Origin of the sequence: Acidithiobacillus sp., assembly GCF_023229925.1 — a bacterium.
Lineage (GTDB): Bacteria > Pseudomonadota > Gammaproteobacteria > Acidithiobacillales > Acidithiobacillaceae > Acidithiobacillus.
In genome coordinates, this window is the sequence record NZ_JALNYM010000001.1 from 336,605 (window position 1) to 564,750 (window position 228,146).

General features: G+C 57.2%; 230 protein-coding genes, 3 tRNA genes and 2 other RNA genes (2 of these 235 running past the window's edge). 119 read left to right on the forward strand and 116 right to left on the reverse strand.

Annotated elements, in window-relative coordinates:
• The 35 genes from fabD to pstA all read left to right on the forward strand — a co-directional run.
• A protein-coding gene (fabD, locus tag M0P56_RS01760) for an ACP S-malonyltransferase (protein WP_291508332.1) crosses the window boundary here: on the forward strand, positions 1–4 show its final stretch. It extends 932 nt beyond the left edge of the window; only the last 4 of its 936 coding nucleotides appear in the window; its start codon lies beyond the left edge, outside the window; the stop codon is at positions 2–4.
• On the forward strand, positions 4–753 hold the full coding sequence (gene fabG / locus M0P56_RS01765; protein ID WP_291508333.1) for a 3-oxoacyl-ACP reductase FabG: 750 nt from the start codon (positions 4–6) through the stop codon (positions 751–753). Before fabD ends, fabG begins: the two co-directional genes overlap by 1 nt.
• 85 nt (positions 754–838) lie before the next feature.
• Complete coding sequence (gene acpP / locus M0P56_RS01770) at positions 839–1,087, forward strand: acyl carrier protein (RefSeq protein WP_291508334.1); 249 nt, start codon at positions 839–841, stop codon at positions 1,085–1,087.
• 35 nt (positions 1,088–1,122) lie between these two features.
• Positions 1,123–2,364 (forward strand): beta-ketoacyl-ACP synthase II, encoded by a 1,242-nt coding sequence (gene fabF, locus M0P56_RS01775; protein WP_291508335.1) that lies wholly within the window; start codon positions 1,123–1,125, stop codon positions 2,362–2,364.
• A gap of 8 nt (positions 2,365–2,372) precedes the next feature.
• Positions 2,373–3,227, forward strand: coding sequence for an aminodeoxychorismate lyase (gene pabC, locus M0P56_RS01780; protein WP_291508336.1), 855 nt, complete (start codon positions 2,373–2,375; stop codon positions 3,225–3,227).
• Positions 3,224–4,237 (forward strand): endolytic transglycosylase MltG, encoded by a 1,014-nt coding sequence (mltG, locus tag M0P56_RS01785; RefSeq protein ID WP_291508337.1) that lies wholly within the window; start codon positions 3,224–3,226, stop codon positions 4,235–4,237. Before pabC ends, mltG begins: the two co-directional genes overlap by 4 nt.
• Positions 4,234–4,884: a dTMP kinase gene (gene tmk / locus M0P56_RS01790; RefSeq protein ID WP_291508338.1), complete on the forward strand. Its 651-nt coding sequence runs from the start codon at positions 4,234–4,236 to the stop codon at positions 4,882–4,884. Before mltG ends, tmk begins: the two co-directional genes overlap by 4 nt.
• Entirely contained in the window at positions 4,881–5,885 is a 1,005-nt protein-coding gene (locus tag M0P56_RS01795; RefSeq protein WP_291508339.1) for a DNA polymerase III subunit delta' C-terminal domain-containing protein, read from the forward strand. Before tmk ends, M0P56_RS01795 begins: the two co-directional genes overlap by 4 nt.
• On the forward strand, positions 5,869–6,225 hold the full coding sequence (locus M0P56_RS01800) for a PilZ domain-containing protein (protein WP_291508340.1): 357 nt from the start codon (positions 5,869–5,871) through the stop codon (positions 6,223–6,225). Before M0P56_RS01795 ends, M0P56_RS01800 begins: the two co-directional genes overlap by 17 nt.
• A 75-nt stretch (positions 6,226–6,300) precedes the next feature.
• Positions 6,301–6,391, forward strand: a tRNA-Ser gene (locus M0P56_RS01805).
• A 47-nt stretch (positions 6,392–6,438) separates the two neighbouring features.
• Positions 6,439–6,535: signal recognition particle sRNA small type (ffs, locus tag M0P56_RS01810), an RNA gene on the forward strand.
• A gap of 26 nt (positions 6,536–6,561) precedes the next feature.
• The gene (dnaX, locus tag M0P56_RS01815) at positions 6,562–8,274 is read left to right on the forward strand and encodes a DNA polymerase III subunit gamma/tau (protein ID WP_291508341.1); all 1,713 of its coding nucleotides are present in this window, start codon (positions 6,562–6,564) and stop codon (positions 8,272–8,274) included.
• Positions 8,275–8,299: 25 nt separating this feature from the next.
• Entirely contained in the window at positions 8,300–8,623 is a 324-nt protein-coding gene (locus tag M0P56_RS01820; protein WP_291508342.1) for a YbaB/EbfC family nucleoid-associated protein, read from the forward strand.
• 6 nt (positions 8,624–8,629) lie between these two features.
• Positions 8,630–9,229 (forward strand): recombination mediator RecR, encoded by a 600-nt coding sequence (gene recR / locus M0P56_RS01825; RefSeq protein ID WP_291508343.1) that lies wholly within the window; start codon positions 8,630–8,632, stop codon positions 9,227–9,229.
• Between the two features lie 59 nt (positions 9,230–9,288).
• Complete coding sequence (locus M0P56_RS01830) at positions 9,289–10,506, forward strand: ammonium transporter (RefSeq protein ID WP_291508344.1); 1,218 nt, start codon at positions 9,289–9,291, stop codon at positions 10,504–10,506.
• 2 nt (positions 10,507–10,508) lie between these two features.
• Entirely contained in the window at positions 10,509–11,360 is an 852-nt protein-coding gene (locus M0P56_RS01835) for an NAD(P)H-hydrate dehydratase (protein WP_291508345.1), read from the forward strand.
• A complete protein-coding gene (bioA, locus tag M0P56_RS01840) occupies positions 11,347–12,696 on the forward strand; it encodes an adenosylmethionine--8-amino-7-oxononanoate transaminase (protein WP_291508346.1) in 1,350 nt (449 codons plus the stop codon). The genes M0P56_RS01835 and bioA overlap by 14 nt, the downstream gene beginning before the upstream one ends.
• The gene (locus M0P56_RS01845) at positions 12,696–13,151 is read left to right on the forward strand and encodes a CBS domain-containing protein (protein ID WP_291508347.1); all 456 of its coding nucleotides are present in this window, start codon (positions 12,696–12,698) and stop codon (positions 13,149–13,151) included. The genes bioA and M0P56_RS01845 overlap by 1 nt, the downstream gene beginning before the upstream one ends.
• Before the next feature lie 12 nt (positions 13,152–13,163).
• On the forward strand, positions 13,164–13,649 hold the full coding sequence (gene tsaE, locus M0P56_RS01850) for a tRNA (adenosine(37)-N6)-threonylcarbamoyltransferase complex ATPase subunit type 1 TsaE (RefSeq protein ID WP_291508348.1): 486 nt from the start codon (positions 13,164–13,166) through the stop codon (positions 13,647–13,649).
• Entirely contained in the window at positions 13,639–15,429 is a 1,791-nt protein-coding gene (mutL, locus tag M0P56_RS01855) for a DNA mismatch repair endonuclease MutL (RefSeq protein WP_291508349.1), read from the forward strand. The genes tsaE and mutL overlap by 11 nt, the downstream gene beginning before the upstream one ends.
• Positions 15,426–16,358, forward strand: a complete 933-nt coding sequence (miaA, locus tag M0P56_RS01860) for a tRNA (adenosine(37)-N6)-dimethylallyltransferase MiaA (protein ID WP_291508350.1) — start codon at positions 15,426–15,428, stop codon at positions 16,356–16,358. The genes mutL and miaA overlap by 4 nt, the downstream gene beginning before the upstream one ends.
• A gap of 87 nt (positions 16,359–16,445) precedes the next feature.
• Entirely contained in the window at positions 16,446–16,871 is a 426-nt protein-coding gene (ndk, locus tag M0P56_RS01865; protein ID WP_291509246.1) for a nucleoside-diphosphate kinase, read from the forward strand.
• Entirely contained in the window at positions 16,872–17,963 is a 1,092-nt protein-coding gene (gene rlmN, locus M0P56_RS01870; protein WP_291508351.1) for a 23S rRNA (adenine(2503)-C(2))-methyltransferase RlmN, read from the forward strand.
• Positions 17,960–18,805: a type IV pilus biogenesis/stability protein PilW gene (gene pilW, locus M0P56_RS01875; RefSeq protein ID WP_291508352.1), complete on the forward strand. Its 846-nt coding sequence runs from the start codon at positions 17,960–17,962 to the stop codon at positions 18,803–18,805. The genes rlmN and pilW overlap by 4 nt, the downstream gene beginning before the upstream one ends.
• A gap of 12 nt (positions 18,806–18,817) precedes the next feature.
• Complete coding sequence (locus tag M0P56_RS01880; RefSeq protein WP_291508353.1) at positions 18,818–19,789, forward strand: RodZ domain-containing protein; 972 nt, start codon at positions 18,818–18,820, stop codon at positions 19,787–19,789.
• Positions 19,779–20,879 (forward strand): flavodoxin-dependent (E)-4-hydroxy-3-methylbut-2-enyl-diphosphate synthase, encoded by a 1,101-nt coding sequence (gene ispG / locus M0P56_RS01885; protein ID WP_291508354.1) that lies wholly within the window; start codon positions 19,779–19,781, stop codon positions 20,877–20,879. The genes M0P56_RS01880 and ispG overlap by 11 nt, the downstream gene beginning before the upstream one ends.
• Positions 20,880–20,910: 31 nt before the next feature.
• A complete protein-coding gene (gene hisS, locus M0P56_RS01890; RefSeq protein ID WP_291508355.1) occupies positions 20,911–22,230 on the forward strand; it encodes a histidine--tRNA ligase in 1,320 nt (439 codons plus the stop codon).
• Complete coding sequence (locus M0P56_RS01895) at positions 22,227–22,838, forward strand: tetratricopeptide repeat protein (protein ID WP_291508356.1); 612 nt, start codon at positions 22,227–22,229, stop codon at positions 22,836–22,838. Before hisS ends, M0P56_RS01895 begins: the two co-directional genes overlap by 4 nt.
• A complete protein-coding gene (bamB, locus tag M0P56_RS01900) occupies positions 22,835–24,022 on the forward strand; it encodes an outer membrane protein assembly factor BamB (RefSeq protein ID WP_291508357.1) in 1,188 nt (395 codons plus the stop codon). Before M0P56_RS01895 ends, bamB begins: the two co-directional genes overlap by 4 nt.
• 10 nt (positions 24,023–24,032) lie before the next feature.
• Positions 24,033–25,379: a ribosome biogenesis GTPase Der gene (der, locus tag M0P56_RS01905; RefSeq protein WP_291508358.1), complete on the forward strand. Its 1,347-nt coding sequence runs from the start codon at positions 24,033–24,035 to the stop codon at positions 25,377–25,379.
• Entirely contained in the window at positions 25,380–25,796 is a 417-nt protein-coding gene (locus tag M0P56_RS01910; protein ID WP_291508359.1) for a hypothetical protein, read from the forward strand.
• 275 nt (positions 25,797–26,071) lie between these two features.
• Complete coding sequence (locus M0P56_RS01915; RefSeq protein WP_291508360.1) at positions 26,072–26,443, forward strand: DsrE family protein; 372 nt, start codon at positions 26,072–26,074, stop codon at positions 26,441–26,443.
• 265 nt (positions 26,444–26,708) lie between these two features.
• Positions 26,709–27,797 (forward strand): phosphate ABC transporter substrate-binding protein PstS, encoded by a 1,089-nt coding sequence (gene pstS, locus M0P56_RS01920; protein ID WP_291508361.1) that lies wholly within the window; start codon positions 26,709–26,711, stop codon positions 27,795–27,797.
• A gap of 123 nt (positions 27,798–27,920) precedes the next feature.
• On the forward strand, positions 27,921–28,877 hold the full coding sequence (gene pstC, locus M0P56_RS01925) for a phosphate ABC transporter permease subunit PstC (protein ID WP_291508362.1): 957 nt from the start codon (positions 27,921–27,923) through the stop codon (positions 28,875–28,877).
• Complete coding sequence (gene pstA / locus M0P56_RS01930) at positions 28,877–29,788, forward strand: phosphate ABC transporter permease PstA (RefSeq protein ID WP_291508363.1); 912 nt, start codon at positions 28,877–28,879, stop codon at positions 29,786–29,788. Before pstC ends, pstA begins: the two co-directional genes overlap by 1 nt.
• 131 nt (positions 29,789–29,919) lie before the next feature.
• On the opposite strand, the gene M0P56_RS01935 is transcribed toward pstA, so the two are convergent.
• The 4 genes from M0P56_RS01935 to queF all read right to left on the reverse strand — a co-directional run bounded on the left by M0P56_RS01935 (position 29,920) and on the right by queF (position 33,506).
• Complete coding sequence (locus M0P56_RS01935; protein ID WP_291508364.1) at positions 29,920–30,672, reverse strand: hemerythrin domain-containing protein; 753 nt, start codon at positions 30,670–30,672, stop codon at positions 29,920–29,922.
• An 85-nt stretch (positions 30,673–30,757) separates the two neighbouring features.
• Positions 30,758–30,842 (reverse strand) — tRNA-Leu (locus M0P56_RS01940).
• A gap of 250 nt (positions 30,843–31,092) precedes the next feature.
• The gene (locus M0P56_RS01945) at positions 31,093–32,958 is read right to left on the reverse strand and encodes a diguanylate cyclase (protein WP_291508365.1); all 1,866 of its coding nucleotides are present in this window, start codon (positions 32,956–32,958) and stop codon (positions 31,093–31,095) included.
• 122 nt (positions 32,959–33,080) lie between these two features.
• A complete protein-coding gene (gene queF, locus M0P56_RS01950) occupies positions 33,081–33,506 on the reverse strand; it encodes a preQ(1) synthase (protein WP_291508366.1) in 426 nt (141 codons plus the stop codon).
• Between the two features lie 61 nt (positions 33,507–33,567).
• Between queF and smc the strand changes: the two genes are divergently transcribed.
• The gene (smc, locus tag M0P56_RS01955) at positions 33,568–37,020 is read left to right on the forward strand and encodes a chromosome segregation protein SMC (RefSeq protein WP_291508367.1); all 3,453 of its coding nucleotides are present in this window, start codon (positions 33,568–33,570) and stop codon (positions 37,018–37,020) included.
• A gap of 106 nt (positions 37,021–37,126) precedes the next feature.
• Here the strand turns inward: smc and M0P56_RS01960 are convergent, their stop codons facing one another.
• Positions 37,127–37,696 (reverse strand): isoprenylcysteine carboxylmethyltransferase family protein, encoded by a 570-nt coding sequence (locus M0P56_RS01960; RefSeq protein WP_291508368.1) that lies wholly within the window; start codon positions 37,694–37,696, stop codon positions 37,127–37,129.
• A 227-nt stretch (positions 37,697–37,923) separates the two neighbouring features.
• On the opposite strand from M0P56_RS01960, the gene M0P56_RS01965 reads away from it, so the two are divergent.
• A complete protein-coding gene (locus M0P56_RS01965) occupies positions 37,924–38,805 on the forward strand; it encodes an alpha/beta hydrolase (RefSeq protein WP_291508369.1) in 882 nt (293 codons plus the stop codon).
• On the opposite strand, the gene M0P56_RS01970 is transcribed toward M0P56_RS01965, so the two are convergent.
• Entirely contained in the window at positions 38,802–39,179 is a 378-nt protein-coding gene (locus M0P56_RS01970; RefSeq protein ID WP_291508370.1) for a helix-turn-helix domain-containing protein, read from the reverse strand. The two genes, M0P56_RS01965 and M0P56_RS01970, sit on opposite strands and share 4 nt — an antisense overlap.
• 84 nt (positions 39,180–39,263) lie before the next feature.
• Here M0P56_RS01970 and wrbA point away from each other — a divergent pair, with 84 nt between their 5' ends.
• The gene (wrbA, locus tag M0P56_RS01975) at positions 39,264–39,866 is read left to right on the forward strand and encodes an NAD(P)H:quinone oxidoreductase (protein WP_291508371.1); all 603 of its coding nucleotides are present in this window, start codon (positions 39,264–39,266) and stop codon (positions 39,864–39,866) included.
• Positions 39,867–39,892: 26 nt separating this feature from the next.
• On the opposite strand, the gene M0P56_RS01980 is transcribed toward wrbA, so the two are convergent.
• Entirely contained in the window at positions 39,893–40,513 is a 621-nt protein-coding gene (locus M0P56_RS01980) for an HD-GYP domain-containing protein (protein WP_291508372.1), read from the reverse strand.
• 119 nt (positions 40,514–40,632) lie between these two features.
• Entirely contained in the window at positions 40,633–41,316 is a 684-nt protein-coding gene (locus M0P56_RS01985) for an HAD family phosphatase (protein ID WP_291508373.1), read from the reverse strand.
• Positions 41,317–41,433: 117 nt separating this feature from the next.
• Here M0P56_RS01985 and ligA point away from each other — a divergent pair, with 117 nt between their 5' ends.
• Both ligA and atpC read left to right on the forward strand, forming a co-directional pair.
• Positions 41,434–43,449 (forward strand): NAD-dependent DNA ligase LigA, encoded by a 2,016-nt coding sequence (ligA, locus tag M0P56_RS01990; protein WP_291508374.1) that lies wholly within the window; start codon positions 41,434–41,436, stop codon positions 43,447–43,449.
• 2 nt (positions 43,450–43,451) lie between these two features.
• Positions 43,452–43,967, forward strand: coding sequence for an ATP synthase F1 subunit epsilon (gene atpC / locus M0P56_RS01995; protein ID WP_291508375.1), 516 nt, complete (start codon positions 43,452–43,454; stop codon positions 43,965–43,967).
• A gap of 38 nt (positions 43,968–44,005) precedes the next feature.
• Here atpC and M0P56_RS02000 read toward each other — a convergent pair whose 3' ends face one another.
• Complete coding sequence (locus M0P56_RS02000; protein ID WP_291508376.1) at positions 44,006–44,500, reverse strand: Fur family transcriptional regulator; 495 nt, start codon at positions 44,498–44,500, stop codon at positions 44,006–44,008.
• Between the two features lie 117 nt (positions 44,501–44,617).
• Here M0P56_RS02000 and M0P56_RS02005 point away from each other — a divergent pair, with 117 nt between their 5' ends.
• From M0P56_RS02005 to M0P56_RS02020, 4 genes are all read left to right on the forward strand, one after another.
• Complete coding sequence (locus M0P56_RS02005; RefSeq protein ID WP_291508377.1) at positions 44,618–45,097, forward strand: peroxiredoxin; 480 nt, start codon at positions 44,618–44,620, stop codon at positions 45,095–45,097.
• Complete coding sequence (locus M0P56_RS02010) at positions 45,094–46,503, forward strand: PhoH family protein (RefSeq protein WP_291508378.1); 1,410 nt, start codon at positions 45,094–45,096, stop codon at positions 46,501–46,503. The genes M0P56_RS02005 and M0P56_RS02010 overlap by 4 nt, the downstream gene beginning before the upstream one ends.
• A gap of 65 nt (positions 46,504–46,568) precedes the next feature.
• Positions 46,569–48,455, forward strand: a complete 1,887-nt coding sequence (gene speA / locus M0P56_RS02015) for a biosynthetic arginine decarboxylase (RefSeq protein WP_291508379.1) — start codon at positions 46,569–46,571, stop codon at positions 48,453–48,455.
• A gap of 74 nt (positions 48,456–48,529) precedes the next feature.
• Positions 48,530–49,165, forward strand: a complete 636-nt coding sequence (locus M0P56_RS02020) for a DUF1887 family CARF protein (RefSeq protein WP_291508380.1) — start codon at positions 48,530–48,532, stop codon at positions 49,163–49,165.
• Between the two features lie 11 nt (positions 49,166–49,176).
• Here the strand turns inward: M0P56_RS02020 and M0P56_RS02025 are convergent, their stop codons facing one another.
• Positions 49,177–49,503, reverse strand: a complete 327-nt coding sequence (locus M0P56_RS02025; protein WP_291508381.1) for a DUF1874 domain-containing protein — start codon at positions 49,501–49,503, stop codon at positions 49,177–49,179.
• Between the two features lie 237 nt (positions 49,504–49,740).
• On the opposite strand from M0P56_RS02025, the gene M0P56_RS02030 reads away from it, so the two are divergent.
• Together M0P56_RS02030 and M0P56_RS02035 are read left to right on the forward strand one after the other, a co-directional pair.
• Positions 49,741–49,989, forward strand: coding sequence for a type II toxin-antitoxin system Phd/YefM family antitoxin (locus tag M0P56_RS02030; protein ID WP_291508382.1), 249 nt, complete (start codon positions 49,741–49,743; stop codon positions 49,987–49,989).
• Positions 49,986–50,435 carry a type II toxin-antitoxin system VapC family toxin gene (locus tag M0P56_RS02035; RefSeq protein ID WP_291508383.1) on the forward strand — a complete coding sequence of 150 codons (450 nt, stop codon included), beginning with the start codon at positions 49,986–49,988 and terminating at the stop codon, positions 50,433–50,435. Before M0P56_RS02030 ends, M0P56_RS02035 begins: the two co-directional genes overlap by 4 nt.
• Positions 50,436–50,626: 191 nt before the next feature.
• Here M0P56_RS02035 and M0P56_RS02040 read toward each other — a convergent pair whose 3' ends face one another.
• The 11 genes from M0P56_RS02040 to M0P56_RS02090 all read right to left on the reverse strand — a co-directional run bounded on the left by M0P56_RS02040 (position 50,627) and on the right by M0P56_RS02090 (position 58,153).
• Positions 50,627–51,055, reverse strand: coding sequence for a hypothetical protein (locus tag M0P56_RS02040; protein ID WP_291508384.1), 429 nt, complete (start codon positions 51,053–51,055; stop codon positions 50,627–50,629).
• 35 nt (positions 51,056–51,090) lie between these two features.
• Positions 51,091–51,774, reverse strand: a complete 684-nt coding sequence (locus tag M0P56_RS02045) for a fumarylacetoacetate hydrolase family protein (protein ID WP_291508385.1) — start codon at positions 51,772–51,774, stop codon at positions 51,091–51,093.
• Positions 51,771–52,046 (reverse strand): hypothetical protein, encoded by a 276-nt coding sequence (locus M0P56_RS02050; RefSeq protein WP_291508386.1) that lies wholly within the window; start codon positions 52,044–52,046, stop codon positions 51,771–51,773. The genes M0P56_RS02045 and M0P56_RS02050 overlap by 4 nt, the downstream gene beginning before the upstream one ends.
• On the reverse strand, positions 52,043–52,663 hold the full coding sequence (locus M0P56_RS02055; RefSeq protein ID WP_215853804.1) for a glutathione S-transferase: 621 nt from the start codon (positions 52,661–52,663) through the stop codon (positions 52,043–52,045). Before M0P56_RS02055 ends, M0P56_RS02050 begins: the two co-directional genes overlap by 4 nt.
• Positions 52,663–53,016, reverse strand: coding sequence for a hypothetical protein (locus M0P56_RS02060; RefSeq protein WP_291508387.1), 354 nt, complete (start codon positions 53,014–53,016; stop codon positions 52,663–52,665). The genes M0P56_RS02055 and M0P56_RS02060 overlap by 1 nt, the downstream gene beginning before the upstream one ends.
• Before the next feature lie 48 nt (positions 53,017–53,064).
• The gene (locus M0P56_RS02065; RefSeq protein WP_291508388.1) at positions 53,065–53,559 is read right to left on the reverse strand and encodes a hypothetical protein; all 495 of its coding nucleotides are present in this window, start codon (positions 53,557–53,559) and stop codon (positions 53,065–53,067) included.
• An 18-nt stretch (positions 53,560–53,577) separates the two neighbouring features.
• A complete protein-coding gene (locus M0P56_RS02070) occupies positions 53,578–53,865 on the reverse strand; it encodes a ferredoxin family protein (protein ID WP_291508389.1) in 288 nt (95 codons plus the stop codon).
• The gene (locus M0P56_RS02075; protein ID WP_291508390.1) at positions 53,862–55,160 is read right to left on the reverse strand and encodes an FAD-dependent monooxygenase; all 1,299 of its coding nucleotides are present in this window, start codon (positions 55,158–55,160) and stop codon (positions 53,862–53,864) included. Before M0P56_RS02075 ends, M0P56_RS02070 begins: the two co-directional genes overlap by 4 nt.
• 16 nt (positions 55,161–55,176) lie before the next feature.
• Positions 55,177–56,271, reverse strand: a complete 1,095-nt coding sequence (locus M0P56_RS02080) for an electron transfer flavoprotein subunit alpha/FixB family protein (RefSeq protein ID WP_291508391.1) — start codon at positions 56,269–56,271, stop codon at positions 55,177–55,179.
• A gap of 19 nt (positions 56,272–56,290) precedes the next feature.
• Positions 56,291–57,133, reverse strand: a complete 843-nt coding sequence (locus tag M0P56_RS02085) for an electron transfer flavoprotein subunit beta/FixA family protein (protein WP_291508392.1) — start codon at positions 57,131–57,133, stop codon at positions 56,291–56,293.
• A gap of 216 nt (positions 57,134–57,349) precedes the next feature.
• Positions 57,350–58,153 (reverse strand): IclR family transcriptional regulator, encoded by an 804-nt coding sequence (locus tag M0P56_RS02090; RefSeq protein ID WP_291508393.1) that lies wholly within the window; start codon positions 58,151–58,153, stop codon positions 57,350–57,352.
• 96 nt (positions 58,154–58,249) lie between these two features.
• On the opposite strand from M0P56_RS02090, the gene M0P56_RS02095 reads away from it, so the two are divergent.
• From M0P56_RS02095 to glcF, 5 genes are read left to right on the forward strand one after another with little or no spacing between them, the layout of a single operon-like run.
• Positions 58,250–60,469, forward strand: a complete 2,220-nt coding sequence (locus M0P56_RS02095) for a phosphoketolase (RefSeq protein WP_291508394.1) — start codon at positions 58,250–58,252, stop codon at positions 60,467–60,469.
• A gap of 12 nt (positions 60,470–60,481) precedes the next feature.
• Complete coding sequence (locus tag M0P56_RS02100; protein ID WP_291508395.1) at positions 60,482–61,804, forward strand: four-carbon acid sugar kinase family protein; 1,323 nt, start codon at positions 60,482–60,484, stop codon at positions 61,802–61,804.
• Between the two features lie 12 nt (positions 61,805–61,816).
• A complete protein-coding gene (locus M0P56_RS02105; RefSeq protein WP_291508396.1) occupies positions 61,817–63,283 on the forward strand; it encodes an FAD-linked oxidase C-terminal domain-containing protein in 1,467 nt (488 codons plus the stop codon).
• Positions 63,246–64,355 carry a glycolate oxidase subunit GlcE gene (glcE, locus tag M0P56_RS02110; protein ID WP_291508397.1) on the forward strand — a complete coding sequence of 370 codons (1,110 nt, stop codon included), beginning with the start codon at positions 63,246–63,248 and terminating at the stop codon, positions 64,353–64,355. The genes M0P56_RS02105 and glcE overlap by 38 nt, the downstream gene beginning before the upstream one ends.
• Before the next feature lie 9 nt (positions 64,356–64,364).
• On the forward strand, positions 64,365–65,621 hold the full coding sequence (glcF, locus tag M0P56_RS02115) for a glycolate oxidase subunit GlcF (protein ID WP_291508398.1): 1,257 nt from the start codon (positions 64,365–64,367) through the stop codon (positions 65,619–65,621).
• A 54-nt stretch (positions 65,622–65,675) separates the two neighbouring features.
• Here the strand turns inward: glcF and M0P56_RS02120 are convergent, their stop codons facing one another.
• Together M0P56_RS02120 and M0P56_RS02125 are read right to left on the reverse strand one after the other, a co-directional pair.
• The gene (locus M0P56_RS02120) at positions 65,676–67,004 is read right to left on the reverse strand and encodes an OprD family outer membrane porin (RefSeq protein WP_291508399.1); all 1,329 of its coding nucleotides are present in this window, start codon (positions 67,002–67,004) and stop codon (positions 65,676–65,678) included.
• Between the two features lie 153 nt (positions 67,005–67,157).
• Positions 67,158–68,081, reverse strand: coding sequence for an extracellular solute-binding protein (locus M0P56_RS02125; RefSeq protein WP_291508400.1), 924 nt, complete (start codon positions 68,079–68,081; stop codon positions 67,158–67,160).
• Positions 68,082–68,287: 206 nt separating this feature from the next.
• Here M0P56_RS02125 and M0P56_RS02130 point away from each other — a divergent pair, with 206 nt between their 5' ends.
• Positions 68,288–68,692 carry a hypothetical protein gene (locus M0P56_RS02130; protein ID WP_291508401.1) on the forward strand — a complete coding sequence of 135 codons (405 nt, stop codon included), beginning with the start codon at positions 68,288–68,290 and terminating at the stop codon, positions 68,690–68,692.
• 123 nt (positions 68,693–68,815) lie between these two features.
• On the opposite strand, the gene M0P56_RS02135 is transcribed toward M0P56_RS02130, so the two are convergent.
• The 27 genes from M0P56_RS02135 to nifH form a co-directional block, all read right to left on the reverse strand.
• The gene (locus tag M0P56_RS02135; RefSeq protein ID WP_126605237.1) at positions 68,816–69,049 is read right to left on the reverse strand and encodes a hypothetical protein; all 234 of its coding nucleotides are present in this window, start codon (positions 69,047–69,049) and stop codon (positions 68,816–68,818) included.
• Positions 69,050–69,109: 60 nt separating this feature from the next.
• Positions 69,110–69,340: a zinc ribbon domain-containing protein gene (locus M0P56_RS02140; protein ID WP_291508402.1), complete on the reverse strand. Its 231-nt coding sequence runs from the start codon at positions 69,338–69,340 to the stop codon at positions 69,110–69,112.
• A gap of 208 nt (positions 69,341–69,548) precedes the next feature.
• A complete protein-coding gene (locus tag M0P56_RS02145) occupies positions 69,549–70,781 on the reverse strand; it encodes an ATP-binding protein (RefSeq protein WP_291508403.1) in 1,233 nt (410 codons plus the stop codon).
• An 11-nt stretch (positions 70,782–70,792) separates the two neighbouring features.
• Positions 70,793–73,453, reverse strand: a complete 2,661-nt coding sequence (locus tag M0P56_RS02150; protein WP_291508404.1) for a TrlF family AAA-like ATPase — start codon at positions 73,451–73,453, stop codon at positions 70,793–70,795.
• A 49-nt stretch (positions 73,454–73,502) separates the two neighbouring features.
• Positions 73,503–76,283, reverse strand: coding sequence for a DEAD/DEAH box helicase family protein (locus M0P56_RS02155; RefSeq protein ID WP_291508405.1), 2,781 nt, complete (start codon positions 76,281–76,283; stop codon positions 73,503–73,505).
• A 10-nt stretch (positions 76,284–76,293) separates the two neighbouring features.
• Positions 76,294–78,285 carry a DNA methyltransferase gene (locus M0P56_RS02160; RefSeq protein WP_291508406.1) on the reverse strand — a complete coding sequence of 664 codons (1,992 nt, stop codon included), beginning with the start codon at positions 78,283–78,285 and terminating at the stop codon, positions 76,294–76,296.
• Positions 78,282–78,482 (reverse strand): helix-turn-helix domain-containing protein, encoded by a 201-nt coding sequence (locus M0P56_RS02165; protein WP_291508407.1) that lies wholly within the window; start codon positions 78,480–78,482, stop codon positions 78,282–78,284. Before M0P56_RS02165 ends, M0P56_RS02160 begins: the two co-directional genes overlap by 4 nt.
• A gap of 376 nt (positions 78,483–78,858) precedes the next feature.
• Positions 78,859–79,650: an ankyrin repeat domain-containing protein gene (locus tag M0P56_RS02170; RefSeq protein ID WP_291508408.1), complete on the reverse strand. Its 792-nt coding sequence runs from the start codon at positions 79,648–79,650 to the stop codon at positions 78,859–78,861.
• Positions 79,647–81,263: a nitroreductase family protein gene (locus tag M0P56_RS02175; RefSeq protein WP_291508409.1), complete on the reverse strand. Its 1,617-nt coding sequence runs from the start codon at positions 81,261–81,263 to the stop codon at positions 79,647–79,649. The genes M0P56_RS02170 and M0P56_RS02175 overlap by 4 nt, the downstream gene beginning before the upstream one ends.
• Before the next feature lie 64 nt (positions 81,264–81,327).
• The gene (nifW, locus tag M0P56_RS02180) at positions 81,328–81,660 is read right to left on the reverse strand and encodes a nitrogenase-stabilizing/protective protein NifW (protein ID WP_215853376.1); all 333 of its coding nucleotides are present in this window, start codon (positions 81,658–81,660) and stop codon (positions 81,328–81,330) included.
• Positions 81,661–81,664: 4 nt separating this feature from the next.
• A complete protein-coding gene (gene cysE / locus M0P56_RS02185; protein WP_291508410.1) occupies positions 81,665–82,474 on the reverse strand; it encodes a serine O-acetyltransferase in 810 nt (269 codons plus the stop codon).
• A 15-nt stretch (positions 82,475–82,489) separates the two neighbouring features.
• The gene (gene nifV / locus M0P56_RS02190) at positions 82,490–83,650 is read right to left on the reverse strand and encodes a homocitrate synthase (protein WP_291508411.1); all 1,161 of its coding nucleotides are present in this window, start codon (positions 83,648–83,650) and stop codon (positions 82,490–82,492) included.
• Entirely contained in the window at positions 83,643–84,851 is a 1,209-nt protein-coding gene (gene nifS / locus M0P56_RS02195; RefSeq protein ID WP_291508412.1) for a cysteine desulfurase NifS, read from the reverse strand. Before nifS ends, nifV begins: the two co-directional genes overlap by 8 nt.
• Positions 84,852–84,853: 2 nt before the next feature.
• Entirely contained in the window at positions 84,854–85,729 is an 876-nt protein-coding gene (nifU, locus tag M0P56_RS02200; RefSeq protein WP_291508413.1) for a Fe-S cluster assembly protein NifU, read from the reverse strand.
• Positions 85,730–85,733: 4 nt separating this feature from the next.
• Positions 85,734–86,102 carry an iron-sulfur cluster assembly accessory protein gene (locus M0P56_RS02205; protein ID WP_215876751.1) on the reverse strand — a complete coding sequence of 123 codons (369 nt, stop codon included), beginning with the start codon at positions 86,100–86,102 and terminating at the stop codon, positions 85,734–85,736.
• Between the two features lie 257 nt (positions 86,103–86,359).
• Entirely contained in the window at positions 86,360–86,953 is a 594-nt protein-coding gene (locus tag M0P56_RS02210) for a hypothetical protein (RefSeq protein WP_291508414.1), read from the reverse strand.
• Between the two features lie 66 nt (positions 86,954–87,019).
• Entirely contained in the window at positions 87,020–87,673 is a 654-nt protein-coding gene (locus M0P56_RS02215; protein ID WP_291508415.1) for a nitrogen fixation protein NifQ, read from the reverse strand.
• A 21-nt stretch (positions 87,674–87,694) separates the two neighbouring features.
• The gene (gene fdxB, locus M0P56_RS02220) at positions 87,695–88,003 is read right to left on the reverse strand and encodes a ferredoxin III, nif-specific (protein ID WP_291508416.1); all 309 of its coding nucleotides are present in this window, start codon (positions 88,001–88,003) and stop codon (positions 87,695–87,697) included.
• 4 nt (positions 88,004–88,007) lie between these two features.
• Positions 88,008–88,271, reverse strand: a complete 264-nt coding sequence (locus M0P56_RS02225; protein ID WP_291508417.1) for a CCE_0567 family metalloprotein — start codon at positions 88,269–88,271, stop codon at positions 88,008–88,010.
• A 57-nt stretch (positions 88,272–88,328) separates the two neighbouring features.
• Positions 88,329–88,796 carry a NifX-associated nitrogen fixation protein gene (locus tag M0P56_RS02230; RefSeq protein WP_291508418.1) on the reverse strand — a complete coding sequence of 156 codons (468 nt, stop codon included), beginning with the start codon at positions 88,794–88,796 and terminating at the stop codon, positions 88,329–88,331.
• Entirely contained in the window at positions 88,789–89,205 is a 417-nt protein-coding gene (gene nifX, locus M0P56_RS02235) for a nitrogen fixation protein NifX (protein ID WP_215850269.1), read from the reverse strand. The genes M0P56_RS02230 and nifX overlap by 8 nt, the downstream gene beginning before the upstream one ends.
• A gap of 34 nt (positions 89,206–89,239) precedes the next feature.
• Positions 89,240–90,619 carry a nitrogenase iron-molybdenum cofactor biosynthesis protein NifN gene (gene nifN, locus M0P56_RS02240; protein ID WP_291508419.1) on the reverse strand — a complete coding sequence of 460 codons (1,380 nt, stop codon included), beginning with the start codon at positions 90,617–90,619 and terminating at the stop codon, positions 89,240–89,242.
• Positions 90,616–92,007 carry a nitrogenase iron-molybdenum cofactor biosynthesis protein NifE gene (nifE, locus tag M0P56_RS02245; protein WP_291508420.1) on the reverse strand — a complete coding sequence of 464 codons (1,392 nt, stop codon included), beginning with the start codon at positions 92,005–92,007 and terminating at the stop codon, positions 90,616–90,618. The genes nifN and nifE overlap by 4 nt, the downstream gene beginning before the upstream one ends.
• Before the next feature lie 18 nt (positions 92,008–92,025).
• On the reverse strand, positions 92,026–92,322 hold the full coding sequence (locus M0P56_RS02250) for a 2Fe-2S iron-sulfur cluster-binding protein (RefSeq protein WP_291508421.1): 297 nt from the start codon (positions 92,320–92,322) through the stop codon (positions 92,026–92,028).
• 311 nt (positions 92,323–92,633) lie between these two features.
• Entirely contained in the window at positions 92,634–94,193 is a 1,560-nt protein-coding gene (gene nifK, locus M0P56_RS02255; RefSeq protein WP_291508422.1) for a nitrogenase molybdenum-iron protein subunit beta, read from the reverse strand.
• Between the two features lie 78 nt (positions 94,194–94,271).
• Positions 94,272–95,747, reverse strand: coding sequence for a nitrogenase molybdenum-iron protein alpha chain (nifD, locus tag M0P56_RS02260; RefSeq protein WP_291508423.1), 1,476 nt, complete (start codon positions 95,745–95,747; stop codon positions 94,272–94,274).
• A 63-nt stretch (positions 95,748–95,810) separates the two neighbouring features.
• Positions 95,811–96,701 carry a nitrogenase iron protein gene (nifH, locus tag M0P56_RS02265; protein WP_291508424.1) on the reverse strand — a complete coding sequence of 297 codons (891 nt, stop codon included), beginning with the start codon at positions 96,699–96,701 and terminating at the stop codon, positions 95,811–95,813.
• A 460-nt stretch (positions 96,702–97,161) separates the two neighbouring features.
• Here nifH and M0P56_RS02270 point away from each other — a divergent pair, with 460 nt between their 5' ends.
• The 19 genes from M0P56_RS02270 to M0P56_RS02360 all read left to right on the forward strand — a co-directional run bounded on the left by M0P56_RS02270 (position 97,162) and on the right by M0P56_RS02360 (position 110,306).
• Entirely contained in the window at positions 97,162–97,548 is a 387-nt protein-coding gene (locus M0P56_RS02270) for a response regulator (RefSeq protein ID WP_291508425.1), read from the forward strand.
• Positions 97,549–97,566: 18 nt separating this feature from the next.
• Entirely contained in the window at positions 97,567–98,394 is an 828-nt protein-coding gene (locus M0P56_RS02275; RefSeq protein WP_291508426.1) for an NAD(+)--dinitrogen-reductase ADP-D-ribosyltransferase, read from the forward strand.
• Positions 98,395–98,403: 9 nt separating this feature from the next.
• Positions 98,404–99,792, forward strand: a complete 1,389-nt coding sequence (gene draG, locus M0P56_RS02280; protein ID WP_291508427.1) for an ADP-ribosyl-[dinitrogen reductase] hydrolase — start codon at positions 98,404–98,406, stop codon at positions 99,790–99,792.
• Positions 99,793–99,817: 25 nt separating this feature from the next.
• On the forward strand, positions 99,818–101,455 hold the full coding sequence (gene nifA, locus M0P56_RS02285) for a nif-specific transcriptional activator NifA (protein WP_291508428.1): 1,638 nt from the start codon (positions 99,818–99,820) through the stop codon (positions 101,453–101,455).
• Between the two features lie 322 nt (positions 101,456–101,777).
• Entirely contained in the window at positions 101,778–103,346 is a 1,569-nt protein-coding gene (gene nifB / locus M0P56_RS02290) for a nitrogenase cofactor biosynthesis protein NifB (RefSeq protein ID WP_291508429.1), read from the forward strand.
• A gap of 50 nt (positions 103,347–103,396) precedes the next feature.
• On the forward strand, positions 103,397–103,615 hold the full coding sequence (locus M0P56_RS02295) for a 4Fe-4S binding protein (protein WP_065413764.1): 219 nt from the start codon (positions 103,397–103,399) through the stop codon (positions 103,613–103,615).
• Between the two features lie 9 nt (positions 103,616–103,624).
• Entirely contained in the window at positions 103,625–103,960 is a 336-nt protein-coding gene (locus M0P56_RS02300; protein WP_271780951.1) for an iron-sulfur cluster assembly accessory protein, read from the forward strand.
• 40 nt (positions 103,961–104,000) lie between these two features.
• The gene (locus tag M0P56_RS02305; protein WP_291508430.1) at positions 104,001–104,231 is read left to right on the forward strand and encodes a hypothetical protein; all 231 of its coding nucleotides are present in this window, start codon (positions 104,001–104,003) and stop codon (positions 104,229–104,231) included.
• A complete protein-coding gene (locus M0P56_RS02310; protein ID WP_291508431.1) occupies positions 104,228–104,740 on the forward strand; it encodes a hypothetical protein in 513 nt (170 codons plus the stop codon). Before M0P56_RS02305 ends, M0P56_RS02310 begins: the two co-directional genes overlap by 4 nt.
• Positions 104,733–105,524, forward strand: a complete 792-nt coding sequence (locus tag M0P56_RS02315) for a 4Fe4S-binding leucine-rich repeat protein (RefSeq protein ID WP_291508432.1) — start codon at positions 104,733–104,735, stop codon at positions 105,522–105,524. Before M0P56_RS02310 ends, M0P56_RS02315 begins: the two co-directional genes overlap by 8 nt.
• The gene (locus M0P56_RS02320; protein ID WP_014029049.1) at positions 105,512–105,814 is read left to right on the forward strand and encodes a nitrogen fixation protein NifZ; all 303 of its coding nucleotides are present in this window, start codon (positions 105,512–105,514) and stop codon (positions 105,812–105,814) included. Before M0P56_RS02315 ends, M0P56_RS02320 begins: the two co-directional genes overlap by 13 nt.
• Positions 105,811–106,065, forward strand: coding sequence for a nitrogen fixation protein NifZ (locus tag M0P56_RS02325; protein WP_291508433.1), 255 nt, complete (start codon positions 105,811–105,813; stop codon positions 106,063–106,065). The genes M0P56_RS02320 and M0P56_RS02325 overlap by 4 nt, the downstream gene beginning before the upstream one ends.
• A complete protein-coding gene (locus M0P56_RS02330) occupies positions 106,062–107,243 on the forward strand; it encodes an aminotransferase class V-fold PLP-dependent enzyme (protein ID WP_291508434.1) in 1,182 nt (393 codons plus the stop codon). Before M0P56_RS02325 ends, M0P56_RS02330 begins: the two co-directional genes overlap by 4 nt.
• 15 nt (positions 107,244–107,258) lie before the next feature.
• On the forward strand, positions 107,259–107,468 hold the full coding sequence (nifT, locus tag M0P56_RS02335; protein WP_291508435.1) for a putative nitrogen fixation protein NifT: 210 nt from the start codon (positions 107,259–107,261) through the stop codon (positions 107,466–107,468).
• 4 nt (positions 107,469–107,472) lie between these two features.
• Positions 107,473–107,745: a hypothetical protein gene (locus M0P56_RS02340; RefSeq protein WP_291508436.1), complete on the forward strand. Its 273-nt coding sequence runs from the start codon at positions 107,473–107,475 to the stop codon at positions 107,743–107,745.
• Entirely contained in the window at positions 107,742–108,884 is a 1,143-nt protein-coding gene (locus M0P56_RS02345) for a DegT/DnrJ/EryC1/StrS aminotransferase family protein (RefSeq protein WP_291508437.1), read from the forward strand. Before M0P56_RS02340 ends, M0P56_RS02345 begins: the two co-directional genes overlap by 4 nt.
• 41 nt (positions 108,885–108,925) lie before the next feature.
• Positions 108,926–109,231 carry a 2Fe-2S iron-sulfur cluster-binding protein gene (locus M0P56_RS02350; protein WP_291508438.1) on the forward strand — a complete coding sequence of 102 codons (306 nt, stop codon included), beginning with the start codon at positions 108,926–108,928 and terminating at the stop codon, positions 109,229–109,231.
• A 10-nt stretch (positions 109,232–109,241) separates the two neighbouring features.
• On the forward strand, positions 109,242–109,466 hold the full coding sequence (locus tag M0P56_RS02355) for a hypothetical protein (protein ID WP_291508439.1): 225 nt from the start codon (positions 109,242–109,244) through the stop codon (positions 109,464–109,466).
• Positions 109,467–109,478: 12 nt separating this feature from the next.
• Entirely contained in the window at positions 109,479–110,306 is an 828-nt protein-coding gene (locus tag M0P56_RS02360; protein ID WP_291508440.1) for an SIR2 family protein, read from the forward strand.
• Positions 110,307–110,510: 204 nt separating this feature from the next.
• Here M0P56_RS02360 and M0P56_RS02365 read toward each other — a convergent pair whose 3' ends face one another.
• Both M0P56_RS02365 and M0P56_RS02370 read right to left on the reverse strand, forming a co-directional pair.
• Positions 110,511–110,792 carry an aldehyde dehydrogenase family protein gene (locus tag M0P56_RS02365; RefSeq protein ID WP_366109968.1) on the reverse strand — a complete coding sequence of 94 codons (282 nt, stop codon included), beginning with the start codon at positions 110,790–110,792 and terminating at the stop codon, positions 110,511–110,513.
• Positions 110,737–111,633, reverse strand: a complete 897-nt coding sequence (locus tag M0P56_RS02370; protein WP_291508441.1) for an aldehyde dehydrogenase family protein — start codon at positions 111,631–111,633, stop codon at positions 110,737–110,739. The genes M0P56_RS02365 and M0P56_RS02370 overlap by 56 nt, the downstream gene beginning before the upstream one ends.
• A 191-nt stretch (positions 111,634–111,824) precedes the next feature.
• On the opposite strand from M0P56_RS02370, the gene M0P56_RS02375 reads away from it, so the two are divergent.
• Positions 111,825–112,214 carry a group II truncated hemoglobin gene (locus M0P56_RS02375; RefSeq protein ID WP_291508442.1) on the forward strand — a complete coding sequence of 130 codons (390 nt, stop codon included), beginning with the start codon at positions 111,825–111,827 and terminating at the stop codon, positions 112,212–112,214.
• 111 nt (positions 112,215–112,325) lie between these two features.
• Here M0P56_RS02375 and M0P56_RS02380 read toward each other — a convergent pair whose 3' ends face one another.
• Genes M0P56_RS02380 through M0P56_RS02400 form a run of 5 tightly spaced genes read right to left on the reverse strand, consistent with a single transcriptional unit; the run spans position 112,326 to position 119,399 of the window.
• Entirely contained in the window at positions 112,326–113,585 is a 1,260-nt protein-coding gene (locus M0P56_RS02380) for an NAD(P)/FAD-dependent oxidoreductase (protein WP_291508443.1), read from the reverse strand.
• On the reverse strand, positions 113,578–114,735 hold the full coding sequence (locus M0P56_RS02385; RefSeq protein ID WP_291508444.1) for an MFS transporter: 1,158 nt from the start codon (positions 114,733–114,735) through the stop codon (positions 113,578–113,580). The genes M0P56_RS02380 and M0P56_RS02385 overlap by 8 nt, the downstream gene beginning before the upstream one ends.
• On the reverse strand, positions 114,732–116,264 hold the full coding sequence (locus tag M0P56_RS02390; protein ID WP_291508445.1) for a GMC oxidoreductase: 1,533 nt from the start codon (positions 116,262–116,264) through the stop codon (positions 114,732–114,734). Before M0P56_RS02390 ends, M0P56_RS02385 begins: the two co-directional genes overlap by 4 nt.
• A complete protein-coding gene (locus tag M0P56_RS02395) occupies positions 116,254–117,039 on the reverse strand; it encodes a glucose 1-dehydrogenase (RefSeq protein WP_291508446.1) in 786 nt (261 codons plus the stop codon). The genes M0P56_RS02390 and M0P56_RS02395 overlap by 11 nt, the downstream gene beginning before the upstream one ends.
• Positions 117,036–119,399, reverse strand: a complete 2,364-nt coding sequence (locus M0P56_RS02400) for a glycoside hydrolase family 15 protein (protein WP_291508447.1) — start codon at positions 119,397–119,399, stop codon at positions 117,036–117,038. Before M0P56_RS02400 ends, M0P56_RS02395 begins: the two co-directional genes overlap by 4 nt.
• 110 nt (positions 119,400–119,509) lie before the next feature.
• Here M0P56_RS02400 and M0P56_RS02405 point away from each other — a divergent pair, with 110 nt between their 5' ends.
• From M0P56_RS02405 to M0P56_RS02420, 4 genes are read left to right on the forward strand one after another with little or no spacing between them, the layout of a single operon-like run.
• Positions 119,510–120,079, forward strand: coding sequence for a mechanosensitive ion channel family protein (locus M0P56_RS02405; protein ID WP_291508448.1), 570 nt, complete (start codon positions 119,510–119,512; stop codon positions 120,077–120,079).
• Complete coding sequence (locus tag M0P56_RS02410) at positions 120,076–120,978, forward strand: PfkB family carbohydrate kinase (protein ID WP_291508449.1); 903 nt, start codon at positions 120,076–120,078, stop codon at positions 120,976–120,978. Before M0P56_RS02405 ends, M0P56_RS02410 begins: the two co-directional genes overlap by 4 nt.
• A 1-nt stretch (position 120,979) precedes the next feature.
• Positions 120,980–123,124 carry an HAD-IIB family hydrolase gene (locus M0P56_RS02415; RefSeq protein ID WP_291508450.1) on the forward strand — a complete coding sequence of 715 codons (2,145 nt, stop codon included), beginning with the start codon at positions 120,980–120,982 and terminating at the stop codon, positions 123,122–123,124.
• Positions 123,117–125,498 carry a sucrose synthase gene (locus tag M0P56_RS02420; protein WP_291508451.1) on the forward strand — a complete coding sequence of 794 codons (2,382 nt, stop codon included), beginning with the start codon at positions 123,117–123,119 and terminating at the stop codon, positions 125,496–125,498. Before M0P56_RS02415 ends, M0P56_RS02420 begins: the two co-directional genes overlap by 8 nt.
• On the opposite strand, the gene M0P56_RS02425 is transcribed toward M0P56_RS02420, so the two are convergent.
• Both M0P56_RS02425 and M0P56_RS02430 read right to left on the reverse strand, forming a co-directional pair.
• Positions 125,493–125,999: an RES family NAD+ phosphorylase gene (locus M0P56_RS02425; protein WP_291508452.1), complete on the reverse strand. Its 507-nt coding sequence runs from the start codon at positions 125,997–125,999 to the stop codon at positions 125,493–125,495. The two genes, M0P56_RS02420 and M0P56_RS02425, sit on opposite strands and share 6 nt — an antisense overlap.
• A complete protein-coding gene (locus tag M0P56_RS02430) occupies positions 125,963–126,403 on the reverse strand; it encodes an antitoxin Xre/MbcA/ParS toxin-binding domain-containing protein (protein ID WP_291508453.1) in 441 nt (146 codons plus the stop codon). The genes M0P56_RS02425 and M0P56_RS02430 overlap by 37 nt, the downstream gene beginning before the upstream one ends.
• Positions 126,404–126,602: 199 nt before the next feature.
• Here M0P56_RS02430 and M0P56_RS02435 point away from each other — a divergent pair, with 199 nt between their 5' ends.
• On the forward strand, positions 126,603–128,072 hold the full coding sequence (locus M0P56_RS02435; RefSeq protein WP_291508454.1) for an AlkA N-terminal domain-containing protein: 1,470 nt from the start codon (positions 126,603–126,605) through the stop codon (positions 128,070–128,072).
• Here M0P56_RS02435 and M0P56_RS02440 read toward each other — a convergent pair.
• Positions 128,069–128,593 (reverse strand): methylated-DNA--[protein]-cysteine S-methyltransferase, encoded by a 525-nt coding sequence (locus tag M0P56_RS02440; protein ID WP_291508455.1) that lies wholly within the window; start codon positions 128,591–128,593, stop codon positions 128,069–128,071. The genes M0P56_RS02435 and M0P56_RS02440 overlap by 4 nt on opposite strands.
• 268 nt (positions 128,594–128,861) lie before the next feature.
• On the opposite strand from M0P56_RS02440, the gene M0P56_RS02445 reads away from it, so the two are divergent.
• Both M0P56_RS02445 and M0P56_RS02450 read left to right on the forward strand, forming a co-directional pair.
• Positions 128,862–129,095, forward strand: coding sequence for a hypothetical protein (locus tag M0P56_RS02445; RefSeq protein ID WP_035192793.1), 234 nt, complete (start codon positions 128,862–128,864; stop codon positions 129,093–129,095).
• Complete coding sequence (locus M0P56_RS02450; protein WP_291508456.1) at positions 129,095–129,523, forward strand: TA system VapC family ribonuclease toxin; 429 nt, start codon at positions 129,095–129,097, stop codon at positions 129,521–129,523. The genes M0P56_RS02445 and M0P56_RS02450 overlap by 1 nt, the downstream gene beginning before the upstream one ends.
• Positions 129,524–129,597: 74 nt before the next feature.
• On the opposite strand, the gene M0P56_RS02455 is transcribed toward M0P56_RS02450, so the two are convergent.
• The 4 genes from M0P56_RS02455 to M0P56_RS02470 form a co-directional block, all read right to left on the reverse strand.
• Complete coding sequence (locus tag M0P56_RS02455) at positions 129,598–130,242, reverse strand: YceI family protein (protein WP_291508457.1); 645 nt, start codon at positions 130,240–130,242, stop codon at positions 129,598–129,600.
• A gap of 113 nt (positions 130,243–130,355) precedes the next feature.
• On the reverse strand, positions 130,356–130,856 hold the full coding sequence (locus tag M0P56_RS02460; RefSeq protein ID WP_291508458.1) for a MarR family winged helix-turn-helix transcriptional regulator: 501 nt from the start codon (positions 130,854–130,856) through the stop codon (positions 130,356–130,358).
• Positions 130,857–131,039: 183 nt separating this feature from the next.
• On the reverse strand, positions 131,040–131,537 hold the full coding sequence (locus tag M0P56_RS02465; RefSeq protein WP_291508459.1) for a GNAT family N-acetyltransferase: 498 nt from the start codon (positions 131,535–131,537) through the stop codon (positions 131,040–131,042).
• Complete coding sequence (locus M0P56_RS02470; protein ID WP_291508460.1) at positions 131,534–132,013, reverse strand: carboxymuconolactone decarboxylase family protein; 480 nt, start codon at positions 132,011–132,013, stop codon at positions 131,534–131,536. The genes M0P56_RS02465 and M0P56_RS02470 overlap by 4 nt, the downstream gene beginning before the upstream one ends.
• Positions 132,014–132,080: 67 nt before the next feature.
• Here M0P56_RS02470 and M0P56_RS02475 point away from each other — a divergent pair, with 67 nt between their 5' ends.
• The 3 genes from M0P56_RS02475 to M0P56_RS02485 all read left to right on the forward strand — a co-directional run bounded on the left by M0P56_RS02475 (position 132,081) and on the right by M0P56_RS02485 (position 133,458).
• Positions 132,081–132,548 (forward strand): MarR family transcriptional regulator, encoded by a 468-nt coding sequence (locus M0P56_RS02475; RefSeq protein WP_291508461.1) that lies wholly within the window; start codon positions 132,081–132,083, stop codon positions 132,546–132,548.
• Positions 132,549–132,775: 227 nt separating this feature from the next.
• Positions 132,776–133,069 carry a type II toxin-antitoxin system HigB family toxin gene (locus M0P56_RS02480; RefSeq protein WP_366109970.1) on the forward strand — a complete coding sequence of 98 codons (294 nt, stop codon included), beginning with the start codon at positions 132,776–132,778 and terminating at the stop codon, positions 133,067–133,069.
• Positions 133,070–133,080: 11 nt separating this feature from the next.
• Positions 133,081–133,458, forward strand: a complete 378-nt coding sequence (locus M0P56_RS02485) for a transcriptional regulator (protein ID WP_291508463.1) — start codon at positions 133,081–133,083, stop codon at positions 133,456–133,458.
• Between the two features lie 107 nt (positions 133,459–133,565).
• Here the strand turns inward: M0P56_RS02485 and M0P56_RS02490 are convergent, their stop codons facing one another.
• Positions 133,566–134,051 carry an Lrp/AsnC family transcriptional regulator gene (locus M0P56_RS02490; RefSeq protein ID WP_291508464.1) on the reverse strand — a complete coding sequence of 162 codons (486 nt, stop codon included), beginning with the start codon at positions 134,049–134,051 and terminating at the stop codon, positions 133,566–133,568.
• 141 nt (positions 134,052–134,192) lie between these two features.
• Here M0P56_RS02490 and M0P56_RS02495 point away from each other — a divergent pair, with 141 nt between their 5' ends.
• Complete coding sequence (locus M0P56_RS02495; protein WP_291508465.1) at positions 134,193–135,872, forward strand: 2-isopropylmalate synthase; 1,680 nt, start codon at positions 134,193–134,195, stop codon at positions 135,870–135,872.
• On the opposite strand, the gene M0P56_RS02500 is transcribed toward M0P56_RS02495, so the two are convergent.
• The 6 genes from M0P56_RS02500 to xseA form a co-directional block, all read right to left on the reverse strand.
• Positions 135,758–136,702, reverse strand: a complete 945-nt coding sequence (locus M0P56_RS02500; protein WP_291508466.1) for a hypothetical protein — start codon at positions 136,700–136,702, stop codon at positions 135,758–135,760. The two genes, M0P56_RS02495 and M0P56_RS02500, sit on opposite strands and share 115 nt — an antisense overlap.
• A 5-nt stretch (positions 136,703–136,707) precedes the next feature.
• Positions 136,708–136,914 (reverse strand): hypothetical protein, encoded by a 207-nt coding sequence (locus M0P56_RS02505; RefSeq protein WP_291508467.1) that lies wholly within the window; start codon positions 136,912–136,914, stop codon positions 136,708–136,710.
• A gap of 71 nt (positions 136,915–136,985) precedes the next feature.
• Positions 136,986–139,445, reverse strand: coding sequence for an HAD-IC family P-type ATPase (locus M0P56_RS02510; protein ID WP_291508468.1), 2,460 nt, complete (start codon positions 139,443–139,445; stop codon positions 136,986–136,988).
• 55 nt (positions 139,446–139,500) lie between these two features.
• Positions 139,501–140,274, reverse strand: coding sequence for a UDP-2,3-diacylglucosamine diphosphatase (locus M0P56_RS02515; RefSeq protein ID WP_291508469.1), 774 nt, complete (start codon positions 140,272–140,274; stop codon positions 139,501–139,503).
• A 4-nt stretch (positions 140,275–140,278) separates the two neighbouring features.
• On the reverse strand, positions 140,279–140,791 hold the full coding sequence (locus tag M0P56_RS02520; protein WP_291508470.1) for a peptidylprolyl isomerase: 513 nt from the start codon (positions 140,789–140,791) through the stop codon (positions 140,279–140,281).
• Positions 140,792–140,914: 123 nt separating this feature from the next.
• A complete protein-coding gene (gene xseA, locus M0P56_RS02525; RefSeq protein WP_291508471.1) occupies positions 140,915–142,255 on the reverse strand; it encodes an exodeoxyribonuclease VII large subunit in 1,341 nt (446 codons plus the stop codon).
• A gap of 156 nt (positions 142,256–142,411) precedes the next feature.
• Here xseA and trxA point away from each other — a divergent pair, with 156 nt between their 5' ends.
• On the forward strand, positions 142,412–142,783 hold the full coding sequence (gene trxA, locus M0P56_RS02530) for a thioredoxin (protein ID WP_291508472.1): 372 nt from the start codon (positions 142,412–142,414) through the stop codon (positions 142,781–142,783).
• Positions 142,784–142,838: 55 nt separating this feature from the next.
• Here trxA and M0P56_RS02535 read toward each other — a convergent pair whose 3' ends face one another.
• Both M0P56_RS02535 and M0P56_RS02540 read right to left on the reverse strand, forming a co-directional pair.
• Positions 142,839–143,666, reverse strand: a complete 828-nt coding sequence (locus tag M0P56_RS02535) for an energy transducer TonB (protein WP_291508473.1) — start codon at positions 143,664–143,666, stop codon at positions 142,839–142,841.
• Positions 143,667–143,780: 114 nt separating this feature from the next.
• Positions 143,781–144,998: an MFS transporter gene (locus M0P56_RS02540; RefSeq protein WP_291508474.1), complete on the reverse strand. Its 1,218-nt coding sequence runs from the start codon at positions 144,996–144,998 to the stop codon at positions 143,781–143,783.
• A gap of 130 nt (positions 144,999–145,128) precedes the next feature.
• On the opposite strand from M0P56_RS02540, the gene xseB reads away from it, so the two are divergent.
• The 7 genes from xseB to clpB are packed head-to-tail and all read left to right on the forward strand — an operon-like array spanning position 145,129 to position 153,905.
• Complete coding sequence (xseB, locus tag M0P56_RS02545) at positions 145,129–145,377, forward strand: exodeoxyribonuclease VII small subunit (RefSeq protein ID WP_291508475.1); 249 nt, start codon at positions 145,129–145,131, stop codon at positions 145,375–145,377.
• Positions 145,374–146,294, forward strand: coding sequence for a farnesyl diphosphate synthase (locus M0P56_RS02550; RefSeq protein ID WP_291508476.1), 921 nt, complete (start codon positions 145,374–145,376; stop codon positions 146,292–146,294). The genes xseB and M0P56_RS02550 overlap by 4 nt, the downstream gene beginning before the upstream one ends.
• Positions 146,291–148,165: a 1-deoxy-D-xylulose-5-phosphate synthase gene (gene dxs, locus M0P56_RS02555; protein ID WP_291508477.1), complete on the forward strand. Its 1,875-nt coding sequence runs from the start codon at positions 146,291–146,293 to the stop codon at positions 148,163–148,165. Before M0P56_RS02550 ends, dxs begins: the two co-directional genes overlap by 4 nt.
• Positions 148,166–148,207: 42 nt before the next feature.
• Positions 148,208–149,002, forward strand: coding sequence for a GTP cyclohydrolase FolE2 (gene folE2, locus M0P56_RS02560; protein WP_291508478.1), 795 nt, complete (start codon positions 148,208–148,210; stop codon positions 149,000–149,002).
• A gap of 3 nt (positions 149,003–149,005) precedes the next feature.
• Positions 149,006–150,097 (forward strand): chorismate synthase, encoded by a 1,092-nt coding sequence (aroC, locus tag M0P56_RS02565; RefSeq protein WP_291508479.1) that lies wholly within the window; start codon positions 149,006–149,008, stop codon positions 150,095–150,097.
• A 3-nt stretch (positions 150,098–150,100) separates the two neighbouring features.
• Positions 150,101–151,264 (forward strand): MFS transporter, encoded by a 1,164-nt coding sequence (locus tag M0P56_RS02570; RefSeq protein ID WP_291508480.1) that lies wholly within the window; start codon positions 150,101–150,103, stop codon positions 151,262–151,264.
• Between the two features lie 40 nt (positions 151,265–151,304).
• Positions 151,305–153,905, forward strand: a complete 2,601-nt coding sequence (gene clpB / locus M0P56_RS02575; RefSeq protein WP_291508481.1) for an ATP-dependent chaperone ClpB — start codon at positions 151,305–151,307, stop codon at positions 153,903–153,905.
• Here the strand turns inward: clpB and M0P56_RS02580 are convergent.
• From M0P56_RS02580 to M0P56_RS02590, 3 genes are all read right to left on the reverse strand, one after another.
• Positions 153,877–155,094, reverse strand: a complete 1,218-nt coding sequence (locus M0P56_RS02580) for a glycosyltransferase (protein WP_291508482.1) — start codon at positions 155,092–155,094, stop codon at positions 153,877–153,879. The two genes, clpB and M0P56_RS02580, sit on opposite strands and share 29 nt — an antisense overlap.
• Before the next feature lie 116 nt (positions 155,095–155,210).
• Entirely contained in the window at positions 155,211–157,178 is a 1,968-nt protein-coding gene (acs, locus tag M0P56_RS02585; RefSeq protein WP_291508483.1) for an acetate--CoA ligase, read from the reverse strand.
• Between the two features lie 96 nt (positions 157,179–157,274).
• Entirely contained in the window at positions 157,275–159,260 is a 1,986-nt protein-coding gene (locus M0P56_RS02590; RefSeq protein ID WP_291508484.1) for a monovalent cation:proton antiporter family protein, read from the reverse strand.
• Between the two features lie 156 nt (positions 159,261–159,416).
• On the opposite strand from M0P56_RS02590, the gene rfaD reads away from it, so the two are divergent.
• From rfaD to M0P56_RS02605, 3 genes are read left to right on the forward strand one after another with little or no spacing between them, the layout of a single operon-like run.
• Positions 159,417–160,406, forward strand: a complete 990-nt coding sequence (rfaD, locus tag M0P56_RS02595; protein WP_291508485.1) for an ADP-glyceromanno-heptose 6-epimerase — start codon at positions 159,417–159,419, stop codon at positions 160,404–160,406.
• On the forward strand, positions 160,406–161,407 hold the full coding sequence (locus M0P56_RS02600) for an NAD-dependent epimerase (RefSeq protein ID WP_291508486.1): 1,002 nt from the start codon (positions 160,406–160,408) through the stop codon (positions 161,405–161,407). Before rfaD ends, M0P56_RS02600 begins: the two co-directional genes overlap by 1 nt.
• Before the next feature lie 36 nt (positions 161,408–161,443).
• Positions 161,444–161,842 (forward strand): hypothetical protein, encoded by a 399-nt coding sequence (locus M0P56_RS02605; RefSeq protein ID WP_291508487.1) that lies wholly within the window; start codon positions 161,444–161,446, stop codon positions 161,840–161,842.
• A 44-nt stretch (positions 161,843–161,886) separates the two neighbouring features.
• On the opposite strand, the gene M0P56_RS02610 is transcribed toward M0P56_RS02605, so the two are convergent.
• Positions 161,887–163,008 carry a fatty acid desaturase gene (locus M0P56_RS02610; protein WP_291508488.1) on the reverse strand — a complete coding sequence of 374 codons (1,122 nt, stop codon included), beginning with the start codon at positions 163,006–163,008 and terminating at the stop codon, positions 161,887–161,889.
• Between the two features lie 297 nt (positions 163,009–163,305).
• Here M0P56_RS02610 and M0P56_RS02615 point away from each other — a divergent pair, with 297 nt between their 5' ends.
• The 6 genes from M0P56_RS02615 (at position 163,306) to M0P56_RS02640 (ending at position 167,251) form a co-directional block, all read left to right on the forward strand.
• A complete protein-coding gene (locus M0P56_RS02615; RefSeq protein ID WP_291508489.1) occupies positions 163,306–163,575 on the forward strand; it encodes a hypothetical protein in 270 nt (89 codons plus the stop codon).
• Positions 163,576–163,895: 320 nt separating this feature from the next.
• On the forward strand, positions 163,896–165,101 hold the full coding sequence (locus tag M0P56_RS02620; RefSeq protein ID WP_291508490.1) for an MFS transporter: 1,206 nt from the start codon (positions 163,896–163,898) through the stop codon (positions 165,099–165,101).
• Between the two features lie 708 nt (positions 165,102–165,809).
• Entirely contained in the window at positions 165,810–165,944 is a 135-nt protein-coding gene (locus tag M0P56_RS02625) for a hypothetical protein (RefSeq protein WP_291508491.1), read from the forward strand.
• Positions 165,945–166,259: 315 nt separating this feature from the next.
• Positions 166,260–166,412, forward strand: coding sequence for a tyrosine-type recombinase/integrase (locus tag M0P56_RS02630; RefSeq protein ID WP_291508492.1), 153 nt, complete (start codon positions 166,260–166,262; stop codon positions 166,410–166,412).
• 87 nt (positions 166,413–166,499) lie between these two features.
• Complete coding sequence (locus M0P56_RS02635) at positions 166,500–166,862, forward strand: hypothetical protein (protein WP_291508493.1); 363 nt, start codon at positions 166,500–166,502, stop codon at positions 166,860–166,862.
• Between the two features lie 29 nt (positions 166,863–166,891).
• Positions 166,892–167,251, forward strand: a complete 360-nt coding sequence (locus tag M0P56_RS02640) for a YbjQ family protein (RefSeq protein ID WP_291508494.1) — start codon at positions 166,892–166,894, stop codon at positions 167,249–167,251.
• Between the two features lie 363 nt (positions 167,252–167,614).
• On the opposite strand, the gene M0P56_RS02645 is transcribed toward M0P56_RS02640, so the two are convergent.
• From M0P56_RS02645 to M0P56_RS02690, 10 genes are all read right to left on the reverse strand, one after another.
• Positions 167,615–168,259: an MAE_28990/MAE_18760 family HEPN-like nuclease gene (locus tag M0P56_RS02645; protein WP_291508495.1), complete on the reverse strand. Its 645-nt coding sequence runs from the start codon at positions 168,257–168,259 to the stop codon at positions 167,615–167,617.
• Positions 168,256–169,368 carry a DUF262 domain-containing protein gene (locus tag M0P56_RS02650; RefSeq protein WP_291508496.1) on the reverse strand — a complete coding sequence of 371 codons (1,113 nt, stop codon included), beginning with the start codon at positions 169,366–169,368 and terminating at the stop codon, positions 168,256–168,258. The genes M0P56_RS02645 and M0P56_RS02650 overlap by 4 nt, the downstream gene beginning before the upstream one ends.
• Before the next feature lie 145 nt (positions 169,369–169,513).
• On the reverse strand, positions 169,514–170,455 hold the full coding sequence (locus M0P56_RS02655) for an HNH endonuclease (protein WP_291508497.1): 942 nt from the start codon (positions 170,453–170,455) through the stop codon (positions 169,514–169,516).
• A gap of 561 nt (positions 170,456–171,016) precedes the next feature.
• The gene (locus tag M0P56_RS02660; RefSeq protein ID WP_291508498.1) at positions 171,017–174,085 is read right to left on the reverse strand and encodes a type I restriction endonuclease subunit R; all 3,069 of its coding nucleotides are present in this window, start codon (positions 174,083–174,085) and stop codon (positions 171,017–171,019) included.
• Between the two features lie 6 nt (positions 174,086–174,091).
• Positions 174,092–175,342 (reverse strand): SIR2 family protein, encoded by a 1,251-nt coding sequence (locus tag M0P56_RS02665; protein WP_291508499.1) that lies wholly within the window; start codon positions 175,340–175,342, stop codon positions 174,092–174,094.
• Complete coding sequence (locus M0P56_RS02670; protein WP_291508500.1) at positions 175,342–176,691, reverse strand: restriction endonuclease subunit S; 1,350 nt, start codon at positions 176,689–176,691, stop codon at positions 175,342–175,344. Before M0P56_RS02670 ends, M0P56_RS02665 begins: the two co-directional genes overlap by 1 nt.
• A 7-nt stretch (positions 176,692–176,698) precedes the next feature.
• Positions 176,699–176,920 carry a DUF4926 domain-containing protein gene (locus tag M0P56_RS02675; protein ID WP_291508501.1) on the reverse strand — a complete coding sequence of 74 codons (222 nt, stop codon included), beginning with the start codon at positions 176,918–176,920 and terminating at the stop codon, positions 176,699–176,701.
• Positions 176,921–176,955: 35 nt separating this feature from the next.
• On the reverse strand, positions 176,956–177,222 hold the full coding sequence (locus M0P56_RS02680) for a hypothetical protein (protein ID WP_291508502.1): 267 nt from the start codon (positions 177,220–177,222) through the stop codon (positions 176,956–176,958).
• A gap of 24 nt (positions 177,223–177,246) precedes the next feature.
• Complete coding sequence (locus M0P56_RS02685) at positions 177,247–178,821, reverse strand: class I SAM-dependent DNA methyltransferase (protein WP_291508503.1); 1,575 nt, start codon at positions 178,819–178,821, stop codon at positions 177,247–177,249.
• A gap of 51 nt (positions 178,822–178,872) precedes the next feature.
• Entirely contained in the window at positions 178,873–179,514 is a 642-nt protein-coding gene (locus M0P56_RS02690; RefSeq protein ID WP_291508504.1) for an SOS response-associated peptidase, read from the reverse strand.
• A 59-nt stretch (positions 179,515–179,573) separates the two neighbouring features.
• Between M0P56_RS02690 and M0P56_RS02695 the strand changes: the two genes are divergently transcribed.
• Positions 179,574–179,864 carry a hypothetical protein gene (locus M0P56_RS02695; protein ID WP_291508505.1) on the forward strand — a complete coding sequence of 97 codons (291 nt, stop codon included), beginning with the start codon at positions 179,574–179,576 and terminating at the stop codon, positions 179,862–179,864.
• Positions 179,865–179,942: 78 nt separating this feature from the next.
• Here M0P56_RS02695 and M0P56_RS02700 read toward each other — a convergent pair whose 3' ends face one another.
• The 6 genes from M0P56_RS02700 to M0P56_RS02725 form a co-directional block, all read right to left on the reverse strand.
• The gene (locus tag M0P56_RS02700; protein ID WP_291508506.1) at positions 179,943–180,779 is read right to left on the reverse strand and encodes a nuclease-related domain-containing protein; all 837 of its coding nucleotides are present in this window, start codon (positions 180,777–180,779) and stop codon (positions 179,943–179,945) included.
• Between the two features lie 106 nt (positions 180,780–180,885).
• Positions 180,886–181,020, reverse strand: coding sequence for a hypothetical protein (locus M0P56_RS02705; protein ID WP_291508507.1), 135 nt, complete (start codon positions 181,018–181,020; stop codon positions 180,886–180,888).
• 145 nt (positions 181,021–181,165) lie between these two features.
• Positions 181,166–181,624, reverse strand: coding sequence for a hypothetical protein (locus M0P56_RS02710; RefSeq protein WP_291508508.1), 459 nt, complete (start codon positions 181,622–181,624; stop codon positions 181,166–181,168).
• Positions 181,614–183,956: a hypothetical protein gene (locus tag M0P56_RS02715; protein WP_291508509.1), complete on the reverse strand. Its 2,343-nt coding sequence runs from the start codon at positions 183,954–183,956 to the stop codon at positions 181,614–181,616. Before M0P56_RS02715 ends, M0P56_RS02710 begins: the two co-directional genes overlap by 11 nt.
• Positions 183,928–185,454 (reverse strand): tyrosine-type recombinase/integrase, encoded by a 1,527-nt coding sequence (locus M0P56_RS02720; protein WP_291508510.1) that lies wholly within the window; start codon positions 185,452–185,454, stop codon positions 183,928–183,930. Before M0P56_RS02720 ends, M0P56_RS02715 begins: the two co-directional genes overlap by 29 nt.
• A complete protein-coding gene (locus tag M0P56_RS02725) occupies positions 185,451–186,680 on the reverse strand; it encodes a site-specific integrase (RefSeq protein WP_291508511.1) in 1,230 nt (409 codons plus the stop codon). Before M0P56_RS02725 ends, M0P56_RS02720 begins: the two co-directional genes overlap by 4 nt.
• Positions 186,681–186,905: 225 nt before the next feature.
• On the opposite strand from M0P56_RS02725, the gene M0P56_RS02730 reads away from it, so the two are divergent.
• The 7 genes from M0P56_RS02730 to M0P56_RS02760 all read left to right on the forward strand — a co-directional run bounded on the left by M0P56_RS02730 (position 186,906) and on the right by M0P56_RS02760 (position 194,047).
• Positions 186,906–187,169: a hypothetical protein gene (locus M0P56_RS02730; RefSeq protein WP_291508512.1), complete on the forward strand. Its 264-nt coding sequence runs from the start codon at positions 186,906–186,908 to the stop codon at positions 187,167–187,169.
• A gap of 182 nt (positions 187,170–187,351) precedes the next feature.
• Positions 187,352–189,109 carry an autotransporter assembly complex family protein gene (locus tag M0P56_RS02735; protein ID WP_291508513.1) on the forward strand — a complete coding sequence of 586 codons (1,758 nt, stop codon included), beginning with the start codon at positions 187,352–187,354 and terminating at the stop codon, positions 189,107–189,109.
• Positions 189,106–192,660, forward strand: a complete 3,555-nt coding sequence (locus M0P56_RS02740) for a translocation/assembly module TamB (protein WP_291508514.1) — start codon at positions 189,106–189,108, stop codon at positions 192,658–192,660. The genes M0P56_RS02735 and M0P56_RS02740 overlap by 4 nt, the downstream gene beginning before the upstream one ends.
• A gap of 117 nt (positions 192,661–192,777) precedes the next feature.
• Positions 192,778–193,203: a Fur family transcriptional regulator gene (locus tag M0P56_RS02745; RefSeq protein WP_291508515.1), complete on the forward strand. Its 426-nt coding sequence runs from the start codon at positions 192,778–192,780 to the stop codon at positions 193,201–193,203.
• A gap of 55 nt (positions 193,204–193,258) precedes the next feature.
• A tRNA-Lys gene (locus M0P56_RS02750) sits at positions 193,259–193,334 on the forward strand.
• Positions 193,335–193,419: 85 nt separating this feature from the next.
• Positions 193,420–193,602, forward strand: coding sequence for a hypothetical protein (locus M0P56_RS02755; RefSeq protein WP_291508516.1), 183 nt, complete (start codon positions 193,420–193,422; stop codon positions 193,600–193,602).
• 37 nt (positions 193,603–193,639) lie between these two features.
• Positions 193,640–194,047, forward strand: a complete 408-nt coding sequence (locus M0P56_RS02760; protein WP_291508517.1) for a tyrosine-type recombinase/integrase — start codon at positions 193,640–193,642, stop codon at positions 194,045–194,047.
• Positions 194,048–194,157: 110 nt separating this feature from the next.
• Here M0P56_RS02760 and M0P56_RS02765 read toward each other — a convergent pair whose 3' ends face one another.
• The 5 genes from M0P56_RS02765 to M0P56_RS02785 all read right to left on the reverse strand — a co-directional run bounded on the left by M0P56_RS02765 (position 194,158) and on the right by M0P56_RS02785 (position 200,162).
• Entirely contained in the window at positions 194,158–194,358 is a 201-nt protein-coding gene (locus M0P56_RS02765) for a hypothetical protein (protein ID WP_291508518.1), read from the reverse strand.
• A gap of 332 nt (positions 194,359–194,690) precedes the next feature.
• Positions 194,691–195,455 (reverse strand): PilZ domain-containing protein, encoded by a 765-nt coding sequence (locus M0P56_RS02770; protein ID WP_291508519.1) that lies wholly within the window; start codon positions 195,453–195,455, stop codon positions 194,691–194,693.
• Positions 195,442–196,734, reverse strand: coding sequence for an EAL domain-containing protein (locus tag M0P56_RS02775; RefSeq protein WP_291508520.1), 1,293 nt, complete (start codon positions 196,732–196,734; stop codon positions 195,442–195,444). The genes M0P56_RS02770 and M0P56_RS02775 overlap by 14 nt, the downstream gene beginning before the upstream one ends.
• Positions 196,735–196,965: 231 nt before the next feature.
• Positions 196,966–199,668 (reverse strand): diguanylate cyclase, encoded by a 2,703-nt coding sequence (locus M0P56_RS02780; RefSeq protein WP_291508521.1) that lies wholly within the window; start codon positions 199,666–199,668, stop codon positions 196,966–196,968.
• Between the two features lie 20 nt (positions 199,669–199,688).
• Positions 199,689–200,162: a hypothetical protein gene (locus tag M0P56_RS02785; RefSeq protein ID WP_291508522.1), complete on the reverse strand. Its 474-nt coding sequence runs from the start codon at positions 200,160–200,162 to the stop codon at positions 199,689–199,691.
• 356 nt (positions 200,163–200,518) lie between these two features.
• Between M0P56_RS02785 and M0P56_RS02790 the strand changes: the two genes are divergently transcribed.
• The 8 genes from M0P56_RS02790 to M0P56_RS02825 all read left to right on the forward strand — a co-directional run bounded on the left by M0P56_RS02790 (position 200,519) and on the right by M0P56_RS02825 (position 210,009).
• Complete coding sequence (locus M0P56_RS02790) at positions 200,519–200,770, forward strand: late competence development ComFB family protein (protein WP_291508523.1); 252 nt, start codon at positions 200,519–200,521, stop codon at positions 200,768–200,770.
• A gap of 242 nt (positions 200,771–201,012) precedes the next feature.
• Positions 201,013–202,167 (forward strand): Fic family protein, encoded by a 1,155-nt coding sequence (locus M0P56_RS02795; RefSeq protein ID WP_291508524.1) that lies wholly within the window; start codon positions 201,013–201,015, stop codon positions 202,165–202,167.
• A 568-nt stretch (positions 202,168–202,735) separates the two neighbouring features.
• Complete coding sequence (locus M0P56_RS02800; protein WP_291508525.1) at positions 202,736–203,584, forward strand: GyrI-like domain-containing protein; 849 nt, start codon at positions 202,736–202,738, stop codon at positions 203,582–203,584.
• Between the two features lie 30 nt (positions 203,585–203,614).
• Positions 203,615–203,734, forward strand: coding sequence for an FAD-binding protein (locus M0P56_RS02805; protein WP_291508526.1), 120 nt, complete (start codon positions 203,615–203,617; stop codon positions 203,732–203,734).
• A 23-nt stretch (positions 203,735–203,757) separates the two neighbouring features.
• A complete protein-coding gene (locus M0P56_RS02810; RefSeq protein ID WP_291508527.1) occupies positions 203,758–203,958 on the forward strand; it encodes a hypothetical protein in 201 nt (66 codons plus the stop codon).
• Between the two features lie 218 nt (positions 203,959–204,176).
• Positions 204,177–208,763 (forward strand): autotransporter-associated beta strand repeat-containing protein, encoded by a 4,587-nt coding sequence (locus M0P56_RS02815; RefSeq protein ID WP_291508528.1) that lies wholly within the window; start codon positions 204,177–204,179, stop codon positions 208,761–208,763.
• Positions 208,764–209,224: 461 nt separating this feature from the next.
• Positions 209,225–209,554: a type II toxin-antitoxin system PrlF family antitoxin gene (locus M0P56_RS02820; RefSeq protein ID WP_009569578.1), complete on the forward strand. Its 330-nt coding sequence runs from the start codon at positions 209,225–209,227 to the stop codon at positions 209,552–209,554.
• Positions 209,551–210,009 carry a type II toxin-antitoxin system YhaV family toxin gene (locus M0P56_RS02825; protein ID WP_291508529.1) on the forward strand — a complete coding sequence of 153 codons (459 nt, stop codon included), beginning with the start codon at positions 209,551–209,553 and terminating at the stop codon, positions 210,007–210,009. Before M0P56_RS02820 ends, M0P56_RS02825 begins: the two co-directional genes overlap by 4 nt.
• Positions 210,010–210,109: 100 nt before the next feature.
• Here M0P56_RS02825 and ssrA read toward each other — a convergent pair.
• The 16 genes from ssrA to rpoE all read right to left on the reverse strand — a co-directional run bounded on the left by ssrA (position 210,110) and on the right by rpoE (position 224,173).
• Positions 210,110–210,473: a transfer-messenger RNA gene (gene ssrA, locus M0P56_RS02830) on the reverse strand.
• A 108-nt stretch (positions 210,474–210,581) separates the two neighbouring features.
• Positions 210,582–211,424 carry an Hsp33 family molecular chaperone HslO gene (locus M0P56_RS02835; RefSeq protein ID WP_291508530.1) on the reverse strand — a complete coding sequence of 281 codons (843 nt, stop codon included), beginning with the start codon at positions 211,422–211,424 and terminating at the stop codon, positions 210,582–210,584.
• Entirely contained in the window at positions 211,417–212,199 is a 783-nt protein-coding gene (locus tag M0P56_RS02840; RefSeq protein WP_291508531.1) for an ATP-binding protein, read from the reverse strand. The genes M0P56_RS02835 and M0P56_RS02840 overlap by 8 nt, the downstream gene beginning before the upstream one ends.
• Positions 212,189–213,160 carry a D-glycero-beta-D-manno-heptose-7-phosphate kinase gene (gene rfaE1, locus M0P56_RS02845; RefSeq protein WP_291508532.1) on the reverse strand — a complete coding sequence of 324 codons (972 nt, stop codon included), beginning with the start codon at positions 213,158–213,160 and terminating at the stop codon, positions 212,189–212,191. Before rfaE1 ends, M0P56_RS02840 begins: the two co-directional genes overlap by 11 nt.
• Entirely contained in the window at positions 213,141–214,463 is a 1,323-nt protein-coding gene (locus M0P56_RS02850; RefSeq protein WP_291508533.1) for a UDP-glucose/GDP-mannose dehydrogenase family protein, read from the reverse strand. Before M0P56_RS02850 ends, rfaE1 begins: the two co-directional genes overlap by 20 nt.
• A 3-nt stretch (positions 214,464–214,466) precedes the next feature.
• The gene (acpS, locus tag M0P56_RS02855; RefSeq protein ID WP_291508534.1) at positions 214,467–214,859 is read right to left on the reverse strand and encodes a holo-ACP synthase; all 393 of its coding nucleotides are present in this window, start codon (positions 214,857–214,859) and stop codon (positions 214,467–214,469) included.
• Positions 214,856–215,581 carry a pyridoxine 5'-phosphate synthase gene (gene pdxJ / locus M0P56_RS02860; RefSeq protein WP_291508535.1) on the reverse strand — a complete coding sequence of 242 codons (726 nt, stop codon included), beginning with the start codon at positions 215,579–215,581 and terminating at the stop codon, positions 214,856–214,858. Before pdxJ ends, acpS begins: the two co-directional genes overlap by 4 nt.
• The gene (recO, locus tag M0P56_RS02865; protein ID WP_291508536.1) at positions 215,578–216,345 is read right to left on the reverse strand and encodes a DNA repair protein RecO; all 768 of its coding nucleotides are present in this window, start codon (positions 216,343–216,345) and stop codon (positions 215,578–215,580) included. Before recO ends, pdxJ begins: the two co-directional genes overlap by 4 nt.
• Positions 216,335–217,249: a GTPase Era gene (era, locus tag M0P56_RS02870; protein WP_291508537.1), complete on the reverse strand. Its 915-nt coding sequence runs from the start codon at positions 217,247–217,249 to the stop codon at positions 216,335–216,337. Before era ends, recO begins: the two co-directional genes overlap by 11 nt.
• Positions 217,242–217,922: a ribonuclease III gene (gene rnc, locus M0P56_RS02875; protein WP_291508538.1), complete on the reverse strand. Its 681-nt coding sequence runs from the start codon at positions 217,920–217,922 to the stop codon at positions 217,242–217,244. The genes era and rnc overlap by 8 nt, the downstream gene beginning before the upstream one ends.
• A 64-nt stretch (positions 217,923–217,986) precedes the next feature.
• The gene (locus tag M0P56_RS02880; protein ID WP_291508539.1) at positions 217,987–218,421 is read right to left on the reverse strand and encodes a DUF4845 domain-containing protein; all 435 of its coding nucleotides are present in this window, start codon (positions 218,419–218,421) and stop codon (positions 217,987–217,989) included.
• Between the two features lie 81 nt (positions 218,422–218,502).
• Positions 218,503–219,294 carry a signal peptidase I gene (lepB, locus tag M0P56_RS02885; RefSeq protein WP_291508540.1) on the reverse strand — a complete coding sequence of 264 codons (792 nt, stop codon included), beginning with the start codon at positions 219,292–219,294 and terminating at the stop codon, positions 218,503–218,505.
• Between the two features lie 66 nt (positions 219,295–219,360).
• Positions 219,361–221,163 (reverse strand): translation elongation factor 4, encoded by a 1,803-nt coding sequence (lepA, locus tag M0P56_RS02890; RefSeq protein ID WP_291508541.1) that lies wholly within the window; start codon positions 221,161–221,163, stop codon positions 219,361–219,363.
• Between the two features lie 105 nt (positions 221,164–221,268).
• The gene (locus M0P56_RS02895; protein WP_291508542.1) at positions 221,269–222,750 is read right to left on the reverse strand and encodes a DegQ family serine endoprotease; all 1,482 of its coding nucleotides are present in this window, start codon (positions 222,748–222,750) and stop codon (positions 221,269–221,271) included.
• Positions 222,751–222,884: 134 nt separating this feature from the next.
• The gene (locus tag M0P56_RS02900) at positions 222,885–223,550 is read right to left on the reverse strand and encodes a sigma-E factor negative regulatory protein (RefSeq protein WP_291508543.1); all 666 of its coding nucleotides are present in this window, start codon (positions 223,548–223,550) and stop codon (positions 222,885–222,887) included.
• Positions 223,547–224,173 (reverse strand): RNA polymerase sigma factor RpoE, encoded by a 627-nt coding sequence (rpoE, locus tag M0P56_RS02905; protein WP_291508544.1) that lies wholly within the window; start codon positions 224,171–224,173, stop codon positions 223,547–223,549. The genes M0P56_RS02900 and rpoE overlap by 4 nt, the downstream gene beginning before the upstream one ends.
• 121 nt (positions 224,174–224,294) lie before the next feature.
• Between rpoE and nadB the strand changes: the two genes are divergently transcribed.
• Entirely contained in the window at positions 224,295–225,884 is a 1,590-nt protein-coding gene (gene nadB / locus M0P56_RS02910) for an L-aspartate oxidase (RefSeq protein ID WP_291508545.1), read from the forward strand.
• Here the strand turns inward: nadB and M0P56_RS02915 are convergent.
• A complete protein-coding gene (locus tag M0P56_RS02915; RefSeq protein ID WP_291508546.1) occupies positions 225,829–226,359 on the reverse strand; it encodes a hypothetical protein in 531 nt (176 codons plus the stop codon). The genes nadB and M0P56_RS02915 overlap by 56 nt on opposite strands.
• On the opposite strand from M0P56_RS02915, the gene M0P56_RS02920 reads away from it, so the two are divergent.
• On the forward strand, positions 226,343–227,308 hold the full coding sequence (locus tag M0P56_RS02920) for a folate-binding protein (protein ID WP_291508547.1): 966 nt from the start codon (positions 226,343–226,345) through the stop codon (positions 227,306–227,308). The genes M0P56_RS02915 and M0P56_RS02920 overlap by 17 nt on opposite strands.
• A 3-nt stretch (positions 227,309–227,311) precedes the next feature.
• Positions 227,312–227,662, forward strand: a complete 351-nt coding sequence (locus M0P56_RS02925) for a hypothetical protein (RefSeq protein WP_291508548.1) — start codon at positions 227,312–227,314, stop codon at positions 227,660–227,662.
• Here the strand turns inward: M0P56_RS02925 and cydC are convergent.
• Positions 227,656–228,146 carry the 3' portion of a thiol reductant ABC exporter subunit CydC gene (gene cydC, locus M0P56_RS02930; protein ID WP_291508549.1) on the reverse strand. Its footprint extends 1,267 nt past the window's final position, so only the last 491 of its 1,758 coding nucleotides appear in the window; the start codon falls outside the window, past its right edge; the stop codon is at positions 227,656–227,658. The two genes, M0P56_RS02925 and cydC, sit on opposite strands and share 7 nt — an antisense overlap.

The following is a 228,146-nucleotide window of genomic DNA, read 5'->3' on the forward strand; positions in this document are numbered from 1 at the left end:
TTAATGGCGGGATTTTTTGAAGGCCAGTTGGCCCTGATCACCGGCGGCAGTCGCGGCATCGGGCAGGAGATCGCTCGCGTGCTGGGTAGGCAGGGCGCACGGATCGTCGCCACGGCAACCACGCCTGCTGGTGCAGAACGGATCAGTGCAGATCTGGCAGCGCATGGTATTCGCGGCGCGGGGGTGACACTGGATGTCACCGATGATGCGGCCATGTCCGCGGTGCTCGAGCAGATACAGGCATCCCACGGCGCGCCGACCATATTGGTAAACAGCGCGGGCATCACCCGCGACCAATTGCTGCTGAGGATGAAGGATGACGATTGGGATGCCGTCATGGCGACCAATTTGCGCGCGGTATATCGCTTGAGCAAGCTGTGCGTGCGCGATATGCTCAAAGCGCGTTTCGGCCGTATTATTAACATTACGTCTGTAGTGGGTGCCATGGGTAACGCCGGACAGACCAATTATGCGGCGGCCAAGGCGGGTGTGGCAGGTTTTACCCGCGCTATGGCCCGGGAAGTGGCGGCGCGGCAGGTGACGGTCAATTGTGTGGCTCCTGGCTTCATCAGTACGGACATGACCGAGGGACTGAATGACGCGCACCGTGATGCCCTAATGCAGCAGATTCCCGCGGGGAGGCTGGGTGTGGTGGCTGATGTGGCCGCCGCAGTTGCTTACTTGGCGAGTCCAGATGCGGGTTATGTAACCGGACAGATTCTGCATGTCAATGGTGGCATGTGGATGGGGTAACGCATTCGTGGCTTTACAGGACTGTACGCCCTGTGGTCCAATCTCGCCGGCAATAATTTTTTTACCAACAGAGGAGCTTCTCCTAATGGACAATGTGGCAGAACGTGTAAAGAAGGTCGTAGTGGAGCAGTTAGGTGTCAACGAAGATGAAGTGACCAATGAAGCCTCTTTTGTCGATGACCTGGGTGCTGACTCGCTGGATACTGTGGAACTGGTGATGGCGCTGGAAGAAGAATTTGATTGCGAAATCCCCGATGAAGAAGCGGAGAAAATTGCGACTGTGCAACAGGCCATTGACTACGTGTCTGCGCATATGTCAGCCAAGGATGCCTGAGCATTTCCTAACAGAGTCATGAGGAGAGCAGGCGTTTGAAAAGGCGTGTAGTGATTACAGGGCTGGGAATTGTGTCGCCCGTTGGTGTGGGTATACCGGCAGCGTGGGACTCTATCAGCCGCGGACGTAGCGGTATCGGTCGGGTAACCCGCATTGATCCAGCCTTATATAGCTCCCAGATTGCGGGAGAGGTACGTGGCTTTGATATTGGTCAGTACATCTCTGCCAAGGAAGCTCGTAAGATGGATTTATTCATCCATTACGGCCTTGTTGCAGCAATGGAAGCGATTGCGGATTCCGGATTGCAGATCAGTGCAGACATTGCGGATCGGGTGGGAGTATCCATTGGCAGCGGCATTGGCGGCTTGCCGGGTATTGAATCCGAACATCAGATTTTCACCGAGAGTGGCCCGCGCCGGATCTCACCCTTTTTTATTCCGCGTTGTATCGTCAATATGGTGTCCGGCCATGTTTCTATCATGTATGGTGCCAAGGGACCGAATATCGCCATGGCGACGGCCTGTTCTACCGGTACGCACTCCATCGGCGATGCGGCTCGACTTATCGAGTATGGTGACGCCGATGTCATGATTGCCGGTGGTGCCGAGGCGGCTATCAGTCCCTTGGGGCTGGGCGGGTTCTCTGCAGCGCGGGCGCTTTCTACCCGTAATGATGATCCCGAAAAGGCCAGTCGTCCTTGGGATAAAGATCGGGACGGTTTTGTGCTGGGTGAAGGTGCGGGCATCCTCGTTCTGGAGGAATATGAGTTTGCGCGGCGCCGCGGCGCACGTATCTATGCGGAGTTGTCCGGTTACGGCATGAGCTCCGATGCTTACCATATGACACAGCCTGCTCCTGCAGGGGAAGGCGCCGCCCGCTGTATGCAAGCCGCTTTGCGTAACGCGGCGGTGAGTCCGGAAATGGTGGGGTACATCAACGCGCATGGAACGTCGACCCCGCTTGGGGACCGTTCGGAAACCGACGCAGTGCATACGGTCTTCGGCGACCATGCACGGCGATTGGCCATGAGCTCGACCAAGTCCATGACGGGCCATCTTCTGGGCGCCGCAGGGGGAGTCGAAGCCATTTTTACGACGCTAGCGCTCTATCATGGCATTCTGCCACCCACCATCAATCTGGATCAGCCTGACGAGGGTTGTGACCTGGATTATGTGGCCCGTAAGGCGCGAAAAGCTGTTGTGGAAGTTGCGTTAAGCAATTCCTTCGGATTTGGCGGTACCAACAGTTCTCTGGTTTTCCGCCGTTTTAGCGACTGATTCGCTCCGTGGAAGTGATTGCCGCCACGGTGGATGGAAATCACTTCGTGGCAGGGGAATGCGGCGCTGCCTTAGACCGCGCATTGCATTACGGGGATGGGCTTTTTGAAACCATCGCGGTAATAAAGGGCATCCCCCTGTTCTGGGATGCCCATCTGGCGCGTCTCAGGCGTGGCGCGGCCATTCTGAATATCCCGATGCCTCCCCCAAGCCGCTGGTACGATGATTTGCAGCATCTAGTGAATGGTGTTCAGGCACGTCCACGCCTCTTCGTCAAGCTAGTCCTCAGTCGGGGCGAGGGTTGGGGGTATGGCAGTCCCGGTGCCGGTCCCGCGCGACGCTATCTGTGGTTATCCCAATGGCCGGAGCGTGATCCGCACTATTGGGAACCCGGTATTTCCGCCACGATCTGTCCGATCGCGTTGTTAACGGGTGCGCCTTATCTCGGGGTCAAATCGCTCAATCGCCTGAATCAGGTTGTGGCTCGTGATGCCCTGGCTCCGGAATATGCAGAAGGGGCCATGTTGGACCAATCAGGGGTGCTGCGCGAAGGGGTCATGTCTAATCTGTTTTGGGTAAAAGCCGGTATTGTCTATACCCCCGAGCTGGCAGACGGGGGCATCGCTGGCATTCAGCGGGGCGCCATTCTGGAGTGGCTGCGCACGCGTGGCGTGCCGACCGTGCTGGGTCGCTATCCGGCCGCGGCACTTCAGGAGGCCGATGAAATATTTTTCAGCAATAGTCTGATTGGCATCTGGCCTGTACGCCACTTCGCGGAACGCTCGTTACCCGGACATGATGGACCGATAGCATCCGCTTTGCTCGCATGGTGCATGAATATGGGATTGGGGCCGCAATCATGACCAGCAAACGCCGTGCCGCCCTATTCGTTCTGTTGATTGCGTTATTCCCTTTTGGATTTTACGGCATCAGCATGTATTGGCCGGAAACTTTGCCAGCGAAGGGGGTGACGGTCCCCATTCCTTTGGGCGCCAGTGACGCGCAAAGTATCGCTAGTCTGGCGCGTTCCGGTGTATTGCAGCATCCGCGACTATTTCATCTGGCTTGGGCTTTGGCCGGGCATCCGCCCATACAGGCCGGGCTGTATGAGTTTCAGGGACGTATTAACCAGGCGCAGGTACTCCATCGGTTAATTGCTGGACAATCCACACCACTTAATCTGCTGATTGTGCCCGGCTGGCGTTTGCAGCATATCTATCAGGAAATACACGATAAGGCCCCTTATCTTGGCCAGCAGAACCTGCCGCAGGGTGAGACAGCGGCACGTCGACTCACACAGCAGGGTGTCGGCGCGCAAGGAAGTGCGGAGGGCTGGCTTTTTCCCGACAGTTACCGTTACGTTCCGGGTACCAGCGCGCTGAGTGTGTTGCGACGTGCCTATGTGCGCATGCAGAGGGAATTACAGTCCTTGTGGGCCGGACGTGCTCCTGGATTGCCGCTGGCTGATCCCTACCAGGCCCTGATTCTCGCTTCTATCGTACAAAAGGAAGGGGCGCCGCCCGCAGAGCAGGCGCATATTGCCGCCGTGTTTCTCAATCGCTTGCGACAGGGGATGCCTTTGCAGTCCGATCCCACCGTGATTTACGCGTTGGGCGAGCGCTATACTGGGCTGCTGACGTCTCAGGAGATGCATGTGGAGAGCCCCTATAACACCTACTTGCACACCGGGTTGCCGCCTACTCCCATCGCGATGCCGGGACTGAGTAGTCTGATGGCCGTCCTGCATCCTGCGGACAGTGCCGATCTCTATTTTATCGCCCAAGGTGATACATACCATTATTCAAAGAATTACAAGCGGCACCTTGAGCAGATACAGCGTTATCTTCAGCATGCTGGAGGAGCGGGTTTATGAACGCGAGGGTGGCATCACGGAAGGATGGATTTTTTCTCACCTTAGAGGGGATCGAGGGTGCAGGAAAGAGTTCAGCGGTGCCGGTGCTGGCGGAATATTGTCGTCAGCAGGGGTACGCGGTGGAAGTCACCCGGGAACCGGGCGGAGGTCCTCTCGGTGAGGCTTTGCGTGCGATTTTTCTGGATGATCGCCTGTGTCTGGATGCGGACGAGGAATTGCTTCTACTTTATGCCGGTCGTCGTGATCATTGGCAGACCCGTATCGCCCCCGCGCTGGCCGCCGGGAAAGTGGTCATCAGTGACCGCTATGAAGATTCCACCTATGCCTATCAGAGCGGCGGGCGGGGCGTTCCCCCTGAACATATCGCGGAATTGGCGCGCTGGGCGGGGATGACGCGTCGTCCAGACCTGACGTTGTGGTTTGACGTGCCGCCGGAATTGGGTGCGGCACGCATTCGCGCACGTCGACCAGATCGTTTGGAGCAAGAAGATCAAGCCTTCTTTGGCCGGGCGAGGGCGGTTTTTGCGGAACGTTGCGCGGCCGAACCAGAAAGAATCTTGCGCGTGGATGCGACCCAAACGCTGCCGGTGGTGCATGAAACTCTGCGGGCACAGTTGGCGCTGCGCCTTGCGGCCCATTGTTCATGAGTGCGTATCGTCCGCCGCCCGCTGAATGGCAGCCGATACATAGTCTGCTGCAAGCCGGCTTGCCCCAGGCGATGCTTGCTGTCGGCGAATCGGGGACGCTGGTCGGACCGTACTGCGATGATTTGCAGCAAGTGGCCTTGTGTTTTGCGCCATCAGCGCAGGGGCTGTCCTGTGGAACCTGCCGTTCCTGTCGGTTACTGGCAGAAGGTAATCATCCGGATCTGCTCGTTATTACGGCAGAAATGGGAAAACGTATTGCCATTGAGTCGGTGCGCTATGCCAATGACTTTCTCGCCTTCACCCCCCAGGTCAGCGTGCGTCGCTGGCTGCGCATCGAGCCGGCCGAAGCGATGACCGTGGCAGCCGCTAACGCCCTGCTCAAAACCCTGGAAGAACCTGCGGCGCGCGCGCACATTCTTTTGCTCAGTGAACGTCCGTCGCAGCTTCTCGCCACCATCCGGTCGCGTTTGCAAAAGTTGCCTTTTCCGGCACTGCGGCTCGGGCAGTGCGTGGTCTGGCTGGAAGGACAGGGCATACCTCCTGCGGAGGCGCTCCTGTTAAGCCGACAGTTTGCCAATCGGCCGCTGCGTGCCTGGCAGCTCTGGGAGTGCGGCTGGGTGACGCTGCGCAAAACCTGGATCGACACGTTATTGAACCTCCCCCGGCAAGGCTCTATTGCGGCTTTGCGTTTGGCCGATAACTGGGCTAAAGACACAGACTTGCTTCTGCTGCGCGAGTTAATGTTGAGCTTGTCGGCGGATTTGCTTCGTCTCCGTAGTCACCACCTGGACAGCATCGTACATTTGGACTATTTGCAGTCGTTAGAGGTCATGGCGCAATCTGCTCAGGAGACATCCCTCTGGGAGACGCTGGAGAGTTGGATCCGGCTGCCTGAGTCGCTCGTGCAGAATCGCAATGTAGGCATGATGCTGGAAACGTTATTGTTAAGTTGGGTAGGCATTTGGTCCGGCGAGAGGAGGGCGCATGGAATTACAAGCTGAGACCGGAGGTGCGGCAAAGGCGCTGTCCGTAGTGCTGCGGGACGCTACGGCGGTGCAGCGCTACTACATGCCCAGCATCAAAGGCGGCGGTGTGCTGGTGGAGACACCGAATCTTCTGCCCATTGGCACAGAGGTGCTGCTCATGATCAGTCTTCCCGACAGCCAGCCACGTGCACCCATAATGGGGAAGGTGGTGTGGGTGACACCGCCGGATAACCGCGAGGGCCGACCGCCAGCCATTGGTGTTCAGTTCGTAAATGATCGCTCTGGTGTCCTGATTCGTATTCAAAACGCGCTGTCTGGTCTGCCCAGGAACGACGGCGAGGTGCTGAGTTTTTAAGGTACATTGTTTTGGCCCGCTCCGTGCTGAGTCATTGCTCTATCACCGGTGTCTGGGTTACACTCCGTCCCCTCAGGAGAGGTGACCGAGCGGCCGAAGGTGCAGCACTGGAAATGCTGTGTACTCCAAAAGGGTACCGTGGGTTCGAATCCCACCCTCTCCGCCAATCACCGTCCATCAGCGGACAGTCTCAGGTTTTTCTATGGCGACAAAGATCGGTCCCCTCGCAGTGGTAGCTGGTGAACCCCGTCAGGCCCGGAAGGGAGCAGCGGCAGCCGGTGATCCAGGTGCCGGGGTGTGGCTGGTTGGCGTCGCCACCCTATATTTCGAGTCCGCATGAGCGCCTACCTCGCGCTTGCCCGCCGCTGGCGGCCACAACACTTTGACGACTTTGTAGGACAAGAGGCTGTGGTCGCTGCCTTGCGCCACGCCCTCGATTCCGGTCGCATTCATCATGCTTTTCTGTTCACCGGGACGCGAGGTGTCGGTAAAACAACCTTGGCGCGGTTGCTGGCCAAGTGTCTGAACTGTGAACGTGGCGTTAGCAGCAATCCTTGCGGAGAGTGTAGTGCCTGTCGCGGTATCGCCGCCGGAAATTTTGTTGATCTGCTGGAAGTGGACGCGGCGAGCCGCACCCGGGTGGATGAAACCCGTGACCTGTTGGACAACGTGCAGTACGCGCCTACGGTGGGTCGATACAAGGTGTACCTTATCGACGAGGTACACATGTTGTCCACGCACAGCTTCAATGCGCTGCTGAAAACCCTTGAAGAACCGCCGGAGCATGTCAAGTTTCTGTTGGCGACCACGGATCCGCAGAAACTGCCGGTAACCGTGCTCTCTCGCTGTCTGCAGTTTAATTTGCGGAGGTTGGATATTCCGCAAATTCAGGGACGATTGCAGCAGATCATGGCGGCCGAACAGCTAGCTGCCGAGGATGCCGCGCTGCAGGTATTGTCCCGCGCTGCGGATGGGAGCCTGCGCGATGCCCTGAGTTTGTTGGATCAGGCTATTGTTCATGGTGGGGGCGAGGTTCTGCGTGACGGCGTGCTCGCGATGCTGGGACGCAGCAGTGACGATGCGGTGCTGGGTTTGGTCGAAGCATTGGTGGACCGGGATGCTGCGCAGGTATTTGCCATACTGGATGATCATCTGGCGCGGGGTATAGATGGCGCCGGCCTGCTTGATTTGGTCATAGAGGGCGTGCACCGCCTCAGTGTGGCACAATTCCTTCCGACTGATCCGGAGAGGGATGGTGCGGAGGTGATTGTGCGCCTGCGCGAGCGGATCAGCCCGCTTACCCTGCAGTCCTGGTATTTTTTGCTCCTCTCGGCACGACGTGACTTTGCGCTTTATCCAGACCATCGGATGGCACTGGAAATGGCTTTTCTGCGGGTGTTGAGTTTTTCCGGCCCAGCAGCGCCAGGCTTGCCGCCCGCGGCCCTGCCGAGCGAGGACAATCGGTATCTAGTCGAATCATCACCCCGGACGCGCGAGTGCGCTATGCCCGAGGTGACTTCGCCGGTATCGCACCGTTCAACGCCCCTGTTATCCACCCGTTCGCGGGACGAAGTCCGGGAACCGCCGTTGAAGATGACCACTGCCCTGCCGGAGCGGCCGGCCGGCGCCGCACTTTCGACGAACTGGCGCGACGTGGTGGAGGCGCTGGCAGTGTCGCCCATAATTGCTGAGTATCTGCGCTATGGACAAGCTTTGCGCTGCGATTCAGAGGTTGTGGAATTGGCCGTGGAGCCCAACTATTTGCCGTTCCTCGTCAAGGCCGAGGCCCGCAGGGCATTACATCAGGCGCTTACTGCGTATTTTGGCCGGGAGCCGCGTCTGAACATCGTACCCCTTACCCAAGAGGCCGGAGTGGGGAGCCTGGTGCAGGAAGAGAAAGCGCGCGCGGCATCCCGGCAGGCTGAGGCGGAGGCACGCGTCGCCGCGGATCCACACATGGGCGCATTCCTGGAGGTTTTGGATGCCCGTGTGGAATCCATTGAAATTATGGCGCCCGCCGCAAAGGGCGGTGCCGTCAACTCACAGTGAAAAGTAAACAGGGAGGTAATGAAAGATGAAGGGCGGACTGGGAAATATCATGAAGCAGGCGCAGCAGCTCCAGGAGCGGTTGCAAAAGACGCAGGAAGAGCTTGCGCAGGTAGAGGTGCAGGGCCATGCGGGCGGCAATCTGGTGGAAGTCACTATGACCTGCCGACATGACGTACGGCGGGTTCGCATTGATCCCTCTCTGCTTGCCGATGGCGACCAGGAAATGCTCGAGGATCTCCTGGCCGCAGCGATTAACGACGCCGTGCGCAATGCCGAGAAGGTCAGCGCGGAGCGGATGTCGGAAGTGACGGGTGGCATGAATATTCCGGGCATGAGCTTGCCTTTCTAGGCACTTATGGCGGACGTTCCGACTATGGATGCCTTGGCGGCATTGCTCCGCCGCCTGCCGGGTATTGGCCCGCGTTCAGCGCAACGGATCAGCTATGAGTTGCTGGTGCGCAAGCGCGATCTCATGCCGCAATTGGCCGTGGCCCTACAACAGGCCCATGCAATGGTCCGTTTTTGTAAGCGCTGCAATAATCTGAGCGAAGCGCCATTATGTGCGGTCTGTCGTTCCGAACACCGGGACCGTTCCATTTTGTGTGTCGTGGAATCGCCTGCTGATCTCCGCGCTATCGAAGATACGGGTGTGTTCGTTGGCGAGTTCTTTGTGTTGATGGGGCATTTGTCGCCCTTGGATGGCATCGGACCCGAAGCCCTGCATATTGATCGCTTCAGTGCGCGTTTGGGTGAAGCGGACTTGCGGGAAGTGATTTTTGCGACCAATCCCACCCTGGAAGGGGAAGCAACGGCCCAGTTTCTCGCGGGGTTGGTTCCTGACAGTATCACGATCAGTCGTATTGCACGCGGGGTACCAGTGGGTGGCGAGTTGGAATATGTTGACCGTAGCACCCTCGGGCGTGCTTTGCATGGTCGCCGTTTGCTTGATGACTAAGCACTTACCTATTATTTCGTATATATAAAAGCAATTATATTTGAGAGGAAGCAGCGATCATGACAGCCACAGGATCCACGCCTCCAGGCGGGAATGTGTTTTTTTTGCTGATGGGCGCCATTCTGGTATTTGCCATGCACGGCGGATTCGCCTTTCTGGAACTGGGTACGGTACGCCGTCGCAGCCAGGTGAATGCGCTGGTGAAGATTCTCAGTGATTTTGGTATATCCACCATCGTTTATTTTTTTGTGGGTTATCATATCGCCTATGGCATCAGCTTTTTTAGTGATGTGAAGACCCTGACTGCGGGTAATCACGGTTTTGAGATGGTGCGTTTTTTTTTCCTGCTCACCTTCGCTGCCGCAGTGCCCGCCATTATTTCCGGTGGGATCGCCGAGCGGGCGCGGTTTTATCCGCAACTGCTGGCAACAGCCTGTCTGGTGGGGCTGGTTTATCCCTTTTACGAAGGCATCGTCTGGAATGATCATTATGGCATTCAGGCTTGGTTTGCCAGCGCTTTTGGCGCGTCTTTTCATGATTTCGCGGGCTCGGTGGTGGTACATGCCATGGGTGGGTGGATGGCGCTGATGGCGGTCTGGCTCCTGGGCCCACGCAAGGGGCGTTACGGAAAAGATGGTGCCGTGCATGCCATGCCGCCGTCCAATATCCCCTTTCTGGCGTTGGGTTCCTGGATTTTGATCATCGGCTGGTTTGGATTTAATGTGATGAGTGCGCAACAACTTACGGCTGTGCAAGGTCTGGTGGCACTCAATTCGCTTATGGCGCTGGTGGGCGGTATGCTGGCGGCACTGGCGGTAGGGAAGGGTGATCCGGGCTTTGTACACAATGGCGCTCTCGCGGGTCTGGTCGCGATTTGCGCCGGTTCCGATGTGGTGCAACCCATTGGTGCCTTGGCCATCGGCGTTATTGCCGGCATTATTTTTGTCTACCTCTTCACCTTCGTGCAGCATCGCCTGCGTTTGGATGATGTGCTGGGCGTCTGGCCGCTCCATGGTGTTTGCGGTGTGTGGGGTGGATTGGCCGTCGGTGTTTTCGGACATCGGTTCCTCGGTGGCGCCGGCGGGGTCAGTTTCTGGTCCCAATTGTTGGGCACCTCGCTGGGCGTATTGGTCGCCCTGGCGGGCAGCGCCATCGTCTACGGCAGCATCAAGTACTTTATCGGGATTCGTCTGGATCCCGAGGCGGAGTATGCGGGAGCGGATTTGAGCTTGCACCATGTCAGCGCGTACCCTGAAGAGGATATTGAGAGGGCGTGACCATGAATGAAGCCTTTGTTGCCCTGAACTGGCGGACAGTCCCGGCATTGCCGACGCGTAGCCCGCGGGCGCACAAAGGGAGCTTCGGGCATGTTTTCGCGGTAGGTGGAGGACCGGGCATGGGCGGAGCATTGGCCCTGGCCTGTGCCGCTGCCTATCGGGTGGGTGCCGGGCTGGTGACGGCCATCGGGCATCCCTCGGCCATCCCTTATTTGGCGGCACAGCTGCCAGAAGCTACCTGGCGGGACTGGCCTGCGCGTTTCGATAATTTGTCGGATCAAAGTGTCCTGGCCGTTGGCCCTGGTTTAGGTCAGGGGCTGGCCGCCCATGATCTTTTGCTGGAGATCGGTACGCTGTCCTGTCCCCAGATCTGGGACGCCGATGCCCTGAATATCCTGGCGCGCTTTGGTCCGGAACTGCTGGTCGCCGATGCGGTTCGTTTGTTTACCCCACATCCCGGGGAGGCAGCGCGCCTGTTAGGGGGGACGGTCGCCGCCGTGCAAGCCGATCGTGCCGCGGCCATCTGCCGCTTGCAGGCGCGCTATGGCGGACATTGGGTGCTCAAGGGGCACCATAGTTTGTTACTGGGTAGTAGCGGTCACTGGTTTTGCCCACTGGGCAATCCCGGTATGGCGACGGGCGGCAGCGGGGATGTGCTCACCGGAATACTCGCGGGCCTGCTCGCTCAAGATTTGGACCCAGATAAGGCCTTGTCTCTCGGCGTGTGTCTTCACGCCCGCGCAGGCGACCTCGCTGCCGCGCAGATGGGCGAAGCCAGCCTGTTGGCCAGGGATATCCTGGCGGCAGTACCCCGCGCATTACAGGAGTTAACGCGAAATCATGACGGAAGCTGACGTGTTGCGGGAATGGGATCGCCGTTATTTCTGGCATCCCTTCACCCAGATGCAGTGTTATGGCGACGATGATCCGTGGATCATCGAGCGTGCAGAAGGCAATTACGTGTACGATACCGAAGGCCATCGTTGTCTGGACGCCATTGCCAGCCTATGGTGCAATATCCACGGCCATCGCCATCCCCGACTGGACGCCGCTCTCGTCGAGCAGATTGGTAAAGTCGCGCACAGCACGGCGCTTGGCGCGAGCCATCCTCCGGCTATTCGCCTCGCCAGGGCACTGGTAGAAATTACTCCGGCCTCCCTGCAACACTGTTTTTTTTCGGAGGATGGGTCGGAAGCAGTGGAGGTGGCCATCAAAATGGCGGCCCAGTACTGGTGTAATCTGGGTCGTCCCGAAAAACGCCTCTTCCTGACTCTGGACAATGCTTATCATGGTGACACCGTGGGCGCTGTTTCGGTGGGCGGCTTCCCCTTGTTTCATGAGGTATATGGCCGTCTCCTCTTCCCGACTTTGCGCTTACCGAGCCCCTATGCATTGCAATGGGAAGACTGCGCGGGAGATCCGGAGCGGGCAACGGCCGCATGGCTGGCGGCGCTGGAATCGACGCTCCAGGATCAGGGCGGCGAGATTGCGGCCTTGATCCTAGAGGGCGGGGTGCAAGGTGCCGCAGGCATATTGCCTTTCCCTCCCGGCATTCTGGCGGGTGCGCAACGTCTGTGCCGGGCCTACGAGGTCTTGCTGATCATTGATGAGGTTGCGACCGGCTTTGGCCGCAGCGGCAAGCTTTTTTCTTGTGAGTGGGAGTCTGTCCAACCAGATTTGCTGGCCTTGGGTAAGGGGCTGAGCGGTGGTTACCTGCCGGTAGCTGCGACCCTCGCCGCAGAACACATATATGCTGCCTTCCTTGCACCTTTCGGGGAAGCGCGGCAGTTTTACTATGGGCATACCTACACCGCCAATCCTCTGGCCTGTGCGGTAGCGCTGGAGAACCTGGCCCTCTTTGCGGAAGGCGGTGTGTTGGCGGCTTTGCCCGGTAAAATCGCCCAGTTGCGGGTCGGGTTACAGCGTTTTCATGGCCAGCCGTGGGCAGGAGAGGTCCGCCAGTTCGGTTTGATGGCCGCCATTTCCTTGCGCGACCCGAGGACGAATGCCGCCTATCCCTACGGAGATCGCGTCGAATACGCCGTGTGCCGGCGGGCACGGGAAATGGGTGTTTACAGCCGCCCTCTCGGCGATCTCCTCACCATAATCCCCCCGCTGTCGGTGACAGCAGCGGAAATAGACACTATCCTCAACGTATTATATGACGCTATGGCGGAAGGACGATCTTGATGAAAACGGCCGAAGATATCATGACCCGCGAGGTCGTTACGGTGCTGGCTGACGACCCAGTCGACACCGTGGGGGATGTGCTCCTGAGTTCCGGCCATCATAGCCTGCCGGTGATAAATGGTGACGGTCATCTGATCGGGATGATCGGTGAACGGGATCTGATTGACGCCCACCGCAAGGTGCATCTGCCGACCATGCTCACTATTCTTGATGGTCTGATTCCTCTGGGTGGTATGCATGAATACGAAGAAGAACTGCGCAAAGTCACGGCGGTGACGGCCAGTCAGTTAGCCAACCCACACCTCATTACCGCAGCCCCCGATGAAGATACGGACGCGGTCGCCGAGAAACTCCTGCGGAAAGACGTGCATGCGGTGCCGGTGATCGACAGCCAGGGCCAGCTCTTGGGTATCGTCAGCCGTTCGGACATTCTCCAGCATCTGCTGAAGCCCTGAACCGGGGATCTGATGCACTGGGATTTCGCAGATACTGAAGCCTGCCGGGACTGGGGCCGACAGTTTGCCCAGAGCATCCATGTCCCTTTGGTTATTTATCTCGAAGGTGACCTGGGGGTCGGTAAAACCACTTTGGCGCAGGCGATCTTAAAGGCTCTCGGCGTTACCGAGAACATTAAAAGCCCGACCTATACCTTGATGGAATCGTATCCGACCCGCATCGGACCCGCTCTACATCTTGATTTGTATCGTCTGCAAGAGCCGGAGGAGCTGGAATTTATCGGTATTCGCGATTACCTGACAGAACCGGCCTTGTGGCTCGTGGAGTGGCCCGAGCGGGGTGCGGGTTTCCTGCCTGCGGCCGATTTGTCACTCACCCTCCGTATTCTGGACAACGGCAGTCACCGTCTGGAGTGGCCGGGGTATCCGCCCCATGTTCAGGACTGGACCTCTTCCATGACGCCCGCATCCACTCGGAAAATCTGCCATGGCGAATGAGCAGGTGCCCCGCGTTCATCGTTTGGACCGCACCCTCGCCAACCAGATTGCCGCTGGCGAGGTGGTGGAACGCCCTGCCTCTATTCTGAAAGAACTTCTGGAAAACAGCCTGGATGCCGGAGCGACGCGGATTACCATCCATCTGGAGGGTGGTGGGATGGATTTGCTCAGCGTGGAAGATGACGGTGTTGGCATCCTGGCTGAGGATCTGCCCCTGGCCCTGGAGCGCCACGCGACCAGTAAAGTGGCTACTTGGGAGGATCTGCAGGCGATTCATACCATGGGCTTCCGTGGCGAAGCCCTGCCCGCCATTGCTTCGGTTGCGCGCCTGGAAATACTTTCGCGCGCGCGCAGCCAGAATCATGCCGCCCGTCTGCTGGTGATAGGCGGTGCCGCTAGCGCGACCGAGCCATCTGCCAGGGCACCGGGCACTACGGTCCGTGTGGCCGATTTGTTTTTTAACGTGCCAGCACGACGTAAGTTTTTGCGTAGCCCGGCGGCCGAGTTGTCGCGCAATCAAAAGGTGCTGCGCCAGATTGCTTTGGCCAACTTCCCGGTGGCGTTTCAGCTCACCCAGAATGGTCGTTCTCTTGTGCAATTTCCTGCGGCAACGGATGCCGAAAGTCGGGCGGCGCGCGTGGCCACTGTATTGGGGGAAGGTTTTTTGTCTAATGCGCTGTATATCGAACAGGAGGGTCAGGGCTTGTCTCTCAGCGGCTGGCTGGGCCTGCCCACCTACAACCGCGCCCGTGGTGACGAGCAGTATTTTTTCGTCAATGGGCGGCCAGTTCGTGATCCGGTGATTAACCATGCTCTGCGCGCTGCCTATCATGACGTGCTGTTTCAGGACCGCCACCCGCTTTATGTGCTCTATCTGACTTTGCCGCCAGAGCGGGTGGACGTCAACGTACATCCCGCCAAGGCGGAGGTGCGTTTTCGCGACAGCCGCGAGATACACGATTTTCTCTTTCATACTCTGCGGCGAGTCATTGCGGAGCAGGGTGGAGAGCATCCGCACGTCACCATACCGGTTCAGCCTTTGTCCAGGCCGTCGCCACCGGTCCAAAGTTCGGCGCCCGCCACCTATCCGACCCAGCGGCCGCTGAGCGCCGTATGGGATGGGGCAGGCGCTTACTGGGAACGTCTGGTGGCTAATGCCACGTCCCCTGTGCCCACAGCAGAGGTACAGGTTGCCGGGTTTGAGGAATTGGCGCCCAATTACCCCCTTGGCCAGGCTGTGGCACAGATTCACGCCCGTTTCATCCTCGCCCAAAATAGTGAGGGCTTGATCCTCGTCGACCAGCACGCTGCCCACGAGCGCATTCTCTATGAGAAGATGAAGAATGCGTCGCAACAACATGATAAACAGTCATTTATTATTCCGGAATATGTGCATCTAACGGCTGCGCAAATGGCGCGCTTCGACGAGCGACAGACCGATCTGCAAGCAGTGGGGCTGGAAATTAGCGTCGCCGGACCTGGCACACTAGCCATTCATGCGGCCCCCAAAGCTGTTGCGGCCACCACCTATGGGCAGATCGTGTCTGAGCTCCTCGCTGAAGAGCCTGTCTGGGCCGAAGGAGATGGCGACGCTGTCCTCGCCAACATGGCCTGCCGTGCCGCCATTAAAACGAGTCGCCGCCTCAACCTCGAAGAGATGAACAGTCTGTTGCGCCAACTGGAGACCACTCCGCGTTTCGGTCAATGCAATCACGGTCGGCCGACGGTGGTGCATTTCTCGCTGGCCGATCTCGACCGCCTTTTTCTGCGCGGGCGATGATTCCCGCCATTTTTCTGATGGGTCCGACCGCCAGCGGCAAAACCGAGTTGGCCCTGAGTCTTGCGGATGCGCTGCCCGTGGAGATTATCAGTGTTGATTCGTTACTGGTATATCGTCATTTCGATATCGGCAGTGCCAAACCCAGCCTCGCCCTGCGCCGGCAATATCCCCACGCGCTGGTCGATATCCGGGAGCCCGACGAGCCTTATTCGGCGGGCCTGTTTCACGAAGATGCCCTGCGCCGCATTACACTGGCTCGGGAGCGCGGTCGCATCCCGCTGCTGGTCGGTGGCACAGGCCTATATTTTCGCGCGCTGGAGCGCGGCATTGATGCGCTACCCCCCGCCGATCCCACCTTGCGCCAGAGTCTGATGGCGGCAGCAGAGACGGCGGGATGGCCCGCACTACACCAGCGCCTCGCGACCCTGGATCCGGAAACCGCTGCGGGTATCGCCCCCCATGACCGGCAACGCATTCAACGCGCCTTGGAAATCATCCTCGGTTCAGGGCAAGCGATCAGCGGGTCGCGCGGCTGGCGGGGTGCGTTCCCCGGCCCGCTCTGCAAAATCATCCTGCGTCCGCCAAGAAGCTGGCTGCATCAGCGTATCACACAGCGCTTTGACATCATGCTGAACGCAGGATTTCTGGACGAAATTGCCGACCTGCGCGCGCGTCACTACGCGCCGGAGTTACCCGCCATGCGCGCCGTGGGTTACCGCCAATATTTCGCCTGGCATGACGGCCTCTGCAGCGCCGCAGAAGCTTACCAGGCGGCACTGGCGGCGACCCGCCAACTGGCCAAGCGCCAGGATACATGGTTTAAGAGGGAATCGGCGCATTATTATCTCGATCCATCCAGCGACGACGCATCCTCTCTGCTGTTGCAGATGGTCACCCGATCCGGGCAGCAGGATTCTGCGCAGTCCTGACACTCAACTTCCGCGCGCCGGATTGCCAGCGAATACGCAGAATGCTAGCCTATGCCCACTCTGACTTTTGCCCCCATTGAGGATATTATGGCTGTTGAGCGCACTCTTTCCATCATCAAACCCGACGCCGTTCGAAAAAATGCCATCGGCGCCATTCTTGGTCGCTTCGAACAGGCAGGCCTGCGTGTCGCTGCCACGAAGATGATGCACCTCAGCCGTGATGAGGCAGGTGGTTTTTATGCGGTACATAAAGCACGACCGTTTTACGGTGAGTTGTGCGACTTCATGTGCAGTGGTCCGGTAGTGGTTTCGGTACTGGAAGGCGAGGGCGCCATTGCCAAAAACCGTGACTTGATGGGCGCCACCAACCCCAAAGATGCCGCTGCAGGGACGATTCGTGCTGATTTTGCTGACAGCATTGACGCCAATGCCGTGCATGGCTCAGACAGTGCTGAGACCGCAGCATGGGAAATCAGTTACTTTTTTGGTCAACGGGAGATTTTTTCGCGCTGAATGATGGGCGATTCTTCGGTAGTTGCTCCGGCCGAACGGCCACATCTGCTGGGACTGGATCGCCAGTCCCTCGCTGAATTGCTGCGTACCTGGGGAGAGTCCCCCTTTCGTGCCAACCAGATTTTGCAATGGCTGCATACCCGTCAGGTAACGGATTTCGCGGCCATGACCAACATCAGTAAAGCCCTCCGCGCGCGTCTCGCCGCAGAAACCCGCATCGACGCGCCGGAAATTATCGCTGACCAACTGGCGGCAGACCGCACGCGTAAATGGCTGCTCGCGCTGCCCGATGGCAATGCCATAGAAACGGTTTTTATTCCTGAAGATGATCGTGGCACGCTGTGTATTTCTTCTCAGGTGGGCTGTTCGCTGGCTTGCAGTTTCTGTGCCACCGGCGCGCAAGGGCTGAGCCGTAACCTGGAAACCCACGAAATCATTGCGCAGGTGCGCGTGGCGCGCCGCTTGTTGGGCCTGGATGCTATCACCAATATCGTCTTCATGGGTATGGGCGAACCGCTGCTCAATTTACGCCAGGTGTTACCGGCGCTGAATTTGTTGCGCGATGATTACGCTTACGGCCTTGGCGCGCGACGTATTACGGTCAGCACGGCAGGTGTGGTGCCCGGCATGGATCGGCTAGGTGCGGAAAGCCCAGTCAATCTGGCCATCAGTTTGCATGCCAGCCGCGACGATATCCGCGATGTTCTCGTGCCAGTAAACCGCCACTATCCGCTGGCGGAGTTGCTCGCTGCCTGTCGCCGCTATCCCTTGCCGCCCCGACGCCGCATCACCTTCGAATATGTGATGCTGGATGGTATCAATGATGCCGATACCCATGCCAGGGAACTCCTCCGCTTACTGCGAGATATCCCTGCCATGGTAAATTTAATCCCCTTTAATCCTTTTCCCGGTTCGGGTTATAAACGATCACCACAAGCGCGTATCGATGCTTTCCGCAACATTATCCTGCGGGGCGACGTGATGACGGTTACGCGCCGGCCCCGTGGCGATGACATCGCCGCCGCCTGCGGCCAATTGGCTGGACAGGTACACGACGGTCGGCGCAGTGTTCCCTTGGCGCTGCATTCATGAGAACGCTTTTGGGATTGGCTATTGGCGCCCTGCTGCTGAGTGGGTGCGGGCTCTTTGGCGAAAAAGGGGCGGAGCTGACACCTGACCAGCAAATGGCCGCGTATATTGCGCACGAGCACAAGGCCAATGTCTCCTCTTCAGGCTTCAAGCCGGCCGCCACTAACACCGATAAGGCCAAGGCGGGCATCTATACCGCTCTTGGTGCGGCTTATTTGCAGGATGGCCATCCCCGGCAGGCGATCCGCGAATTGCAGTTGGCGATCTCCGATAACGGCAATTATGCTGACGCATATAATGTCATGGGATTGGCGTATGCGCAGTTGCAGCAGAATGAATTAGCACGCGCTGCCTTCCGCAAGGCACTCTCTATAGATTCAAAAAATCCCGAGTACCTCAATAATTATGGTGCTTTTCTCGTCAAGTCCGGTAGTTATGCGGAAGCACTCGTCGACTTGAAACGGGCCACGGCTGATCCTTTGTATAGTACGCCGCAGTTTGCCTGGACCAACCTCGCACAGGCTTACGCAGGGCTCAATGACTTGTCGGCGGCACGCGATGCCCTGAACCGTGCACTTTATCTGGTACCCAACTATCCGCCCGCTTTGCAAATGCTCGCCGAGCTGGATTTTAAGGATGGTAAAGCAGATGCTGCTTTCGCGCACTTGCAGGTGGTCCTGGCACAAGAACCCGATAACGCCAATGCACTTTTGCTGGCGGGGCAAGTCGCCGCCCAACAGGGGCGAACAACGCAGGCCCAGTCTTTTTGGCAGCGTTGCGTGACGGCTTCGCCCTATTCCGCAGCGGGTAAGCGAGCGCAGCAATTATTGCTGCAAAACGGTTGAGGCGGCGAAGCCATGGAACCAACAATAGAAAGCGGGATTTATCAGGACTTACGGGTGGCGCGGGAGGGACATGGCTGGAGCCTTCGCCAAGTCGCCGAGCGATTGCATATCACTGAGGCACAGGTGAAAGGTTTGGAAGAAGGAGACTACACCGCGCTGCCCGGCGCGGCCTTCGCACGTGGTTTTCTGAAGAATTATGCGCGTCTGCTGGACCTGAATCCGGAACCTCTTCTGAAGACCTATGACGCCTCCAATGAGGGTTCAGGGCTACACCCATCGAAAAACGTGCTGCCCAGCAATGAAGGCCCGTTGCTGGATTATAGTCGACGCATGTTGTTTTTTTCCGTGTGGATTGTGATAGCCGTTATTGTGGCAGCCTGGTGGTTCTGGAGTCAGCAGCAGGCGCAGAGCTTGCCTAGCACGAAAGCATCGCCGGCGGTGGAGATGCAACCGACGGCTTCGGCGACGGTTGCGCCCAGCGCATCATCCGTCGCCTTGGTGCCGAATACCGTGGCTCGGAACCAGACGGTAGCGCTCAGCCAGTCCGCTGCGCCAGTCGCAGCAACCCAATCTGTAGCCCTAGCGACGAATCATGGGCTGGCGTTTCAGTTCAGCGCGGACTGTTGGGTGCAGGTCAAGGACTCCTCCGGGAAAACCTTGTTGGCTGTCCTGGGACGTCGTGGCGATATCTTGCGTGTTGATTCCGGCACTCCGCCATATCACGTCCTGGTAGGAAAAGCCAGCGCTGTTGTCATCAGTTATAACAATAAGCCGGTGCCATTGCCATCCAATGCGCTGGATGTGGCCAGATTGCAGATCGGTAGCGCACCAGCCTTCAGTGCTCCTGTCGGGGGCGCGCACGTTATAGCCGATACCCACAGTGCGGCGTCATCCCCCGCACAACCAGTAGCCAGTGCGGTTTCATCACCCGTTGCGGTATCCAGTACCGCAGCCGTTTCCAGCGAGGTTTTCCATGCACCATGAATCTCCCATTCGGCGTCGTAAGACCCGGCAAATTCACGTTGGCAAGGTAGCGATTGGCGGCGATGCACCGATCAGCGTGCAAAGCATGACCAATACGGAGACCCGCGACGTCGCAGCCACGGTTGCGCAAATCCGGCGCCTGGAGGCAGTAGGTGCCGATATCGTCCGGGTGTCGGTACCGAGCATGGATGCTGCTGAGGCCTTCAAAGCCATCCGCAGCCAGGTGGAAACCCCTCTGGTTGCCGACATCCATTTCGATCACCGCATAGCTTTGCAGGTGATGGCAGATGGCGTCGATGGCCTGCGCATCAACCCCGGAAATATCGGCTCTCTGGACAAAACCCGGCTGGTGGTGGAAATGGCCAGGGACAAGGGCATCCCTATCCGTATCGGTGTCAACGCCGGGTCGCTGGAAAAGGATATTCAGGAGAAGTACGGGGAGCCGACGCCGGAAGCACTGGTGGAGTCTGCCTTGCGCCATGTCAGCATTCTCGACGAGTTAAATTTTCACGACGTGAAGATCAGCGTTAAGGCCTCCGATGTTTTTCTCGCTGTAAACGCATACCGGCTACTCTCGGAAAAGGTGGACTACCCGCTGCACCTAGGGATTACCGAAGCAGGCGGTCTGCGCTCCGGCACCGTCAAATCCGCCATCGGGCTGGGCCTGCTCCTGCGGGACGGGATCGGCGATACCATCCGGATTTCCCTCGCGGCGGATCCTGTCGAGGAAATTCGTGTCGGCTTCGATATTCTGAAAAGTCTGCACTTGCGCCAGAAAGGCATTAATCTGATCGCCTGTCCGTCCTGTTCCCGTCAGGAGTTTGACGTAATCACCACCATCAACGCCCTGGAAGCGCGTCTGGAAGACATACTCGAACCCATGGATGTCTCGGTGATCGGCTGCGTAGTCAACGGCATTGGCGAGGCGAAAGAGGCCGATATCGGCCTGGCCGGTGGTGATAAACGCAGCATCCTCTACTATCGCGGCAAGCAGGTCGACCGGGTGGAGAACAACGACATCGTCGATGTGCTGGAAAAGCGCATTCGCGCGGAAATCGCCGAGCGGCAGGCAGCGCGACATGATGCCTGAGGCTTCCGTATGCTGAAAACGGCGAGTATGCATGGCGAGTAAAACGCTGCAGGCCGTGCGTGGTATGAATGATATTTTTCCGGAAGAGAGCGCGGGTTGGCAGGCACTGGAAAGGGACCTGCGGACGCTGCTGGCACTCTACGCCTACGGCGAAGTGCGTTTGCCACTCGTGGAATCGACGGAACTGTTTGCTCGCGCCATCGGCGATGTGACCGATATCGTCCAGAAAGAGATGTATACCTTTGCCGACCGCAATGGGGATAGTCTCACCCTGCGACCGGAGGGGACGGCGGGGTGCGTGCGTGCCGCAATTCAGGCCCAGAGCATGCGCGGCCAGACCCCGCGTTATTATTATATGGGGCCGATGTTTCGTCATGAGCGGCCGCAAAAGGGCCGCTATCGGCAGTTTTACCAACTGGGTGTGGAGGTTTTCGGGCTGTCGGCGGCGAGTACCGATGCGGAGGTTATCGCCCTGTCGGCGCGAATTTTGCGGACGGCTGGTGTTACTGCTTCGTTGCAGATCAATTCTCTGGGGAGTCCAGTAGCACGTGCCAATTACAGAGCCTTGCTCCTGGGCTATCTGCGCCCGAGACGTGCGGAACTTTGTGCCGACTGTCAGGAGCGTATGGAACGCAACCCGCTTCGCGTGCTGGACTGCAAAGTACCCACTTGTCAGAACGTCGCACACGCGGCCCCGCATCTGGCGGACCATTTGGACGAAGACTCTGCAGCCCATTTCGCCCTGTTGCAGTCGCTGCTGACAGCGCTCGATATCCCTTACCAACTCAATCATAGCCTAGTACGCGGCCTGGATTACTATAACCGCACGGTCTTCGAATGGGTGACCGATGTGCTTGGTGCGCAAGGCACGGTACTGGCCGGTGGTCGTTATGATGGCTTGGTCGCCCAGTTGGGTGGTGCCGACACACCGGCGATCGGATTTGCCGTAGGGCTCGAAAGATTACTCGCTTTACAGGTGCTGCAGGGGAGGGGGGTAGAGGCACCCCATCCTTTGCTATTTATTGGCGCCCTGGAGGATGCTGCGGTTGCCCGCGCGTGGCAAATTGCCGAGAAATTGCGCGACGAAGGCATCTCCGTCGTCACTGGCGGCCCCGCCAACTTCAAGAACATTCTGAAGCAGGCAGAACGTTCCCGCGCCAGATTCCAGGCCATTATCGGCGCGGAACAACTTACTGGTGCGGCGCTGATCCTTAAGGAACAGGGCGGGGAGGGCCACTGGCAGGGTAATCTTGACGCATTGCACACGGGTCTGCGCTGCCTTGGCGTTGATTTCCCGCAGTCTGCCCCCCATACTGTACGCAATTTTGCCACAGCCAGAACCCCATCGTGACCGGTCCACAACTCTCCGAAGTCCTTTATCGCCATCGAATCTCCCTCATCGCGGGCACCATTATTGTACTGCTTGCGGCAATGGGTTTTTTCGGCTACGAAAAATACCAACGCCATCAAATGCAACATGCTGCCGTACTTTATAATGAACTGGTGGATACCCTCGTCGCCGGGCAGACCAGTACGGCACGCGCCAGTGCGGATACCCTGGTACATCAATATGGGCGCACGCCCTACGCCACTTTCGCCCACTTTTTTTTGGCGCGTATGGACAGTGAAGGCGGCCATATCCCCGCGGCGGAAACGGAGCTGAATATCGTCATCCAAAGCGAAAGTGCCCCGAGGGGCCTGAAGAGTATGGCGAGGCTCAGTCTGGCCCGGCTCTATGTGGAACAGAAACAGGCACAAAAGGCACTGGGTTTACTGAAGGTGCCGGATGCGGCTTTCGCCACCCTGCAGGATGAAATCCAGGGGGACGCCTATGTGGCACTCCATCAGGACGGTCAAGCTATGCGGGCTTATCAGTCGGCTATAGCCGCGCTTCCAGCCGTTGATCCTTACCGCAACTACCTGCAGATGAAGATGGCTAATATCGGAGTGGCGCCATGACCTTGCGAATTTCCCTCTTCTCCTCCTGGCGTCTGATGGTGTTGGGTTTCCTGGCGATCCTGTTAAACGGCTGTGGCATCATGTCCTGGTTCCATTCCACCCCAGCCCCCAAGGCACCCCCACCCCTTGCCAAGGGGCAGGATAAAGTATCGTTTTCTACGGAATGGCAGTCCCGCCTCTATGGCATTTGGCAAGTCAATCCGTATCAGGGAACAGTGATTGCACATGGCAGAGGGCAAATTGTAGTTGCTGATGCCTCCGGTCACCTGGTCAGTATGACGGAAGGTGGCCACCAGATGTGGATGCGTAGTCTGGATGGCAAAACAGTGCGTGGTCCAACGCTGGCAGATGGTGTGGTTTACGCGGGGACCGATGCGGGCAGAGTCTATGCGTTTGCCGCCAAAGATGGACACAAGCTCTGGGCTGTACAGCTGAGTTCTGAAGTGCTCACACCGGTGGTCGCTGTGGATGGACATCTTTTGGTGCAGACGGTAGATGGTCATCTGTGGGCACTTGACCCTAAAGATGGCAAGGTGCAATGGACGTTCTCCGTGAATGTACCGTCCCTCATCCTGCGCGCAGTGGCTACGCCTACGGTGCATGCCGGGGTGGTGTATGCCGGTTTTGCCGATGGAACGGTGGTGGCGCTCAGTTTGTCGTCTGGTGCAGAGCTCTGGCGGGCGCAGGTCGCCTTGGCACATGGCAGCAATGAATTGGCGCGTATGGTAGATGTGGCTGCAAGCCCGGTGATCTCGAAGGATCAGGTCATTGCTGCCGCCTATCAGGGGAATCTGGCTGCTTATGCGTTGCAGGGGGGTACCCAGAACTGGAGCGTGCCGATGTCCGTCTACCAGACCCCTGTGCTGGACGATGGTCATCTTTTTGTCGCCGATGCGGACGGCCGGATATCCTCTGTAGACCCCAGCTCCGGCAATGTGCTTTGGCGCAATGACCACTTGAGTGGGCACTACATGACCGGTTTTGGTCGGTGTGGCAGTGACTTGCTGGCGACGGATAATGCGGGATATCTCTACGTCATTGATCCGCTGACGGGGCACCGGATCGGCCAGACGCGGCTGTCCGACAGCGGTATTCAGAGCACGCCCGCCTGTCTGGGAAATGGCCAGATTCTTGCCCTCAGCGATGCGGGCACCTTGTATCGAATTCTGCTGGCAAAGCGCTAAGGCTCCATTCATGACTGCGGTTATCGCCCTGGTGGGGCGCCCCAATGTGGGTAAATCCACTTTTTTCAATCGCCTGACGCGCACCCGCGAGGCCCTGGTGGCGGATTTCCCAGGGCTCACCCGGGATCGCCACTATGGTACTGCGCAATTTGAGGGGCACCAGTATCTGGTGGTGGATACTGGCGGTTTTGAGCCGGAAGAGCGGGATGGCTTGGTGGCGGCCATGGCCATACAGACTCGTCTCGCTATTACTGAGGCCGATGCCATTTGCTTTCTGGTAGATGCTAAAGAAGGTCTCTCGGCTCAGGATACAGAAATCGCCGAGGAGCTGCGCCGCAGTGGTAAATCCATTTATCTGGTCGTTAACAAGATGGACGCGAAAGGCGCTGTGAGCGAGTTTCCTGAGTTTTATCGACTTGGTCTGGGCATACCCTACACTATCTCTGCGGCCCATGGGCACGGCGTTGAACCGCTGTTAGAGGCGATTTTCTCTGACTTGCCTACACCAGAAGAAGAAGCCGCCGAGGCGGCGGGGAAGGGGCCGCGCATTGCCATGCTCGGTCGGCCCAACGTGGGCAAATCGACGCTGGTCAACGCAATGCTGGGTGAAAAGCGTGTCCTCGTTTTTGACGAGCCTGGCACCACCCGGGATAGCATCCGCATTCCTTATGAGCGCCAGGGCAAGCCCTACGTCATGATTGATACCGCGGGTATGCGGCGCCGCGCCAGAGTGGGCGAAGGGCTTGAAAAGCTCAGCGTGTTGAAGACCCTGAGTGCACTGCGTGAAGCGGATGTGGTCCTGCTGGTGCTTGATGCGCATCTGGGTATCGCCGAGCAGGACGCCCACCTGGTAGGTGTGGCGGTCGAGCTGGGGCGTCCCATTGTGGTGGTGGTCAACAAGTGGGACGGGATGGAGCCCGAACAGCGCAAGGCGGTAAAGCAAGAACTGGAAAGACGGCTGGACTTTATTAAGTATGCGCCGATCTACACCATTTCCGCCCTGCATGGCACGGGTGTGGGTGATCTCTATAAGAGTATTGATCAGCTATGGATTGATTCTCGCCGCCATTTCTCCACAGGCGAGCTGAATCGGGCGCTGGCCGAGGTGATCGAGACCCATCAACCACCCATGGTTGGCGGGCGCCGCATCAAACTGCGTTATTGTCATCAGGGGGGAGAAAACCCCATCACCTTGGTGTTTCACGGTAACCAACTGACGCGTCTGCCCGGTACTTACAAGCGTTATTTGGAGAGCGCCTTTCGGCGGGCGCTCCATTTGGAATCCGTACCCTTGCGTCTGGTCTTCCGTCAGGGAGAAAATCCCTATGATCCGCAGGCGAGAAAAGGGAAGCACTGAATGACAGAGCGCATCTCGGGCTGGTGGCGCTGGGCCATGGTGGCCGTGTGCATTTATATGGCGATATGGATAAGTAATCGTTATCTACTCGTTAACCCGCAGGTGATCTGGGTGTGGGCCGGCGAGTACGCACTCTGGGCCGCCATAACACTGGGCGCCATTGCCCGCTTTTTTCCGGCCTTGACGCCTTATGGTTGGCGGCCGGTGACCATCCTCCTGGGTGCGATGCTCTCAGGGCTGGAAATTTTTATTGGGGCAGGACCTGGCACGAAGGTGCGTGTGGACGAATGGATGACAGCACTCATCGGTATCGCCGGGGTCGCCATCCTTGCCCGTGTTTTGCCCGCCGCTATCACGCGTTTTTGGTTTGGTCAGGAGGTGATTCGTCAGGGACCGCTTCCCCGTCCGCCACGCTGAGGCGGACGAGACGGGTAACGGCGGATATGATATTGAACGTCAGTTGACTGTGCACGGTTATGCGAGTGCGGCAAAGATGGCCGATGGGCTAGTAGCCCTCTGGTGCGGAGCAGGGAAACGGCGGGATATAAAAAAGCAGTGTCATAAAGATCGCCTTGGCGTGTTGAGCACGAATTCGGCATCACGGGTGACCTGCGCTATAATGCACAGAGTTACGGGCAAAGGGTTCCCGCGCCCGCGCTGTTATCCGTTCACCGTTCGTCAGGAGGTATAAAATGTCTGAAGCAGCTGATCTCGTTATTATCCTTATTACTGGTCCGGAGAATCCCAAGCGTCTGCCTTCTGCCTTTTTTCTCGCTGCCACGGCTGCCGCAGCGGAGCAAAAAGTGGTGATGTATTTTACTGGCCCAGCCACGGAATTGCTGGCTAAGGGTAAGGCCGAGACCATATTTCCCATGGCCGGTGGCAAGAGCGTTGCTGATTTCATGAAACTGGCTGAGGACAACGGCGTGCAGATTATCGGTTGTCTGCAATCGCTGGAACTCAACGGCATGACCAAAGATGACCTGGCCAAACCCATTCCTATGATGAATCCGAGCGCTGCTTTACCGTCTCTGGCCGCCGCCGGACGGATTCTGACTTGGTAGCTGGAGTCGGTCGTTACGTTTAAACACCTTGGAGCCCGTTCTGTTGACGGGCTTTGCTTATATCCATCGCCTGCTGAGAGCCATATTATGATATCGGTATCCTGGTTGTCATAAAAATGTCATAAATGGTTCATTAAAGTGTCATATTGCCATGTTAGATTGCTCTTCGAGTTTCGCTGGCAATAGTATTTTTATGCTATCTGTATGCGAGATGTTCGATGGGTCAGCCGTAAATCAACGTATTTGCCATCTTTGGAGGCCTTATATGCTGTATCACTTGAAGAAAGAAGTGTCGCGTAGTGTCAAAGGCGCTGTAATTCTATCCGCGCTGGGCCTTTCCGCCCTGTGCGCCCTGCCCGCGTCGGCGGCTCCGACCATCTCGCTGCTGGAAACCGGCTCCACGCTGCTGTACCCGCTTTTCAATCTGTGGGTTCCTGTATACACCAAGATGAATCCGGGTGTTCAGATCACCACCCAGGGCACGGGCAGCGGTACCGGCATCGCTGAGGCAATCTCCGGTGTGGCCCAGATCGGCGCTTCTGACGCCTACATGAGCGATGCGCAGATCAAGCAGCATCCCAATATCCTGAACATCCCGCTGGCCATCTCCATTCAGATGATCAATTACAATGTTCCCGGCCTGAACAATGTGCATCTGAAGCTGTCCGGTCCGGTGCTCGCGGGCATCTATTCCGGCAAAATCACTAACTGGAACGACGCGGCCATTGCCAAGCTGAATCCCGGTGTGAAGCTCCCCAACCACAAGATTATTCCGGTGCATCGTACCGATGGTTCCGGCGACACCTTCATTTTTACCACCTATCTGTCTGATACGACCCCTGCATGGAGCAATAGCGTGGGTTACAGCACGACGGTGAGCTGGCCGGCGGTTCCCGGTGGCATCGGTGCGGAAGGCAACCCCGGTATGGTACAGGCCCTGAAGACGACACCTTACGGCATCGCCTATATCGGCATCAGTTGGAAGAAGCCGGTGGAAGAGGCCCATCTGGGGATGGCCATGCTGGAAAACCGCGCCGGCAAGTTTGTGCTGCCGACGGTGGCGAATGCCAAGGCCGCAGCGGGTGAAATGGTCAACAAGACCCCGGCCGACGAGCGGATCAGCCTGGTCTATGCGCCGGGTACTAATTCTTACCCTATCATCAACTACGAGTACGCAATCGTTAGCAAGACCCAGCCCAATGCTGAAGTTGCCGCTGGCATGCGCAAGTTCCTGAACTGGGCTATTGATCCGAAGGGTGGTAATGCGCCACACTTCATCACTGCGGTGAATTTTGTGCCGCTACCAGGTAGTGCTGCGGAGCTTTCCCGCAAACAGATCGCGGAAATCAAGTAAAGATTGTGCCGGAGCCGGGGTTCGTCCCCGGCTTTTCCATACCCAATGCAGGATCCCTCCGTATATTCTTATGATTATTGATGCTGACTATTCAGATGCTGTAGACGCTGGGAGATTCCTGAAATGAAAATTCCTGTGTTCAGGGCAGGATTGATCGCCACAGCCAGTTTTTTACCACTTTCATTAATTGCACTGATCGCTTTTTTGGCGGTTTATTCCTGGCCCGCCATTCAGTTTAATCAATTTCAATTCCTGTGGACCAACGACTGGAATTTGGGGAATCTTTACGGTAACCCGATGACAGTACACGGCGCACAGATTATGCCAGGGGCCAAGTACGGCATTTGGTTTTTGGTCGTCGGTACTGTGGTCAGTTCGGCACTGGCCATGTTGATGGCGATGCCCATTGCCATTGGCGCGGCATACTTCTTGAGTGAAGGAGTGCGTAAATCCTGGGCCGGTCCCTTATCTCTTTTCGTGGACTTGCTGGCGGCCATTCCCAGCGTCGTTTACGGATTGTGGGGATATGCGCTGCTGGTACCACTGTTTGGGCAGACGATTTTTCCCTTCATGGCTAAGACGTTTTCTTTTATCCCTTTCCTGAATGGTGATCCAGGCAGCGGTTATGGGCTGCTCACCTCGGCTTTTGTACTGGCGGTGATGATCATTCCTTTGATTTCTGCCACCCTGCGCGAGTCCATCCGGATGACCGTGCCCGAATTGAAGGAGGCTGGCCTGAGCCTGGGTTTAAATCGCCTGGAGGTATTCTGGCATATTACCTTGCCTAAACTGAAGACGGTATTGATCGGCGTGGGTATTCTCGCCTTGGGTCGGGCCTTGGGAGAAACTATGGCTGTTCTCATGGTCAGTGGTAATGCCCTGAATTATCTGCCTAATAACATTTACGCGCCGATCTCCACCATGGCCGCATTTATTGCCTCGCAACTGGACAGCGCGCTGCAGGATCCGACGAATATGGCCGTGGAGGCCCTTTCTGAAATCGCTCTCGTGCTGCTGCTCATTACAGTGGTGGTGAATTTTGCGGCGCGTTTACTGTTATGGATGGCGAGGGTGCGCTGATGGCGAGCAAGGCGATTGAGCGCAACATCGGCGTCAGAGCAAGCGCGAAAAGCTTCAAAGTGTCTTTATCACGACGCGTGATGACAGCATTTGCCTGGATGTTCGTCGTATTTTCATTTCTTTTTGTCGCGGCGATGTTCGTTTCCATTATCGGAGACGTGCTCATTCACGCATGGCCGGCGCTGACCCCAAAATTGTTAACGGATATTACCAACGGTATTGGTGGTGGTCTTAAAAACGCTATCGAGGGAACCATGGTCATGTCTGTCGGAGCGTTGCTCCTGGCGGCGCCGATCGGCATTGCCTCCGGCATATATTTGAGTGAGCATGGCCATGGCGGCGCCGGAAAAATGCTGCGCTTTCTTTCGGACGTGTTGGTTGGTATACCATCCATCGTACTGGGCTATGTCGGCTACATCACCATGGTTATTTATCTGGGTTGGCAGTTCTCTGTGGCGGCGGGCATCATCACCCTGACCGTCATGTTGCTACCCTACATTGCCCGCTCCACGGAGTTGGCGCTCACCAATATTCCTCTGGCGGTGCGCGAAGCCGGTTATGGGCTGGGCGCAGGGGAGGGGCGCGTCGTGCTGCGCATTCTGTTGCCTGGGGCCGCGCCGGCGATTTTGACGGGGCTTTTCTACGCAGTCGCTCTGTCCATGGGAGAAACCGCTCCTCTGTTATATACAGCGGGTTGGTCCAATTACATGTGGAATGGCCAGTTTACCAAAGAACCGATCGGTTATCTGACTTACGTCGTCTGGACCTTCATCAACGAACCCTTTGCGGAATCCCACATGCTTGCATTTGCGGCGGCTTTCCTGATTACCGCAGGCGTGTTGATCCTGATTTTGATCGGTCGCTGGTTACTAGTACGCGGACAACGCCGTATGGGTGCCTATCAGGGGTAACCCCGCCGCCGGCCCTGCCGGGCGGAGGCATCCATTCCGTCTGTGTTAGTCCGCAGGCCCGAGGCCTTTTCTTTCTTGGAGCCTGAGATGTCCAACCGTCCGGACAGTAGTATCAACGCCTATCTGGTTGCTTAGGAAAAAGTCTTGTCAACCTGCTGGTCCTCTGCGCCCGCCAGCAACTCTTTGGCGCGGGCCAGAAACTCGGCAGCGCGGCCCCGATCGCTGTTGTCGGTGGTTTGCCAAATGGGGAAGAGCGTGGTTTCTTCGCGGTTTTCGTGCTTGGCGAGTGAGCCGGAAAGTACCGCACAGAGGGCCGGCAAGATGCCATAGTCCTTCTCCAGCAGCGTTTCTTCCAACAATCGAGATTGGACGATGATGCTATCATGCTCAAAGAGCATGTCGGCAAGAGGGCCTTTTTCCGCGCCGCCACCCAAGGTCGGCCCGAGGACATTGTTCTCCAAGTGGACGTGGCGGCGGAGACCGATCCAGTAATCCTTAAAGATGGCTTCGGCATCCACGATCCGATTTTCGTTGGCTGCGGCTAACACGTCCGCAAACAAGCGATCCAGGCGGTAGTGGTCCCAAGTTAGCAGGTCCACCACGTCCTTGGCTTCTGCTTCGGCGCGGGGTTGTACATCTATCCGCCAGAGTTTGCCGTCGGTCTCAAAACGCCAGGAGATGGCATCGCGCAACTGAAAGGCCACCGCCCGCATCATAGCACTGGGGTCGGTGTCCGCCAACACCTGCACATGCTGACCGACCGCCAGCCGGGTCGTGGCGGCGTAGACCAGAGGTTGGGCCACCGCATAGGACATGCCACGCACGTCGATGACGTTCCGGGCAGGGCTTGTGGGTGCGGAAGATATAGCTTGCTGAGTTTGCATAATATGGAGTCCTTGCTTGAAGGCTGGCCCCGAATTAGGGAGAAGGCTAAAGGATCAAATAGGAATGCTACGTGAGTGGTCTTATTGGTGCCCAGGGCCGGACTCGAACCGGCACGGCATAAGCCGAGGGATTTTAAGTCCCTTGCGTCTACCGATTTCGCCACCTGGGCAAATAGTAAAATCATTGAAATACAAGATGTTTAAAACATTATTCCCCTGCGCGCAGACCGTGCTTGTAAGTGGGGCAGGCTTCCATTGTCCAAGAAGAGGAGAACTGCCCATACCAAGATTAACACAAGCTAACGTGCGCTCGCTACAATGCCCGCCCGGCGGACACGGTAAATTTGTTCTCGGGCTCCCTGCTCATCAGATCAGGGTACCTCAATCCAGCGTTCTAATCGGGCGATTGAGCAGATGGGTTCAGCGCGGGTTACGCTGTGTGGAGGCGATTATTATCTGACTTCTTCCCCGTCGTTTTGCAAGAAGGAGCGCCTGATCCGCAGCACGCAGCAGTGCGTCTGGATTGTCCATGTCCGGTTGCATTTGCGCTACCCCTGCGCTGAGCGTGATGAGCGGGAAATCGCCTTGCATCTGAGCGGCCTCCTGGCACAGTCGTTCAGCGTACAAGGAAGCTTTCAACTCATCACTTTGCGGGCAAAGAATGAGAAATTCTTCGCCGCCCACACGGGCGATCAGATCACCGCTCCGAGAATTTTTCAGGAGCAGGCCGCCTAATGCTCGTAATACACGATCACCCACATCATGACCGTGCTCATCATTGACCTGTTTGAAATAGTCAATGTCCAGCATAATACAGCTTAACGGATGTTGATGGCGTATGGCATGTCGCCAGTTTTCACTGAGAAACTCTTGGGCACCGCGTCGATTAGCAAGCCCAGTGAGCACGTCTTTGCTCGCAAGGGCTTGTAGGGAGTGATTTTGGTGCGTGAGATCTGTGCAGGAATTCTCTAGCCGTGCCATAAAAGTGACCATTTGTGCAGCAATAGCCAGCTTGGCAACAAGCATATTGCCAGAAGGTGGCTTGCTGATAATGTCATTGGCACCAGCTTCTATGGCCTCAGCGCTACAATCACCATGGTGTGTGTCGGCAAGAACCAACAGGTATATGCGGGGTCCAAATTCTCTTCGCCATCTCACGCAGAGTTCGGCGCCCGTTATTCCTGGCATATCCCAATCTAGAATAATAATGCACGGTGCCTTTTGATATAGCAAAACAATCGCATCATCGGCACTGTCAGCTCGGATGACGTTGTACCCTTCAGGTTTCAGTGTTTGCTGCAACAGATCCAGGTCTCCGGTCTGATTGGCCACCAGCAATATAGGACCGGGAACGGAAGGCTGGGGATTTAGTCGACCGGTGATCAGTGTTTCGCGTAAAGCTTCCAGCTTTTGGACTAAATCGGGAGAGACGGTTTGATCAAAAATATCAGCTATCTCCTCCCATTCGGCAATAATTTCACTGATCATTCTTTCGAATTGCGCGTCAGGAAACCACCAGCTTCTTGCGGCACTTTGAAGCAGCGTCATGGATTGGGCGGGAGCACCTGTGAGCACCCAACTGGCAATATTCCGGCCGTCCTCGACGATGGCCCGCAGAGTATGCAAACGGCCTGTGCGCTCTGCGCTACTCGTTGCATCCGCAATATTTCGCTGGGACTCCAATGCCAACACGATATTTTCCGGGACGCGCCAGTGGCGCAGCAGAGCGGCGCTGAGCTGGCGGTGGTCAAATCCAAAGTGTGCCTTTTCCTGATCCAACAACGCGGCAACGGGCAGATTCTGGGATGCCAGCGCCGCAGTCTCGGCCGGAGCGGAACAGGCCATGAATAGGCTGCCGATTTCGCAGAGCAGGCCGACCGTAAACACATCTGCGGCAGGCCATTCGTCAGTACGGGCAGCCAATGCGTGCATGGCGATAGCGCGCAGCAGACTGCCTGCCCAGAATCTGCGCAAATCAAAATTGGGCGGTGTAGAAAATGTTTTGCTGGCCAGTGTGAGCCCGAGTGCGAGCGGTACTACCATCTTAAGACCGATGCGCATGAGTGCTTCTTCAATGCCCATGATGCGCCGATATTTGCCATATATGGCTGAGTTGGCAATTTTAATGATTTTGGCCGTAAGAATAGGATCGACGCGTATCAGCTTTGCGGCATCGGCAATTCCGGCATTATCTTGCTGTAAAAGCTCTGTGAGCGCCAGAGTGCTCCGCGATGGTGAAGGATATCCACCTTTATCAAGCCGCTGTAGTAGTGCCTCAATCTGCATGGAATGATGCTTCCGCAAATCCGTAGAACCTATCATAACGAACTGTGGTACCAATAAACAAGGAAGTTTGTGGCGGTATCGGGACGGCAGGAATCAACGAGCTGGCGCCTGCCCGCGGCTTGTCAGTAGCCCGGCTGGTGTTGTGCCCAGCGCACGGTTGGCAACTGACTGAGGAGGTCCGGATTTTGCCAGTCCGGTTGGCGATGTTCGATGAGCACATCGGTGGTGATGCCGCCGCGCACATACCAGCGTCCCAGCAGGCGCAGATAGCGTGGGTTGATCAGGCTGATCAGATCGTCGGCGATGCGGTTGGTCATCGCCTCGTGAAAGGCGCCCGCGTCGCGAAAGCTCCAGAGGTACAGCTTGAGGGATTTCAGCTCGATGTTATGCTGACCCGGAATGAAATCCAGCATAAAGTGCGCGAAGTCGGGTTGCCCGGTCAGGGGGCAGAGGCAGGTGAATTCGGGCAGATCCATGTGTACCACATAGTCGCGCTCAGGGTGGGGATTAGGAAAACGCTCTAACGCGACGCTGGGTTGACTGGGCATCTGGAACTCCTCATCATCTGTGCTTCACCAATTTGGCATACTATAGCAAAAAACTCCCTTCATGCGCCTCTCGGCCATCGTCCTCCAGGGCTTTAAATCCTTTCGCGAAAACACGCGCATTCAGTTCGACGCCAATCCCGTGGTGATTGTCGGTCCCAATGGTTGCGGCAAATCCAACACGGTTGACGCTCTGCGCTGGGTGCTCGGTGAATCTTCGGCGCGCCAACTGCGCGGCGGCACCCTGAGCGATGTGATTTCCAATGGCGGCGGCAGTCGACCGGCCGCGTCGGTGGCGACGGTCGAGTTGCGCTTTGATAACAGCGATAGGGCGGCTCCCGGCGCCTTTGCCGACGTGGCTGAAATCAGCGTCAAACGCAGTCTGGACCGCAAGGGCGACGGCCATTACCGGATTAACGGTGCCCGCTGTCGGCGGCGCGATGTGGGCGACTTGTTTCTCGGCACCGGACTTGGCGGCAATGCCTACGCTATCGTTGAGCAGGGGACTATCGGGCGGGTTATTGAAGCGCGCCCGGACGATTTGCGCGCCATTCTGGAAGAGGCGGGTGGCATCAGTCGTTACAAGGAGCGGCGGCGGGAGACCACACAACGCATTGCCGAAACGCGGGAACATCTACAGCGTTTGCATGACATTCACGGTGAGCTGGACGGTCAGTGGCAACGCTTGCAGCGGCAGGCCCAGGCGGCGCAAAAGTTGCGCACCCTACGGGTGGAGGAGCGTCAATGGCAGTGGTGGGGTGTGGCCTTTCGCGTGGATGTTCTCGAAACGGAGCGCCAACAGACCCTAGCACGGCGCGCCGCGCTGCAAGCAACCTATCAGCACGAAGAGGAGCATCTTGTTGCCGCATCGCAGCTTTTGGATCAACTGCGTGCGGAGGAGCGCCGGGGCCAGGACGCCATCGCCGCCGCCCAAGGTGAGCTCTATGAGGCGCAGGCCCGGCAAAGCGATGTGGAACATCGGCTTCGGGAACAACAGGCGGCGATCCAACGCTGCCTGAGTGGATTGAATCAGCAGCGGGCACAGCAGCAAAAAATCCAGTCTGAACAAGCACGCCAGGCGGAGACTGAAAGCCAGCGGCAGCAGCGTTTGCAGACGTTAACCGTTCGCCAGCACGCATTGACCGGAGAGGATGAGCGCGCCCGGCGCGGACGGCAGGAAGCGGAGCGCGAGCTCGAACAGCAGGATCATGAACGTCAGCAACAGCAGCAGGCTTTGGCGGAACTGCGCCGCAAAAGGGACGTGACGACGGCGCAAATTTGTGAGCTGGAGCCGCGCCTGAAGGATGTTGAACGGCGTTTGCAACAGCAGTCCGCGGAAATGCCCTCGGAGCGCCCCGCTTTGGAAGCGCTGGAAGCACATTGCCAATCCGGGGAAATGTCGTTAAGAGAGGCCGCAACGGCGCTTCAGGGGCAACGCGATGCGTTGGAAACGGCCCAGGTCCAGGCCGCGGCTTTGCGTGCACCGCGCGACGGCGCGCAGGCTAGGATGCAGGAGTGCGGGGCCCGGCAAAAGGCGCTGGAGAGTCTGCTGCAAAGGCTGCAAAAACCGGCTGTGAAAAGTGACATGACAAGCACCCGACTGGTGGACCAGATACGGGTACTGCCCGGCTGGGAACGCGCGGTGGAGGTGGCGTTGCGTGGTCGCCTGCACGCCTCGGTGATGGAGGGCGGCAGTACGGTCACTCAGGGCAGCATATTGTGGAAGAGCGCGGCGTTACCACCTGATCTACCGCCGGATACGTTGGTACAGGCGTTGGAAAGGCCCGCGACCCTGAGCCGAGGACTGAGTGATTGGCTGTGGGGGCTGCGCATGGCTCCGGATCTGGCCTTTGCCCTCAGTCAGCGTGAGCAATTGCAGGCGGGAGAGGCCTGGATTACGCCACAGGGTATATTGGTGCATCGCTCGGGGATGGAATATCCAGAGCATGAAGATGGCGCCAGTCTGCTGCAATGTCGCCGCGAGCTGGTGGAAAATAGCGAACGTTTTCGTCAGGCACAGGCCGAGGCCGCTGCCACCCATGCGGCATTGACGGCTGCCGAACAACGGGCGCGGGCCATACAGGAGCTGGTGCGAACGGCCGATAGCCGCTGGCAAATCTTGAATCGGCAAAACGCCGAAGAGCGGGAATCCCTCGCCCGTCTGCGCAGCCGGGTGGAGGCGGAAGACCGACAACGGGCAGAACGCGTCGCTGAGTCCCAGCGACTCAACGACGAACGGACAGCGTTGGAGACCCGCCTGCAAGGACTGCATCAGGATTTTGCTAACGATGAAAGCGGCTGGCGAGATTTGGAGCAGGTGGTACAAAACGCGCAGCGGGCAAGCGATGGGCTACGGCGTCGGGTAGGAGAGTTGCGCGCAGCTTATGGTCGCTTGCGAGACGAACGCCAAGCACTTGAAGTCCAGCAACAGCGTTTGCGGGCTGAGTCAGAGGCCGCCATTGCCCGTGCCGTAGACCTGCAACAGCAAGGGAATCAGCTTGCCATGACGGCGGCTCAGGGAGACGAGGAACTCGCCTGCCTGCAAGCGGGGCTGCTGGCAATGGAAACGGCACTGGAGGTCGTAGTGCGTTTGCGGGCTGAGCGTAATGCCCAACTGTTGGCCTTGCAGAGCGCAGCGCAGACCGCAGGGCAGCAGATTCACCAACAGGAAAGCCAGCGCCACCATTTGGAGGAACAGTTGCGCGGCCTGCAAAAGTCCGGGGCCGCCGCCGATCAGCAACTCGCAGGTCTGCAGGCGCGACTGGAAGAATTGCAGCAACGCGCCGCGGTGCTTGCGCCGGATATGGGGGAAGACCCCGGACCCTGCCCAGACGTGATCCGTTGTGAAGAAAACATTGCCCGGATCGGCGCGGCCATCGTCCGTCTCGGCAATGTGAATCTCGCCGCCGAAGAAGAGTTGCAGGAGCTGGAAGATCGGCGCGGCAACCTGCTTACGCAGGTCGAAGACGTGGAAGCGGCCCTGCGCAGCCTGGAAGAGGCGATGACAGCCATGGATCAGGAGACGACCACGCGCTTTCGGGACACCCTCGACAAGGTCAACCAAGCCTTGCAGGAACTTTTCGCCATTCTCTTTGGTGGTGGGCAGGCGCAACTGAGCCCGGTGGGCGAAGACCTGCTGGATGCGGGACTGGTCCTGCGTGCGCAACCGCCGGGCAAACGCAACGCCAGTCTGCAGCAGCTCTCCGGTGGCGAGAAGGCGCTCACTGCCATTGCGTTGGTATTTGCCTTGTTCCGCCTGAATCCTGCGCCTTTCTGCGTGCTCGACGAGGTGGATGCACCGTTGGACGATGCCAATGTCGGACGTTTTTGCCATCTGGTGCAGGAAATGGCGGCACAGACCCAGTTTTTGATTGTGACCCATCGCAGTCTGACCATGCAGGTCGCCGAGCAACTGGTGGGCGTCACCATGACGGAGCCGGGCATCTCCCGCGTGGTGCGAGTAGAAGTGGCGGACACCTTGGCGCAGGCAGCGCTCCGTGAGGAAACGGCGCCTTAAAGCCTATTGGTTATTCCGGGTTACGCAACAAAACCATCTTCATTACTGCCTTGCCGCGGCGGATTTGAAATACCGATTTTGAGCCACTCAGAGCAGCGCAACCCCACTAAATGATACCTGGAATGAGCCGGTACGTGCAGTTGCGGTATTCTTGGTAGGCGATCCCGAACGCAGTCGTCAGAATGTGTTCCTCTTTGGCGATTCTCCAGAGGTAGGCCAAAAGGACGGGAAGGAGAATAATCGTTGCCGTCGCCCAGTAGCCTACGGATAATGCCAGGCCGGAAAAACACAGCAGCGCGCCCGTATAGGAAGGATGGCGTACCATGCGGTATGGTCCATGTCGGATCAACCGGTGTTCAGGCTGGATAGCCAGATCCACGGTGAAGTGTTTTTTCAGGGTTATGATCGCATAGAATCGCAACAGCAACCCCGCCATCAGCAACGCACAACCCACGCGCGGTAGATAGAGCGCAACATGTAGTTCATAGCGAACCTCAGATCCCACCATCCAAGCCCAGCCTCCGACGCTGGAAAGAATCACCACATTAAATATTTTTGAGGCCCCACCGTCCTGCTTGTTGGCATTCGGCGGTGACCTGAAAAAATATTCCAGACACAGTTCCAATGATATCCATAAGGACAACACCGTCACCAGTAAAAATGTCGAGTCCGTCATTCTTCACCCCTTGCTTCGTATTTTATCCTGGTTGGAGGCGCCCTGGATGGCTGTCTCGTAAGGTCAGGAGCGCTTGGTTCCTGGAACCGGCGTCTGATGATTATGTATGATATAACTCGTTACGAGTCGTTTTTTCAAGTATAACTTTAGCAATAATCGTCACTCGTGGTTCCCGTTGGTATTCGGTGGACGTCAGGCAGCCCATTTTTTCAGGCAATGAGTGAGAGATGACACAGTCGTTCACTTTGGCTTCCGGCCAGGTTCTATCCTATGAAGATAGCGGTAACCTGAACGGGAGGTTGCCGGTATTGTTCTTTCACGGTACGCCCGGATCCCGCTTGCAACTGAAATTGCTGCCTGCGGCCCTTCGCGATGGTCTGCACTGGATCACCTTTGACCGACCGGGTTACGGAGAATCGGGCCGGCAGCCGGGACTCACCATGACCGAAGTGGCGGCAATGGGCGAAGTCTTGGTAAACCGTCTGGGGTTTGACGCCTTTCAGGTGCTGGGTTTCTCCGGCGGTGGTCCCTACGCGCTGGCCTGCGCCTATGCCATGCCGGAGCGGGTGCGCGGCGTGCATCTGGCGGGCAGCCCGGGGCCGACCGATCTCCCCGAGATATGGTCCGCTCTGCATCATCAAGATCATGCCCTCTTTACCTTGGTGCACAGGGCGCCGTGGCTCCTCAGGGCTTTGTTGCGCCTCAGAATGGGTGGGGTGCGCCAGAAGCCGGAACATTTCGTGGCGCAGTTGGCGGCAAAGATGAACGCCGGTGACCAGTCGCTGTTGGCGGCACCCGACGTCCTGGCGAAGCTGTGCGACGACTTGCGGGAAGCGATGCGGCAAGGAACGGCAGGGATGGCCGATGACTTCGCGGTGCTCAACCGCCCCTGGCCTTTCCGTCTGGAGGATGTTCGAGTGCCGGTGCACATCTGGCAGGGTGCCCAGGATCAACTGACCAGTCCGCAGGTCGGTTTGGCGATGGCTGCACATCTGCCGACGGCAGAGCTTCATCTGCTGGAGACGGGATCACATACGCTTTTACTGACCCACGCTGCGGAGGTTCGGACGGCGATCGAGGACGTATCCATGTTCAAAAGTGGGTACTAATTAGTAACGGAGCGGGATTGTTCCTGGGGCCTGTCTTCCCTGTTCGTGTCCTCGGTATTCCAGCATCGCGCCAGCGTATCCAGCGCGTCCAGTACTTCCCGCAGTTCCAGTCCGCGCCGGGTCAGGCCATAGGTCACTTCTGGAGGAACGCTGGGATAATACTCCCGGAAGACGACCTGGGCCGCCTCCAGGGTGCGTAAGCGCTCCGTCAGCATGCGCGAAGAAATACCGCGCACTTCCCGTTTAAGCACCCCAAAACGCAGGGGGCCGCGCTGTCTCAGGGTCCACAGGATATGCGTGGTCCATGGCCCCATCAGCAAGCGGAGCAGGGCGTCCATGGGGCACATGGTTTCCTGTTTGGTTTGTCGAGTCATGGTTACTAATCCGTACCTACTTCACAAAATATACTAAATGGTCTTTACTGGGCAGGCAACATTCACTGACGCGAGGAGTTCATTATGAGCAAAATACTGGTTTTGTATCACAGCCTCTGGGGTCATATCGAAACCATGGCCCAGGCTATCGCCGAGGGAGTACAGGAGGTCTCTGGAGTGACGGCGGACATCAAGCGAGTGCCCGAAAGCATGCCGGCAGAAACCTTGGCCGCCATGCACGCCAAAACCGGGCAGGCGGCTCCAGAAGCGCACCCTGATGATCTGGCGGATTATGATGCCATCATTTTTGGCACGCCGACCCGCTTCGGCAACATGAGCGGCCAGATGCGCAATTTTCTCGACCGTACCGGTAATCTTTGGCAAGAAGGCAAACTGGTGGGCAAAGTCGGCAGCGTTTTTGCCAGCACGGCCACCCAACACGGTGGCCAGGAAACGACCATTACGTCTTTTCACAGCTTCCTTTTTCATCAGGGCATGATTGTGGTAGGCGTTCCCTATAGTTGCCAGGGGCTCATGAATATGGATGAGATCACCGGTGGCACACCTTATGGTGCCACCACCCTCGCTAAGGGCGATGGAAGCCGCCAGCCCAGTGCCAACGAACTGGCGATCGCCCGGTTCCAGGGGCGCCACGTTGCGGGTATCACCCACAAGCTATTCGGTTGAGGCATAATCATCCAGAGTCGGCACCCTCAGCATGGGTGTAGGGGCTCCTTGAGCGTTGGTGCTTGGCGACGTCGCAGAGGGCAGTTTTCGATCATTTTTGAAAAGGCTTCAAAAAGTTCTGGATCGCTGTATATTCCGGACTCGGCGTTCATGATTGTCATCGTTTCTTCGTGAGATTTACCCTGGTGGTATGCTCTAGTTTCAGTCATGGCCGCGTAGCAATCAGCGATTAGAATGATTCTGGCAAATAGGGGTATTTCATCGCCTTTCATTTCATCAGGATAGCCGGATCCATCGTAGTGTTCATGATGGTGTCGCACGGCTTCGACGATAGGCTGATTTGGTCCTGACAAAGGCAGAAATGATTGTGCTGCGATGATGCGCTCTCCACAGAGGGTATGGTCTTTCATGAGTTTCCATTCATGAGCGTCTAACTGACCCGATTTCATCAAGATGGAATCGGGAATACCAATCTTCCCCGCGTCATGCACGAATCCAGCCTCCCGCAGCGGCGACAAGTCACCGTTTTTTAGGTGAATGGCGCAACCCAAAGCCTCTGCCAGATAGCCAACGCGCAGGCAATGCTGAGCTGTATGCGCGTCCCTTTCCTCAATGGCGACATAGATCGCCTGATCTACGCAATTCATGGCGTCTCACGGAAACTAATAAGCTTTCTAAGCCTATAGTACACATTTCTTAATGGCGCAAATCAGAGGGGCGGTTTGTGATTGGATGCGCGAAGCTACGATGGAAAATGGGGGACGAATTATTCGACGCGCGCCGGGTGCAGCGAAAGAATGGGCCAGCCCCGCGCTTCGGCGATGGCGCGCAGGCGCGGATCCGGGTCAACGGCGACCGGATGGGTGACGGTGTCCAGTAAAGGCAGATCGTTGTGCGAGTCGCTGTAAAACGTGCTGTTCCGCAGCGTGTTCTCCCAGTCTAATTCCTGCGTCCGCAGCCAGTCACGCAAGCGTTGCACCTTGCCCGCCTGAAAGCAGGGAATGCCGACGCTACGGCCGGTAAAGTCACCCGATGCCGTCTCTTCAGGTTCCGTCGCGAGCAGATGGGCGATGCCCAGTTCTTCAGCAATGGGTGCCGTCACAAAGCGATTGGTCGCAGTAATGATGACCAGGGTATCACCTCGCTGGCGATGTTCCTCTACCAGGGCGCGCGCGCGCTCGGATATCATCGGCAGCACCCGCTCCTGCAGATATTCCCGGTGCCAGGCGTCAAGATGGGCACGAGGATGTGCCGCCAGGGGGGCCAACTGAAAATTCAGGAATGCCTGAATATCTAAGGTGCCAGCTTGATATTCGGCATAAAACCGATCATTGAGGTGGCTAAAATGTTCCGTATCGACAATGCCGCGGCTGCCGAGAAACTCCATCCACGCGTGGTCGGAGTCGCCGGAAAGCAAGGTGTTGTCCAGATCAAAAAGGGTGAGGGCCATAGGTTCTTCATCCAGTGAGAGGGGGCCATAGCGAATGCATGGCGGATTATACCAGAAAGTGCATTTGCGATATGCTGGCGCGGCAAATGTTTCCGGTTTTTACAGAAGGAGCGGGTGGTGGAGCGGAGCAAGCCTACTGACTTCGAGCGTATTCAGCAATTGCATGCCGAATTGGTGGCCGCCAATAAAGCCTATTATCAGCACGATGCACCGACCCTGAGTGATGCGGAATATGATGCCCACCTGCGCGAGCTCCGCGCTTTGGAGGACCGTAATCCGCAGTGGCAAAGCGCCGACTCGCCGACCCAGCGGATAGGGGCAGCCCCCTTGGAGGTGTTTGCGGAAGTACGCTATACCGTACCAATGACCTCTCTCGACAATGTGTTTGATCAGGGTGGTTTCGGCGATTGGCTGGCGCGTGTGCAGAAGGGGCTCGGTCGCGAGGATGTTCCGCTCAGCGCCGAACCCAAATTTGATGGCCTCTCGGTCAGTATTCGTTACCTCGATGGCAAACTGGTGCAGGCCGGGACCCGCGGAGATGGTCAAACCGGTGAGGAGGTTACTGCCAATGTCCGCACGATCCGCAACATTCCTCTGCAACTGGCGGGCAAGGGCTGGCCGGACCTGCTGGAGGTGCGCGGGGAGGTAGTGATTCCGGTGGCGGCTTTTCGGCGATTGAATGAAGAGCGGCTGCGCGGGGGAGAGAATCCCTTCGCCAATCCGCGCAATGCGGCAGCGGGCAGCCTGCGGCAACTGGATTCCAACGTGACGGCGAAGCGTCCTCTGGCATTTTTCCCCTGGGGATGGGGAGAAAGCAGCACGCCTCTGGGAGAGTCGCACCGCGCGGCGATGCACAGCCTTTCTGTCTGGGGTTTTGAAGTGACATCTTACTTGCGTAGTGTTCACCATCTTACGGAATGCGAAAGCTATTTCAATGAAATGCAGAAATCACGCGAAGGCATGCCTTTTGAAATAGATGGTCTCGTGTTCAAGGTCGATGATCTGGCAGCCAGGGAACGGTTAGGCTTCACCGCCCGCGCACCGCGATGGGCCATTGCCTATAAATTTCCGGCCCACGAAGAACGTACCGTGGTTGAAGATATCCTGGCTTCCGTAGGGCGCACCGGCGTGATTACTCCGGTGGCTGTCTTGCAGCCCGTGCAAGTGGGCGGCGTGACCGTGAGCCGCGCCAGTTTGCATAATCAGGATGAAGTGGATCGTAAGGATATTCGCGTAGGCGACACAGTGCTGGTGCGTCGCGCCGGGGATGTGATCCCCGAAGTGGTCATGGTGCTCAAGGAAGAACGGCCAGCGGCCGCACAGCCCTGGCAAATGCCGTTGCGTTGTCCGGTTTGTGACTCAGAAGTCTTGCGTTTGGCCAACGAGTCGGCGCACCGTTGCATGGGTGGGCTTTATTGCCCGGCGCAACGGATGGGCGCTATCGAGCACTTCGCTTCGCGCAAGGCCATGGACATCCGGGGCCTGGGCGAAAAACTCGTGCAGCAACTGGTCGAGCAGGGCCTGGTGCACTCCGTAGCCGATATTTACCATCTGGACGAAGCAGCGCTTTGCGGATTGGAGCGCATGGCCAGTCGCTCCGCCCAAAAACTGCTTGCGGAAATAGAACATTCCCGCCATACCAGCCTACCTCGCTTCCTCTACGCCCTGGGTATCCGTCAGGTGGGTGAAAGCACGGCCAAATCTCTGGCGGCCTATTTCGGGGATCTGGACCCCTTACTGGCCGCGACGCCGGAGGTTTTGCAGAATATTCCCGATGTGGGACCCATCGTTGCAGAATCCATCGTCCATTTTTTTGCGCAACCCCATAACCGTGAGGTGATCGCGGCATTACGGAATGCCGGCTTGGATTGGGACGTCATCGAGCCGCAAAAAGGCGGGCGTTTTCAGGGGATGACCTTGGTACTCACCGGATCTTTAGACAGTATGACTCGGGAAGAGGCGAAAACCGCCATAGAAAACGCAGGCGGAAAAGCCAGCAGCACCGTTTCCGCTAAAACAAGCTACGTGGTCGTCGGGAAAGAAGCGGGCGGCAAGGCAGAAAAAGCCAAAAAACTGGGCTTGAAACAGCTTACTGAAGCACAATTTTTGGCGATGCTTTCAGAAAAGGAATAAATATGCAGCAGAACAGAGCATTCCGTATCAATGTGGTGGATATCCATGGCGAAGTGTACAGCGGACTGGCGCATTTTGCGGCCGTGCCAGCGGAACTGGGCGAGATCGGCATATTACCGGGGCATGCGCCCTTGCTGTCAGGGATGCGTGCCGGAGAGTTGCGTATTACCCAAACCGACGGTCAAACACAGATTCTTTTTCTGGAGGGCGGGCTGTTAGAGATTCAGCCCGATATCGTGACTATTCTCGCCAATGCGAGCCTGCGGATCATGGATATTGATATTCAGGATAGCAAGGAGCGCATCAGAGACGCGCAAAGCACCTTGGCGAAGGCCGCGGTTCATCCGATGGATTTTGCCCGCGCCGAATTGGAATTACAGAGAGAGGTGGCAAAAGTGCATGCGTACCAGCGCTATCAGACATACGAACAACGGGGTGGCAATACCAGTGATTACGATTGGGAACGTCCGCCTTTGCAGAATGTGCCGAAGGTGAGCGCGCAAGAACTGGAGGACTGATTGTCATGGTGGCGGGCGAGGCACAGCGCGCCACGTTATCAGGCAATGACTTTTTTATCGAGTTCTTTCGGCGGTTCCTTCCCGCAGTGGGCGCAGACCCCGTTGACCACCAGTTCCATTTCAATCATGGAGTAATCGGCGGGCAAGCAGGGCACCGGTACACTGCTTTCGGGCAGGCAAAACACTTGGCCGCAAGAAACACAATGGAAATGCGGGTGTTGGGTCGCCGTTTCTTCACGGCGGGCGCTAAAACGCCAGATTCGGTCATCTGCCGTGATCCGGTGGGCCAGTCCGATCTGTACCAGCCATTCCAGATTACGGTAGAGGCTGACACGGTCAATCGCCCCCGTATCCGACGCCTCCAGACGTTGCCGCAGTTCGGGGTGACTCAGTGGTTGCTCGGCTTCCAGCAGCGTCTTGAAGACTGCTACCCGTAAACGGGTGATACGCTGTCCGATAGCGCGGAGACGCTGCGTTGCCTCGGCATCGGAAACTTCCGCCGTGAGGGGATGGGGAGGTGATAAATACGTCATGAAGTCATGCTAGAGCAGAAGGCGGGGAGGGCGCAAGCAATGGCCTTGTGTTGCTTTCCTGGACAGCGCCCCATCTGCCGCGCTAGATTTTCGGTCAGGCCCACTCAGGAGTTCCTCATGTCCTCAGAAATCATCACCGTCGGTCAACCTGCACCCCGGTTTCATGCCGCAGCCTATGGTAAGGCATCGTCCATCAGCCTCGATGACCTGCACGGGAAGGTCGTGGTGCTCTATTTTTACCCTAAAGATAACACGCCGGGTTGTACGACAGAGGGGCAGGAGTTCACGGCACTTTACCAGGAATTTCAGGCCGCTGGCGCGGAAATTCTCGGTGTTTCCCGGGATACGGTCGCTAGCCATGAAAAGTTTTCCTGCCAGTTTAACTTTCCTTTCCCGCTTCTGGCCGACACCGATGAAGCACTCTGCAAGGCCTTTGATGTGCTCAAGGAAAAAAACAATTACGGCAAGGTGGGTATTGGTGTTGAACGCAGCACTTTCGTAATCGACCGGGAAGGCAAAATCGCCTACATCGAGCGTAAAGTGAAGGCCGCCGGACATGCAGCCGCCGTGTTGCAAATCGTCAAGCAGCTACCATGAGTAGCCGGGAAATGGCAGGCTCAAATGAGATGAGGGTGCGTCTCTACATTCTGGATACCAATGTGCTGATGCACGATCCCTCAGCGCTATTCCGCTTTCAGGAACATGACATCCTGCTGCCGATGATCGTGCTGGAGGAGCTGGATCAGCACAAAAAGGGCCTCAGTGAGCAGGCACGCAATGTGCGTCAGGTGAGCCGTTATCTGGACGAGATGCTGACGGATACGGCCGATCTGGATCAGGGTTTGGTGCTGCCCTACGCTCAGGGACGACTTTATTTCCAGACTGCCGCACATCAGCAGGTGCTGCCGGAAGACTTGGCCGGCGGCAAGGCGGATAATGAAATCCTCGCCGTGACTCTGGCCTTACAAAATCGCCATCCCGAAAAGGACGTGATTCTGGTCAGCAAAGACATCAACCTCCGCATCAAGGGGCGCACCCTCGGCATTCGCGTGGAGGATTACCAGAATGATCGTGCTTTGGATGATGTGGATCTGCTCTATACGGGCGCAGAGACGCTGAGTGCCGATTTTTGGGATCTGCATAGTCGTGATCTGGACGCCTGGCAGGAGAGCGGGCGGAGTTATTATAAAATCAGCGGCCCTGCCATTCAGCACTGGCATCCCAATCAATTTATCGCACTCAGCACAGCGGAAGAATCGGCCGAAGACTTTGCCGCGATCGTCCGTGAAGTGCATCCAGAACACGCCATTATCGAGCGCATAACCGATTATCGGAGTGACCGGCATGCGGTGTGGGGTATTTTGGCGCGTAATCTGGAGCAGAATTTTGCATTGAATCTACTCATGGATCCGGACGTTGATTTTGTCACCCTGCTGGGTCATGCCGGTACCGGTAAGACGCTGCTGACGCTGGCGGCAGCGCTGCATCAGATTTTCGAGCAGAAGCGCTACTCGGAAGTGATCATCACCCGCGCGACGGTACCGGTGGGCGATGAGATAGGCTTCCTGCCCGGCACGGAGGAAGAGAAAATGCTGCCGTGGATGGGGGCGCTGGAGGACAATCTGGAAATTCTGGCGCGCGGCAGTGATGAGAGCGGCAGTTGGGGGCGCAGTGCGACACAGGATCTGATCAGTAAGCGGATTCGCGTCAAGTCCATGAGTTTTATGCGCGGACGCACTTTTCTGGAGAAATTCGTCATCATCGACGAGGCGCAAAATCTGACGTCCAAGGAAATGAAAACCCTGATCACCCGTGCCGGTCCGGGGACCAAAATCGTCTGTCTGGGTAATATTGCCCAGATCGACACGCCCTATCTGACGGAAACCACCTCAGGTCTGACTTATGTGGTGGATCGCTTCAAGGACTGGGCCTACAGCGGACACATCACCCTGCGTCGTGGGGAGCGTTCGCGTCTGGCGGATTTTGCCAATGCGGCCTTGTGATCCCCTTGTCTCCTGACCTGCTGAGCCCGTAGACTGCGCGCAGGGCATCGAGGGAGTGAGCGCGCATGACATGGTCGGTCGCAGATAGTCGCCATCTGTATAACCTGCCGCATTGGGGTGAAGGATATTTCGATGTGGGCGCGGACGGGCAGATTATCGTCCGTCCCGACGCCAACCCGCAGGGTGCCGCCATCGGGCTGGCCGATGTCGCGGCGGTACTGGGTGAGCATTCCCTCGGTTTACCCTGCCTCCTGCGTTTTCCGCAGATTCTTGGGGATCGGGTTGCGCGCTTGCACGGCGCATTTGGCGATGCCATCCGCGCCCTCGGCTACGCTGGCAGTTACACCCCCGTTTATCCGATCAAGGTCAACCAGCAGCGGCGTGTCGTAGAAGAAATCTTGCGTGCCGGTGCGGGCAGCGTCGGTCTGGAGGCAGGCAGCAAACCGGAGCTGTTAGCGGTCATCGGGCTGATGCCGGTAGGCGGTACCATCATCTGCAATGGTTACAAAGACCACGAGTATATTCGTCTGGCTCTGACGGGTGAGAAGTTGGGCATGCAGGTCTACTTGGTGGTGGAAAAACCCTCGGAACTGCCCCTGATCCTGAATGAGGCCCGCAAGCTCGGCGTCAAACCTCGGATCGGGGTGCGCGCGCGGCTGGCATCCGCAGGTTCCGGCAAGTGGCAGAATACCGGTGGCGAAAAGTCTAAATTCGGCCTGTCTACGGCGGACATTCTGGAACTCGTCCACCGCCTGCGGGCAGAAAATGCGCTGGATAGCCTGCAATTGCTGCACTTTCATCTCGGCTCCCAGATTCCCAATATTCAGTTCATCAAAGGGGGGATGCGCGAATGCGCCCGGCTCTACGCGGAATTGCGACGCCTGGGCGCGGCCCTGGAGGTGGTGGATGTGGGCGGCGGGCTCGGTGTGGACTATGAAGGGACGCACTCCCGTGCATACTGCTCCACGAACTATCATGTCTCGGACTATGCCCATGCCATCGTCGCCACGCTGGCCGATGTGTCGCGCCAGGAGGGGCTGCCGGAGCCGCGTATCATCTCCGAATCGGGGCGGGCGCTGACGGCCCACCACGCCATTTTGCTGACCAATGTCACCGATGTGGAGATGGCGGCAGGGGAACATCCGCAGTCAACCTCTTCCGCCGACCTGATGGATGGAGAATGGGGCCGTCTGCTCACCCGGCTGGATCAGGGTAACGCCGCCGCGGCGCTGGAAATCTATCAGGAGGCTCTTTATCTTCTGGCGGAGATTCACCAGCAATTCAACCTCGGTATCGTTCACATTGAAGAGCGGGCCGAGGCCGAAGGCATTTATGCCCAAGTGCTCTGGCGGGTGCGCGGCTTCCTTGACCCGCACAATCGCGCGCATCGTGACATCCTTGATGAGCTCGACGAAAAGCTGGTGGACAAATATTTCGTTAACTTTTCCCTGTTTCAGTCGCTGCCCGATGTCTGGGCCATCGATCAGATTTTTCCAATATTGCCCATACAGCGGCTGAATGAAGAGCCAGCCCGACGGGCTCGTCTCGAAGATATCACTTGTGACTCCGACGGCCGGATTGATGCGTACGTCACGGCTGAAGGCCTGACACCAGCGCTGCCGGTACATGCGCTACAGGCGAATACGCCTTATCTCCTCGGTATTTTTCTGGTGGGTGCATATCAAGAAATTCTCGGGGATATGCATAATCTGTTCGGTGACACGGACTCGGTTAATGTGCTCTGTGATGCTTCGGGCGCCATGCGTCTGGAGCAGCCGCTGGCGGGGGATACGGTGGAATCCGTCCTGCAATACGTACAGTTTTCCGCTACCGACTTGCTGGCCCGTTATCAGAAGAAAGTGGAAGCCTGCAGCCATCTCAGCGATATGGAGCGTCACGAGTTTTTACAGCAGTTTGCGGATGGGCTGCATGGTTATACCTATTTGGAGTAGCGTAAAAAAGCATAATAATCATTATGCTGAAATAAAATAGACTGGCAATTCATGGTGGAGAATAAGGAAGGCGGATGATTTGGGAATGGGTGGATAGAATATCGGCAATGATCGATATTTTGGTGGGAGGTATCGCGTTATATGGCTTGGTGGTCAGCTTGTATGATCCGCAAGCTATCCGCCGTTGGTTCCCTGGTTTGTTTGTTAACTCGCATGATGACGGCGGTGAGGTCATCGTGCAGTTAGAAGCCAGGGGCTTGGTGTTTACTGTGAGCCATAGGGATACGCCCGTCTGGATGATAGATAAGGTTAATCCAACGCATATCGCACTGGTGGGCAGTGAAGCGAGTGTGGTAGAAATGCATGCGATTGCGGAGTATGCCCGCCGCAAGGACATACAGGTAGTGTCACAGCAGGAAATCAAGGATACGGACGACGTTTCGGAGGCGCGGCACGCGGTGGAAGATGCGTTGCACCAGTTGCGCCACCGCGTGGGTGACCAGATAGCCGTGGATTTGACGGGCGGAAAGACCACCATGAGCCTTGGTGCATTTATGGCCGCCGATGAACAGATGGTGGAAACCGTCTATGTAAGTGCACCATATAACACACAACTGCGCAAACCAGTGTTAAGTGAGGCGCATATTTACCTGATTGCCAACGGCAAGCGGCGGGTAGAGGCGCAGGGCGCCGACGCCTCTACTGCCTGATTGGCGAATCGTTATTCTATTCGCTCCAGCAGGGCCAGTTCGTAGGGGCGGTTTTTTAGGTCTTGGGCAGTGAGCAGACTGCCCTCCGCTTGCCGGTCCTGTAGATAAAGCACCAACGCCCGGTCGCCTTTTTGCAGATCGGCGCGGATACGTTGCATGGGTATCGGCTGCCCCAGCAGTTCCGTGAGGAAGGCCGCGGTGCTCTCGTGGCCGACGGCGGAAATAAATCCGCCCTTCACTATGTCGCGCGCTGCCTCTATGGCCAACGGTCCATGGAAGGCCCACACGCCATAAGCGGTCAGGACCGGACTGTTCAGAATGTAGGTGGCGCCAATCATCTTCAGTTACCCCTCACCATCCAGCCATTTCAGAACGCGCTTTTTGAGATGTGGCAAGCCTTCAGGGCCAATCAATTCCACTTTGTGTTGGCGCGCATCGTCGGCGTGAACGGGCCATTTCGATGATGCCCTGGCCGTTGGGCAGCTTGATGAGCCGGACGACGAAGATGGTTGAATTCAGGCAGCGTAAGATTTACAGTGACCACTGGTGACTACTGGTGTGTGAGGGTATCTATTATGCTGACCATTAATCTGAAGGACGCCAAGGCCAGATTCTCCAGCCTGGTGAACGAAGCCATCCAAGGTGAATTTGTGACCATTACCCGTCACGGCAAACCCGTGGCCGCGCTCGTGTCGGTCGAGGCGGCGGAGATTGCCCGCAAGACAATGGGGACGAATCGCCCGCGACTTGTGGCCTATCTCAGGACTTTCCCTGGTGAATCGTTCGAGCGTAATCATACGCCGTCGCGGAATATTGCATTGTGAGGAGCTATCTGCTCGACACCGATGTGATTTCCATGCTTTCGCCATCGCGGAACGATGCATCCGAGATGTTTATCGCCTGGCTGGAACGGATGGATAGTGAAAACCGGCTGTTTTTGTCTGTTACCACCATCCACGAGATCGAAAAGGGGATTGCGCTTTTGGAAAGCAAGGGTGCGACGGCCAGAGCCGCAAGCCTCAGAATCTGGCTCATAGGGCTTGTATCCAATTATGAGGACAAAATCATCGTGCTCGATGGGGCTGCAGCAGCGTTATCCGGTCAACTGGAAGCCAGGGCGATTGCGGCGGGCTACAATTCGGGCATGGCCGACGTCACTGTCGCGGGCATGGCAAAAGCACATGATTTAGTTGTGGTCAGCTGCAATACCAAGCACTTTTTACCGTTTGGTGTGGGCGTGATTTCTCCTGATGAGGCAGCAACGTCCTAAAAGATTCGCTAAAAAACAGGTGAAAGCAACTGCATAATAGGTAGCCTTCCTGCTGGTCGGGGGCGGCGCCCTCCGGCAGCACGGCGGTCCAGACCGGAGCGGTATTAGCCGCTTCCTTGGTAACGCGCAACGTGAACGATTTCAGTGGATTGGGCGTTGAACGATCTGAAATCCGCGTTGATCAGTTGACGTTAACCGCCCAGAATCAGATTGAAGACCTGACGTAGCAGCGTCAACTCCGTCATCGGCAAGCGCCGCAGCTCACTGATGGGCTTGAAAACGCCATCGTGGGCTGCGATTGCCTCGTGTGGGGCTTCAAATGTCGTGAAGCGGGCGAGATGGATCTGAATTGGACCGGAGTCGGTAGACAGCCAAGCCTCGAAACCGTCGTCCAGCGCTATCTGGCTGGGATTTATGTTCAATTTCTCCAATACTGCATGCAGTGCATCAGTGGGCGTATCGCCGGTCTCCGTGGGTGTCGCAACCATACTGGTGTTCTCCGGCAGTGGCGCTGGCAGCATTACACTGTCGTTGATACGAACGAAACGCAGGGCAGTACTGTAGCTGTCGAAGTGACAGAAGATCAGGCGATTGCGTTCGAGCAGATCGGATGTGGGCATTGGGTTATTCCTGTTTCGATTGGGGGGTGATCGGGTCAGCCGATGGTGATGGTCAGCGGTTCCAGCCCGGCAACAGCGGCCTCGATCACGTCGCCTTTCACCACCGGACCCACGCCGGCGGGGGTACCGGTGAAGATGAGGTCTCCGGGAAAGAGTTCGACCTGATTCGACAGGAAATGGACGATCTGGGGAATTTTCCAGAGCATGTCACCGACATCGGCGCTCTGGCGGATTTGACCATTCACCTTGAGTTCGATCTTACCGCGGGCGATGGTTCCCGAATAAAACTCGGGTGTGATGGCCGTGCAAGGCGCCGAATGGTCGAATGCTTTGGCCATCTCCCAGGGCTGGCCCTTTTCGCGGGCAACGCGTTGCAGGTCGCGGCGGGTCATGTCCAGACCCACGGCATAGCCGAACACATAGTCATAATCGACCTTGTCCATGGGGATATTTTCGCCACCCTTGTGTAGCGCCACCACCAGTTCTACCTCGGGCTGCAGGTCGGTAGTGCCGGGCGGGTAGGGCAGCACTGAATTATTCTGCAGGATGGCGCTGGCCGGTTTCATGAAAAAGACGGGTTCGGTATCGGGCGCGCTGCCCATTTCCCGGACGTGATCAGCGTAGTTCTGCCCGACGCAAAAAATGCGTCGCACCGGGAAAGGGTTGCTGGACATGGCGTCCAGAGTCACGACAGGGGCGGGCGGGAAGGCGTAGTTCATGGACGGGCTCCTGTGTCGGGTGAAATGGCGGGATAACAGGCATCTGCTCCCATTTCTTGATAACTGATCCTGAAGCGGGATTCAATGTGCTTTTCATCAAGGATTCGGTCGCGGCACTCGGGGTAACGTTGTACCAGACGGTTTCGGTGCGCCTGCCAGGCGTGGAGCAGGGCGCGGCTGGCCGCCTCCTGATCCTCGCCGGTGCCCTGGAAGGTGAAATGATGGGTGCGCATTTCCGCCAGAACAAAGCAGTTTGCGCTTTCCGTTGTCATCGATAGCCTTCCTCGCGCAGTACACGCTGCACGGCAGGTCTGGTCCGCAGGCGTTGGTAGTGGGCGTCGCAATGTTCAGGTAGTGGGATGCCCAGCCGGTCTGCCCAGAACTCCACGTAAAACAGCGCCGCATCGGCGATGGAGAAGCCGCCGGTGACATAATCCAATCCGGCAAGGGCGTCATTCAGGATGGCGAACCCCTGATTGACGATTTCCCGTCCGCGCGCCTGCACGGCCGCGTGATCGGCGGCGTTGGGGGTGAAGGTGTCCGTAATGAAAATGCGGGCGAAGCCCTGGCCGTGCAGGGTGCCGACAGCATAGTCCATGACTTCCAGCACGCGCGCCTCGCCGTCGGGATACTCTGGCAGCAGTTTCGCCTTGGGGTGGGTGCGTGCCAGCCACCAGGCGATGGCCTGGAATTCCGTCAGCGCCGTGCCGTCCTGACGCACCAGGGTGGGGATGGTGGACTTCGGATTGATGGCGCGGTACTCGGGCTTGTGGTGCTCGCCGGCTGGCAGATTGACGATCCAGGCCTCGAAGGGGAGATCCAGTTCTTCCAGCAGAATATGGATGCCGGTGGAGCACGATCCGGGGGTCATATAGAAGCGCATTGCCATCAGTTGTCCTCTTTAAACCATTCCGGCTGGTTTTTGCGGTATACCCGCAGCCACATCAAGGTATCTGGTGCCAGCGCGCGCACCGCGAGCCAAAGCAGGATGTCCTCTGCTTTATCATTGGTTGCGAGGCGCTGGTCGAGGGCGCGCCAGCCTTCCCAGTCTATTTCCACCAACAGGGCATGGATATCTGGCGACAGGAGCAGGGCGAACTTGCTCATGAGGCGAAGCTGGCGTCGAGTTTCTGCGCGAGTGAGGCGCGACGCGAGAAACTCTTCCTTCTCCAGCCCTTCAGTCAGCGTGAGTACCGCAGTCCCCGCCTCTTCAATCGCGTTAAAGGGCGAGATGCTCAGCATAGACGCGCTCCGGGTGGGTATTCCATCTTGTATGGCACATCGCCAGGCTCAATGCGCCGTCAGACCATCGGCATAGGCGCGGATGACGGAGGCTCCTACCAGATCGTGAGGGTCCAGTTCGCCGATCTTTTCCAGAACCTCCCGGCATTCGTCCAGTTGCTTGCGGCGTAACAGGGTGAAACTCTGGGCCTTCAGGGTGAAGAGATAAGAATGGGCAGGATTGTGAATCACGGACCAGTCTGCCGTGCCTGGAGCGAGGTGCTGCCAGTTGGGGGGGAAACCGCCCAGTCGTGCCCCGCTGGCCAAAGCGGTGCGTGCTATCTCTTCGGCCTCCGCCAACCGGGACTGGCGAAACAGCAGCTTGTACATGGCAAAATAGGCGGGCAGGTAATCCGGATCGGTCAGTAGATGCTGCCTCAGCAGTTTTTCCACCTCTGTCGGGTGTGTGCTACTGGCCAGTGCAGTCTCCAGCAGCGAAGCCACCTGCCCGGTCGGGTCGGCAAAGGGCAGGGTGATCTCTCGGAGGGCACCGTCAGGGCTCATTGGACCAAGCCTCCGAACTTAACCGAACTTGAAAAGGATGCCGTGACCGCCCCGTGGATAGGACCAATCCACATTGCGATGTTCGGAACAAATGATCCGACAGGTGCCGCACTCCAGGCAGCCGTCCGTGGTCAGGACCACACCACCGCCCTCGTCTTTGGCGTAACAGGCCGCAGGACAGGCGAAGGTGCAGGACTGGGTTTTACAATCATCCGCGCAGACCTGAGGATCGCTGATCTGGATATGCGGCCGGCCTTCATCGACCCGGTAGCGGTTTTGAAACAGTTTCTCTTCGATCTTGATCATCGCGTTGCCCTCCACATGCGGTAAGCGTCTCCCACCAAACCCCACAACGAGCGTTGCTGTACAAAGCTGCCCCGAATGGTCTTTTCCTTGCTGTGCTTATCCTGACCATCGACCATCAGCATGGTATGCGCGGCGCGGTTGAGGAGTTGCGGATACACCGAAAAGAAATGCGGATTGCCGTGCAGGATATCAGGCAGTTCTTTGTATTTACGCAAGTCATTCATGACGAAACTGTCGTCCAGCGCGGTTTTGTAACGGGCAAGATGGGGGGCCGTACAGGGGAGCTTCATGTCTTTCAGCGCGATAACCGTTTCTGCGGCCAGCCGGCCACTGGTCATCGCCAGGTTGGAGCCTTCGCGGTGGACCGCATTTACCAGTCCGGCGCTGTCCCCCGCAATCATCCAGCCCTCGCCGTAGAGGGTCGGAACGGCCTTGTATCCCCCTTCGGGAATCAGGTGGGCGGCATACTCCTTCATTTCGCCCCCCTCAATCAACGGGGCAATGGCCGGATGCGCCTTGAGTTCTTCGAGGAGGGTATAGGGCGCGATGCCCGCTTTTTTGAAGTCGGACAAGAGGCAACCGATGCCCAGCGTGATGGATTCCTTGTTGGTATAGAGGAAGGCGGTGCCGACCATGCCGTGGGTGACGGCGCCGGCGATCTCAATGACCACCCCTTCGTTGCCCTTGACGTTGAAACGGCTCTGGACGACCTCCTCGGGCAGAAAGTGAATTTCCTTGACCGCGAGCGCGACATTTTTAGCTTCGAGTTCGCCATGGAAGCCGGCTTTTTTGGCCAACAGCGAATTGACGCCATCCGCCAGGATCACCACATCGGCATAAATGTCGCCTCCCTCACGATCGGTACGGACGCCGATGACCTTTTTGCCTTCCTGGATGAGCTCGGTGACCGTCGTCTCGCAGATGACCAGGCCGCCTGCGGCCTTGACCTTCCCGGAGAACCACTTGTCGAAAGGCGCCCGGAGGATGGTATAACGATTGGGCCGGTCGCTGTTAAAGGCATCCGAGCGATAGTTGGTACCGATGAAGGATTTTTCATCCAGCATCCACATGCGCTGTTCGATGATGTGGCGCTCCAACGGGGCGTCGTCGCGAAAATCGGGAATGATGCGCTCCAGCGCGTCGGCGTAGAGAATGGCCCCCTGGACGTTTTTGGTGCCGGGAGTTTCACCGCGCTCCAGTTGCAATACGCTCAGACCCGCCTGGGCCATGGTATACGCGGCCGCATTACCGGCGGGGCCGGCACCTACCACAATGGCATCAAATTTTTCGGCCATGTCATGACTCCTGTAATTAACCGGCCCGGCGGTTCACAGCCAGGCGACTGCGAAAGGCGTCGGTGAGGACGGGAAGGATCTGCACGGCGTCGCCGACAATGGCATAAGTGGCAAAGTCGAAGATGGGCGCATTGGGATCGTTGTTGATGGCGATGATGACGTCGGAGGCTTCCATGCCGACGCGGTGCTGAATCGCCCCGGAGATGCCCGCAGCAATATAAAGCTTGGGACGCACAGTCTTGCCCGATTGCCCGACCTGACGGTCAGCGGGTAGCCAGCCGGCATGGGTCACCGGACGCGATCCGCCGACTTCGGCGCCGAGTACGGCAGCCATGTCCCAGATCAGGCGAAAATTCTCGGCCTTGCCCATGCCTCGGCCGCCCGCCACGATAATGTCGGCATAGGCGAGCTGAGCCTGCTCCTGGGTTTCGTCTGGGATGAACTCCAGGACCTTGGCGATAATGTCGTCTTCCTGCATCTGCAGGGTTTCAGAAATGACACGACCGCTGCGTTCTGGCATGGCGTCGGGCATGGCCATGACCCGGGGGCGGATGGTGGCCATTTGCGGGCGGTAGTTCAGAGTCTGGATGGTGCAGAGCAAGCTGCCGCCGAAGGTCGGACGGGTGGCGAGGAGTCCGCGATTGTCCGGGTCAATGGCGAGTTCCGTGCAGTCTGCGGTCAAACCCGTGAGCAGAGTGGTGGCCACACTACCGGCGAGATCGCGGCCCAGGGTGGTGGCGCCGAGCAACAGAATCTCCGGCTGATGGCGGTTGACGAGGTCGGTCATGGCCATGGTGTAGGGCTCGTTGCGATAGTCCGTGAGAATGGGATCGGCCACGATATAGGCCACATCGGCGCCATAGGTGAAAGCGCTACGGGCAGCGGCACCCAGTTCATCGCTGCTGCCGCCGAGGATGACGGCGCCCAGTTCTACGTCGAGAATATCGGCTAGCTTGCGTCCTTCGCCGAGCAATTCCCAGGACACCTGGTGTACCTGGCCCCGTTCCATTTCGACAAACACCCAGATCCCCTTGTAGGCCGCCAGGCGGGGGTCCAGCTCCAGGCGCTTTTTGCCTTTGGGCTTTGCGGGTGCGGCAGTGTTCTCGCTCATGCGAATGCTCCTTGTGCGTTTATGGGGTGATCAGGCCGAGTTCCTGCGCCAGGCGCGGGTGCTGGCTGCTGAGAATATCCAGGATGGCGTTGGCGGTGCCGCTGGCGTCCAGATCAGCGCCGATCATCTGTGCCTTCACGGCCCGGGGCTTGGGGGTGAATATCTTGCTGACCACTGTGGGCGAGCCCTTGAGGCCGATTTTGCTGACGTCCTCAATACCGGCGCGCTCTTTATTCCATTTAGGCACGTCAAAGCGAGCCGAGCGGAACATATCATCCATGCCCGCGAAGCGGATCTGGTTGCTACCCTCCAGCATGGTGATCAGTGCGGGCAGGTGGGTCCGGATCACCTGCACACCACCTTCAGAACGGCGTTGTACGGTGATGCTGCGCTCCTCAAGGTCCAACGCATCGATAGCCGATACGTAGGTGAGGAGTTGCAGGCCCAGGCGCTTGGCAATGCCCGGCCCGACCTGCGCGGTATCCCCGTCAATGGTCTGCTTGCCCGTGAAAACCAGATCGACGGGATGTTCCTCACCAATTTTGCGGATGGTCTGTGCCAGGGCGAAGGAGGTCGCCAGGGTATCGGCACCGGCGAAGGCGCGGTCGGTCAGGAGTATCACGTCGTCGGCACCATAGGCGATGGCCTTGCGCAGTGCGTCTTCCGCTTGGGGCGGCCCCATGGTCAGCACGGTGACTCGCCCGCCGAAGCGGTCTTTGAGGCGCAAGGCCTCTTCGATGGCGAAAACGTCGAAGGGATTGATGATGGCGGGTACACCCTGCCGCATGATGGTATTGGTGACCGGATGCACCCGGATCTGGGCGCTGTCGGGAACCTGTTTGATACAGACGACGATATGCATGGCGTACTCCTGTTACCGATCTGTCGGTGATCTGAAGATGCTGTTGTACTGATCTAAGCAATCTTCATTCCAGATTCGGCTGTCTTGTCAATTTCAAGATAAACAGGCTGTTGCCTAGAATGCACCAGAAAAACAACGTCAGCAGCGAATGTAGGCTTTGCGACAAAATGCAGGCTTTATCACGACATGCTCAATTCAATGCTTCGGGGTTTCTTCTCAGGGCGAGGAGGAGGTCAAGGTTTCCATCTCGATGCACACCGTCTGCCCCTGCAGTCGCGTATCGATGCGCCGGGCCGCCTCCTGTAGCAGCGGTACCCAGCTCTCCTGGCGGCGTTCGATGGGCGCAGAGATGCTGAGGCCGGTGTTCCAAGGCAGCGGGGTGCGCAGGAGGACGCCAATGCAGCCGACACCGATTTCCGCTTCTTCATTATCCAGGGCATAACCGCGTTCGAGAGATGTCCGGGCGTCCTGCCACAAGGCCAGGGCTTGATTTACGGTATGGATGGTAAGTGCGGGCAAGCCCGTGCGCTGGGCATATCGAGCGATCGCGTTTTCGCCATTCAGCGCCAGCATCAGTTTGCCCACCGCCGTGGTGTGCAGGGGCGCGCGACTACCGATAATCTGCTCCACCCGCATCATCCGGGTTGAGGTGGCGCGTTCGACATAGACGGCCTCGTCGCCTTGCTCGATGGTCAGATTGACCGTCTCCTGTACCTGATCGCGCAGCCAAGTCATGATCGGGCGGGCGATGGCGCGCAGGTCACTGCGCCCATGGGCGAGTTGTGCCCAGTTTTGCAGGTGTGGCCCGAATCGGTAATGACCGGCGGCGTCGCGGATAATCAGCGCATTTTCCTGCGCCGAGGCGAGGATGCGAAAAGCAGTGGAGGGAGCTAGGCCAGAGACAGCCGCCAGGGTTTTCAGGGAAGCCTGGCCGCCCTCATCGGCCAGGATGTCGAGCAGGACGCGCAAGCGGTCGATGACCTGGATGGTATGGCTGTGGCGATTGGTGCTGTCTGACATAGTATATTCCGCATGGTGGAAATGATTCCCTATTGCGGAATAATACGGTCTTCCTTACAGTGAGGGCAATATTTTTTGTTACAGGATCTCTGCGCCATGACCGATCACACAGCTCTGCCCGCCAATGCCCCCGCTTTTTGCGAAGGAATGTTCTATTTCGGAAAAGCCTGGCCGGATTTTGCGCAATATGGCCAGAGTGCGGCCATTGCTGCCGGTCATAAGGCGATCCCCGATCCGGCGGCTAAAGCGGCGGTCTACCAGACCCTGATGCTGGCCGATGCTTTGCGTTACTGCACCTTGCAGGTCTGCGCCTCCAAGTCTTCCGGACACCCCGGCGGTTTTGCTTCCAGTGCTGAGGCCTACGCTGCACTGGTCATGCTTGGCCACACCAACATCGTCACCGAGGTGGGTCATCATGCCCCAGGCTTCTATAGCGCCATGTTCCTCGACAGTTCTTTGGAAGAAATGGGTATCCGCAATATGACGGACATGATGGCGCGTTTCCGGGAGCAGCACGGCTTGCTCGGCCATCTCTCCGGCGCCATCCCCGGTTTGCTGGCCCCTGCCGGGCCGCTCGGGCAGGGGCAGCATTTCGCCATGGCCGGGGCATTGCTGCATCCGGGAACCCTCTTCCCGGTGACCATCGGCGACGGCGGTTTCGGCGAACCTTATGTGCTCAGTGCCATGAAGCACTTCCACTTTGCCTACCCGAAAGTCACCAACTACCTGCCGGTGTTGGTCTGGAACGGCTTCAGCCAGGAGCACCACTCCATGGTTTCCCTGATGCACAATGACGAAATGATCGCCTATTGGCGGGCCCATGATTTCGACGAGGTCATTCTGGTAGATGCCAAGGCGTTCGACGACGCCGGTCAGGAAGGTGCCTACGTGGATTCCGCGCGATTCTCCTTCAGTCAGCGCCTGGCTTTCATGGAAGCGGTGCTGGCGGGTGTCGCCAAGGCGGCAGACAGTGCCCTGAGCGGTCGACACACGGCCTTCATTATCAAACAGCTAAAGGGAGCGGGTATGCACGTTTCGGGGGCCAAGTCCCATAATTTGTATCCCAAGGACACCCCGGAGTCACCGGAAATACAAGCGGCATTGGAACAGCGCGCCCTCAGTCCCGAGTCATGGGCTCTGGTGCGGGACAATTTCTCTCGCGCCGGCGGTGGGCCTGCCGCCAAGACCGCAGTGACTGAGCATGTGCTGCCAATTATGGAACTGGGAGAATTCCCCGTGCAGGAATTCAAACCCGGCGCGCAGGCAGTACCGGCCACCGCCATGGGCGCTCTCGTAGCCTGGCTGGGGCAACAGGACAAGCGTTTTGTGGTGACCAACGCCGACGGCAACGAAGCCTCGGCCATGAAAAATATCAACGACGCCCTGAAGATCCGTCATCCCACGGTGGACCCGCTCTACAACCAACAGCCCGGCGGTCAGGTCTATGAACCCTTGAACGAAGACGCGTGCGCGGGGCTGGCAGCAGGTCTGGCTCTCTTTGGCAGTCGTTCCCTATGGCTGTCCTACGAGTCCTTCGCCATCAACGGCTGGCCCATCATGCAGACGGTAGCCCAGGCCATGGCCGAGTTGCGCCGCAAGACACCGTCGGCGGTCTGCATGTTCACGGCGGGAGCACTGGAGCAGGGGCGTAACGGCTGGACCCACCAGCGTCCGGAGATCGAGAACTACTTTGCGGCGCAGATGCGTAACGGCAACGTCTTCCTGCTCTACCCGACCGATGCCAACGTTATCCAGGCAGCCTATGAATATGCTGTGAATAGCGTCAACAAAGCCATGGTGATCATCGCTTCCAAGAGTCCCTTGCCGGTGTACATGACCCTGGCCCAGGCGCGGGAGGCTGTGCGCAAGGGGGCATCACTGCTCCATGACACGGGTGCTGGCAAACGTGGCACGCTAACCATCGCCGTGACCGGTGATATGGTCCTCTTGCCGGTATTTGCGGCGAAGGAGCAGTTGGAAAAGGACGGCTACCGCGTGCGGATTGTTTCGGTGGTCAACCCACGCCAGCTCTACCGGCCGACGGATGTGGCGGCGCATACGGTCGCCGAAGCCGATACCGGATTTATGAGGGATACCGATTTTCACAGCCTTTTCAGCGGCGACCTGCTGTTGGGGATCAGTGGCGGCACTTCTGGTGCCCTGGAACCGGTGCTGCTGCGCAGTCGGGCGGGGCAGCGGGATGTGCTGGCCTGGCTGCGCGGTGAAACCACCGCCACGGTGGGCGAGCTCATGGCCTTCAACGGCATCACCGCCGAAACCATCGTCGCCAGGGTCCACGACTTTAGCGCCGCATAGGAGCCCCCAGGTATGGCCGAGCACAAAATCATCGTCATTGACGACGATCCAACCGGGTCACAGACGGTGCATTCCTGCCTGCTGCTGACCGGCTGGGATTTGGAAACCCTGTTGGAAGCCCTGCACGATCCGGTGCCGCTGTTCTTCATCCTCAGCAATACCCGGGGGATGGCTGCCCCCCAGGCGGCAGCCGTCACCCAGGATATCTGCCGGAATCTGCGGATCGCTCTCGAGCGGTCGGCAGCAACGGGACACGCCATTCAGCCCCTGCTGGTGAGTCGCTCCGACTCTACCCTGCGCGGTCATTATCCGCTGGAAACGGACGTCATTTCGGAGGAACTCGGGCCCTTCGATGCCCATTTTCTTGTTCCCGCCTTTTTTGAAGGTGGGCGCATCACCCGTGACAGCATCCACTATGTTCGCCAAAACGGAATGGACGTCCCCGCCCATGAGACGGAATTTGCGCAGGACTCCACTTTCGCATTTAATAATAGCTATCTTCCCGATTATGTTGACGAAAAGACCAATGGAAAAGTACCGGCGGCGGCGGTGCAGCGCTTTGTGCTGGCGGATCTGCGTGCTGGCTGCCTGCCTCGTCTGTTAGCACTGCAGGACAACGCTTGTGTGGTGGTAGATGCAGTAGAGCCCGCCGATCTTGTTGCTTTTGCCCAGGATTTGCGAGCGGCGACGGCGCAAGGCAAGCGCTTTTTGTTCCGCAGCGCGGCAAGCCTGCTCACGGCGCTAGCCGATCTGCCGGCCCAGCCGGTGGCCGCTGGCGCTATGGCGCGTCTGGTGCGAGGCGGTAAGCCGGGGGCCATTGTCGTCGGTTCTCATGTGCGGAAAACCACGGAGCAACTGGAGCGACTGCTGCAGGAACCCGGTTTGGCGGCGGTCGAAGTGAATGTCGACGCCTGTAGTGGCGACGAAGGCAGCGCGCAGCGGGCGAAGATTTTGCGGCAGGCAGCCGCAGCCCATGCAAAGGGACTGGATGTGGTCATCTACACCAGCCGCAGCGAGCGGCGGTTTGCCGATCAGGCCACCCGTCTGGCCTTTGGCGAGGTGATATCGGCCTTCCTGATGGAGGTCGTCCGTGGTTTGCCGGAAGATCTCGGCTATCTCATCAGCAAGGGCGGCATCACCTCCAATGATGTCCTTAGCAGCGGTCTCGCCCTGCGTATGGCCAGGGTGATGGGCCAGATTCTGCCGGGCTGCTCGGTGGTCGCCTGCCCCGCCGATCACCCCCGTTATCCTGGAATGCCGGTGGTGATTTTTCCCGGCAACGTGGGCGACGCCGACAGCCTCGCCCTTGCCCGTCGCCGTCTGCGCGGACAATGAGTTCGGGCGCACATGTCTGCCGCTCCTGATGTTTCTGCCGTGGTCGCGGATTTGCAGGCCGTCTTGCCGGCCGGGGCGGTATTGAGCAGTGCAGAGGATTTGCGTCCCTACGAATGCGATGGTCTTTCGGTGCTGCGCGAGCTGCCCCTCTGTGTGGTTCTGCCCAACGACCGGAAAGGCGTACAGGCGGTACTGAAAATCTGCTTGCGTTATGGCGTGGCGGTCGTGCCACGGGGTGCCGGAACCGGTCTGTCCGGTGGCGCACGGCCCATTTGCGGCGCAGTGCTTTTGTCATTGGCACGAATGAAACAGATCGGCGCCATCGACCGGGAAAACCGCACGGTCCGAGTACAGCCGGGCGTGCGCAATCTCGCCATCAGTGAGGCGGCGCGGCCTTCCGGCCTCTATTACGCGCCGGACCCCTCCTCGCAGATCGCCTGCAGCATCGGCGGCAATGTAGCTGAAAACTCTGGCGGTGTGCATTGTCTGAAATATGGTCTTACCGTCCACAATATCCTGGCGCTCGAAGTCCTCAGCGCAGCGGGAGAGATTTGGGAGATCGGCAGCCAGGCTCCCGACAGTCCCGGTTATGACCTGCTGGCGCTGATGGCGGGTTCGGAAGGCCTGCTGGGGGTGATGACGGAATGTACGGTGCGCCTGTTACCGACGCCGGAGCATACTCTGGTCTTGCTGGCCGCATTCGCCACCGTGGTGGCGGCAGCAGATGCCGTCAGCGCTATCATTGCCGCCGGTATCATTCCGGCGGGGCTAGAGATGATGGACAAGCTCGCCATTGAGGCGGCTGAAGATTTCGTCCATGCCGGGTATCCGCGCGACGCCGCCGCCATCCTGCTCTGTGAACTGGATGGTCCCGTTGCGGAGTTGCAGGAGCGGGTACGGGAGGTCGAAGCCATTCTCCAGCGCCATGGTGCCAGCAGTATCCGCATTGCAGAAGATACGGCCACCCGTCTGCTCCTCTGGAAGGGGCGTAAAGCCGCTTTTCCAGCCGTGGGGCGCCTGGCCCCGGACTATTACTGCATGGACGGCACCATCCCGCGCCAACGACTGGCCGACGTGCTTGGGCAGATTGCGATATGGTCCCAAGAATATGGTCTGCGGGTCGCCAATGTGTTTCATGCCGGCGATGGTAACCTGCATCCCCTGATTCTCTATGACGCCAATGTCGAAGGGCAGTTGCACGCCGCCGACGAATTTGGAAGGCGTATTCTCGAATTGTGTGTCGCAGTCGGCGGCAGTGTCACTGGTGAACACGGTGTCGGCGTCGAGAAACTGGACAGCATGTGCGCCCAGTTCAACGCGGCTGAACTGGCGCAACTACATCGCATTAAAGCTGCCTTTGACCCCGAAGGTCGCCTCAACCCCGGAAAGGCTGTGCCCAGCCTGCATCGCTGCGCAGAACTGGGCGCCATGCACATCCATCATGGTCAGCTGCCTTTCCCCGAACTGGAGCGCTTTTAACATCGACCAGAGCCAGACATTGCAGGCGCACGTAACCGAAGCGCACCGCCTGTCCCGGCCCCTGAATATCCAGGGGGGCGGGACCAAGGCCTTTTATGGCCGTGCGACGCCGGAAAACCCGCTCCTCGATCTCAGTACCCACCGCGGCATCATTGACTACGAACCCAACGAGCTTTTCATTACCGTGCGCTCGGGAACCCCCCTGCAGGAGTTGGAGGTGCAACTGGCGGAGGCTAACCAGATGCTGGCTTTCGAACCGCCTTATTTCGGTTCGGCGGCCACCATCGGTGGCACGCTCGCCTGCGGCCTCTCCGGGCCGCGCCGTCCCTATGCCGGATCGGCCCGCGACTATGTACTGGGCGTGCGCATTCTCAATGGGCAGGGAGAAATTCTACGCTTTGGCGGCCAGGTGATGAAAAATGTCGCCGGTTATGATGTGTCGCGGCTCATGGTAGGCGCCCTAGGCACCCTCGGGGTCCTGCTCGACGTTAGTCTCAAGGTGCTGCCGCGCCCGGCATGCACCCTGAGTTTGGTGCAGGAAAGCGATCCGGTTACGGCCATTCAGCGCATGAACCACTGGGCCGGTCAGCCTTTGCCCCTGTCGGCCACCGCTTTTTACGGAGAGCGTCTGTATATCCGCCTTTGCGGTACTGAGGGTAGCCTGCAGGCTGCGCGCAGCCGGATCGGCGGCGAGGTTCTGGCGGAGGTTGATGCGGATGCCTTTTGGACTTCACTACGTGAGCAACGCCATGTGTTTTTTCAGAGTGACGCACCCTTGTGGCGGCTGGCGCTTCCCCCCGCGACCCCGCCCCTGCCGCTTGCCGGTCAGACTCTGATCGAGTGGGGCGGCAGCCAGCGCTGGCTGCGCAGCCAGCGCGATGCGGTGTTTCTGCGGCAACTGGCCGCGCAGTATGGCGGTCACGGCACGCTTTTCCGTGGCGGCGGCGGCGCACGCGCGGCGGAAATGTTTCAGCCCATGGCGCCGGCCATGCTGGCGCTGCAGCAGCGTCTCAAGGCCGCCTTTGACCCCCGCGCCATCCTTAACCCCGGCCGTTTGTACGCCACGCTCTGAGGTCTGCTCATGCAAACGCGCATTTCTCCCCGTTTTCAGGATGACCCGGCGATTGCCGAAGCCAACGCCATCCTTCGCACCTGTGTGCACTGTGGCTTCTGTAACGCCACCTGCCCCACTTACCAGATTGTTGGTGACGAACTGGATGGCCCGCGCGGTCGTATCTACCTGACAAAAGAGTTCCTGGCCGGGGGTCCCGCTACCAAACACAGCTTGCAGCATCTGGATCGCTGTCTCACCTGCCGTGCCTGCGAGACCACATGCCCTTCCGGCGTGCGCTATGCGCGCCTGGCGGAAATAGGCCGCGAATACATGGAAGCGGAAATCGGTCGCCCGGCGCTGGAGCGCCTCAAGCGCCGGGCACTGCGCGCCATCGTCCCCTATCCCGAGCGTGTTCGTCTGCTGGTGCAGTTGGGCAACATATTCAAACCTCTGCTGCCCAAAGCGCTGGCGGAAAAAGTCCCGGCCTTGCCGCAGACCCTGCCGACTACAGCCCAGCCCATACTGCCCGCCACCCGCCGGGTCATCGCCCTCGGCGGCTGTGTGCAAAGCGTGGTGGCTCCGGCCACCGAGGCCGCTCTGGAACAGATTCTTGCCACCCTCGGCGTCGCCGTCGATGTGCCTGCCAGCGCTGGCTGCTGCGGAGCCCTCAGTCTGCATCTCAACGCCCATAGTGAGGCCCACAAATATATGCGCCGCAACATCGATGCCTGGTGGCCTCTGATCGAGGCAGGCAGCGAAGCCATTCTGGTCAGTGCCAGCGGCTGCGGCAGCATGGTCAAGGATTACGGCGAAGCGCTGCAACATGATCCCGACTACGCCGAAAAGGCCGCTCGTATTTCGGCCCTCGCCCGTGACCCCAGCGAATGGCTGGTCGGTTTCATGGATGAAATCCCTTTCATTCCCGAATACCGCGGCACCGTAGCCTTTCATGCCCCCTGCACATTGCAGCATGCGCAGCGCGTGCGAGGCGTGGTAGAACCATTACTACAGCGTGCCGGTTATCGCCTGACCGCCGTGCATGACCCCCATATCTGCTGCGGGTCTGCTGGCGCCTACGCTATCCTCCAGCCGGAATTATCCCGACAACTCCGCGGACAAAAGCTGGATGCGCTCCAGGCCGAGCAACCGGACTGTATCGCCACTGCCAACATCGGCTGCCAGATGCATCTACAGGGCGGCACGGATGTCCCCGTTAAACATTGGCTGGAACTGGTGTTGACGGCGCTGGATTACTCTGCTCATGAGCCACATGTTGTTCCATAAGACTGCTCACTGGTTCGAGCGCCCTTTGGAGCACAAAGTCTAATGGTATGGGTGCTAAAATTGGTAAATCATCATTACCCGGTTGTACACAAAGGAATGCTGCCCTGATCCAGGAAACAGCCCGGCCGCACCGCCATTGCCGACTTCCACCTGATCACGCAGGCACAACCCCTTGAACATGCCCTGCGGAAAATAACTCACGTTAAAGTGGGTCCAGTTGCTGTTTCCCAAGAAATAGGTAGTGAATTGGGAGAAGCCGGCCGTCAGTTGCACCTGTTTATGCCAGACCCAGTAAGCCGCACGCACCCGCCAGCCGTGGCCGGGGCCGACGCCCACCAGGCCCTGAATCATGGAATCCACATAGAGCGGATCGGCCGTATAACCGACGGTATAGGGCGAGATGATGGCACCGCCACCCAGGGCATGTGCATGGTGTAGGGTCGCATCATAACCCCACCAGAGACTGCCGTTGGGAAACTGGAAACCCGCTTTTACACCCCAGTTGGTGCTGTTCACCCCCTGTCCTGGCTGACCAAAGAGGGTGGTATCGGTACGCGCAAAGGCCTCGCCGGCACCCCATCCCCTGGTGAACTGCGCATCCACAAAGGGCTTGAGGACGAAGGCGGTGGGCAGGGCGTAGTGGCCGCTCCAGTAGAACATGTTGGCGAACTCGTCGAACTGGTAAAACCAGGCAGCAGTTTCGGTATGAAACACGTGATATTGGACGCCAAAGGCGAGCGCCCCGTTGGTAGGCGGAGTACCAGCAGGCAGCACGTTGGGTCCGCCATAGAGGGAGTCACCCTCATAGTGGCCGGGATAATAGAGGTTATCCCGGTAGAACTGGCCGGTGGTGCGGTCTTTCCAGCGGAAAATCCGCAGCGCGCTGAATTGCAGGCGGCTGAGGGGATGGGCCTCCAGGGTTACCCCCTGATAGGTGGCGGGAATCACCCGTCCACCGACCCGGTTCAGCCAGGGGGTATCCACCAACTGATTGCCTGCCTTGACGGTGACCCATTTGTCCTGATATTCCAGATAGGCCTGACCAAGCGCATTGACGGAGGGGCCGGTACCCATGAGGGTTTTGTCGATCCGTGCCGGATTGCTGGGTTGCGTGCCGAGTGCATTGGCGGTGTAAAAACTGACGCCAACCCGGAAGCCCGAGAGGAAGCGTGCGGTGACGATATTGATGCGTCCGGCCAGGGAGTAGGCATAAGCATTGACGGTGTTGGGCGTGCCGTAGAAGCGACTGAAGTAATAGGAACGGATTTGTCCGTCAATGTGGCTTTTGGCAAAAAACTGGGACAGGGTTTCGGCTTGGGCGCTGGCGTTGAAGGCGCCAATCAAACTGGCTGCTGTTATCAGGTGAAGGATATTTTTCTGCATGGGAATAGCTCCTGCGTATCGCGCATGGTGGTTTTCGTTGCGGTATTTTTAATATAACGCGGCGTAATCAGCCGGGTCGCGGAGGGATGCCTCACCCCAGCGGACCGGCGAACTGTTTATGCCGGGCGCCGAACGCTCTGGCGCAGACCCGCTTTATTTCAACATGTCACCCTTGGGCGGGTTGTAGCCGGTCTCTTTGAACATAGCCTGACCCTGGGGGCTGGTCATGAAGTGGATAAAGGCCATGCCCAGTTGGGGGTCGGGCGCGTCGACGGGTACCGCAGCATAGAAGACCAGGGGCTGGGTATGCACGGTCTTGGGTTTGCCGTCCACATTCAGGGTGAAGTGGACTTTGCTGTACCAGTCTTTGACCATGGCCGGATTGCTGAGATTGATCTGATCGGGCAGGGTGATATAAGGCAGATGCAGGGATTTTACCGCGCTGAGATAACCCGATGAGGCGGCGATCTGGCCACTCTTGAGGCGGGAAAGTAAGGATGTCTCCGTGAATATTTGCTGGGGGTTCTCGACCGGTCCGAGGACTTTGTTCACCAGATCCGGTTGGTGATAATACTTTTCAGCCAGCATGAAGGTAAAGACGATATTTTGCCCTTGGGGATCGGTTTTGGGATCTGTGCGGCCGAAGACTACCCCCGGCTTCTGCAGGATTTCATACCAGGGTACTTTGCCTTCTGCGGCTTCCTTAAAGTCTTTGGCGTAGGGGCTGTCGGGACTATAAGCGATGCACATGGCAGTACCGGCGACCGGGTAGGCCTCCTTGACCAGACCGGCCTTGATCAGCACCTCGATGGGGCCGGGGGTGATGGAGACAAAAACGTCGGTGCGCAGTTTGTGGGCGGCGATGAGCTGGGCGAGGCCGTAAGCGCCCTGGCCCTCCCCCTGATATTGCACGTTATGGGCTTTGGCGAAGGCCGGTCCGAGATGCAGGTCCATGACCGCACCCATGGAGCCTGCGTAAGCGACATGCAGGTCTTTGGCCATGGCCTGGGGCGATAAACCCAGCAGGCTCGCGGCGATGATCAATGCAAGTGAACTTTTATGCTGACGGTGTTTCATGGGCTCCACTCCTGTGGTTTGCGAAATATTCAATGGAATATACCGGCAAATATTTTTTTCTGTCAATGGTTTTTTAGCTGGTCATGCCCCAATATTCCATGAATTTGGCATCTTTTTTGCTGCATCGTCCACGCCGCCCTATTACCCACTTATTTGTTCGTTTTCTGACAAAAATGTGTACTTATTGACATCCAAGGAGAGGCTTTTTGATACTGCGGATACGGCGGGCGTATGTCGAGGCGATGGCGCAGGAGTTCCCGCATCTAGCGAGCTTAATGCGACAAGGAGAAATGAATATGCGTACAATCATTACCCTGGCAGGCCAGGATGTGGGATTGGTGAGCGAAAACGATATGGCTCTCGCCATACAGGCGGCTGAGGAGGTCTTCGCACAGCATGAAGCTGACCCCATGGCTTGCGAAGTGGCCAACCAGAAGCAGTATAGTAATGCGGATATTACCAGGGATGAAGCATTATTGTGCGTCATCTGGGAGGAAGCCAATTATGCCGCCTGGCACAAAGCCACTATTGGCTGGATGAGTCGGGATATCGATCTTTACATGATGGTGCGAAATGTTGTATCAGATGGCATGGGTTCCATATCAGAATAATATAATTGGTTTTTTCTGTATTAAAAAGGAGTTTGCGCTGAAAATTGAAAATGACGAAGTACTAATGGATACCAGTGATTTTGCACCCAATGGACCCCGCTAAAGCCATTGTCAAATTCTGAACTAAAACCCGTCTCTCTTGCTTCCCCAGGGATGAGAGCCGGGAACCACTTCCGCTTTGATTCCGGCTTTTTCAACATCGGTGAGGGTTTTATAGAGGGTCGCTTCATGGGCTAATATACTGCCCTGCATTACGGCGACATAGCGTGCTGGCAGGTCGACATCGCAAACGTAACCGCCTCCCGGATCCTCAACGCTGCGTAAATTGCCATCCCAATCCATGAAAAAACCACTCATGATAAATCCTCGCTGGTGTTATTCCAAAAAGTCGGTGTGAGTAAAACGATGCCTGCCGAGTCAGCGCAATTTGCGCTCGGCGGGCGAAAAATTGCTCAAGTGCCCCTCTTTCGCCGCTTGCACACGACCACGCGCCATCAGTCCAGCACTGCGGCCGGGAGTGGCCACCCGCGAAAGCTGCTTTTCCAGGTGTTGACTGCCACATTGCGGGCAGTTTGGAATGGTTGAGCTCATGACCAGTAATTCAAAGTCGGCGTCGCAATCGCAACAATGGTAATCGAAGATAGGCATCTTTGCTCCTTTGTCAGGTTATGGCCAAAACGGCATCTGTTACCCGGTACAGCAATAATGATGCCTGTTCAGGTGGCGGCGTTGCAGCAGTCAGTGGCCCGACTACTTGATATGAAAGTGCATGACGTCTGGGCCAGGCTTTGCAGCCGCTTCCGGCAGCACAGCTTGATCAGAAGGGAGATGTCAGTTTTTCGATATGTTAGTCAAATTAGCGGGAGGGGATCACCACACGCAAGTAGTCATCAGTCAACTCAAATTCCGCATCTTTACCGGCAAAGTCGCGCGTCAATGGAACAATCTTGCGACGAACCCCCATACCGCGTGCATCCACGTAGCCATAGTCGCGCATGATCTCCACAATGATCGGGTTACGTGGCGATCGTTGCCCAGCCAGCATTTTTTCGATGGTCATCGAGTTCTGTAATGCACCAGGACTGGTCACTTCTAGGCGGTCGGAGTAATTGACTACCTCAACCTCAATCGAACGCGTCCAGTCGCGGTGAACGAGCGCATTGAGAAGCGCTTCACGGATTGCATCAAAGGGGTAGCGGTAGCTTGACTCCCGGCGCAGTCCCTCGTTTATCTCGCCTCCCTCCTCGGAGATGAACGGACGCATTCGATCAATCAGGCGTTCGAGAAGTCCATCTTCCACGATGTTTCGCCCTGCACCGGGTCTGCCTTCCCACAGGGCAACCAACGGGCCATCAAGCACCGTGTCATCTTGTGCCCGGTAATCCTTTGTTTCGCCAGCAAAGGACATCCAGCGGACTCCCGCGTAGCGCAGGCAACGGCGAGGGCTTCGCCCAAAAAGTATCAACCCAGCAATGGTGCATGCAGCGGGGCCATCAGGGCGGTCGACCATGAAGCCCAAACCGGTCAGCCGCTGTTCCCAGTCTTCGGTGGACTGCGGCGCCATCTGGTCGCCTGCGACATTGACCAGGTAGTCGGTAAGGCGGGCCTGATCTAAATCTTCTAAGTTGCTGCCGGATACAGGCAAAACCTCAGCGTGCAGCATTCCACCGCTTTCAAAGAGCCGGGCTTGCTGCTCCCTCGTTGCCAGACGAGATGTGCTGCCGACGCGGACAAAAATTTCCTCGCGATTGTTGTTGCGCACCACATAGGGCTTGGCCGTGCCCTGAGTGAGTGAAATAACTGCCACGCGCTTACCATCGTCGAACACCACTTCTTCGTAAAACGGTAGGGCCAGCGGATGCACGTATCGACCAAATACAGTATCCATCACCCAGGTTTCCAAGTCGGCGCGCTGGATGCCGCTGATGGTTCCGTCATCTTCCACGCCCAATAGCAGCTTTCCGCCCTGGAAATTCAGCAGCGCCACAGTCTCCTTCGCCAGTTGCTCCGGACGCAGGTCATCGCGCTTGAACTCCACGCCGGAGTTCTCGCCATTGGCGATAATTTCGAGCAATTCAGATTTCAGCATAAGGGCCACCTCTAGAACTCATATTTTTCTTTCCGCTGAATGAATGCATCTCGCCCACCTTCGAGGATATTGGCTACCTGATCGCGAATAACAGGGACGTCAATCGAACCCTGAGCATCGAAAGTCAGCGACCCATGATTTTCGATCGCTGTGAATACACCGATCCATTCAGCATCGCCAAATACCGGGATGTTGGCGTTGTGGGTGGCAAACAGAAATTGGCGACTGGTTTTCGCTGCACGCAACTCGTGGACGATGCGCTCGGCAATAAAAGCGTTGTCCAGATTGTCCTCTGGCTGATCCATGATGAGCGGGTCGACGTTTTCCAGTAACAGCATATGCAGGATCGCTGTGCATTGCTGACCTGTAGATAGCTTGTCCAATGGCCGAAAAACAGCCTCCGCTTGGCCATGCGACACATTCAGGAAAATATCTATCCGATGGTCGAGTTCCAGCGCTTCAAGTTCCATCAGGCGAGACGCAGGCAGCTTCGTCAATGCATCCGCGACCAAGGGCGTTAACGCCCAATCGACTTGAAGCTCTGCTGAACCGTTACGGATTGCCTGTGCAAGCGCTGATGGGCTGATGGCATCCCGCTCGTCGATCCACGACAGCCGCTTTTCGCCTACCCCCTCAAGCTTGCTTTCCAGCAGGAAGGCTTTCAGCGGTGTTCGATCTGCATCAGGCACCACTTCAACTTTCAATTTCCCTTCAAGACGACGGTTCAATTTCTTGGCTGCACTCTGCAAGCTCTTGGTGCGCTGGTCGCGGAGATCGGACAATTCCGCAAGCAGATTTCGACGCTCCTGCTGTTGGGATTCAAGCAGCTTGTCGTGATTGGCCACCCGAGTTTCGAGTGGTTTGATGCGCTCGATGTCCTGTAGCAGCCGCTGATAAGCCGTTCCCACCTCTTGGCCGCTTTTCCCGGCTGTCGCCGGGAGGCTGCGCAGGGCTTTTTCAAGCTCTGCCTCACCTTGTGCAATTGACTGCTTCCACAAAGCAAGTTGTGCCGCCAGTTGCTGTTCGCCGTTTGCCAGCTCGGTTGTCAGCTCGGCAAGGTGACGTTCGAAACCCTCGCGCAGTTTGTCCAAAATTGTCCGCGCTGGGCTGAGTAACGCGGCGTTGGGTAAATCTTCCAAGGCTTTGGCGCTGATAAAAGTCAGGTCGGGCAAATTGTCCCGAAGGCTCGTCACACCATCCCGCAAGTGCCGGATTTCTTCGTGGGTGCGTTCGACAATCTGCCTCTCGCGAGCAAACAGCGGTGTCTTGGCAAGTTTTTCCTGAATCCCTAACACCTGAAAACTTTGCAGTTGCTCAACCAGTTTGGGCAAGCGCGCAATCTGGGCTTTCAGGTCATCGACCTCGCCCAAGGTCTTGACCAACTTTTGCTGATTCTCGTGTAAGCGCTTTTTGAGGGTGGCGTTGTGCTGTGCGTAGTCACCATCGCTAGGTAGGAAGCGGTCCAGCAATTGAATCCGGCTCTGTTCATCCTGCGCTAGCTCATAGATTTCGTTCTGGCCGTAGATGTCGACTCCCGGCAACAGGTCGCGTGGTTGCAGGGTCGATACGTTGCCGCTTTCATCACGCACGATAGGCATTTCGCCATATCGCCTAGACACGCGATAGCGCTTGCCATGCTGTGAAGAAGAAACGACCTCTACCTCGATTCGTCCTGACGCTTTGCCCAAATTTTCCTTGATGATCTCAAGGTGGAGTTTTTGCGCTTGCTTCCCCTTTGGGGGAATGTCCAGCACGTAACGCAAGCATTCCAGCAAGGTCGATTTTCCCGTGCCGCGTCCGCCAATGACTGTGTTCAGGTGCCGGGAGAAGGCTATCTCCACGCCATCAAGATAGCCCCCCGAAATGGTCATGGACACGATCTCGCCCGCAGTCACTTCGGGTTTTTGCGAATTCAGGCGGATACGTGATTCCGGGTCAAGGAAAGCGACCTTGAAGGCATCGAAGGTCGGTTTCGTCATCTTGATCCAGCAAGTAGCGCTGGCATCATCCAGCTCAGAGGGCTTGGCTATATCCCTGGCGTTGATGACCGCAATGGGGCGTTCGCGCTTCCAGTCCGGATTCTTGTTTTCGACAATTGACTTGTAATTCGCAGGTAGGTCACCTACCGCACCAGGTATTTGCCCAGCACGGACCAGGGCATGGTTTTTCCAAATGTGAATAAATCCACCACCATCTTGGTTAAGACGAAGCAAGCCGTTCTTGCCAGTGGTATGTGCGGCATACCAAAAACCACCAAGTTCTTGAATGATTTTTGCCAGCTCAAGACAAGCCATATTGGAAGGCCAAACTTTTTCTTCGGGGTCCGTAAGGTCAAGTTTGCCTAAATAACGATTCAACTGATCCTTCGTCGTGCTTTCCGGAAACAGGCAGACCATGTGAATTTTCTCGGTCGAGGCAATCTCGAAACCGGGAAATACGACGATGCCGTGGGGTGCCAACATGTTGCGCAGCGTATCAATGCTGTCCACGCTGCCATGGTCAGCCAGGCCGACGACTTTGATATCGAGTTCCTGGCACTTTGCCAGCAGCGCCTGGTTGTAGTCGGCCTCGCTCATGCCGTGCTCGCTGCCCCGGTAGGCACCGTTGTAACCAACCGGGTTCACCTGCAAGGCGCACCGCCAGAAACGGGCATAGGTGTACTGATCGCTCATTTTTTTCTCCCCGCCAAGCTGCCATGAGTGGGCGCCAAAGTGGTTTGCATCAGTTCACCAGTTCCTCAAGCGTGCTCACCACCCTGAACTGCACCTGCTCGAAGTTCTTGAAGTGCCGTTTGCCGCACTCGATGCGCAGGTCTTCAATCGGTCGCAGTAGATCAAGCCGCACATGGTCGCCGGAGCCCGTCTTCTTGGTTTCGGCCACAAAGTAAAGCGTCGTGTCGTTACGGTAGGCCACAGCCCAATCGGGGTTGTATGGCCCAACCGGCGTCTCGATCTGGAACCAGCGCGGCAGTTTGATGTAGAACAACACGTCCGCGTTGTCCTCGCATGCCTGCGCAAAAACACGCTCCGGCCCTGAATTCGAGTCGATGATGACGTGCGAGAACAGCGTCTTTTCCTGCTTCTCGACGACCTGGACGTTGGATGAGAACACCTCCATCAAGTCGTCGCGCTCGAAACGACGCATCTCGTAGACCGCATCGTCCAGCTTCACGTATTTCACGCCGCTGCCATCCGAGCCGTCGCCGTAAACCAGAAACTCGTGCTTAACCGCGTTGACGAGTTCCGAAGCGTGATCAATAAACGCCTGGGGGTTGTTTACTGCGTCATTCAGGCGACTCGATTTGAGCAGGATTCGCGCCACGGTGGACTTTGCCAGCCCCGTCTTGGCCTGCACCTGGCCGACAAAATCCGGCATCACGTACTTGGCTTCCACCGACTGCGTGCGATACCCGGTCTGCTTGCCGACCACGCCGTCCGTGCCGATGGCAATCTCCGCGCGGGTCAGCGCCACCTTGGGCCGCTCGATGGCTGGCATTTTTGCCTTGATACGGCCTGCGGCCTTGGTAATCAGCTCACCGGTCTTGTATGCCACGCTGTAGCGGGTGCGTGCCCGAATCCGCTCCCACAGCGCAAGGAACTGCGGATCGGCCTCAAAACCTTTCCTCAAGCGCACCGTCACCTTGTCGCGCTCGTTCTGAATCATCTCGCGCTTAAACTTCACGCCCGCCTCGACCATCTCGGTCTGCAACTGGTTGGCGAAGTCCTCATAACTCTCGTTGGCGATGATGGTCAGCCGGTTGATGGCCGGGTCGCGCACGCGCTCACCATCCTGATTCACTGCGAGGCGCAGGCCACGCCCGATCTCCTGTCGCTTCTTGATCTCGGAACTCGACTCGGCCAGGGTACAAATCTGGAACACGTTGGGGTTGTCCCAGCCCTCGCGCAGTGCGGAATGGCTGAAGATGAAGGCCAGCGGCTCATCCAGTCCCAGTAAGCGCTCCTTGTCGCCCATGATGAGTTCAAAGGCGCTTGCTTCGGCATCGGCGTTGGTCTTGCCGGTCAGCGTCTCGAAGGGCGACACGGCCCGCTTGTCTTGCGAGAAATAACCGTTGTGCACCGCCGTTGCGTCGGCGGTCAGCAGGCCCGCGAATTCCTCCCTGGCCTGGTACTGTGCATAGATTTCCTCGAACCACTCCGCGAATTTGCCCTTGGCCGTCGTACCATCCTCGCCATACATCCGGTAGTTCGCCACCCGGTCGATGAAAAAGACCGACAGCACCTTGATGCCCATTGGGTGTAGCTTCCTCGCCTTCTCGAAATGGCGCCGCACCGTGGCCTCGATCTGCAAGCGCAGGATCGCGTCGGTAAGCGCGCCATGCGGGCGGCCCACGGCAACGCGCACATCGTTGGCAAAGGTGACGAAGCCCTCGCCCGCGTCGATCTCGTTGACGATGAAACCGTTGCGGTAAGTTTCCCGCTGGTTGGACAGCGCATAGAGATCGTCGCCGTTCTTCACCGCCACCGATTTCTTGGCCGGTCCTTGTGCTTCGTTGACCCAGATGGAGAGCTTGGCCGACACGCTGCGCTTACCGGTCTTGAAGCTTTCCACCTTGATGAACGCCTGGTTCGCATCCTTCAGCTCGATGACCGAATCCACGCCGATCTGTTTGACCAGCCCCAGTTCATAGGCGCGCACCGGGTCAAGCGAATAGATCAGGTTGTAAGCGTTGCGGTGGGTGGCCGAGTAACGCAGCGTACATAGGGGGTTGAGCCGGGCGATGGCCTGCTTGCGAATGTCGGTTTCCAGGTTCTGCGGCTCGTCCAGGATCACGACGGGGTGCGCTGCCTGGATGAACTCGATGGGCTTCACCCCCGTCTCGCGCACCTGGTTGATGACGTTGCCCTTGGCCTTTCTTTTTGCCTTGCCACCCGCCGCGTCATCGCTGGCCTCAGTCGAATCCTTGGCAAAGGCGTCGATGTTAATGACCAGAATCTGGATAGCGTCGGAGAGCGCAAAATTTCGCAGTTGACTGACCTTGGCCGAGTCATACACCATGAATTCCATACGCTCATAGTCATAGAGCGTCTGGAAGTGCTCGCGGGTGATTTTCAGGCTGGACAGCACACCCTCGCGGATTGCCACCGACGGCACCACGATCACGAACTTCTTGAAGCCGTAGGTCTTGGACAACTCGTGAATCGTGCGCAGGTAGACGTAGGTCTTGCCGGTACCCGTCTCCATTTCCACCGTGAAGTTGGGAAAACCGCCAACGGGCGTGCCGTCATCCAGGGTCATCGTTGCCAAGGCATCCGACGGTTCAATGCCGTGCGCCCCCTGTACTGCGTGCAGACTGGCAAGCCATTGCGCATCGTCGATCACGCGCCGGTTGGCAATGCCCGTTTCGGTGAGGGCCAGACTGGAAAGCGTGTCGTCCCGCGTCACGGCGGTTTGTGACGCGTCCGGCTGCCCCTCGAACAGCGCCACCACGGCGCGGATCGCTTCGAGCTGGTAATCCTGGTGGGCGTCGAATTGCAGTTTCATTCGCGTTGTCTCACAGGCAGGTGAAGCGGATGCCCGCATCGCGGCACTGTAAGTCCAGATTGGTCTTGAGCATGTCCGAATCGTTGAATACGCCATCGATGGCGATGATCTCGCGCGGCTTCATTTCCACGAGCGGCACGATCATGGCCTCAGTGAAGGACTCCAGCACGAAGAGCATTTTGCGGTCGTGGATGGCGAACACCTTGCCGCCCGCCACTCCCAGCGACTCAATGGGGGTGGTCAGTTCCTGCCCAAATTTCAGCAGCAGTTCGTAGAGCATGTCTTCGACGGCTGCGCCTTCCTTCTCAGATCTGGCGAACATCTGCATCTGCTCGGCCAGTTGCTCGGGAGTGTCGATGCCGTCGCCGCGCCATTGCTTGAAGTTGGATGGGGTAAGAAGGAAGGATTTGAAGCCTAGGTTGGTCGGCACTGGGGTTGCTAGATCGGCCCCAGCCTTAGCGCGTTCGATACTTCGCCCGATCCTTTCACGGCAAACCTCTGCAAGAGATGCGAAACCGGCCTTTCCTGCATCACTGTCTGGTTCTATAGCTTCTGGTAACTGAACGCACACGAAGCGCCGAGAGGTGCCCTCTGCCTGGTTGATATCCAATACTGCCTGTCCCATGGTTCCCGTCCCGGCAAAGAAGTCGAGGATCAGATCACCACCTCGGGTTGCCATTTGAATGACCCGCCGCATAAGGAATGGCGACTTCGGATAGTCGAAGAAACCAGCGTCAAACAACTCCTTGAACTCGCGCTTCCCTACGTCAGTGGAAATCTCTCCACCTCTCCAGAAAGACTTGGACTTTGAAGTGCGTTCAAAAAGCTCATCGTCATCATCTTCCTCTTCGTCCACATCTGTTTGGGCGGCATCAGGTTCAAGGTAGACACGGTAGTCCACATCCCAGCGCTCTTTGGACCCCGAATATCTCGCCTCAAGGATCGAAAGACTCTTTGCCACTGATTCCTTGCCCCAACGCCAGCGACCATCACTGCCGTCTCCACGCTTCGGCAAAATTTCAACGTCGTCGGCTGACTGTCGAGTCAAGGCCAGTTTTTTCGTGCCTTCGTTGTAGAAGATTGGGAAGAACATCTTCGGCCTGTCCTTCCGCTGATCTTGCGAACCTCGCTTGCGAAGATCCCGTAGCGCATACTTCTTTCCCCGTGAGTCTGTGTACTTGTAGTTTTTCAACTGCTCCTCGGTCAGGGGCAAGCCATGCGACTCGAATCCGTTACGAGAAAAAACAAGCAGGTATTCATGGCAGGTCGCAACATTCTTTTTGTCATTTCTGCCTTTGAGGTTGTTGATTACAACAAGTTGAGCAACGAAGTGCTCCTCCCCAAAAACTTCATTCATAAGCAACCGCAGGTTATGCACCTCGTTGTCATCGCAAGACACGAAGATCACCCCATCTTCTCGAAGCAGATTCCGCGCGATATATAGACGTGGCAACATCATTGAAAGCCAATTGCTGTGGTAGTGGCCGCTTTCCTTGCTGTTCTTGCGGAAGAAGCCTTCACGCATCAACGTGCCATCGTCGGCGAGATCGTTTATGCGCTTGAGGTAGTCCTCCTTGCTTTCCTGAAAGCGGTCGGGGTAGATGAAGCTGTCAGAGCCGGTGTTGTAGGGCGGATCGATGTAAATGAGCTTGACCTCGCCGAAGTACGCCTTCTGCAAGACCTTGAGCACTTCCAGATTCTCGCCTTCGATGAACACGTGTTGCGCCTGGTCGAAGTTCACCGATTTGTCGCGCTCGGGCTGGAGCGTGGCGGTGGACGGCGTTTGCAGCACCTTGTAGGCGTCGCTCTTGCCTGCCCAGGTCAGCGCATAGCGCTCGCCGCCTTCAATGACAACGCTCTCGCCCAGCGCCCGTTTGAGGGCGCCCAAGTCGAGCTTGCCTTCGGAAAATGCCTCGGGGATGAGCGCGGCCAGTTGCGCGCGGCGCTCGTCGGCAGGGTTGGGTGATGCGGCCAAGTTGGTATCGTTTTGCGGATCGCTCATGTTTTGTCCTGTGTCTTCTCGGCAATCTGCGCTGCAATCCAGCGATCGAGCTTGGTGCGGCGAAACCGCCAGGTGCCGCCCAGCTTGAAGCTCGGTATCTGGCCCTGCTGAGCCAGCCGGTAAACGGTTTTCCTGCCTGCCTTCAGGTAGGCGGCCACTTCGTCCAGCGTGAGAATTTCGCCATCTGCTTCGGTCATATCAGGCAGCTCGGTTGGTATCGCGTGGTGGAGTGTTCCAAAGTCTGACCAATTCTGCCATATTCAGGCAAATGGCGCCAAGGCGTTGTGAAAACACTCGGTAGATTTTCGCACCCGCGAAAATCGGGCAGGGCGATGTGCGCGTTTTTAGCATTCAACCCGCCGCACATAACCGTGCGCGCGGCGTTCCCGGAGAAACGTGGATGCGTTACAAAGGGAACGCGGTGTGTAATGACGCCGAAGTGCAGCCCGGCTTTAGGTCATGCTGCCAAGTGGCATAGTCAGTTTATCACGACTGCCCGTCCAAAAGTGTCTTTGTGACCATGTCCTCACTGTTGCCAACTCTGTCTATCGAATCGTATGCGAGGGCAACTGGTCAGCACGGATGAACCATTTTGGCCGCACGACGTGGTGTTTCGCGCAGCAAATTCAGACATTCCAGATTGGCGACCATATCCAGTGCAGTGAAATCATCGAACGAAAGGAGCCTCCGGTCTGCACCGAATGCCAGCAAACGCTCCACTACCGCCGTCTTGCCAGCGGATGCAGCATACATCAGGCAAGTGGCGCCGTTGTCATTCTGGTGGTTAATGTTGGCACCAACCGCCACCAGCAGGTCCAGTGTGTCCAGATTCTCACTGACACAAGCGAACCAGAGGGCCTGATTGCCATCGTTGTTGCGCTGGTGCGGGTCGGCACCGGCGGCGAGCAGTTCAGCCACTCGTTCAGGATGGCCTTCACCGGCGGCGCGCATCAAGGGCGTCACCCCGTCGCGGGTGCGCGCGTGGATGTCTGCGGCGGGAAACTCCTGCGCCGTCAGCCAGCATTGCAGCGGCTCGCTGAGCTGCGGATTTGCGGGCGTATGCACCTTGCACCAGGCTTCGTAACCGCCATCCAGACTATATACCTCCGCAAAACCAAAATCGGCAAAGAGTTGGGCACGCATCTGGCTGGCGTTGCCATGGTAGCAATAGATCAGCACGGGACGATGTTTGGCCATGTTCAGCACATAGTCATCGGCGTTGTAATCGCCCAGGGGAGAAGCTCCGGCAATATGTCCGGCCCGGAAGTCGCTGGGATGGCGGCAATCCAGTAACACGGTGTCCTGCCTTTGCAGGAGTTCGCGGGCCGTATGCACATCAATACGCTGAAAGGAGCGGGTATTCATGAGTTTTCTCCGGTGTGAGTGTTCAGTTCTCTGTGGGCATAGGGCGGGAGGGTGCTAATCCGCGTATCCGTCAGGGCATGACCCACGGTGAAGTGGTAAAGGGATTGCAGGCTGTTATCCTTGATCCCCAATATTTCATGCACGGCATCATCAAAAAAACAGCCGATGCCGGTGCCGTTCAGACCCAGGGATTCGGCTTCCAGATACAATATCTGGCCCAGCAGCCCGACTTCCTGGTAGAGCAAACGATAATGCCAGGCACCGCTCTTCAGGGGGTCGGCATACTCCGCCAGAAAGGCCACGGCAAAGCAGCTATCGGCAGCAATGGCCTGATGACAGGACAGGGTCCGGGCGATACTGCGCACGTCCCCACTATAGAGTCGCCGCAGGGGCAGATGGGTGGGCGCAGTAGCCACTGCTTCCCAGGAGAAGTCGGGATTGAGGGCCATGCGTAGCACTGGGCCGCCCTCTGCTGTGCGAGGCAGGGCATAGAGGCCGCTACTCAGGCCACTAACGCGATGCACAAAAAGTATCGGATGGATGCGTGGGGTGAAGGGCCAGACATCCCAGGGCAGGGCGGAACGGGGCAGCAACGCATCCAGGAGCGTAAAGAAATCGTCAGCCACCATGACCGTCTTCGGGTCGAAGCGCTGGGCGCTGCGCCGACGGCGGATCAGGGCGCTGGCGGCGGTCTGCCCCGATTTTTTGCGTGCTGGCCATGGATCAGGCGGAAGCGGGTCGGGAGTGAGTACCGGCATCCTGCTGGCGCTGGTCGTTTCGGCGATGACCGACCACTGGTATAGGGGGTGGGGATCCAGGCAGTTGGCCTGACCCCGCCATTGCCCCGGCAGCGCAGCAGGACTACCGATGACGGAAGACATTGTATCGGCTGGGAGGATTTCCAGCAGCAGCTCCGCATCCTCGCCTTCGGCATGCGCGAAATCGCTGGAACGATCCAGACCGAGGAGACTGCGCAGTCGGGTATCGTCCACATCCCCGCGCAGGCGAAGGTGCCAACCCAGGGTACCGGCAGCGTAGCGCAGGGCACCCAGCGCATGGCCAATATCCAGTTGGCAATAACGCAGTGCCCGTTCGCCATATTTCCATGCTTCGCGCCACGCTATGGAAGTCAGCGCGATATACACCCGTGAGCCGTGCTGTCCGGCATCGGGATACCAGCGTTGTTCTAACAAATGATCCCGACTCAAATAGTGGTAGAGTCCATCACTGATGCCCTGCACCCCGAAGGCGAGAAGATAGGCCTCGGTGGGATGCAGGTTGCCGCTGGACGGGTTGCAGCGCAACGCCCAGCGATCAGGGCCGTATTCCTTCCAGGCCGCCAGCCCGAGGGAAAGCTCCAAAAGCTGCGCGACCGCCTGGAGAGTGAAGGGTTGGGGCGTGGCGGCGGGCAACCCGGCGAAAGTGACGGCAGTCTCGTCCGTCAGCAACGGTAAGATGCGCTGCGGGCTCCCGGTGAACGCGCGGAAGGGGTTGGGTTGTGTATCCCAGTCCAGCGCTTCCGGCCCGGCGGCATAGCGATTCAGGTGATGCTTGGACCGTTCATGGTAGGCCATCACCACTTGCACCGCTTCGCTGTTATTGCTTGTCGCCATGATGTGCGCCGTTCCGTTAGTCAGCCTTGGTCGTGGCATTTTATTCCGGTGCGGCAACCGCCTGTCAACGCGCTTTCGGCGCGCTGACCGCCACCTTTTCCAGAGAGACGTGACTGACACCCATGGCCTGGTGAAAGACTTTGAACACCTTTTCGGAGACTGCGTCAGATACCACAAAATCCTGATACGACTGGCTGAGTAATTTCACATAAAGCGCTTGCAGCGCCTGATCATCCAGGGCGTCCGTATTCCCCTCTCTTTTCAGGTAGTCATGAAAACGTTTGAGGATATGGAGACGATTAATATGGACCACCGTCTCATCATAGTCGATGTTCAGAAACTTCAGGAAATCCTCAGCGGAGGACAAACTCGCCAGTGTTTTACGTAGATCACTCATGGTGTCATCCTTGGAATTCGTCAGAGGGGAGGGGAGCTAAAGCTGCTGGGCTGCTGTTTGGCCCACACAGGTTGGGATCGGAATCCGGACAGTTATTGCAGTCCTTTTCCGTCAGTTGCACAGCACGCCCGCTGGACTGGACCTGCAATTGCAGTTGGGAAATCCGTTCCATCAGGCACTGAATGGCCTTGCCCACCGGGTCCGGCATGAGATGGTGATCCAGATCAATGCCGTGGGCGTTGATGCGGCGGCGTTCCGCAGGCAGCACGACGCGGCCGGGGATGCCCACGACCGTCATACACGGCGCCACATCGTTAATGACCACCGCATTGGCACCCACCTGACTGTCATGACCGATAGTGACGGGCCCGAGGATCTTCGCACCTGCACCCACCATGACCCGATCCTGTAATGTCGGGTGACGCTTGCCCGGATTCCAGCTCGTGCCCCCCAGCGTCACCCCATGGTACAGGGTGCAATCATCACCAATCTCAGCCGTTTCGCCAATCACCACGCCCATGCCGTGATCAATGAAGAATCGGCGCCCGATCTGTGCCCCCGGATGGATATCGATGCCGGTCGAGAAGCGCGCCATCGCGCTGAGCACGCGCGCCGGATACCGCCAACCGCCCAGCCACCAGCGATGGGCGAGTCGATGTGCCAGCAACGCGTGTACCCCAGGGTAGGTAGTAAGGATTTCCAACGTACTGCGGGCAGCCGGATCGCGCTCGAAAACACAGTGAATATCGTCGCGCAGGTTGCGCCACAGACCGGACTTGTGGGGTTGTTCTTTGTCGAGCAGGGTAGCAGCCACGGGCCAGTCCTCCATTCAGGAATGAGCGTGCAGGGACTCCACGCTCTCCAGAAGAAAGCGATGCAGGTCCTCTACGGGCGGTGGTGCCTTGTGCTGAAGCACATAGACGCGAATCTGCTTGAGGATGCTTTGTGCTTGTAATTCGGTGATGGCACTGCCCAGTTCAGCGTAGGCGCGCATGATGGCCTTGGTGCCGGAATGCTTGCCCAGCACCATGTTATGCTGGCGCCCCAGTTCCTCCGGGTCGAAGCTCTGGTAGTTGCGGGGGTTTTTGATCAGTCCATCGACGTGAATACCCGACTCGTGGCTGAAAATGGCATCGCCGACGATGCTTTTTCCGGCGGGCACCGGTCGCGCGGAAGCCAATGCCACCAATTGCGAAATCGCCTTGAACTGGCGCACTTCAATGCCGGTCTCGAAACCGTGCAAATGATGCAGACACATCACTACTTCCTCCAGCGCGGCGTTACCGGCGCGCTCGCCCAGACCGTTCACCGTCGTGTTCACATGGGTGGCACCAAAACGCAGGGCCGCGATGGAGTTGGCAGTGGCCAGACCCAGATCGTTGTGAGCATGGATTTCAATTTCCATATCCGTGGCCGCCCTTAAGCGCCGCATGATATGGGCGGTATTAAAGGGTTCCAGAATGCCCAGGGTATCGGCATAGCGAAAGCGGCGCGCCCCCGCGCGTTGTGCGACCTCCATGACCCGCAGGATAAAGTCCAGCGGCGTCCGGGAGGAATCTTCGCCACCTACCGCCACGTCCATGCCGCTATCCAGTACCTGCTTCACCCGGCGATCCACCTGCTGCAAGACCCACTGACGGTCTTTGCCCAGCTTGCTGCGAATCTGGATATCCGAAACCGGCACTGAGGCGTTGACCATATCCACAGCACAACGCTTTGCCGCAGCGAGGTCCGTATCGTGCATCCGGCACCAGACCACGAGGCGGGCGGGAAGGCCCATCTGGGCAATGCCCCGGATGGTTTCTTCCTCTTCACTCCCCATGGCAGGGATGCCGATCTCCAGCTCCGGAATCCCGGCATTGGCCAGACTCTTGGCGATAGCCAGTTTTTCCTCGGGGCGGAAAGCCACCCCTGCGGTCTGCTCGCCGTCGCGCAGGGTGGTGTCGTGGATTACCGAGAAGCTTTTGGAGGTCGGGCTGATTTCATGCATACACGGGTGCAAAAGCGTTGTCGGTGAGAATGGGGCCATTGGCACCCCAGTAGGGGGACAAACGCCGCAATTGCTCGATGATGGGTGGTGTCTGCGTAATCACCCAGTCCACCTCGGCTTCCGTGGTCTCCCTGGATAGGGAGAAACGGATGGTGCCGTGTGCCGCGGTATAGGGAATATCCATGGCGCGCAGCACATGGGACGGCTCCAGCGACCCGGAGGTACAGGCGGAACCCGAGGAGGCGGCGATACCGACCCGGCTCAGGAGCATAAGAATGGCCTCGCCCTCGATGTATTCAAAAGAGATGCTGGACGTATTGGGCAGGCGGTGTTCCGGATCGCCATTGGCGAAAGCGTAGGGCACCTGCGCCAGTATCCCGGTCTCCAGACGATCCCTTAAAGCGCGCACCACGGTGTTTTCATACTCCATATGCTCCAGGGCCATGTCTGCCGCCAGCCCCAGGGCGATAATGCCCGTAGTGTTTTCTGTTCCGGCCCGGCGTCCGCGTTCCTGGTGACCACCGCGCAGCATGGGTCGGTAGCGGGTGCCCCGGCGCACATAGAGCGCACCGACGCCTTTCGGGGCATGCAGCTTATGCCCGGAGAGGGAGAGCATGTCGATGGCCGATTCCTGCATGTTCAGGGCAATTTTGCCCACCGCCTGCACGGCGTCCGTATGAAAGAGTGCGCCTTTTTCCTTGGCCATCCGTGCCATGGTTTCGACGGGGAAGATCGTTCCCGTCTCATTGTTGGCATACATCATGGAGACGACGGCCACCTGCTCGCTGAGCGCTGCGGCATACGCCTCCATGGAGATGCGCCCAAGTCTGTCCACGGGAATGTAGTGGACTTTGTAGCCTTCATGACGTTCGAGATGATCACAGAGAGACAGAATGGCTGGGTGTTCCACCACGCTGGTGATGATTTCCCGGCGGCTGGGTTGTATGGCCAGGGCCGAGAGGATGGCGGTGTTATCGGACTCCGTACCGCAGGAGGTAAAAATGATTTCCGAGTCGTGTTCTACCCCCAGCAGCGCCTGTACGGAGGCGCGCGCTTCTTCCAAACGTTTGCCCACATCGCCGCCGAAGCTGTGCATGGAGGAGGGGTTGCCGTAATACTCGCTGAAGTAGGGAAGAATGGTCTCCAGCACCCGGGGATCTACCCGGGTAGTGGCATTGTTGTCCATATAGGCGCTGCTCATGGCTACACCCCCACGGCTTGCGGCATACTGGCTGGAACTACCCGTACCGGACGGCCCAGAGTCAGCATCAGGCGTTCCTGGATGCCGGAAATGGTAATCCCGGAAGACTGGCAGTTCATGCACGAGCCACTCATGGCCACCATGACCGTATCACCATCCACATCGACCAGTTCGATATTGCCGCCATCCATCTGGAATTGTGGGCGCATTTCATCAATCACGGCGGATATTTTCTGGATTTTCTGCACCATGGTCATGGGGGCCGGGGCGGCCTTGGCGGCGGGTTTCGCTGCCACCACCGGTAGCGGCGCGCTGCCGTTTACTGCCGCGAGGATATCTTCGATCTGCTCATGGCAGCTCTGGCAGCCGCCGCCCGCCTTGGTATAGAAAGTGATCTCTTCGACCGTCGACAAATGGTTTTCTCTGGCCACCTTCTCAATGAGCGCCGAGTCAATGGCGAAGCATTTACATACCAGCGCGCCTTCTTCGTGATCATCTGCCCATTCTTCGCCGCGGTAATTGGCGATGGCGGCGTGCAGGGCCTCGGCACCCATAACGGAACAATGCATTTTCTCCGGAGGAAGCCCGCCCAAAAACTCAGCGATGTCCTGATTGGTGATTTTGAGCGCTTCATCCAGCGTCTTGCCCTTGATCAGTTCAGTCAACGCCGATGACGAGGCGATGGCGGAGCCACAGCCAAAAGTCTGGAAGCGGGCATCCAGAATGACATCCGTATCTGGGTCTACTTTGAGCATCAGGCGCAGGGCATCCCCGCAACTGATGGAGCCGACCTCGCCGACCGCATTGGCCTCTTCGAGGACCCCGGTATTCTTGGGGTTGAAAAATAAATCTTTGACTTTATCGGTATAATCCCACATGGCGTCAGCTCCGATGTCCGCAGGAGGAGGCTGAGGAAGCGGAGGCTTCGTCTCCCGTGGTGAATGACGACCCGCAACCGCAGGTTCCCGTAGCATTGGGGTTTTCGAAACGGAAGCCGCTGCCGCTGAGTTCATCGACATAGTCGATGACGACCCCGCTAAGCAGCGTGGCGCTGGCGTTGTCCACGTAAACCGGCACACCCTCTATCGCCACCACGGTGTCCTCGGCGCCTGCTTCGGCCTCCAATCCCATTCCATATTGATAACCGGAACAACCGCCTCCGGTCACCGCAACCCGTAATCCGCTCGCTTCAGGATTCTCTGCAAGCAGATTCTTTACGACATCAATGGCTTTTTCCGTCAATATCAGCATGACATACTCCTTACGCGACAGGGGTTCCTGTATGCTTCTTTGCAAGACTTGGGCCAGTTTTGGGATTTGTTATCAACTTATTGTTATTATGATGATTAACAACGGATGTTGAGGTGTCATTAGTGCGTTTTGTTGGTTTCTCTACATCTCTCAGGATGGTTTTGCAAGAAAACGAACATCACAGGGCAGGGCCGAGATGTCAAAAACCCGGAGACCGCTGGGTATCCGGGTTTTCGCTAGCACAGTGGCAAAAGCGCTTATACGGGCCGGTTTTCGCCGGGATCACGTACCGCACCCATGCCCGCCAGGCATTCTCCATAGCTGATCTCGGGGAATACGGCACTGTATTGCAAGGCGCTCTCGGCGATGCGGTTGATCTTGCCCGCCGTGTCGAGTTTTTTGAGGTCGTTGCGTTCCAGTCCGAACAAGTCCAGCAGTTCATTGTAGACCGTCGCTTCATCCAGCGGCAGGATATAAAATGGAATGCTTTTGTATTCCAGATGGTAACGCTTGCTGAAGTCGATATTGTTGCAGTAAATAAAATACTTACCAGAGGGCTCCAGGTACTCGGCCAGTGCCGTTACCAGTGCGTCCAGATAACCAAAAGACAGAAGATAGCAGGATAAAAAAGAAATCTTTTGGGCGCCCGGCTCTGCTGAACTGATGACTTGTTGCGCGAGGAGTTCCGGTGGACGTGCTTCATCGGCCACGGCGGTGGCAAATTTGATAGCCAGTTCGCCGCGAAAACCGAAGCGTCCCTGCGCATTCAGTTCTCCCTTGAATACCTGGTTCAGCAACCTTTTCTGAGTGTCGAGCCCTGCAAATGCGCTTTGTTCGATGCTGATGGACATAAATGACTCCATATGGGTAGAGGTAAAATATTGCATCCTGATCGGGTTGCGGATGCTTATAGGTTTTTAGCCCTGGGCAGCCAGCAGGTTCCAACCACTGGCATCTTCCGGGCCGAAGCACTGGGCGTAATCATTACAAACATTGCAACTGGGTGCCTGGCAGAGGCGAACTTCAGCCTGGTCACACAATTGCTTATAAAAGAACTTCTTCCATTTCATATTGCCGGTGTTTTTGAAATACAGTCGCGGAAAATGATGTTTAATAATGTCACTGAGGTCCTCACGATTCGTCAGACCCAGGTCCTGCCACAAGTGATCATCGCCCAGGCAGCCCGCCGCGAGAATGGCCGCTACCCACTCTGTGGCCTGATTAACGCTGGCACGGTGATCCAGCAAGAGCTTAACCAGATCGCCGGTTTCCTCATTTCGCATGGATGCTTTGTTTTCTTTCCCCAGACATTGACACAGAAAAGTACCGCCTGCAGCGCTATGGAGATAGACCTTCGTGCATTGTGCGGTCGAGCGCGATGCCTCTATCCGCGGGAAATAACGAGAAAACAGATGGCTCAGTTGCCTGATCTCCAGGCCAAGCGCCATGCTGATGTTGCCCTTGCGTGCCATGGCACGATGGCTGATACACAGCGCAAAAAAACGTGCATCAGAGAATGCCTCATCCGGGTTGCGACCGGACATCAGAATGTCATATATGGCAGTCTTCATTGATGCATTCCCCCTGAAGCGCTACGCCGAGACGCTGACCGCTAAGGACATGGAAGCGTGGGTATAGCAGTCCTTGGGGCAAACCCGGGAGCAGGCCTCGCAGCCAATGCATTTTTCCGGATGGGCAATGGTCATGAATTTGCGTTCCGCCTCGTCATCGTCCGCCGCCACCAGCTCCCCGTCTTCAGTGATACCAATAAGGTTCAGCACATCCCGACCGCAGGCGCGGAAACAGCGCCCGCAGCCGATGCACTTTTCTTCGTTGATATGTTCGACAAACTGGGGTGTCCAGCCGAGCCCGCCCTTGGTGATGCCGGTTATGTCGTGCATGCCGTCATCCCCCGGGGAAGGACGCGAGCCGCGCCCTGGCCGCCGTCAGATCGCGGTAGGCGGCGTAGGTACGATTCGCCAGTTCCAGAATATTCTCCCAGCCGACGGGCAAATCTTCAGCCAGATCGTGAAGATCCATTTTGGCCTGGGTGGCCTGGGCATTGAGCCGTTTGATTTCTGTTTTCAATGCGTCCTTTTCGTCCACAATCAACTCCCAGTGATTGGTCTGTTCTTCTACTACCGGTAACATCTCCATTAATACAGACATGGCGTCATACTCCTATGCGCTGATGAACCATAAGCGTGAGCTACGCTGGTTCAAGGATCAAAAGCGGGCCACCTCCGGAAATTTTTCGATCATTTCCAGGGCACCTGCCACCAGTTTGTCACCTTCTTCGGCCAGTTTTTCCATGCTGGGGAAGCCAAAACGATGCACATCGCGCAACTGTTTGTTGACCACGATCAAACGTCCGGCAATCAGCACCATGCGGCCAAAGCCTTCATGACTCATTTTCATCATGGGCGACACCATGACTCCGGAAGCACGCTCCGTAGCCAGCCCCACGGCGTTATAAAAAAGTTCCACCCGCCATAGTATTTCGGGATCAGGATCGCCAATGATGGGTATCGCCCGGCGCTGTTCCTTATCCAGCACATAGGGTGCCAGCAGTTCGGTATCGGACTTTTTTTCCCAGGCACCGTAGCTATCCTGTGCCCGCCACTGCTTGACCAATTCGCGGAAAAACAGGGACTCTTCCGGCAAAACCGCCGCCACTGCAGTATTCTCAGGCATGACTTAACTCCTCTTCGTCATCAAAATTAAACGCTTTTTCTGCACCCTTATTCATGACCTTACGCAGCCAGGGGGGTGGAGTGCCCTGTAATACGACCTGCAGCTTGTCGAGTATTTCATTGATAGGTTCCGGTTCATTCACCTTGATGGGATGAATTTTCATGGCCACCACCCGCGCCGCACCAGAGCCGCCAATAGCGGCCACATACAGAATGGCGCAATCTTTGATGGCTTCCAGCTTGGGGGCCAGTTTGTCTTCGTTGCCGTCTTCGGCAAGTTCACCGTCAAATTGCACGGCCTCCAGAAAATGGTGACCCTCTGCACTGAGTTCATAAATAGCGATATTTTTTGCCCAACCAAAATGGGCATCGACTCTTTGCATATCTTGAGTTGAAAATGCGACTTTCATGGTGCCTCCTGGGCTTTGACCAGATAAAAAATGACTACTGCGTTCCGCATCCCGAACCAAACGCAAACGGCGCATGTGCATCGTGATCCTCCATGGGCAATGGCCAACTATCCGGACGATTTTCCTCTTCCTGTGCCATTAACAGGTTACCGATCTCGAAGGTCAGATCGCGGGCACCGCGATAGCCGAGGGACAGACGATGGGCGGCACCGAGCTGGTCAAAAATAGGTAGTCCCATGCGCAGGAAAGCGATATCCAGCCGCGCCGCCGCCTGCCGTCCATGGGAGTGGGTGATGAGCAGGTCACATCCAGCACTCCGCGCTTCCAGGTCTTCCAGGTCACCGATGAGCACTTCTTCACAAGGCATCTGTTCGAGTAGCGGCGAATGGGTGGTAGTCACTGCAGCAATGATGATCGCCCCCATTTCGCTGAACCACGATCCGATATTCCAGAGCAGGTCAGGCTCGGCGCCGATGGCGATTTTTTTGCCGCCGAAGAAAAAATGACTGTCGAGCATGGCGTCGATCAACTGACTGCGTTGGCGACGATATTTGCCAGGTACCGGTTGTCCGCTCAACTGACTCAGGCAGTCCAATAACTGATCCGTCGCTTCGATGCCGGTAATGCGATCGAAGAGCACATAAGGCTGGCCGGTCTTGGTCATCAGGGCTTCAGCCGCAGGACGCATTTGTTCGCCCAAGGCAATAGTCAGTTCTGCCTCACCCATGCGCCGGATGGCCTCCACTGGGGTGCCGCCCAGAGTGTTGGGCGTGAAGTCGTCCGGAATGTGGCCGTCCATAGATCCGGAAATATCGGGCAGGATGGTCGCTTCCAGCCCGAAGGATTCACTGATTTCCCGGAGTTCTTCGATGTCCGCAGCAGTGAGGTGGGACCCCACGAGGAAATTGACGGAACCCTCCCGGCGCGCGCTGCTGGGTTCAGCCAACCCTTTCACCATGCTCTCCACGGCCTTTGCCCAGCCGTCCTGAAAAGCATCCTTAAAGTCCGGGGTAGAGACGTAAACCAGGGCTAACTGGTCCAGTTCGGGATGGGTGGCGCGGAAGTTTTTGAGATAACCATCCACATCATCGCCTTTGGTCTCGGTGACGCCGGTGGAACAGATGCCGATGATGGCTGGTTTTGTGCGCTGCTGAATACTGAGAATAGCGATACCGATATTCTCCAGCCCGCCCATGACCGTCGCCACCTCACTCATGGCGGTGGTCTGCATGGGAATGCCCTCATTGAAATGCCGCTGAAAGAGCACCAGACCAAAGGCGGTACAGCCCTGGGAACCATGCAGCATGGGCATGCAGTCGGCAATGCCCATGAAGGCCAGGGCGCCACCGATGGGCTGGCCCATTTTGAGGGGGTTGACCGTGCACGCTTTGCGGCTCTGAATGACGGCGCTCATGTCCGTGCCTCCCGCATATCCCAGGGCGCGGGTTTGCGCAATAAGGTCCACATGGGATTGTAGAGGGCCAAATCGATCTGTTTCACCAGATTGACCATCCCTTCGTAACCGTTATAGGCGTGATGGCGTTCCTGGTTGATGTCCACCCAGGGCATTTTGTTTTTGAGGGCGGCAAATTGAGAGCGTCCGCCCGACAGCAACACATCCGCACGCGCCTCCTGAAACATTTTGTACATTTCCCGGGGCGTCAGGTCATCAATCATATGCGCGTCCTGACCCATGATTTCCTTTATTTTTTCTTTGTCTTCCTTAGTGGATTTCTTGACACTGGTCCCCACCACTTCCATCCCCCCTTCCTGCAATGCAGACACCACCGACCAGGATTTAACGCCCCCCGTAAAGAGCAGCACCCGTTTGCCGCGCAGGCGATGGGTATATTCGGCGATACGCTGCCAGGCTCTTGCCTCTTCCCGGACGATCAGTGCTTCGGTGCGGTCGTGGAGTTCTGCCGGGGCACCCTGCTGGATCAGCAGGCGGGTGATCTCCCGGAGAGATTCCGTGGTATCGGAGATGCCATAAAATGACCCTTCAAAGAACGGAATCTGATAACGCTCTTCCATTTTGCGTGCGATATTGATCATGGATTTAGAGCAGACCATCATATTGGCCCTGGCGCGATGGGATTGCGCCACGTCATGATATTTGGCGTCACCACTGATACAGCAGGTTACCCGGATCCCCAAATGATCGAGGAGCGGTTTGACCTGCCAGAGTTCACCGGAAAGATTGTATTCGCCAATGATATTGATGTCATAGGGCGTACTATATTCGGGCTCTTCCGTGCCGATCACATAATCTAGCAGGGCCTCTCCCGCCAGTTTGTTGCCGAGATTCTTGGCGCCGACAAAACCGGGGGAATTGACGGGAATGACGGGCTTTGCAAATTTTTGGCTCGCCGCTTTACAGACGGCTTCGATATCGTCCCCGATCATCGCCGGCACGCAGGTCTGATAGACAAACACCGCCGGCGGATCGTATTTATCGATTACTTCTTTGATGGATTTGAAGAGGTGTTTTTCGCCGCCGTAGACCACATCCAGTTCATTGATGTCGGTGGTAAAGCCGGTGCGATACAGTTGCGAACCAGACGATTTTGAACCGCGGTTATCCCAGGAGTTGCCCTCACAGGCGATGGGACCGTGGACCAGGTGGGCGACGTCGGTAATGGGTTGCAGGGCAATTTTTGCACCATCGAAAGCACAACCACCGGCCGCACCGCCTGGCTGCAGCGCCTTGGTGCAGCCCTTCTTACGCTCTTTGTCGGACTTGCTCTGGTTCTTGCTGCATCCCGGCTCATTAAAAACGTCATGGATTTTGTTCTGCAACATAAAGCACCTCCTGGTCAGTCAGAATGCGACAAAGAATTGATCACCGATTCCCACTATGCACTGGCAGGCCAGCCGCCAATAGGGTCCTTTCCACGGTTTCTGGCCTTCACTGGCCAGCATCGCGGGGAGCTTGCCGAGGCCCTGCAACGTTTGCTTTTCAAAAGCATTCAGACACAACTGCTGCTGCTTCCCCTGTGGTGTCACCCGCACCGCACAGGTCCCGCAAAGACCTTTCTGACAATGGACGGGCAGGGGCACATTCCATATGCGGGCCATTTTCAGGAGAGATATGGGCTGATGGTTGCGACAGGACATAGACCAGTCACCCCCGATACGCGGTGAAATAAATTGCACCAGTCCCATCGCTCTATCCTCGCGAAATAAAATTTAGAGCCTTACCAGAATATCTTCATCGCGCACGATGTACTGGCACGCCAGACGCCAGGGCGGCGGCAAATCTTTCAATTCAGCGTCTTCAGCTACCAATAAGGTAGGCAATCCCCGACCGTGGCATAAACCGTCAGGTCCTTAGCCATTTGGGGGAGGTGAAAGTGACATCTGCCATGCTGCTGCTCCTTGAGAGGCGGCGCTAACGCGCCGCCGGATAGCCGATATTGCCTTAGCGATTAACGAATAATGTCGAAACTGTAATCGCTCTGACTCGGCACATTACTGTTGTTGTCGATCTCATCAAAAATCTTGTCCAATATACGCACCAGCATATTCAGGCCGCCCTGATAGCCCCAGATGGGGTAACGGTGATGATGATGGCGATCGAAGATCGGGAAGCCGTAACGGATAAGGGGCGTGCCCGTATCGCGTTCCAGATATTTTCCGTAGGTATTGCCAAAGAGGAAATCCACCGGCTCGGTGAACAACAGGCTGCGCATATGCCAGAGATCCTTGCCGGCATAGACATGACAATCCTTGCCGAAGGGTGAGCTGTCGAACAACGCCTGCACTTTCTCCGCCCAATGCTTGGACCCATTGGTAGCCAGTACATGGGTGGGTTCGCCGCCCAGCTCCATCAGGAAGGCCGCCAGACCGAGGCACTGATCCGGATCACCGTAGATGGCGAACTTTTTGCCATGGATGTGCGCCGTGGAATCGGCAATGGCATCCACCAGACGCCCGCGTTCCTTTTTCAGTTCATCGGGAATCGCTTTGCCGCTGACACGGGACAATTCCATAATGAATTGGTCAGTACCCGATACGCCAATGGGGCAGTTCAGGGCAACGACTTCCTGACCGTGCTCCGCAATGAAAGGCAACGTCTTTTCGGTGCAATATTCCTGCATGGAGAAGGTGGCCTTGGCATTCAGGGACGCTGCGGTATCTTCCAGGGTGGTGCCGCCGTCATACATGCGGAATTTCCCGTCGCTCGGCGTATCAAAGACATCGCTGGTGTCGGCCAGGATCGTATATTCCAGGTTCATGAGATCCAGGATGCGCTTCACTTCCCGGGTGTTACCGACGGTATAGCCGTCAAAGCCGCCAATGAAGTTGATCTTCTCGTTGGGTGCGCGCACGAGTGCTGGTACGGTACCCGCCTTACCATCCCAAAAATGCGCCAGTACACCCTTCAGAGCGTTGTCATAGCCGGTGATATGGCTGCCGACAAACGCCGGAGTATGGGCGAAAGGCACATCATATTCTTCTGGTACGCTGCCCTTTTCCTTGGAGGTTTTGATGAAGGCGTTCAGGTCGTCACCGATCACTTCTGCCATACAGGTGGTGGAAACAGCAATCATCTTGGGTTTGTACATGGCGTAGGTATTGGCGAGCCCGTCAATCATGTTGTTGAGGCCGCCGAATACGGCAGCATCTTCGGTCATGGAAGAGGACACACAGGAAGTGGGCTCCTTGAAATGCCGGCTCAGATGGCTGCGATAATACGCGACGCAACCCTGTGATCCATGCACAAAAGGCATGGTGCTTTCAAAGCCCACTGCCGCGAATACGGCACCCAGCGGCTGGCAGGCCTTGGCGGGATTTACCGTCAAGGCCTCACGGGCAAAATTCTTTTCCCGATAATCCCACGTCTTTGTCCATTCACGGACCTGGACGAGCTTGCCCTGTGGTACCGTGTTTTCAAATTGTTCCTTCTTATTCTTGAGCATCTCCTGGTATTCCGGTTCACGGAACAGGTTGAAGTGATCAAGCACCTTTTCAGCGTTCTGACTCATGGCGTTATTCCTCATTCGATCATTGGGGCGGTCCGTCATCCGCCGATAAGCGGGCGGCAGGTGCCGCCCCCATGCTGCTTACTCCCAGGGCGTTTTGGTCAAACTCCACACGGGGTTGTTGATGGCCATATCCATATCCCGGGCGAAGATGGCGAAGCCGTCATAGCCGTGATAAGGGCCGGAATAGTCCCAGGAGTGCATCTGCCGGAAAGGTACGCCCATCTTCTGGAAAACATACTTTTCCTTGATGCCGGAACCCACGAGATCAGGCTGGATGGTTTCCACCATCTTTTCAAACTCGTAACCAGTCACGTCGTCGTAAATCAGCGTGCCGTCTTTCACATAATGGGTAGTACGCTGATAGTCGTCGTTGTGGCCGAATTCATAGCCGGTTCCCACCACATTCATTCCGAGATCTTCATAGGCGCCGATGACATGGCGGGGACGCAAGCCGCCGACAAAAAGCATGACCGTTCTGCCTTCCAGGCGCGGCCGGTATTTGGCGATCACCTCCTCGGTGAGGCGCTTGTACTTCTCGATAACCCGTTCCGCGCCTTCCTTGATGTGATCGTCAAAATAACCGGCGATCGTCCGCAGGGACTCGGCAATTTTGGAAGGTCCGAAGAAGTTGTACTCGACCCACGGTACGCCATGCTTTTCTTCCATATAGCGGGAGATATAGTTCATGGAACGATAGCAGTGCAGGACATTCAATTTGGCCATGGGGGTGTTCTCCAGTTCAGCCAGAGAACCATCACCTGACCACTGGGCGATCACCCGCAGACCCATTTCTTCCAGCAGGATACGTGAACTCCAGGCATCGCCGCCGATGTTATAGTCACCAATAATGGCAACATCATAAGGGGTCTTTTCAAAAGCCTTGGGTTCTGCACCCTGTTTTTCAAAGACATAGTCGCGGATACTGTCGTTGGCTATATGGTGGCCGAGCGATTGGGATACCCCCCGGAAGCCCTCACAACGCACCGGAACAATGGCTTTACCACCGTATTCCTTCGACTTCTTCTTGGATACCGCTTCGATGTCGTCTCCGATCAGGCCGATGGGGCATTCCGATTGCACGGTAATACCGTGGTTCAGCGGGAAGAGATCCTCGATTTCATCCATGATCTTTTCGAGTTTCTTGTCGCCACCGAAAACGATATCTTTTTCCTGAAAATCGGAGGTGAACTGCATCGTGACAAAGGTATCCACACCGGTGGTGCCGATATAATAGTTACGGCGTGAGGCCCAGGAATACTGACCGCAACCGACAGGTCCATGGGAAATATGAATCATGTCCTTGATCGGGCCCCAGACGACGCCCTTGGAACCCGCATAGGCACAACCACGAATGGTCATCACGCCGGGCACCGACTTGATATTGGATTTGACGCCGCAATCCGATTTACCTTCCTCATAGACGTTCAGGTGTTTGGCGCGTCTTTTGGCAGTTTTTTCCGGATAGACCTTGAGAACTTCATCAATCAGGGCACGATTGCGCGTCTTGGTCTCGGCGACAATCTGCGCTCGGGTTTCTTCAGCGGTAATGCTCATCACATCTCTCCTTTAGCGAGAAAAAGAGAGGGCAGCCGCCTGACGGCAGATGCCCTCTATCCATCAGACCGCAGCAGCCAGTTCGGCGGCTGTTTTGCCGATCACGCTCTCGTCTACTGCACTCATGATGCCGAACTCCATGAGCATATCTTCCAGCTCGTCCATGGTGATCGGGGTCGGAATCGTACCGTTACCGCCGTTGGCATGGATTTTCTGTGCCAACTGACGGTACTCCTCGGCCTGCTTGGATTCCGGTGCGTATTCCAGCACCGTCATCCGCCGCAGTTCCGCATGCTGCACGATGTTGTCGCGGGGCACGAAGTGAATGAGCTTGGTACCCAGCTTGCCAGCCAGGGCTTCCGCCAATTCCAGTTCCTTGTCGGTCTGGCGTTCGTTACACACCAGCCCGCCCAGACGCACGCCGCCCGAATTGGCGTACTTGAGAATACCCTTGGAAATGTTGTTGGCGGCATACATGGCCATCATTTCGCCAGACATGACGATGTAGATTTCCTGCGCCTTGTTTTCACGAATAGGCATCGCGAATCCGCCACACACCACGTCGCCCAACACGTCGTAGGAGACGTAATCGACGCCGTCATAGGCACCATTTTCCTCCAGGAAGTTGATGGAGGTGATAACGCCACGCCCGGCACAACCCACGCCCGGCTCCGGTCCACCGGATTCCACGCAGCGGATATCACGATACCCGACCTTCATAACGTCTTCGATTTCCAGATCCTCCACGCTGCCCGCCTCAGCCGCGAGACTCAGTACGGTGTCCTGCGCTTTGGAGTGGAGAATCAAACGGGTGGAGTCAGCTTTGGGATCGCAGCCAACGATGAGAATCTTTTGGCCCATTTCCGTAAGGGCTGCCAGGGTATTTTGGGAGGTGGTGGACTTGCCAATGCCTCCCTTACCATAAAAGGCGATTTGCCTTAGTTTGTCACTCATTGCCATGTCTCCTGTTTCAAAAATGACTAACTTGCCAGGTGGAAGCCCCCAAAAACGGGGAAGAGTCGCGTTCCGTCCTCGCTGTTGCAAGGGCCGTGCCAGATCTGTAGGTATCCACATAATAAGCTGTTTTATATATAAAATCGTACCTTTCTGGCAGACTCTTGCGGGCTGTTTGAAAACCTACAAAATGCACTTTCTATGTCAGGAACCCCACAGCGTTGACCAACTTATGCAATTCACCGCGCTGCTATTGGGTCGTGGAAGTGACCTAGTTAAGGCCCAACAAACTCAGTTTTGTTTGAATGGCTTAGTACTTTGTCTGGTCGACGGAAAGATTTTTTCGCTTTCCGGCTGGGAGCTATTCGGGATCTAAACGCGGGGCTGGAAATGTATGGCATAAAACCTGCTTTAATTACCCATTCAAGCAGGAAGGCTTGCTCAGCTTTGGGAGGACGGTATGCAGATCGGTGTGGATTGTAATCTCGCGGTGGGTAATCGGCGCATTTTTGTGCTGGATACGGATGAAATCGGGCGCATGGCAGTGCAATTCATGCTTCATGATGAATATGAAACCCACGAAATCGCCAGTCTCCAGGCGGCTGTCGCCAAGGCTCAGAATTGGCCGCCGGACCTGATCATTCTCGGCGAGGCGCTGCTGGACGAAGGCGGGTTGACCGTGGAGATGGTGAGCGAACAATTTCCCAAGGCACGACTGATGCTCGTGGTGGGGGAGGCGCGTTCCGCTCTGAGCCAGCCCGTCCTCAGTAAAGGATTCGTGTTCCTCCATAAGCCCCTGCGGCTCGAAGATGTCCGCGCCAAGGTGGCTGCCGTGTTGCAGAATTAGTCGCCGCAAGAACGCTTTTTGTCAACAGCGAACCCACCGGAGGAGCAGCGTCCGGCCCGTGCGCCGTCTGTCAATCTCGGTAGCAATCTGACCGGAATTCCGTCCGGGCTGTTGATCAGTGCTGAATTTCATGCGTTCCCGGTGCCGCTACATATCGCCGGGGTGCGCGATGGGCACCCTGCGCTTTTCCAGAGATTGTCTCTGGTACGGGAACAGTGCGAGGCGGGACAGATCTTCCAGGCGTACATGGAAGAGATTTTTGCTGGCGGGCATGACCGGACGAAGGGCCGACGCTTCAGGGCCAGCTATTTACGCCTGCTCAAGGGTTGGGGATATGACAGCAATTCGCCGGAAGGTGCGGTTATGAAGGGCTGGGTGGAGAGCCGGTTCGGGATCGCCCCGAATTTTCACCGACAGCTGATCGGTCGTGTGGGTGATGCCGCCTGGATTCAGTATATGACCGACAAAATGTCAGGGCGATTTGATAATAATGCGATCTGGTTGCAGCTTGACCTGTTGTTTGAATTCGCACAATGGTCGGCGCGGCGTTTTCTGGCATCTGGACAACGGCACTTGCGCTTGTTCCGGGGAACCAATGATTTTGCGGAACATCCTATTCTCTGGAAAGCCGGAGCGCGGCAGGGGGTGATCCGGCTGAACAACCTAGTATCCTTCAGCAGCGACCGGGACGTGGCCAGCGCATTCGGCGATTGCATACTGGAGGTGGAAGTACCTTTGGTAAAACTGCTCTTCTTCAAGGGCTTGCTGCCATGTCGCGCACTCCAGGCGGAGAGTGAGTATCTGGTGATCGGCGGTGAATACGCGGCACACATGCACTATTACTGAGGACGAGAAATGGGCTATGACTTGCGGGAGAGGGCATTAGGCGCCTACCTGGGATTGGCGGTCGGGGATGCCCTGGGCGCGACGGTGGAGTTCATGAGTCCCCCGGAAATCCGGGAGGCATATGGCGTCCACCGCGATATGACCGGTGGCGGCTGGCTGCATTTACGCCCCGGACAGGTGACCGACGATACCCAGATGTGTCTGGTGTTGGGGCGGAGCATCCTTGCCGATGAACAATGGTCCATTACCCGCTTTGGCGAGGGGATGGTGCAGTGGTTGCGCGGCCATCCCGTGGATGTGGGCAATACCTGCCGCCGGGGAATCCGGCGCTTTATGCTCAACGGCAGTACCGCCGCCGAACCGGCGGAATGGGATGCCGGCAATGGTGCGTGCGTGCGCAATCTCCCCGTGGTGCTGGCCACCCTGAACGCCCCCGCGGCCTTCCGGCAGATCAGTGTAGAACAGGCGCATCTGACCCACCATCACCCGCTGTCGGATATCGCCACCCTGACGCTGGGGGAGATGTTACGCTGCGCGTTGCGCGGTGACGGTGTTTCATCCGTGCGGCGCCTGGCGGATGCACTGGTTACACGGTACTCGGAATTCGATTTCAAAGAAATTCCCCAGGCGCCTACGCCCTATATTGTGGATACGGTACGTGCCGTCCTATATGCGCTGCTTCATACCGATAATTTTAAAGACTGCCTGATTACGGTGGTAAATCAGGGCGGGGATGCGGACACCACGGGCGCTATCGCAGGAATGCTGGCAGGAGGCCTGTACGGGACTTACGGGCTTCCCGGTGCCTGGTTGCAGCGTCTGGATCCCGCAGTTCAGAAAGAAATCGCGGGGCAGGTGGATCAGCTTCTGACCCGGGGTGAGCGAACAGATCATGAGCAGTTGCCGGCCAGCATGCCGCTGCGTGTCTTATTTTACGAAAAATCAGGCTGTGCCAATAATGCGCGGCAGAAAGCGCTGTTGACGTCCGCCGGCTGTGTGCTGGAGGTGCATGACTTATTGAAAACCGCCTGGACGGCGGAAACCCTGCGCCCCTATTTTGCAGATCGACCCGTGGCAGAGTGGTTCAACCCGGCTTCGCCGCGGGTAAAGTCGGGAGAGATCGTTCCGGAGGTGTTTACGGAAGCCGGGGCACTCGCCGCAATGCTGTTGGACCCCCTCCTTATCCGTCGCCCGCTCATGGAAGCGGGAGGCGCCAAAATCGCTGGTTTTTCTGAGGATCAATTACGCCTGTGGACGTCCATATCTCTTGATGTGTACACTGGGGATGTTGGCGCCATTCCAGACAATTGTCGACGCTCGGTGCCTTGCCCAAGCGTCAGACGGGCCAGCAGTCTCAGCAAAACTCCAGCCGCCTCATCCCACGCCAACGCCTCCTGAGCGCTGTAGAGAAGAGGACACTCTCATGAAAGATCGTGTAACACCAAATCATTTTCAGGAGCTGACGACCATCTATGAGGTGAGTAAGGTGCTCAGCTCCTCCATGGATCTTGAACACACCCTAAATGATGTGCTGAAGACGCTGGAAAGTCATCTGCATATCTCACCGTCCATGATTGTGTTGCGTATGAACGAGGAAGTGGTGGGGGTAATCGCTGCCACAGGGTTGTCTGTTGCGGAAATAGAACGGGGGCGTTATCGGTTAGGGGAGGGGATGATAGGCAAGATCATGCGTGCCGGCATGCCGATAGTGATTCCTGATGTCTCGCAGGAACCGGCTTTTCTGCATCGCGCCTTTGAACCGGAGATCAGTCAGCGCTTGCATGCCTTTGTAGGGGTGCCGATTAAGGTGGGGTATGAGTGTATCGGCGTGCTCGCCATCTATCGCAGTGAGCGACACAAGGGCGTGAGTTTCCGTTCCGATGTCCGCTTGTTGCAGATGATCGCCAATCTGGTAGGACAGACCGTTAATCTGCATCAGGGTATTTCGGCGGAACGAAACCGTCTTTTGCAGGAAAAACATCGTCTGCAGAAGGAGTTACAGAAACGCTACAGCATTAAAAATGTCATTGGCAACAGCCGCGCCATGCAGGCGGTGTTTTCTGACGTGCACCAGGCGGCGCCGGGCAAGGCGACCGTGTTGCTGCGCGGTGAGTCGGGCACCGGCAAGGAAGTTATCGCCCGTGCCATTCACTATCTCAGCCCCCGTCGCGACAAAGCCTTTGTTTCGCTCAATTGCGCGGCGCTCCCCGAAAGTATTCTCGAATCAGAGCTCTTTGGACATGAGCGCGGTGCGTTTACCGGCGCCACCCAAGAGCGCAAAGGGCGCTTTGAAGTGGCAGATGGCGGCACGCTGTTTCTCGATGAGATCGGCGATATCTCTCCGGCTTTTCAGGCCAAGCTCTTACGGGTGTTACAGGAGCGTGAATTCGAGCGGGTGGGCGGCAGCCAGACCCGGCGAGTCAATGTGCGCATTATCACTGCCACCAATCGCAATCTCGAAGAGGCGGTGAGCAAGGGCGAGTTCCGCGCCGATCTCTACTACCGGATCAATGTCGTCAGTATCTTCCTGCCTCCACTGCGGGAACGTCGTGAGGATATCCCCGCCTTGATCGAACATTTCCTCGCCCGTTACAACGCCGAGAATCAGCGCAAACTGACCCTCACCCCGGAAGCTTTGCAAACCATGGTGTCCTGCTATTGGCCGGGTAACGTGCGGGAACTGGAAAACTGCGTCGAACGCACCGCCACCATGATGCGCGGCGATATCATTCGCAATCTCGACGTGCCCTGCCAGCGCAATCAGTGTCTCTCCATGGCGCTGCGACCGCTGGAAGGAAGCCATCCCATCGTCACCATGAAGGTGTCAGGCAGAAGTAGTATACCGCTCCCGGTAATGCCCGAATCTGCGGAGCAAGTGGTGGATGCCTTGGTCGCAAACAGTGAGGCGAGTGCTGCACCTTTGTCGGAAAGGGATCGCCTGATCCAGGCCATGGACCGCTGTGGCTGGGTACAGGCCAAAGCCGCTCGTTTGTTGGGGACGACTACCCGCAAACTCGGTTATGCTCTCAATAAACATGGCGTAGAAGTTAAAAAACTCTAAACCAGAAACGCTCAACCGGGGGCGGCGAACGCCCCACTCACCCTCACTGTGCCCACCGCCTTTCGTGCTCGCCTGCTATTTTCACCCCTCCCCATTTGTCCGGTTTTCGACAATTTTTGCCGCAGTGCGGGAAACGCGCGTAATGTTACCGACAAAGCACCGGATGGTTTAGTCTAACATTTTGAAAAACAAAGGCAGCATATGCTGGCATCACTTTTGCTAAAGGTAATGCAAGCGTCAGCTTCTTAGGAGCAAGCCGATACATCCATGAGGCGCGCGGTTTTCCATCGTTCACTGAAGATCCGTATGGAGGATTACGCCCATGGCATCCCAAATAATTTCCCTTTCCAGTATTGCCACACCCAATAACGGGGTGGATCTGGATGAGATTATGCAGCAAAAGGCAGAACACCAAGGTTGTGGTACGAGCGGCGGTTCCGGCAAGGCCAGTTGTGGCACCGGAGCGGGGCAGGGAGATCTGGCACCGGAGATATGGGAAAAGGTCAAGAATCACCCCTGCTATAGCGAAGAAGCGCATCATCATTACGCCCGTATGCACGTTGCGGTGGCGCCCGCCTGCAATATCCAATGCAATTACTGTAACCGCAAATATGACTGCGCCAACGAAAGTCGGCCGGGTGTCGTCAGTGAAAAACTGACGCCGGAGCAAGCGGCAAAAAAGGTGCTGGCCGTGGCTTCCACCATTCCGCAAATGACCGTGTTGGGTATCGCCGGTCCGGGTGATCCCCTGGCCAACCCCGAGAAAACTTTCAAGACCTTTGAACTGATCTCGAAAACAGCGCCGGATATCAAGCTCTGCCTGTCAACCAATGGCCTGGCACTCCCTGACCATGTGGATACCATTGCCGGTTTTAATGTGGATCACGTTACCATCACCATCAATATGGTGGATGCGGATGTAGGCGCACAGATCTATCCCTGGATTTATTACCAAAACAAGCGGTACAAGGGGCGTGAAGCGGCGCAGATACTCACCGACCGGCAAATGCAGGGACTGGAAATGCTGACCGAGCGCGGCATTCTCTGTAAGGTGAATTCGGTCATGATCCCGGGCATCAATGATCACCATCTGGTGGAAGTCAACCGGGCAGTCAAGAGTCGCGGAGCCTTCCTTCACAACATCATGCCCCTGATTTCTGCGCCTGAACATGGCACGGTTTTCGGTTTGAACGGCCAGCGTGGCCCGACCGCGCAGGAACTCAAAGCCCTGCAGGACAGTTGCGAAGGTGAAATGAACATGATGCGCCACTGTCGGCAATGCCGGGCGGACGCGGTGGGTCTGCTGGGCGAAGATCGTTCAGCAGAATTCACGACCGAAGCCGTAATGGCGATGGATGTGGAATATGATCTCGAATCGCGCAAGGCCTATCAATCGCTGGTGGAGCAGGAACGTCAGGCGACGGCGGACGCCAAGCGGGCGGAACTGGAAACCCTGGCCGGCGAGCAATCCGATGTCAAAATTCTCATCGCGGTAGCGACGAAAGGCAGCGGGCGGGTCAATGAGCACTTCGGTCATGCCACCGAGTTTCAGATTTATGAGGCGAGTGCGTCCGGGGCGAAGTTTGTCGGCCACCGTCGCGTGGACCTCTATTGCCAGGGCGGTTATGGCGAAGAGGAAGCCCTGGAAACCACCATCATCCGCGCGATCAACGATTGTACGGCAGTTTTTGTGGCCAAGATCGGTGGCTGTCCGAAAGCCTCTCTGCAGGCGGCCGGAATCGATGCGGTGGATCGTTACGCTTTTGAATATATCGAGCAGTCGGTCATTGCCTACTATCGGGATTATCTCGATAACATCCGTAGCGGGGCCATTGTCCATAGCCAGCGCGGGGATGCGGAGATCCGGCAAGGGGCGTACATAGCTGCGTAAGGTTATCGGGGGAGATCTCCTCCCCCATTTTTGTGAAAAGGAGAAACATCATGGCTTTTAAAATCGTCGGTTCCCAATGCACCAGTTGTTCGGCCTGTGAACCGGAATGCCCGAATATGGCCATTTCCGAAAAGAATGGCACCTTTGTGATCGATCCGGCCAAGTGTACGGAATGCATAAACTATTTCGATGAACCTCAGTGTGTGGCGGTATGTCCGGTGGATGACACCTGCATCATTGACAACAACTATCCCCGTTACGTCGCTTAGGAGTCTGTCATGGAACTCACCTTTACGCCTAAAGCGGAACGCTTTATCCAGCGGATGATCACCTTTGGCGGTGGAAATGCTTCCAGTGCTTTCCGCCTTGCGGTAAAGCCAGGCGGGTGCTCCGGCCTCTCTTACGATTTTCGCATTGTCGACGCGGCGGAGCCCGGCGATGTGGCCATCACCAGTAATGGCATTCCGGTGCTGCTGGAACAGAAGAGTGTCCCTTTTCTCAACGGCGTCGTCGTCGATTGCGAGGACAGCCTGATGAATACTGGGCTGGTCTTTACCAATCCCAATGCGGCGGCCAGTTGTGGTTGCGGAACGTCATTTACACCCAAGGAATAAAGCCGGGTCCCGGAAATGGTGAGATTGGAGGGAGGAAAACATGGAAACCTGGATCGTTCATCATACGAATACGACTATCCATCGTTGTGCAGCGAATACGGCAGCACTCCCCCGGCATCTCGACGATATCGATTTCCGCGGTGCGGAGATATTTACCCGCATACCAGCCAGGGAGCAGCGTCATCTCGCACGTGCTTACAGCAGTTATGTCTGCTGTGAGGAGTGCGAAGCGGCTCTGCTCAACCCCGTGAAGCATAGGGGTGCCGCATGAGTAATATCTGGGACGATGAATGGTTGAACCGCCGTTATTATGAAGGCCTCCTACCGGAGGCAGCGGAACGCCATCTGCATCTCGCGGCGCGCTCTTATGCGGACGATGTGCGCGCTGAGGATCATCTGATGGATGCCATCGCCATCGCGCCCGAACACATGGTCGTTTACCTGGGTTTATACAAATTTTATTTCTATAAAGGCCGACTGAGCGAGGCGCTGGCTACGGCCCGCATCTGTCTGCAGCGCAGCGCCGCAGAATTGGGTATTGATCCGGACTGGCGCGAGGTAAGGGAGCGGCAGGCGGATTTTGGCAGTTTTGATGCTCCGCGGGCACGCTTTTATATGTTCGTGCTGAAAGCCTATGGTTACCTGCATTTGCGTCTGGGTCACCTGGCTATGGGCAGCAAAATCATGGACAAACTCATCGAACTGGACCCGACGGATAAAATACAGGCCCGGGCGCTGCTGGAAGTCCTGCAAAAAAAAGAGGAAGACGACGATGAGTGATCCGGACGAGGCCATTGACTGGCAGGGCGGTGCCGTCTCCTGTGAAGCCTGCCCTGAGCGCGGGATTCCAGAGCTGAAGTGCGAACCGTTACATGCCTGTATGCATGATCGTTACGCCAAAAGGGTGGATCGCTTTTTCCGCTGGAATCCGCAGATCGCCAAGGATTATCTGCAACACGGCTACTTTGAGGTGCGGGCTTGCGCCGCACGTTATGCAGATATTTTTCATCTGCCCGCACTGATGAACGATCCCGACGAAACCGTGCGCTGGGCGGTAGCACAAAGGCTCCCGCAACGCTATCTGCTGCGGATGATCCACGATCCGCATCGGGAAGTGCGTATCCGGGTTGCCGCGCGGCTGGATGACCGTAACCTGTCGGCCATGATGCACGATGCGGATTATTACGTACGCCTGGAGGTAGTACGTCGTCTGCCCAAAGGCCTGTTGCCGCTCATGATGCATGATTCCGATGTGGAGGTCCGGCGGGTTGTGGCCAAACGCATCGGCGTGGATGCTCTGGTCAAAATGCTGCAGGACGATGATCCCGGGGTCCGTCTGGACGCCATTGAACGTGTACCGGTGTCGATCCTTTCCACGCTGGTTGACGATGCGGATTGGCGTATCCGCTACGAGGTAGCGGCGCGCGGGAGCCAGGAAGCGGTAATCAGCCTGTTGGCGGATGAGGATTATGAGGTGCGTCGTTGCGCCGCGGAACGCTTGGGGAAAGGCGATACACTTTCCAAACAACGATTGCCAGGGGAGGGTGGAATATGGCCGGAATGAGCAGAGACAGCGCAACGGTGGAGTTGGGCGCGGAACCCGAGTTCAATTATGGAGATAAAGTCCGTTCCCGCAAGCATGTGAAAAATGACGGGACATTCACCGGCGCCGAAATCGGCGAGGTGATTGTAACAAAAGGCGATGTCGGTTTTATCATCAGTATCGGGACCTATTTGCAACAATTTTATATTTATGGCGTGGATTTTTATGAACGTGGTCATCTGGTAGGTATGAAGGGCCGTGAACTGGAACTGATCGAATACAATCCGAGTCAGGAGGAGAAAATCTCATGATGGATCTGCGTCCTCCCCGATTTGATTGGGGCCTCAAGGTATTGGCTGGCGATGATATTTTTAATGACGGGACTTATCCGGGGAAGGCCGAAGGGGCCTTGCTGGTGGCCAAGGACAGTCCGGGAGAAATCGTGCGGGTAGGACATCATGAGGAGAGCAACACGCCCCTCTACCTCGTGGAGTTTGCCAACGGCATGGTGGTGGGTTGCCTGGAAGAGGAAATATTACCCCTCGGAGAGCCGAAGCCATGAGCATAACGCGCAGCATTTATCTCGATAATAATGCGACAACGGCCTTGGCACCGGCGGCACTGGACGCCATGTTGCCCTATTTGTCCACGGAGTATGCCAATCCGTCCAGCGCCTCCGAAGCGGGCGTAAGCGTCAAGAAAGCGTTGGGTGAGGCGCGGGTTGCGGTAGCCAAATTGTTGGGCTCCTCACCCGCGGAGCTGATTTTTACCAGTGGCGCGACGGAGAGCAATCATACGGCGATCCTGGGCGCGCTCTCCCTGACGAAAGGCAAACGCCACCTCATCACCAGCCAGGTGGAACATCCTTCGGTATTGCTCATGTGCCAGCATCTGGAACGCCTCGGGATAGAGGTGAGTTACCTGCCGGTGGATGAAGAGGGACGGCTGGACCTGCACGACTTGCGCGCTGCCTTGCGTCCGGATACCGCCTTGGTTTCCCTCATGTGGGCGAACAATGAAACGGGTGTGCTCTTTCCTGTTGTTGAAGCGGCTGCCATTGCGCATGACGCGGGGGCATTTTTTCATACGGATGCGACCCAGGCGCTTGGCAAGCTGTCGGTGAATGCAGCCGCTTCCGGTGTGGATTTTTTGTCCTGCTCGGCACATAAGATTCATGGCCCTAAGGGCGTGGGGGCATTGTTCGTTCGCAAAGGCATTGCCTTACCACCCTTGTTTCATGGTCATCAGGAACGGGGACGGCGGGGCGGTACTGAGAATGTTCCCGCCATCGCCGGTTTTGCGGCCGCTGCCCGCCTGCTCACCAATATTGAACACGAGGCGCGTTACTTGCGGGGACTGCGTGATCATTTTGAACAAGGTCTGTTGGCTTTCATGCCCTGTGCGCGTATCCACGGACAGGAAGCCGAGCGTTTACCCAATACCAGTAATGTCGGGTTTATCGCTCTTGACGGTGAAGAATTACTCTATCGCCTGGAACAGGAAGGCATTACGGCTGCAGCCGGTGCGGCCTGTGCTGCTGGCGGGCAGGAACCTTCCCATGTGCTCACGGCTATGGGCTTTTCTAAAACGGCGGTGCTGTCCTCACTGCGTTTCTCCTTTGGACGCCTGAACCGATCGGAGGATGTGGAGCGGCTGCTCCGCGTATTACCAGGCATCCTGCTGGGCATAATGGACATGCCGCCGATGACGGCCGGTGCCCCGATTTCTTGTGCACACTAAACAAGGAATAACCCCATGAAGGTGATGATTCGTAAAAATGCGGCCGGTGAGCTGACGGCGTATGTGCCCAAGAAGGACCTTGAAGAACCCATTACCGAGTGTCAGAAGCCGGAACTGTGGGGCGGAATGGTGACGCTGGCTAACGGCTGGCGCCTGGAATTGCCGGAGATGCCCAGTGATACCCGCCTGCCTATTACCGTAGAAGCGCGTCGCCTGGAGGGCTGAGAGGATGGAATTCACTGACGAAGATCTCGCGGTGCTTGTTGATCTGGGCCGGAATGCCTGCCGGTCTGGTGAAGGCATCCTGCCTGTTTTGCGTACCCGCTTCCCCGGACTGCCCATTACCCAATGTCCTGCCGGTGATGTCAGCGACGAGCCTTTCCGTGCCGGTGAATATTTTGACCTGCATCTGCTCGATACCCGCGACCACTGCTGGAAGGTCACATCCGATTCCCAGGCGGCGACGGGCCTGCTGCTCGCCATGCACCGGGGTACGACATGACTGCGGTCGAAATTCCGCTCTCGGACCCGGACATCAGCCCCGGCGAACTGGAGGCCGTAGAGGCGGTGTTGCGTTCCACTCGCATCAGCGCCGGGGAACAAGTGGAGGCCTTCGAAGCGGCCTTTGCTGCCTATCACGGGCGGCGCTACGCCGTCGCCGTCGCCAGTCCGACTCTGGCCCTGATGCTCTGCCTGCGCGCCTACGAACTCAGGGCGGGCGACGAAGTCATCCTCTCGCCCTATAGCTGGTGGCAGATCGGGCATGCCCTGGCGTGGTACGGGGTTCAGCCGGTGTTCGCGGATATCGATTACTACTCCGGCACGATCTCCCCCAAAGGGGCTGAGACCCTGATCACGGAGAAAACCCGGGCGATTCTCGCCGGCAATACCAAGGGGCATCCTGCCTTCTGGCAGGAGCTGCGCACGATGGCCAACGAAAACGGTCTGATTCTGCTGGAAGATTCGACGGAGGCCATCGGCTCCCGCTATCAGGACAAGCTGGTCGGCAGCTTCGGGGACAGCGCTATTTTTGCCTTTGCCCAGCCCTCTGCCCTGGTCTGCGGTGAAGGTGCCATGATCGTCACGGACGATACCGAAACCGTCAGCCGTCTGCGCCAATACCGCGCGCGGGGCATCAGTGAGCGGGGCTCGGTGGTGGCGCCTACCCGTCCACCCCTGCAGGCAGAAATGAGCGATATTCAGGCCGCCATAGGGCTGGTCCAGCTCGCCCGTCTGGACGGCATTTTGCAACGCCGACAGCAGGTGGAAACGCTTTACTTTGAGTACATGAAGTCCTTTGAAGGTATCAAGGATCCCTACCATGGGCCGGATGCCACCGCGGTACATTGGTTTGCGTACGAAGTACACCTCGGTACCCGGTTCAGCCGCAGCAGTCGGGATGCCATCGTCACCGATCTCCGCGCCCAGGGTATCGAGGCGGCCTCTTACTGCCTGCCCATGCATACGCAATCCTATTATCGCGAGCGCGGCGGCGGTCACTGCCCGACCGCCGTGCGGGTGTCCGACCGCACCCTGATCCTGCCTTTTCACCCGCGCCTGGGAGAAGAGGAAATCGCCTTTATCATCGAAACATTGAAGGATGCATCCGTCAATGTGGGTGCTGGTGCCGCCATTTATTAGTGTGTTGTTTTTACGTTCATTTTAATAGAGGAGAAGATTGAATGCCCATTATCACCATCAAACCCAGTGGTAAAACCGTTGAGATGCCCGTGGGGGCCAGTCTCGCCGCCGCGGTGATCGCTGCCGGTGAACCCATGGTCCTGAAGTGCGAAGGCAAAGGCGAATGCGATAGCTGCCATATTTTCGTCCAGGAAGGGCGGAAAAGCGTGTCGAAAATCCAGCGTCTGGAAAATGAACGCCTGGATACCATCGTTGGCGTCGGCAGCAAATCCCGTCTGGCCTGTCAGGCCATGATCGATGAAGAAGACGTCGTCATCGAGCTTTTGGGATTTTCTTCTGGCCTATAAGGAGGATGTGATGGAACAGTCGCTCGTCATCATTCATGCACGTTTTGCCAACGATGGCAGTGTGCGGGAAATTGGCGAGTGTCCCAGCGGGACCAGTCCTCAGGACTGGTTCAATGCGCTGAGCAGACACTCTGCCAATGGTTATGAATCTCTCTCCGGGGGAAGGGGCATTTTTCGCCTCGAACCAGCGGCCATCGAACAGATCAAGGCTGCGATTCTTTCCCTCGCTACATAAGGAAGCATGACTATGGACAAGGATCTTTCGGAAATCTTCAGCGGCCTTGCGGAAGGGCGCATCATTCCGTATCTCGGTCCCGGCCTGTTGCCGGAGGCCGGAGCCACCCTGCCCAGCGGGTTGTCGGCATTGGCGGAAGTGCTCAGCGGCCAGGTGACGGTGCCTCACAAGGTCCGGCGCAACCTCACCGGGGCCGCGCAGTATATCGAGAACTTCAAGCACCGCATGACCCTCGTGGGCATGATGGACAAGACCTTTGCCGAGGATCCGCCAATCCATCCTTTGCAGCGCGAACTGGCTGCCCGAAAACTCCCGTTGATCGTCCACCTCTGGTACGACAATGGTATGGCCAAGGCCTTGGCCGAACAGGGTACACGCTGGGGACGTATCCAGGGGCTCAGTCAGACCGAGCATTTTGGCCACTGGACGGGATATATGGATGCCGAGGGCCAGTCGGTCGAAGCCGCAGTGGCTGCCCAATGGGACACGATACTGTATGAGCCTTGGGGCTCACAAAGTCCGGCCAATAATTACCTCGTTTCTGATACGGATTTTGTCGAAGTGCTGACGGAAATCGACATTCAGACGCCTATCCCGGAGATAGTCCAACAAATCCGCACGGGGCGCCATTTTCTTTTTGTCGGATGCCGTTTCAATGACCAGTTGCAGCGCAATTTCGCCCGCCAGATCATGAAGCGTTCATCGGATCGTCATTGGGCACTGATAGAGGCACCGCTGACCCGGAACGAAACGCGTTTTGTTCGCGAGCAGGGGATTCAGGTGCTCCAGATGCCCTCTGGCGTCTTGTTAGGCGAGGCCGCCGTAGCCAAGGCGGGATAAGCAGGGGACAGGCCACGTTGTGGAGCAAAACCTGTGACTACGCACTTCAGGCTTTAGTGCCCTGCGCATCACGTCTGGTCGCCCATAAAAAATAAGGTGCTGGACGAGCAAACCATAGCCCATATGGCGGAAGCGGTGCGCGATGGCCGCTATGATTTACGGCTGCTGCGCAAGGCGGGAGGACGGCCAGGATATAGACGATGGTCATGACAACTGGATGGAAACATGGCGCAACTGTAAAAATTCTTCCAAGCCCCATTTGCCGCCCTCGGCGCCCAGTCCGGAAAGCTTGCTGCCGCCGAAGGGCGCCTGCGGGGTGGCGGGAGAGCCATCATTGACGCCGACGATACCGCATTGCAGCGCCTCCGCGACGCGGTATGCGCGTCCGAGATCGCGGGTCCAGAGATAAGCGGCCAGGCCATAGGGAGTGTCATTGGCGCGGGCGATAGCTTCCGCTTCGCCGCGAAACCCCTGTATGGGCAGCAGGGGACTGAAGCTTTCTTCGTGGAATAATGGTCATGGCCACCGCCGCATCGATATCCGCATCGGCAAAAATCAGCACAGGAGCATGCCCGCCCAATTCCAGAGCAAGCCGTTTGATGGTCGGCGATCCCTGCGCATAAAGCTTCTGCCCGACCGCCGTAGAGCCGGTAAAACTCAACTTGGCTATGCGCGGGTCCGCCATCAGTCGCTCCGCCAGAGGTGCAGGATCAGAGCTGGGGAGCACCTGCAGGGTGCCAGCGGGCCCCTCCGCCTCCGCCCAGAGCTCGGCAAGTTTTAATGCGGAGAGCGGCGTTTGCTCATCGGGCTTGAGGATGACTGTACAGCCAGCTGCCAGAGCCGGCGCTATCTTGCGAACGACCATGGAGACCGGACTGTTCCACGGCGTAATGGCGTATACCGGACCAACCGGCACTTTCCAGATCTGTAAGCGCTTGTCTGGAAACTGGGAAGGGATACTTTCGCCGGTGATGCGTTTGCATTCTTCGGCGTACCAGCGCGCCAGGGCGACCGCGGTTTTGATTTCCGCACGACTCTGCCGTATGGGTTTGCCCATCTCCCAGGTGATGAGACGTGCGAGGTCTTCTGCGTGAACCTGGATGTGATCCGCCCAACGGCTGAGGATGGCCGCGCGCTGGTAGACGGTAGTCTGGCGCCAGGTTGCAAAAGCGACCGTTGCCGCCTGCACCGCTGTTTCCGCCTCCCGAGTTCCGCAATCGGACACCTCGGCGAGTATCTGTTGATTGACCGGGCTCCGTACCACAAATCGCGTCCTGAGGTCTGTCCAGCACCCGTCGATGAATGCGGCTGTCGGTGCAAGGGGCATGAAGTTTTCCTGTATGCGGTGGACGGTAGCGGGACATTGCCGGATAACGTCCAAAGAAGGTACTCTTGCGGGGCAGGTTGTATCGGATTGACTGTAGCGCAGACATGAATAGAGCGCAAAAAGGCCATGCCCGCGTCGCATGCATCATAAACATAGTGGCCTCTATACACCTATTTGGAGCAAGACCATTGATGCTTGACCCTGAAAGTACGCCTTACGCCCGTCTTGGTGGTGAGGAAGCTGTTCGCAATCTGGTCAACCGATTTTATGACCTGATGGATAGCGAAGCGCAGTGGCAAACTCCGCTGCGGGATATCCACCCGAAAGATCTTTCCGAGTCCAGGGAGAAGCTCTTTTTGTTTCTGTCGGGCTGGCTGGGCGGGCCTGATCTGTACGTGCAGCGTTTCGGGCATCCCCGCTTACGGGCACGGCATGCTTCTTTCCCGGTGGACGATCAGGCGCGGGATCAGTGGATGGTCTGTATGCGTCGTGCCATGCACGAGGTAGAGATGGAGCCTGAACTCTATGCCCACCTGCAGGGTGCCTTTCAGCGCACGGCTGATTTTATGCGGAATCGCTAGAATTAAACCCGTAAAATACCGCCTTATTGTCCGAAGGAATGGGTCGGCTGGTGGAACTGGATAATTCATCAGACAGAACTTAACCAACTGCCAGGCTGGCCGGGTATGGGCTCATGGGTCGGAAGCGTTGGGCGGAGAGCGAATGATTTCTACGGCGGCGCTGTGGCGTAGATAATCCGTTCCCCAGTCGAGGAGGGTGAGAAGGCGATTGCGGGTGCCGATGATGCGGTAGAGGTGCAGACCCAGCCAGAGTAGCCATGCGCTCCAGCCATGCCAGTGCAGATGCCAGCGCTCGATCTGGCAGACGCCATCGAAACGCCCGAGGACGGCCATACTGCCCTGGTCTTGATAAGCGAAGGGGGGAGGGAGGACCCGCCCTTGCCGTTGGGATTGCAGCAACAGGGCGGCGTGGCGGGCGCTCTGCAGGGCGAAGGGCGCTACCTGCGGCCAAAATTCACCATTACTGCTGCAGGCCAAATCGCCGAGGATGAAGACCTCGGGGTGTTCCGGCAGGCGTAGGTGGGGATCGACGATGATGCGCCCACCGGGTCCCTTGGCGCCGGGCACGGTGGCCGCCAAGGGGTTGGCCGTTACGCCAGCGGTCCAGACGAGGGTCCGGGTGGGGATCGCCGCGTCAGGCTGGCACTGCACCGTCCTCCCGTCAAAATCCCGGACATGGGTGTGAAAGCGCAGTTGAGCCCCGAGTTTTTGCAGCTTGCGGGCGGCTTGGGCTTGCAGAGGCGCGGCAAAGCCGGGAAGCAAGCCTGCACTGCCCTGTACCAGGGTGACTTGCGCCTCTTCCGGCTGCAATTCCGGGTAGTCGCGGGGGAGCAAGACGCGCAGAAGCTCCAGCAAGGCGCCGCAGAATTCGACCCCGGTGGGGCCACCTCCGGCAATGACGAAGCTGAGCCAGCGCCGCCGTTCGGCGGGATCGCTACAGTGGCTGGCCGCTTCCAGGGCGGTGAGGATACGTGAACGGAGCATCTCGGCCGCCTCCACGCCCTTGATCTGCAGCGCATGGCTGGCGATGGCGGCATTACCGAAAAAGTTGGTGACCGTGCCGAGGGCGATGAAGAGGTAATCATAGGGAACGGTATCGCCGTCATCGAGAAGGATCGCCCGTTGGGGAAGGTCCAATCGAACGACTCGCCCCAGGCGAAAATGCAGGTCGCCGCCGCGCAGGAGGCGCCTTTGCGGGGTGGCGATAGCCTCCGCCTGGAGATCTCCGGCAGCCACCTGGTAGAGGAGAGGTTGGAAGAGATGATAATTGCACTGGTCGATGAGGGTCACCTCCAGCCCTTGACCCCGGAGGGCGTGGGCGGCGGCGTTACCGGCAAAACCGCCGCCGAGAATGAGGACACGCTCAGTCATGGGGCATGCCCCCTTGCGCATGGGCTGGCCGGCTGTTGCGCCAGGCGAGATAGAAGAGGGGGATGGCCCAGAGGGCCGACAGCGTATAAATGTCACCGAGGCTGAGCTGACTCTGCAGGGGGCCGAGCCCGAAGGAGCCGATGCCTTCGCCCACCATGAGTGCCCCGACCAGGAGTCCGGCCATCTGGGTGCCTTCCTTGGGGTGGGCGGCAATGCCGTAGGCCATGCTGTAAGGATAGTAGATGCCGCAGGCGACCCCGGCGGCGGTGAAGGCCATGAGCAAGGCGCTGGTGTTGACGAGATGGGGGATGAGCAGGAAGCATACGGCGATCCCCAGAGGCGCAAGCAGATAAATGATCCGCCGGTGCAGCAAATGGTTGGGAATAAAGCCCAAGGCAAAACGCGCGGCGGTCATGCCGCCCCAGAAAAGGGCCAGGGCGAGGGCACCGCTGGCGGCTGGCAGGCCGCGGTTGACACTGACCAGGACATTGGCCCAGCTCCCGAAGCTGCCTTCGCAGATGGCGTAGATCAGGACAGCGCCAGAAAAAGGCAGCATGGAACGGCGCCAGGCGCGCAATCCGCCCAACTCTGTCGGCCCATCGGCGGCAGTGGGCAGCAGGATGAGGGCCAGCCAGGCCATGGCGAGGAGGCCGGGCCAACCGGCCCAGCCGATGCGGCTGCGGAAGCCTTCGAGGATCAGGGGTGAGAGGGCAGTGGCGCCACCGATGACGGCATTGAGGATGGTCACCGCCGCCGCGGCGGCCCCGGCAAAGAGGAGAGAGGCAGAGCGGTTGATGACGGCGTTGGTGAGGCCAAAGCCGATGCCGAGGCAGAGCGTCTCGGCGAGGATCAGCCCATACGCCGGATTGCCACCCGTAAAGGCGGCGGCGACCAGCAGGAACATGGCGGCGGCGTTGCTCAACACCCCTAGGCGAAAAACGCCGACGCCACCGAAACGGCTGTGGATGCCACCGGCAGCCAGGGCGCTGAGGATGGCGCCGAAGATCTCGGGGAAATACAAAAATCCATAGGCGCTGTTGCTGAAAGCGTAAGGCGCCTGATGCAGGATGTGGCCCAAGGCAGGAACCATGACAAAGGCTGCGCCTTGCAGGAACCCCGCGGTGTAGACGGCGATGGTGCCGCGTTTCACCTTCTGTTCCCTGTTTTAAAGCGCTCGGTCAGATGTTCGGCGACGCGGATGGCATTGGCCATGATGGTGAGGGAAGGGTTGACCGCGCTGATGGAAGGCATGAAGGAAGCGTCGACGACGTAGAGGTTGTCGAGGTCATGGGCCTTGCACCAGGGGTCCAGGACGCTGTTTGCGGGATCCTCGCCAAAACGGCAGGTTCCCACCTGATGGGCGGTGGCGGTGATATCCATGGCCTGAAAGAAGACCACGGGGAAGCCGGCCCGGTGGAGGATACTGCGCCATTGGGCACAGAGGCGCCGGTGGCTTTCGCGGTTTTTGGGCTGCCAGGCGAGGCGAATATGGCCGTCGCTATCGAGGGTGACCCGGTTGCCGGCATCGGGCAGGTCTTCGGTAGTGAGCCACCAATCCACGGAGTGGCTGGCAGTCCAGGCACTGACGGCGAGGGGGAGCCGGGGTTGTTGGGCACGGAGCAGCGCCGGCGTGACCTTGCCGAGATTCTGGATGTGGCCGAGGGGATAGGGATAATCGGGGTCGCCCGAATCGTCGTAAAAGTCGTTGATGGCGAGGGTCTTCTGGAAGACGGTGGTGTTTTCCTGGGTGGCTTTGAGCGCCATGCAGGCGCTGTTGAGATGGCACATGTAGTTGCGCCCGACCTGGTCGCTGCTGTTGGCGAGGCCTTGGGGTGCGATGGCATCGGCGGAAGCGAGGAGGATGGCGGCAGAGTTTACGGCGCCGGCGGCGAGGACGATGACTCGGGCGCGCAAGGTGCCCTGATCGGTGTCCACACTTTCCACGCCCTTGCCGTTGGTATCGCGCAGCAGGCGCAGGACACGATGGCGAGTGAGCAGGCGAACGTTGGCGTGCGCCAGGGCGGGGGTGACGCCGCAGACTTCGGCATCGCCTTTGGCGTGCAGCAGGCAAGGGAAGCCGTCACAGGTGGGGCAACGCACGCAGGGGCTATGGGCGGGGTCTTCCTCGTGGCGCTGGAGGGCGAGGGGGAGGGGAAAGGGGTGCAGCCCCATATTCCGCAATTTTTGCTCCAGGGCCGCGAGGATGGGTTCATGGCGGAAGGGCGGAAAGGCAAAGGGGCCGCGGGGCGGTTCCAGGGGGTCGGCACCGGCCTGACCGTGGGTGAAGTACCAGGCCTCGGCCTGGTCATAGTGGGGCGCGAGATCGGCGTAAGCGATAGGCCAAGCGGGGGTGAGGCCGTCGCGATGGCGGCGAGGCAGGAAGTCTTTTACGCGTCGGCGCAAAACGGCGGCCCCGTAGAACTTGGTGTTGCCCCCCACATGGTAGCCGGTTATGGGGGTAAATGGCTGGCCCGCGCCGTCGCGCCACTGTTCGTGGGTGTGGTAGCGGTGTTCGGCAAAGACGGTGCGGGGATCCCAGTTGCCCCATTCGCGGGGGAGGTAGTCGCCGCGTTCGAGGATGAGGAGGGACAATCCCGAGGAAGCGAGGGCGCGGGCCAGGGTGCCGCCACCGGCGCCGCTGCCGATGATGATTACATCGGCATCGAGGCTAGCCGCCATGGCGGAAATCCGGATAGATGAGCATGCCGCCATCGACGGCGATGGTAGTGCCGGTGATGTAGCTGGCGAGATCGCTGGCGAGGAACGCCACGACATGGCCGATTTCTTCCGGCGCGCCAAGGCGTTCCATTGCGATTTTGTCATCGAGGTCTTTGAGCGTATCAGGGTTGCCCCAGACGGCTTCGTTGATGGGCGTCTTGATGGCGCCGGGGGCGATGGCGACCACGCGTATGCCCTTGTCGGCGGTTTCCTGGGCGAGGGTCTTGGTGAACATGGAGAGCCCCGCCTTGGCGCTGGTGTAGGCGCTGTAGCCCTCCCAGGGGATGAACTCGTGTACCGAGGTAATGTTGACGATGACGCCGCACGCACATTTTTCCATGCGCGGAATAGCGGCGCGGGCGCAGTAGTAGGGACCCAGGAGATCGACGGCGAGGATTTTTTCCCAAACCTGCGGATCGTCGTCACCGACGACGGCGCGGGGACCATCCATGCCGGCATTGTTTACGAGAATATCGAGGCCGCCAAAAGCGCTGTCGATTTCCTGCAGCAGTTTTTCGACGGCGGCAGGATCGGCAATGTCAGCCTGGAATGCCCGCGCTTTGCCGCCTTTGCCCTGAATGGCGGCGACGACTTGTTCGGCCTCGGTCTGCGCCTTGCGGTAATGAACGGCAACCTGGGCGCCGGCGGCCGCCAGGATTTCGGCGATGGCTTGGCCCAAACCGCCGCTGGCACCGGTGACCAGGGCGCGGCGCCCGGTGAGATCGATGGCAATCATGTGTTTTCTCCTTGCAGGGTGATGCTGAAGTCCTCGTCCTGCCACTGGCCGGTATCCCGCCAGTAGAAGGTGAATTGAAGCGTGGTACCAGGCGCCATTTTCTGCGTGGGCAAAATGGCTACATGGCCGAGGTCCCAATCTTCCGACACAGTGTCGGTGGGGTTTTGCCAGCCATTGAACCCCCAATGCACCGTAAAGGGTGCCGAGAGCAGGAAGCGCAGATCGTTGCCGACAGGCATTTGCCGGGGACGTTGGCGAAAACGCCAGAGCGTATATACGATCTTCGGTGCCTTGCCCTGATAGCGTTTCCACGTGGTCTGGGGGCGATCGACGGGATAACCCCGCTGCCAACTGTGACAAAGTTTGACGAACTCGCCATGGGTCCAGACCAAGGGCATGGCGGAACCGCTGGGTCGCCCGGGGAAGAGGTCGCGGTCGGGAATGGCGGCGCTATCCCAGACCTGTTCGGGCAAGAGCCCGCCAAGGCCGGTCATTTTAGCCATGGTCTCGATGTAGGGCAGTGCGTCCTCGCCGGTCAGAAGGGCAAAATGGCCCCGCTCTCCCACCAAAAGCGGCCAGGCACGGCCACGCCCACTGCCATCGAAGGGACTACCGTCGGGATGCTCTCCGTAACCGTCGCCGTTGTAACGGTGCCAGGCTGGGCCACTGGGGGTGTCGGTTTTGAGCAGGGCATCCATCACCTGGATGGAATCGCGGATGTGCGGATCGTCAGCGCGGCGCAAGCCATAACGGCAGAGTTGCAGAAAGTCGGTGGCGACCTGCTCTTCGGCGGGCAGATGCGGGTCGTTGGCGCGATTTTTGATCATCACCCATTCATTCATGGCGCCCGCATGGCAGAGCACGTCCTGGGGGGCGATGCGCAGGTAATAGCCGGAGACGCCGTATTTCCGCGCGAGATCCGTACCGGATGCGAAGGTCCAGTCCTCCAAATGCGCATTCCAGTAATCGGCCAGTAGCAGTGCGCAATCCCGGGCCTTGCCGCCGAGCAGTTCGCCACCTTCGACCAGCGCGGCAATGGCGACCGCCAGGGTGAAGGGATTGATGCCGCCATCCTCTTCCCAGCGATCCTGGCCGGTGGCCGGCCCTTCGCGGAAGATGAAGCCCAGGGCGCGGCGCAGCATGTCGTTAATGACAATCCCATCCAGTGCCTGCTCCGCCTGGAGGGCGGCCGCAAGAAGGACGGGGAAGCCGGTTTCGTCCAGTTGCACCCCTTGCCAGAATGGTTTGCCGCCCAGCCACTGGTTTTGCAGCCAGTGGCCATCCGCCTGCTGGGTGCTGATGAGATAGGTCAGCACCCGGCGCGCTTCCGCAACAGCGCCTATGGCGAGGAGGGCACCGGCGCTTTCCACCAAATCCCGTGACCAGACCAGATGGTATCCACCCCGGCTGTTGCTGGCTTCGCCCCAGGGGATCGAAAGGCTGGCCACCATGGCGCCGGGAAAGGTACGGTCTTCGTGGACCTTGAGCACGGTGGCTGAACGGGTATAGAGGGTGTGGACGGAGGCGGGAAGCCTGCGCTTCAGTTCGGAAGAGGTCGGCTGTTGGGCATGCCAGGCCTTCCATGCCCCCCGATACTCCGCTTCGGCGGAAGCAAAACTTTCGGCCAGGGAAGACCAGGCCAGGGTGGCGGCCGCCTCCTTGCTGGTGCCCAGGCCCAGGGCCAGGGTGCCTTGCCGGGGCAGGCGAGCGGACAGAGAAACCTCGCCCGGACCGGCCTCCTGATATTGCCAAAGCATGCGGCCATTGCGGTGAAAATCCTGCCAGAGGTCGCTGGCGCCCACCTCGCCCACGGAAAGATTTTCCAGCCCGGACAAACCCTCCGGATTCCGGCAGGAGATGGCCAGGCCGAAGGGCCCCTGCTCGGCCCAGAGCACGGGCCGCCCCTCCCATTCGTCAACCCATGCCTGATTATGCTCTGCGTCTTCGCCCAGGCGCGCAGCACAGAGCAGATACGGGCGTAGGTCGGCGTCCCCCTCCAGGTGAAAATCCATCAGCAGTACGTCCCGGAGCGGATCGGCGCAGATCCGGAGGGTGCAGGTGAAGCGTTCATGACGATGGGTGACAATGGGCAGAGGGACGGCCGGGTCATCGATCTGCAGTGTCGGGTTGGGCAAGGTCTTGAGTTCCTGCCAGAAACCCTTGTCATCGGCGATGATCAAGCCCATGTCCCGGATTTGGGGAATGTCGATACGCGGATAAAAAACCTCCGTGACAATGCCCTTGCCGACGGTGAACCAGAGCCGGGCCGGACCGAGGGCGGAGCCGACGAGATCCTTTTTTGCGGTGGACCAGACCGGATAGCGCCAGGTTGGGGCGGGGGCTTTGCTCACTGCTGCCATGATGTGCTTTCCTTTCCATCCGTGCGGGGGAACCCCTAGAGTATAGGAACAGATTTGCCCCTCTGGGTTTGCTACGTTATGGTAAAAATCAACAGCGGAGGGAGTGGCGTATGAGCATGATTTTCCATGGACTGGCAGTGGATCCGGAATGGTTATTACACCGGTTGACGTATTCCCTGCTGATCGTGGCGGGTAGCTATCTGATATTACGCTGGTATGGCAATGTAATTGTGCGCCTCATGGACTTTCTCGGCAGGCGACGGGCCTTCTCACGCGGCTATGGCGTGATGTTCCAGAGAATCACCACCTGGTTTCTCTGGCTCATTGTCTGGGTTGTCGTGCTGCGGGTCTGGGGTGTCGATGTCACTGCCATCTGGACCACTTTTGTCAGCCTATTGGCGGTGATCGGTGTCGGTATGCTGGCCGTATGGGCCATGGTCAGCAACATCACGGCACGCTTTTTTATCTGGTTCTGGCAGCCATTACAGTTGGGGCAACGTATCGAGATATTCCCGGAATCACTGACCGGTGAGGTCATTGAAGAAAATCTCATGTTTACCGAGTTGCGCCAGGATGACGGAAAAATTGTGGTTATTCCCAACAATCTCTTTTTCCAGCGCATTATTCGTCGCTTGCCCGATGTTGAAAAAGCCAGCCCGGATGAGAAGGCTGCACCATGAATGCAGACGTGCCCCTCGGCATTATTTTCGGCGAATGTCTGGTCGATGATTTTGGAGCGGTGCAACGACTCGGTGGCGCGCCCTTCAATGTTGCGCAACACCTCCATGCGCTGGGGGTGGCGTCCGTCTTTGTCAGCAGGGTAGGGCGGGATGCCTCGGGACAACGCATCTTGCAGCACATGCAAGACTGGGGGATGTCCACGGACGCAGTGACAGAGGACGCACTGCTTCCCACCGGTCGGGTGCGGGTGACGGCAGACGCCGACCAGGGGCACCGCTTCGAGATTCTACCCCATCAGGCCTACGACGCCATTGGAATGCCCTCCAGCGTGATCGCCCCCATTCCCTGGCTCTATCACGGTAGCCTTGCCTTGCGGGAAGACGGGCTATCGCGGGCGACTTGGCGCCAGTTGCGCGCCCGTGCCCGGTGGCGCTTTGTAGATATCAATCTGCGCGATCCCTGGTGGAATCCGGAATTGCTGGCCGAAGTCATACAGGGTTCGTCTATACTGAAGTGTAATGTGGAGGAACTGGAGCAGATCATGCGTACTTACGAACTCTCTCCAGCCTCGACCCTGCGGGAAGCGATGCAGATGGTGGCTCAGCATTTTGATGTGCAAGCCGTCTTGCTGACCTGCGGTGCTGCAGGTGCCGCTTATGGGGATGGGACCAGTTTTCACGAGGCGGAAGCGGTCTCCACGGTTGTCCAGGACACCGTCGGGGCTGGAGATGCCTTTGCCGCAGGCTGGCTCTGGAGCCTGTTTCGCGGCGATGCCATTGCACGACGATTGCAGAGGGCAGGGGAATTGGCAGCGGCCATCTGTGCGTTATCTGGGGCCATCCCGGATCAACCCGAGTTTTATCAGACCATAATGGCGCGCTGGTCCAAGGAGGACTGATTTGTCAGACCACCAGGGTCTTTATATTCTGATGCTGAGTATCCACGGCCGCATTTGCGGTACTCCGGAGCTCGGGGTCGATGCAGATACCGGCGGCCAAATTGGCTACGTACTTGACGAAATGCAGGCGTTGGCACGGGACCCGCGTGTCACCCGGATCGACCTTCTCACGCGCCGCTTTAGCGATCCTGGCACGAATCCCATTTATGGAGAACCGCGCGAATTATTGGAATCTGGTGCGCAGATTATCCGTCTGCCTGCGGGGCCAGAACATAAGTACCTGCAAAAAGAGCGGCTCTGGGACTACCTGGATACCTTTGTGGACGGTGCGCTGCATTTTATCCGTAGTGAAGACTGTATTCCCGATGTCATCCACAGCCACTATGCCGATGCGGGTTATGTAGGGGTACGCCTCTCCCGCCTGCTGGGTATTCCGCTCATGCACACCGGCCATTCCCTGGGGCGGGATAAGCGGGAAAGACTGATCGCTGCTGGCCGTAAAGCGGAAAGTATCGACCGGCAATTTCATTTTCCGCGACGCATTGCCGCCGAAGAATCCGTACTCAGTGAAGCGTCCGTGGTCCTGGCCAGCACCCGGCAGGAAGTGGACGAGCAGTATGGCCTGTACGAGAATGCCGCGCGGACGCATTTCAGGATCCTGCCGCCGGGTGTGGACTTGCAACGGTTTTCCCGGCCTGGGCGGCAGCGTTCTTCGCCGCTACTGTCCGGCCTACGCCGCTTTTTAGAGGCGCCGCGCAAGCCTCCCATTCTGGCCATTGCTCGCCCCGATGAGCGTAAAAATTTTCAGCGTCTGCTTGAGGCCTATGCCACCGACCCGGTTTTGCGGGAGCAGGCCAACCTGGTTTTGGTCATGGGCCAGCGTGACCGCCTTGGGCAACTCCCGCACGGGGCGAAAGGGGTGATCCAGAGCGTACTGCATACCATTGACGATTACGACCTGTACGGGCGCGTCGCCCTCCCCAAACACCACGAACCGGAAGATATTCCCGACTATTACCGTTATGCGGCCATCTATAAGGGTGTTTTCGTCAACCCGGCACTCACCGAACCCTTTGGCCTGACCCTGCTGGAAGCCGCGGCCTCGGGTTTGCCGGTCGTCGCCACCCGGCATGGTGGCCCGCAGGACATTATTCGCTACTGTCGCAACGGCATCCTGATAGAGCCCCTGGATATCGCAGAACTACAGGCGGCACTTCGCCAAATATTGTTTGATCGCCAACGCTGGCAGCGTGCCAGTCGGGCAGGCTTGCTGGGGGTGCGTCGGGTCTATAGTTGGGAGGCCCATGCGCGCCGTTATCTGGCAGAAGTGGAACGTATTCTCCGGCGTCAGCGCAAACAGTTGCGGCGCGAATCCGCCGCCCGCCAGGGGGTACGCCGCGCCTTACCGACAGCGGATCATCTGCTCATATCCGACATCGATAACACCTTAATTGGCGACCCGGCGGGGCTCGCCACGCTGATGGAGTGGCTGAGAGAGCATCCCCGGGTAGCCTTTGGTGTGGCCACCGGCCGGAATCTCAAACAGACCATGGAGATACTGGCGGCACACCAGATCCCCCGTCCGGACATCTGCATCACCGATGTGGGTACGCGTATCGTCTATGGCAGTAAGCTGCGCGAGGATCAGGACTGGGCCGCTCATCTGCACTATCGCTGGTGGCCTGAAGGGGTATTGCAGGCACTGGCCAGGGTGCCCGGCCTGCGCCTGCAGGAAAAACTCACCCAGAGCGCATTCAAAGTAAGCTATTATGTGGACCCAAAACGCCCGCCGACGGTGAAAGATCTGCAGCAGCGCCTGCACGAGCAGCAGATCGCCGCCCATGTGGTGCTTTCCCATACCCGCTATCTGGATGTATTGCCCATTCGTGCTTCCAAGGGTCACGCCATCCGTTTCCTGGCCTTTCGTTGGGGGTTGCCCTTGCATGCGGTGCTTACTGCGGGAGACTCCGGCAATGACGCCGATATGATGGGTGGCGAAATTTGCGGCGTTGTGGTCGGCAACCACAGCCCGGAACTACACGGGCTAAGAGATAAACATCACATCTATTTCGCCAGTGCTTACCATGCCTGGGGCATTCTCGAAGGCATCCAGCACTACCGCTTCCCAGGACAAGCTCATGTCTGACGACCTGCGTCGCTGTATCAGCCAGAATGCCCATTGTGTTGCCGGGCTGTTGCGGCATCTGTTCAATTTGCAACGTCCCTTTTTGCTCTATACCGATTTGCAAAAGGCCATCAGCGAATTTGCCGCAGATTACGGCAGTGATGCAGAGCTGGTGGTGTTGCAGGAATTTTTCTCCAGACTACAAGAGGCGGTGCTCGCAGAGCCTTGGATTTATCTGGCCTGGCGTCCCGGCCCAGGGCGCTGGACTTATCTGCGCCTACATCGGGAACAGCTCAATCTGGAGACACTCACGCCGGGTGATTATCTGGCCTTTAAAGAAAGACAGGTGCTCCCCGCAAATGATCAGGAGCCAGTACTTACCGTGGATTTTGAAGATTTCCGCGCAGTCTCCCATCGCCTGCACGATGAGGCCACCATCGGGCAGGGGCTCATGTATATGAACCGCCGCCTGGCCGGGCAACTATTCGGCGACATCAAGGCGGGACGCCAGAGCATTCTCGACTTTTTGGCGGTGCATAAACTCAACGGGCAGTCGCTGATGGTGCACGATCAGCCTCCGGATTTTGAAGCACTACGCCGGACCGTGCAGTATCTGGCGACGCTCCCCAAGAACCAGCCGTGGACGGAGTTTGCCGTGGAGATGACCCAGCGCGGCTTCGCCCCCGGCTGGGGAGACACCGCCGGGCGGGTGCGCGAGACCATGCGTTTGCTAATGGACCTGCTGGACGCCCCCTCGGCAGAGAGTCTGCAGGCATTCATCGACCGCATCCCCATGATCTCCAAAATACTGATCGTGTCCATTCATGGCTGGTTCGCGCAGGACAAGGTGCTCGGACGTCCAGATACCGGCGGGCAGGTCGTCTACATTCTCGATCAGGCGCGGGCACTGGAACTGGAAATGCGCCAGCGCCTGGCCCGTCAGGGGGTGGATATTGTACCCCGTATTCTGATCGCCACCCGCCTGATTCCCAATGCCGATGGCACCACCTGCGACCAGCGCCTGGAGTCCGTCCAGGGCGCCGACAATGTGCAAATCCTCCGCGTGCCCTTCCGCTATTCCAATGGCGAAATACTGCCGCAGTGGATCTCGCGCTTCAATGTCTGGCCCTGGCTGGAACGCTATGCCGATGACCTCGAACGGGAAACCCTGGCGGAATTTGGCCGTCGTCCTGACCTGATTATCGGCAATTATTCCGATGGTAATCTGGTGGCCGCCATGCTCAGTGCGCGGCTGAATGTCACCCAATGCAACATTGCTCACGCGTTGGAGAAGAGCAAGTACCTCTATAGTGACCTCTACTGGCGCGATCACGATGCCAGCCATCATTTCGCCTGCCAGTTCACTGCGGACCTCATCGCCATGAACTCCGCCGATATTATCGTCACCAGCACCTATCAGGAAATCGCGGGAAATGACCGCGAAGTGGGCCAGTACGAAGGGCATCAGAATTACAGCCTCCCCGGACTGTATCGGGTGGAAAACGGGATTGACGTCTTCGATACCAAATTCAATATCGTTTCTCCGGGGGCTGACGCCCACTATTATTTCCCTTATTCCGCCAGCGCAGCACGTTTGCGTTTTCTACACGAGGATATTGATGCGTTGCTTTTTGGCGAGGCGCCCGCCGCAGACCGGCGCGGCGTACTAAAAGATCGGGATAAACCCATCATTTTCAGTATGGCGCGCATGGATCACATCAAAAATCTCAGCGGACTGGCTGAGCTTTTTGGCGCATCGGAGCGCCTGCGCAAACTGGCCAACCTGGTTATCGTCGGCGGCCATGTCGACCCGCAGAATTCTCAGGACGAGGAAGAGCGGGCGCAAATCCAGCGGACGCACGATATGATGGATGCGCATCAACTCGACGGGCAGATGCGCTGGATAGGCACTTTACTCGACAAAAATGTGGCGGGGGAACTCTACCGGATTATTGGCGATACCCGTGGATGCTTCGTCCAGCCCGCGCTCTTTGAAGCCTTCGGGCTGACGGTGATCGAAGCCATGAGCTCGGGTCTGCCGGTTTTTGCCACCCGCTTCGGCGGCCCGCTGGAAATCATCGAAGACGGTGTTTCCGGCTTTCATATCGACCCCAATAACCAGCAGGAAACGGCAGAAAAGCTGGCGGACTTCCTGGAAGCGGCTGCCGCCGATATCCGTGTCTGGGAGACCATTTCCGACGGCGCATTGGCGCGGGTCAGCGCGCACTATACCTGGGGCAATTACGCCACGCAGATGATGACTCTGGCGCGGATTTTCGGCTTCTGGCGCTTCATGCTCAAAACCGATCACCACGCCGCCCGCCGCTATTTGCAGATGTTTCAGCACTTGCAGTGGCGGCCTCTGGCCCATGCGGTGCCGTTGGGCGAGTCATGAGGGACAGCCGGGCCTCTGCGCCAAACGCGTGTCCAAAGGATAACGATAGGTGGCAGAAATGGCGCAGCGCGTCGCCGCCGGATGCCGAGGGTTCAGAAGCACGTTCCAGGTCTCGGGCACCAGTACACTCGGCACGCGCAGCAGGGGTGCTGCCCCGTCGGCGAGCCAGCGGTCCCCATAGACCTGCGTGAGATGCGGATGTTGACTCCAATCCTGCGGAAGATGCGTGATGTCCGCACGGTCTAACGCGATATCTTCCGGCACGGAAACACGCAACCATTGGAACGCGTCCGGGAGGTCTTCCGCATCGACTTCGAGATGGACCAGCGTTTCCAGAAGTGCCGTGGACGGGTCCGGCGCGCAATAGACTACCGGACGGCCGCGACTGGACCAACGTCCGGAAGCACGCATGCCACCCAGACCATCCAGCGTCGCATGATTACTGATCCGCCAGAGAACCACCGTCAGGCGGCCATCCCCTGATCGATACGGACCAACCATTCTTCCACCAGACGGGCACCCATTTCGGTTTCCAGCGCCGTGAGTGGCGTGCGGCCACCCAGTCCGGTTTTCGGTTTGCGCAACCAGCGCAGGGCCTTTTCCGGGTCGCCGAAGGTCTGTCGCGCCTGCAGCAGACAGCGCAAGACGCGCAGGAACCGGTCGGACTCCTCCCGATTCAGGCGACCGGTACCCGCTTTGCGATGCGACATGGTCCGCGCCGGGATGACCAGTGCCTGGATTTCGGTCTTCATCAACCCGAGCTCCGTTAGCAGCGCCAACTGCGCAAGAGGAACCCCCGTTTCCGTCAGTTCAAGCAGGGCAGTGTCCTCTTCCGGGAGAAGCCCAAGCAGCCGCAGAATCCCTTGCGATGCGGGCGTTCCTGGTTCGATCAGTGCTATCGCCATAACGGCTTCCTCCGGTCTTGGCCACATGCCACCATTATAGCGGCAATTTGCGTAAATGGGCCAGACCTAACGGGTGCGCATCCCCGAAAAACGGTATCAGGTCACAGATGGTGTGGTTTTGATTTGCGTGGCATCTCTCCTCAATATCGCCGTCCGAAAATGACGAGACACCCGCGGCCGCCTAGCTTATAAAGAGACCATGAATACATCGGACCTTAATCGCGAAGTGTGCTACCGCGCCGTCCTGGCAAAGGACGCGCGGTTTGACGGCAAGTTCTACACGGCCGTGTTATCCACGGGCATCTATTGCCGTCCGGTATGCCCCGCACGCCCCCCCAAGCTGAGAAATTGCCTCTTTGTACCCAGCGCTGCGGTAGCCAGGCAGTTGGGCTTCCGAGCCTGTTTGCGTTGTCGCCCCGAGTTGGTAGGGGCCGAACCTTTCGCAGAGGCCAGCGCCCTGATGGTTTCTCGAGCTTTGCAGCAGATGAGTGATGACGGCGCCTGGAATGGCACTAGTTTGGAGGACGTGGCTGTGCAATTAGGTGTTAGCGGACGACATTTGCGGCGACTGTTTGGGCGCGTGCTCGGCAGCCCGCCGACGGCTCTTGCGCAGATGCAGCGCATTCTGCTGGCCAAAAAACTGATTGCAGAAACCGGACTTTCCATGACCGATGTCGCACTTGCTGCAGGGTTTGGCAGCGTCCGCCGTTTCAATGCGGTCATGCAGCGCCATTGTGGGTGTGCACCCGGCACACTGCGCCATACTTCTGCTTCGAAGAGCGATATGGCTGCGGGTATCACCTTGAAGCTGCCCTATACCCCGCCTTATGACTGGACGACACTGCTGGAATTTCTGGCAGGCCGTGCCATCCCTGGGGTGGAGGCCGTGCAGTCCGGGCAATATTGGCGCGCCTTTCAGCTAGAGGGGGTACAGGGCCTTGTCGAAGTCCATCCTGATCCGGTGGCCGATCAGCTTCTGGCAACCATACACGCAACGAAAATTCCCCCAATAGGCATCATCGTGGCGCGATTGCGCCGCCTGTTTGATCTGGATACGGAAATCATTAGGATCGACCAGCATCTTTCCATAGACCCGCTTATGGCTTCACGCGTCAGGGCGAGGCCGGGATTGCGTGTCCCAGGCGCATGGGATTTGTTCGAACTCACCGTGCGCGCGATATTAGGTCAGCAAATTAGTGTGGCCGCGGCGACCACGCTATCGGGTCGGCTTGTTGCCGCCCTTGGGGAATTGCTCACAGAGGATATGGCGCGACTTTCAGATGGCACGGGAATCTCCAGGATATTCCCGGCACCCGTCGCCGTCATGACCGCCGACCTGAGCTCTATCGGCCTAACCCGGGCCAGAGAAAAAGCGCTGCAGGCTCTGGCTGTGGCCATGCAAGAGGGTCGCCTGGCTTTTTCGGCTCATACCCTCGACAGCATCATCAAAAACCTCTGCGAACTGCCGGGTATCGGCCCGTGGACGGCGCACTACATCGCCATGCGCGGCTATCGTGATCCGGACGCCTTCCCCCATTCAGACCTGGGACTACTGCGCGCACTGGAAACGGAGAGTGGGCGCCCCAACCCCGCAGAAATGCTGATGCTCGCCGAAGCATGGCGGCCCTGGCGGGCCTATGCGGCCATGCGTTTGTGGGCGCAACCCTAAAAATCACCACCCTCATGGCGTAACAGCCAGCGTTTGCGCTCTATTCCGCCCGCGTACCCGGTCAAGGTGCCATTGGCGCCGATGACGCGATGGCAGGGAATGACAATACCAATGGGATTCGCGCCGTTGGCACGCCCCACGGCACGCACCGCCGATGCCCGGTTCATGCCTCTCGCCTGTTCCTGGTAGCTGCGGGTTTCTCCGGCGGGAATGCTGCGCAACCAGGCCCAGGCCACCTGCTGAAACGCGGTGCCTGCGGTTTCTACGGGAATGGCGGAGACGGCGTTGAGATCACCCGCCCAGTAGGCTTCCAGACCGTTGCGAACCATCTGCGGAGCAGTCCCCGATGTCAGCGTTACCCCATCGGAGCCGTAGAGCAGGCGGAGTCGATCCAGCATGCGGGCCTCGCTGTCCGCCCAGTCCAGTGCACGCAAGATGTTTTGTGCGTCGGTGACCAGCAGCATGACACCCAACGGTGTAGTGACACGATCCAACTGCCATCGAAGCGCTTCGTTCAGCATGAAAATCTCCCCAATATGGACTCTGAAATGATGCTATACCCGGACACGGACAAATGCTCGCCACTTTTGGACGATAAAGTCGGCCCCTCAGTCGCTATGTCGTATGAAGCTCAATAAATTGCCAGGAAATAAAAGCACCCAGTAACAGCGCAAAGGAAATCGCTCTCAGCCGGTCTCGGGCTGAACAGTCACCACGCTCCTTGATGGCCAGACCAATAATTTTGATGTATGATGCTAGATGTCTGATGACTTATGAGGTGAACGACCTATGCGCACCACACTGGCGATTGATGATGACGTACTGGCGGCGGCGAAAGGGCTAGCGGATCGACAGCATAAGCCTGTAGGTGCCGTTGTTTCAGCACTTTTGCGGCAGGCTCTGCAACCACAAAACACCTCTGGTGGCCATTCACGTAATGGGATTCCCTTGCTGCCGGTGCGCCCGGATGCACTCCCGGCGACTCTGGAAATAGTGAATCAGTTGCGCGACGAATTGCCATAATGACCTTCTTGCTCGATGTAAACGTGCTGATTGCGCTCATCGACCCCATGCATGTTCAGCATGATATGGCCCATGAATGGTTTGCAGCCCATGGGCAACCCGCATGGGCTACCTGTCCCTTAACAGAGAATGGTGTACTGCGCATCGTGGGCCATCCGCGCTATCCAAATTCACCAGGCACGCCAGCGGCAGTGGCACCGCTGATCCAGGGATTGCGCGCGTCACCTGGCCATGTTTTTTGGCCAGACGACATCAGCCTGTTGGATGTCGACCATATCGACGCATCGCGCCTGCTCACTTCTGGTCAGATTACCGATAGCTACCTCTTGGCGCTGGCCTGCGCCCATGAGGGCCAACTGGCAACCTTCGATCATCGCTTGGTGACCAATGCCGTGCGCAACGGTTTGCAATGCATCCACAAAATTTAATTAAGAATTTAGTCAGCGAGATGCCGGATTGCTGTGTGGCGCCGGCCTTGCTGGTCGGCACCCCAAAAGGCCGCTCAGCCGGTCGTGCGAACACCCTCGATGTTCACATGCAGGTGCACTGTGTTGGCGATCATGCCCGCATAGGCATCCATGCCGAAGTCGCTGCGCTGGATGGTGGTGGTGGCCTCATAGCCGGAGAGATACCCACCCCAGGGCTTGGGCAACGCCGGCACCGGCCCGGCACCGATTTCCCGCACCTGGAAGGTCACCGGCCGCGTCACGCCATGAATGGTCAGTTTCCCATACAGTTGTCCGCTCTCTTTACCCGTGGGTTGATAGCGCGTACTGACGAATGTGATGTTCGGAAACTCCCGGACATTGAAAAAGTCCGGCCCACGCAAGTCGTGATCCCTTAGGGCGAAGTTGGTATTGATGCTGGCTGCGGGAATGCGGATGTCCACTTTGTCCTCCGCAGGACGCGCGGGATTGAAGGTATAGCTGCCGAACAGTTTGTCGAAACGGCCCACCACCACCGCCACCCCGGCATGGCCGATGGTGAACCACGCCAGAGAGTGGTCCGGATCAACCCGGTACGAGCCCGCCGGGCTGGCATCCAGTCGATGGTATGTCGCGGCGTCAGCAAGTGACACCAGTGACGCGGACAATGCGACGGAAAGGATGGTGGTCCTCAGTGCAATGGAAACCTTGTTCTGTAACATGGCAATGCTCCTCTATAAATCAAAGCCTTCATAATCAAGCATCTCATCTGGTACGCATCTGTATAGTTATAATGCGTACTATATAGATAGCACAGGAAATGTTCTTATGCATACTATATTTTGGTTTCGACCTGGAACCGACCTCGCAACGCGCGCAGGGTGCGGCGTACCTGCTCCAAATCATCCGCATCTACGTCCGCAAAGGTCTGTCTGAGATAGGCGGTATGGGTGGGAAATACTCGGGAAAAAAGGGCCTCGCCTTCGGGGGTCAGAACGGCGCGGAAACTCCGTCGATCGCCGGCTGGTACCTCCCTGCGAACCAAGCCCTTTTCTTCGAGGCGGTCGATGATGCCGGTCAGGGTTCCCTTGGTGATCAAGGTTTTTTGGGCAAGCTGGCTGAGGGGCATTCCCTGGGTGTTGCCCAGGGTAGCGATGACGTCAAACTGCGCTGGTGTGAGGCCCAGTTGCCGGACGTGAGCGGCGGAGTAGGCGGAAAAGGCATGATAGGCCTGGGCAAGCTCTCGCAGGACGGCGAGAAACGGTTCCTTTACTGCGCTCTCCTGCAGATCCATAGAGGACTGTTTTGTCGTCTCCCGAAGTATTTTTTCACGCATCTATCCCCCAAACTGTTCGCAGGCAAATAGTCCTGTATAGAACTATTATGGGCGGCCGTCAACAGGATAGGTGGCGTATAAAATATCCCCGCAACACGCCAAAGAGGCATTGCGCGCATTAGGGCTGTTCGGATAGCGATAATTTGCTGCGCGCTTCATCACCCAACTGATCTGGATTTCGTTCTAAGGCAGGCACTGTGCTTGATCTGGCAGCGTCACACTGAAGCGTAAAGCGGTAGCCAACAGCCCTTGACGATAATAAAAACGATGCCCGAGTGTATTACCCATGGCTGCGTCCAACAGCAGTTTGGCACAACCCAGAAGCATGGCCTCGGCTTTTAGTCGCTCGATCAGAATCTTCCCGTACCCCCGACTGCGGCAGGACGCATCAATGACGAGATCATCCACGTAGACGAAGCGGCCATGCACCAAATTGTCTTGCACGCGGAATCCGGCAAGACCCACGGGTTGTGTGCCGTGCCACAGGGCCAGCAAGCGGTAGCCTTGGCTTGTCTGGCGCTGCCAACGTCGCAGAAACTCCTGTTCAGAATCCAGGTGCGGTCGCAGTTGCCGCATCAGGGGATAGCAGGTCAGGACATCGTCTTCCTGATCGACATAATGTAGTTCGACCGCTGCAGGGACATTCCCGCTGTTCTCCGGGCCGTTTTCTACTGGAATCATATCTGCCCCCCCGTGCGCGGGGGCGGCGGCGAAAATCGCAGACCAACACCCAGTCGATTCCAGTGATTGATGGCGCCGATGGCTACCGTCAGGAACGTCACTTCTGTTTCCGTGAACTGAGACTGCAGTGCCTCATAGACGGCGTCGGGTGCCCCTTGGGCCGCGAGCGCCGTCAGACATTCCGCCCACGCCAAAGCGGCCTGCTCCCGTGCAGAAAATATACCGGCATCCCTCCAACCCGCGACCAGATCTAGCTTGACCGGGTCCACACCGATTTGACGGGCGACGTTCAGGTGGTACTGAATACAGAACGCACAGCCGTTGATTTGCGATACCCGCACCTTGATCAGTTCCGTCAGGGGTTTTTCGAGGCCGGAATCATCGACCGCTTTTCCCATCAACTGGAGTGCGGCGTAGACCTCGGGCGCGGTCTTGGTGAAGGAGAGGTAGCCAATACGGGCATGCTCTGTGGACATGGCTTGTTCCTTATGAGGTGACTCGGATAGTATCAGGACTCTAACAATATATCAGAGTGCTTACAATATGGACGACGCAGCGCCAAAACCCCTCATCCCTCCAGCGGGAGAGGGCAAACGCGGGGAAAATGGGTATCTGGGTTACCTGCTGCGGCAGGCTGCGGGGGCGTACCGGCACCGAGTGGAACGAGCGCTCGCCGACCTGCGGGTAACGCCTCCACAATTTTCCGTACTCACCATGCTGGCCGCCTATCCCGGCATTTCCAATGCCGATCTGGCGCGGCTGGCCCTCCTCACCCCGCAAACGGTCAGCACCATTGTCGCCAACCTGGAACGCGCCGGGGCCATCGTGCGCGAGCCGCATCGTTACCATGGCCGTATCCAGCAGATTGATCTCAGTGAGACAGGCAAGTCGTTATTGGCGACCTGCCGTGCGCGGGTGCACGGTATGGAGCAAAAGCTGACCGATGGGCTTTCCCGAGAAGAGGAATCGGCACTTCGAAAATGGCTGGTTCGCGTCGCCACGTCAATCTGAAACTTTCTGTGAATGATTTGAACGTCAGCTCCACGATAGCGGAATTCAGGGAGATGGGCTGGTGGCTGGCTTCCGATGCTGGAGTTGATGCCACTGATATCCTGGCGCAATAGCTCCAGTGCGGCGCTGGTGTCCGGTACGGCGGTGCCGATAACCAGAGAGGTCTTGAGTTGCCCAGCCCTCTGCGAGTATCCTTGTTCCCGTTACGGGAGCGCTTGAGGTGAATGATGCGGGTTATTGCCGTAAGTACCTTGCGGGCCTTCTGGGAAGAGTACCCACCTGCCGGGGAACCGCTGCGCAGTTGGTATGCCATCGCCAGCCGTGCCGGCTGGAATAGCCCTGCAGACATCAAGGCCGCTTATCGCAATGCGAGTTTCTTACCCGGAAACCGGGTGGTATTTAACATCAAGGGAAACGATTACCGGCTGATTGTGGCCATTCATTACGACCGTGGCCTGATGTATATCCGTTTTGTAGGCACTCATGCGCAGTATGACCGCATCGATGCATGTATTATCTAAGGAGGCAGAGCATGGAGATCAAAGCCATTCATGATGAAGCCGGTTATCGTGCCGCGCTGGCTGAGTTAGACCGGACCTGGGATGCGCCCAAAGGCAGCCCAGGGAGCGACCGCATGGAAGTGCTGACCATACTGATCGCCGATTATGAGCGTCAGCACCACGCCATAGAGGATCCCGATCCCATTGCTTTACTGGAGCATGTCATGGAGGCGCGCGGCCTCACCCGCAAGGATCTGGAACCCTGCATCGGATCACGGGCCCGGGTTTCCGAAGTGCTCAACCGGCGCCGCCCGCTGACCCTGGAAATGATCCGTCGCCTGGCGGAACAGTTTGATCTGCCTGCTGAAGTACTGGTGCGCCCCTACCCGATCCGGCCTCACGCGGCATAGTCAGGCCGGCTCTGGTTGCCGCCATGGAAAATTTGCAGAACATATCGCAGTACCAACAGAATCCCATGATCTGGCGCGACTGGCGGGCCTGGCGCCTGCAGCGGTGATCAATACACCGGCAACTCCGTCGTATCCACGACCTTACGCAGCACAAAGCTGGAATGCACACCGGTCACCCCCTCAATGCGCGTCAGGCGATGGAGTAAAAATTCCTGAAAATGCGCCATATCGCGCACGGCGACCTTGATCTGGTAATCCGCGTCATGGCCAGTGATGAGGTAGCACTCCAGCACCTCCGGAGAACGGCTGATTTCCGCCTCAAAATGCTCAAAACGCTCGGGGGTATGGCGGTCCATACTGATGTGCATCAGCACCATCAGCGCCAAGCCCAGACGCTGCGGGTCCAGCAGAGCCACACGCTTGCGGATGATCCCGGCTTCTTCCAGCGCCTGCACCCGGCGCAGGCAGGGGGAGGGGGACAAAGCGATACGCTCGGCGAGGCGCTGATTGCTGAGTCCGCCGTCGCGCTGTAGTTCCTCCAGAATGCGGCGGTCATAGCGATCTAATTCGCTGGCAGGGGCTTTCGACCTCATAGCACAATATTACTCCGTTAATTGGTGTTAGTGCGCAATAAACATGCGACATAGTCGCTTTGTTGGCAAAAATTCGCAAGCACCTGCCGCGACTTCTTCCCTATACTGCGTCCATCGTCACTTGCCGCAGGAGATTGGACCATGGGGACTTTCAACCACCGCCGTTACCGCGCCTTCGCGCCCGTTCACAAACCGGATCGGCGCTGGCCCAACCAGCGTATGCACCACGCGCCGGTCTGGACCAGCGTCGATCTGCGCGACGGCAATCAGGCGCTGGTTTCCCCCATGAGTGTCGAGCAAAAGCTCCGGATGTTCGATTTGCTCGCGCGCATGGGCTTTCGGGAGATTGAGGTGGGTTTTCCCGCCGCCTCCCAACCCGATTTTGACTTTGTGCGGCGCATCATTGAAGAAGACCGTATCCCCGAGCAGGTGACCATCCAGGTGCTCACTCAGGCGCGGGAAGCCCTGATTGACCGCACATACGAGGCCTTGAAAGGGGTGCGGCGGGCGATTGTCCATGTCTACAACTCCACCAACCCTGCGCAGCGCGAGCAGGTGTTTGGCCTGGATCGGGAGGGCGTCCAGGCCATTGCCGTGCGTGGCGCGGAGTGGGTGAAGGCCGGAGCCGCACGCTATCCAGAGACGGAATGGGTCTTTCAGTATTCGCCGGAGAGCTTCAGTGCCACCGAGCCGGATTATGCGGTGGATGTCTGCGAGGCGGTCAATGGGGTCTGGCGGCCTGATCAGGGGCAGGCGGTGATCCTCAACCTGCCCGCCACCGTCGAGTCGTCCATGCCCAACGTCTTCGCGGACCAGATTGAATGGTTCTGCGACCACTTGCGCGGGCGGGAGCACGTGAAAATCAGTGTGCACAACCACAATGACCGCGGCTGCGCGGTAGCGGCGGCGGAACTGGCGGTGTTGGCCGGTGCTGACCGGGTGGAGGGCACCCTCTTCGGCAACGGCGAGCGGACCGGCAACATGGATATTCTCACCATGGCCATGAATCTTTACTCTCAGGGCATTGATCCGCAACTGGATATGTCCATGGGCACGGAAATCGCGGAGATCTATACCGCGTGTACGGGTATGGTCGTGCCGCCGCGCCATCCCTGGTTTGGCGAACTGGTCTACACGGCGTTTTCCGGCAGTCACCAGGACGCCATTCGCAAGGGCATGCACCATCGGCGGGAACGGGAAGAGGCTGTCTGGGAGGTGCCCTATCTGCCCATCGATCCTGCGGATTTGGGGCGCAAGTACGAGGAGGTGGTGCGCATCAACAGCCAGTCCGGGAAAGGCGGTGTCGCCCACGTGCTGGAGCGCGACCACGGCATTTCCTTGCCGCGCTGGTTGGCGCAGGACTTCAGCGCCGTAGTGCAGGCGGCTTCCGAGCGGGAAACGGGTGAGGTCCGTTCAGCGCAGATTTATACCCTGTTCCAGGGTCATTACTGTCAGCTCGCGGAAGAATGGCATCTGCGCCGCTATCGTCTCAGCCGGGAGGGGGAGCAGGTCGCAGCGACCGTGGTGGTGGGCCCGGAGGCGCAGCCGCATATTTTACAGGGCAAGGGGAGCGGCGCCGTAGGGGCCTTGGTCGATGCGCTGATCCAGAGTTGGGGCGTTCGTGCCGAGGTGGAGCAGTTCGACCAGCATGCCATCGGCACCGGCACCGCCGCCCGCGCCATGGCCTGCGTCCGGGTCAGTGTGGATCATGGCCATGCGGCATCGGCAGTGGCTTTTGGCGAGGATACCACTGAGGCCGCTTTACAGGCGGTGCTCAGTGCGATTGGTCGGTCCGTTGCAAAACACAACACAAAGCGGTAAAGATGATCGAAAGCAGTCCGCCGCACGGCAAGCGTCGTGCGCTTGGCCACCTGCGCGCCGGGCAACCCGAAGGCCTCGCGCACAAAACACCAGCCGTAAAGTCCCACCAGCAGAAGCAAGGCGACGCCCAGTATCGACACCAGCAAGGCGGCCCCGAAAGTATGCAAACGTGCTGACAAAACGGTAATACCGCCCTGTAATAACAGGCTTGCCAGCAAAAAAACCAGCCAGACCCGCACATTGACCAGCACCGCCTGAAAGCTGGCGAGCAAGGCGAGATAACCCCGACGGGTAAGGCCGGCCACGATGATGCCCACGGAAAGGAGCAAAAAGACGTTCCCCAACATGGTCTGTGCCGTGCCCAAACCGTTGGTGATCAGAGCACGTAGCCACTCGGGCAGATGTTGCCACTCGGGCGAGCGCAGATGGTGGAGGGTGGCGGCAGAGGAAATATGATCGTGAGTAAAAATACCCGCCAGATAATGCCGAAAGAGCAGCATCAGCATCAGCAGCACCATTACCAGTAGCGCAATCTCTAAAACCAGACGGGACAGAGGCCACCACGGCACGTCGCGGATACCTCGCCCCACATCAATGAGTTGCGTGTTGCCCTGGTGTACCGCCATGGCTACCGCAAAAATAATTGCCATGACCCCGCAGGCAATAGGAATGCTCAGAATCAACGGCTGCCAGGCCACGTTCAACAGCAGCAATACCAGATACAGCATGGCGAAGGCGCTGGGCGCACCACGCAGCAAAAGCAGGGAGTCGCGCCACCAGCGCGTCATCCATCCCGCTTCGACGGGCTGTGGTTTCAGAGAAGTGGCCACCGGCGTTATTCACTGAAAGCAGCGGCGGAGATTCCCATGCCCTGACGACGATATCCTGTCGTCACGGCATGGGAATCTCCCTCCCGATCTGCCTGGCCGCGATGCTTGATCTTGCGGCTGTAGACCGTCTGGTCCCTTTCCACCTTTGTGGGCTGCACGCCGAAGCGCGGTTTCAGGCGCTTGGGCACGATACGTAAGGTCTCCTTTTTCATAACCTGATTCCCCTCTTAGTCGACGGTGACACGCTTACATTCTAGCATGAACACGAGCGTGGCGGTGCGCCTCAAACCGTCGGCGGAGGCGCCGCAAGCTTGCCGGCCAGCCACGCCAACGCCGCGCAGACGGCAACGATCCCCATATCCGCGCCCCCCATGGCCGTTGTCGCGAATACCCGCTGAAAAAATGGCAGATAGGAGAAAAGCCCCTGTGCAATCAGGGCAGCTGCCATCGCCACCACAAGGACGACATCCCCCCGGTCACGACGCCAGCGCCCATATATGGCCAGCAGTATTCCGGCCTCCGCGCCCACCAGGGCGTTCACCGCCAGGGTGTGCGCATGGCTGTCGCTGTGCAGCGTCGCATCGCCAAAAAACACCACAAAGACGATTATGACCAGAAAGGTACTCAATCCGAAGATGCGCCACCACAAGCTTCCTGGAATGAGTGCCTCCCAGGCCGGACGCGGTTTGCGCTCCATCACGCCTTTGTCCGCCCCCATGAATGCAAAAGCCAGAGTCAGCGTACTGGCGGTAATCGTGTTCACCCAAAGTATCTGCAGTGGAGTAATAGGCAGGGTCATTCCCGACAGCACCGCGAAAAAAATCACCAGCCCTTCCGCAAAATTAGTCGGCAGCATAAAGAAAGTCGTGCGCCGGATATTGTCATAGATGTGGCGCCCCTCCGCTACGGCAGTGGCGATATGGGCAAAGTTGTCGTCACTCAACACCATGGCCGCAGCCTCACGGGCCACGTCGCTCCCCGATTGCCCCATGGCCACACCAATCTGCGCCCGGCGCAAGGCGGGTGCATCGTTGACACCATCACCGGTCATCGCGACCACCTCGCCGCTGGCCTGCAGGGTCTGCACCAGTTCCAGCTTATCGGCGGGCTGCACCCTGGCGAAAACCACTGCATCGCGGGCCAGGGCCTGCCGTCCCTCTGCATCCGCGCTGACCCACTGGGCATGATCGACCACCGCCGCTGGACCATCTTCCAGAATGCCGACCTGACGGGCGATAGTGGCCGCCGTCTGCGGATGATCGCCGGTAACCATAATCACCCGGATACCCGCGCTGCGGCAGGCAGCAATGGCGGCCGGTACGGCGGCACGCGGGGGATCCAGCAGTGCGACAACACCCAACCAGGTCCAGCCACCATCGTCCAGAGCTTCCCACCGTCCATCCATCGCACTGGCCAGGGCAATGGTACGCATGCCGGCAGTCGCCATATCCGCAATGACTTTGTGCCAATAGCGCGGATCGACTTCCGCCACCCCGCTTGCGGTCGCCATCCACCGACAGCGCTGCAGGACCCATTCCGGGGCCCCTTTAATGGCGATGCCGTCGCTGTGGCGCGTCGCCATGAAAGGCTGCTCGTGGCTGAAAGGCCGGGCATCCGCCCGCGGAGACCCCATCCGCGACACGTCGACGTCCGCACCATGCGTGCCCGCATAGCGGAGCAGGGCCTGTTCCAGAGGGTCACCAATACCGCTCTGATCGTTGCGTAGTTGGGCGTCATTACACAAAATCATGACCCGCAGGGCACGTTGCAGCAGGGCAGGGGAGTCATCGGCGAGGGCCAGGTCCTGCACGGTCATGCGATTTTCTGTCAGGGTGCCCGTTTTGTCGGTGCAAATGACGGTAACCGTGCCCAGGGTTTCCACTGCCGGTAACTGGCGGACAATGGCGCCGCGTTGCGCCATACGCTGCACGCCCAGTGCCAGGGTCACACTAATGACTGCTGGTAACCCTTCGGGAATAATGGCTACCGCGAGACTGATGGCGGCGAGCAGGGCGAATTCCAGCGTCTCGCCCCGCCACCAGGCAATACCCACCGCGACGGCTGCCAGAAGAACGACGGTAAAGGCGAGCGTCCGGGACAAGCGGCTGATGCGCTCCAGCAGAGGCGAGCGCATGGTCAGGGTGGTTCCCATGAGCTGATGGATACGGCCTATTTCGGTGGCACTGCCGGTGGCGGTCACCTGGCCAACACCATCTCCCCCGGTCACCAGCGTTCCGGCCCGCAGCAGTAACTCGCCAGCGTCGCCAGAAGTGGTTTTATCCACCGGGACGGATTCCCCCGTCAGCAGGGATTCGTCCACCCGCAGAGCATGCGCCTCCAGCAAGCGCATGTCCGCGCTGATACGTGCCCCATTTTCTATTCGCACCCAGTCGCCGGGCACCAGTGCTTCAGCGGGCAGATGTTGCCAGTCGCCATCGCGACAGACCAACACCTGCGGGGCGAGAAAAGATTGCAGTGCCTGCACGGCTTTCTCCGCGCGGTTCTCCTGAACAAAGCCGAGCAAGGTGTTGATCAGGATCACCGTGCCGATGACCGCGCCGTCTACCAGATGTCCGAGTACCAGGGATAAGAGTGCAGCGGCCAGCAAAATCGCGATGAGGGTGTTGCGAAACTGCGCCAGCAGTTGTTGCCACCAGCGCGGTGCATGCGCCGTGGGCAGATGATTAGGCCCGTATTGTTGCTGTAACGCCGAGGCCGCGGCGCTGCTCAGACCGCATGCCATTGGATCATGCTCCGTGGCGCCCATGATGCTCCCTCCCGTCGCGCAAACGCCGAAATTACGGTGGACTCAGTAGCTGCAAGGACCATTGGCCGTTTTCCCAGCGCCCGATTTGTGCGCTATCGACGTCCCAGGCACCCAGCACCATGCGCCGCCCCTCCGGACGCTGCTCCCAAACGGGGCGATGGGTATGGCCGTGAATCAATATGTCATAAGTGGCACCATCCAGCGCGAAAACGCCCTCCCCGTGGAGGGCGGTGACGATGGTCTGCGGATTGGCATCGGTTATGACTGGTGCCTTGGCCTGCACTGCGCGGCTACTGCCGCGACGCAATCCGCGGGCGATACACTGGAGCCAGGCATAAGGCAGGCGGCCCAGCGTGAGTCGAGTCAACGGATGGCGAATCACCCGGCGAAAGCGCTGGTAACGATGATCGTCGCTACATAACAAGTCACCGTGGGTCAGCAGGATACGCTGATCGCCCAGTTGCAGCAGCGCCGGGTCGGACAGGGCGCGGATACCGGACTGCGCCAGAAACGCGGCATCCAGGGCAAAGTCCCGGTTACCGACCATGAGATACACCGCAGTCCCCTGCTGATGCAACCCATGGAGCAGGGCCAGGATTTCTGCATAAGGCGCTTCCGCCGCCTGATCCCGATGCACCCAGTAGTCAAACAAATCGCCCAGAATAAAAACGGCCCGCGCGGCCCGACCCTCGTGCAAACAAAAATGGCGGAAGAGGGCGGTCAGTGCGGGCTGTCCGGGGCACAGATGCAGGTCAGAGATAAACAGCACGGGGCCATTACCAAGGTCTGCACCCTGCACCATCATAGACTCAGGCCGCAGGCAGACGCTCGCCCTTGTCGATGGAGATGGTTTCTTTGGGAACGTCCTGGTGCATGCCCTGGTTACCGGTAGGAGTCTTGGCGATGTCGTCCACCACATCCATCCCGCTGACGACCTTACCAAAAACGGCATAACCCCAGCCCGATCCGGAGGCCATCTTGAAGTTGAGGAAATCATTGTCTGTCAGATTGATGAAAAACTGCGCGGTGGCGGAGTGGGGATCGTTGGTCCGTGCCATGGCGAGCGTACCCCGCGCATTTTTCAGCCCATTCTCCGCCTCATTGGCGATAGGCGCATGGACCTCTTTCTGCTGCATCGCAGCCGTAAAACCACCGCCCTGAATCATAAAGCCGGGTATCACGCGATGAAAGATAGTGCCGTCAAAAAAACCCTCGTCGACATACTTCAGAAAATTCTCGACGGTGTTGGGCGCCTTGTCGGCGTCCAGCTCAATGACGATATCACCCTTGTTGCTGTGCAGCACTACTTGCGGATTTGCCATGAACACTCCTCAGAATTCAGGGCACCAGCGCCCTGCTAGAAAAAATTCGCCACTCAGGCCAGCGGCGACGAAGGCCAAGAGTAAAGCGACAGAGCGGGCCTTGTCGATACCCGGCATGTCGCGCTAATCACTTTTTTCGAGGACCTCGCAGAGCAGGGTGCCCTGCGCCAGGGTCGCGGTAACCTGCGCATGCACCGCGACAGAGGCGCTGCCAAACACCACCTTGCCGGACGCATCGCGAAGGACGGCAAAACCGCGTTGTAGCACAGCCAAGGGATCCAGCAGACGTAAGGCTGCCGCCTGCTGCTGCTGTTGCGCCTCGACGCTGGCCAAGCGCTTGTCCATCGCCAGAATCAGCGCGGCGCGCCGGACTTCCAAGCGCTCCGTCAGATTCTGCAGGCGCTGACGCGGGTCCTGCCGCAAACGCCGCGCCTGGAGAACCTGCAGGCGTCCACTCCATTGGGCCTGCTGGCGCTGCATGGCCTGCCGTAAAGTCCCACGCGCCAGACGCAAACGGCGCTCAGCATCCCGCACCCGCTCGCCGGGATGACGCAGGCGCAGCCGCAAGTAGTCGAGACGCTGGGTCGCGTCCCGCAGCGTGCGCTGCATGGACTGTTCCAGTTGTCGCCGATGTGCCTGCACCTGCGGCAACCACTCGGCACGGTCGGGGCTCACCGCCTCCGCCGCCGCCGTGGGGGTCGCCGCGCGCAGATCACCCGCGAAATCGGCAATGGTGAAATCAATTTCATGACCGATGCCCGTCACCACCGGCACCGGGCAAGCACGAATCGCGCGCGCCACGCTTTCTTCATTAAAACACCACAGATCCTCCGCGCTGCCGCCACCACGCGCCAGGATCACCACATCCTCCTGCTGCCGACTGGCAATGCGGGCCAGCGCGGCGCAAATCTGTGCCGCCGCCTGATCGCCTTGCACCAGCACCGGATAGACCATGACCGCGAGCATCGGCCAGCGCCGCGCCAGCGTCACCCGGATGTCGTGCAGCGCCGCGCCGCTCGCCGAAGTGACCACGGCGACCCGCTGCGGCCAGCGGGGGAGGGGGCGTTTCAATTCCGGCGCAAAAAGCCCTTCGGCCGCGAGCTTGTCCTTGAGAGCGGCAAAACGCGCCTGTAAATCACCCTCACCGGCATCCAGCAATTGCTCGACAATCAACTGAAACTCGCCGCGTCCTTCATACAGGGTCGGCTGCGCCAGTATCTGCACCTGCATGCCGTTGCGGGGCTGAATCCGGGTATAGGTATTGCGCTGGCGGAACATGGCGCAGCGCACCTGCGCCCGCGTGTCCTTCAGCGAAAAATACCAATGCCCCGATCCGGGGCTACTGAAATTGGACAGTTCACCCTCCACCCTTAACAGCGGAAAATTCCCTTCAATAATCTCGCGGGCAGCGCTGTTCAGGGCACTGACCGTAAGTATCGGTATTTGCGAATTACTGATAGTCATAGCGTGCCCTCATGATTGACGAGACGGCGATCAGGAGCTCTTGACCCTGTCGCCCTCGGCGTTCTAAGGTCAGCACGATATACTTTGTAGTCATTCGGGATGGTCCGGCATGCTTTGCGCATTCCCGCGCGAACACCCACTTTAAAAGGAGTCATCATGGCCGTAATAGAACTCACGCAAGACAATTTTGAAGCCGTTGTCACCGACAACGATATGGTAATCATTGATTTCTGGGCCTCCTGGTGCGCGCCCTGCAAGGCTTTTGCCCCTACTTTTGCGGCTGCTGCGGAAAAATATCCGGATATCGTCTTCGGCAAGGTCGATACCGATGTAGAACAGGAACTGGCCGGCTCTTTCCAGATTCGTTCCATTCCGACGTTGACTATTTTCCGTCAGCAGATCGGTATCTTCTCGCAGGCCGGTTCACTGCCCGCCAGTGCGCTGGAAGAAGTGATTCAGCAGGCGCTGGCGCTCGATATGGACAAAGTCCGCGAAGAAATTGCCGCGCAGCCGGATACGATGCACTGACCGCCACATCGGTGTCGGCTCAGGTGCCAATGCGTTATGATCATGAGCGATGAGATTAACGCCAAGCCGACACATGCCGCACCCCCAGAAAATGCATGTTCAGCGGAATTTCTATTTTACGGGTTTGTTCCGCGAGCTGCTTTGAGAACGGCATATACGGGAAGGAGAGCCGGATAATCCGTTCCGCTGCCGCATCCAGGGCTTTGTTTCCCGATGACTGCTCCATGATGATGCGCTTGAGGTCTCCCTGCGGATTCAGTACGACCTTAACCTTAAGCTGCCCGACCATGTCTCCCGGGTAATTGAGATCGCCGATCCGCTCCAGTTTCTGTATCCATCCGGCGATATAGAAATCTGCCACCGGTCCCTTTGGGTTCTCAAACTTCGGTAACGGCGGGCTGGCCGTTACGGCGCGGGCCACCTGATCCATTTGTTGCTCCAGCCTGCCGATACTGATATGGGGCAACAGCTGGGGCTGCGCACTGGGAGATGCCGGTGTCAACTCTGGAGTTACGCGCTGCGTCAGAGGATGCGTTCGCGCCGGGGCCCGACGGGGTTGCGGCACCGATCGCCGTCTCGGCTGCGGGTGTGCGGCGGGCACAACCTGGTATGGCACTACCACAGGTCTGCTGGGCGGCACGATCCGGGGCATGGCGGGACTGGGCGCTTGGGGTCGACTGGGTCTCGGCATGATGCGGAAGGTCTTGTGGACCGTTGTTTGATTCGGTAACGACTGCATTTTCGGCTTCTGGATGTGTACATAGAAAAAAATACCCGCCACCATAAGCAGTGCGGAGAGCAGCAACCAGGGTAGCAGGCTCTCACTCCAGTGGGGCTTTTCTTCCGGAACCAGAAAATAAAACTTGTGTTCAGCGATAGCCAATCGTCCTAACCTCGCGGCTACGCCGCCCCACGCAATTCAACCCACCCCCGCTCTGCGGGCACTGGGCTTAAGCTTGAATCATCGACAGCCCTGAGTAAAGACGGCGCGCTGTACTCAGGCCGCCGGCTCCCGCGCACGGGGGATGTGGGGCAGAAATCCGGCCAGCACACCGAGCAAAGGCAGGAAAGCGCAGATCTGATACACCACCTGGATACTCCAGACGTCTGCCAGTTCCCCGAGCAATGCGGCACCTATGCCCCCCAGACCAAAAGCCAGCCCGAAAAACAAACCAGAGATGGTCCCGACCTTGCCGGGCACCAATTCTTGCGCGTACACCACAATGGCGGGGAAGGCCGAAGCCAGGAGGAAGCCAATGATCACCGTCAAAATAGCGCTTAGCGTCAGACCCACATAGGGCAAGGCGAGGGTAAAGGGCGCAATCCCCAGCAAAGAAACCCAAATCACCTTCTTGCGGCCAATCCGGTCCCCAATCGGCCCACCCATCAATGTCCCTGCTGCCACCGCCGCGAGGAAAATGAAAAGGTGCATCTGCGCTTCCTGGGTTACGATATGAAAGCGCTGCATCAGGTAGAAAATCAGGTAGCTGCTGATGCTGGTCAGATACAGAAACTTGGAGAACATCAGCACGACCAAAATGATAATACTGCGTCGCACCAGTGTGGGAGGCAGCAAGGGCGCCACGATCTTTGCCGCTGGCCTTTTGGGCTGACGGTGCTGATGCTGATACCAGCGCCCCACAAAAGAAAGAATCACGATGGCCAGTAACGCCGTCAGTGAAAACCACGACAGGCTGCGTTGGCCGTTAGGCATGACGAAAAAGGCGGCCAGCAATGGACCCACCGCCGAGCCCACATTACCACCCACCTGAAAAATGGACTGCGCCAGCCCGTGGCGCCCGCCAGAGGCCATCCGCGCCACCCGCGAGGACTCGGGATGGAACACCGATGAACCCAGGCCCACCAACGCCGCTGCCAATAAAAGCGTTGCATAATTCGGAGCCACGGAGAGCAACAATAGCCCGCCAAAGGTAAATAGCATGCCGAAAGGCAATGAGTACGGCATAGGATGGCGATCGGTAAAACGCCCTACCAATGGCTGAATGATGGATGCGGTCAACTGATAGGCCAGGGTAATCAACCCGATCTGCGCAAAGCTCAAATCAAAATTACTTTTGAACAGCGGATACACCGCGAGCATCAACGACTGAATGCTGTCATTGAGAAAATGCGACACGCTGATAGCGCCGAGCACCTCGAAGCGGGTGACATCGTCGGCTGCGCTCGGAGCACTCCCGACCTTTTGCAGAAACATGGCTGAAGCCTTTAAGATATGGACGGCACGGATTTTAGGGGCTGGCGAACGTACCGTCCAGTCTGAATCTTCGTTATCCCTTGCCCCGAGGACTGGGCCTAGTGTTTAATTGGCGAACATGGAAAAACGCATGAACGATAAATCGTCCCCCGTGGAAGCCCCCGCAGACTTCGCAAGCACCTTGGACGCCTTGGAAGAAACCGTTCGCCGCCTGGAAGAGGGGCAGCTGGGTCTGGAAGACTCTGTCGCCCTTTTTCAGCGCGGCATGGAACTGTCCAAACGTGCCGAGGCGCAGTTGCAAAATGCCCGGCAGACCGTGGAAATATTACTCGGAGAGGACGCGGTTTCCACTCCGCTTACTCAGGAAGAAGACGTATGAGCTTGGACGCCGCTGTGAACAATGAGAGTTTTGCGCGGTTCCGGACGCGCTCGGTACAGCGCACCGAAAGTATTCTGGGGACACTGCTGCCCGCGGCACATATACTGCCCGCGCGTCTGCATGACGCCATGCGTTACAGTACCCTGGGCGGCGGCAAGCGCATCCGTCCCTTGCTGGTGTACGCGACGGGTGCCTGCCTGGGTGTGCCACTGGAGCATCTGGACCGTCCCGCGGCGGCGCTGGAGATGATTCACGCCTATTCACTCGTGCATGACGATCTCCCGGCCATGGATAATGATGACTTGCGCCGGGGGCAGCCTACCTGCCATCGTGCTTATGACGAAGCCACCGCCATTCTCGTGGGCGATGCTTTGCAGGCACAGGCCTTCCTGGTGCTGGCTGAGCCGGGTTGGGGAGTGGCTGCCGAATGGCAGGTGCAGATGCTGGCGATTCTCGCACAGGCTTCTGGCTCACGGGGTATGGTAGGTGGGCAGGCTATTGATCTGGCCGCCGTGGGGCATGAGTTGGCTTTGCCCGCACTGGAGCAAATGCACCTGCATAAGACGGGCATGCTCATTCGCTGCGCCATACAGTTGGCGCTTTGCGCCGCAGGCATTGGTGAGAAAGAATCCACCGCTGCGGCGCTGCTGCGTTATGCCGACCGTGTCGGCCTGGCTTTTCAGGTACAAGACGATATCCTTGACGAGATTGGCGATTTGCAACAGACCGGAAAGGCGCGGCAAGGCGCGGATCGCAGCCGAAACAAGCCCAGTTTTGTTACCTTGCTCGGTCTTGTTGAGGCGCAAGGCTATGCCCGACGCCTGCTCGACGAGGCTTTGGAGGCCTTGCAGCCCTGGCAAACAGAAGCTGATCACCTCCGCGCCCTGGCGCGCCTCATTGTAGAGCGGAATAAATGAGCGATTTGTTGAAGGGTATTCCTATGCCCGCCGAGCTGCGGCAGATGTCACGCAGCGAGCAGAAAGGCGTGGCCAAAGCGGTGCGGCAGTTCCTTCTGGAAACGGTCAGCCGGACAGGTGGGCACCTTTCTTCCTGTCTGGGGGCGGTGGAACTGACCGTGGCGCTGCACGCCGTATTCAATACCCCGGACGATCGACTGATCTGGGATGTCGGCCATCAAGCCTATCCCCACAAAATTCTTACCGGACGTGGCCCGTTTTTTCCCCAGTTACGGATCAAAGACGGTCTTTCCGGTTTCCTCAAGCGCGATGAAAGCCCTTACGACAGCTTTGGCGCCGGTCACTCCAGCACTTCTATCAGTGCCGGATTGGGCATGGCGGTGGCAGCCAAACTGGGGCATAAATCGCGGGAGGTCGTCGCGATCATTGGCGATGGTGCCATGACGGCGGGCCTCGCCTATGAGGCACTGAATAACGGTGGCGTTTTGGATGCCGACTTGCTGGTCATCCTCAATGATAATGAGATGTCCATCTCACCCAACGTGGGTGCGGTGTCCCAGTACCTGACGCGAATTCTTTCGGGTCGCCTCTATAACACCATGCGCGAAGGGGCAGGGCAGGCCTTGAGTTTCGTACCGCCCTTGCGTGAACTAGCGAGGAAGGCGGAAGAGGGGGTTAAGGGGCTGGTGACGCCGGGGACACTGTTTGAGGAGATGGGATTTCATTATTTCGGCCCTATTGATGGGCACGATCTGGATGCGTTGATCCCGACTCTTGAAAACCTAAAAAAAATCAATGGGCCACGCCTACTCCATGTCATCACCAAAAAAGGGAAGGGCTACGGTCCCGCCGAGCTGGATCCTTGCGGCTATCACGGAGTGACCCCGTTTAACCGGACGGATGGCAAAATGGTCAAGAAACCCGCCGGGGCACCGAGCTACACGCAAGTGTTCGGCGACTGGATTTGCGACAAGGGGGCGGCAGAAAAGCATCTGGTCGCTATCACGCCGGCCATGCGCGAGGGCTCCGGGCTGGTGCGTTTTCAGCAACTCTTTCCCGAGCGTTATTTTGATGTGGGTATCGCTGAACAGCATGCAGTGACTTTTGCCGCAGGTCTGTCCTGTGACGGCATTCACCCGGTGGTCGCCATTTACTCCACTTTCTTGCAGCGGGCCTATGACCAGCTCTTGCATGATGTCGCCATCCAGAATTTGCCGGTGCTTTTTGCTATTGACCGCGCGGGATTGGTCGGTGCTGACGGGGCTACTCATCAGGGCGCTTTTGACATCGCCTATGCGCGCTGCATTCCTAACCTGGTCATTATGGCTCCCAAAGATGAGCAGGAGATGCACGATATGCTCAACACGGGCTTCGCCTATCAGGGGCCGGCACTGGTGCGTTATCCGCGCGGTAACGGCCTGGGCTTGGCGCTGGACCAGAATTTGTCACGGCGGATCCCCATCGGTAAGGCAGAGGTTCTGCGGGAAGGCAAGGATCTCGCGATTCTCGCCTTTGGTACTCGCGCTGCGGCAGCCATGGCGGCCGGTGAGGCCCTCGACGCTACCGTCGTCAATATGCGTTTCGTCAAGCCATTGGACACGGAATTACTGAACAGTCTCGCGCAAAGCCATCGGGCGTTCTTGACTGTGGAGGAAGGCTCACGCATGGGGGGCGCCGGTAGCGCCGTCGCGGAGTTCCTGCTCAATGAAGGCGTCGTGCGGCCCATGCGCCTGCTCGGTTTACCCGACATCTTTATCGAACAGGGCGATGGTGGCCAATGGCTTGCAGACTTTGGCCTGGATGCCGCAGGGATCGAGAAATCCGGTAAGGAATTGCTCGCATTGCTTGCCCAGTCACCGGCCGGGGCGTAGTATTTGAGCGATTCAGTCTACTATTCCCAAGAGAGGCCTGCGGTGAGAGATTGCGCGGTTGAAGTCCTGGAAGACGTACAAGGTCGCGCTGATCCGCGGGCCATTGCTATCCAGCAGGTGGGTATCCGCGCCGTGCGCCATCCCATGCAGGTTCAGGATCGTGATGGGGCGGTGCAGTCCACCGTCGCCCAATGCAATATGTACGTGAGTCTGCCTGCGCACCTAAAAGGCACGCACATGTCACGCTTCATCGATATCCTGAACACGCATGAGAACCCCTTCAGTGTGGAAGGATTCGGCGCAGTGGTAGAACAAATGCGGCAGCGCCTGGAAGCGGATTCAGCGCGGCTGGAGATGCGCTTTCCATTCTTTGTTCAGAAAGCCGCCCCCGTATCCGGTGTCAAGAGCATGCTGGATTATGAGGTGGAACTGACGGGAGAGGTTACCCCGATGGGCTATCAACTGACCGTCGGGGTGATGGTGCCCGTAACCAGCCTCTGCCCCTGCTCCAAAAGCATTTCGGAATATGGCGCCCACAACCAGCGTGCCCATGTCTGGGTTCATGTGCGCGCCCGCGAAACAGTCTGGATTAAGGACATCATTGATCTGATCGAAGCAGAGGCGTCCTGTCAGCTTTACGGTCTGCTGAAGCGTCCCGATGAAAAATATGTCACGGAATACGCTTATGACCATCCCAAGTTTGTAGAAGATATGGTACGTGACGTCGCGCTGCGACTGCAGGAAGACCCGCGCATGCAGTGGTTTTCGGTGTCTTCCGAAAACTTCGAGTCGATTCACAATCATTCGGCTTATGCCATGATTGAAGTGGAAAAATAACGCATGGCGGGAAGTAGTATCGGCGAGTGTTTCCGGGTCAGTACCTTTGGGGAGAGTCATGGCCCAGCCATCGGTTGCATTGTCGATGGCTGTCCGCCGGGCATGCCGCTCAACGAAGCCGATATCCAGATTGAGCTGGATCGCCGCCGCCCCGGTCAGTCGCGCCATACCACTCAGCGTCAGGAAGCGGATCAGGTCGAAATTCTCTCCGGTGTCTTTGAGGGTTTGACCACCGGTACGCCCATCGGACTGCTGATTCGCAACACGGACCAGCGCTCACAGGATTACAGCAAAATCAAGGACCTGTTTCGTCCTGGTCACGCCGATTATACTTACGTGCAAAAGTACGGCCGGCGTGACTATAGAGGGGGCGGCCGCTCCTCGGCGAGGGAAACGGCGACACGGGTCGCTGCCGGGGCCATCGCCCGTAAGTTTTTGCGCGAGCGTCTTGGCGTCAACATACAGGCTTGGATGGCGCAGATGGGTTCCATCCATGCCGAAGGTTTTGATGCGGCGGAAATCTCCCGCAATGACTTCTTCTGTCCTGATGCCCAGGCTGCGATCCGTATGGCCGACTTTCTCGATGCCTTGCGCAAAGAAGGGGATTCTATTGGCGCGCGGGTGGATGCGCGGATCGTCGGCATGCCGGTGGGGCTCGGTGAGCCGGTCTTTGATCGCCTGGAGGCAGATATTGCCAAGGCGATGATGAGCATCAATGCAGTCAAAGCGGTCGCCATAGGCGATGGTTTTGCGGTAGTAGAGCAGCGCGGCAGCCATCACGGGGACGCGATGACCCCCATGGGTTTTCAGAGCAATCATGCCGGCGGCGTCCTCGGCGGCATTTCTTCCGGGCAGGATCTCACGCTGTCCGTGGCCATCAAACCGACCTCCAGCATACGTATCCCGCGGCAAAGCATAAATGTGCATGGTGCGCCCGCAGAAGTGGTCACTACGGGCCGCCATGATCCCTGCGTCGGTATTCGCGCGGTCCCTATCATTGAGGCCATGCTGGCTCTGGTGATCATGGACCACTGGATGCGTCACCGCGCCCAGAACGCCGACGTGCAGGCACCACTGCCTCCCATCCCCGCCTAAAAGATGCAGGCAGATCGGGAAGGGGGCAGGCTCGCCGCCTTCTATTTCCTGTATTTTTGTGCACTGGGTGCGTTCATGCCCTACTGGGGCCCGTGGCTGCATGCCCAGGGCCAGGGCCCTCTGGCTATCGGCATCCTCACCGCGGCGGTACAGTTCAGCAAGGTGCTGGCGCCCAATCTCTGGGGCTGGCTGGCGCACTTCTGGGGAAGTCGGCGGATCGTCCCCTGGGCGGCGCTGATTGCGGCAGCGGGTTTTCTCTCCTTGTGGCTGGCCCACGGTCACTTTTTGGCCATATTGCTCATCACGCTGACTTTTTCCTTCTTCTGGGCGGCGACACTGCCTCTGGTGGACGCTACCACCATGGACTGGGCACAACGCCGTGGCACCGCTTATGGGCGTATTCGACTCTGGGGCTCCCTCGGGTTTATCGCCCTGTCACTGGTTATGGGGGGGCTGATCGCCCGCTGGGGGATGACCGCGTTTTTACCTGTTATCGCCATTTTTTTGCTGGGTGCATGGTGGGCCAGTCGTGATTTGCCCTATGGCGCGCTGCCCGCCGTCGATACACCACGGCCTCGTCTCAGCGGCACACTCCGCCATGTGAGCCTTTGGTTTTTTTTGCTGGCGGGTTTGCTGGAGCAGGCCAGCCATGGCGCCTATTACGCGTTCTATTCTATCTATGCAGAACAGCACGGCCTGGGGAGCGCCGCAGTCGGGATGCTGTGGGGATTTGCAGTGCTCTGCGAAGTGGCGTTTTTCTGGTGGGGTGATCGTCTTATTCGGCGTTGGGGTGTGCCACTGGTATTCACCAGCGCATTTATTCTGACCGCCTTGCGCTGGGGTGTTATCTCCTGGTGGCCTGGACTGATATGGATCATTCTGGTGCAGACCCTGCATGCGGCGAGCTATGGGGCCTTTCATTTAGCGGCCGTATATTGGTTAGCGGAACGCTTTCCCAGTGCGCTGCGCGGGCGCGGCATGGCTCTGTATGCCAGTATCGTTTATGGTTTGGGGGGAGGTCTGGGGGCGCTCGGAGCCGGCTGGGCCTGGGCCCAGTGGGGCGGGCAGGGCACCTTCGCCGCAGCGGCACTGCTGGCGCTTTTGGGTGCGGTTTTCCTGATCTGGGCATTACAACCACCACCACCTCTTGAAAAAGAAGCCGGATAATCCCATTTCTTGAGCAACGCCAATCTATGGGAGTCACTCCATGCGCACCGACAAACTGACCACCAAATTTCAGCAGGCTTTCCAAGATGCCCAGAGTCTCGCTCTGGCCCAGGATCATCAGCAGATGGAGCCCGTCCATCTGCTTGTGGCTTTTCTCGATCAGGAAGGTGGTATCGCCCGGCCACTCCTGGCAAAAGCCGGCGTACGGGTCGATGCCCTGCGCAATCAGTTGAACCGCGCGCTGGAGTCCATGCCGAAGGTACAAGGGCATCCGGGTGAGGTGCAGGTGGGCCGCGATCTCACCAACATGCTCAATCTGGCCGACAAAATAGACCAGAAGCGCGGCGACACGTATATCTCCACCGAACACTTCCTGCTGGCCTTGATGGACGACAAGGGCGAGACTGGGCGGCTCCTGAAAGAGGCGGGTGCCACCACCAAGGATCTGGAACAGGCCGTTCACGATCTGCATGGCGGGGAAAAAATCAATGATGCCAACGCCGAAGAGCAACGTCAGGCGCTGGAGAAATATACCATCGACTACACCGAGCGGGCCAGTCAGGGCAAGCTGGACCCGGTGATTGGCCGTGACGACGAAATCCGCCGGACCATTCAGGTATTACTGCGGCGCAGCAAGAATAATCCGGTCTTGATCGGCGAGCCGGGGGTGGGCAAGACGGCTATCGTCGAAGGACTGGCGTTGCGCTTGATTAACGGCGAAGTACCGGAATCATTGAGGGACAAACGCTTGCTCGGTCTGGATTTGGGAGCCTTGATTGCGGGTGCCAAATTTCGCGGTGAGTTCGAGGAACGCCTGAAGTCCTTGCTCAATGATCTTGAGAAGAGCGAAGGTAAAATCATTCTTTTCATTGATGAAATTCATACCCTGGTCGGTGCCGGCAAGGCCGAGGGCTCCATGGATGCAGGCAACATGCTCAAGCCGGCGTTGGCGCGCGGCGAATTACACTGCATTGGTGCCACCACACTGGATGAATATCGTAAATATATTGAAAAGGATGCGGCGCTTGAACGACGTTTCCAGCGGGTGCTGGTGGATGAACCCAGTGTGGAAGACACCATCGCCATTTTGCGCGGCCTGAAAGAGCGCTATGAGGCCCATCATGGGGTGCGCATTACCGATCCCGCTTTGGTTGCCGCAGCACAGCTTTCACATCGCTATATCACCGACCGTAATCTGCCTGACAAAGCCATAGATCTGATGGACGAAGCTGCCTCCCGCATCAAGATGGAAATCGATTCCAAACCTCAGGAACTGGATGAACTCGAGCGCCGCATCATTCAATTGAACATTGAGCGCGTGGCGCTGGAAAAGGAGAAAGATGAAGCCAGCCGTAAGCGCCTGGATATCTTGCAGGCCCAAATCAATGAGTCAGATCGCAAATATCAGGAGCTGGAAGAGGTTTGGAAAGGCGAAAAGCTGGCCATCGAAGGCACCTCACAGATTCAGAAAGAACTGGACCGAAAGCGCGTTGAACTGGACACAGCGCGTCGTGCCAACGACTTGGAGCGTATGGCGGAACTGCAATACAGCTCTATTCCGGCGTTGGAAGCACAGCTCCATGCTGCGGAAATCCACGCGCAATCAGCCGGTTCTGGCACTAAACCGACCTTGCTGCGCACCGAGGTGGGCGAAGAAGAAATCGCCGAAGTGGTCGCCCGTTGGACTGGCATTCCTGTCTCCAAAATGCTGGAAGGCGAGAAAGAAAAACTCCTCAAGATGGAGGAGCGTCTGCAGGCGCGAGTGGTGGGCCAGAGCGAAGCAGTCGCTGCGGTATCCAACGCCATTCGCCGCTCCCGGGCAGGGTTGTCTGACCCCAAGCGCCCCAACGGTTCTTTTCTCTTCCTCGGCCCCACGGGTGTCGGAAAAACAGAGTTGACCAAGGCCCTAGCCGAGTTCCTCTTCGACAGTGAAGACCATCTGGTGCGCATCGACATGAGCGAATTCATGGAGAAGCATTCGGTGGCGCGGCTCATTGGCGCGCCTCCGGGATATGTAGGTTATGAAGAAGGCGGCTATCTCACTGAAGCGGTGCGGCGCAAACCCTATTCGGTCGTATTGCTGGACGAGGTGGAGAAGGCCCACCCGGAAGTCTTCAATATCCTTCTGCAGGTATTGGATGATGGTCGGCTCACCGATGGCCAGGGGCGCACGGTAGATTTCCGCAATACCGTCATCGTCATGACTTCGAACCTCGGCTCCGACCGAATTCAGGAATTCAGCCGCAAAGGGGACTACGACGGTATGCGCGTGGCGGTACTGGACGTGGTGCAGGATCACTTCCGCCCGGAATTTCTCAACCGCATTGATGAGTTGGTCATCTTCCATCCGCTCACCGCAGTGCAGCTCCGTGATATTACCGAGATTCAGATGGGTTTCCTGCGGGCACGCCTGCACGAGCGGGATATGGATCTAGTGCTCAGTGATGGCGCACTGGATCGTCTGGCAGAGGTCGGCTATGACCCCGTCTATGGCGCCCGCCCTCTGAAAAGGGTGATTCAGCGGGAGATTGAAAACCCCCTCGCCCAGAAACTCCTGCGGGGCGACTTTGAACCCGGAGAGGTTATTGAAGTCATTCTTGAAGGAGACCGCTTTACCTTTGTCGGACGGCGCCTGCACTGAGTGTACGCCGCGAAATAGCGGCAGTACGACCGGCGATCTCAGCGTAAAACTGTGACAGGTTCTGCGCCATCTGGTCTTCCGACCATTCGCCAGCCAGTTGGTGAGCCTCCGTCGCCAGTTGCGCCCGCAGGCCATCGTCCCGGAGCAGGGTAACGCACTGGCTGGCAAGGTCCATAGGGTCATTGCGAGCGCTACGGGTACCTTTACCCAGACCGAGCAGGTCTGCACTGCCCAGCGCGGACACCCCAACCACTGGCAATCCCGCCGCCAGCGCCTCGATCAGGACCATCCCCTGGGTTTCCGTCTGGGATGGAAACACGAATAGATCAGCGGCCGCATATGCGTCTTTCAATGCCTCCTTTCGCTCCAGATAACCGAGAAAGCGTACCGAATCACCTAAACCTTGTTCTTCGACAAGAGCCTCCAACATAGGTCGCGCTGGGCCGTCGCCGGCCAGCATCAGCAACACATCCGGCATCTGCTCCAGGATATGCGGCAGCGCATTGAATAACAGCGGAATATTTTTTTCTGGTGCAATCCGACCCGCATATAGCAGGATGCGGCGTTGCCAGGTAATGCCATATTGCTTGCGGAACTCTGCGCCTTTACCCCCCGCAAAATGCTCGAGCTTCACCCCCGTCGGAATGACCCGTACGGGCTGATTGACCCCGTAGCCCCAGAGAATTTCCGCCATAGCCCGCGAAGGTACGACAACCCCATCCACTCCGTGGCATTGCCGCCGCGATAAACGTCGTACCGAGCCACGGCGCAGACCTCCGGGAATTTTTGGATAATAATGATCGACATAGGCTTCAAAGTAAGTGTGGTAGGAGAGCACGGCGGGTATGCGCCAGCGGCGCGCCAGGCGCACCCCATGATAATGAGCGATAAAAGGGGTCTGAATATGGACCAAATCGTAAGCCGCATCACTCATATCCCGACGCCGGGAGCGCAAAGCACGAAACTTCATGAAGCGCTCTTCGGGATACAGGGGAATCCGCCAGGAAGGTATACGCCATAAGGCCCGTTCATCGTCATCTGGCGCATATCTTTTGCGACCGTCATAAGCGGGAAGCAGAATATCCACTTCGTGCCCCTGACGGACCAAACCGGCACGAAAGCTTTCAATAGAACTAGCCACCCCGCTGATCCGGGGGAAATAGGTATCCGTGGTCATCAGTATGCGCAAGGCAGGACTCCGCTAAGACAAAAAAGCGTTCCAGGCCTTAAGTCGGGAACCTTTTTAGTCTGCCAGAGCAAGATGACATTTTGATGACGCTACCGTGTGCATGGTGCGGGGAGTGCTTATCCCCTTACGGTATTCAGATTCTGTAAGGTCCCTTCATCTTCCAACGTGCTTGTGTCTTGGGTAACCTCCTCACCACGGGCAATGGAGCGCAGCAGGCGACGCATGATCTTGCCGGAACGGGTTTTGGGCAGGGCATCGGTGAAACGGATGTCGTCGGGACGGGCAATCGCACCAATCAGTTCGGTTACCTGCGCGCGCAGCGCCGCACCCAGTTCATCGCGATCATCGCCCAGATGTTGATGTTTCAGTATGACAAAAGCACAAATGGCCTCGCCTTTGATTTCATGAGGAATCCCCACCACCGCCGCTTCCGCGATCGCAGGATGTGCCACCAACGCCGATTCCACCTCCGCCGTACCCAGGCGATGCCCGGAGACATTGAGCACGTCATCAATACGCCCCATTACCCAGAAATAACCATCCGCATCGCGGCGCGCGCTGTCTCCGGCAATGTAGTAGCGATTATCAAACTTGGCCCAATAGCTTTCCACATAGCGCTCTGGATTACCCCAGACGCCCCGCAGCATGCCCGGCCACGGCCGATCAATGACCAGGTAGCCACCGGCATCGGGGGCCGTGATGGGGTCGCCCTGGTCATTCACAATGCGCGCGCTGATGCCGGGGAGGGGGAGGGCGCAAGAGCCCGGCTTGTTGGCGGTCACGCCAGGCAACGGGGCGATCAGGTGCCCCCCGGTTTCCGTCTGCCACCAGGTATCGACTACCGGGCAGTGCCCGCCGCCAATCTGTTCGTAATACCACATCCAGGCCTCCGGATTCATGGGTTCACCCACCGAACCCAAGAGCCGCAGGCTGGAGAGATCATGGCGCTGCGGCCATTCGTCGCCCATTTTCATGAAGGCGCGCACCGCCGTCGGGGCGGTGTAGAGAATACTGATGCCATGCCGCGCAATCATTCTCCAGAATCGGTCCGGCTGCGGATACATGGGTGCCCCTTCATAGAGGAAGACGGTGGCCCCATTAGCCAGCGGACCGTAGACCACATAGCTATGGCCGGTGATCCAGCCGATGTCGGCGGTACACCAGTAGACATCCTCAGGCTTGATGTCGAAAACCCAGCGCGTGGTGAGCATGGTCCAGAGCAAATAGCCCGCACTGCTATGAAAAACACCCTTGGGTTTACCGGTGCTGCCCGAGGTGTAGAGGATGAAGAGGGGGTCCTCAGCCTGCATGGGGAGGGCAGGGCAATCGGCGCTCATGCCGACGATGACATCCTCCCACCAGAGGTCACGGCCTTCCTGCATATCGATTTCGGCGCCGGTACGACGCAGGACAATAACCCGCCGCACGGCGTGTTCATGCTCCCGCAGCAGAGCCTGATCCGCATGGCGTTTGAGTGGCACGACCTTGCCTGCGCGCCAGGCGCCGTCGGCGGTGACCAGTACCTTGGCATCCGTATCCTCCAGACGATCCTTGAGGGCTTCCGCCGAGAATCCGCCAAACACCACCGTATGGATCGCCCCGATCCGCGCACAGGCGAGCATGGCGATGACCGCCTCTGGCACCATGGGCATGTAAATCGCGACCCGATCCCCCTTTTGCACCCCCTGATGTTTGAGGGCATTGGCAAAAAGGCACATTTCGCGGTGTAACTGCGCGTAGGTCAGGGTTTGGACGCTGCCATCCTCGCCCTCCCAGATCAGGGCCGCTTTGTGCCGGGTCGCACCTTGCAGATGGCGATCCACGCAGTTGTGCGCCACATTGAGCTGACCATCGCTGAACCAGCGATAAAAAGGGGCATGAACGGACTCCAGCACCTGTTGAAACGGGACGCCCCAGTCCAGATATCGGCGCGCCAAATCCCCCCAAAAGCGATCAGGATCCTCTATCGCTTGCTGGTTCATGCGTACAAAGGTTTCCGCATCCATATTGGCCTGATTGGCAAAATCAGGGGGGACGGAAAAAAGGCGCGTTTCGGCTAGGGTAGAATCAATGGATGTCGGCATAAAAATGACTCGGTGAAGGTGTTCATATCGATGAACGGGGAGCCGTTAAACATAGCACTGCGCAAACTCCGTTACCACTCAACGTCGTCCATCGGCTCACGCCGTTGCCGCCTCCTGTATCGTATTGCCTTCCAGAACATAGAGCTCGGCTTTGGTGAGCGCCGCGGGCGTCCCGAACAACACTAGCACATCCCCAGGCATGAGTACCGTATCGGGAGAGGGTTCGCGCCCGCGTATCCCATGGCGGCGCACAGCCACGACAGCCACTCCGAAACTGGTCAGGTTCAGTTCGCGCAGACTGAGATGGAGGCCAAAGGCCGTTTCACCCAGAGCGATGGACGCAAGACGCGCCGAACTCTGATCTTCGCCCTGTTCCGAACTTCCCCAAAAGGCTCCCCGAAAAAACTGATACCGTTCCTGCCGGAAACGGCGTACCCTACGCAGCACCGTACTGATCGGGAAGCCAATCAGCAAGAGGGCCTGTGAAGCCAGCATCAGCGCACCTTCGGTCACTTCCGGCACGACTTCATCCGCCCCCGCAGCCTCCAGCTTTTCTAACTGACTGTCGTCGTGGGCGCGGACGACCACCGGCAAGTCCGGGCGCAACTCTTTGATAATAGAGAGGACCCTCTGGCTGGACGCGACGTTCGCGTAGGTGATCACTACGGCCCGGGCCGAAAAAATCCCTGCCGCCTGCAATACATCGCGGCGACTGGCATCTCCATAAAAGATGGATTCACCCGCGGACTGCGCCTGTCGTACGCGTACCGGGTCCAGATCAAGGGCCATAAAGGGAATACCTTCTTCTTCCAAGACCCGCCCCACACTTTGTCCCACCCTGCCGTAGCCACAGAGCACGACATGGGCCTGCAAATTTGCCGAGCGGATATCGGCCAATTGCTGATCGCGATGGCTGCGATAGCTACCCACCAGTTGGCGCGCCAGCCAGCCATTGCGCTCCACCAGGATGGGCGCCAGCATCATGGACAGGAGCATGCCACCCAGGACCGGTTGCAGCACATGGGCAGGCAACAATTGGTATTGATTGGCCAAAGCCAGCAGCACAAAGCCAAACTCTCCCGCCTGCGCCAGCACAATGGCTGAGCGCAATGCCACGCCCGGTTCGTAGCCGAAAAGACGGGCCAGTGCCCAGACCAACACACCCTTCAGCAGCAAAATCATGGCCAGCACGATTAAAACCCAGGCCAGATTCGCCCACCACGCCGGGAGATCCACGAGCATACCGATGGTGACGAAAAAGAGTCCCAGCAAAATGTCGCGGAAAGGCGCGATGTCCGCTTCCACCTGATAACGGTAAGCCGTCTCAGAAATCAGCATCCCCGCCACAAAGGCCCCCAAGGCCAGCGACAATCCCGCCTGTTCGGTGATCCATGCCAGACCCAAGGTCACCAGTAACACGTTGAGCATAAATAGCTCTGTGGACTTGCGGTTGGCCACGAACTGAAACCAGGGCCGCATCACCGGCCGCCCGATCACCAGCAAGACCAACAGTACCAGCACCGCCTTGAGTCCGGCCATAGCCAAATCATGAGGCAAATTAGTGGTCGAACCGGCAAGGGCAGGGATCAGAATCAGTAGCGGCACTACGGCCAGGTCCTGAAAAAGCAACACACTCACTGCAATACGTCCATGCCGGGTCTGCATTTCCATTTTTTCGGCCAGTGCGCGCACGACCATGGCAGTGGATGACATGGCCAGAATCCCGCCAAGGATCACCCCTGTCTTCCAGGAAAGCGGGATGAGTAACGCGATACCGACGAAAAGCAGGCTGGTCAAGACCACCTGGGCCAGTCCCATCCCGAACACCAGACGACGCATACTCAGAAACTGCGCCAGACTGAATTCCAGCCCGATGCTAAACATCAGGAAAACTACGCCGAAAGCAGCGAGTTGCCGGGTACTGGCGAGATCTGGCACGACTGCCAGGGCATGTGGACCGAGAATGATGCCAGTCAGCAGATAAGCAAACACCGCCGGCAGACCCAAGTAACGCAGAAAGCCAACCAGCAGCACTCCGGTAGCCAGGAGCAGGATAATCGTCAATAGACCGTGGTCTTGCATGTTCCTCCTCGGACATGGCGGCACCCTCATAGGGACACCATTTTATTTTTTGCAGCCGGAATAGAGTAGGTCAAAGCCGGGAAAAGAGCAGGGCGGTAGCGCCTTATGGGAAGACGCCTGCTTTCTGCTATCATAGCTCGAAAAGGAGGATCACGCATGTACATCGTCACTGGCGGTGCCGGTTTTATTGGCGCCAATCTCGTACAAGCCCTCAATCAGCGAGGCATTACGGATATTCTCGTCGTGGACCACCTGACCCGCGCCGACAAATTTCTCAATCTCACCGATCTGGAAATTACCGACTACATGGAGGCGGAGGCTTTTCTTCGCCTGATAGAGAATGGCCACTTGAAGGGTGTTGACGCCATTTTCCACGAAGGCGCCTGTTCCGACACCATGGCCACAGACGGCCGTTACGTCATGGAAAACAACTTCGCCTTCAGTAAAGCACTACTACATTGGTGTCAGCACCATAATGTCCCCTTCCTCTACGCCTCCAGTGCGTCTGTCTATGGGATGACTGGCGCTTTCGTCGAGGAGCGTGCCGCGGAATCTCCGCTCAACATCTACGGATTCAGCAAATTTCAATTCGACCAATATCTCCGACGGATGTGGACAGATTTGCGCGCCCCGGTGCATGGCTTTCGTTATTTCAATGTCTACGGTCCACGCGAGTTCCACAAAAATCGCATGGCTTCCGTGGCGCTGCACTTTTTCAAGCAATACCAGATGGATAATCATGTTCGCTTGTTCGCGGGTACGGGCGGCTATGGCGATGGCGAGCAGCGGCGAGATTTCATTCACATAGACGATGTGGTCGCCGTCAATATGCACTTTTTGGATCGCCCGCACAGCGGAATCTACAATGTGGGCACCGGGCAGGCACAGAGTTTCAACGAAGTGGCTGTCGCCGTCATCAATAGCCTGGAACGCCGTGCAGACCGACCGCCACAAAACCTACTTGCACTGCAGAAAGCGCAGACTATTCGCTACGTCAGCATGCCCGAGGCCTTAAATGGCAAATATCAAAGCTTTACCCAGGCAAAAGTGAACAAGTTGCGTAGCGCGGGATATACCAAACCCTTCCTGACGGTGGAGCAGGGGGTCGATCGCTACGTGCAATGGCTGGCGGAGCGCTCGGATTGATGGACGGGCGGGCACTGGTTACCGGTGTTGCGGGTTTCATCGGTTTTCATATGGCCCGTCGCTTACTGGCAGACGGCTGGATCGTCAGCGGCATAGACAATCTCAATGATTACTATGATCCTGGCCTGAAAAGGGATCGTCTGGCGCAACTCGAGGGACATCCCGCTTTTCAATTTAAACCTCTGGACCTCGCCGATCGAGAGGGTATGCAGACGCTCTTTGCGGGTCCCCACTTTGATGTCGTCATCAATCTGGCTGCCCAGGCGGGAGTGCGGCATTCCCTGAAAGCGCCACACAGCTATGTGGACAGCAATGTTGTCGGCTTTCTGAACATGCTGGAAGGCTGCCGTGCGCAAGGGGTGAACCATCTGCTCTTCGCTTCCTCTAGCTCGGTATATGGTGCCAATAATCGCCTGCCTTACAGTGTCCATGATCCCGTGGATCATCCGGTCAGCTTCTATGCGGCTACCAAACGGGCAGGCGAACTTATGGCGCATAGCTACGCCCATCTTTATGGCATCCCCAGCACGGGATTGCGATTTTTTACGGTCTACGGGCCTTGGGGGCGCCCTGATATGGCCTACTTCAGTTTCACACAGAAAATTCTGGCCGGACAGCCCATCCCCGTATTCAACCACGGCCATATGCGGCGTGACTTCACCTATATTGATGACATCATCGAAGGGGTGACGCGACTCATTCCGCATGCACCCGAAGCGCAAAATATCTGGCCGGAAGATCCGGCAAGCAGTGCGGCACCATTCCGCGTTCACAACATTGGTAACCATACGCCCATTGCGCTCACGGACTTCATCCATACGCTGGAGGGGTGCCTCGGCAAATCCGCGCAGGTTGAATGGCTCCCCATGCAGGATGGCGACGTAGTTGCCACCTATGCCGACATTTCGGAATTACAGCAGAGCGTTGGCTTTGCTCCAGACACCCCCTTGCGCGAGGGGCTGCAACATTTTGTAGCCTGGTATCGTCAGTACTATGGCTGACTGACAACCCGGCGTTTTTTAAACTGGGATAACGCCATGAATATGCGTACGCATCAACCCCTACATCTGCATAGCCGAACAGAATTTCTGTGGCGGCAACTACGCTACTCCGGGGTTGGATTAGCATTCATGCTGTTCTCTCTCGGCATGGGTATACTGGGCTATCATTTGCTAGCTCGTATCAGCTGGATCGATAGTCTACTTAATGCAAGCATGATCCTGAGCGGCATGGGTCCGGTTTCTAACCTGCATGGCACCACCGCTAAACTTTTCGCCAGCGCCTACGCCCTGTACTCTGGAGTGGTCTATCTGGCAGTATCCGCAGTACTTTTGTACCCACTGGTTGAACGACTTCTGAAAATTTTACACCTTCAGGCACTCAATACACCCACTCCCGCACAGGGAAACCAGCACCCGGACTTCTCAGAAGATTGAATCACGCCGGGTGGGGGCATAGGATGTTTTTTAACACCATATACTCAGTGCGCCGTCTTGCCTGGGTACACAGAAGAGGCGGCGGATGCAGCGATGTCAGCGGCCTTTTCCTCAATCCAGCTACGGCCGGAACGGAAGCTCATCCAACATTTTCCCTCATAATCATATAGCTTGCATTCCTTGAAAATGCGTCGAACCTCAAAAAAGCTGAAGCGCATTTCATGAATATACTGGCCGTATTCCGCGCGTAAGTCTTCGTAGGCACCCTTTAGATGGTAGAAGGGAATTCGCGGGTCCACATGATGTGGTGTGTGAATCAGAATACTGTGGATCAGATACTCACTGATCTTGGAGCAACGCACAATAGTACTGCAATAAAGTTGGCCGATGCTCTGGCTCCACTCCTCTTTCTCCGAAAAGAAGGGTACTTTAGGATGCGTGTGATGGAGAAAGACAAATAAAGCGATATAGTAGTTGAACAACAGAAAAGGCAGAATCACCGCCGCAATGACACCCATCGGACCTGCAGCCCAATCCGCCAGCGCGGAAAAGCTGATGAAAAACGACAGCGTCACCATTTTACTATAGAAAAACGCCCGCCGATCCTTGCTGTTGGCGTCCGCTTTGAAACGCACCATGCCCGGCCACCACACCCGCAACAGATAGTGCAAGGCACAAGTATAAGGGCTGCGTTCCAGGCGGTAGATCAGTTTCTGCCAAACTGGCTTGCTTCGATACTCTTGGGGTGTCCAGGGACGCCATATCCAGTCAATAGCAGTCAGGCTGGTAAAGCCATGATGAACGCGGTTATGCCCGAAGGCCCAAAGACGATACATGTTCAGCGAGGGCAGCATGAAGATTGTGCCCATGATTTCGGCAGTGCGCTTGTTCTGGAAAAGGGCCCCATGCGCCGCGTCGTGCGCCCAAACGAACATGAAAGCGACCGCCGACCCCGCAAGGAGCCCAAACAGGAGCTTGGACCACCAAGCTTCGACGAGCAACGCACCAGCGATGGCGGACAGGTAGAGGAGTGCGTCGAATGCATACCACGCAATGGCGATATGGGCTGAGCGCTGGTAGCGTTCAGGTCGGATTGCCTCACGAATGGTTTGAAGTTTGACTGGGCGCAATGCCTCGTAGTCAGCATCAGAAGAGGTAAGTGGCATGGCAACGTGCTCCCTAGTGTAACCCATTTCTTTATTACAGATTAACAGCGCATCGTATCATATAATACGGAGCGGAGCAAACGTAGGGCCGACACCCCATGAACAATGATCTTGGACTCGCAACGCTCACCTTGCCGCCGCGCTGTGCTAGGCTTAGTATGTGTGCGCTTGCTTCTGTTGCGACTGGCGATATTTGGCACAGCAGAAATTAGTGCTACCATGTTAGAGTCATTTGCGCTATATATTTAGCGGTTGACGCTGTCATCCCGTGGAATCTACGTAAGGAGAATTGAAAACATGTTAGATATTGCCAAGATTAAGCCTGTTGCCCGTATCATCCTTGTTGCCGGTGTCATCGCTCTTGCCTCGGCCTGTGCCAAGAAGGAAGAAACCACCGCTCCCGCTGATAGCAGTGCAACCACCACCACTACCACCACCGAATCTGCCACCACGGAAAGCAGTGCTACTACCCCGATGGAATCCGCTGCGCCTGACACCAGTGCCACCACCAGCAGCGATTCTTCTGGCGCAGTTTCCGGCGACAGCTCCGGTTCTTCCACGAACTAATTCGCTATCTGGGTAGTCCAGAACCTATGCCGCGTCGGGTAATAGCGCGGCTACGAGCAGTAACCAGGGTTCTGGATCCACCCAGGGTGATGATGACAGTACGGGGCGACCGCCTCGCCGGCGGTTTTCGACGCTCGGTAGGCGAGTGGACACTTTGTTGATGAACACCGATCAGATGGCCAAGGCGGGGCTTTCCGAAGCCAAAGAATTGGCCTCGTGGGTGCTGGCGCAAAAGCCCTTTGCACCCCCGAAATCTGCTTAACGGGCTTATTTAGCCGTCTAACCCCCGCAATGCGGGGGTTTTTATATTCGGATGAGCCTTGCGAAAAAAAATCAAAACTTTCGGATGGATTGCCAGCACGTATTACGCGGAAGGCTTGCCTTATTCGCTGGTGCAGCAGGTATCCGTACAGTTTTTTACCTATGCCGGGGCAGGTTTGCAGGTCATAGGATTACTTTCTTTTTTCGGTCTGCCCTGGAATTTAAAACTGTTCTGGAGCCCATTGATCGACCTTTTCGCGAACAAAAAGCGTTGGCTGGTGGTAATGGAAGTCATTCTGGGTGGCGTGGCTGCCTTGCTGGTCTGGCCAGCACAACACCTGGATCTAGACCTCGCCGCCAAAATTTTTATGTTAATGGCCTTCATGTCGGCTACCCATGACATGTCCGTAGACGGTTATTACATCCAAACGCTCAATCCATCCGATCAGGCAGCCTTTTCGGGACTACGGGTCGCTGCCTATCGAGTGGCCATGCTGGTGGGAAATGGTGCACTCGTCATCCTTGCCGGATGGGTGTCCTGGACCGTTTGTTTTTTAACGGCGGCAGCGATGATGTGGGGATTGGCGGCTTTTCATCAGCGCGTACTTCCACCACCAGTGGCTACGAGCCATCAGGGACAGCACTGGCGCGCAGTGCGCGAGGCCTTTTCGACCTATATGCAGCAACCAGGAATCGTTTGGGCCATAGCCTTTATTCTCCTTTTCCGTGCTGGTGACGCCATGATGTTTGCGATGGTGACACCATTTCTTAACCATCTGGGCTACGGCCTGGTAGCACGCGGCATTCTCACCGGCACCGTCGGCACCGTGACGGGTATCGGTGGTGCCTTGCTGGGGGGGATCGTCATATCCCGATGGGGGCTGCGCCGCGTCCTGTTTCCATTGACTTTTATCCAGTCTCTGGCGATACCCGCCTATGCGTGGCTAGCCTGGGCGATGCCTTCTGTCTGGTGGGTCGGCATCACGGTGGCCTTTGAGCAGGCGGCGGCTGGTCTCGGCACCGCCGTTTTGATGGTTTTTCTCATGCAGCGCTGCCAGGGTAGCTATCAAGCGACGCACTTCGCTATTGGCTCCGCCTTGATGTCTGTTGCAGCTACCATCGTCGGCGGGTTTAGCGGCTTTCTTGCGGCGCGGGTGGGGTTTGTGGAGTTCTTTCTACTGGCCTTTGCTGCGGCGATACCGAGCTTATGGCTGGCCCTGCGATTGCCCGCAGCCCTATTTAGTGACCGCGGCGATCTCGTTTAGCATAGGACACCTTGTAGATAGTCGAATATGCTGTTAAGCCAATATATAAAGCTTCGTATTCTTAGTATATACGGAATGTGTTGCGCACCTATCTATATGATACTTAATATAAAATTATCAATAGTAAAAAATTATCATTGTTTTGTAGAAAAGCATCACTTTGTTGTCTCAACACATGCCTTGAGCGCAACAGCTGATTTGCTTCATGTTCAGTTGTTAGCACAAATTTCGGATCCCATGTTGCATTAGTACCGCGGGTGTAGGCGGCAGGGTGAGCTTTTGTCTAGGAAATGGCGGCATTTGAACTGGATCGAACACACGGTGTACCTGCCGGACATAAAGAAACGGCGCAGCGCGTATCGCGCCACTGTCCGAGTGTGCGGAAGCGGCTTTACAGCGGCAACAGGCACAGGGGTAGCGGTGAGAACGTCAGGGTCTGGAAGTACACCAATGGCGGCATGCGGGCCAGCTACAATAAAGTTTTGAAGCGGGCGAGCATCGAGGGCTTGACCTTCCATGATCGGTCGCGGTCTCCGGGCTTGGTAACCTGAGTACGCGCTTCCTGTCGGAGTTTGAACGCGGCAAGGAGACCGCCGAGATCGGCAAAATCCTGAAGGCGCTGCACACGTTAGGGCTGGAGGTCATCATCCAACCGCGTGGGCGGGGGATGCCGGCTCAGCGTACCAGCAAGACCCAAGAGGAGGTCCCATGAGTGACCCTGACCTCCTCAACGTCTGGCACGAGCAGTGCCAGGTAGGCCAACTCTGGCGCAATTCGGCGGGAGCCATTGGGTTTCGCTATGATCCTGAACCAACTTACGCACAATTATCGCCAAACCGATAAATTACGCAACGATGGATAATTAAGCATAAATTAAGCGCGGCCAGGAGCCCGGACGGTTGGCCGAGAAACTTTCAGAACCGAAGGCTGGGTAACTGGGACCAGCGCACAGCCCAGGTGATCCGGACCTTGCAGGCTATAACATCGACTTTGCAATATTGCATTTGCCGTGCAATAACTAGTTACATTGAGACCCGAGGCCAAGAGCACCACGCACGGGAGGCCCCGGCCAGGATATTCGTAGAGGCGCTATATCCAGCTGGTTTCAGCCGGTGAGGCTGTTTTCCGGAGTCCCACTGGCGGTACACCAACGACGGCATGCGGGCCAGCTACACTAAGGCCGTGAAGAAAGCCGGGATCGTGGGGCTGACCTTCCATGATTTGCGCCATGAGGCCACGAGCAGGTTCTGCGAGAAGGCTATCCCCGTCATGACCGTACAGGCCTCACCGGGCATAAATCCAGACAGTTGATGAAGCGGTACACGCATATTTCGGGTAAAATATTGGTGGACGCGGTGCGGGGTTCGCACCTCGCACCCCAGCAGGGGGCTGCAAGGGGTGATGGTTAGTCGGGTGTTCACCGGTGATCTGATAGACAGTAACGACGCGATAGATTTGGAAAAGGAGTTTTCGGAAGCTTTGATGGAGGCCATCACCGAATTAGGCACATCGGACCTGGATGCCTTTATTCATGAACCGGACGAGATAAGCCTGGTGATTGATCTGTGTGAATCGCCAGAGGACTACTGGACTATCCAGGTTGATTACGGCGAGGCAGGCTGGTCCAGATCCGAGGCATTTGTGATGGTCTATGACGTAATGAGGGATGCGGGGATCGTTGCTATCCTGCTGAACGACGCCGAGGATGACGAGACTGGCATCAGCGAGGATTTGCGGTCGGATGATGAGGTGCGGCATTGATAGTCTTGGAATAAATGGAAGATACCAGCGTGTCCACGTCAACTGAAGCTAGTCCTGTCCTCATCCTTACCATCAACGACTGCCCCGGCATGCGTATTGTCCGGGTCATCGGGCCGGTCTATGGCACGGGTGTCCGATCCCGCAATATCGTCGGCAATTTTCTGGGTAGCGTCCGCGCGATCTTCGGCGGAAAGCAGGCCGGTTACCTCAAAATGATTGCCCAGACCCGCGATGATGCCCTGGAACAACTGGCCGAGCATGCCTGGTCCCTCGGCGCCAATGCCGTTCTGGGGATGCGATTTGATTCCGGTGAGTTTGACGCTGGACAAGGGCAGGCCATGAATGAGGTCACGGCTTATGGGACGGCGGTTGTGGTGGAACCTCAGTAACCGGTCACTTCCCGATGTCTATAGAACATTTTTCAATTATCTCACTGATACAGAGTCTGGCTACGTCGACCAGAAATAACTGCATGGGTGTTGCCAGCGTAAACAGAATTTCCACTGGGAACAGGAACGAGTAGTATCGGCCAAGAGCTGTCGGTCGAGGCTGCTTGTTGAAGGGCAGGTACAGATTGCAGACATTCAGCAGCGGAAAGCAAATGACATCATCCGGTCGGTAACTGCCGGTCAGGCCATCACAACTTTAAAGGCAGGTGTATGGCGCAAAGCAGTCGCCTTTTCTGCTCGTAACGCTACGCCTCAGGTGCTGTAAAAGCGCGTAGCGGCTTTGCTGTCACTAGGAGGCGATTGTTATGCTGCATACGCCTTTGTATAAACTTTATTCTCTAAGAGATTTCGAAACACGCGCATAATGGACAGCACATTAGCGACGAAATCATCGATTTCCTCTACGGGTATGAACGCTTGTTGGCCATGTGCAATTGCATTCCGCCGCTTGAGAAGCAGCAAATCAATAAAAGTCCGCTTATCCTCAAAATGTTCCGAGTCTATTCCGCATATTAGACAAATATCTTTTGTTACATCGGTATTGAGGTTTGATCTTGTGTCGATTAAATCTTGATTAATGTGGGCAAATCTACGACCTGCCCCATCCAATATATCGTTAATCAAGGTGCAGCGCTCTTTTATACTAGTGCGAGATTGATATAGTGCATCTAACCTGCCTAGCACGCTATTGATATAGATTTGACGTTCGTAATCTGAGAAAGTTTTTTTTCGTAACGTTAGGTGTTCAAAATATCGTGTGGCACAGGTGCGCACATAGCCTTCCCAATGCGCATAGCTCATTGCTACAAGGGCGCGCAACAGCGCATGCCTTGATACGCTGTCGGCAGCGCAAATAGCTGACTTCATATCTGACAATTCCTTTCTTCGCCAAATAAGGTCAGAATCAAATATATTTGACAAATCCTGTTCTGTGTACGGCTTGGTCATACAGAGAACCAGTTCTCGCCAAAAGGTACTGTGCGTTGAATCCTTACAGTGCCCCGCAGCCCAGATGAAAAGAAATTGTCAACATTTTGGCTATCCCAAAACTCCCGTATCCTTTGTTTTACATGCTCCACGGGATTAGGTTGTGATTGGATGTGCGTAATATTCTTTGCCACCCCAACAGCAATACACTCAAAAGCAGCCAGACCCACTCTACCCGTCGGATTGCCGTCTTGAATACGGCGCAATGCATCAGAACCAAAAGCTTGGTTTAACAGGCTAAAAGTGGTGTTGAATGTTGCTCCGGCGTGCTGCGTTTCATTTTGTGTGGCTAGTTCGACAATGCTTTCATCAATAAACTCTTCGACATCTAGTTTCCCGCCATACTGAATATATGTATGAACAAGAAAGCGAGATACATATTCCATGTGTCTTTGTTTTTCAATCTGATCTTCACTCGCCGACAGCACCGCCAAGAAGTCCAAAGAGACTGACAAAGACCGCATAAATGTCGCATAATCCTCATTTACCATGATGATTATGCAGTTTCGTAGTTCCTGTGCATTTGCAGCAGTTCCACCGGCATTTAATCTCTGGAAGAGATCGTATTTCGTTTTATTATCGCTAGGTCTTTTCAAGATCTCTACGCTGAGACGACTACGCTTAATCGATAATTTCTGTGGCCCTGAAAATTCTATTTGTTCTTCGATTGATACATCCAGGACCTGGTCAGATTTCTCCCATACAACTTTGTCCAGCGACGGCAAATACTTGGTCGCCACCAGCGCAATAGGGGGCTTTAAAGCGCTAGTTGTTGGGTCTATCAATTCGCCCATAAACTCCAAAAGCGTCGAAATTCTCTGCAGCCCATCAACTAATTCCCATGTTGAATCCTCCCTCTCGAAAACAAAAACAGAGGGGACTGGTATGCCCAAGAGAAGGGATTCGATCAGTTTTGACTTTTGCCCTATTTCCCACCTAAACAAACGTTGAAAATCTGGATTGATAATAAACTCGCCGTTCTTATACATATTAGCGATTTCACCAACAGATAATTGGTACGCATCGGTGCGTACTAGTCGCTGCGCATTTTCTATTTCATCTTGGAGCATTTTGATTAGTCCGTTTTGGGGAAAAATGTTCTCGGTTAAAACAATGCCATCGCAAATTTAGGAGCTGAGCAAGGCCGAGCGTATGGGGCATAACCTTTGAATTCAGTGGCGGCTGAAAGCCGTCCGCTGGAATGATTTGTTAGAATCATTCTATGATTTTTGGATCAACCTCAATCATTTGCTCAAAGCTGTACACAATAGAAAGCTCTCTGCCGACCTTTTCAGTTCCTGAAAGATCATGCGATCCAAATTTCAGATCACCGTACGGCCAGTCTATAATCTCAAACGGTGAGGGCAAGAAAGGCAATTGAACTGACATGCTGACACCGTCATCGATATGTGATGGCACGATCAGCTGAAATATAACGTTTCCAAAAGCGATTACAAAAATTGCGTAAGGAACATTTGAGACTGCCGCTTTTCTTCGAAAGAGAGATACGAATACTCCATTGGTTGGCCTCGGGCCGGGCACAAACGCCTGCATTAGCAGCGTCGGTTTAATAACCGAAATAGTCAAATCTTGGTTTAAAAGCCAGCCAATGGTATGCCTAAACGCGCCTAACTCATTTTTCTCTTTGATAACAGAAATGGCGATCTTCAGCAGAGCTTTATAGACGGCGATAGGAATATGGGGCTCTTGGTGAAGTTTTATAGTTATTTCTTTTTTTTTGTCGTCTATCAGAAAAAACTCTTCGCCAGTCTGTGATTTTACTGTTGGCAACTCATTGAACTCGATCCTGTTCTTTTTGTTATCAGTTCTGTATTTGGGGATACCTTTCTTTCCTGCAATTTGGCCTGCTATACGATACGGCTTCGTGAACTTATCAAGATGATCCTCTAGTTTGTTGGAGAAAAACGTGTTGCACTCGTCACATTCATCTAGAAGAATTAATTGATGGTTCCCTAAACATTCTGGAATCGCGTGAGACTCATTCCTAAATGTCGTTTCATTTTCATCCTTCTGACAGAAGCGGCACAACCTCGACTTGCCATCAGAGATGAAATGTTTGTCGCCTCGGGAATGGGTTCCAACAGCAATTAGATCAAAGTTCTTTTCGAAAAAGGCGAGACGTTCATCGATGGTCATGATTAATTCCGCTAACAATAAATAAAGAAACCCGTCAAAACATATGGTAACGTACTGATTGTTTGACCCTTAACATCTCTCTGCCACTATATGCATGCCTGAATAGGCGGACGCCTCGCTGTCCACCTTGAGGTATCTGCTTTGCCGCCGGAAACAGCCACTCAAACGGCTGACCCACAGAACGCATGACTGACTGGCTGTGGCTGATATTACTCCTCCCAAAGCGGCCCGGGAATGCCTGCTTCCGCTGCATTCCTGTCGTTCGTAGCAGCAGGGCGAACGGCGGCGGCGGGGCGAATGATGTCATTCTGCTGCTGAATGACCGCTTCCAATCTTCACTCGTCATTGGTGCTTTCGGAATGCGCACGATCGTAAAAAACACTACATCATTTATGCCTGTCCGACAACGCCAGAAGAGGCACGGGCACACGATTGGCCGCTTGAAACGGGGCTGTCTGCTATTGCCAAATATTCCAGGCTGACTTTACCGTGTTTCTGTAGATAATCCAGCATTAAAATGGCGGGATGCGCGGTATCGGGGGGCAGTTCGCCTTTTGGCGATTATGCCACCAACCCCTCAGCCTGCTCAATAACCATATTCACCGCCCCTTCCTGCATGTCGGGCGGATACCCATGCTTCCGCAAAACCCGCTTTACCATCCTTCGCAGATGCGCCCGCGCCTGTTCGCGGATGGACCAGTCGATGCGGGTATTTTGACGCACGGTGTCGGCCACTTCCTTGGCAATCATTTTCAGGGCATCGTCGCCCATGGCCTGTGCGGCGGAATCGTTGGTCGCCAGGGCATCATAAAACGCCGCCTCGTCCTTGCTCAGACCCAGTTCCGCATGGCGCTGATCCAGTTTTTGTAACGCCTTCGCCAGTTCGATGAGTTCCTGCATCACCTCGACGGTATCCACCGAACGGTTGTGATACTTGCGCAGGGCTTCATCCAGCTTTTCCGAAAAGGCTTTGCTCTGGATGAGATTGCCTTTGCCTTCCTTGCGCACCTTGTCCTGTAGCAGCCTTCGCAGCATTTCCAGGGCCAGATTCTTTTCGGGCATGGCCTCGATCTGGTGGATGAACTCATCGGACAGCAGGGATATTTCGCTTTTGGGCAGCCCCGCCACCGCATACAGGTCCACCACGCCTTCCGGGGCGATGGACTGGTCAATCAACTGGCGAATGGCGTATTCCTGCTCTTCCACCAGGGATTCCGCGTCGCTGGTCTTGTCCAGGGTGGCGCGGACGCTAAGGAAGAAAATGATCTCGGTGCGGCAGCGTTCCACCATATCGTCGCCGGCGGCCAAAGTGGCTGCCTTTTTCAGGCCGGACGTGGCATTGCGGAAGCGTCTTTTGATGCCTTCTTCCGTGATTTCCTGGGACAGAATGAACTCTGTGGCCTTACGCAGGGTGGCGACCTTCTCGGAACCATCCCCGTTCAAGTAATCCTGATAATCGCAGTCGTGGAAAATGCTACGGCAGATATCCAGCTTTTCCAGCAGCACCTTGATGGCGGCCTGCACGGTTTCCGCCGGATTGCCCTTGCCACCGGATCGGGTATACGTCGCAATGGCGTTTTTCAGATCCTGGGCGATGCCGATGTAGTCCACCACCAGCCCACCGGACTTGTTGGTGAAGACCCGATTGACCCGGGCGATGGCCTGCATGAGGCTATGCCCACGCATGGGCTTGTCCACATAGAGTGTATTCAGGGCAGGGGCGTCAAAGCCCGTCAGCCACATATCCCGGACGATGACGATCTCTAGCGGGTCATTAGGGTCTTTGAGGCGGTCGCCAATATCCTCACAACCTCTTTTGCTGCGAATGTGCTGCTTCCATTCGATGGGATCGCTGGCCGAACCGGTCATGACCACCTTGATGCGGCCTTGGGTGTCGTCATCGCTGTGCCAATCGGGATGGATACGGATGATAGCATCATAGAGTTCCACGGCGATTCGGCGGCTCATGGCGACGATCATGGCCTTGCCGGACAGGATGCTTTTACGCTTTTCCCAGTGGTCCAGCATATCCACGGCAATCTGTTCCACCCGCTTGGGGGCGCCCACCAGTGCTTCCAGTTGCGCCCAGCGGGTTTTCAGACGTTCCTTGCTTTCCTGCTCGTCGTCTTCGGTGATTTCCTCAAAGGTACTGTCGATGAGGGGCCGCTGATCTTCCGGCAGGTTGAGACGCACCAGACGGCTTTCGTAATAAATCGGGACGGTGGCCCCATCTTCCACGGCCCGCTGGATGTCGTAGATGTCGATGTAATCGCCGAACACCACCCGCGTGTCCCGATCATCCAGTTCCAGCGGGGTGCCGGTGAAGGCCACGAAGGTCGCGTTGGGCAAGGCCGCCCGCAGGTTGGCGGCGTAACCATCCAGAATCTCATACTGACTGCGCTGCGCCTCGTCCACCATGACGATGATGTTCTTCCGGTCGGACAATACCGGGTGCTTGCCCTGGGGTTCGTGGCGGTCTTTCTGGAATTTCTGGATGGTGCTGAAGATGACGCCACCGGAAGCCCTTTGCAGCAGTTCCCGAAGGTCACCAACGCTCTCGGCCTGTTGCGGGTCTTGCCGTAAAAGCTGGCTGCCCGCCGCAAAGGTATCGAACAACTGGGTGTCCAGGTTCGTGCGGTCGGTGAGCATGACGATGGTGGGGTTTTCCAGGGCCGGGTGCTGGATGAGCATGCCTGCGAAGAAGAGCATGGTGAGGCTTTTGCCGGACCCCTGGGTATGCCAGACCACACCACCCCTGCGGTCGCCGCCGATGCCTGCCGCCGCCAAAGTGGTCAGCAGGGCCTTCTGGGCGGCATGGAATTGATGATAGGCGGCGATCTTCTTGCTGAGTTTGCGGCCATCGTCTTCAAAGGCGATAAAGTACCGCAGCATATCGAGAAAGCGTTTTGGCTCAAAAATACCGTGAATCAGAAAACGCAGGGGATCATCCCCCCGATCCATGAGTTCCTGCCCATCGATGGTCTTCCAGGGCAGAAAGCGTTCATAAGGGGCACCCAGACAGCCCATGGCGGCCTTGAGGCCATCGCTGACCACCAGCACGGCGTTGTAGGCCATGAGGTTCGGGATATCGGCCTGATAGGTCTGCAACTGGTTCCATGCCTTGCGGATGGTGGCATTGGCGTCTGCCATGTTCTTGAGTTCAAAGAGGCCCAGCGGTATGCCGTTCACGAAGACCACGAGATCGGCGCGGCGGTTGATGCGGTTGTGGATGACGGTGTATTGGTTCAGAACAAGGAAGTCATTGCGCTCGGGGTCCGCGAAGTCGATGAGGCGAACGATGATGCCGCGCTCCTCGCCGTCCACCTGATGGGCCACCCGCACGCCTTCCACCAACATGCGCTGGATGAGGTTATTCTGAGTCATCAAACCGCCGAGGGCGGCATCCCGCACCATGCGCAGGGCTTCGTCCCTGATGTCCTTGGGGGTAGAGGGATTCAGCGTGTGGATGGCCTGGCGCAGGCGGTCGGGCAGCAGGGTTTCATCGTAATCGGCGCGTTCTTTGTGATCGCTGTCGGGGCCAATGTCAGGGCCGAAGGCGTAGGCGTAGCCCAGTTCCTTGAACTGGGTGATGGCGTGGTGTTCGATGGTGGATTCGTTGAGATTAGTCATCTAATATTATTCAACTTTTGAAAAGAAAGAATGCTCTAGGTCAGGATACAGTCTGAATGGTAGCAAACCACTATTTAGGGAACGGCTAGTATTCTCTGCTAATATAAATGATGTGGCAGTGTTTGGTACGAATTCGATTGTTCCATCTGTTTTAAGTTCTTCTCGAAAGATACGAAAAACTCTTTCAGAGAGAGCGTCAAATTCTGCTGAATCTTTGACCGCTGGATTTACAAAACAAATACTTTCGAGTGAAATATTCTGTGCGAGACCACTAGCCATGAGATATTTGAAGTGCATGTCTGTCTCTGGCAATGAATAGCCAATGATGAAGATCCTAGTAGCATTTCTTATTGAAGAAAGAGAAGCATCCCAAAGACGTTGTAGTATTTCTGCGCTTCGCCCTTTGTTCCAAGTGGGCGGTTCGAGAATATAATTATTTAGTTGGCTGACCTGGGACCACAAACTATCTACAGACTTTCTAATGATGAGCTTCAATGGTTCTGAATGCTCAAGCTTCCAATTAATCGAACCATGAAGTTTGAATATGCTTGTCACATCGTCGTCTTGCTCTGAGGAGTTGCAACTGTAGTCTGAGTCTACTGACAGATTTGGAACATCAGGCAGTCCAAGGTTGAATTTTGCACCAATTCGTTCAAAGGCGTCCTCTACAACGGTATCATAGTTAAACGTAATTATTGTGTTTCTTTGCGATTGTGAATCAATTTCGACTGGGCAAATATTGCCTGACAACACGGACGCTATGGCATCATAAACCGGTAATATCCATGAGTTCTGTTTACCACTTTTATCTTTTTTGTCCTCTAAATATATTTTGTTGAGCTTGCTTCTGTTTCCTAACTGCAAGAATAGTCGCGTTTTCATGTCCTCCTTCGGATTGTGCCCGGCACAAAATGATAAAGTACTAACAATGGCTTTTTGCATGGTTTCTTTTTTCCCCATTGATCGACCATTTCCCCCCTGGTCACCATCAATAAGGCTAAAAAGTTCTTCAATGTTGTTGGGATCAATTTTGCATCTGTGGGCCGCTGAGCCGGAAAACAACCGCCACTGTAGCACGCCATTGATTCCCTCAATAATCTCACGGTTGGTGGCGTTATTACCACTTGATGCTGCTAAACGCATTTGTTTTATGAAGTTTTTTACAATGGGCAGTCCAGCATCCACTGAAAAACCTGCCCCTAATATAAAAACATTGTGGTTGTTATGGTATATACTTTCGTACCCTCTGGGCTGCATTACAGTGCTTCCTCAACTATTACTTCGCTATCAGGTACGCGGATTTTGCCGGATATAAGTTTGGGAAGAAGGGTGTCTCTTATGTTTTTTAATATCTGAATTTGCCGTTCGCAATCGGATATTCTACCCTTTACAGGTAAAATTATCTTGTGATACTTTTCCAGGATAGAGGTGGTTGGAAGCGTGATATGTAGGTTGGCAAGCTTGCCACGAGATAATTCGGTCTGGCCGGTAGAACCTTCTCCCATCTCTTCAATCTGAGGCTGCAAAGTCATGACTAGTTGACCAAGGTATGACCATGGATATTTCTTATCTGGTCGAACTAGCGTCACATGCGAATCGATTATGCTGGATTCCTGGATGTGTAGCACTTGAGCAACACGCCCAAGGGTTCCAACCCCTGTTGAATTCACTAGAACGTCACCGACTTCTAGCAATAGCCCTTCGATACTACGCACAGCTGGGTCATGTCTACGTGCTTTCGAAGTATCTACCATAAATTCACGAATACACTTTTGGTTAAGAACTAAAATACCATAACCATCAGAATAGGCTGGTGAAAGACCCCGTTTAATGCGGCTGGTGATTGACCCAAGCGTAGTAGTAAGCCACCCCTCAGGAATCTCCCCCAATTCCGAGTCCACCAGCCTATCCGGGAACAGGTCCAGTATCTCGGGCGTGAGCTTCAGCCGCTTGCAGATGCTTTCCGGGGATTCCCCGGCCATCTTGGCGCGTACCGGGTCGAAGTCCACGAACCACGACTTGAAGATGGCCTGCGCCATGGCTTCCAGGGTCTTCGCCGTCTTGCGGTTGTTCTCGATCTTGTCGTCCAGCGTGCCCAGGATGTGGGCGATGCGGCGTTGTTCGGATAGGGATGGAAGCAATATGGTAATATTTTTAAGAGAAGTTACAGGCCGACTTATCGCAGGAACCCCCGTCTGCGATGTGTTTATCAATAACGCCTGTTGCCCGATGTTTGACTTGAAGAAATAGTAAATGAAAGGCGGGGCGGCCAAGTTCGTCTTGCAGGTTAGCTTCATTTGACTCTGAGATACTACATATCGAGCAAATTTAGTTTTTGGTATAATACCTACCTGCCCTAGGGTTCCTCTATGTGTGAATACAATATCGTCCTGAAAAGCGTTCGCGGCGGATAGCTTATCTGCCTTTTCCTCTGTTAGATAGACAAAGTTGTCATCATTAAAACGTCCTGATGATAGGTTGCCGCCTCTGATTATGGGTACGCCTTGAGGGACAAAGTTATCTACCTTTATGTCAGAGCCAAAAGGACCCATCGCTATCCTTTCGGCAATGTCTTCAACTCGTGTTTCCTGCCAATCCTCAATCATAAAATATTCACGCCACCCTCACATGCGGCACATCCCGCGCCGATATAGGTCGTATCTTATCGGCGGTAAGCGTCAGCACGCCCAGCACATCACCGGCAAGCGTGACAAATTCCACCTCAAAAGCTTTCCCGCCATCATGAACCATGATCACCGCACCCATATCCCCTTTCACCAATGCCTGGTCGGGGTAGTCTTTCACTAGAATGACGGTATCCAGTTCCTGAATCATGGCTTCTCACTGTGAAATTGTTAGCCGACTGTTTTTCATTTATGCGAATGCGTTTTTCGTAGGGCATCAATAGCGGTCTCTAAAGTAATTGTGGCACGGGTGTAAATGTCCAATAACCCCTCATCTTCCCTGAACATCCCCAAATGATCCGTATTACGCATAACGGTCAAATGATTTAGTCGTTCTTCAAGAGCCTCTATTGTCAAATTATTTGTATCTTCTAGGGCCTCAAGGCAATCAATCAACTCTGCCCTGTTGGTGATTTTGTTTTCTGCACAACAGTCCGGTAGTGATCCAGTCATGGCAATATCCCCTATAATTAACTGTTACAGTTCATACCCCAACACCCGAAAGTTCTTCAACATCTCGTCTTCCAGCCGCCGTCCCTCAGCCAACTGTTCCGACAGGTCTTTGGTCAGCCGCGCCATTTTTTCCTCAAACGGCTCACCGTCGTCATCCTTGGCCGCCGCACCAACGTATCGCCCCGGCGTCAGTACATGGCCGTTCTTGCGGATCTCGTCCAGACTCGCCGCCTTACAGAAGCCGGGCACATCCGCATATTCCCCTTCACCATCGCCGCGCCAGTTGTGGTAAGCGTCGGCGATCTTCTGGATATCTTCGTCGCTCAGTTCCCGATGGGTGCGGTCCGCCATGAAGCCCATGTTGCGGGCATCAATGAACAGCACCTCGCCGGTGCGTTCAAACAGTTCCTTGCCAGCCATGCCGCGTCCATCATCCCGGTTCTTCGCCAGGAACCAAAGGCAGACGGGAATCTGGGTGCTGTAGAAAAGCTGGCCGGGCAGGGCCACCATGCAGTCCACCATGTCCGCTTCGATGAGGTTCTTGCGGATTTCACCCTCGCCGCTGGTGTTGGATGACATGGACCCGTTCGCCAGCACGAAACCGGCGATGCCGTAGGGGGCCAGGTGATGGACCATGTGCTGCATCCAGGCGAAGTTGGCGTTGCCCGTGGGCGGTATCCCATGCTGCCAGCGTTTGTCGTCCCGCAGCAGGTCGCCGCCCCAGTCCGATATGTTGAAGGGCGGATTGGCGAGGATGTAGTCCGCCCGCAGATCAGGATGCAGGTCTTTATGGAAGGTGTCCGCCGCTTCCGGTCCCAGATCGGCCTCGATGCCGCGAATGGCCAGATTCATGAGGGCCAGCTTCCAGGTGTTGGGGTTGGACTCTTCCCCGTACACACTGATGTCGCCCACCTTGCCGCCGTGGGCCTCGATGAACTTTTCCGACTGGACGAACATGCCGCCGGACCCGCAGCAGGGGTCATAGATGCGACCCTTGTACGGGGCCAGCATGGTGACCAGAACACGTACCACGGAAGCCGGGGTGTAGAACTCACCACCCCGTTTACCTTCCGCGCTGGCGAACATGCCCAAAAAGTATTCATAGACGCGGCCCAGGGTGTCGCGGGCCTGGTGTTCTGCCGTACCCAGCCCAATAGTGCCGATGAGGTCTACCAGTTCACCCAGGCGGCGTTGGTCGAGGGTAGGGCGGGCGTAGCCTTTGGGCAGGATGCCTCTCAGCTTGGGGTTTTCCCGCTCGATCTCGGTCATGGCGTCATCAATGCGCGTACCGATGTCGGTCTGCTTGGCGGCGGCCTGGACCACATGCCAGCGGGCGGACGCGGGCACCCAAAACACGCCTTCCGCCGTGTATTCGTCGCGGTCTTCGGGGTCGGCGCCGGGACCTTCAGCCAATATTTCCGCATGTCGCTGGGCAAAGCGATCCGAGATGTACTTCAGGAAGATGAGGCCCAGCACCACATGCTTATAGTCAGCGGCGTCCAGATGGCCGCGCAGCTTGTCAGCGGTGGCCCAGAGTTTGGATTCGAGGCTTTGGCTGGTGGGTTCTTCGGTCTTCTTCTTGGCTGGTCCGCGCGGCATGGAGCTTCCTTCTGTTTCTTTGTGTTGTTATAGCACGGGAAGCAAAGCGCGTCAGGCTGTCAGCGGGTGCAGCCCATCTTCCGCCACACGGGACACGGGTTGCACCTTCAGCGTGTCATGCGGCAAGGCCAGCACGCGGGAAACATCTTCCGGCTTCAATGCCGGACTGATCCAAAGCCGCAAGGCGGTATCCCCCAGCATGACCGGACTTCGGTCATGAATGCCGGTGACGGCAGGATCGGGCGACCCTACCAGAATGGTGCAACTGTCCAGGGCGGCGATGCCGTCCGTCCAGTGGTCCCAAAGCCCTGCCAGGGCTAACGCCTGCCCATCGCCGCTGTCGAAGTACCAGGGCTGCTTCTTGCCGGACTCAAGAGCCTGCCATTCATAGAAGCCCGTGGCCGGAATGATGCAACGACGGTGTTTCCAGGGTTCACGAAAGGCGGGCTTTTGGGCCGCGGTCTCGACGCGGGCATTGAAGGTGCTGTATGCAGTTTTCGCTTCCTTGGCCCAGTGGGGCACGAGTCCCCAACGCATCATCGCCCATTCCGGCCCATTCCCGGCATCCCGGATTACAGGCACGGTTTGGCTGGGATGAATATCAAAGTGGGCCGTGAATTTTGGCTCTGGCAAGGAGAGCAGCCTGACCAGCCTTTCGAGCTTACGGGGGTCAACGGCGTAGCGTCCGCACATGGCGCACCTCTTGGAAAAGGGTATACTGTAAAGAAATACAGCACCAAAGGAATCGGCTCATGCTAGTCAGTGTATACCCCCTGCGCGTTCGCGGGCGACGCCTCAAGGCGGAAGCGATAACGCGGCAAACGCCGGTTCGTGGGGATTTGCGCACCTACCAGCAACAATGCCACCTGGTGGCCGCGCTGGAACCGGCCTTGCCCCGCGATGCACGCCCGCTGCCCCCGCTGTACGACCCCAAGCTGGTGCTCATCAGCCCGCAGTCGATACGCTTGATGGGTTTCGAGAAGATGGGGGATGGCGAGAACGCCACCACCTATATGCAGGAATGGCTGTGTGAGACAGGCTGATATCGGCTAGATGAACATGGGGTTGAAGCTGCCTATTTCCGGTAAAGTTGGCCGCAGAACCTAGCCCTTCTGGCTGACTTACTCATGACGAACGGAGAACTCCTGCTGATGTTTCCGGCAATAGGGACGCCCCTGGAAGCGCTCTTTTCGTTTAAAACAGAAGCGGGCTTCTTCCGGAGAGATAGACTCCTTGCAATGAAAACAAAAGAACCCCTCGATTTCCTGGGCGGCCGGGGAGGGTTTTGAAGTCGGTGCCCCCGAGGAGATCTCCTCGGGGGTAATCCCGAATTGCTTTTTGTAATCGGGACGCCCGGGTTGATGAAGCCGAAGAATCGCTTGACCAAGGTTCTGGAGGGTGTCCTTGCCCACGACGGAGTGCAGCCGGGCTACGTTGTGGAAAAAGTTCGTGAACGCATTCAGTTGCAGGAGCCGATTGATTTCCTGGTAAAAGAGATCGGATTTGCAGAGATTTTGGGTGCTAAATCGTTGAGAATCAGGTCGTTCAATCCGGGTGTCGGGATGGATCAGAACGTAGTTGTAAAAGACCGGTGAGAAAAGTTTTTTGGGGAGAATCTGTTGCGCCTGCAGGATTCGCTTGAGGATGGTAATGTGGCGGTCATTCTGAGCGAGGGGGGACGGAAGTGAGCGAACCTGCTCGTTCTCTTCCAGCAAGAACTCTCCCTCCTCCGTAATTCGGAGAGTTTTACCTTGAAAGCGTTTGGTTTCAAGGACGAAGAACTCCATAACGCGATTGATGAGCAGGTGATCGATTTGGACAACGTCGGTGCCGTTGGTGAGACGAAGGTCGTGGAGAACGATCCAGTTGGAAGTGTCCCGAAATCGGACGTCGAGGTAGTAGGCGGTATCCCGCTCGCCCTTGTTGCCGGAGCGAAACCGGTAGAGTTCATTGCGCACCAAGTCCCTGTGTCTGGGAGTTAGCGCACAACCGAGCAGCAGCTCTAACTCTTGTTCCGCTAATTGTCGCCAGGCTTGGTCACGAGGTTTGCAGATCATCGGATTGTCAGCGGTTATCCGTGCTGTTGGTAAGGGTGCCAGGCGTGGCCTCAAAAGTGTACTGCTTGTTGAAGACCCTGAACGGCACCTCGTGGTGGTGGTTGACGACCTTGTCCTTCCCTACCCAGGCGAGTGTTGGCATGTTCGGCAGCTCTTCTATCATTTTGCGGTGCGGTATTTGAGGGCTAGGATAGCACTGCGTGAGCTTCTGCGGTAGCGCCTGCACTGCAGGGCTACCGGTTGTTTGCTTGACAAAAATTCTCGAAGCGTAGCTCCGAATAGCGCCGCTACCTTATCTGGAAGACCTCGGCATCGGGCATGGCACCCAGCTTAGCCAGGTTGTCACGGACTTCCTTGTAGGACTCAAAAAATTGAGCCCATTTAGCGAATCCTCCCAATTCCCCAACAGCACGGAGCATCGCCACATGGGAAGCCGTCAGAATTTCTACCTGCTGCTCCAGCTCTTTAATCCGGATATCTTTTTCAGCCATATCCATCGCTGTGCTATCCCGAGAGCGTTTGGCCAGGCGCTTACGCCAATCCCGGTACTCTTCCTGTTTTTTCTGATAACTGGCTAACAATGCCGAACGATCCGGATTCCGGGTAATGGATGAGGCTGCTTTCACCCGGGGATGAACGCGTGCCACCGCTCTGGCAGTCATATCTTCATCCCTTTCCAGCATCTCTTGTAAGATACTTTCCATTTCGGGATCATAGGATTGTGGTTTAGTCTCTTCAGTCATCAAGGACACTCCGTACCTGATGGCTTACCGACAAATCCGGACCATCCGGAAACACCTGCCGACCGGCTGATGTAGACAATATCTTGCGGATCGCCTCCAGTCTGATTGTTGCATGCACAATCTGATTTTCCCGGCCTATAGAACCTGAACGTCGGGATTCGGCCACGGAAATCGCAGCCTCAAAGCGCTGTTCCAAAATTTCCAGATGCTGGCGGTGCTCAGGCATGTCGGTGGACGTCAGATGCGAACAACCAGAAAAACACTCCAGATTCTTAGGGCAGGGGTCAACGGTAAAGCTATTGATGCAGTAGCCATAAGGCGTGACATGAAAACCATCAGATTCGCCCTTGAGATAATCAAAGGCATCTGCGTCACCCTTGGTTTTCTGAATTTGCTTGAATGCGTCTACTATAGGCCCGCTTGCCTTGCCCGTTTTGATCAACCTAGCCACCGTAGCGGCTTTTGAACCCAGCATCACCTCGACTTCTGCAGGCAATTCAACACTCTCCAGTTCTTCCGCAAGACTTCGGTGGTCATACTGGTAACTCTGGGCGACGCTACGACGATTGAATCGTTTCGTGATTATGGTATCAGCCACTCCCATACGAAATAGTTCTGTATTTTGCAGGTGACGCAGAGAATGGGATACCAGAAAAAGCTGACGATCTTCATCTGATGCCCCATAACGACTGAACAGACTTTCCCTGTTTTTTTCTTCACCAAGCACTAAACTCAACATTTTGCTTTCGGGCATGCCCACTGAGGCATATCGGGTAAGGTCAGTGATTCCTTCGTCGCGTTCTTCCGCCAGAGTCCGCTTAGGTGATAGGAACAGCAACTCCCAGGTTTGCAATTCACCTTGTTGGAGCCGGATCGGCTTCAAATCAGAAAGCTTGGTCGGCACCGATTTGATCAGATAATCCTCCAATTCGCCAATCTTCAGGCACACTTCTCTCCAGTTTTTTCTTTTTTCATGATATTCCGCCCCAGAGGCATGCCGAAGCTTGGGGGCACCCGTTTTGGAGCACAAGCGATGAAAATATACATACATAGCCATATCCAGCGCGGACGGATGGGAAGAATCCTGGTACCGTTCCAGTTGGTACTGGGAGAGTTCTGCCAGGACGTCGGGGCTAAAATGCTCCCGATAACGGGCCACGTACTGATCGGACATCTCTACAGGAAGGTTCAACCAAAAGGGGTTGCCGGTCAGCCTTCCATACAGCTCCGTCACCGGAACCAGGTCATCAGGCTTATACCAGGGCAACCAACGACCTGACTGGACTTGAAGCCGTAACGTTTCTCGCAAAGGGGTTGTAATACGAATGACCTCATCCAAGGTCTCACTCAAGATTTCCGCAAAGATTTCTGGAATCGGCTGTGCTGCCTCGACCAGTACGGTACTGTCTGATTGTGCAACTTGCTGCTTTTCTGCAAAATGCCGTAGTGACAGGGAGCGGGAATAACCGCCCAGTTCTCCGGCAGGACGTCCTTTCGGATCGTAATAATCCCGGTATCGCTTCCAGTCCATCGGCAGCATGGTAGCTTCCCCTATGCGAAGCCCACAGAGAACCATGACTTTCAGGGCAGCGAAACGCAAAGCGTCAGAATAAGACCTGGGCGGTTCAGTAAAGATAATACGAACCAGCTCCCAGAATGCCCTTTTTTCCGGTAGGCGCTCCGATTTTTTACGCTGCTCCAAGTCATCCAGGAGCTGCTTTTGGGATTTTACTGCTCTGGATTTTCTGTCGTTGAATCCTGAAGATCTGCCTTTGGACACAACCGAATATAAAGGGCATGCTACAGCCAAATGGTTTGTATCAATGAGGGTTTTCGTGATGCCCAGCACCAGGTCTGCCAACTTTCCGGAGGGCTGCAACATGGTTGCCAAAGTTACGGCTTCCTGAATGATATCGACTGACATCTGCCAGGGTTGCAGGTTACCTGCACAAGTAGCCAGCACCTTGAGTGGACGGATGATATTTTGGGAGACATGCCGTGGGGTATTCCGATGGAAGAACAGTTGATCACAAACGGCCGCCTTGATGAGGTCTTGCCAGCTTTGACTTAATGCCGACTTAGGCAGGGCAGGGGAGCCCGCTGCTACGCGCTGTGCGTTAAGCAGATGGAGGATACCCGCATCGTGTCCGAGGTCACGCACATACAGAGTTGGGGGGAGGGCGCCAACGGCTTCGGTCATGTTCCAGCCCTCGGGTGTTTTCCCTTGTTCATCCAAGGGGATATCCCAGATAAGACCCTTTTCAGCAGCCAAGGCTTTTCCCTGTTCAATAAATGTCGAAAAGGATTCAAGCATTTTCTGGGCCTTCCAATTCATTGATGACGGCCTGAATGCTGGCCACGGTCCGCTGGAGTTGCATGAATGCCGGCGAATTTTCATCATTGCGAGAGGTGTCAGAAAAAAGCTTCACCACGCTCCGCATGTCGGCAAGCACCTGATTATGCAGTGAGAGATCGGTCACTGGCATAAACTTCTGGCAACCATAACAGGAAGTAATTGGGTTGTAAGGGCAGGCCGGTTGCCCTGTTGTACAACCACCGATCCCGGTTATAGGGATACCATGGGGAACCCCGGCAATCTGCTGTTCGCCTTTCAGTTCTGCCAGTTCCTCCGGACTAATAAATCGGGCATGCGCAATTTTGATGACCTGCTGATAAACCGACGAGATGCCCAATGCTCTGTTGACACGTTCAGCCTGATTAGGTGAAGAAGCATAATAGACCAGACAGGTAGTATTGTCGGCATGTCCCAGGAATTCAGCGACTTCCTCCTGACTGGCACCGGCATCGACCAGGCGTTGCGCGGCGGTGTGCCGGAGATCTGTGGCGGTGACATTGTTGCCCACGATGGAACTGGCTAATTTCTGGATAGCCTTCCCTAGTTCTTGAGAGCTTGAAACCAAAAATAGTCGATCACCCCCCGAACGTTTTTTCGCCTTGGCCCTGCGATAAAGTTCCAGAATCAGCGGGGTCCATTCCTGCTTGACCCGCCGTGTCAACGGAAAGGCCTTTGACTGACTGCGCTGCTTAACCATCTTGAAGGTCAGGTGTACTGCGGGATGCGTAATGTCATTTTCCTGCCAAACACGAATGTCGCGCATGGTCAGCAAGGCAATCTGGATCGGGCGCATACCAAAGAGATAGGAACACAGGAGCATGCAGGCAGGTTCAAGGGTACCGATAGCCAGATTTTCAAGGTGAGATTTTGCCATTGTGGCGAGCGAATCCAGATGGTTTACGATCAACGACTCCTCCTGGACGGTCAGGAAAACATCGCCACTCCTGACAGCAGCATATTTATCCTTGAAAGGACCGGGGAGGGTGTAACTGATGAATTCCAGGTAGAGTGGGGACCATCCGACCAGGTGATAGCGAGCCAGAAAAACCAGCATAGCGCGTACTGCTGGGAATAACATGCCTTTTTCAGAATGTTTCGCCAGTAGTTTGGACCAGACTTTTTTGATATTTTCTGGTCCCGCTACCAGCAGTTCCGACAGCATCTCTCCGTCGATATCCCGCAATACCGACCAATAGTTGTATGTTGTCGAGATGCTCAGGTCACTTGCGATCCAGTGAAAAAACAGATGCTTTGCAATCAGTTGATGACCGCTCTCGTAGGTATTGAAATCAACACGATGTCTGAGACCGTTAAAAGTGATATAGAAGACATCGTCTTTATCATACCGGTTTAAGCTTCTCATGGTGTCCTCGAAATCGTCCTGGTATCGAAGCACGCCGGGGAGTTTTGGCAAACCTTCCAGGATGGCCTGAAGCCCGGAAGATTGTTGCGGTACATTTAAGGCGTTATTTTTCATGCGTGCCCCAGGGGAATCGACTTGAGTATTTCGATACGTTCATCCATCACTTTGGCCCAGACATCCGAAAGACGGTCTTCGAAGACTGCGCGCGAATAACGTTGCGGCATATTGGAGGTTCGCGTCCACCCGAAGAATGTTCGAAGTTGCTGTAACGCTTCGTCCATGGGCACATTTTTCGAGAGGAGCTGATTCAATCGGACAACAGCGCAAGTATGTCGGAGGTCATGGGGTTCAATGGAAGTCTTACCGGTTCGGTCCTCCAGCGTCTTGACTACTGAGGTCGGTAGGTTACGGGTGATCTTGGCAAAATAACTCGATATGGAATCATGGGAAAGCGGTGTATTCCATTGGGTATTCAGCAGGAACGGATGATCCGGTTTACCCCGGTAATTTTCCACATAGGTTTGAATCAAATTAGCAGTCAACTCAGTGACCGGTATTTGTCGTACGGAATCTGCAGTCTTGATGCTGGGTCGTTTAGACCTGGGATCCTGGGAGACAAGTTTTTTATTTTCCTGGACGTTGATCCAGAAGCGCTTTTTTTGTGATCGTTCATCATAGCCAGATTCGACCGCATTAACCGGTAATAACAGCGCCTCACCACGGCGTAACCCCTGGTGTAACATCAGGATAAAGGCCAGAAATGCCGTCCATCGGGTTCTTTTTCTGGAAAAGGGATTGGTTGATGACTCTGGATCCAGCATGTCATACAGATGGCTCACCACAGCGGCAGGTAATGACCGCAGAATCGTGGGGTATTTGGTTTTCCGGATATGCAGCTGGCCGTAAAGTGCATCCAGATGAAGCAGCCTGCTTTCCGTCTCAGCCAACTGATTCATTGAGTTACCATTTCTGCTTACACGAAAGATTACATCCTTGACGAAGGATAATCCGGTTCTCCATTGTGTTTCGGCGGCTTGCGTGATTGCTGGGCGATTTTTCAGGGAGACAAAGTAAGCCTCCAGGAGATTGCTTAAATCCTTAATCTGGCAGGCTCCCAAGGTGTCATCCAGGTAGCCGTCTCCATGCAGGCCATCACAAAATCTGTACAGCGCTTCGATGTACCGTAGCTGCTTCATTTCTGTGGATTCGGCCAGATCTCTGGCATTGATCAATGCCCATACAGTCACCCAATATCTGGGAAGCCCCCAAGCATCTGTCAACGCTGGAGCCTTCAAGGAGATGGGAACTGGTAACTGGGTAGAGAATTGTTTGTAGCTCATGCGGTCTGCGCAACAGTGAAATATACTAAGTATAGTAACCAATGTTGCGCTCAACCCACAACACCAAAAAATATCGCCGTCCTTCGCATAATACTTATTATGTTAAATTGTGATCGTGACTGCAACTGGGGAGGGCTATACGTTCGGCCATAAATGAACTTCAGACCTTGGATCGAGGTCTGAACGTATCATAGTTACACTGTGTAACCATTCCAGGGGGGCGTCATGACATACTACCAATCGTTCAATAGTCGGGGTCCGTGGTGGGTGCGCCTGCTCGCGGTGATGGTGAGCATGGTCCTTCTGGTCGGTCTGTTCTTTTTCGCTATTTTTGCGGTCATCGCCGTTGCCATACTTGGGGTTAGCGGGATGCTTTTCCTCTGGTGGCAACGGCGGAAAATGCGCAAAGGGATGCATACGGACATCGTGGTCACCGACTACCGGGAAATTCATCATCCGCGTCCGCCTTTTGATAACATCCGTCGATGACTGCCTGACCCGTCAAGAAGTTAAGGTGCTGCTGTGCATCCCTCACCTGCGCCTGCCACCTCCATGAATCGTGCTAAACTCAGCAAATCATCACGCTGTGAGTGGATGGCAGCTAAGGGCAGGAGGTCTTTCTGGGCACAGTCAGGCGGGATAATAAGGCGAGGCGACATCGCCTGAGCAAGATGCGCCGTGGCTTATTGCTTGCAGGGTTTTGCGCTTCGTTTCTGTCCTGCGGAGCGGCTGACGCCGACGACGTACATTTTTTGGTGGATGGGGTTTCTGGGCCTCTAGCGGGGAAGCTTGCCCATGCCCTCCCCTCCGTGGTTATCGGGTCGCTGGCGGACCGTTTGGAAGAAACGGAAATGTCAGCGAGTTTGCGCCTCAAGGATGCGCTCGAAGCCTACGGCTACTATAGCGCGCGATGGACGGAGCACAGTGAAAAGAGCGCACCGGGGAAATATCTCATCATCTTCTCCATAACGCTCGGGCGGCCCATCCTGGTTCGCCGAATCGACCTGAAATCAGCGGGCGCAGGCCACGAGCTAACCGCTTTACAAAGGCTATTTACCCAATTCCCACTACATAAAAAAGATATTCTTGATCAGATTGCCTATGAGGAATGGAAAGGCAAAGTCCTTTCATTTCTCCACACGCGCGGCTACGCACGTGCCGATTATTCGCGTCATGAAATCCGTATGGATCGTGACCAATTCTGGGCTGATATTTACTTGTGGCTCAATACCGGACCCCGCTTCCGCTTTGGGGATATTACAATCACCGGTGCGGAACACTACCCGCGTTGGTTCATTCAACGGTACCTCTCTTTCAAGACTGGAGACTGGTACTCGCCCAATTCTCTGGCCGTCACCCAGAGTAATTTGCGCAACGCCGACCGATTCTCCGACATCTCGGTAAATAGCGATCTGGATAAAGCAAAAAACGACGCCATACCCATTACTGTCGATTTGAAAAGCATAACAGAACAGCATCTGAAAATCGGCGCTGGCTACAGCACCAATATTGGGCCAAACGCGGCTATTATATATGATAATTATAACGTTTTTGATCAGGCGCAGCATGTCCGAGTTTCCATTTTAGCGGCGCAACTGAATCGCAATGCCAGCGTCACCTACAGCTGGCCGGTTGGTGCGCGCCTGGGATCTGAATATATTGCTCAAGCCAGTTATCAGAACCAAAATCTGACCGCCTATAACAGTAATGAAATCCTCGCCAGCGCTGGTCGGCAGTGGTCATTGCGCAACGAAAACAGCCTTAGTAAAAGTGCAACCATAGAGGCATTAGTCAATTCTGAGCAAGCTAACTACAATGTGGCTGGACAATTTAATAACAGCTTTTATATTTATCCTTCCATACAGTACAGCATGCAGAATTTCCGCGACATTTTGCGCCCCATAGCCGGCTATACACTAACGGCCCGGGTTGAAGGTGCCAGCAAAGTATGGGGTAGCGACGCGAATTTCATCCGCATCAGCGCCCAGGGAGAATGGCACAAGCGCTTGAGTCAGAACTGGGTCGTTGGCACCCGCGCCAAGCTGGGAGCAATGTGGTTAACCGGACCCATCAGCGCACTACCGCCCAATTTGCGATTTTTCGCGGGTGGTCAAAATAGTCTGCCCGGTTATGCGTATCAATCGCAGGGACCATTGGCTGTGGACGGTGCGGTGGAAGGTGGGCGCCTTCTCGCCGTTGGTGGCCTCGATATTCAGCGCTTTGTCACAAAAGACTGGGCGGTTGTCGCATTTTATGATGTGGGTAATGCGTTCAACAGTTGGTCCAGTTTTCATGCGCTTCAGGATGTTGGCCTAGGCATGCGCTGGTATTCCCCCGTCGGACCGATACGCTTTGACTTGGCGCACCCCCTGGTCGCCCCGCAAACGCCCGCTGTCCGTATCGCCTTCTCGGTAGGTTTCAGCCTGTGATCCGCGTCCGCCACGGTATGATTGCCGGTGTGCTGCTGATTCTGATCACGCTGGCCACCGTCCTGGTCTGGCTGCTCACCACCAGCCACGGCGCACAGTGGGCGTTAGCGCAGGTCCCCAACTTACAGGTCAAACAGGTAAAGGGCTCGCTTACTGGCAAGATGCAGCTTTCCGGCATTTCCTGGCATAGTGCGGACATGCGCTTTCGTGCGCAATCTTTGCAGTGGCACTGGCATCCTGCCCATTTGCTCTGGGGAGAAGTCGACTTTGCCGATCTTCAGCTTCACCAGGCTGATCTGTACCTGCCGGTGCCCTCCGATAAACCCAGCCCAATTCATTTGCGCTGGCCCGCATTGCCCCTGTGGACCCGTCTCATCGACCTGAAACTGAGCCCGGTTACTTGTACGAACCTGCGTATATGGCAAGGAACGCAGAAGCCCTTCGTCCTCTCCCTGGCGACATTTTCCGAGCTGGCCTGGCAGCGTGGCAATCTGCACATCAAAAACCTGTCGGCACAGATGCCCCAGGGCAGACTCCAGCTTACGGCAGACCTGCAAACAGGAGAGCGCGGGCTACAAAGCCTGGGTGTATGGCGACAAGGCAGCGCCACCAACCCGTTGACCATAAGTTGGGAAACACACTGGCACGGCATTTCGGCCCAGACATTCGGCGGCCCCCTGAATATTCAGGTACAAGAAAACAAGCAACTGACGACTTTGAGCGGTATGACGCAAATCTCGTCACAGCAGATTTCGCTCCAGTCGCTACAGATCAGCAATCCTGCGCTCCAGAAACCCGCACAGGGGCATTGGCGCCTCGATTTGCCCCGCAATAGCGCAGGGAGTTACCAGATCAGTGGCGGCTTCGAGCAGATCCTGGCAAAAGCGCTGCCCAGCACGTTACCGGTGGGAGCGTTGGCCATCAGTTTGAATCTACGGGGAAATATTCAGCGCTATCAGGGACAACTGGCGCTGCGCGGTGATCCCAAATTCGGCGGCATTCAGGGCAATGTGAACGGAAATCGCCAAAACCTGCAATACCATTATGCAGGTAAGTTGCTGGGCGCGGATCTGCTGCCTTCGGTGCTGGCCGTCCGGTGGCGGCCGCAACTCACCGTCACCGGACAAGTTCGGGTCAGGGGCCTGCAAACACAGCGCATTATGGTCCAGGTACCGGGCACTTTTTCCGGGGACCTGACCGTCAACGCCACCCAAATTTCCAAAGCGATCACGGGTGATGTGCGGCTGCAATTGCTACCTAGCCAGCTTTACCGCCAAACCTTGCAGGGCGAGGCGTTGGTGCGCTTTGCAGGGAGTGCGTGGGATCTGCAAAAGGCGCAGTTTTTTGGTCCGGGTGTCAGCCTGAGCGCCCAAGGTAATTTACAACAACGTCTGCATTTCGTCCTCAACGTGGCGCAGTGGCAGGGCTTGCTTCCCGGTGCCCGGGGTAAGAGTCTGATTCAGGGTTGGGTAGCGCGGCCTCAGGCGCAGTGGACGGGAGAAATCCAGGGCACAGGACAAGGTCTTGCCTATCGTGGTGTAAAGATCAATACACTGAAAACACAAGCCGAACTTCGCGCCACGAACGCCTTGCAGGCGATGATCCATGTAAAGGGACTGGCATACGCTGGCCATCGCATTGATCTGCAGGCTCATGCGCAAGGACCATTAACACGTTTTACGCTGGGACTGGACGCGCAATGGCCACAAAGCCGTCTGTCCGTCACCGGGCTGGTGTCTCATCAGACCGATGCGTGGGGACTGCAATTGGAGAAGACCACACTGACCAGCATCCCTCTGGGAAACTGGCAGTTACTCCACCCAGCCACCCTGCAATGGGCCAACGGTGCTGCATCGCTCAGCAAAATGGCTCTCGCCGATGCGCATGCTGCCCGGATTACCGCGCAAGGTCACTACAATCCCGCCACCAACCAGGCCGATTTGGGACTCGATTTGCAATCTCTACCTCTGGACTTTTTTGCACAGGCGGAGGATGCATCGCTCCACGGTTTTTTGAATGCGCATCTGCAAGCGCAGTGTCAGGGAGTTTGCCAAGCGGCAGGACATTGGGATTTTCAAAAAACCCAATTGCAATGGCAGCAGGCGGGCACGCCGCATACACTCTCTCTGCAACAGTTTACCGGCCAACTCCGTTGGTTGCCCAAAGACCTCTCCCTTGCTGCTGACCTTCGTCTTGCCAATGACTGGGGTAATGCCCAGGTGACCCTGCACAGCCCCGCAACACTCGCTCTCCCCTGGCATTGGGATGCCAATGCCCCACTACAAGGGGTTATAAAGGCGCATGTAGGCGCACCACTGTTTGCCGCCCTCCCCGTCGGGAATTTGCGGATTCGACCGCAAGGTCAAGGGACTATAGACGCCCAGGTTCTGGGTACTTGGGCGCATCCGCAGTGGACGGGTACAGCACAACTCCAGGGTCTGGGCTTTTTCGTCCCGCAGGCTGGTTTGGATGTTCGTGACGTGGGCGCCCAACTCGTGGGAGACGGAAAAGAATTTCGAATCAATCAACTGCAAGCCAGCTCCGGCGCTGGCCAAATATCCGGGACGGGCATCGTCCAATTTCAGCCGGCGAATGATTTTACGCTCCACGTCACCGGGAAGAACTTCACGGCGCTCAATCTGCCGCAGGTACAAGCTGCGATCAGCCCCGACCTGAGCATCTCCGGAAATCTGAAGAAAATCGACGTGCAGGGAAATATACACACCGATCGTCTGCGTATATTGGGTACGGATTTCAGCGGACCCAAGCCCTCAGGCGATGTCGTTTTTGTAAAAAATGAGCACAAAAGCAGCGGACCTGCCCTCGGTGTGAAGGTGCATGTAACCCTCGGGGACGATGCGCGAGTCGTCATCAGTGGGCTGCGCGCCCGGCTGGTAGGCAGCCTCGCAGTCGAAATGCACGACGGCCAAAGTCCGCAAGTCGATGGCACACTGCGCATGGTGGATGGCCATTATGCGATTTATGGGCACACCCTCACCTTCCAGCGTGGTTCCATCCTTTTCCGCGGCGCCGCGAACCAAGCCAACCTGGACGTGCTGGCGGTACGCACCATCAAAAGCTCCTCTAGCTTCGCCGTGGACAACACCCCCGTAGAGGCTGGCGTACAAGTCACCGGTACACTGCAAGTGCCCCAGGTAGCGCTCTACTCCAAACCCTCCCTGTCGCAGACAGATATCCTCTCCTATCTTGTGCTGGGCACACCAAGTAGTGGTCTCACCAGTCAGAATACGCTGCTTTCCGCTGCTGCGGGCACGCTCTTTTCTGCCAGCCGCGCCGCCGTCTTCGGCGATAGCCTGAGTAGCAGCGGCATTGACGTTGGCGTAAGCTCCGACGCTAATTCGGGCTTGGCGGGTGCCATGGTCACCTTGGGCCATTATCTTACCCCCGATCTTTATCTCAGCGTCGGGCAATCCGTGCTCGGCAGTGGCACCGTGGCACGCTTGCGCTACCAGCTTTCCCGCCACATCGAACTACAGACGGAGAACGGTACCCAGAATGGCGCCAATATATTTTACCGAATTGATTTTTAGGATGGCGCGGTGACCCTGGATGCCTGTCTAACGCCGAGGTCGACTCAGCAAGGTCTTTTCCTGATGGTGCAATAGCGCTACAATTATAACCAGTTTAAAATTAAAGCGAGGCCGCCCTTGGAAAATAACGACTGGAACAAGCAACGTGTACTGGAAGTGCTTCGCGACGCGGGCGTCAACCCAACAAGTCAGCGGGTAGAGATTGGTTATGCGCTCTTCTCCTCGTGCGCGCACCTCTCCGCGGAAGAGATCATGCAGCGCGTCAATGCGGATTATCCCGTAGTATCGAAGGCGACCGTCTACAACACCCTTGGCCTGTTTGCCGATCACGCCTTGGTGCGCGAAGTGATCGTAGAGCCCGGCAAGGTATTCTACGATCCCAACGTATCCCTTCATCATCATTTCTACTATGTAGATTCTGGAGAGCTCCAGGATATCCCTGGGTCTGCCCTGCAAATTAGCGAGCTCCCCGAGCTTCCACCGGATACAGAGGTGGAAAAAGTCGAGGTGGTGATCCGACTGCGGCAACGCACGATCCACTAAAGCACGGCATCAGCACTTGCCTTCTCGGCAAAAATTCCTATAATACCGGTCCTTCGGGTTGTTAGCTCAGTTGGTAGAGCAGCTGACTCTTAATCAGCGGGTCGTGGGTTCGATCCCCTCACAACCCACCAAATAGAACAAGGGCTTAGGCTTCGGTCTAGGCCCTTTTTCTTTGCCTGATTGAATTTGCACTGCACTAGACTTACATCTTCAGAGATGGACAAGGGTGTCTGGCGGGATACGTCCGCCACCGAGCGCACCACGCTCAAAGAAGCGCTCAATCGTTACGCTGAGGGAAAATCGGCCAACACGATCGGCCTGCACCCGGCCTTGGCGGCAGAACAGGTGCTTGCCGCCCTGCCCCGCCGTCTGGATGGCAAGGTATGGACGTACACGTAGGAGGGTATGAGGGCATCCTGGCGTCGCGCGCTGACTCATGCCGGTATCGATGGGCCTGACCTTCCACGATCTACGCCACGAAGCCACCAGCCGCTTGTTTCAGAAAGGCTTCAATCCCATGGAAGTTTCAGCCGTCACCGGCCACAAGACTTTGCAGATGTTGAAACGCTATACTCATCGGCAAGGTCAAAATGAAGGTGAAACGATGGCTATGAAATTTGTGGTCTGCGTCAACAAGGAAGGGTTCGGCGACCTGTCCGGTGAAGATGTGACCATCGGGCACGTCTATGAAACTATCGGCGACCCTGACCAGCACGGCATGATCAGAATCATTGACCAGAGCGGTGAGGATTACCTGTATCCGGCGAACTGTTTTGAGGCGGTTACGTTGTCGGATAGCGCTGAGCACCGACTTCACGACGCTTTGGCAAGAATGAGCGCATAGCAGCATGACCATCACGAAACAGGATATAACCCTTCAGCTTCGGACACCGTAGGACTGACTGCCGTTCGTGTGGCAGCGATAACGGGCCGCACAGTCAAAGGACCACGCCGTTATCGCTCAACAGCAAAAGAGAGGGTTTCTATTTTGGCTTGCGCAAGGGCGTTTCCGTAAATGCTCGCCTCATCCAGACACTTTAATCCGAGCGCGATATTTCGCTCTGTGCCGAGTCCTTTCAGATGGCATTCTGACAGGCTGTTCATGGCAGAGGCATCGCCTTTCGCTGCGGCTTCTTCATACCAGAGGATCGCCACGGATGGCTGCTTGCATGACAGAAAATACGCTGCCACATCCACAAGGCACTTCGTATCCCCCGCCTCGGCGTTCATTTATAAGGGGTTTGTGGGTAAGGCGTGAAAACAAAGCCGACTTCAAACCAGGATCACGCTCGCTTCTGCTCGCGGGGTCGGTTCAGTTTGCGCAGAACGGTGAGTTCCAGAAAGCTGGACTACTGCTTGCCCAAAAGAGTGGGATTTAATCCCATTATATCGCGTCGTATTCAGCCCGGAGGCCCAAGAGCAACTTGCCGAGCTTTATCGCTATATCGCCGAGGCGGCACCACCCGATATTATTTTTCTTTCCCGCTTTAATCTCGCCAGCGTAAGTCGTGGAGACGGGATGCGCTATTTTTGGAGAGGTTTTGGATCTGTTCTCCCTTCTTGCAGAGATAGAGATGTTCGGCCTTTTTAGTTTGTTCCTGGGTCAGCCACAGTTTGGCGCCGTAGATGGCGTTGCTCAGTCCGCCTTCCTCCCGACGGCTAACAGTGATAGTAGTTTCACAGACCCCGCAATCGGGGATTTCCATTTCCAGTAGCAGCATTTCTCCAATGGCAAAATCGTTATTACGGGATTTGAAGCTGATCCCTGCCGGACTGAAATCGACGATATCGCAGACGAAGGTTCTGGCATCCTGTTTCCGCACAACAACATGCCCGGGCATGGAGAGTCTCTTGTGGGCACGGACTTTTCGCTGGAAGAGTTCAGGAGCAGGGGTGTAATGGAAAACGCCCTCCGCCACATATTCCAGGCGCGCGAGAAAGAAACAGACAACGTCGTCCTTTTCTGCGAAGACCAGCGTGCGCTCATAATCCGCCACAACGACCGGAAACTTCGGCGTCAGCAAAACCCGCCCAGACTCGAATCCGCCAAAATAAAAGGGGCACCCGTGGTCTTGTGGGTTTTCCGAAAACACAATCGCCGGGTATCCTTGCTCAAGGCGATTGGCGAGGTCAAAAGGGCCTTTGACGACACTTTGGTCCGCCTGCAGCAGAGCGAAATAATCCGGTAGGCTGAACTCTCCGCGAATTGGGAGAATCATGGTCAGATTGTCAATTTCCTTAGTCAGCGACATGCGGGGTCTCCTTGGGAATCTGCCCAGAATTACCATATCCTGCATTCAGCGCGGCGACCTCTTGGCCCAAGGCTTTGAGTTGTTTCACCAGCGGCGGCATGCGTTCATCATCGGCCTGAACGCATGCGCTGCGTAACGCTTCTATGAAAATATGTTCCTGTATCAGAAGCGGGTGGTGGTCATCCAATCCCTGGTGAAGAGCCAGCACCCGCAAGGGGCGCGAGAAACCGTGGGCGCAGAACCATCCGGTCATGTCGTTCTGGATCAAGGCATCCAGCGTGCTTAGCGCGCGCACATAATAGGCATAAGCCGCCAAAAACGAGAGGGCCTCCGCCTGGGTGGGTAGCTCAGGAAGTTGCCAACGGCCAAGCCACTCCGCCAGTGCCGCCCCAGGCATGGGGCGAGCGATGGCGTAGCCCTGTACTCGCTGCACTTTCAATACCTGCATCGCCTGCAAAATAGGCAGACTCTCCACCCCTTCCACCACTAGATGGACGCCGAGGCCGCGGGCCAACGCCCGCAGGCTCTGGATAAAGACGAGATGCTCTGGGTGCTGTGGGAGACCGCGCACAAAGGATTGATCCACCTTGATGCCGCTGAAAGGGATGGTTTTGAGGCGCAAGAGCGAAGAATAGGCGGTGCCGATGTCATCGAGCATCAGACTGATCCCTTGTTCGCGCAGCTGCCGCAGGTGCACAAGACTTGCATCGGTGCCCAAAAAATCTCCATTTTCGAGCATTTCCAGACTGATCCGCGATGCGGAAATCTGCGCCGGTGTTACTGTTGACAAGAGGCAGTTCATGCAATCGAAATCAGCCATGAACTCCGGTTCAACATTGACGGCAAGGTTCAGAAAATAGCGGGTGGCATCCAGCGCTACCAGTTGCTCTACCCCCTGCTGCAACATTTGCTGACTGAGCGCACGCTTCTCGGCCAAATTCAGGCGTGGCAGAAAATAGTCCGGGGTCAGCAGGTCCTTGCCATCATGCAGGCGGGCCAGTGCCTCGATCTCTACCACTCGCCCCCGCCGCAGTGAAACGACGGGCTGGAACCAAGCCTCGACCCGCATTTTGACGTCTCCGGAACAGGACACCTGTGTACCTATCTGATCTTCCTGATAACGGTTCCAGCGCCAGTCGGATGTTTGGACAACAGCCAGGCCGGTGCGGTCCAGAAGATTGAGGCCGTCAGGATGTAGAAGTGCCCCGGCATGGCTTGTCACTTCAGCGTCTGCGTATTCGGGAAAGGGTTCCAGTGGGGTTACGTGTGATTCGCTCATAAGGAATCACCTACGGCTACATGGCCACCTATAATTTGGTATGTGGTAGATATATTATCTATTCTAAACATCTGTTTTACTCACATATCGCCATCCATTAGCATTTAGCGACTGTAACACCACAGTTACAAAAGGCACAATAGCGCAATATCGCCGACACGGTCAGATATTCTTTCTCGGATTAACGCGTTGATCTTTCCTAACTCAGGCGATGTTCCATTTCTAGCACACCTACCCCGCCTCGCAATGCAGCCCCCGCCATTTCTCACTCAATGCCTTGCGCAACGCATTGCCGGCGGCAATCAGTCCTTGCAAATCGATATCGCGCATGGCTGCGCGGGCAGTGATTCCGAGAATACGATGGTACTCTCGGTGCAGGATATCCAGTTCAGTACCTTCGCTATAACCCAGTTGCTCCAAAGCCCGCTGGAAGCCGCAGCGCTGCGGGTCACTCAGATGTTGCGCATCGACCATGTTCGGATCATGGGCGAGGATCTGGGGCCAGAACTTGTGGTGTAACATGTCTTCTGCGTACAAGCCGAGCATCGTTTCCGGACCCTGGTGCGGAGCGCCAGAGAAACCGGCCAGAAAGGTGCGTAACGTGGTGATAGGCAAGGGTCCGGCAATAGCGTGGCCCTGCAGGAACTTGGCACCGAGCACCGTCAGGGCATCCTGAACGGCGGCGGTTTCAACCCCTTTCACAATCAGATCCAGGCCCAGTTCTTCAGCCAGGTCTTGGATGGTCATTGCAAAGGCTAGACCTTCCGGTCGTTCTTCCAGACCGTAAACAAATCCTTGATCGAGCTTGATCTCGTCCACCGGTAACTCCTTCAGCTGCAGCAGCGAGGAGTGGGCGCTGCCGATGTCGTTCAGGACGAGACAAACACCAACACCGAGGTCACGAATGGACTGAAGGAAACTTACAGTGGATCGTCGTTCCGAGAAATCCCCGCCCTCCAAAATCTCGAGGTGTAGGCGCCGAGGATCAACGCCGCTATGCACGATCTGCTCGCGCAGATCATCACGACAGCGCGCATCGAAGGACGAGTGCGAATCAACCTTGAAAGAGGCCCATAAGGTATGCCCGTCTGCATCCAATTCCGGTAAGTCGCGGAGGACCGTACGAAGTACCTGGGCACACAGGTGATCGATATCTTCGCTGGCCAGATGGGGGAGAAACTCTGCGGGTTGCAGCAGATGATCCTCTTCTCGCAGATGCGCCAGAGCCTCGACACCGACAATCCGGTGCTGCCGACTATCGAGGATAGGCTGATAATGCGCTTCGACGGCTTCCTGCTGCAACAGGTGCCGATAATGGGTCTGGTACTGGGGGAAGTTTTCGCCATACAAGGCCCAGTAACGGGTGCGCACAGCCTTGTGCGTCTTGCTTTCATAGAGCGCGTGATCGGCATAGCGCAGGAGCGCATCCGGGCCATCCTCATCTTCCAGAGCATAAATGGCGACACCCATGCTGATACCAACGCAAACGCTGGTGTCGTCGGACAGGGCAATGGGTTGCGTCATGCATTCGGCGATCTTGTCGAAAATGGGTAGTAAATCGTCGATGGATTGCGCGTCTTCGAGGACGAGGACAAACTCATCCCCGCCGACTCTCGCCAAAAAATCGGTTTTGCGCAGGGCCTCTTCCAAGCGCTGCGCGATGTTGCACAATGCCTGATCTCCGGCATCATGGCCGTAGGTGTCATTCACCGGTTTGAAGGCGTCCAGATCAAGCATGCAGACCGCTAGCAGGGTGTGGCGACGAATGGCGCGGGCCATGGCCTTTTCGATCTCGATATCCAGGGCGCGACGATTGGGCAGGCCGGTGAGCGCGTCCTGCATGGCCATTTGTGCCATCAGGTCGTGATCCTCCTGCAATTGTTGCCGGGAATCGTCCAGATTGAGCGCAAGGGTATTGATCCGTGCGCCCAGGCGAATGATGTCGTTGCGTTCGGCTTGCGCGAGAAAATCCGCCGGGAGCCGGTCCGCATAGTGTCCCGTGCTCAGACGTTCCACGAAATCCTGAATCCTTTGCAAGGGACGGTAGAGACTGCGCCGAGCGAACCCCATGCTGAGGAGCCAGGAAAAAAACAAGATGGCAGCACCGGCAATGGCGCCCATCCAGGCGCGAGTGTTGGCGCCAGCCAGTACTTGATGCAGAGGCTCGGCTATCACAATTTCAAGCTTTGCCCCCGGTCCTGTGAAGACATCTGCGACCGTGAGCAGGTGTCGCTCCCCTTGTGGGTCGCGGCAGATCTTCATGGTGCCAGAGGGGGGCAAACCACCTCTGCAGGACGGTAACGGCGCCAATGCGGGATCCGCCAGAATGATCTGCTGGCCGCGTAACAGCCAGAAACGTTCCTTCTGCCGAGATTGTACAGACTTGATCTGGGCCATGAGCCAACTGACGCGCAACCCCGTATTGATGGCGCCCGTAATGTGTCCTGCGGCGTCGCGCAGCGGATAGGAGAGCGGGATGATCCATTGACTGCTTAGCGGACCCTTGCGCACGGAACCAATCCCAAAGTGTCCTTGCAGGGCGTCGCGAATGTTGGGCGTGACCCCGACCGTCGTCGGCTGTGGGCCGGTAGAAGCGCAATCCACGATGCCACGCCGGTCGCTGCGCGCGAACAGGGTATAACGAAAGGCACGGGGTGTAGTCACCTGTGCGAGGTAGTCGCTACAGACGGCGGGACTGCCATCGCGCACTTTGGGCTCCAGCGCGATGCCTCCGAGCAAAGCCTGTGCAGCGCGGAAACTGTCCTGCAGGCGTTCACCCGCCATTTCGCCATTGTGCAACTGCTTTTGGGTCGCGTCCGTGTAAGCCTGCTGGTAATGGGCATAAATATCCCAGCCCAACAGCAGGGCAACCGGGAGAAAACCCAGTAACGCAATCCGGCCCATTTTTGCGGCAAGGCTATGCGGACTACACAATGGCGACCTCAACCCAAGATTCATGAGACTCTAACGTCCAAACCACCTCTACAGGCCGCGAACTGCCGCTGCAAGATCGTCTCGGTCGCATCACGCAGCGAACGGTCTTCTGCGGCACACAACTCATGGAGCACATGGAACGGGATTCCTGCGTCCCAGAGGGAGAACGCACAGGCTATAATACAGGCCCCCGTCCTGCTGCCGACCAGTCCCCATTCATCGACCTCAAATTCCCGAAGCGCGGTGATCGCGGATTGGTCCAGCCCGTACCCTGGCTTGTCTATGATCAGGGAATGTCCGATATCAATGACCGCCCCGCCGTCATGGCCGTCCTCCAACCGGTGCCGAAAGAGGCTGTCAGGCAGGCTGCAAAACCGCGTGGCCACAACAACGGCATAATCTCGTGCAGCATCCCGAATACCTTCAACAAGATCAGCATCAGGGGAAAACCCAAATTGAAGGTCAATGACTACTAATCCGTGGCGATGTGACATGACGAGCCCTTTGCAAGCAATTTAAAAAATTGAATGAACGCTTATGGCATGACCATAGCTCTCACAGAGAGCCACCACCACGGTGCTTCACAGTCCTGGCGTGCAGTTCCTTCTCTACAAATATAGTCGCTTTTGGCTCACTTGTGGTCCTGACAACCATCCCAGCCCGCAAGGCAAAAGACGGCATTACAGCCGTGTCATTTTCACCTCTTCCAGTCACGCGTCACCTAGCCGTTCAGCTGGAAACACCGTGCGTGATGGTAACGGTGCGGGCGGTATGGTGGCACCAAAAACATTATCCTGCTGGGGCAACTATAATGACGAAATCATTCACATTTGGCAGGAGGGGTTTTGTCATGGGCAGGCCGATAAATCTTTTCGAGTCTCTGGTCGAGGATGTGCTACGACGGCTCACCGATGATGAAGAGGAGCTTTGTGATGCCATGGCCATGGCACTAAATGGTATACCGCCCCATTATTACTGCCGACCAGAAACCCTATCCATGATGAATGCTGCAGAGATGGAGGATTACCGATTCCAGGCGGAAGAATCGGCTAAGAAGGCACTGACTTATGTGCGCCATTACCCCAAACCACAAAAGTCGTAGAGTCCATCCGGCGCCCGTCGGGCTAAACCAGGCAGATATCAGGCGGTCAATTTGCACGCTGTTTAACCATAAGACCAAAAGCAAGACCAGGCCTATGCGGCAAAAATAACTCCCATAAATATCCATTGACACCCATTTCTAGGCGGTTCGGCCCATCGTGCGGCGAATGGCGAGCTCTATATCGCCGCACAATATGCGGTGAATAACTTGCACGTGCGGAGAATTCGCCCCATAATCTCCGCATGAATAGCGGAGATTACAAATACATCTGGCAGGCTGGTGACTGGCCGAACTGGTGCTTCGATCTAGCGACGCTCGCTGGGGCCATGGCGGAGGTGAGTCGTGCCCAAGGTGTGCTGATGGGACGTCTGGCCGACGTGGGCATGGCGCTGCGCGATCAGGCAAGCCTGGCCGCGTTGACCGAGGACGTGGTCAAGACTAGCGAAATCGAGGGCGAGCAGCTCAACGTCGAGTCCGTGCGTTCGTCTATCGCTCGACGGTTGGGAGTCGACATCGGCGCGCTCGCCCCGGTGGATCGCCACGTCGAAGGCGTGGTGGAGATGGTGCTCGATGCCACTGCCAACAGCGATTCACCAGTTTCGCGGGAGCGCCTGTTCGGCTGGCATGCCGCACTGTTTCCCACCGGCTACTCCGGTCTAGTCAAAATCAAGGTCGGCGGCTGGCGCGACGATGCCAGTGGGCCGATGCAAGTGGTGTCTGGCCCCATTGATCGGCAGCGGGTGCATTTCGAGGCACCGCCAGCAGATCGCCTTGAAACCGAAACCAGCCGCTTCCTCGATTGGCTGAATGCTCCATCAAGCGAACCAGCACTACTTAAGGCAGGCCTTGGTCACCTTTGGTTTGTTACCTTGCATCCGTTCGACGACGGCAATGGTCGTATCGCCCGAGCCATTGGCGATCTGCTGCTGGCGCGTGCCGATGGCAGTCCTCAACGGTTCTACAGTTTGTCAGCGCAGATACAGCGTGAGCGCAGGGCCTACTACGACATCCTGGAGCGCACGCAAAAGCGGTCAATGGATGTCACCGAGTGGCTTGCTTGGTTCCTCGACACGCTCCATCTCGCAGTCGACCAGGCCCAGCACACGCTCGACGCTGTGCTGACCAAGACACGGTTTTGGCAACGCTGGGCGACCATGCCGTTGAACGAGCGGCAGGTGAAGTTGCTCAACAAACTGCTTGATGGTTTTGAAGGCAAGCTCACCAGCAGCAAGTGGGCGGCCATCGCCAAGTGCTCGCCGGATACGGCGCTGCGTGACATCAATGATCTGCTGGCGCGGGGCGTGCTGCGGAAAATGGATGCGGGTGGGCGCAGCACAAGCTATGTGTTGGATGAGCATCCAACGGGGATCGCCCCCTTGCCACTAGACGGTGCATAAAGTGCACCCACCTGCACCCAATGTGGCGCAGTTCACCGAGTGCATACCCGAACTGCGCCACCGCCTTTTCTTGGCGGAGAATAACGGCGTCAATCTCCGCAAAATCTGCGGCGACTAGATCGGCACAACATATCGCTTGGCTGGCGCGCGGCACAGCGCCTTCATGGACTTCTGCCACGCCAATAATCACCAGCAGGCAGATGCGCGGATCCCCCTCCGCACGCAGATTGGTATAGACGCCGTCCACCCACCAGTAGGCATAGCGGTTCCCTCCGGCGTGCACAACAAATTACGAATATCCAAAAAAACATATCTACCGCATACGCCAGGCCGTCAATAACTCGGGTTGTCATCCGCACACCCCTCCACCATACTTGTATCGGTTTAAGAAGCGGGAAACGCCATCAATGGCCTATCGGTCCATTAAAAGCCGCACAAGTTGCAGATCACGGAAGATGCCCAGAAAACTCCTGTCGCCTCTGGAAAACTTGAAGATATGGCTTACGCCTTTACTTCACGATAACAATGAGAGCGCCGAAGCCCCTCTGGTGATGGCGATTCGTGCGGCATGTGCAGCCCGATAACGCCCTTGTCGGCATTGGAGCGGCTCTGGTGGAGCATTGAGCACCACGGTGACGACTGGCCTGACCTCAAGCAATTGGCCGAAATGGCTGGCCTGAGTCTGTTTGGATTGAATCGTGTTTTTCGGAAAAATACCGGCCTGGCACCACTGGCCTATGCCCGTGCCAAACGCCTCAATGGCGCGGCCATCTTGCTTTGTCGCACCCACAAAACCATTCTGGATATTGCACTCACGTCCGGCTACCAAAGCCAGCAGGCCTTCACCCGTGCCTTCTCCCGCGAATACGGCCTGTCGCCTGCCAAGTTTCGCGCCAAATTCCGCGAAGATATCTACCACGCGCCCCCGATTCCCGACCTCGTGCGCGCGGTGCAGGTCCTGACCCTGCCCACCCAACATCTTCTGGGCCGGCGCTATCTGGGCAACTATGCCGATGTCCCCGCGCATTGGCTGGATTTTTCCTGGCGCCTGCGCATGGCGGATATAGACCCATCCGGTCTCACCTTCATGGGTATTCTCCACGACGATCCTGATCTTACCCCACCCGGCCATATTCGTTATGACTGCGCCTTCCTGCTGCCGGAGCACCAGGCCATCACGCTACGTTCCCCCACCTGCGCGCCCATCACCTTGACCGGCGGACGCTATGCCGCACTGGACCAGCACGGCCCCTACATCGAGCGTATCGCCCAGACCATAGCCACCTTGGTAATACAGTGGCTGCCTGCCACCTCCCACCAACTCGCCCTGGTGCCCGCCTTCGAGCGTTTCCACCACGCCCCTTGGACCATTCCGGCAGATGCCTGGGCGCTGACTGCGCATGTCGGATTGATCTAAACGCCCATCGCCGCCGTCAGAGGTGTCACATTGAATATCAACAAGCCCATCGACCTGACGATCATCGGTAGTGGTCCCGGTGGTTATCATGCCGCTGTCCGCGCCAGACTCAGGGGACTCAAAGTGGCCATTGCGGCAACCGGCTACTGACCCTCATTCTCTACCTCAACACGGTGCAGGGTGGCGGCGAGACCACCTTTCCTGAGTTGGGGATTACCGTCTATCCACTGCCGGGCAGCGGCATCCTGTTCAGCAACCTCAACGCGGAGGGCCTGCGGGAACCGCTCTCTCTGCACGCCGGCAACCCGGTCACCCAAGGCGAAAAATGGGTAGCAACCCAGTGGATACGGCAGCGGGACTATGTGGCCCCGTGACCCATCAGGATATGCCTACCCGTTTCAATTGCGCCCCCAAACATGCCGTCAGATGCCGGAGCACTGACGGTACATGGGAGGATCACCAGACGGCAGCGTGCCCTTACCAAGCGCAATAGCGGTTAAAACTGCGTCACTATAAATTGTTACCATAAATGCCTGATAAACACCCTCACCCGTTTTAATAACTCCGATGATTGCCGCCAGAGAGAACCTTCATGAACCGCATCTACCGCCTTGTATTCAATGTCGCTCACGGGCTTGTGCAGGTCGCTTCCGAGCATGCCAGAGGGCATGGCCGTGGCAGCGGAAAATTGCCCGATCAGACATCTGCGGAAAGTCTCAGGAACGGGGTGCCTTCCGGAAATCGTGCCGCATTGCGGGTTGCGGTCATCATGGCCCTGGCAGCCATTGGCCTGCCGGGTGAGGCGTGGGCGCTTGCTGGTACCAATGGCGGTAACGGCGGCACCTCTCAAAACCCCAGCCTGGCCGGTGCCGGTGGTGTCGGTAGCAATACCCCTGCCAATGATGGCGGTCTTGGGGGTTCGGCCAATCCAAAATCATTTGGTACCGCAGGAAGCGGCGCGGCCAACAGCGGTGGCACTTTTGGCGGCGTATTCGGCCACGCCGGAGGGGCAGGTAACACGGGCGGGGGTGCCGGCGGAGCATCGACGAGCAGCGCCGGTGCCGGGGGTGGTGGCGGCAGCTTTGAGACGAGTGGCATAGGCGGTGGTGGTGGCGGTGGTGCTCCGGGCAGCAGTTATTCCGGTGGTGGCGGTGGCGGTGGCGGCGGCGTTGCCGTCAATCTGAATGCGGCCGGTAATAATAGTTATGGTGTTGCTGTTACAGGTGGCAACGGCGGAAATGGGGGTGCTGGCGAAGGTGCCCCGTTATTCAATGGTCAGGGTTTCTACGGCGGTGGCGGCGGCGGCGGCGCGGGAGGGCTGGTTACCGGCGGTACAGTGGCCGCCTTCGCCGGCGGCGTGACGGGTGGCAATGGCGGTGACGCGCAATATAGTAGTAATTTTGGTTATGACGGTGGCGGTGGTGGCGGTGGCGCAGGGGTGTTGGTCGGTTCTTCTTCGTCCGTTTATGTGAGTGCGGGAACAGCGCTTCCTGGTGTAGCGAGTGCCACCGGTGGCAATGGCGGCAATGGCTTTTATGGCGGTAGCGGTGGTGCAGGCGCAGCCATGCAAAGTCATGCCACCCTTTGGACCAATGGCACCATTGCCGGAGGCGCCGGTGGGCATGGACAGGTCAACGGTGCGGGTGGCGTCGGCGTGATCTTGACCGGTGGGGACATCCTCACGGTTTCTCAGGGTGGCAAAATCATCGGCGGACTGAGCGGCGACGGCAGCACCCGCGCCAATGCCGTTTCGCTCTCTGGCGGCGGAAACGAAGTTTTTCTCAACGCGGGCGCCAACATTACCGGCAATGTGGTCAGTACGAGTGGAAGCGCAAACGGTGGCGACCAATTGATTCTCGGTGGCAGCGGGAACGGTAGCATTGCCGCCAATCAACTACAGGGGTTCGGCGATTATCTTGTTCAAAACGATGCGAATTGGACACTCACCGGGACAGGCGATACGGCCCAAAACTGGATAATTGATTCCGGCTCACTGACTGGTGATACAACCAGCATTCAAGGCGACGTCGTTGTCAGTGGAGCTTTGCGTTTCAATCAAATTGGCAGCGGTACTTATTCCGGGATAATTTCCGGCAGTGGTGATGTGGCTATCAGTGGTGATGTCGCTTTTACCGGCGCGAACAGCTACAGCGGTGGCACCACGATTGATAGGGGCACACTCACCATCAGCAAAGATAATAACTTAGGCGCAACTGTGGGTGATGTCACCTTCAATGGTGGCACCTTGGTGACCACGGCAGGCATCACCGACAGCCGGACCTTTAGCGTAAATGTCGGCGGCGGCACCATCAACAACCACGGTAACTCAGACACCTTCTCTGGTGCATTTTCCGGTAGCGGCGGCATGACCTTCTTTGGACCGGGCTCGACAATTCTCTCCGGCGCCAACAGCTACAGTGGGGGCACCACCGTTGATAGTCTCTCGTTGCTCATCCTCAGCGGTAACAATACCGGCACCGGCGCCACCAACATTGACGGCGGCACCCTGGCCCTGACCGGCACCGGCAGCATTGCCGATTCCTCGGGTGTCACCAATAACGGCAGCTTCGACATCAGCGGCGTGACCACGGGTGGAGCCAGCATCACCACCCTCTCAGGCAGTGGTACGACCACGCTCGGCAGCAATAATCTGACTCTGAACAATGCCAGTGGCACCGACAGCGGGACCATCACCGGCAGTGGTGGTCTGATTCTGGCCAGGGGCACCGAAACCCTCTCCGGCGCAAATACCTATAGCGGCGGCACCAGCATTGACGGCGGCACCCTGGCCCTGACCGGCACCGGCAGCATCGCTGACTCCAGCGGCGTCACCAATAACGGCAGCTTCGACATCAGCGGCGTGACCACGGGTGGAGCCAGCATCACCACCCTCTCAGGCAGTGGTACGACCACGCTCGGCAGCAACAATCTGACTCTGAGCAATGCCAGCGGTACCGACAGCGGGACGATCACCGGCACCGGTGGTCTGATTCTGGCCAAGGGCACCGAAACCCTCTCCGGCGCAAATACCTATAGCGGCGGCACCACCATTGACGGCGGCACCCTGGCCCTGACCGGCACCGGCAGCATCGCTGACTCCAGCGGTGTCACCAATAACGGCAGCTTCGACATCAGCGGCGTGACCACGGGTGGAGCCAGCATCACCACCCTCTCGGGCAGTGGTACGACCACGCTCGGCAGCAATAATCTGACTCTGAACAATGCCAGTGGCACCGACAGCGGGACCATCACCGGCAGTGGTGGTCTGATTCTGGCCAAGGGCACCGAAACCCTCTCCGGCGCAAACACCTACAGTGGCGGCACGACGGTCGATGGTGGAGATACGCTGAACATCAACGCGGGCGATAATGTCGGCAGCGGCACCATCGCTCTCAACGGCGGCACGTTAGCCAGCAGCGCCGGTGCCTCATCCATCGCTCTGACTAATGCTCTGACTATGGGCAGCAACGGTGGCGTATTGATGGGGACCAGCCAGACCAGTCTGGACCCCACCACCAGTAACGCCCTCACTCTGACCGGTCAGATCTCCGGAAGCGGCATCCTTCAGACCGGTGGTACGGTTATCGACAATGGGTCCGGTGGAACCAGCGGCGGGACCACCGTTACCGGAGGTCTTCTGGAAGTGGGTGACGCCAGCCACAGCAGTGCCTCCCTCAGCGGTCCGGTGACCGTGGACGGCGGGGCTTTCCTGCGCGGCCACGGCACCATAGATGGCAATGTCACCAACCAGGGCACCGTCTACCCCGGCGGCAGCATCGGCATGCTCACCGTCAACGGCAACTATACCCAGGCGGCGAACGGCACCCTGGACATTACGATCACCCCCAGTGATCTGACACCGGGCGTGGATTACGATCAGCTCGCGGTGACCGGCACGGCGACCCTGGCCGGCACCTTGGGCATCACACAGGAATCCGGCGCTTCGGGAACCTATACGGCTGGCGCGCAGTACGACATCGTGCATGCCGCCCAAGGGCTTTCCGGCACTTTCAGCAAGACCAATTATAACCCGCTATTTGCGAGTTACATTACCCCGAAAATCACTTACGACTCCAACAACGCCTATCTGATGCTGACGGCAACACCTGCTCCTGCTCCTGCTCCGGCTCCGGCTCCGGCTCCTGCGCCTGCTCCGGCACCTGCTCCGGCACCCGCACCTGCACCTGCTCCTGCTCCTGCTCCTGCTCCTGCTCCGGCGCCCACTCCCAACAGCAATGACCGTCTTTTCAAAAGCGGGCAAGGAGTGGTCAGTAGCGCCTCTATCAACACCACCAGCACCTTCACCGCCATCAACAGCCTGATGGACGGCGCTGAGCAGGTAAACGGAAATACGGTGCAGTTCACCGACAGCCGTCAAGGCACCTGGGGTAAAGGTTTCGGTGGTTTTGGCCGCGCCGCTGGCGCAGACATGGAAGACTATGGTGGCATCGCCGGATATGGCACTGCCGTCAACCGCCATCTGGTGCTGGGAGCCGCGTTCACCGGTATCGGTGCGGGAACATCCACCGCCCAGCAGACCGTGGACGGCCAGTCCTTCGGCGCCTTCGGCTATGCCATCGATACCCAGGGCCACTGGCGCCTGTCCGCAACCCTGGGGGCAGGATACCTGCATCAGAGCAGCACCCGCTATCTCTATCCCAGCAACGTCGTGGGCACGGGGGCTACCGATGGCTGGTATACGGGGGCCGGAGTCCAGGCGCAGTACCTGGTCCCGCTGAATCAGGCTTTTCTGATGCCCTACGGGCGGATCAGCTATCTGCATACCCAGCTTGCGGGCTTTACCGAACAGGGGGCCGTCGGTGGTGGCGTCGACATGAACATCCGTTACGGCGCTCTCTCCACCAGCGTGGCCGCCTTCTCCGGTGGCCTACGCATGGGCTATGACCTGCGTACTCCGGGTGCCACGATCATCCCCTGGGTGTCGGTGGGTGGCACGGGCTATGCCGGGACGCTGCACGTCACCCAGGCGGAAACCGTCGGCCTGCTGGCCAGCTCAGAAAATGGCCTGGTCGCCCCGGACGCGGCGCTGAACACCGATGCCGGACTCACCCTCACCGGCCGCCACGATCCCTGGACCCTTAAAGTCGCCTACAACGGCCAGTTCGCCGGAAACGTGCATCTCAATACCTTCGATGTACTCGCCAACTACCGCTGGTAAACCACCGACGGTATCGGCAACAGTTCAATAACGCCCTTATCATGAGAGTGATGGGCGTTTTTACAGGAGCATGCTCAAAATACCCTCCACGAAATACGGGGCGGTTCAAATCTCCAATGTGGGTAGCCCAACAAATGGGACACGCAGACTGGACGATGATCGCTCAGGTCTACGGAAGATGGATCCCTGACGCAATTCCAGATGCAGGCCAAAAGGCTGTGGCTACGTTTGGTCTGATGGACAGGGAACATTCCGATTTTGGGTCATTTGGCGGAATGCGTGGATATTCGTTAGATGGAATGGACCGTCCGGATCGATGGTTCGATGCGGGCAACTGGTAGCCGGTTGCCACCCCAGTTACCAGGCAGGACGGCAACAATCGCAGGCAATGCAGTTGCATTGACATGGCAAGGCGATTGCATTACCATGCAAGACATCTGCACCTTTGACCGGAGAGCGCCATGGCTGCCACCCTCGAAGTCGAATCCACGCTGACTGACCGCTACCAAACCACGGTGCCGGAGACCGTCCGCCGGGCCCTCCGGCTGGGCAAACGCGACAAGATCCACTACACCATCCGCCCCGGTGGCGAGGTCGTGCTGACGCGCGCCGAGGACTCCGAGGAAGACGATCCGGTGCTCGGCCAGTTCCTGGGCTTCCTGGCCCGCGACATCGCCACGCATCCAGAGCGCCTGCAGGCCATTGATGTCAGCTTCGTGCAGCGCCTCCAATCGCTGACCGGCGGCATCGAAGTCGATCTCGATGCCCCCTTGTCAGCAGACGATGAATGAGCGCGAGCAAGCTCGCGCCCCTGGTCATTCATGGCTGGACGGTTTTTGCCCACCCGCTATTCCTCGCGCATATTGCGACTTTGGTCCAGCAGGTCGAGGCGCTCAAGAAAAAGGATCCAGTCGGATACGTGAAAAAGAACGCCAATAAGCGACTGGCGGCGATCATCAAACTGGCGTTCGACGCCATCCCGCAAGACCCGACACGGCCAGAGTACCGTCAAGGCAACACCCTCGGTGAAGATCACAAGCACTGGTTCCGCGCCAAGTTTTTCCAGCAATACCGGCTGTTCTTCCGCTACCACGCGCCGAGCAAGGTGATCGTGCTCGCCTGGGTCAATGACGAGGACACCAAGCGCGTCTATGAGAGCAATGACGACGCCTACCGGGTGTTCCGAAAGATGCTGGAAAGCGGCCATCCTCCGGATGACTGGAACCAGTTGCCGGCCGAGGCATGAATGCTGGCGTAATGTTGGCGAACTGGCGCCAAACAGCCCAAAAACACCCCCAAAAAAAGCCAGCATGCGCTGGCTCTTTCCTTGCAAATCAACAGGTTATTGGTGGAGGCGGCGGGAATTGAACCCGCGTCCGCAGTACCTAGACCACCGGATCTACATGCGTAGTTTGTCTATTGGCTTTAACCGCGCCGCCCTCCGACAAACAGGATGACGACATGGCGATTCTGCTTTAATTTAGCACGCGTCCCACAGACTAGAATGCGCGCGATTCCGTGTTTCATGACCCTCCGCGCGCCTTTCGGCTCCGGATCCACAGACAAATCCGGGCAGAGGGCTCACTGCTTAAGCAGCGAGGGCGTAATTGCTGTCGTTGGCAATTATGAATCTGCGACCAGTTTTAAGAGCGAACCGCAGCTCTGCATGCACCGAAGGCTTCGCGACCTGCGTCGAAGCCGGTCGCCCCCTATTCACTTTATTAGACGAGAATACGGCCCAAAAGTTGCACAGGCCAAACTGCTCTTCTGCTATCCGATATTACAGGAGAAGCATCCGCCTGACTATGCCACAAACTGCTAATGCAGTGACTCACCCACAGCAAACAGCAGTGCGATATCCGTGTCTGCAAAGCGATAGGCCTCATGGCAGTATTCGCAGGTAACGGTGACCTCGCCCTCTGTGGCCAATGCCTCTTCCGCTTCCGCTTGACCCAGTGACACCAGCATGCGCTCTACCCGCTGACGGGTACATGAACAGAAAAACGTTAAAGGCTGCTTAGTATGCAAACGCACGGCTTCCTCCGGAAAAATCTCCGGGAGAAACTGTTCAGGCTGTGCCGCCAGTAGAGACTGGTCCGATCCGATGGCAATAAACTGGGTAGCCAGCCGCCAATTCTCGGCACTGAGCACTCCTGGCAGACGCTGCAGGAAATATCCCCCAGCCTGCTGCGCCGCCACGTCTACCGCCAACCGGAAATAGGCGGGTGACTGCACCGACTCGGTAAAATAGGCATTCAGGGATGCCGTCAGCGTTTCCCGTAGTGCCACCAAGCCCTGATAGCGATCCCGATCCATTCCCATGTCCACCGTGATGGCGAGCAACGCATCGGGAAGACTCGAGAAATCCACCATAGCACCCTCCTCCCAGCGACCGTAAGCACGCATGCCACCCGCCGCCGTCATCTCCGCTACCAGTAGTTTCAACGGCCCCTTACTCTGCGTCTGCACGATCAAGCGCTCATAGTTTTTCTGGGTGGTCGCCAATAGCGCCAAGCCCACCAGCAACTCGCCCAGAAGTTTAGCCACGTCCTCCGGTCCAGAAAAATCCTGCAGCACCCGGGCGTAGATGCCATCCAGGCGACAGCGCGCACCCCGCAAGGGCAGCGTCTCCCAATAAAAACCCTGCGAAAAATCAGTCATGCGTTTCCTCAAATTCCAAATCTTCCAAACCCTGCCCCATCAGCGGCAGCAGAGCACGCTGGAGTTGTTTGAACAGCCGGGGATCGTATGCTTCCTGCGTGGCAAGGAGTTCTTTCATGTGCTGGCGCTCCGTTGGTTTGCCGAAACAGGCCGGACAATTTTCGTGAATCACCGGCAGGGCCTGCTCCGTGGCAAACTGCCGCGATTGTCTTTCCCGGCAGTACACCAGGGGGCGAATCACCCGTAAATCACCTTCCTGCACCCGATAATGCGCCTTCATGGTGCGCAACTCACCGTTGTAAAACATCGACATGAAAAAGCTTTCGGCGAAATCGTCGAGATGTTGCCCCAACGCCAGGACCTGATAGCCTTCGCGCCGCGCGCAGCGATACAACACACCCCGCCGCATCCGCGCACAAAAACTGCAATAAGAGGGCCGTAGCAGGTGCTTTTGTGCCCGCTCGTAAATATTCTGTCGCTCCAGAAAATACGGAATACCCAGCTCCCGCAAATAAGGCACCAGCGGCTGTGGGTCATAATCCGGGCTCATGGGATCGACGGTGGCCACGCCCAACTCAAAGGGCACCGGGGATTGCCGTTGCAGGGCCCGCAGCAGGTGTAACAGGGTGAGCGAGTCTTTCCCGCCGGACAGCCCCAGCAGGATGCGATCCCCCGGCTGAATCATGCGGAAATCGGCAATCGCTCGGCCGATCCGGCGTTGTAAAAGCTTCGGCACCGGTAACCGGGGCCGTGTCGTCACCATCTCAGCCTTCACGCATGGATTCCGCCGCGGCCAACTCTTCTACCGTCACGACTGCCGCCCCCAGCTTGCCCACGACGATACCTGCTGCGCGGTTGGCCAGCTCCACTGCACGATCCATCGCCCAGCCCGCCGCGAGGGCCGTCGCCAGGGTGGCGATGACCGTGTCTCCGGCACCGGTCACATCAAAGACTTCCCTGGCCTGAGCCGGGTGGTGATAGATGGCATCCTGCATAAAAAGGGTCATCCCTTCTTCGCCGCGCGTTACCAGCAGCGCCTCCAGCTGCAGAGATTCTCGCCATTGCTCGCCGAGTGCGCGAAACTGCGCCTCATTCGCCCAAGTGCCCGCCACTGCCTGAAACTCGCTGAGATTGGGAGTAATAATGGTCGCACCCTGGTAAGGGCGATAGTCCCTGCCTTTGGGATCGATCAGCACTGGAATACCCAGACTGCGTCCCAATGCCACCAGATGTTCCACTTCCCGCAAGGCGCCCTTGCCGTAATCGGACAACAGCAGTGCCTTGGCATGGGTCAACATGGCCGGCGCCTGCTGGCGCAAGGCATCGCTGTGAGCCTGGCTGGGCTGCGCCTCAAAATCCATGCGCAAAAGCTGCTGCTGGTGACCGATGACGCGCAACTTCACCGTCGTTGGACAGGCTTTATCAGGAATCAGCACCGTCTTGACACCGGCTTCCGTCAGCAGCATACCCAAACGCTCACCCGCGCCGTCATCTCCGACCGGGGCCAGCAAAAGCGCATGCGCCCCCAAGGCTAACACATTCAGGGCGACGTTGGCGGCACCACCGGGACGCTCCTCTTCCCGCCGCACCTGCACCACTGGCACCGGCGCTTCCGGGGAGATACGTTCGACTTTGCCAAACCAGTAACGATCAAGCATCACATCGCCGACAATAGTCACCTGCGCCTGCGCCAGGCTGTGCAAATCCCCGGCCATATCAGGGGCGACCGATGGCATGGTAAGTAAAACCTTCGGTACGCACCGTCGTCGGGTCATAAATATTGCGCCCATCGATCAGCAGGGACTGGCGGAGGAGGCTGCGCATCCGCGCAAAATCGGGGCTGCGGAATTGTTGCCACTCGGTACAGATCACCAGCGCGTCGGCCCCTTCACAGGCCGCATAAGCGTCCGGACAAAGTTGTAAAGCGCCCTGCTCACCATAAAGTCGCCGTGCCTCATCCATGGCCACCGGATCAAAGGCCTGCACCCGGGCACCGCGCCGCCACAAGGCTTCCATGAGCACCCGGCTGGGGGCCTCGCGCATGTCATCGGTATTGGGTTTGAAGGCCAGGCCCCACACGGCAATGGTTTTGCCCGTAAGGTCCTCGCCCAAAGCCCGCACCACTTTCTGCTCCAGAAGACCTTTCTGGCGATTGTTCACCTTCTCCACCGCCGCCAATAGGGGGGCATCAAAATCATAATGCCGGGCACTGTACTCCAGCGCCCGCACGTCCTTCGGAAAACAGGACCCGCCATAGCCGCAACCCGGATATATGAAGGCGTGGCCGATGCGGGGATCGGCACCGATGCCGCGTCGCACCTGCTCGATATCCGCCCCCATCCGCTCCGCCAGACCCGCCAGTTCGTTCATCAGCGAAATTTTGGTGGCGAGCATGATATTGGCGGCATATTTGGTCAGCTCCGCGGAAGGCGGGTCCATGACAATCAGGCGATCATGATTGCGGTTGAAGGGCGCATAAAGGGCCCGCATCCGCTCCGCTGCCGCCCCGTCATCCGTGCCGATGATAATCCGGTCCGGCTTCATAAAGTCGGCGACCGCCGCGCCTTCTTTCAGGAACTCGGGATTGGCGACCACATCAAAAGCGATATCCGCTGCCCGCTCCTGCAGAGCCAGGGTAATTCGAGTGCGCACTTTTTGCGCCGTACCTACCGGCACCGTGGATTTATTGATCACAGTGACCGGACGTTGCACATGTTTGCCGATGTCGCCCGCCACTGCCAGCACATGGCGTAAATCGGCGGAGCCATCTTCATCGGGCGGCGTCCCCACGGCAATGAAGAGGAAATCCCCATGGGCTACGCCCTCAGCAATATCTGTGGTGAAGCGCAAGCGCCCACCAGCAATGCCTTCCTGCACGATGCTAGCTAAATCAGGCTCGTGGATAGGCACCTCACCGGCCCGCAGTCGCACGACCTTATCGGCGTCCACATCCACACACAGCACCTGGTTACCCACCTGCGCCAGGCAAGCACCTGTGACCAGCCCCACATACCCGGTCCCCACCACTGTCACTTTCATCGCCTACCGCTCCCTTTGTTCCAGCACCACGACTGCCACGGCATAGCGGCGTTCATCGCTGATGGACAGCCAACTGCGCACGCCGTCGCCGAGCCCATGTAAGAGCTGCTGCGCGCGACCGCCCAGCACCAGTTGCGGACGCCCGGCGGGGTCGTGGCCCACCTGCACATCCATCCAGCGCATTCCATCACTCATACCACTACCCAGGGCTTTGAACGTCGCTTCCTTTGCCGCGAAACGCCGCGCGAGGAAAGCCGCGCTGGCGGCGGCCTCTCTCGGTATTTCCGCAGCCTCCAAAGGCCCCAGCAGACGCTCGGCCAAACGTTCCCCGAAGCGGGCATGGAGACGGGCCATCCGCTCTACAGCGACAATATCGGTCCCCATACCTATAATCATCCACGCGCCTCACGCATGAGCCGTTTCATATCTGCCACCGCCGTCGCCATACCAACAAACAGTGCGTGGGCGACGAGGGCATGGCCGATATTCAACTCCCGGATATTGGGAATAGCCGCCACTGCCTGCACATTGCGGTAATCGAGACCATGCCCGGCATTCACCTGCAGGCCGAGGCTATCGGCAAAGCTTACTGCGCTGGTAATCAGGCCCAGTTCTTCAGCACGCGCCGCCGCATCAGCAGCATTGGCGTAACGGCCCGTATGCAACTCGACCACGGGCGCGCCGGTTTCCATCGCCGCCTCCAACTGGAACGGATCGGGATCAATGAACAACGACACCCGGATATTGGCAGCGGCCAGACGCTGACAGGCCTCTTTGATACGCGGCAACTGTCCGGCAACGTCAAGTCCGCCTTCGGTGGTCAGCTCCGCCCGACGTTCCGGCACCAAACAACAATCACTGGGGGCCAGACGTTCTGCCACGCGCAGGACCCCTTCTTCTACCGCCATTTCCAGATTGAGGCGGGTACATAGGGTCTGGCTGAGAATTTCCACATCCCGTTCCAGGATATGCCGACGATCCTCACGCAGATGCGTGGTAATGGCATCGGCGCCAGCGCGCTCCGCGACAAAGGCCGCCTCCACAGGGTCTGGATAGCGGGTGCCGCGCGCCTGCCGCAACGTGGCAACGTGATCAATATTCACCCCCAAAGCAATCATTTGCTGTGCTCCCCTCTCCATATCGTCGACGTGGGCCGTATTCTGCGCAAGTATGCCGCAAGGAGGCGGCGGCTCTCCAGTGGGCGTCCGCCCAGATGGAATTGTAGCTCTTGCTCCAAGCAGCGCCGCAAAGAGCTACCCCAGGCTCGCGCATTGCGTGTCTGCATCGCCCCCCGCAACCAACCCAAAGCAGCCGCTTCCAGGGTCACCATTGCGGCATCTGGTGCATGTGCCGGACAGAGTACCCCGCGTGCTGCCTGGCATGACCACTGTTCTGAAAGTGTAGGATCAAGAGATCGACCACACTCTGCGCAGCGTTCCAGGTCGGCTGCCCAACCCAGGTTTTCCAGCAGGCGCCGCTCGAAGCGCCGCAAATACCAACCCTCACCTGGTTCATCGCGCAATACGCTGACCGTTTCTTCATACACCGCAAAGAGCGCAGGAAAGGGATCGCCGCGCTGCGTGAGTCTTAGCAGCAGTTCGTTGATATAAAATAGGCTGAGGTTTTGCAGCGCATCCAGTGGCAGCGCCGGCCCAAGCTCTTCGGCCTGCGCCAGCACCGGTAACTCACCTCGCCCCAACCAACGCACCCATAAAGGGCGCCCCGCCTCAACCCGCGCCAACGGAGAGCGCGTGCGCCGGGCGCCTTTGGCCAACACCCCCAGCCGACCCTGTGTCTGCGTAAACAGTTCGACTACCAGACTGGTATCCCCATAAGGATAGCGATGCAAGACCCAGGCGCGATCACCGGCCTCAGTCGTCATACCCCAGCTCGCGCAGGATATTCCGGTCCTCCGACCACTGTTCCTTTTGCTTGACCCACAAGCCCAGCCAGACCCGCTCTTCGGTCAACTGCTGCAGCGCCTCCCGCGCCCGGCTGCCAATCACCCGCAACCGGCTGCCGCCGTCACCTAAAATAATGGCCTTCTGCCCAGGCCGTCGACAATAAATAGTCGCCTCGATACGCTGCTGGCCGCCTTCCACCTGGTAGCTTTCAATGGCAACCGCGGTATCGTAGGGTAGCTCGGCGCCCAGTTGCCGGAATATTTGCTCGCGGATGATTTCAGCCGCCATAAACCGCAGGTTGCGATCAGTAACCTGATCCTCTGGGAAAGACGCCGATGCTGGCGGTAACAAGGGCACCAGCACGTCAGCCAGACGCTCCACATCAGCCGCCCTGCGCGCCGACAACGGTATGACCGCCGCGAATTCTCCACGTTCCGCCAATGTCTGCAAATAAGGAAACAGACGTGCCTTGGCCGTCACCCGATCCACTTTGTTTACCACGGCCACCAACGGAATACCGGTCCGCTGTAACCAGCGCAAGGCCTCCGCGTCATCATGGGTCCAGAGCAGCGCCTCTACCACCAGCACGCCCAAATCCGCGGACTCCAGCGCGCCTCGGGTAGCCCGCAGCAGATGCCGGTTCAGACTGCGATAACCACTATGCACGCCCGGCGTATCGAGAAACAGCAATTGTCCATCGGGTCGGCTGAGAATCCCGAGAATCTGATCACGCGTTGTCTGTGGCCGCGGCGCGGTGATACTGATTTTCTGTCCAACCAGATGGTTCAGCAAGGTAGATTTACCGACGTTAGGGCGCCCGAGCAGCGCTACATACCCGCTGCGATACCCTTCATCAGGAAGGGGGTCCATAACATCATTCATGCGCGACCCTCTGCAGTTGTGCCAGCATCAGTGCCGCGGCCTGCTGTTCTGCTTTCCGCCGACTGCCGTCCTCCGCTTCTGTAGCTTCGGCGCCCGGCACGCCACAGCGCGCCACGAAACGTCGCTCATGGGCCTGTCCTTTTTCTTCCACCATCGTATAGATGGGAAGCGGACGGCCCTGCCCCTGCAGGAATTCCTGCAACTGCGTTTTTGGATCACGCAACTCTTCACCGCCCAGCTGATCGGTCATCAGGGGTTCAACCAGTTGCGCTACAATACCTTCTGCCGCCGCATAGCCACCATCCAGAAAGGCCGCGCCAATCACCGCCTCCAGCGCATCGGCACGGATGGAGTCGCGCCGCGCGCCGCCGCTGCGTATTTCTCCGGGACCGAGGATCAAGAAATCGGCCAGGGCAATCTTTCCGGCAATCGCCGCCAGGGTTTCCTCACGAACCAGCCGCGCCCGCATCCGCGACAGATCACCTTCACTCACCTTGGGAAAGCGAGCAAAGAGTTTCGCCGCTACCACGAAATTCAGCGCCGCGTCACCCAGAAACTCCAGCCGTTCATTATGCTGGGCGCCCGCACTGCGATGCGTTAGCGCCTGCAATAACAGGGACTTCTCACAAAAATGATAGCCGATCGACTGTTGCAGCCCCTCTAAGACACCCATAAACGCAGACTCAGTAATCCAAAAGTGAAAAAGGAAGAATTATATCATACACGGAAAAGCCTTTTTAATGTCCTACGGCTTCAAAATGCAGCAGCAGACTGATATTAGCTATCAAAGGCACGACCTTGTCATAACTGACGGTGATCAGCGCCGGCCCGGTACCACCCTTCTCGATCTGGATGTCTTTCTGCGGGATATTGATCATGGCTACCCCCAGACGACTGTTCAGGTTATGGCGAATTTGTGATGCAGACTCCTCCGGCCCAGACTGCTGCGCTTGCTGGCTGACGATATTCTTCAAAGACCAGTAATCGTAGTAGGACGGCATCACCTTCACCACGAAGGCGATAGCGAACACCAGGATCAACAGCCAGAAAATCACGCCGATGAGCGAGACGCCCGCCTCCCCGAAATCTGGTGGCGTTATGGATCGCACACCCTGAGCATGCTGGCCAAAGGCCTTTTTCATGAACTGGTCATCTAAAATCGATTTGCGCATCCAGAGCCCTCCCGGAGCCTGAGTTCATCTATATCTCTTATTTAGTCCTGAACAATGATTTTGCAAGTACAACGCGCGAGTTCAGGAAGCCCCATCTAATGCGCGACCAATCTGCTTCCAGCGGATAGACCAGTCCTCGGCATTCCAGGAGAACCACACAAACATCGCCTTCCCGACGATATTGCGCTCTGGTACCACCCCCCAGAAGCGACTGTCATTACTATTATCCCGGTCATCGCCCATCATGAAATAGGAATGGGGCGGAACCTTGTACGGCCCGAAATTCATCTGGGCTTCCGGCGTATCAAATTCGATAATATGGAACTTGTGACCCCCGAGCTCCTGCTCATATTCTTTGGTGGGAATCACCATGCCTTCGGCGCCCTGCCCCTCGGGCTTATAATTGAAGGTGCCGATAAATTTTTGTGGCACCAGTTTGTTGTTGATGTAGAGTGCATCTCCCTTCACCTCAATCGTGTCACCGGGCAGGCCGATGACACGCTTGATGTAGTCGACACGCGGATTTTTGGGATAACGGAACACCATGACATCACCAGCTTCTACCGGGCTGCCCTGGGTAATGGGTGTGTGAATCACGGGAAGCCGCAATCCCCACTGGAATTTGTTGACCAACACAAAGTCACCCACCCGCAAGGTTGGGATCATGGACCCGGAGGGTATCTGAAAGGGCTCAAACAGAAAGGCGCGGATCAGGAAAACGATCAGCAATACCGGGAAAAAACTCCGGGCATACTCAACAACAACGGACTCTTTGGTTTCCGCCGACCGCTTCTTCCGCAAAAACAGGAGGTCCATCAGCCAGATCAGGCCGGAAAGCACAACCGCCAAAAACAACCCCAAGGTAAAATCCATCAGTGCCTATCCTTCACTTTGTACATTACCCAAATTAGCCTCCGCATAATTTCCGCGGCGCACGTTTTATCTCTTGTCACTTTTCAGCACTGCCAGAAAGGCTTCCTGGGGAATCTCCACATGTCCGACCTGCTTCATGCGTTTTTTCCCCTCTTTCTGCTTCTCCAGCAATTTACGTTTGCGCGAAATGTCACCGCCATAACACTTGGCCAGCACATTCTTGCGCAGGGCTTTGACCGACTCCCGGGCGATGACTTTGGCCCCTATGGCGGCCTGAATAGCCACCTCGAACATCTGCCGGGGAATCAGATCACGTAAACGGGCCACCAGTTCCCGTCCGCGCCGTTCGGACACATCGCGGTGCACAATCCAGGACAGCGCATCCAGCTTTTCACCATTGATGAGGATATCCATTTTCACCAGCGGCCCGCTCTCGAAACGCGCAAATTCATAATCCATGGAGGCGTAGCCCCGACTCACCGATTTGAGACGGTCAAAGAAATCCAGGACGACTTCGTTGTGCGGCAACTCATAGCGCAGCATCACCTGCCCGCCCGTGAACTGCATATTCTTTTGCCGCCCGCGACGCTCTTCGCAGAGCGCGATTACCGGCCCAAGATAGGATTCCGGCACCAGAATATTCGCCGTAATCACCGGCTCGCGAATATCCGCAATTTTTTGTGCCGGCGGCAACTCGGCAGGATTGGAAATTTTCAGCACCTGCCCATCCGTAGTAACCACCTCATAGATCACGGTAGGTGCGGTACTGATCAATTCTAATTGATACTCGCGCTCCAGGCGCTCCTGCACGATTTCCATGTGCAACAGCCCCAAAAACCCGCAACGAAAACCAAAGCCCAGGGCTTGGGAAGTCTCTGGTTCAAACTGCAACGCCGCATCATTCAGCCGCAACTTCTGCAGCGCCTCGCGGAAATTTTCGTAGTCTGCCGAGTCCACAGGATAAAGCCCGGTGAAAACCTGCGGCTGCACCTCGCGAAAACCCGGCAGCGGCGCACTTGCAGGGTGGTCCTGCTCCGTCAAGGTGTCCCCCACCCGGGCGCCTTCAATGGTCCGCACGCCCGCAATGACAAAGCCCACCGCACCGGTCTCCAGTGCCGGGACAGTCAAGGATTTTGGGGTGAAAACACCGACCTTTTCGACCACATAAGATTTCTGCCCGACCATCGTCAGGATACGCTGGCCCGGCCGAACAGAACCATTCATCACCCGCACCAAAACCACGGTCCCCAGATAATTATCGAACCAGGAATCAATGATGAGGGCTTGTAACGGTCCGTCCGGATCGCCTTGGGGCGGCGGGATACGCTCCACCACCCGCTCCAGAATCTCCCGAATCCCGATGCCCTCTTTGGCACTGGCCTCTACAGCGTCGTCAGCAGGCAGCCCGACAATTTCTTCAATCTCCCTGCGCACCCGCTCTGGATCCGCAGCCGGCAAATCAATTTTGTTCAGGACGGGCAGAATCTCCAGATCGTGTTCGAGTGCCGTGTAACAGTTGGCCACACTTTGCGCCTCCACGCCCTGCGAGGCATCCACGACCAACAGAGCCCCTTCACAGGCAGCCAGAGAACGGCTGACCTCGTAAGAAAAATCCACGTGGCCAGGCGTATCAATGAGATTGAATTGGTACTCCTGCCCATCGGCGGCGCGAAACTGCAAGCGCACGCTTTGTGCCTTGATGGTGATTCCACGTTCCCGTTCGATGTCCATGGTATCCAGCACTTGACTGGACATTTCCCGCTCGGTCAACGCCCCACAAAGACGGATAAACTGATCCGCCAGCGTGGATTTGCCATGATCCACATGGGCAATAATGGAAAAATTACGAATATGTTGCTGTTCAGTCATATGACCTATCAATCCATGGGCGTCGGACGGCTATTACCGCCGCGCCTGCCACCATAACAAAAAGGGCTGGTATAAACACCCAGCCCTTCGCGGCTACCACCTGCTTCAGCGCGGCAGCGAAAGTACCAGATAAAAACTCCCTTCACCGCGCCGCACCAGCACCGGTATCGGCTGGCTTGCCGGCAACACCGCCACCAACTTCTGCAAATCGCCAGCACTGGTAATCTGCTGTTGTGCTACCTGCAGAATCACATCGCCGGGACGAATGCCTGCTTCCGCTGCCGGACCCACACCAACGCCGAGGACGAGAACGCCGGTATTCACATTCAGTTGTTTACGCGCTTCCGCCGTCAGCGGACCCACCTGCATGTTCAAACGTTTGATTTCGCCCTTCTGCGCCGGACTGCCGGGTGCAATGGATTCCGCCGCATTCTCCAGATTACCGGGCAGACTCTCTACCACGATGTTGAGGATCATGGGTTTACCATCCCGGATGACACCCAACTTCGCCTTAAAGCCAGCGGGCAATGCCCCCACCAGCGGCGGCAACTGACCGGAGTTGTAGATGGATTGGCCATCAAAGGAAACAATGACATCCCCTGGACGTAGCCCTGCCTTGGCGGCCGGACCATCAGGTACGACCTGCGACACCAGCGCACCCACCGGCTCCTTCATGTGGAAAGATCTGGCGAGATCCATGCTGACGTCCTGAATCATGACCCCGAGCCAGCCAAAATGCACTTTCTGATGTAACTTTAACTGCTTGACAGCATCCATAGCGACATTGATAGGGATGGAGAAAGACAACCCCATGTAGCCGCCACTACTGGTATAAATCTGGTCGTTGATACCGATCACCTGACCATGCATATTGAAGAGCGGGCCACCGGAGTTACCGGGGTTTATCGGCACATCCGTTTGAATAAACGGGATATAGGGGTCATCCGGCAACGGCCGCGAGGTCGCACTGACCACACCCTGGGTCACACTGTTCTCAAAGCCAAAGGGCGACCCTACCGCCAGCACCCATTGCCCCACCTCCAGTTTGCCGGAGTCACCAATTTGCACCGTTGGCAGATTTTTCGCATCAATTTTGAGCAACGCAACATCCATGCGCGTCGATAAACCCACCAAATGGGCCGTGTATTGATGATGATTGGTGAGACTGACAATGATCTTTTGGGCACCCTTCACCACATGCGCCGCCGTCACCACATAACCATCGGGACTAACAATAAATCCGGAGCCCAGAGACTGCACCTGGTATTTCTGACCAGATCCAGGCGCTCCCTGAGGGCCACCCGGCTGCCCCGGCGCGCCAAAGAAGGGAGCAAAAAACTGATTCAGCGGAGAGTTCGGCGGGAATGGCGAGCCTGTGTTGCGCGCCACCTTGGTCTCCGTCGTGCTGATGTTCACCACAGCAGGCCCATACTGTTTGACGATGGGCGTAAAATCCGGCAAGCCCACCAATGCCTGACCGCTGGTACCGGCATCGGCCCAAATAGGCGCCATTGTCCCTATGCTCAGTCCCAGACCTACACAAAGCGCCACTGCAAGGCGCTGTCTACCCAGCACGCGATTCTTCAAGAAACCCCCTCCCAACCATCCGATTTACTACTTAATCTAAGACCGTATCTATCATCTCGGTATCCGCTGTACTTAGCAACAGGCACGGCCCTTCCCGACTAGCACACCGACGTTCATTCTAACTAACACTGATTCTAAGGATTACCTGCAGGAAAAGCCATGGAAGCTGCGCTGATACCCTCCGCAGGCGTATAGGCCGCACTTTCCAGACCAGACTGACCCGAACCATAGGAAGAAGAAACTTGGGAAGAAACGAAGTAATTACCACTGCCGGGCACCCAGAGTCGCTGAATATCTCTCTGGATGAGTATATCTGTGCCGGAGGACCGCGGCGTAAAGCTGCCTACGGGGCGCAGATGGAATTCCTCACTGTGGGACGAAATGCCCCTCAGCGTGGCCGTCTTTGCGTAATGACCGGACTCACTGCCAGCAACGGAGTGATCCGACACACTGTCGTGTGGAAGGATGCCCACCAGAGTCACTGACACCACCAACACCGCGGCAACGGAACCTGCCTTAATCCAAAAACCTCCGGAAATACCCCGCCGCTGTATGGCCTGCGGGGCCAAGATACGGGGTTCGCTCACCATCGCCCAGGCAACCCGGTCTGCGAAATCGGCCGACCCTAACTGGACCCCTTTCCGCGCATTTTGCAGAAGAAAAGAGATGCGATACTGGGACTCCCAGGCATCTCTCAATCCGCGCTCACTTTGTAAACGCGCAGCTAAACGGTTGGCGCGCAGCCCGGTCAGCTCGCCTTCCATGAACGCCATCAGTTCTTTTTGCGTTTCATCGTTCATGACTTTTCCTGCTCTAACAAAGGGGCCAACACCTTGGCTATCGCTTCACGCGCCCGAAAAATCCGGGACCTTACCGTCCCCACCGGACACTCCATGACCACAGCAATTTCGTCGTAACTCAAGCCTTCAAACTCGCGTAAAGTCACCGCCGTGCGCAAATCCTCCGGCAACGACGTCAACGCCTTATCAATATGCTCTGCCAGTTCCCTACTGAGCAATAACCCTTCCGGGGTGTCATACTCTCTTAGTCCGTCGGCACTGGCAAATTGTTCCGCATCTTCTGTTTCTGCATCCACAATAGAAACCTGGCGGCCTTGGGCTACGAGGTGGTTTTTTGCGGTATTGACGGCGATGCGATACAACCAGGTATAAAAAGCGCTGTCGCCGCGAAAACTGGTGAGCGCACGATAAGCTTTGACAAACGCCTCCTGGGCCACATCTTCGGCCTCCTCGGGCGTGCGCACAAAACGCCCGACCAAGGAAATCACCTTGTGCTGGTATTTGCGCACCAGGAGATCAAATGCTCCCTTTTCTCCCTTTTGCACACGCTGGACGAGGAGCAGGTCACTCGGTGCGCCATGTTCCTGACCACCTGCCGTGCTGCGTCCCGTAATCTTACCCATTCGGCCTTTCCCTTCCCTTTGTTCTTTAGGTGCCGTTCTTCACCTTATCAGCCTGTCATCGTATCATGACCCCTCCCAATTCTCGCAACGCTTGCGCCCAACACCTCTCCCAGGACAGCAAATGCCTTTTTTCGACTTTCTCATTATCGGCTCTGGTGCTGCGGGACTCAGCACCGCCCTGGGGCTCAGCCGCCTCGGCCAGGTAGGTATTGTGAGCAAAGAACAAGCGGGTGTTTCCGCCAGCGACTGGGCGCAGGGTGGCATCGCGGCCGTCATGGATATGGACCGCGACAGCATTGCCCTGCACGTCGAGGATACGCTGGGAGCCGGTGCCGGACTATGTCACCCGGAGGCAGTCCGACAAATCATTGGCCGCGGCCCGGAGGCGGCGCGTCAATTAATCGACTGGGGGGTGCCCTTCGATCGCCAGCCGGACGGAAACTGGCACCTCACCCGTGAGGGCGGACACCAGGCGCGTCGGGTACTGCACAGCGCAGACACCACGGGCCATGCCATCGAGAGTGCCCTGCTGCGAAGAGCTTTGACCGAACCTGCCATACAGATAGCTGAGGAACACTGCGCCAGCGATCTTTGGATCAGCGAAAGCCGTTGCGCAGGCGCCTGGGTACTCGCTCCGGGAGGCAACCGTCCGGAGTTATGGACGGCACGGGCGGTGATTCTCGCCAGTGGCGGGGCTGGTCAGTTGTATCTGCACACCAGCAATCCGCTGGTGGCCACTGGGGACGGCATCGCACTCGCCTATCGGGCGGGTGCGGAAATTGCCAATCTGGAGTTTATCCAGTTTCATCCCACTACGCTCTACCGGCCGGGTAGTGCACCTTTTTTGCTTTCTGAGGCCTTACGTGGTGAGGGAGCGCTCTTGCGTCTGCCAGACGGCAGTGCTTTTCTGGAGCATTACGACCCCCGCGCCGAACTGGCGCCGCGGGATATTGTCGCGCGCGCGATCGATACGGAGATGAGACGACATCACCTCGCCTACGTCACTCTGGACATCAGCGCGCAACCCGGCCTCCTGGTGCAGCAGCATTTTCCGGCGATTTTCGCGCACTGCCGGGCGCAAGGCTACGACCTGACGCGGGAGCCGATTCCGGTGGTCCCCGCCGCCCACTATACCTGCGGCGGCGTAGTCGTAGACGCTGCGGGACGCAGCACCATCCCGGGACTCTATGCAGCGGGCGAAGTCAGCTCTACCGGGCTGCACGGTGCCAATCGTCTCGCCAGCAATTCGCTGTTGGAATGTGTGGTGGGTGCGGCAGCGATTGTCGCGGATATGGAAGGACTGTCGCGCCTGCCAGACAGGTCGCGTCAGTTGCCCGTGCCGTCGCCAGGGCGGGTGAGAACCGATGTGCGCGCGACAGACGTCACCACCCTGCGGCCGATGCTGCAAGCGGACATGTGGCAAGCGGCAGGCATCATCCGCAATGATCAGGACCTGCAGGCGGCCAGCATGCGTTGGAATGAACTGGCTACGCGCATCGGCGATGCCCCATGCGGGCCTCGGTCCTATCAGGAGCTGCGCAATCTGCGCCAGTGCGCCGAAATTCTTACCCGTTCCGCGCTGTTACGCGAAGAATCCCGTGGCTGTCATTTCAATAGTGACCACCCGCAAAACCGGGATGTGGCAGCGGATAGTATCAGCCAGCGGGATCAGCAGGGTCCGGTGCTGCGTTCCATTCCTGGCGCAATCTGAGCCGCCAGCGCCGCCACAGATCGTCGCCGGTCGTGAAGAGGCCGATCAGCACATGGCGGCGACCATCGCTACCCTGTAGGGGAATCACCCCCAGGCGCGGGTGCAGAAACGGGCGAGTGCCAGGCCGAACCGATACCACGCTCCCATCGTCCATTTGCACCTGCAGGTCGCTCTCTCTGCCGAGCAGGATCGCTTCCGGCATGGCCTGGCCAACGCGCTGACGCCGGGAACGGCGCCAGATGATCCAAACCAGCAACACGACAAGCAATGCCAACCCCCAGTGCCAGTCGTGGCCCATCGTAAATCCCGCGCAGAGCACAGCCAGTACACAGGGAACACGCTGTAGCCAGCGCTGCCGCCAGGCACTGCCGAAGGAAAGCATGGGCAAGGCTTTGTCGTCGTCATCCATGAGGGTATGATCAGGGCCATGCTGTTTCAGCAACCGGGAGTCGAATCGCATGTCTTCAGCCGTCATTACCTTTACCCCCCTGCATATGGAACTGGGCCTGATTCACGCCTACGGTGTGGATGCCGAAAAATTTTTGCAAGGGCAATTCTCCAACGATCTGCATGCCCTGGCCAGTGGTCACGGCCAGTGGAGTAGCTACAGTACGGCCAAAGGGCGCATGATCGCCAATTTTTACGTACAGCGCGACGGCGATGGCTTTTGGCTGAGTCCGGCCGCCGATATGGCCGACATCGTCATTGAGCGCCTACGCAAGTTCCGGATGATGGCCAAGCTGGAGATTGAGCGGGGGGAACCGGAATCCGCATTGCTAGCCGTCTACGGCAGCGGTGCGAGTGGCCTGCTCGACCACACCTTCAACATAGCATTGCCGGAAGCCGGCAACAGCGGGGTGGTCGACGACGACAGGATCATTACCCGCCTGCCCTGGATGGATAAGGAAGCCTTTTTGATCGTTTTGCCCGCATCCCGTGTCGAAGCGCTCAGCACAGAGTGGGCGGCGGCTGGCGCGCGGGCCGGATCTGCGGAGGATTGGCGATTGCAGGCCATTCATGCCGGCGTCGGCATGATCAGTAGCGCCACCACAGAAAAAATCATTCCCCAGGAGCTGAATCTGGAGGTACTGGGCGGCATCAATTTCAAGAAGGGCTGCTACCCAGGGCAAGAGATCGTCGCCCGCTCCCACTATCTCGGCAAGCTCAAGAACCAGACTTATCGGATCGCGGCGCCAGCGCCACTGCGGGCGGGTGAAGAAGTCTTCTGCACCAGCATGGGTGAACAGAGCATTGGCATCGTCATCAATGCGGCACCGGATCCTCAGGATGGCTTTGCAGCGCTGGCCGTTGTACGCGCCGCCAACGCCGGGGAGGCCCTGATGGCCGGGGCGCCGGACGGTACGCCTTTGAGCTTAGGGAAACTTCCCTACCCCCTGCCCCTGGACGTCGCCAGGGAAGGATAATCCATGTGGGGTCTGGTGGCAGGCATTGTCAGTTATCCGGTATTTGCCTGGTATAGCAAGCGTTACCTGGATGAGCAGGGACTGGAACGCGGTTTTACCCGCATGGTACTGGTGTTTTTGGTGGCTACCCTACTCTCTTCGGCGCTTGCTTACGGGGTTTCGTGGATGACCAGTACCCCGCAGAGTCGCAGCAGTCAGGCTCAGCTGCAAAAAAAGGGCACCGCGATGTTGGCTGACGAGTTGCAGTGCGCGCAAGACCCCGTCAGCGCCGTTTGCCAGTCCACGGCGGAGCAAGCCGACGCTTTGGAGAAAAAGCTCCTGTCCGGCCTCACCGGTAACCATAAAAATCAGTGAGATATCGAAATGGCTTGGCGGAATGTGGCGAAATGGCTGAGCGGTCCGCCCCGCTGTAAAAGCTCTCCATAGGTCCCCGACTCCACGATCCGCCCCTCGTCGAGCACGTGAACGCAGTCCATGTGCTCCAGACCCACCAGACGATGGGTAATATACAGCACGGTGCGTCCTTCCATGATCTGGCGCAGGTCTTTGAGGAATTCCATCTCCGTCACCGGATCGAGCCCTTCGGTCGGCTCATCCAGAATCAGCCAGGGGGCATCCTTGAGAATCGCCCGGGCGATGGCCACCCGCCGACTCTGACCGCCGGAGAGCTTCACCCCGCCTTCGCCGACAATGGTATCCAGGCCCTGAGGCTGGCTGCGCACGAACTCCGCAAGCTGCGCCGTGGCCAGCGCGGCCCAAAGCGCATCCTCTCCCGCCTCGCCCTTGGCCACCAGCAGGTTGTCGCGAATCGTACTGTGGAAGAGATAAGAACGCTGGG

Bases quoted from the DNA above. Each gene is read 5' to 3' on its own strand.
- M0P56_RS02425 (WP_291508452.1), bottom strand. From the start codon at position 125,999: ATGGTTGGTCCGTATCGATCAGGGGATGGCCGCCTGACGGTGGTTCTC.
- atpC (WP_291508375.1), top strand. From the start codon at position 43,452: ATGCAGCAGAACAGAGCATTCCGTATCAATGTGGTGGATATCCATGGC.
- xseB (WP_291508475.1), top strand. From the start codon at position 145,129: ATGAACGATAAATCGTCCCCCGTGGAAGCCCCCGCAGACTTCGCAAGC.
- M0P56_RS02465 (WP_291508459.1), bottom strand. From the start codon at position 131,537: ATGATTCCAGTAGAAAACGGCCCGGAGAACAGCGGGAATGTCCCTGCA.
- M0P56_RS02720 (WP_291508510.1), bottom strand. From the start codon at position 185,454: ATGAAAAATAACGCCTTAAATGTACCGCAACAATCTTCCGGGCTTCAG.
- M0P56_RS02675 (WP_291508501.1), bottom strand. From the start codon at position 176,920: ATGATTCAGGAACTGGATACCGTCATTCTAGTGAAAGACTACCCCGAC.
- nifN (WP_291508419.1), bottom strand. From the start codon at position 90,619: ATGAGCGCCGTCATTCAGAGCCGCAAAGCGTGCACGGTCAACCCCCTC.
- dxs (WP_291508477.1), top strand. From the start codon at position 146,291: ATGAGCGATTTGTTGAAGGGTATTCCTATGCCCGCCGAGCTGCGGCAG.
- M0P56_RS01945 (WP_291508365.1), bottom strand. From the start codon at position 32,958: ATGCAGATTGAGGCACTACTACAGCGGCTTGATAAAGGTGGATATCCT.
- M0P56_RS02600 (WP_291508486.1), top strand. From the start codon at position 160,406: ATGGACGGGCGGGCACTGGTTACCGGTGTTGCGGGTTTCATCGGTTTT.
- nifA (WP_291508428.1), top strand. From the start codon at position 99,818: ATGAAAGATCGTGTAACACCAAATCATTTTCAGGAGCTGACGACCATC.
- der (WP_291508358.1), top strand. From the start codon at position 24,033: ATGACTGCGGTTATCGCCCTGGTGGGGCGCCCCAATGTGGGTAAATCC.
- M0P56_RS02340 (WP_291508436.1), top strand. From the start codon at position 107,473: ATGGAATTCACTGACGAAGATCTCGCGGTGCTTGTTGATCTGGGCCGG.
- M0P56_RS02125 (WP_291508400.1), bottom strand. From the start codon at position 68,081: ATGAAACACCGTCAGCATAAAAGTTCACTTGCATTGATCATCGCCGCG.
- M0P56_RS02055 (WP_215853804.1), bottom strand. From the start codon at position 52,663: ATGGCAATGCGCTTCTATATGACCCCCGGATCGTGCTCCACCGGCATC.
- ispG (WP_291508354.1), top strand. From the start codon at position 19,779: ATGCACCATGAATCTCCCATTCGGCGTCGTAAGACCCGGCAAATTCAC.
- acpP (WP_291508334.1), top strand. From the start codon at position 839: ATGGACAATGTGGCAGAACGTGTAAAGAAGGTCGTAGTGGAGCAGTTA.
- dnaX (WP_291508341.1), top strand. From the start codon at position 6,562: ATGAGCGCCTACCTCGCGCTTGCCCGCCGCTGGCGGCCACAACACTTT.
- M0P56_RS02835 (WP_291508530.1), bottom strand. From the start codon at position 211,424: ATGACTGATTTTTCGCAGGGTTTTTATTGGGAGACGCTGCCCTTGCGG.
- M0P56_RS02915 (WP_291508546.1), bottom strand. From the start codon at position 226,359: ATGACGGCTGAAGACATGCGATTCGACTCCCGGTTGCTGAAACAGCAT.
- M0P56_RS02605 (WP_291508487.1), top strand. From the start codon at position 161,444: ATGAATATGCGTACGCATCAACCCCTACATCTGCATAGCCGAACAGAA.
- tsaE (WP_291508348.1), top strand. From the start codon at position 13,164: ATGCACTGGGATTTCGCAGATACTGAAGCCTGCCGGGACTGGGGCCGA.
- M0P56_RS02150 (WP_291508404.1), bottom strand. From the start codon at position 73,453: ATGAGCGATCAGTACACCTATGCCCGTTTCTGGCGGTGCGCCTTGCAG.
- pilW (WP_291508352.1), top strand. From the start codon at position 17,960: ATGAGAACGCTTTTGGGATTGGCTATTGGCGCCCTGCTGCTGAGTGGG.
- M0P56_RS02645 (WP_291508495.1), bottom strand. From the start codon at position 168,259: ATGACCAAGCCGTACACAGAACAGGATTTGTCAAATATATTTGATTCT.
- nifW (WP_215853376.1), bottom strand. From the start codon at position 81,660: ATGAGTGATCTACGTAAAACACTGGCGAGTTTGTCCTCCGCTGAGGAT.
- M0P56_RS02360 (WP_291508440.1), top strand. From the start codon at position 109,479: ATGGACAAGGATCTTTCGGAAATCTTCAGCGGCCTTGCGGAAGGGCGC.
- M0P56_RS02590 (WP_291508484.1), bottom strand. From the start codon at position 159,260: ATGCAAGACCACGGTCTATTGACGATTATCCTGCTCCTGGCTACCGGA.
- M0P56_RS01835 (WP_291508345.1), top strand. From the start codon at position 10,509: ATGAATGAAGCCTTTGTTGCCCTGAACTGGCGGACAGTCCCGGCATTG.
- lepB (WP_291508540.1), bottom strand. From the start codon at position 219,294: ATGGATTTTACCTTGGGGTTGTTTTTGGCGGTTGTGCTTTCCGGCCTG.
- M0P56_RS02420 (WP_291508451.1), top strand. From the start codon at position 123,117: ATGTCTGACGACCTGCGTCGCTGTATCAGCCAGAATGCCCATTGTGTT.
- M0P56_RS01970 (WP_291508370.1), bottom strand. From the start codon at position 39,179: ATGACTCGACAAACCAAACAGGAAACCATGTGCCCCATGGACGCCCTG.
- M0P56_RS02705 (WP_291508507.1), bottom strand. From the start codon at position 181,020: ATGCCAACACTCGCCTGGGTAGGGAAGGACAAGGTCGTCAACCACCAC.
- M0P56_RS02655 (WP_291508497.1), bottom strand. From the start codon at position 170,455: ATGACCATCGATGAACGTCTCGCCTTTTTCGAAAAGAACTTTGATCTA.
- M0P56_RS02775 (WP_291508520.1), bottom strand. From the start codon at position 196,734: ATGAGCGAATCACACGTAACCCCACTGGAACCCTTTCCCGAATACGCA.
- recO (WP_291508536.1), bottom strand. From the start codon at position 216,345: ATGACGACTGAGGCCGGTGATCGCGCCTGGGTCTTGCATCGCTATCCT.
- M0P56_RS01910 (WP_291508359.1), top strand. From the start codon at position 25,380: ATGACAGAGCGCATCTCGGGCTGGTGGCGCTGGGCCATGGTGGCCGTG.
- nifU (WP_291508413.1), bottom strand. From the start codon at position 85,729: ATGTGGGATTATACCGATAAAGTCAAAGATTTATTTTTCAACCCCAAG.
- miaA (WP_291508350.1), top strand. From the start codon at position 15,426: ATGATTCCCGCCATTTTTCTGATGGGTCCGACCGCCAGCGGCAAAACC.
- M0P56_RS02715 (WP_291508509.1), bottom strand. From the start codon at position 183,956: ATGAATTGGAAGGCCCAGAAAATGCTTGAATCCTTTTCGACATTTATT.
- M0P56_RS02095 (WP_291508394.1), top strand. From the start codon at position 58,250: ATGACCGATCACACAGCTCTGCCCGCCAATGCCCCCGCTTTTTGCGAA.
- nadB (WP_291508545.1), top strand. From the start codon at position 224,295: ATGCCTTTTTTCGACTTTCTCATTATCGGCTCTGGTGCTGCGGGACTC.
- M0P56_RS02785 (WP_291508522.1), bottom strand. From the start codon at position 200,162: ATGTCACATCGCCACGGATTAGTAGTCATTGACCTTCAATTTGGGTTT.
- M0P56_RS02685 (WP_291508503.1), bottom strand. From the start codon at position 178,821: ATGCCGCGCGGACCAGCCAAGAAGAAGACCGAAGAACCCACCAGCCAA.
- bioA (WP_291508346.1), top strand. From the start codon at position 11,347: ATGACGGAAGCTGACGTGTTGCGGGAATGGGATCGCCGTTATTTCTGG.
- M0P56_RS02370 (WP_291508441.1), bottom strand. From the start codon at position 111,633: ATGCCCCTTGCACCGACAGCCGCATTCATCGACGGGTGCTGGACAGAC.
- M0P56_RS01965 (WP_291508369.1), top strand. From the start codon at position 37,924: ATGACACAGTCGTTCACTTTGGCTTCCGGCCAGGTTCTATCCTATGAA.
- M0P56_RS02725 (WP_291508511.1), bottom strand. From the start codon at position 186,680: ATGAGCTACAAACAATTCTCTACCCAGTTACCAGTTCCCATCTCCTTG.
- M0P56_RS02010 (WP_291508378.1), top strand. From the start codon at position 45,094: ATGAGTAGCCGGGAAATGGCAGGCTCAAATGAGATGAGGGTGCGTCTC.
- M0P56_RS02205 (WP_215876751.1), bottom strand. From the start codon at position 86,102: ATGCTGATATTGACGGAAAAAGCCATTGATGTCGTAAAGAATCTGCTT.
- M0P56_RS02135 (WP_126605237.1), bottom strand. From the start codon at position 69,049: ATGAGTGGTTTTTTCATGGATTGGGATGGCAATTTACGCAGCGTTGAG.
- M0P56_RS02850 (WP_291508533.1), bottom strand. From the start codon at position 214,463: ATGAAAGTGACAGTGGTGGGGACCGGGTATGTGGGGCTGGTCACAGGT.
- draG (WP_291508427.1), top strand. From the start codon at position 98,404: ATGGGCTATGACTTGCGGGAGAGGGCATTAGGCGCCTACCTGGGATTG.
- M0P56_RS02270 (WP_291508425.1), top strand. From the start codon at position 97,162: ATGCAGATCGGTGTGGATTGTAATCTCGCGGTGGGTAATCGGCGCATT.
- M0P56_RS02410 (WP_291508449.1), top strand. From the start codon at position 120,076: ATGAATGCAGACGTGCCCCTCGGCATTATTTTCGGCGAATGTCTGGTC.
- M0P56_RS02610 (WP_291508488.1), bottom strand. From the start codon at position 163,008: ATGCCACTTACCTCTTCTGATGCTGACTACGAGGCATTGCGCCCAGTC.
- M0P56_RS02325 (WP_291508433.1), top strand. From the start codon at position 105,811: ATGATGGATCTGCGTCCTCCCCGATTTGATTGGGGCCTCAAGGTATTG.
- M0P56_RS02020 (WP_291508380.1), top strand. From the start codon at position 48,530: ATGATTTGGGAATGGGTGGATAGAATATCGGCAATGATCGATATTTTG.
- M0P56_RS02460 (WP_291508458.1), bottom strand. From the start codon at position 130,856: ATGCGTGAAAAAATACTTCGGGAGACGACAAAACAGTCCTCTATGGAT.
- M0P56_RS02455 (WP_291508457.1), bottom strand. From the start codon at position 130,242: ATGTTACAGAACAAGGTTTCCATTGCACTGAGGACCACCATCCTTTCC.
- M0P56_RS01915 (WP_291508360.1), top strand. From the start codon at position 26,072: ATGTCTGAAGCAGCTGATCTCGTTATTATCCTTATTACTGGTCCGGAG.
- M0P56_RS02925 (WP_291508548.1), top strand. From the start codon at position 227,312: ATGTGGGGTCTGGTGGCAGGCATTGTCAGTTATCCGGTATTTGCCTGG.
- M0P56_RS02730 (WP_291508512.1), top strand. From the start codon at position 186,906: ATGACATACTACCAATCGTTCAATAGTCGGGGTCCGTGGTGGGTGCGC.
- M0P56_RS02515 (WP_291508469.1), bottom strand. From the start codon at position 140,274: ATGATGGTGCAGGGTGCAGACCTTGGTAATGGCCCCGTGCTGTTTATC.
- M0P56_RS02060 (WP_291508387.1), bottom strand. From the start codon at position 53,016: ATGCTGAGCATCTCGCCCTTTAACGCGATTGAAGAGGCGGGGACTGCG.
- M0P56_RS02175 (WP_291508409.1), bottom strand. From the start codon at position 81,263: ATGGCGACAAGCAATAACAGCGAAGCGGTGCAAGTGGTGATGGCCTAC.
- M0P56_RS02430 (WP_291508453.1), bottom strand. From the start codon at position 126,403: ATGGCGATAGCACTGATCGAACCAGGAACGCCCGCATCGCAAGGGATT.
- M0P56_RS02615 (WP_291508489.1), top strand. From the start codon at position 163,306: ATGTTAGATATTGCCAAGATTAAGCCTGTTGCCCGTATCATCCTTGTT.
- M0P56_RS02680 (WP_291508502.1), bottom strand. From the start codon at position 177,222: ATGACTGGATCACTACCGGACTGTTGTGCAGAAAACAAAATCACCAAC.
- mutL (WP_291508349.1), top strand. From the start codon at position 13,639: ATGGCGAATGAGCAGGTGCCCCGCGTTCATCGTTTGGACCGCACCCTC.
- queF (WP_291508366.1), bottom strand. From the start codon at position 33,506: ATGCCCAGTCAACCCAGCGTCGCGTTAGAGCGTTTTCCTAATCCCCAC.
- M0P56_RS02435 (WP_291508454.1), top strand. From the start codon at position 126,603: ATGAATACATCGGACCTTAATCGCGAAGTGTGCTACCGCGCCGTCCTG.
- pstC (WP_291508362.1), top strand. From the start codon at position 27,921: ATGAAAATTCCTGTGTTCAGGGCAGGATTGATCGCCACAGCCAGTTTT.
- M0P56_RS02480 (WP_366109970.1), top strand. From the start codon at position 132,776: ATGCGGGTTATTGCCGTAAGTACCTTGCGGGCCTTCTGGGAAGAGTAC.
- nifH (WP_291508424.1), bottom strand. From the start codon at position 96,701: ATGAGTGACAAACTAAGGCAAATCGCCTTTTATGGTAAGGGAGGCATT.
- acs (WP_291508483.1), bottom strand. From the start codon at position 157,178: ATGCCGACATCCATTGATTCTACCCTAGCCGAAACGCGCCTTTTTTCC.
- M0P56_RS02445 (WP_035192793.1), top strand. From the start codon at position 128,862: ATGCGCACCACACTGGCGATTGATGATGACGTACTGGCGGCGGCGAAA.
- pstS (WP_291508361.1), top strand. From the start codon at position 26,709: ATGCTGTATCACTTGAAGAAAGAAGTGTCGCGTAGTGTCAAAGGCGCT.
- era (WP_291508537.1), bottom strand. From the start codon at position 217,249: ATGAATGATGTTATGGACCCCCTTCCTGATGAAGGGTATCGCAGCGGG.
- M0P56_RS02000 (WP_291508376.1), bottom strand. From the start codon at position 44,500: ATGACGTATTTATCACCTCCCCATCCCCTCACGGCGGAAGTTTCCGAT.
- M0P56_RS02305 (WP_291508430.1), top strand. From the start codon at position 104,001: ATGGAAACCTGGATCGTTCATCATACGAATACGACTATCCATCGTTGT.
- nifB (WP_291508429.1), top strand. From the start codon at position 101,778: ATGGCATCCCAAATAATTTCCCTTTCCAGTATTGCCACACCCAATAAC.
- M0P56_RS02050 (WP_291508386.1), bottom strand. From the start codon at position 52,046: ATGACAACGGAAAGCGCAAACTGCTTTGTTCTGGCGGAAATGCGCACC.
- M0P56_RS02665 (WP_291508499.1), bottom strand. From the start codon at position 175,342: ATGCAGCCCAGAGGGTACGAAAGTATATACCATAACAACCACAATGTT.
- glcE (WP_291508397.1), top strand. From the start codon at position 63,246: ATGGTCAGCTGCCTTTCCCCGAACTGGAGCGCTTTTAACATCGACCAG.
- hisS (WP_291508355.1), top strand. From the start codon at position 20,911: ATGGCGAGTAAAACGCTGCAGGCCGTGCGTGGTATGAATGATATTTTT.
- nifX (WP_215850269.1), bottom strand. From the start codon at position 89,205: ATGAAAGTCGCATTTTCAACTCAAGATATGCAAAGAGTCGATGCCCAT.
- M0P56_RS02505 (WP_291508467.1), bottom strand. From the start codon at position 136,914: ATGAAAAAGGAGACCTTACGTATCGTGCCCAAGCGCCTGAAACCGCGC.
- M0P56_RS02470 (WP_291508460.1), bottom strand. From the start codon at position 132,013: ATGTCCACAGAGCATGCCCGTATTGGCTACCTCTCCTTCACCAAGACC.
- recR (WP_291508343.1), top strand. From the start codon at position 8,630: ATGGCGGACGTTCCGACTATGGATGCCTTGGCGGCATTGCTCCGCCGC.
- M0P56_RS02550 (WP_291508476.1), top strand. From the start codon at position 145,374: ATGAGCTTGGACGCCGCTGTGAACAATGAGAGTTTTGCGCGGTTCCGG.
- M0P56_RS02755 (WP_291508516.1), top strand. From the start codon at position 193,420: ATGGACAAGGGTGTCTGGCGGGATACGTCCGCCACCGAGCGCACCACG.
- M0P56_RS01845 (WP_291508347.1), top strand. From the start codon at position 12,696: ATGAAAACGGCCGAAGATATCATGACCCGCGAGGTCGTTACGGTGCTG.
- M0P56_RS02800 (WP_291508525.1), top strand. From the start codon at position 202,736: ATGTGCAGCCCGATAACGCCCTTGTCGGCATTGGAGCGGCTCTGGTGG.
- M0P56_RS02450 (WP_291508456.1), top strand. From the start codon at position 129,095: ATGACCTTCTTGCTCGATGTAAACGTGCTGATTGCGCTCATCGACCCC.
- M0P56_RS02250 (WP_291508421.1), bottom strand. From the start codon at position 92,322: ATGTCCTGTCGCAACCATCAGCCCATATCTCTCCTGAAAATGGCCCGC.
- M0P56_RS02225 (WP_291508417.1), bottom strand. From the start codon at position 88,271: ATGTCTGTATTAATGGAGATGTTACCGGTAGTAGAAGAACAGACCAAT.
- M0P56_RS02790 (WP_291508523.1), top strand. From the start codon at position 200,519: ATGGGCAGGCCGATAAATCTTTTCGAGTCTCTGGTCGAGGATGTGCTA.
- M0P56_RS02315 (WP_291508432.1), top strand. From the start codon at position 104,733: ATGAGTGATCCGGACGAGGCCATTGACTGGCAGGGCGGTGCCGTCTCC.
- M0P56_RS02670 (WP_291508500.1), bottom strand. From the start codon at position 176,691: ATGATTGAGGATTGGCAGGAAACACGAGTTGAAGACATTGCCGAAAGG.
- M0P56_RS02215 (WP_291508415.1), bottom strand. From the start codon at position 87,673: ATGAAGACTGCCATATATGACATTCTGATGTCCGGTCGCAACCCGGAT.
- M0P56_RS02210 (WP_291508414.1), bottom strand. From the start codon at position 86,953: ATGTCCATCAGCATCGAACAAAGCGCATTTGCAGGGCTCGACACTCAG.
- M0P56_RS01960 (WP_291508368.1), bottom strand. From the start codon at position 37,696: ATGACGGACTCGACATTTTTACTGGTGACGGTGTTGTCCTTATGGATA.
- fdxB (WP_291508416.1), bottom strand. From the start codon at position 88,003: ATGCACGACATAACCGGCATCACCAAGGGCGGGCTCGGCTGGACACCC.
- M0P56_RS02005 (WP_291508377.1), top strand. From the start codon at position 44,618: ATGTCCTCAGAAATCATCACCGTCGGTCAACCTGCACCCCGGTTTCAT.
- M0P56_RS02040 (WP_291508384.1), bottom strand. From the start codon at position 51,055: ATGCCCACATCCGATCTGCTCGAACGCAATCGCCTGATCTTCTGTCAC.
- nifD (WP_291508423.1), bottom strand. From the start codon at position 95,747: ATGAGCATTACCGCTGAAGAAACCCGAGCGCAGATTGTCGCCGAGACC.
- ndk (WP_291509246.1), top strand. From the start codon at position 16,446: ATGGCTGTTGAGCGCACTCTTTCCATCATCAAACCCGACGCCGTTCGA.
- M0P56_RS02090 (WP_291508393.1), bottom strand. From the start codon at position 58,153: ATGTCAGACAGCACCAATCGCCACAGCCATACCATCCAGGTCATCGAC.
- rpoE (WP_291508544.1), bottom strand. From the start codon at position 224,173: ATGGGTAAGATTACGGGACGCAGCACGGCAGGTGGTCAGGAACATGGC.
- M0P56_RS01985 (WP_291508373.1), bottom strand. From the start codon at position 41,316: ATGGCCCTCACCCTTTTTGATCTGGACAACACCTTGCTTTCCGGCGAC.
- M0P56_RS02155 (WP_291508405.1), bottom strand. From the start codon at position 76,283: ATGAAACTGCAATTCGACGCCCACCAGGATTACCAGCTCGAAGCGATC.
- fabG (WP_291508333.1), top strand. From the start codon at position 4: ATGGCGGGATTTTTTGAAGGCCAGTTGGCCCTGATCACCGGCGGCAGT.
- M0P56_RS02065 (WP_291508388.1), bottom strand. From the start codon at position 53,559: ATGAGCCCTGACGGTGCCCTCCGAGAGATCACCCTGCCCTTTGCCGAC.
- M0P56_RS02625 (WP_291508491.1), top strand. From the start codon at position 165,810: ATGAGTGACCCTGACCTCCTCAACGTCTGGCACGAGCAGTGCCAGGTA.
- nifT (WP_291508435.1), top strand. From the start codon at position 107,259: ATGAAGGTGATGATTCGTAAAAATGCGGCCGGTGAGCTGACGGCGTAT.
- M0P56_RS02495 (WP_291508465.1), top strand. From the start codon at position 134,193: ATGGGGACTTTCAACCACCGCCGTTACCGCGCCTTCGCGCCCGTTCAC.
- M0P56_RS02300 (WP_271780951.1), top strand. From the start codon at position 103,625: ATGGAACTCACCTTTACGCCTAAAGCGGAACGCTTTATCCAGCGGATG.
- aroC (WP_291508479.1), top strand. From the start codon at position 149,006: ATGGCGGGAAGTAGTATCGGCGAGTGTTTCCGGGTCAGTACCTTTGGG.
- M0P56_RS02100 (WP_291508395.1), top strand. From the start codon at position 60,482: ATGGCCGAGCACAAAATCATCGTCATTGACGACGATCCAACCGGGTCA.
- M0P56_RS02880 (WP_291508539.1), bottom strand. From the start codon at position 218,421: ATGCGCAAATCGATTTTAGATGACCAGTTCATGAAAAAGGCCTTTGGC.
- M0P56_RS02140 (WP_291508402.1), bottom strand. From the start codon at position 69,340: ATGCCTATCTTCGATTACCATTGTTGCGATTGCGACGCCGACTTTGAA.
- wrbA (WP_291508371.1), top strand. From the start codon at position 39,264: ATGAGCAAAATACTGGTTTTGTATCACAGCCTCTGGGGTCATATCGAA.
- pdxJ (WP_291508535.1), bottom strand. From the start codon at position 215,581: ATGATTGCTTTGGGGGTGAATATTGATCACGTTGCCACGTTGCGGCAG.
- M0P56_RS02815 (WP_291508528.1), top strand. From the start codon at position 204,177: ATGAACCGCATCTACCGCCTTGTATTCAATGTCGCTCACGGGCTTGTG.
- M0P56_RS02160 (WP_291508406.1), bottom strand. From the start codon at position 78,285: ATGAGCGATCCGCAAAACGATACCAACTTGGCCGCATCACCCAACCCT.
- M0P56_RS02920 (WP_291508547.1), top strand. From the start codon at position 226,343: ATGTCTTCAGCCGTCATTACCTTTACCCCCCTGCATATGGAACTGGGC.
- M0P56_RS02690 (WP_291508504.1), bottom strand. From the start codon at position 179,514: ATGTGCGGACGCTACGCCGTTGACCCCCGTAAGCTCGAAAGGCTGGTC.
- bamB (WP_291508357.1), top strand. From the start codon at position 22,835: ATGACCTTGCGAATTTCCCTCTTCTCCTCCTGGCGTCTGATGGTGTTG.
- M0P56_RS02120 (WP_291508399.1), bottom strand. From the start codon at position 67,004: ATGCAGAAAAATATCCTTCACCTGATAACAGCAGCCAGTTTGATTGGC.
- nifE (WP_291508420.1), bottom strand. From the start codon at position 92,007: ATGTTGCAGAACAAAATCCATGACGTTTTTAATGAGCCGGGATGCAGC.
- M0P56_RS01795 (WP_291508339.1), top strand. From the start codon at position 4,881: ATGAGTGCGTATCGTCCGCCGCCCGCTGAATGGCAGCCGATACATAGT.
- M0P56_RS02375 (WP_291508442.1), top strand. From the start codon at position 111,825: ATGCTTGACCCTGAAAGTACGCCTTACGCCCGTCTTGGTGGTGAGGAA.
- M0P56_RS02760 (WP_291508517.1), top strand. From the start codon at position 193,640: ATGCCGGTATCGATGGGCCTGACCTTCCACGATCTACGCCACGAAGCC.
- M0P56_RS01980 (WP_291508372.1), bottom strand. From the start codon at position 40,513: ATGAATTGCGTAGATCAGGCGATCTATGTCGCCATTGAGGAAAGGGAC.
- M0P56_RS02695 (WP_291508505.1), top strand. From the start codon at position 179,574: ATGCTAGTCAGTGTATACCCCCTGCGCGTTCGCGGGCGACGCCTCAAG.
- M0P56_RS02520 (WP_291508470.1), bottom strand. From the start codon at position 140,791: ATGGCAAATCCGCAAGTAGTGCTGCACAGCAACAAGGGTGATATCGTC.
- speA (WP_291508379.1), top strand. From the start codon at position 46,569: ATGACATGGTCGGTCGCAGATAGTCGCCATCTGTATAACCTGCCGCAT.
- pstA (WP_291508363.1), top strand. From the start codon at position 28,877: ATGGCGAGCAAGGCGATTGAGCGCAACATCGGCGTCAGAGCAAGCGCG.
- M0P56_RS02025 (WP_291508381.1), bottom strand. From the start codon at position 49,503: ATGATTGGCGCCACCTACATTCTGAACAGTCCGGTCCTGACCGCTTAT.
- nifV (WP_291508411.1), bottom strand. From the start codon at position 83,650: ATGCATGAAATCAGCCCGACCTCCAAAAGCTTCTCGGTAATCCACGAC.
- M0P56_RS02345 (WP_291508437.1), top strand. From the start codon at position 107,742: ATGACTGCGGTCGAAATTCCGCTCTCGGACCCGGACATCAGCCCCGGC.
- M0P56_RS02030 (WP_291508382.1), top strand. From the start codon at position 49,741: ATGCTGACCATTAATCTGAAGGACGCCAAGGCCAGATTCTCCAGCCTG.
- M0P56_RS02825 (WP_291508529.1), top strand. From the start codon at position 209,551: ATGAGCGCGAGCAAGCTCGCGCCCCTGGTCATTCATGGCTGGACGGTT.
- M0P56_RS02570 (WP_291508480.1), top strand. From the start codon at position 150,101: ATGCAGGCAGATCGGGAAGGGGGCAGGCTCGCCGCCTTCTATTTCCTG.
- M0P56_RS02380 (WP_291508443.1), bottom strand. From the start codon at position 113,585: ATGACTGAGCGTGTCCTCATTCTCGGCGGCGGTTTTGCCGGTAACGCC.
- M0P56_RS02735 (WP_291508513.1), top strand. From the start codon at position 187,352: ATGCGCCGTGGCTTATTGCTTGCAGGGTTTTGCGCTTCGTTTCTGTCC.
- trxA (WP_291508472.1), top strand. From the start codon at position 142,412: ATGGCCGTAATAGAACTCACGCAAGACAATTTTGAAGCCGTTGTCACC.
- M0P56_RS02630 (WP_291508492.1), top strand. From the start codon at position 166,260: ATGCGGGCCAGCTACACTAAGGCCGTGAAGAAAGCCGGGATCGTGGGG.
- M0P56_RS02770 (WP_291508519.1), bottom strand. From the start codon at position 195,455: ATGTCGCTGACTAAGGAAATTGACAATCTGACCATGATTCTCCCAATT.
- M0P56_RS02405 (WP_291508448.1), top strand. From the start codon at position 119,510: ATGAGCATGATTTTCCATGGACTGGCAGTGGATCCGGAATGGTTATTA.
- M0P56_RS02170 (WP_291508408.1), bottom strand. From the start codon at position 79,650: ATGAATACCCGCTCCTTTCAGCGTATTGATGTGCATACGGCCCGCGAA.
- M0P56_RS02400 (WP_291508447.1), bottom strand. From the start codon at position 119,399: ATGGCAGCAGTGAGCAAAGCCCCCGCCCCAACCTGGCGCTATCCGGTC.
- M0P56_RS02145 (WP_291508403.1), bottom strand. From the start codon at position 70,781: ATGCTGAAATCTGAATTGCTCGAAATTATCGCCAATGGCGAGAACTCC.
- M0P56_RS02080 (WP_291508391.1), bottom strand. From the start codon at position 56,271: ATGAGCGAGAACACTGCCGCACCCGCAAAGCCCAAAGGCAAAAAGCGC.
- nifS (WP_291508412.1), bottom strand. From the start codon at position 84,851: ATGAGCAGCGCCTATATGGACAACAATGCCACTACCCGGGTAGATCCC.
- acpS (WP_291508534.1), bottom strand. From the start codon at position 214,859: ATGATTATAGGTATGGGGACCGATATTGTCGCTGTAGAGCGGATGGCC.
- M0P56_RS02075 (WP_291508390.1), bottom strand. From the start codon at position 55,160: ATGGCCGAAAAATTTGATGCCATTGTGGTAGGTGCCGGCCCCGCCGGT.
- glcF (WP_291508398.1), top strand. From the start codon at position 64,365: ATGCAAACGCGCATTTCTCCCCGTTTTCAGGATGACCCGGCGATTGCC.
- xseA (WP_291508471.1), bottom strand. From the start codon at position 142,255: ATGACTATCAGTAATTCGCAAATACCGATACTTACGGTCAGTGCCCTG.
- rnc (WP_291508538.1), bottom strand. From the start codon at position 217,922: ATGGGTGTCTTAGAGGGGCTGCAACAGTCGATCGGCTATCATTTTTGT.
- M0P56_RS02165 (WP_291508407.1), bottom strand. From the start codon at position 78,482: ATGACCGAAGCAGATGGCGAAATTCTCACGCTGGACGAAGTGGCCGCC.
- nifK (WP_291508422.1), bottom strand. From the start codon at position 94,193: ATGAGTCAGAACGCTGAAAAGGTGCTTGATCACTTCAACCTGTTCCGT.
- M0P56_RS02085 (WP_291508392.1), bottom strand. From the start codon at position 57,133: ATGCATATCGTCGTCTGTATCAAACAGGTTCCCGACAGCGCCCAGATC.
- lepA (WP_291508541.1), bottom strand. From the start codon at position 221,163: ATGACTGAACAGCAACATATTCGTAATTTTTCCATTATTGCCCATGTG.
- M0P56_RS02650 (WP_291508496.1), bottom strand. From the start codon at position 169,368: ATGCTCCAAGATGAAATAGAAAATGCGCAGCGACTAGTACGCACCGAT.
- M0P56_RS02440 (WP_291508455.1), bottom strand. From the start codon at position 128,593: ATGCTGAACGAAGCGCTTCGATGGCAGTTGGATCGTGTCACTACACCG.
- M0P56_RS01800 (WP_291508340.1), top strand. From the start codon at position 5,869: ATGGAATTACAAGCTGAGACCGGAGGTGCGGCAAAGGCGCTGTCCGTA.
- M0P56_RS02320 (WP_014029049.1), top strand. From the start codon at position 105,512: ATGGCCGGAATGAGCAGAGACAGCGCAACGGTGGAGTTGGGCGCGGAA.
- M0P56_RS02390 (WP_291508445.1), bottom strand. From the start codon at position 116,264: ATGGCGGCTAGCCTCGATGCCGATGTAATCATCATCGGCAGCGGCGCC.
- M0P56_RS01935 (WP_291508364.1), bottom strand. From the start codon at position 30,672: ATGCAAACTCAGCAAGCTATATCTTCCGCACCCACAAGCCCTGCCCGG.
- M0P56_RS02355 (WP_291508439.1), top strand. From the start codon at position 109,242: ATGGAACAGTCGCTCGTCATCATTCATGCACGTTTTGCCAACGATGGC.
- M0P56_RS02045 (WP_291508385.1), bottom strand. From the start codon at position 51,774: ATGAACTACGCCTTCCCGCCCGCCCCTGTCGTGACTCTGGACGCCATG.
- M0P56_RS02070 (WP_291508389.1), bottom strand. From the start codon at position 53,865: ATGATCAAGATCGAAGAGAAACTGTTTCAAAACCGCTACCGGGTCGAT.
- M0P56_RS02490 (WP_291508464.1), bottom strand. From the start codon at position 134,051: ATGAGGTCGAAAGCCCCTGCCAGCGAATTAGATCGCTATGACCGCCGC.
- clpB (WP_291508481.1), top strand. From the start codon at position 151,305: ATGCGCACCGACAAACTGACCACCAAATTTCAGCAGGCTTTCCAAGAT.
- M0P56_RS02660 (WP_291508498.1), bottom strand. From the start codon at position 174,085: ATGACTAATCTCAACGAATCCACCATCGAACACCACGCCATCACCCAG.
- M0P56_RS02540 (WP_291508474.1), bottom strand. From the start codon at position 144,998: ATGTTTCTGCAAAAGGTCGGGAGTGCTCCGAGCGCAGCCGACGATGTC.
- M0P56_RS02795 (WP_291508524.1), top strand. From the start codon at position 201,013: ATGAATAGCGGAGATTACAAATACATCTGGCAGGCTGGTGACTGGCCG.
- M0P56_RS02485 (WP_291508463.1), top strand. From the start codon at position 133,081: ATGGAGATCAAAGCCATTCATGATGAAGCCGGTTATCGTGCCGCGCTG.
- smc (WP_291508367.1), top strand. From the start codon at position 33,568: ATGCGCCTCTCGGCCATCGTCCTCCAGGGCTTTAAATCCTTTCGCGAA.
- M0P56_RS02330 (WP_291508434.1), top strand. From the start codon at position 106,062: ATGAGCATAACGCGCAGCATTTATCTCGATAATAATGCGACAACGGCC.
- M0P56_RS02105 (WP_291508396.1), top strand. From the start codon at position 61,817: ATGTCTGCCGCTCCTGATGTTTCTGCCGTGGTCGCGGATTTGCAGGCC.
- M0P56_RS01880 (WP_291508353.1), top strand. From the start codon at position 18,818: ATGGAACCAACAATAGAAAGCGGGATTTATCAGGACTTACGGGTGGCG.
- M0P56_RS01820 (WP_291508342.1), top strand. From the start codon at position 8,300: ATGAAGGGCGGACTGGGAAATATCATGAAGCAGGCGCAGCAGCTCCAG.
- M0P56_RS02310 (WP_291508431.1), top strand. From the start codon at position 104,228: ATGAGTAATATCTGGGACGATGAATGGTTGAACCGCCGTTATTATGAA.
- mltG (WP_291508337.1), top strand. From the start codon at position 3,224: ATGACCAGCAAACGCCGTGCCGCCCTATTCGTTCTGTTGATTGCGTTA.
- M0P56_RS02295 (WP_065413764.1), top strand. From the start codon at position 103,397: ATGGCTTTTAAAATCGTCGGTTCCCAATGCACCAGTTGTTCGGCCTGT.
- M0P56_RS02350 (WP_291508438.1), top strand. From the start codon at position 108,926: ATGCCCATTATCACCATCAAACCCAGTGGTAAAACCGTTGAGATGCCC.
- rfaD (WP_291508485.1), top strand. From the start codon at position 159,417: ATGTACATCGTCACTGGCGGTGCCGGTTTTATTGGCGCCAATCTCGTA.
- M0P56_RS02230 (WP_291508418.1), bottom strand. From the start codon at position 88,796: ATGCCTGAGAATACTGCAGTGGCGGCGGTTTTGCCGGAAGAGTCCCTG.
- M0P56_RS02510 (WP_291508468.1), bottom strand. From the start codon at position 139,445: ATGGCATGCGGTCTGAGCAGCGCCGCGGCCTCGGCGTTACAGCAACAA.
- tmk (WP_291508338.1), top strand. From the start codon at position 4,234: ATGAACGCGAGGGTGGCATCACGGAAGGATGGATTTTTTCTCACCTTA.
- M0P56_RS01830 (WP_291508344.1), top strand. From the start codon at position 9,289: ATGACAGCCACAGGATCCACGCCTCCAGGCGGGAATGTGTTTTTTTTG.
- rfaE1 (WP_291508532.1), bottom strand. From the start codon at position 213,160: ATGCCATCGGTCGCCCCTGATATGGCCGGGGATTTGCACAGCCTGGCG.
- M0P56_RS02475 (WP_291508461.1), top strand. From the start codon at position 132,081: ATGGACGACGCAGCGCCAAAACCCCTCATCCCTCCAGCGGGAGAGGGC.
- M0P56_RS02395 (WP_291508446.1), bottom strand. From the start codon at position 117,039: ATGATTGCCATCGATCTCACCGGGCGCCGCGCCCTGGTCACCGGTGCC.
- M0P56_RS02820 (WP_009569578.1), top strand. From the start codon at position 209,225: ATGGCTGCCACCCTCGAAGTCGAATCCACGCTGACTGACCGCTACCAA.
- rlmN (WP_291508351.1), top strand. From the start codon at position 16,872: ATGATGGGCGATTCTTCGGTAGTTGCTCCGGCCGAACGGCCACATCTG.
- M0P56_RS02900 (WP_291508543.1), bottom strand. From the start codon at position 223,550: ATGAACGATGAAACGCAAAAAGAACTGATGGCGTTCATGGAAGGCGAG.